The following is a 191363-nucleotide window of genomic DNA, read 5'->3' as shown; positions in this document are numbered from 1 at the left end:
AAGAAACGGTCTAAATAGGCTGATTCAAGGCATTTACGGGAGAAAAAATCGGCTCAAACATGAAGAAATGAAATGACTGAGTCAGCCGAGAAGAATTTCCCCGCTTATTCGCACCTTCCTTAGACCCTCTGGTGGGAGGGCCTTACAATATTGTGCAATCTATCCGTGGTGAGGAAGGATTATTCAACGGCTCAGTGAATTATGTTGTGGAGCTTTATGATGCTTCTAACCATAGCCTTCTCAACGCCTACGTGGCCAGACAGTATCCGAATGCCATGAATATCGGTGCAAGTATCGGCTCGCTCAACGCGGCCGAGGTGGGAATTGACAAAGGTGCGGAAGAACTGGCTGAGATGTTGAATTAATTATGCTCAATGTGCTGATGGTGAAGCTGAATTACCGCCCTTAATGGCGAAAAGATATTTTACCAGAGCCGCCGACAGATAAACATGAGCGAGTCAAGTGGGTATATTAATCTACAACGGAGACAGTGCAATAACATACATCGGCTATCAGAGAACATATGTTTGAGCGCAGTGGAAGGAGGGATGATGACGGTGGGCCGGTTTATAGTGATATTTACAATCATAGACATTTCATTTCTTGTGTTTGTTGTCTTACTGATTTTGTAAACGACACTGATATTTATAATTGGCAATGGATAGCTCAGCGGGTTTTTCTGGATGCATTATGGGAATACGGCATTTTTGCCTTATGCTCCACACAGCGGCACCTATTCTGAAGAGGTCGCGCATCAGTATTTGAAAGCGGAATGAGATGTTATCTGGCTTTTTTTATAAAAACGGTCAGTCGCCAACTTTTTGATGAGCGCGTTGGCGGAAAGCAAAGCAAGGTAAACCACAGTTACTGATAAATTTAACCCTCTCATCGGAGAAGATAGGGCATCATAATCTCAGTGATATTTGATGAATTATTTAAATGATAAATTTGTATAGGAGTAGCTTAATTATGGCAGATGAATATAGCATGCAATCGCAAGCGTCCTCTTGGCAGAGCGTATTACCCATTTCTCGTAATCTGTATTATGGCGGAAATTGGCATGCTCCCGTCGGAGGTGAAGTCAGAGCAGTGAATAGCCCAGGAACCGGAACGGAGTTATGCAAAGTTGCAGAAGCTGACGAACGCGATGTATCTTCCGTTATTGACGCCGCCAGAAATGGATTTCAGCTGTGGCGTCAAGTCAAGCCACTCGAAAGAGCAAAAACACTTCGAAAAATGGCTGCTGTAATACGCAGCAATTTACGCGAGCTGGCGTTGCTTGATGCCATTGACTGCGGAAACCCTGTGCAGATGTTATATGGGGATGTGGCTGCGGCGGCAGAACTGCTGGACTTCTTTGCGGGACTTGTCACCGAGATGAAAGGAAGCTCAATCCCAATGGGAGTCGGGACCGTTAATTTTTCGACACGGGAGCCCTATGGTGTTGTTGCGCGAATAATTCCTTTCAACCACCCGCTATTGACGTGTGCGGGGAAAATAGCTGCGCCGTTGGCGGCAGGAAATGCCGTTATAATTAAACCCTCAGAGCAAAGTCCGCTCTCGGCGCTGAGACTGGCTGAGCTCTTTCACGAACTGTTGCCGCCAGGGGTCTTCAATGTGGTGACAGGAGGGAAGGCCGTTGGCGCTGCACTCTCGCAGCATCCAGGCGTTTCAATGATCACTGTAGTCGGAAGCATACCTACGGGGCGGGCGGTAATGCGTGCAGCCGCGGAAACGATAAAACCGGTGCTGCTTGAGTTAGGTGGAAAAAACGCCCTCATTGCCTTCTCTGATACTAATCCAGATCAAGTTGCCGATGCTGTGATACGTGGTATGAATTTTGAGTGGTGCGGGCAATCATGTGGTTCAACAAGCCGGGCATACATTCATAGCGATATATATGAGGATGTTATCGAAAAGGTTGCATCGCGCGTGACTCGATTTAAACCAGGCATACCGTCAGACCCTGAAACCACCATGGGGGCATTGATTTCTCAGGCTCAATTAAGCCGCGTGGAATCTTATGTTGAGCAGGCAAAGCTCGCTGGGGCACGGCTTATTGCCGGAGGCTCGAGGCCCGCACATGAATCACTAAAGAACGGCTGTTTTTTTGAAGCAACTGTATTTGCTGATGTAACCATGGATATGGATATTGCACGGGAAGAAATTTTTGGTCCCGTGTTGTCCATTATAAAATGGGATGACAAGAAAAGTCTTATTCAACAAGTGAATCAGTTGGATCTTGGGCTAACTTGTTCTATATGGACTGACAGCCTGCAAGACGCGAATCAATTGGCTCAGGATGTTGAGGCAGGGTTTGTGTGGATAAATGATGTGGCTAAACATTTTCTTGGTGCTCCATTTGGTGGTGTAAAACAGTCTGGGATTGGCCGAGAAGAGTGTTTGGGTGAGCTTTTGGCCTTTACCAGGGAAAAGAATATACATATCAATTTCACACCCAAATAAGTTGATTTGATACGGCATCGATTTTATGTAAAGGGAAATATAAGGAGTTTTCACGATGAGATTTCTGAGCATTTTATTAGAACCAAAAAGATAGAGTTATTTATATGTCATTATTGCCTCAGATTATTCCCCCAGAGCATGGCAATATTTTCAATCATTGGCATGATACAAAGAACTGTCGGGTTTTAATCAAGGCGATAATGGCATATTTCTTAACATTAAAACCCTCTTTCTCTCGGATTAAACGCTGGTTAAGGGAGATCGCCTGAAACCAGCGCTTGTTGAGATAAAGGCTATTTGCCCGCCGCCAGGGCGTCCAGTGCTTCCCGGATGCCGGGCACCGCCAGGGCGCGGTTATCGGCGCGGTAGCGATCTTTCGCCGCCGGCGCCGAGCTTTGGATGGCGATCAACTGCCAGCCGTCGGCGGTTTTCAACAGCAGCGGTGAGCCGCTGTCGCCGGGCAGGGTATCACACTGGTGCGACAGTACGCCTTGCTGGGCCCAGCCGGTGACCTTGCAGTTTTGGTGGCTGTAGAGGTCATCCAGATGATCCTCCGGGTAACCCGCCTGAGTAATCAACCGCTTGGCCTGTTTCAGGGCCTGGGTCAGCGCCTTGCTGTCGCCTTGCCACAGCGGCAACGGTGCGATCGGCAGCGGCTTTTTGTCTTTCAGACGGATCAGCGCAAAGTCATAAGCGGCGGCGGCGGGCGGCACGATCCAGCCATCGCCGTCCGGCTTCAGCTTTTTGCCCAGCTTGCTGTCGACCAGAGTTTCGATATTGTCGGTTTGATACCGCCAGGATTTATCGCCCGCCACGAAGCGCAGGGCGATGGCTTTATCCAGTTGCCCCGGCGGCGCCAGCACGCAGTGGCCGGCGGTCAACGCCAGGTGTGGGGAGATCAGCGTGGCGGTACACAGATTGCCGCTGGCGGTTTCGACCTGGCCGATGGCCTGCCAGGGCTGGGCGGTGGTATCCGTGACCTTGATGCGTTCATCTTTGCCGAAAAACAGACGCGTTTGCTCGGCCTTGGACGGGCCGTCGGCGCGTGCCGCCTGAGCAGCGATGAGCGGGAGTGAGCACAGCAACAGTAAAACGGATTTGCGCATAGATCTCTTGCCTGACAAATACGGATCATCCATAAACACACTGAATGCTAACTATAGACTGATTTAGCATCCGTGTGGATGGGCAATAATTGATTTTTCAATAATTTCCCGCCGGCGATGCGGCAGGCTACAGGTAAAAAAAGACGGCGATCAGTCCGCAAAGGATCAGGGCGGTCAGAACGATCTCGAACAGGTAGCGGCGCAGCATCAATGCGAACCCCCGATGAAAAAACACCCGGCGAACCGGGTGTTGTACACGTCAAGCCTGAAACGGTGAGGGGATCCTCACGTTGTTACGCCTTTTTGTGGCTGGCTTTCTTGTGGTGTTTTTTAGCCGCCTGGGCTTTTTGGGCCGGGGCTTTCGCACCGGCTTTTTTGTGATGCTTTTTGGCCGCCTGAGCTTTCTGAACCGGGGCTTTCTTGCCGTGGTGTTTCACCTGGGCTTTAGCCGGCGCAGCGGTGGCGGTGGTTGCGCTAGCCGCAGGTGCGGTGGTGGCAGCCTCGGCAGCGAAAGCTACGGAAGACAGACCCATTGCAGCGGCAACAACCAGAGCTAATACTTTTTTCATCGCAGAATCCTCAATATGGCTTTTGGGTATCAACCCCACTGCGGGGCCGTTGAAATGATAGTAGGCAAACGGCGTCCGCCTTTCCGTGAGTGATTGGTTTCGGCATGTAACCTAATGTACAGGGCTGCGGTGGGGAGTGGGATTGCTGTTATAATGACCGCCAGGCACGGTAAAAAGGATTTAACATGAACGAGATATCAATTCGTTGTGGCGTGACCGAACAGGGCGAGGTGCCGCTGGCCTATGAGGACTGGGGTGATGAGGCGCACCCGCCGCTGCTGCTCATCATGGGGATCGGCGCACAGCTTTTGCTGTGGCCTGACGACTTCTGCCGCGCCCTGGTGGCCAAGGGATTTCGGGTGATCCGCTATGACAACCGAGACGTCGGCCTTTCCGGCAAAACGCAGGCACAACGTACGCAGCCGTTGTGGCTGCTGATGTTGCGCGCCCAGCTCGGTTGGCAAACGCCGGTGCCTTATACCCTGGCGGACATGGCGGCGGACGCGGCGCATCTGCTCGATCATTTACGCATTCCGCAGGCTCACGTACTGGGCGCTTCGATGGGGGGGATGATCGCCCAGGTGCTGGCCGCCGAATACCCGCAGCGCGTCGCCTCGTTATGCATCTTGTTCTCCAGCACCAATCAGCCGCTGTTACCGCCGCCGGCCCCTTCGCTGCTATGGCTGTTGGTGCGCCGGCCTGCGGCCGATTTGACGCTGCAGCAGCGCCACGAGGGGATGAAAACCTTCCTGCGCGCGCTCGGCACCCGATTTTATCCGCCGGAGGAGGCGGAGCTGGATACGCTGGTGGCGCGGTTGCTGAAGCGAGGCGTGGATCCGGAAGGCATGCAGCGGCAACTTTCCGCGTTGCTCGGCAGCGGCGATCTGCGTCGTTATAGCCGGCGCATAGCCGCGCCGACGCTGGTTATTCACGGCGATCGCGATCGGCTGGTGCGCAAGGCGGGTGGGGTTGCGATCGCCCGTGCGGTCGCCAACGCCAAATTGCATATCATGCCGGGCATGGGGCATGACCTGCCCGCGCCATTGAGGCCGAAGCTGGCGGCGATGATCGCCCGTCATGCGCTGGGATGAGAGGCCGGAAAGCCCGGCGTTTTTTGCTATTTTAGTTACAACATACTTATGGTGAGTAGCCAGCCGCCACTCTGTGGCCAAGGCGTTGTCGGCAAGGAATGCGCGCTATGAAACATTATCCGGTCATGCAGGCGGGAAAAGGGCGCGGCCGGGGCCGCGCCAGGAGAGATTACAGGTAGCGGGTTTCCAAATGCTGACGGAAGTAGCGCGGGTTGAGCGCTTCGCCGGTCGCGTTGGCGATCAGCGTTTCGGTCGGGAAACGGCTGCCGTGGCGCCAAATATTGTGCTGCAACCAGTGGAACAGCGGCTGCAGGTTGCCGGCGGCGATATCTTCGCTCAGCGAAGGCAGGGCCTGACGCACGCTGTGGAACAGCTGCGCGGCGTACATCGCGCCGAGGGTGTATGTCGGGAAGTAGCCGAAGGCGCCGTCGGTCCAGTGAATATCCTGCATGCAGCCGTTGCGGTAGTTGCCGATGGTGTCGAGGCCGAGATAAGCCTGCATCTTCTCATTCCACAGCGCCGGAATGTCTTCCACGTCGATATCGCCTTCGATCAGCGCTTTTTCAATTTCGTAGCGCAGGATGACGTGGGCAGGATAGCTCACCTCGTCGGCGTCGACGCGGATCAGGCCCGGTTTAACGCGCTGGTTGAGGCGAATAAAGTTGGCCTCTTCCAGCGCCGGCTGTTCGCCAAACTGCGCGGTGACCAACGGACGCAAGATCTTCAGGAATTCATTGCCGCGCGCCAGCTGCATTTCGAACAGCAGGCTTTGCGATTCGTGGATAGCGGTGGAACGAGCCAGGGCGACCGGCTGGCCGAGCAGATCGCGCGGCAGGTTCTGCTCGTAGCGGGCGTGGCCGGTTTCGTGCACGATGCCGAGCAGCGCGGTCAAAAACTCTTTCTCGTTGTAACGCGTGGTGATGCGCACATCTTCCGGCACGCCGCCGCAGAACGGGTGGGCGCTGACGTCGACGCGGCCGTTGTCGAAGTTGAAACCGAGCAGCTTCATCACGCTGAGGCTCAGCTGGCGCTGGGTGTCTACATTGAACGGACCCTGCGGCGCCTGGCAGGGCTCGTTAGCCTGTTTGGCCACCACGCGCTGCAGCAGATCCGGTAGCCAGGTTTTCAAATCGCCGAAGATGCGGTCGAGATCGCTGCTGCGCATGCCCGGTTCATACAGGTTTAGCAGGGCGTCGTAACGGCTGGTGCCGGCCGCCTGCGCGCGGATCTGCGCTTCTTCCCGGCTGAGCTTGACCACTTCGCGCAGGTTGTCGGCGAAGCCGTCCCAGTCGTTGGCCGGGCGCTGGGCGCGCCAGGCGTGTTCGCAGCGTGCGCCGGCCAGCGATTTGGCTTCGACCAGCGCGGCCGGCAGCAGCACGGCGTCTTCATATTGGCGGCGCATTTCGCGCAGGTTGGCGCGGTCGAGTTCGTCCAGCGTCTCTTGCTGCGCGCGATCCAACAGCGCGCCGGTGCTTTGTGCCGTTAAAATCTGGTGCTGCAGCACGCTCAGCTCGGCCAGCGCTTCGGAGCGCGCCTTGCTGCCGCCCGGCGGCATCATGGTTTGCATGTCCCAACCGGCGATGGCGGACAGGTGGCCGAAACGCGACAGCCGGCTGAACAGGGCGCGCAGGTGATCGTAAGCAGACGTGTTGGAATGTGCAGATGTCATTATTATTCGGCTCCAATGAGAAGGTCTGGCGGCATTACGCCAGATCGGCTTTTAAACTGAATGTCGGCTTCACCGGCCAGCAGAAACGGAAGCTGGCGCCGCCGAGCGAACTGCCTTCGACGAACACCTGTCCCTGGTGGGCGACGGCGATGGAATGGACGATGGCCAGCCCCAGCCCGCAGCCGCCGGTAGCGCGATCGCGGCTGGGATCGAGACGGACGAAAGGTTCAAACACCCGTTCGCGCTCTTCCGGCGGAATACCCGGCCCGTCATCCTCGACCTGCAAGCAGGCGAGGTCGCCGTCAAACCACAGGCCAACGCGCAGCCGCTGTTCGGAATAGCGCAGCGCGTTGTTGACCAGGTTGTCGAGCACGCGCTCCATCAGGCGCAGATCGACGCCGCCGAAGTCGCCGACGTGCGGGATATCGAGCTGGATGTCGCGATCCTGATGGATCAGGCGGATATCATCGACCTTGTCCTCGAGCCACTTTGGCAGATCGATGGGTTCAATGTTTAACGCAACCTGCGGACGGTCCAGACGGGCATAGGTCAGCAGCTCGTCGATCAGCGACTCCAACTGGCCGATATCGCGGTTCAGCGCCTGCTGCTCGCTGTCGGACAGGTTATCGCTCATTTCAAGCCGGTAACGCAGCCGCACCAGCGGCGTGCGCAGCTCGTGCGCGATGCCGTCGATCAGCTGTTTCTTGCTGGCGATCAGGGTATTGACGTTGTCGGCCATCTGGTTGAACGCCACGCCGAGCCGGCTCAGGCTGGAGGTGGGATCGAAGTGGGTGCGTTCATCCAGATGCCCGGCGCCGAGCCGCTGGGCGGCGTTTTCCAGCTTGAGCAGGTCTTGCCAATGCGGCCGCATCCACAGAAACACCGGCAGCGCCAGCGACATGCCGATAAACACCAGCAACACCAGATCCAGCAGGCGCATCTGATGCAGGTAGAACAGATAAGGAATGGGGCCGACCACCAACACATAGTGGCTGCGCGGAATGCGCTGCATAAAGGTGTACTGATCGTCGAGGGCGATGATTTCCCCCAGCCGCAGCCGCTTTTTCAGATCCTCGCTCAGTTCCTGTTTGCCGAGCGGTTCGATATGCAGCTTGAATGACAGGTTGAGATCCAGCGTGGCGATGGTCTTGTTCCAGTCCTTCAGCGGGATTTCGCGCAGCTCGCTGCGCATCAGGTACAGCGAACTTTTCATCAGATCGTCCATCGACTGGCGGCCGGCGCGCTCGGCGGTCACTTTGTACACCAGGCCGACCAGCATCGCCATCACCAGAAAACAGACGAACAGCAACAGGAAGAACTGGACGAAAAGTTTTCTCATTGTTGCACCGATGCCCAGGCGTTAGGGGCGAACAGATAACCTTTATTGCGCACGGTCTTGATACGGAACGGCTCCAGCGCGTTGTCGTACAACTTGCGGCGCAGGCGGGAGATCGCGACGTCGATGCTGCGGTCCATACCGTCATAGCTCACGCCGCGCAGGTTTTGCAGCAGCGCCTCGCGATCCATGATCTGCCCGGCGTGGGTCGCCAGCTCCCACAGCAGATCGAAATCCGAGGTGGACAGCGTGACAGTTTCTTCGCCCAGCGTGACCTGCCGGTTGACCGGATCGATGCACAATAGCCCGAAATGCAGCGCGTTGTGCTGGGTAAGCGGCTGAACCGACTCTTCTTTCGGCTGTTGGCCGTGTTGGCGCAGGTGCAAACGCAGGCGTGCCAGCAACACCGCCGGCGGCGTGGTTTTCAGGATATAGTCGTTGGCGCCCATCTCCAGCGACAGGATATGGTTCATGTCGCTGTCGAGCGAGGTGAGCAGTACGATCGGGCCGGGGAAGGTGGGGCGCAGATCGCGGCACAGCGTCATGCCGTCTTTGCCGGGCAGCATGATGTCCAGCAGCACCAAATCGGGTTGCTCGCGCGCGATGCGCGCCTGCGCGCTGTCGCCGCGCGGTTCGATCAGCACCTCGATGTCGTGTTTGCCCAGATAGGCGGCGATCAGTTTGCCGACTTCGGGATCGTCTTCCACAAAAACAATTTTATGCATATGCCCGTGTTTTAATAAGAAAAGCGGATTTCAGCATAGCGCGGCCCGCGGCGATGCGCCATGCGGATCTTGGCCTCAGCGCAGCGGCCGGCCGCCGTCGACGCCGTGGGTGCGGCCGGTGACGTAGCGGCTCTCCAGCAGGTAGTTCACCAGGTTGACCACTTCGCTCTCGCCCGGCGCGACCTTCATCAGCGATTTCGCCAGCGCCTGCTGGCGATAAGCCTCGTCGTCGCCAGGATTGAAGATGATCAGCGCCGGCGCAATGGCGTTGACCTTGACCTCCGGCGCCAGCTTGCGTGCGAACGAACGGGTCATATTATCCAGCGCGGCCTTGCTGGCGGCGTAGGCGATATGTTTGTCGCTGCCTTTTTCCACCACGTAGTCGGTGAGATGGATAATGTCCGCGCCGGCCTGGCCCTGGCCGGTCAGGCAGGTTTCAAGCAGTTGGTTGAGCAAATAGGGCGTATAGACGTGAATTTGCAGCATCGCCGCCATCACCTGTTCCGGCGGCACCTGCGGCGACTCTGCCTGCCAGGCGCTGGCGTTGTGGATCACCGCGCGCAATTTGGGCGCCACCTGCCGCACCTGGTCGGCGAAACGGTAGATGCCTTCGTGCGTGGAAAAGTCGCCCTGAATGCAGCAGGCGCCCAAGGCTTTCAACTCGGCCATCGCCGGATATTCGCTGCGATAGGCGATGATGACGGGAACGCCGCGCTGGAGAAACGCTCTGGCGAGCGCCAGCCCGATGCGCCGCGCGCCCCCGGTAATCAGCACCGGGGCAGAGTTGGGGTGTTCCATTGATTAAAGCTCCTGGACAGACTGGCAAACAATAGGGGAATTATGCCATCATACGGCGGAAAGTCGTTAAAGCTTCGCATGATTATCCATTTCTGGATGTAAGATCCCCAATGCATTTCAGGTTGTCGCCCGGCGGCGGCTTGAAAGACCACGGGTTAACACTGGCCATGAGAGGAATGAGGGGATGAACAGCAATCACCTTGCATCCATCGCGCGCAGTGAGAAAATCTGTTTCGACTATATGGATTTTCTGTCCGCATCGTGCAGGAAGCACTGGCGCTTTGTTGATGCTATTTATGGTGTGATGCCGATCTTCGGCATGGTGTTGAAATCGCGCGTGACCACGTCACAAACGCGCAAAGAGCAGTTGAAAGAGCTGGCGCTGCAGGTGGTGTCAACCCAGGTCAGCGATGAAACCAACATTGTGCGCCTGATTGACCTGGCGCAGCAGCAGGGTCTGACGGTATTTGATATTCAGCTGCCCTATGAGCTGGAGGCGCAGCAGCTGGCGGCCATTCAGAAAGAGTGCGCGGAAGGCATCGCGATCGCCCTGGTGGGTGAGCGCATGACCGTCACCATTCCCCCTAAAAGCTGACCGGGAATCAACCCGGCCACTCGTTGATGGTTAGGCAATTGACTTGCCGCGATAGCCTAACCATGAACGTGATATTCCGCGCCGCGTAGCGGCCTGCCTTTAAAGCCGGGTCCCGGCATTGGGGCCGGAGCGTAGGGTATAAATGCCGTCTATATGAATCAGCACTGCGTATTTCGGCGGCTTTATTCCATTTTTTTCTGCAAACGCCAGCGCATCGTCAAACGGCTTGCCTGCCAGGAACAGTTCCGGGGTGCCGACGAAGCGGTAACCGTCCAGCGCCTCGCGATCGATAACCACGACGGCCATTTTCGATCCTTCCCTGATATTTTGCAGCGTCTGGCCGCCGGTATTTTCGTTGTAAATCAGCGTACGGTCGTCATACAGGCGCAAAGAGCGCTTGGGGCCGATATCGGGCATGCCGCTTGGGCTGCTGGTCGCCTGCACAGGCAGCTGTTTGGCCAGCATCTTTTTCATCTCATCATTCAATTCATTCATTGGCAGATTACCCCTCAGGTCGTGGTGGCGTTGTTAATGCACGGTGGCGGAATGGTTCGCCGCGGGCGCGCAGACGCTGGTTTCCGGCAGCCGGTGCTCGCGCAGCGCCTGCAGCGTTTCAATTCGGAACCGCAGCAGGTGCCGTTCGGCGATCTGCTGCATCTGTTCGCACAGCGAGGTGTCGTCCATCAGTTGCTCGATGGCGAGCCGGGCCTGATGCACGTGGGGTTCTACGCCGCGAAGCGGCTTTTGCCGTAGGCGCAGATGGGTGATGTTGTTGAACGTGACGATCAGCGCGGCCAGGGTGGATTCGAAAAGATGCAGTGCGTCAAACCGTTCGGTATATTCCGCGTTTTGCCAGGGCCGCTCGGCGACGAGCGCCTGAGCGGCCTCCAGCGCCTGCTGGTAGTGCGCCATCGCCAGGCGATCGCGCCGCTGATTGAATGCCGTGTTGCCCTCGGCGATCAGCGCTTCCCAGGCGGTAAACAAGGGTAATGCGTGCAGCAGTTTTTCAGCCATGAAATGCCTTCCATTTTCAGCCGGTCTAAACCCGCCTCCTGACGCCTCTCGGCAGGGGGCGCTCGCGTCTTGCCGTTAATGCTCAGATGATAATGATAATTAATTGCATTTAAGATCGCAAGAGGAGCAACTGACGGATCAACAACGGGTAGCGGGGTAACGGGGAAAGAAGAAAGAAGGGGGAAACGAAATGCGGCTGACGGGCAGCCGCATTGACAGGCGATTTTAGTGCAGCATAAGCCAACCGGCAGGCAGCGTGGCCGCCAGCAGCAAGAAGATGCTGCTCTTTTCCAGCCGGTTGAGCAGATTGATGTCCCGATGGCCGCGGCGGGCATACATGAACACCAACAGCCCAGGCGCATACAGCAGCACCGACATCAGCAGGTGCATCAGCCCGGAAGCGTACAGCAGCCACAGGCCATAGACGCAGGCGCCGGTGGCGGCGAAGATCAGGCGTTTGTCGCGGCGGCGGTAAGCCACCTTGAACAGAAACGCGCCAACCAGGAAGTAAGGCACCAGGATCATTTCCGAAGCGATGGTCAGCAGCGAGTTATAGTTGCTGCCGGTCAGCCAGATCAGCACCAGCGCCAGCTGCACCGCGATGTTGGTCAGCCACAGCGAAGAGGACGGGGCATGATGGCGGTTCTGCTTGCCGAACACGCGCGGAAACGCGCCGTGCTGCGCGGCCAGCAGCGGCACTTCCGCCGCCATGATGGTCCAGCTCAGGTAGGCGCCGCACACGGAAATGATCAGGCCGGCGGCGATGAGCACGTCACCCCACGGGCCGATCAGTTCCACCATCAGCACCGCCATCGACGGATTGCGCATTTCGGCCAGTTCGCTGCGCGGCACCACGCCCAGCGACAGCAGCGTCACCATCAGATACACCGCCAGCGCCGACAGCACCGCCAGCATAGTGGCGCGGCCCACGTCTTTCTTATTGCGGGCGCGAGCGGAAACCACCACCGCGCCTTCCACGCCGATAAACACCCACAGGGTGATCAACATGGTGTCCTTGACCTGTTCCCACACTGGCTTGCCGAGGGCGATGCCTTTGAAATCCAGCGTGAACACGTCCATTTTAAAGGCGATCGCCGCCAGAACGGCGAACATTCCCAGCGGCAACAGCTTGGCGAGGGTGGCCGCCAGATTGATGCTGGCGGCGGTTTGCACGCCGCGCAGCACCAGCGCGTGCACGATCCACAGCAGGGCGGATTCGGCGATCAGCGCTTGCCAGGTATTGCCGTCACCGAGAATCACGCTGCCGCCGCGATCGGTGAAGATACTCAGCGCCGCGAACACGATCACCAGATACGAGACGTTGGCGATCACGGCGCACAGCCAGTAACCCCAGGCGGAGCAGAAGCCCACCAGCTCGCCGAACCCTTCCTTGGCGTAGGTGAAAATGCCGCCGTCCAGATCCGGACGCAAACGCGTAAGCAACAGCATGGCGAAGGCCAAAAACAGAATGCCGACGCCGGTGATCCCCCAACCCAGCAGCAGCGCGGCGGGGCTGGCGACCTGCGCCATGTTTTGCGGCAGACTGAACACGCCGGCACCCAGCATTGAGCTGAGCACCAAAGCGGTTAGCGCGGTAAGACCGAGTTTTTTTTCCAATGACGGATCCTGAACGCAGAATAAACAACTGGAAGGGAACTGCTTGGTGGCAACAATGTATTAACTACCACTGCGCGAATAGACAATAGCCCTAAAAATTGGCGCAAATTTTACGGAGGGATGATTAGAGATGCAATGATTGAATATGCGGAATTTACAAAAAACTATTCAACGTGCGATGAAAAAAGCGGCAATAAAAACGGGCAGCTCAAGGGCTGCCCGATGGTAAACCGAAAAGCGGGTTTTATTTGAACAGATCGGCGCTGACGGTCAGGTTGCCGCCGCTCTTGTTCTGCCACTGGCGGGTGACGTGGTAGTACTTGGCACCTTTCTCGGCCGCGCGTTTCGCCACTTCGGTGGAGACATCGGTCATGCTGTTGAAGTGGCCGGTGAAGGTGACGGAATCGAACGGCACCATCTGCGCGGCGGTCACGTTGTTCACTTCCTGGATCTTGGTGCCGTTAGGCAGCGTGACGGTATAGCGTTGGCCGGTAGAAGACTGGGTTTCAAAGAAACGGCCCACTTCGCGGCTTGGCGAACCGGAAGACGCGACGCCAGGAATTTCGACTTTCGCGGCAGCGGCGCCGCCGGCGGCCAGCGCGGCGCGGCCGGCGTCAGAATCGGCCGGAATGGCGTCCGGGCTCTGCACGCGGCGTTTTGGCGCATCGGCCTTATAGATGTAGGCGGTAACGAACTGGTTGCCGCCGGAGTTGGCGTCAACCTGGCGCACGATGAAGAACGAGGCGGCGCCTTTTTTCTTCGCTTCTTTGGAGATAGCGTCGTTGATGTCCGGCTGGCTGCGGTAGAAACCGCTGACGCTCACGGTATCGTAAGGCTCCAGCAGGTAGGCTTCCTCTTTAGGCAGTTCGTTCACGCCGTTAAATACGCGGTATTTTGGTGTTTTGCTCACTTCTGGCGCATCTTTATGATAAAGGTCTGCGGTGACGCGCCAGTTGCCGCCGTTGTTGCTGTTGTTGCTGTCCTGGATATAGAAGGAATCGGCACCCAGTTTGTCTGCACGGCGGGATACGGCGTCGACGGCTTCATTGATGGCATTGAAGCGGCCGGTAATCGTGATGCGATCAAACGGCTTCAGCGCCGCTGCTTTCTCAGGAGTTAACTCTTGCGCCGCATGAGCAGACAGCGCGGTGAGTGATAACAAGGCTGACGCGATGATCGTGGTCTTCAGCTTCATAAAAAATCCTTTCGCCTAGCGCATTAACGTTTATAACGTACTGAACTGTTTAAGTGTAATTCAGCCGTCGATTATTACATGTAATTCTGAAAACTGTCTCAGCATTTTATGTTATCCCGTGCGACAAATCGCCGACGGTGACGCCGGGCGCACGGATGGCGCCATCGCCATAAGTTTCCATAATAACGGCTTTGGTGTCATTAATGTTAATTATTCACAAAATGATAACTTTTATGCTTTTACACCCCGCATGGCCATAAATCGTTACGCCGGGCGTAAATCTCTTGTCACGCAGAATCCGCTGTTCTGTATGGATTTTTTCACAGTAAATTGCGATTTGTCATATCACGCGCGGCGTTTTTATGTAAAAACAGAGCTGAATGCGTAAGCAATTATGGATCATCGACCTTATTTTCAGTAGGTTATAGTTGGCGTCTGAAATCAGTGCGGGCAAGTTAATGCCACGCCCGCCGGTGACGCCGTGCTATGGGCAGGAAAATAATAAACATCATCCAAGACAGGTGAGAAGGGAACATTATGCGTATTGGTGTACCAAGAGAGCGGTTGGCCAATGAAGCCCGGGTCGCAGCCACGCCGAAAACGGTGGAACAACTGCTGAAGCTGGGTTTTACCGTCGCGATTGAACGCGGGGCGGGCAAACTGGCCAGTTTTGAGGACGTCGCCTACGAAGCCGCCGGCGCGGCGCTGGTCGACGAAAGCGAAGTGTGGCAGTCGGATCTGATTCTGAAAGTCAACGCGCCGCAAGACGACGAGATCGCCTTGATGCGCGAAGGCAGCACGCTGGTCAGCTTTATCTGGCCAGCGCAAAACCCCGAATTGATGGCCAAGCTGGCGGCGCGCAACGTCACCGCGCTGGCGATGGACTCGGTACCGCGCATCTCGCGCGCCCAGTCGATGGACGCGCTGAGCTCGATGGCCAACATCGCCGGCTACCGCGCGATCGTCGAAGCGGCGCATGAGTTCGGCCGTTTCTTCACCGGCCAGATCACCGCCGCGGGCAAAGTGCCGCCGGCCAAGGTGATGATCATCGGCGCCGGCGTGGCCGGCCTGGCGGCGATCGGCGCCGCGGGCAGCCTCGGCGCCATCGTGCGCGCCTTCGATACCCGCCCGGAAGTGAAAGAGCAGGTGCAGAGCATGGGCGCGGAATTCCTCGAGCTGGATTTTGAAGAGGAAGCGGGCAGCGGCGACGGTTACGCCAAAGTAATGTCCGAAGCCTTTATCAAGGCCGAGATGGCGCTGTTCGCCGCGCAGGCGGCGGAGGTGGATATCATCGTCACCACCGCGTTGATCCCGGGTAAACCGGCGCCGAAGCTGATCACCAAAGAGATGGTGGCGTCGATGAAGCCGGGCAGCGTGATCGTCGATCTGGCGGCGCAAACCGGCGGCAACTGCGAGCTGACCGTGGCCGACACCATTACCGTGACCGACAACGGCGTGAAAATCATCGGCTATACCGATCTGCCGAGCCGCTTGCCGACGCAATCTTCGCAGCTGTACGGCACCAACCTGGTCAACCTGCTGAAGCTGCTGTCGAAAGAGAAAAACGGCGAGATCGACATCGATTTCGACGATACGGTGATCCGCGGCGTTACCGTGGTGCGCTGCGGTGAAATCACCTGGCCGGCGCCGCCGATCCAGGTCTCCGCCCAGCCGAAAGCGGCGCCCGCCGCCGCACCGGCCGCCAAACCCGAAGCCAAACCGACCTCGCCGTGGCTGAAGTATGGCCTGATGGCTCTGGCGATCCTGCTGTTCGGCTGGCTGGCGGACGCGGCGCCGAAAGAGTTCCTGTCGCACTTTACCGTGTTCGCGCTGGCCTGCGTGGTCGGTTACTACGTGGTCTGGAACGTCAGCCATGCGCTGCATACCCCGTTGATGTCGGTCACCAACGCGATCTCAGGGATTATCGTGGTCGGCGCGCTGTTGCAGATCGGCCATGGCGGCTGGGTGAGTTTCCTCTCCTTTATCGCCGTGCTGATCGCCAGCATCAATATTTTCGGTGGGTTCACCGTCACTCAGCGCATGCTGAAGATGTTCCGCAAGAACTAAGGGGTAGCAAATGTCTGGAGGATTGGTTACAGCTGCATACATTGTTGCCGCTATTTTGTTTATTTTCAGCCTGGCGGGCCTGTCGCGCCATGAAACGTCGAAGCAGGGCAACCTGTTCGGCGTCGCCGGTATGGCGATCGCGCTGATCGCCACCATTCTGGGGCCGGATTCCGGCAACGTCGGCTGGATCATCATCGCCATGATCATCGGCGGCTCGATCGGCGTCTATCTGGCCAGGAAGGTCGAGATGACCGAAATGCCGGAACTGGTGGCGGTGCTGCACAGCTTCGTTGGCCTGGCGGCGGTGCTGGTCGGCTTCAACAGCTACCTGGATCACGGCGCGCCGATGGAGCCGGTGATGGCGAACATCCATCTGACCGAAGTGTTCCTCGGCATCTTTATCGGCGCGGTCACCTTCACCGGTTCGATCGTCGCCTTCGGCAAGCTGCGCGGCATCATCTCTTCCAAGCCGCTGATGCTGCCGAACCGCCACAAGCTGAATCTGGCGGCGCTGGTGATCTCGTTCCTGCTGCTGGTGGCGTTCGTGCGTACCGACAGCGTGGGCTGGCAGGTGGTGACGCTGCTGCTGATGACGGCGATCGCGCTGGCGTTCGGCTGGCATCTGGTGGCCTCGATCGGCGGCGCCGACATGCCGGTGGTGGTGTCGATGCTCAACTCCTACTCGGGGTGGGCGGCCGCCGCAGCGGGCTTCATGCTGAGCAACGATCTGCTGATCGTCACCGGCGCGCTGGTGGGCTCTTCGGGTGCGATCCTGTCTTACATTATGTGTAAGGCGATGAACCGTTCGTTTATCAGCGTGATCGCCGGCGGCTTCGGCAGTGACGGTTCGTCTACCGGCGACGCCGAAGAGATGGGTGAATACCGTGAAACCACAGCGGAAGAGGTGGCCGAGCAGCTGAAGAACTCCACTTCGGTGATCATCACCCCGGGCTACGGCATGGCGGTGGCGCAGGCGCAATATCCGGTGGCGGAAATCACCGAGAAACTGCGGGCGCGCGGCGTGAAGGTGCGTTTCGGCATTCACCCGGTCGCGGGGCGTTTGCCGGGCCACATGAACGTGCTGCTGGCGGAGGCGAAGGTGCCGTACGACGTGGTGCTGGAGATGGATGAAATCAACGAAGATTTCCCGGATACCGACACCGTGCTGGTGATCGGCGCCAACGACACGGTGAACCCGGCGGCGCTGGAGGATCCGCGCAGCCCGATCGCCGGCATGCCGGTATTGGAAGTGTGGAAGGCGCAGAACGTGATCGCGTTCAAACGCTCGATGAACACCGGCTACGCCGGCGTGCAGAACCCGCTGTTCTTCAAGGAGAACACCCAGATGCTGTTCGGCGACGCCAAAGACAGCGTGGAAGCGATTCTGCGGGCATTGCAGAAGTAAGTGAGCAACCAAAAAAACGGGCCGCTTAGCGGCCCGTTTTTTATGCGCGAGGGTTAATCTTCGTCGTCGTGCTCATCGTCTTCATCCGTCTCAATCGGGCAGTTGAAGTTCTCCGGCTTAATCACCAGCAGATCGCATTTCAGATGGTCGATCACATGTTCCGCGGTGTTGCCGATAAAGGCCGCCGAAATGCCGGTGCGGCCCAGCGTGCCCAGAACCACCACGCCGGCCTGCAGGTGTTCGGCCAGATCGGGGATCACCTCTTCCGGCAGGCCTTTTTCCACGTGGGTGAACTCTTCCTTAATGCAGAATTTCTGCCGCAGCGCCTTCATGGCGATCAGATGCTGGCCGCGGATGGCGTCGTTGTAGACGCTCGGATCGAAATCGGGCAGCTCGATGGCGATGTTGATCGGGGTAACGGGATAGGCGCCGACCAGGTGAACCTCGGTCTGGTTGACGTTCTGCGCCAGTTCGACGGTTTCTTGCACCAGTTTGATATTGAGCGGGTCGTGATAGGGTTCTTCGCTGGCCAGGTTGACCGCCACCAGCGCTTTACCGCCTTCCGGCCAGGGCTGGTCTTTCACCATCCACACCGGGCAAGGGCATTTTCGCAGCAGGTGCCAGTCGGTGGGGGTGAAGATCACCGATTCCAGCCGGTCGTGCTGGTGCGCCATTTTCAACAGCAGGTCATGTTGGCCGGAAAGCACTTCCTGAATGATGGCTTCGAAGGGGCGGTTGTGCCAGACCACTTTGATTTCGATCGGCACGCCGTCGTTGAGATAGAAGCGGCACTGCTCGTTGATCCAGGCGGCGCGTTGGCTGATCACACCTTGCCGCATCGCCGTTCTTTCGTCCGGGGAGAGCAGGGTCGTCATTTCGTAAGAGAAGTCATAAATGGGCAGGAAGGCTTTGATGCGCCCGCCGTTCCGTTTTACCAGGTACACGGCGCGGCGCAATGCCGGCTGGTCGTCCTGATTGGGGTCAATAGCCACCAGAAGATTCTGATACTTCGCCATAGGGCCTCCTTACAGCTGAAATCAACAGTCTGTTAATTTACAGAGTAACCCAACATTGAAAAACAGAACAACAACAGAAGCGGCGCCGGATCAACAATTTCAGTGAAATGTTGATCCGGCAGGAGAATCAGGCGTTAACGGACACGTTGATGCGCGGCGTACCGGCCAGCACCGACAGGGCGTCGGCGTTTTCGATGGTGATGTATTTGCCTTTCACGCTGAGGATTTCGCTTTTCTGGAAGCGGCCCAGCAGGCGGCTGATGGTTTCCACCGTCAGGCCGAGGTAGTTGCCGATGTCGCCGCGGGTCATGGTCAAACGGAACTCGCGCGGTGAGAAGCCGCGCTCCGCGAAGCGGCGCGACAGGTTGTAAACGAACGCCGCCAGGCGCTCTTCGGCGTTTTTCTTCGACAGCAGCAGGATCATGTCCTGGTCGCCTTTGATCTCGCCGCTCATCAGCCGCATGATCTGCTGACGCAGGTTAGGCATTTTGCCGGACAGATCGTCGAGGGTTTCGAACGGGATCTCACACACCATCGAGGTTTCCAGCGCCTGGGCAAAACTCGGGTGCTTCAGGCCGCCGATGGCGTCGAAGCCCACCAGATCGCCCGCGAGGTGGAAGCCGGTGATCTGCTCGTCGCCTTGCTCGGTGATGGTGTAGCTTTTGATGGTCCCGGAACGGATCGCGTACAGCGACTTCAGCTCGTCGCCGGCCTTGAACAGGGTCTGGCCTTTCTGGATGGGCTTTTTCCTCTCGATAATGTTGTCGAGCTGGTCCAGCTCGTGGGCATTAAGGGTGAAAGGAATGCACAGCTGGCTGATGCTGCAGTCCTGGCAATGGATCGCACAACCACCAGACTGGATACGACGAATCACGCGTTTTTCCGGGATCATAGATTACGCTCATTCAATAATTGATATGAGTCAATTTTAACATCTTTTGCTGCAGCTGATAAGGGTGGCATTAGCATGAATAGGGGTATTGTGTGCGAATTTTGCGCACACATGCCGCCGATTATTCTGTATGGGACTGAAGTTATGAGTATTATTTGTGACTTATGCGTTTTATTCACACAAACTATTAATAGTACCCAAGTGGGCACGGGCGCGGCGTAGAGCAACGTGTTTTATTAAGCAGCGCCAAACAATGGCGCTGGATATGCGGCTACAGCAAACTTTTCGGCAGGTAACCTTCGTGCTGCAGCAGCCACTGTTTGCGCTGTACGCCGCCGGCATAGCCGGTCAGCGCGCCCTGCGAACCGATCACCCGATGGCAGGGCACCACGATGCTGATCGGATTCGAACCGTTGGCCATGCCGACCGCGCGTGAGGCGGTCGGGCGCCCGATGCGTTGCGCCAACTGGCCGTAGGTCAGGATCTCGCCGCACGGGATTTGGCGCAGCTGTTGCCACACGGTGCGTTGGAACTCGGTGCCGGCGGTCATCACCGGCAGCCGATCGATAATGCTCAGCTCACCGGCGAAATAGCGTTGCATCGCGTCGGTCAGCCCGCTGGGATCGTGCTGCTCACGCAGGGTGAAGCGATCGGCGCGGTAGTGGGTATTCAGCAGCTTCATCAGGCGCGCTTCGTGATCGGTCCAGTCAATCGCCCGCAGGCGCCCCTGTTCATCGGCAATCAGCACCAGTTCTCCCACCGGCGTGGCGGTACGATCAATCAAAAAAGTCTGCATCTGGATCACTCCTCGGTTTGGTATGGCGATTATCGCATGAAAGCGGGGGAAGCGATGGCGGATTTCGGACATGCTGATGGGCAACCGCAGGGTTGCCCAAATAGCCGGCTCAGGGTAAGCCGTGGAGTCATTGTTCGATGAATTTATAAAATAAATTTATAAGTAATCAAGGCAGGTTGTGTTTTGTTTATTATTTCATCAGGCATTAACGCGTTGGCGTTACTTATAGCTGATGGTCACGCGCTTTAAATGGGGATCGTTATTCACCATTTCACTGCTGACGGCAGAGAATAATTCTTTTGGCATCTCTTTTAACGAAGAGGAAATATATCCGTTCTGATATTCGGTCACTTTGCCGAAGCAGTTGGAGACAAGCTGTTCATCCTGATGTGTGATGGTGCAGGCCGGGGTGGTAATGGCGCCGGTGAAGCGCACGACGCCGGAGGCGACCTGGCTGCCGGAAAGCGGTTTTGCTTGCAGAGCGAAGGGCAGAATGACCAATGCGCTTAATACGGCTAAGTAATGGTTCATACGCTGTTCCTCTCAGAGTAAAAAACACTGCCAATTAAAAACAAGCACGCTTGTTTTCATCAAATAATCAATTTCGCCTGGCGAAATAAAAACGAATGGGCAAAAATCCTACTGCCTGCATTCAATGAATTTGATAGTAAGGAGGTAGGGTGGGTAAAACCATGATTTGGATCATAGTGAAGACCGGTTAATGGTTTCCGGCGCGGGCAGGGTAAAAGGCTGTGATCGTTCTCTCAGGAAAGCGGGAAAGGGCGGGATGTTTTCGCCCCCGTGGCGCAACCGCAGGAACCGGGGGCGAGCGGGGGATTACAGCATACCGCTGCTGCCGCAGATGCGGATCTTTTCCGCCACCACTTCTTTCATCGCCAGCTTGCCGGGGACGATGTATTTGCGCGGGTCATTGGCATCCGGGTGCTGTGAAAAGTAGCTTTTCACCGCATCGGCGAAGGCGATTTTCAATTCGGTGGCGACGTTGACCTTGCAGACGCCGAGCGAGATCGCGCGCTTAACCATCGCCTCCGGAATGCCGGAGGCACCGTGCAGCACCAGGGGCACGTCCACCTGTTCGCGGATCAGCGCCAGGCGCTCGAAGTCCAGCTTCGGCTCGCCGTGATACAGGCCGTGGGCGGAACCGATCGCCACCGCCAGCGAATCGATGCCGGTGGCGGCGACGAACTCGCGTGCCGCCGCCGGGTCGGTATAGAAGCTGTCCGCCGCATCGACGATCAGATCGTCTTCCTGCCCGCCCAGGCGCCCCAGCTCCGCTTCCACGCTGGCGCCGTAGCGATGGCACAGGACCACTGCGGCGGCCACCTTGGCGATGTTCTGCTCGAACGGCAAATGCGAACCGTCGATCATCACCGAGCGGATGCCGCTTTTCACCTTGTGCTCGATGTCGTCCAGCGCTTCGTGATGATCCAGATGCAGCGCCAACGGCAGATCGTAGCGGTGCGCGGCAGATTGGCAAATGCCGATCAGGTAGTCGGTACCGGCATAGCTGAAGGTGCCGGGCGTGCCGGCCATGATCACCGGGGAGCGCAGTTCGGCGGCGGTTTCCGCCACCACCTGCACGGTTTCCAGATTGTGGACGTTAAACGCCGGGACGGCGTAACCCTGACGCTGCGCCTTGAGCAGCATTTCTCGGTTGGCTATCAGATACATGGGATCTCCTTACAGCACCGGGGAAGGAAAACGGTAAATCGTCACGCCTTTCACCACCCGGTTGACCTCGCCGGTCGGGCAAGGATTGTCCGGGGTCAGCCCCAGCGCCAGCGAACTCTCGAAGGCCAGCATCTGGGTGAACAGCAGATACGGGAACAGCAGCCAGATATCGTCGGCCGCGTCGTGCATAGGCAGCAGGGCATCGGACAGGGGGTGGCGCTCGCCGGTCAACCCGACCAACTGCATCGCCAGCCCGTCGCGCTGCAGTTCGTTCCACAGATCGCGGTCATACTGGCGGGCATAGTCGCCGCGGGAGAACATCAGCACCACCAACGTCTGGCCGTCGACCATGAATTTCGGGCCGTGGCGCAGGCCGAGCGGCGAGTCGTAGCGCGTAACGATGCGGCCGGCGGTCAGCTCCAGCATCTTGAGCGAGGCCTCTTCGGCGAGGCCGGTAAAGCAGCTACCGCCGAGGGTGATATAACGGCGGAAACCGCTGGCGGCCAACGCCTTCACCTGCGGCTGCAGCGTTTCGCGCAGTGTGCGGCAGCGCTGCACCATGGCGTTGAGCGGCGCCTGGGCGGCTTCGAGCGAAGCCGGGCCGAGCAACAGCGCGGCGCTCAGCATCATGCAGCTGAAGCTGGAGGTCATGGCGAAGCTTTGATCGTTGGAGCCTTGCGGCATCACCAGCGAACAGACGTTGCCACGCTGATGCGCATACTGCGCCAGCCGGCTGTCCGGGTTGCACACCAGCATCAGGTGATAGCTTTCCGGCAGCAGCTGGTCGGCCAGCTCCACCGTCGCCACGCTCTCCGGGCTGTTGCCCGAGCGTGCGAAGGAGACCAGCAGCGTCGGCCGCTCAGGGTCGAGATACTGCAGCGGATTGGCGACGATATCGGTGGTGCCGTAGGCCGCCACGTCGCGGCCGGTTCGTTCGCGCAGCCAGGGCGCCAGGGCGCGGCCGGCGAACGCCGAGCTGCCGGCGCCGCACAGTACGATTTGCAGGCGCGGATTGGCCAGCAGCGGCGCCAGGAACGGCTGCCACTGCGCCTGTTGATCCTGCAATTGCCGGTGCAGCGCGGCCCACAGATCCGGCTGCTGCCAAATCTCTGCGGCGGTGTGCCAGGCGTTGCGCTGCTTCAGCCAATCCGCCTCGTAAGAGAAATACGCGTTCATGATGACAACTCCTTAAAAGCCTTGGTTAACGGTCGGCGATAATCACGTCGCTCCCTCAATGGTGCAGCGCCTTTAGGCAAGCACCGATCCTGCACTGCTGCGGGTCGATAATTAATTCCCGGCGTTTTGCGGTATTGGGCATTAACGCAAACTCCTGATTTACCGGTAGCCGTGCCCGACCACGGCTTAATAAGCCGCGGCGATACCGACCGGAACGCTTTCAGTTAGTTATGGCGAATTACAGCAAACGAAACGCTGAAATGCAATCGGTTATTTTAGAAATACTTATATCTATCAGTTGGTTATATTTATTTTTGCTTTCGATTGAGCGGCAAGCGAAAGCGGTGTCAACGCAAAGTGAAAACGGCAAATTCGTTATTTATCAGTCGACAATTCTCGGCGTCTATTTATTCAGTCTGCCGATGACGAAAGCCGCAGCGGTAATTCGACAATCGCCGGGCTTTCACTGTTTTTTTATGCCGGCGCGCGTAACCGTGCTGTTCCGCGTACGCCGCTACCGGCGCCGATGTGAAGGCAAGTGGGGACGAAAATGCGTCTTTCGCTCCCAATTCTTCATTACTTTGCTATACCTGATAGTCGATGGATTCATTTTATTGTCATGTAACTGACACGTCAGAGTCACGGCTCTGGCTTAAGTTTGCAGCGACTACGTCAGGAGATAACGCGATGTTCAGCCTGGATTCTCTGTTGCAAGATGCATTTCCACACCGCAATACCCCTGCCTGGCAGCGCAGCCTGCTAAGAACCCTTCTCTTCGAAAAAGAATTCAAACAGTTCGCCGCCGACTATCCCCACCTGAAAGGGCTCGATCTGATCGAGCAGGTGGTGGACTACTTCAACCTCAGCTGCGAGCTGGTGGACGGCGATCTGGAAAACATCCCGAGCCAGGGGCCGGTGGTGCTGGTGGCCAATCACCCGATCGGCTCGCTCGACGGCCTGGTGCTGCTGCGCGCCGTCGCGGCGGTGCGCCCGGATGTGAAAGTGGTGGCCAGCCAGCTGCTGACCTACATCGAACCGCTGCGCAATCTGTTCGTGCCGGTGGATAACGTCGCTTATAAAACCAGCCGCAAACAGATTGAAGGCATGCAGCGGCAGCTGGACAATCAGGGCGCGCTGATCCTGTTCCCGGCCGGCGAAGTGTCGCGCATGAGCCCGAAAGGCATCCGCGACGGCCACTGGCATACCGGTTTTCTGCGCCTGGCCGCCAAGGCGCGCGCGCCGATCGTGCCGATCCACATCAGCGCGCGCAACAGCAACCTGTTCTACATTACCTCGCTGGTCTACCGGCCGCTGTCGACGCTGCTGCTGGTGCGCGAAATGTTCCAGCAGCGGGGCGGGCGCATCAAGATCCGCGTCGGCGGCCGCGTGCCGTTCGCCAGCTGGCACGACGGCCACACCAGCGCCAAGGATCTGGCGGAGCGTTTTCGCCGCCACGTGTATCGCCTGGGGCAGGGCAAGCCGGGGCTGTTCGCCAGCGAATCGCCGATCGCGCTGCCGGAAGAGCGTTTGGAGCTGAAAAAGGCGTTGGCGAACTGCGAGCGGTTGGGGGTAACGCCGGACGGTAAAACCATCTACCTCTATCGCCGCCACGACGAAGCGCGCACGCCGATCCTGCGCGAACTGGGGCGTCTGCGCGAGATCGCCTTCCGCGCGGTAGGAGAAGGCTCCGGCCGCCGCCGCGATCTGGACAGCTATGACGACGATTACTACCACCTGGTGCTGTGGGATGAGGAGGAGCTGGAGATCGTCGGCGCCTATCGCTTTATCCCCACCGCCGAACAAATCGAACGCAAAGGGCTGGAAAGCATCTACAGCAACAGCCTGTTCCACTACGATCGTGATATGGAGCCGATCCTGGCGCAGGGCATCGAGCTGGGGCGCAGCTTCATTCAGCCGGCCTATTGGGGCAAGCGCGGGCTGGACTATTTGTGGCTGGGCATCGGCGCCTACCTGGCGAAATACCCGCAGTATCGCTATCTGTTCGGCCCGGTGTCGATCTCCGGCGGCATGCCGCTGGCGGCGCGCGATTTGCTGATCGCCTTCTATCGGCTCTATTTCTCGCCGGACCACGCCTTCGCGCAATCGCGCCGGCCTTATCCGGCGTCGCTGCCGCAGGTGCTGGCGCAGTTTGCCGGGGATAACTACCAGGAAGATCTGGTGCGGCTGAAGAGCCTGCTCAGCAATATCGGCTGCTCGATCCCGACGCTGTACAAGCAGTACACCGAACTGTGCGAGCCGGGCGGGGTACAGTTTATCGACTTCGGCACCGATCCGGCTTTCAACAACTGCATCGACGGGCTGGTGCTGGTGGATACCACGCGGCTCAAGCCGTCGCGGTATCAGCGTTATATCGCGGTGCACCAGCCGCAGCCAGCCGAGACGGCATGACTACAGTCTGACTCATGCCTTTTTGATCTAAGCACGACCTTGGGGCCGGCGACGGGATAGCGCTACGATAAACGTTTTGCTTTCCACCGCCGGAGCCCGTCATGCCTCACTCGTTTATCCCGCCGTTATTGTCCGCCGACGAACCCTCTGCCGCCGCCGTTGAAATCCCGCGCGGCAAAGCGCCCTTTTTGCTGCTGTGCGATCACGCCGGCAAGGCGATTCCGCAATCCCTCGGCGACCTCGGTTTGCCGCCGGGGGAGATCGAACGCCACATCGGCTGGGACATCGGCGCGCTGAGCGTGTCGCGCCATCTGAGCCGCCAGTTGGACGCCACGCTGATCCACCAGCGTTACTCACGGCTGGTGATCGACTGCAACCGGGCGCCCGGCATCGCCAGCTCGATCCCGCATTTGTCCGAGTTGACGCCGATCCCCGGCAATATCGGTATCGATGCCGAGCACGCGCTGGCGCGCGAGCGCGAGGTGTTTTTGCCGTATCACCACGCCATCGACGATCATCTGGGGCAACGCCAACTGCGCGAACTGCCGACGGCGGTGATCGCCATGCACAGTTTCACGCCGGTGTTCAAAGGGGCATCGCGCCCCTGGCAGGTGGGGCTGCTGTTTAACCGTTACCCGGAATTTGCCCATCTGCTGGCCGAGCTGCTGCGCGAAGAGGGAGATTTGCAGGTGGGGATCAACGAACCCTATGCGATGACCGACGCCACCGACTACACGTTGCCGGTCCATGCGGAACGCCGCGGTTTGCCTTATGTCGGCATCGAAATCCGCCAGGATCTGATCGCCGACGAACGTGGGCAACAGGCGTGGGCGAAACGTTTCGCACGCCTGCTGCCGCAGGCCTGGCAGCGCTGGCAAATTTGACTTTAGGAATATTCCCAGAGATGATAACCGTAAGGAATACGTAATACGTCATTAGAAAAAAAGTCAGGAGAGACGTGTGGAGCACAGCGATAACGGACTGTTTATCAAACGGGAGCGTTTTGAAGTTCTGGCGATTCTGCGTGAAATTTGCAAACAACGCACGCCGCTGCGCGTAGAAAATCAGCAGCACCGGTTTCAAAGTCTGTTATTGAGCGTCGGGCCGGACAATATCGTGTTTAGCGGTGAGGAAGCGGAAAACGCCATCGACGGCGCCTGCACCATCGTGATTGAAAGCAACGACGCCAAAATCGAGTTTTCCGTCGGCCAGGCGGAGCTGACCGAACATCAGGGCGTCCAGGCCTGCTCGACCCGGCTGCCGCAGGAGTTGGTTTACATCCAGCGCCGCCGCCAGTTCCGCATCACCACGCCGCACTGGCGCCAATTCTTCTGTACCGGCGAATACCCGAACGGCACGCCTTATGAGCTGCGGATCCACGATCTGTCAGCCGGCGGCGTCGGTTTGCGTTTCGACGGCCCGCTGCCGGATTTCTTTCAGCCGGGCCTGCAGTTCAAGAAAGCGGAGTTGGATTTGGGCAGCTACGGCAGCTTCAAGGTCAACATGGAGCTGGTGGTAGTCAACGACGATCAGGAAACCGACGATAACGATCAGGTGGTGCACTTCTCGCGCCTGTCGTGCCGTTTCCTCAAGCTGGGGCTGGCGATGGAGCGCAAAATTCAAAGCGCGGTGTTCGCCTTCGAGCTGGATTTCAACAAAAAGAAAAAACGCTGATATTTATCAGGGGCGGCACGCTGCCCCTGACTCTCCACTGGCCTTACGGCTGTAACGCCCGCAGGCTGCCGATCTCTTCCCAACCGAAATGCGCCGCTTCGGCCAGCACGTCGCACACTTCGCCGCCGGCGGCGACCACGGCCGCGTCCAGCGCGGCGCCGTGCAGCAGATGGCTCACCAGCAGTGCGGCGAACAGATCGCCGGTGCCTTTGACCGCCGATTTGACCTTCGGATGGGTAAAGCACTGCGTTTCCTGCCGGGTGACCAGCATCAATCCCACTTCGTCTTCGTGCTGCGCCACGCCCGGCGCGCTGGTGACCAGCACCCATTCGGTGGTGTCGTTCAACAGCGCCTGCGCGGCGTGCTGCGTCTGCTCTTGGCTGCTCAGTTGCCGGCCGCACAGCTGCTCCAGTTCGAAACCGTTCGGCGTCAGGCCGTTGGCCAGCCGCAGGAACGGTGAGCGATAGCAGTTGACGATGCGCTCATCCACGTAGATCCCTTCGCCGTAATCGCCCATCACCGGATCGATATAGATCTTTATCTGCGGATTGAGGGCGCGCACCCGCTGCAGCCAGTTGGCCAGAATATGGCACTGCATCACGTCGCCCAGGTAGCCGACGATCACCGCCCGGGCGCGCTTCATCACGCCGCGGGCGATCAGATCGTCGAGAAAGCCGCCGAACCACTCGCCGGAGATGACGCCGCCGTGCGGCTTGCCGTAATAGGGCGGGCAGCCGAACAGCACGCTGGGCACCTGCAGCGCTTCCAGCCCTTTTTTCAGCAGGGCGCGGTAGGCGATGCCGTTGCCGACGCTGCCGTAGACCACCTGAGATTGAATGCTGATCACGTCGATGGACGGTGATCGCAAGGGTGAAGTCTGTTGCATGAGTTACATCCTTGGTTCGTTATTATCCAGCCAGCGGGCGAACACCTGCCGCGCGCGCTGTTCCAGCTGTACGCCGTGGCGCGCCGCCTGTTCGCGCAGGCTCTGGGGCGCGATGCCGGCCAGTTCCAGTTCGCAGGCATGGCCAATCAGCCAGCGTTCGATATCGCGATGATCCGCCTCCAGATGGAACTGCAGCCCGAGCGCGAACCCCTGATAGTCGAAGGCCTGATGCGGGCAAACCGCCGTACCGGCCAGGCAGCGGGCGCCCTCCGGGATCGTGAACATATCACCGTGCCAATGCAGCACCGGCGTATCGGCCAGCGGTGCCAGCACCGAGTCGTCTTGCGCCGTGAGCGTGGTCAGCGGGGCGAAACCGATCTCTTTGACGCCGAGCGAGATCACGTCGGCGCCCAGCGCCTGGGCGATCACCTGCGCGCCGAGACACACCCCAAGGGTCGCCCGCCGCTGCGCCAGCCGCTGTTTGACCAGCGCCAATTCATGGTCGAGAAAATCATAGCGCTGCGCGCCGGAAAAGTGTTGGGCGGCGCTGATCGGCCCGCCGAGCACCACCAACAGATCGGTCTCTTCATTATTGATAGCACGAATATCATCGCGGCCGGCATCGTAATAGTCGATCTGATAGCCGCGCAGCGAGAGCAGGGAACCGAGGATGCCCAGGTTTTCAAAATTGACGTGTCGAATGGCGACGGCTTTCTTCATTGTTTAACCTCGTGAGCGTGGGTGAACGGCGTCAGCGCCAGCGACTCGCCCAGCACCGCGATGCCTTGCGCGCCGCTCTGGTAGACGATGCGGCGTTCGCTGACCTGGCTGAGCTGCACCTGATAACCCTGCGCGGCCGGGAACAGCGCGCACGCCTGCTCCAGCTGATCGGCCGCCCAGGGGGTGAACATCTGCAGGCGGGCAAAGGCCTTTCCTGCATACTGAATGTCGAGCACGTAATGTTTATCCATGGAACCCCTTACTTTTGGCCGCGGAAGCTGTTAATCTATTTTGAACTAGTACAAAAGGATTTATGTATGACTTCATTGTATGCAAAAGGCGGCGGCGCTGTCCAGATTGCCGAGCAGATCGCCGCACGCATCAAAGACGGCACGCTGCGGCCGGGCGAACTGTTGCCGCCGGTACGCCAGCTAGCGGCGGAGCTGGAGGTCAATCCGAATACCGTCGCCAGCGCATACGCCCGATTGCGCGATGCCGGTCTGGTGGTGACGCGCGGGCGGGCGGGAACGGTGGTGCTGGAGCCGCCGCTGGCGGCGGTGAGTGCGGCCTATGCGCCGCGCCAGGTGCCGGCGGGGATGTGCGATCTGGCCAGCGGCAACCTCGATGCCGCATTGTTGCCGGCGTTGGCGCTGGGCGCGGCGGAGGCGTTCCCGCAGCAAAACGGCTATGACATCAGCGGCGATCTGCCGGTATTGACCGGCCTGGGGCGCGAGTGGCTCGGCCGCCAGGGCGTCACGCTGGGGGAACCGGCGGTGTTCTCCGGCGCGCTGGACGCGATGGAAAAGGCGCTGCGCTGCCATATGCAGCCGGGCGCGGCGGTGTGGGTGGAAGATCCCTGCTGGCCGCCGCTATTGACGCTGCTGCGCCACCTGCGTCTGCGGCCGCTGCCGCTGGCGATGGATGAACAGGGGTGTCGGTTGCCGGAAAGCGGAGCGGCGGGCGCGGTGATCCTGACGCCGCGCGCCCACAATCCGACCGGCGCCTCGCTCTCTGCGCAACGCGCGCAGCAGTGGCGGCGTTTTCTCAGCGCGAATCCGCAGTGTCTGGCGATCGTCGACGACTTCTGGGGGCCGCTGTCGCAGCAGCCGCTGCATCTGCCGTTCGACGGCGATCGCGGGCTGTACGTGCTGTCGCTGAGCAAGTTTCTCAGCCCGGATCTGCGCATCGCGCTGGCCTGCGGCAACCCGACGTTGCTGCAGGCAATGCGCGCCGATCAGTACATCAGCGAGCGCTGGGTCAGCCATATCTTGCAGCAGATCGCCGCCAGGCTGTGGGGGCAGGCCTTGCAGGAAGGGCAGCTGCAGCGGGCGCAGCAGGCGTATCAGGCCAGAAGGGATGAACTGGTGCAACGGCTCAACGCGCTGAATCACACGGCGCTGGCGGTAGGTGAAGGGCTGCACCTGTGGTTGCCGGTGCGGTCGGAAACCGCCGCCGCGCAGCTGATGGCGCAGCGGGGGTGGCTGGTGCAGGGCGGCGAGCCTTTTCGTCTGAAGAGCGATCCTGCGATCCGCGTCAGCCTGGCCAACGTGGCGCCGGCGCAACTGGCGGCTCTGGCGCAGGATCTGGCCGACGCCATGCGGGCCAGTACGGCGATCAACTAGGCCGGCGTCAGGCTCTCCTCCGCCAGCAGCTGCAGTGAGGTGAGCCGGGCGCTCGGTTCGGCGATCGGCGTGTCGATGATGAACTCGTCCACGCCGTACCGCTGCTGCAGCTGCGCCAGTTGTTGATGCACCTGCGGCGCGGTGCCGAGCAGGATATGGCTTTCCCGCGGCTCGATGCGGTAGTCGGTGGCGCCGGCCTGCTGCACGAAACTCTCGGCCTGCGCCAGGCTGCCGACGGTCACGCTCTGCTCACCGGCGACGTGGACGCGGTATTGCTGTATATCCGCCGCCAGCGCCGCGGCCTGTTCCGCGCTTGGCGCCACGATCGCCGCTACCGCCAGCAGCGCCTTGCGGCCGCCGCTGTGTGCGGCGTAGTGCGCCAGCGCCGCGCTGATATCTTGCGGATTGCCGTTCAGATGCGCGGCGAACACGAAAATCCAGCCGGATTCGGCCGCCAGCGTCGCGCTCTCTTTGCTGGCGCCGAGCAGGAAGCGCTGAGCGCCGTGCGGCGGCAGCGGCGTGGCGCTCAGGCCGGGCTCGGCGTCGTCGTTCAGATAGGCGGTCAGCTGCGACAGCTGCTGCGGGAAAGCCGGTTTGTGTTGCCGGTCATGGGCGGCCTGCAGCGCCTGGGTGGCGAGCGGCAGCCCGCCGGGCGCTTTGCCCACCCCGAGATCGACGCGCCCCGGCGCCAACGCCGCCAGCAGGTTAAAGTTTTCGGCCACCTTGTAGGCGCTGTAGTGTTGCAGCATCACGCCGCCGGAGCCGATGCGAATGCGCGACGTCTGGCCGAGCAGGTAGCCGATCAGCACTTCCGGCGACGGGCAGGCGAGCTGCGGCGTGTTGTGGTGCTCCGCCAGCCAGAAACGCCGATAGCCCCAGCGTTCCGCCTGTTGCGCCAGATGCAGCGTGCGCGCCAGCGCCTGGGCGGCGCTTTCCCCGTCGGCGATCGGACTCTTTTCCAATATGCTCAAGGCATAAGCCATTTTCCCGCTCCTTTCCTCATCAGATATGCCTGACAAATACCATGCGGGCGGCGCGCGCCTTAATACTGATTGGCGATAGGATATTCCATTGATCCAAAACGAATTTGGATATGCGCAGATCGGTAAAGCGCCGCGATATTATCCTTCGAGCCAGGCCTTCAGACGAATGGCGTCACGGTAGTGGCCGTAGCGCGACTGCGCGCCGAGCAGGATCATCACCACCGGCTGCCCTTTGATGGTGGTGCGCATCACCAGGCAGTGGCCGGCCTCGTCGGTAAAGCCGGTTTTCTGCAGCTGGATCTTCCAGGCTGGGTTGTTGATCAGGCCGTTGGAACTGCGGTAGACCAACTGGCCTCGGCCAGGACGCACGATCTGCTGCTTGTCGGTGCTGAAGCGGCGAATCGATTGATAGCGATAGGCGTGATTGACCATCTTCAGCAGATCGTTGGCGGTCGCCACATTGCGCGGCGTCAGCCCGGTCGGATCGTAGAAGCGTGCGCGTTTCATACCGATGGTGCGCGCTTTCTGATTCATTTTCGCCACGAAGGCCTTGCGTCCGCCGGGATAGCTGCGGCTCAGCGCCGCAGCGGCGCGGTTCTCCGAAGACATCAGGGCGATGTGCAGCATGTCGCGGCGGCTGAGCACCGAGCCGATGGTCAGGCGCGAGTGGGTTTTCTTCAGCAGATCGCGATCGGCGGCGGTGACTTTCAGCCTGCTGCCCATCGGGCGTTTGCTGTCCAGGGCGACCATGGCGGTCATCAGCTTGGTGAGCGAGGCGATCGGCAGCACGCGGTTCGGCTGCTTCTGATAGAGCGTCTTTCCAGTGCGTTGATTGACGACCAGCACCGATTTGGCGTTCAGCACCAGCGGCGGCGCAGCGGCATGCACGGGCGCCAAAACGAACAGCAGGCTGAACAGGAGGGCGGCGCCGAAGCGCCGGGCGGGCAGACGGAGAAAAGCGTGAGATAAAAGCATAACGGCGGCAATAGTGACCCTAAGTGATTAAAAAATATCAAAAGAGTCTGCCCGGCAAATGTGAAGAAAATAGGGCGATAATCGCTCAAACTGTTACAACAATCCCTTTTGTTGCAGCGTGAAGCGTGTGGCCTCGTTCAAATCGTAGTCCGCGAGACGCTCGCGCGGCACCCAGGCGTAGTCGTCGAACTCGTCGTTGATCGTCACGTCGCGGTTGGCGGCATGGCAGTCGAAAATCAGGTAAATCATGTAGATTTGCTCCCGGCTGCCGTCGGCATAGGTTTTGATGCGCACATCGTCGCGGAAGGTCCAGGGCGTGATGCCGTCGAGGATCAGCGCGGCGCCCAGCTCTTCGCGCACTTCGCGCCGCAGTGCCTGTTCTATCTGTTCACCCGGCTCGACGCCGCCGCCGGACAGCGCCCACTGGCCGGGGAACACGCCCTTGTGCGCCGCCATTTTGCACAGCAGGAAGGCGTTATCGTTTTCAATCAGCGGGCAGACAATGATGCGCTGGCGCATGGAAGACTCCTGTCAAAATGGAAAGCAACCACTTTAACATGGGGTTTAGCCCCTTAGCGTGAGAGAAATCAAAGCGTTGTATTAGCGCAGAGAAGCGGTAGCCGCCTCTCTGCGCTAAGGTCAGTAGATTTCCGGCACCACCATGTTGTCCGGCACCGGGCTACGGTGGTATTCCGGGCTGCGTTTGCGCTGCGGCAGCGTGATGACGTTGCCTTCGGCTTCCTCATAAGGCACCTGCTGCAGCAGGTGGGTGATGCAGTTCAGACGGGCCTTTTTCTTGTCGACGCCCTGAACCACCCACCAGGGCGCTTCGGCAATGTTAGTGCGCGCTAACATGATTTCTTTGGCCTCGGTGTAGTCCTCCCAGCGGCGGCGGCTTTCCAGATCCATTGGGCTGAGCTTCCACTGCTTGAGCGGATCGTGAATGCGGCTGAGGAAACGCAGCTCCTGCTCCTCATCGGTGATTGAAAACCAGTATTTGACGATTTGGATGCCGCTGCGCGTCAGCATTTTTTCGAATTCCGGCACGCTGCGGAAAAACTCCTCATACTCTTCGTCGTTGCAAAAGCCCATCACGCGCTCCACGCCGGCGCGGTTATACCAGCTGCGGTCGAACAGCACCATTTCACCGGCGGCCGGCAGATGCGCGATATAACGCTGAAAATACCACTGGGTGCGTTCGCGATCGTTCGGCGCCGGCAGCGCCGCCACGCGGCAGGTGCGCGGGTTGAGGCGCTGGGTGATGCGCTTGATCACGCCGCCCTTGCCGGCGGCGTCGCGGCCTTCGAAGATGATCACCAGCCGGTGGCCGGTGCGCATCACCCAATCCTGCAGCTTCACCAGCTCGCCCTGCAGGCGCAGCAGTTCGCGGAAGTACTGCTTGCGCCAGGCTTTCTTCGCGTCGCTGTCGACTTCTGCCACGTCGAAGCGCAGGTCGTCCAGCTCCATTTCCAGCTCTTCGTCGTAGCTGTCGTAAAACTCTTGCAGCAGGCGCTGGTTGAAACCGTCATCGCGGTTGACTTCATGCATGGTCATCAGATTTTCTCCGTATCGGCCCGGTGTTAGAAATGGTTGAAGATCCAGTACAGCACCGCCGACAGCAGCACCGAGGCCGGCAGGGTTAGCACCCAGGCCATCAGCAGATTGCGCAGGGTGGCCATCTGCAGCCCGGAGCGGTTGGCGGCCATGGTGCCGGCGATGCCGGACGACAGGACGTGCGTGGTCGAAACCGGCAAGCCGAAGGCGTCGGCCGCGCCGATGGTGGTCATCGCCACCAGTTCGGCGCTGGCGCCCTGGGCGTAGGTCAGGTGCGATTTACCGATCTTTTCGCCCACCGTCACCACGATGCGGCGCCAGCCGACCATGGTGCCGAGCCCCAGCGCAATCGCCACCACCACCTTCACCCAGAAGGGAATGAAGCGGGTGGCGTTGTCGAGTTCGCCCTTCAGCGCGTCGAGGTTGCGCTGCGCGTCGGGATTGATCTGCAGCTGATGCTCTGCCTTCAGGTGCTTGATGGTCTCGGACGCCAGATACATGTCGTTGCGGGTGTTCGACACCGCCTGCGCCGGGATCTTGTCGACCGAGCCGTACTGACGAATTTGATCGCCGATCGCGCCGGCCAGCTGCGCCAACGCCGGCACCACCTCCGGCGTTAGCTCGCTGGTGCGCACATAGCCGGTCAGCACCTCGCGCGGCGGCGTTTGGCCGCCGGCCGGGAACTGGCGCAGCAGCTGGTTTTGGGTCACCTCCGCCAGCGCCGCCACCCGGGGAATCTGCTCCGGCGGCATCGAACGGTTCAGGGCGTAGGCGATCGGCATGGTGCCCACCAGGATCAGCATGATAAGGCCCATGCCTTTCTGGCCGTCGTTGGAGCCGTGGGCGAAGGAAACGCCGGTGCAGGTGAGGATCAGCAGCCCGCGGATCCACAGCGGCGGCGGGGTATTGCCCTTAGGGGCGCTGTACAGCTGGCGGTTCTTGACGAACAGCTTCAGCGCCAGCAGCAGCAGGCCGGCGAACACGAAGCCGATCACCGGCGACAGCAGCAGCGCGTAGCCCACCTTGATCGCCTGGCCCCAGTCCACGCCGCTGGTGCCGGTACGGCCGTGGATCAGGGCGTTGGCTACGCCGACGCCGATAATCGAGCCGATCAGCGTATGCGACGACGAGGCGGGCAGCCCGAGCCACCAGGTGCCGAGGTTCCAGATGATGGCGGAGAACAGCAGGGCGTACACCATGGCGAAACCGTTGCCGGTGCCGGCCTGCAGGATCAGCTCGACCGGCAGCAGCGAAATGATGCCGAAGGCCACCACGCCGCTGGAGAGCAACACGCCGAGAAAGTTGAAGAAACCGGACCACACCACGGCGACCATCGGCGAGAGCGAATGAGTGTAAATCACCGTTGCGACCGCATTGGCGGTATCGTGGAAGCCGTTGACGAATTCAAAGCCCAGCGCGATCAATAGCGCCAGCCCCAATAATAAAAACGGAACGTAACTGGTATAGACGGCGCCGGCGTCGCTGACGTCGTTAAATAAGTTCACCCCGGCGAACGCGATCCCCAGAATTAATAAGAACACAAAAAAAAGAACAGTGAGTCGACTGTTCTTTTGATGCAGTTTGGGCAGGCTGGAGGCGGCCGGCATGTCCGGTTGAACGGCGCTGTTATCGCTCATAATGACCTTCCTGAGAGGATTGGATGCGGTAGCTGTCGCCTGAAAAGTATTCTGAATGAATGTGGCTTTTTTATGACGAAAATATTAATCATCGGGAACGGCGAAAATCATTAACGCCGATAAATAAAGATTGTTATAACAGCGGGGACGGTCTTGGGTTAACGGCAACAGGCAGGATAGGGCGTTATGGTGCAACGGTTAGCGGAAAAGATGCACAAGCTGGATTTTGATGATGAAGTGACCGGGCTGATCTACGGCCATGTGTTTCGTTCCGGTGAGCCGCCGAGGCGCCTGAACTCGCAGCAGGTCTGCCAGGCCTACCAGACGTTGCCGCCCGGCGACGGTTTTATCTGGCTGCACCTCAATCTCAACCACGCGGCGGCGGAGAAATGGTTGAAAAATCATTTTGCCATTTCCGATTTTTTCTTCCACGAGATTCGCCACGGTTCGCACACCACGCGCATTGAGCGCCAGGGCGACGATCTGTTCGCGGTGCTCAACGATGTGATCTTCCACCCCGAGGACAGCAACCCGGAAACGGCGACGCTGTGGCTCTATTGCTGCCGCGGGCTGGTGGTGACCGTGCGCCATAAACCGGTGCGGCTGATTGAACGGCTGCTCGGCCGCCTGACGGCGCTGCAGCTGGCCTCGTCTACCGAACTGCTGGCGCACCTGCTGGAAGAGCAGGAGGACGTGCTGGAGCAGGTGGTGCGGCAGGCCAACCAGTATGTCGATACCATCGAGGATCGCCTGCTGACCCGCCGCGTCAAACGCAATCGCACCGAGCTGGGGCGCATGCGCCGCATGCTGCTGCGCTTTCAGCGCCTGTTGGCGCCCGAACCGGCCGCGCTGTTTCGCCTGTTGAACCGGCCGCCGACCTGGCTGAGCCGTGAGGTGGTGCAGGATCTGCGGCAGTTTACCGAAGAGTTCACCGTGGTGTTGAACGATCTCGCCAGCCTGACCGAACGCATCCGGCTGCTGCAGGAGGAGCTGGGCGCCAAGCTGATGGAGCAGAACAACCGCACGCTCTACACGCTGACGGTAATCACCGTGCTGGCGCTGCCGATCAATATCGTCGCCGGTTTCTTCGGCATGAACGTGGGGGGGATCCCGCTGGCCAGCAATCACCACGGTTTTATCCTGCTGGTGTTGCTGGTCGGCAGTTTTACGCTGATCGCCGGTTATCTGGCGTTCAGGCGCAGGGACGAGTCGTAGTTACAGGCGGGCGCGGTACTCTTCTTCCAGCCGGGCATGGGTGCTCCAGAACGGCTGCGGCGCCCGATCGTGCAGGCGATCCTGCAGGATATCCAGATGGGTGTGCCAGCCGCCGGCGACGCTGAGCATCTCGTCGCGGTTGGCCAAGCGCCGGTGGGTGACCGTCAGCAGCACGGCGCTTCCCTGTTCCGTCAGTTCGAAGGTCACCTCGGAAGGGCGGCCCTGATCCTGTTCGGCCCAGGTAAAGCTCAGCAGGCGCGGCGGGAACAGGCAGGTGATGTGGCCGCGGTTGCTGACGCAGCCGCCGTGCTGTTTGTACTTGGCCGGCGGGGGTTCGTGCTCGCCCGCCAGATCGGAGTTGCGAAATTCCAGCTCCAGCGGCGCGCCGTTCTCCAACGTCATGGCGCCGGCCGCCAGCCAGGTGGCGCGCTTGTCGGATTCGGTCAGGTAAGCCCACACCCGCTCGATGGGGCCGGGCAGCAGCCGCTGGATGCGCAGCGTACCGGGTTCGATAATCATGCCGTAATCATTCATGGTTCACTCCTTGGGAGGAAGCTGTTCGGGCTGCAGCAGCGCCTGTTCGAGCGCATCCAGCCGTTCAGTCCAGAAATGTTCATAGGTTTGCAGCCAGTGCATGGCCTGCGCCATAGGCTCGGGTTCGAGCCGGCAGATATGGTTTCTTCCTTGCACGGTGCGTTGCACCAGGCCCGCATGTTCCAGTGCTTTCACGTGCTTGGAGGCGCCGGCGAACGACATCTGCAGCGGCGCGGCCAGTTCGCCGATGCTGCGCTCACCGCCGGCCAGCGCACGCAACATCGAGCGGCGGGTCGGGTCGGCCAGCGCATGAAAAATGGCGTCCAGCTGTGAGGAAGATAATTCAACCATATGGTTGAATATAGAACAGGTGGGCTAATATTCAACCGTTTTGTTGAATATTTTTTGCCCCGGCGAAAAACCGGGGCGGGGATCAGGCGCCGGCGTGCGCCAGCAGGGCGTTCAGCAACACGTCGGCGCCGGCGGTTGCCCAGGCGGGGGTGATGTCTTCCCGCTCGTTGTGGCTGATGCCGCCCACGCAGGGAATGAAAATCATGGCGGTTGGGGCGACGCGGTTAAGGTAACAGGCATCGTGGCCGGCGCCGGAAATCATGTCGCGATGGCGGTAACCCAACGCTTGCGCGGCATGACGTACGCTGTCGATGCAGCCCCGATCAAAAGCGATCGGGGGATACTGGAAAATGCGCTCGGCGCGAGCGGTCAGGCCGCCGCCGTTGACGTGGTTTACCGCCGCCAGCAGGCGCTGCTCCATCTGTTCCAGAATTGACTCCTGCGGATGGCGGAATTCGACGCTGAAAAAGACCCGGCCCGGCACCACGTTGCGTGAATTGGGGGTAATTTGCGCCATGCCCACCGTGGCGCGCGCGTCGGGCGCGAAATCCCAGCCGATGCGGTTGACCGCCGTCACCAGCTCGGTGAAGCCCAGCAGGGCGTCGCGGCGGCGATCCATCGGCGTGGTGCCGGCGTGGGCGCTGAAGCCGACGACCTCCAGCTCGTACCAGCGCTGCCCCTGTGCGGCGGTTACCACGCCGATGTCGAGGTGCTCCGCTTCCAGAATCGGCCCCTGTTCGATGTGCAGCTCGAAGGCGGCATGGATCGGCGTGCCGCCCACTGGGTGTTCGCCGGCGTAGCCGATGCGTTCCAGCGCGTCGCCGAGGCTGACGCCGTGCTCGTCGCGGCGCGTCAGACCGTATTCCATCTCGAAGACCCCGGCGAACACGCCGGAGGCGATCATCGCCGGCGCGAAGCGAGCGCCTTCTTCGTTGGTCCAGTTGATCACTTCAATCGCGCGTTCGGTGACGATCTGCCGATCGTTAAGGCTGCGAATCACCTCCAATCCGGCCAGCACGCCGTAGATACCGTCGAAACGGCCACCGCGGGGCTGCGAGTCGCCGTGAGAACCGGTGACCACCGGCGCCAGCTCGGGCCGCGCGCCTTCACGGCGCAGGAACATGTTGCCCATTCGATCGACGCGCACGCTGCAACCGGCCTCCAGTGCCCACAGGCGCAGCTGGTCGCGCGCCTGGCGATCCTCTTCGCTGAGCGCCAGGCGGGTGACGCCGTTGTCGGCGATGGCGCCGAACTGCGCCATCGCGTGCAGGCTTTGCCACAGGCGCTCGCCGTTGACCCGATACGTCATTGCTCTTCTCCCGACGTTTTGGCGGTGTAGCGGAAATCGCAGCAGGGGGCGCCGGACATGATGGTTTGGCTGCGCTGCAGCTCGACCTCCGGCGCATAGCCGACGATAAACTGGCTGTCGCGCGCGCAGGAGAGCAGGTGGCCGATTTCCCCCAGCCCCATCTCGTGGTACATCTCGGCGTAGCGGCAGCGGGTGACGTTATAGTCGAAGTGCTGTTCGTCCTGGTTGATCACCTCAACGCGCAGCGCGTCGTCTTTTTCCCACAGGTACTGCAAGGCGGCGAAGCTGCGCAGATCCGCGCCGTTCGGTTCCTGTGCGGCGAACCGTTTGCCCGCCTCGATGGCGGCATTCTCGATGGCTTCGCCGATCACCGCCTGAGCGCGCGCCTTGCCGATTTCACGCACCAGGATCTGGTAGATCGGTTTGATGATCTCCGCTTCGATCTTTCTGCGGGCCAAAATGCCCAACTCGTTGTTTGCACAGCTCATCGCCTTGCTCCTCTTGATTTATTGTGGTTTGGCGCCGCCCAACACGGTTTGCGGCTGCCATTTGCCGTCCACTACCCGGTACAGGGTGAAGCTCGGCTGTTGCAGGTTGCCCTGCGCATCGAAGGCGATGGCGCCGGTCACGCCCTGATAATGGATGGCGCGCAGTTTCGGCAGGTAATCGGCCGGATTGGCCGAGCCGGCCTGTTCGATGGCGGCGATCAGCACCCGGGTGGCGTCGTAGGCGAAGGGCGCATGCAGTTCGATGTGGGTGTGGTAACGGTCGCGGTAGGCTTGTTCAAACGCCTTGCCGCCCGGCATCTGTTCCAGCGGCAGCCCCGGCTCCAGCGCGACGACGCCTTCGCCTTCACGCTGCGCCAGCGTCAGGAAGGTCTGGCTGACAAAGCCACCTGCGCCCATCAGCTGCGCGTTCATGCCCAGCTGTTTCAGTTTGCGCGCCAGCGGTGCCGCCTGGGAGTCCACGCCGCCGAAGAAGATCAGATCGGCGTTTTTGCTGCGCACGGTGGTCAGCACGGCGCTGAAATCGACGGTCTTGTCGTCGACGTATTCGCGGGTGACCGGCTGCACGCCCTGGGCCTGCAGCGATTTGATGAACTCGTCCGCCAGGCCCTGGCCGAAGGCGGTGCGATCGTCGATCACCGCGATGCGCTGGGCTTTCAGCGTTTTCACCGCATACTGCCCGGCATAGTTGCCGCCGTCGTCGTCGTGACCCATCACGCGGAAGCTGGTGTCAAAGCCTTGTTGCGTGTAGCCGTGGCCGGTGGCGACCGGCGCCACCTGGGCGATGCCGGCATCGTGATAGATGCGCGCCGCCGGGATGCTGGTGCCGGTGTTCCAGTGGCCGACCACGCCGGCGACGCCTTCGTCGACCAAACGCTGCGCGACGGCTACGGCGGTGCGCGGATCGGACTGATCGTCCTCGGACAGCAATTTGAAGGTGACCGGTTTGCCGTTCAGCGTCGGCTTTTGCGCGTTGGCGTCGGCGATCGCCAGCCGCGCGCCGTTTTCGAGATCTTTGCCGATGCGCGCGGAAGGGCCGGTCAGCGGCCCGGCCAGGCCGATCAGCACGGTGTCGTCCGCCAGCGCCGGGAGGCTCAGGATCATCGTCATGGCGGCCAGCGCCAACGGCTTGATGCGAAAGTTCTGCTGCATGTCATACTCCTGGTGCGGTTAAAGGTAACAACGGTTATTCACCCAAATAGATCTGTTTGATTTTTTCATCGTCCAGCATGTCGGCGGAGCGGCCTCTGTGGCTCAGGCTGCCGCTGTCCAGCACATAGGCGCGATCGGTGGATTCCAGCGCCAGGCGGGCGTTTTGCTCGACCAACAATAGCGTGACGCCGTCATGCGCCAGCTGTTTGATGACCGAAAAAATGGCTTCCACCACAATCGGCGCCAGCCCCATCGACGGCTCGTCCAATATCAACAGGCGCGGGCGGCTGAGCAGCGCGCGGCCCATCGCCACCATCTGCTGTTCGCCGCCCGAAAGCAGCCCGGCCGGTTGGTTCAGGCGCTCGTTCAGGCGCGGGAAGGTGGCGCATACCCGTTCGAAATCGTGCCGTACCGCCGGTTTGTCACGCCGCGCATAGGCGCCCAGCTGCAGGTTTTCTCGCACCGTCAGGCGGGTGAAAATGCCGCGACCTTCCGGCACCATCACCAGCCCCTGTTGCAGCAAGCGGTGCGGCGCCATGCCGCGAATCGAACGGCCGTCGAACAGGATGTCGCCCTCGAACGGCTGCAGCCCGGTCAGCGCCCGCAGGCTGGAGGTCTTGCCCGCGCCGTTGGCGCCGATCAGCGTGACCTGTTCGCCGGCGTTGACCGTAAAATCGATGCCTTTGACCGCATGAATGCCGCCGTAGGACACTTTGAGTCGTTTAACGCTCAGCAGGGCTTCAGACATGCGCGCCACCTCCCAGATAGGCCTGTATGACCGCCGGTTCACGCCGAACCTGCGCCGGTTCGCCTTCGGCAATCGCTTTGCCGTAATCCAGCACCGTCAGGCGATCGCACAGGCCCATCACCAGCTTGACGTCGTGTTCGATCAACAGCAGCGTTTTGCCGCTGTCGCGAATGCGCAGCAGCAGCTCGCGCAGCGCCACTTTTTCTCCGGCGTTCATGCCGGCCGCCGGTTCGTCCAGCGCCAGCAGCCGGGGCTCGGTCGCCAGCGCGCGGGCGATCTCCAGACGGCGCTGATGGCCATAGGCGAGATCGCCGGCGCGGTAATGGGCGAATTGGCCGATGCCGACGTACTCCAGCAGCGCATGGGACTTATCGCGCACCGCCTGTTCCTCCTCCCTGGCGCGGCGGTGGCGGGCGATCGCCGCCCACAGGCCGTTGCGGGTGCGCACGTGGCAGCCGACCATCACGTTTTCCAGCACGCTCATTTCGTTGAACAGCCGCAGGTTCTGGAAGGTGCGGGCGATGCCGGCCTGCGCCACTTTATCGATCGCCTGGGGCCTATAGCGCTGGCCCGACAGGCGGAATTCACCCGCGTCGGCGCGATACAGACCGGTGATCAGATTGAAGCAGGTGGTCTTACCGGCGCCGTTCGGCCCGATCAGGCCATAGATTTCCCCCTGGCGGATGCTCATGCTGACGTCATCCACCGCCGTCAGGCCGCCGAAGCGTTTGCTGACGTGATTTAAAGCGAGCAAAGGTGTCATGCGGCGTTCCCCCTTATATGGCGTGCCGGCCACAGGCCCGCCGGGCGATACAGCATCACCAGGATCAGCGCCAGGCCGTAAAACAGTTGGCGAATGATTTCCGGGTCGATCAGCACCTGGCCGAACAGCGCCTGCTGCAGTGGCCCCATGCTGCTGCGCAGCAATTCCGGCAGGGCGGCCAGCAGCAGCGCGCCCAGGATCACCCCGGGGATGTGCCCCATGCCGCCGAGCACCACCATCGCCAGGACGGCGATCGACTCCTGCAGGGTGAACGATTCCGGCGACACGAAGCCCTGAAACGCGGCGAACAGCGCGCCGGCCACGCCGCCGAAGGTGGCGCCGATGGCAAAGGCCAATAGCTTGAAGTTGCGGGTGTTGATGCCCATCGCCCGCGCGGCGTCCTCGTCTTCGCGGATCGCCGTCCATGCGCGGCCAATGCGCGAATTTTGCAACCGCAGGCTGATAAACAGGATCGCCAGCAGCAGGGCGGCGAACAGGTAGTAATAGAGGTACAGACCGGAGAAACGCACGCCGAACCACTCATGCATGCCGGAAAACTTCAGGCCGAACAGGCTGACCGGGTCGATGCCGGAAATGCCTTTGGGGCCGTTGGTGAGGTTGACCGGGCGATCGAGATTGCGCATCAAAATACGTACGATCTCGCCGAAACCGAGCGTGACGATCGCCAGATAGTCGCCGCGCAGCCGCAGCGTCGGCGCGCCAAGCAGAATGCCGCACACGGCCGCCAGCAGCGCCGCCAGCGGGATCAGCCACAGCATCGACAGATGAAGCCCGTCGGGGAACCACTGCAGCAGCAGCGGGAACTGCTGCGTCAGATGCGGTGACGACAGCAGCGCGGCCAGATAGGCGCCAACGGCGTAAAAAGCGATAAAGCCCATGTCCAGCAAGCCGGTCATGCCCACCACGATGTTCAGCCCGAGCGCCAGCATCAGGTACAGCAGCGCGAAGTCGACGACGCGCACCCAGTAGTTGCCGCCGGCGGCGCCCGCGACCCAGGGCGCCAGCAGCAGGGCGAGAATGAACAGCGTCAGCCCCAGCCTGGCGCGCCGAGGCGTGGCCAGGGGAAGCGTGGAAGTTAAAACGGTCATCGTGATGTCCTTATGCGCGCGTGGCGATGCGTTCGCCCAACAGCCCGGAGGGGCGGAAGACCAGTACGGCGATCAGCACCAGAAACGCGAAGACGTCCTGGTAGTTGCTGCCGAATACGCCGCCGGTCAGCTCGCCGAGATAGCCGGTGCCCAGCGATTCGAACAGCCCCAGCAGCAAACCGCCGAGCATCGCGCCGCGCAGGTTGCCGATGCCGCCGAGCACGGCGGCGGTAAAGGCTTTGATGCCGGGCAGAAAGCCCATCGAGAAACCGGCGTTGCCGTAGTTGCTGGCCATCATGATGCCGGCTACCGCCGCCAGCGCGCCGCCGAGCGCAAAGGTCAGAACGATGATGCGGTCAGGACTGATGCCCATCAGGCCGGCGACCTGCGGGTTTTCCGCCGTGGCGCGCATGGCGCGGCCGAAACGGCTGTGTTCGACCAGCAGCCAGAGGCCGGCCATGACCGCCACGGCCACCGCCAGCGTGACGATCGCGGTGCCGGTGATCACCGCCGGCGCATGCTCGGCGCTGCCTGCGGTCAGGGCGATGGGCGCCATCGGCAACAGCTGCGGAAACATCAGGGGATTGCGTGACCAGATCAGCATCGCCAGGGTTTGCAGCAGCAGCGAGACGCCGATGCCGCTGATCAGCGGGGCCAGGCGCGGCGCATTGCGCAACCGGCGATAGGCCAGACGTTCGATCGCCATCGAGGTGATGGCGCAGACGGCCATGGCGAACAGGGCCGCCAGCAGCAGCGTGGCGTAGGGCGGTAACGCGGGAAAATGATGCTGCAACACGCCGATCGCCGACAGCGCGCTGAGCGCCCCGACCATCAGCACGTCGCCATGCGCGAAGTTGATGATGCGCAGGATGCCGTACACCATGGTGTAGCCGAGCGCGATCAGCGCATAGATGCTGCCGAGCATCAAACCGTTGACGGTCTGCTGTACCAGCGTATCCATAAGGAGAGTCCGGAGATAATGAGTCAGGAGGCTCACAGTAGAGAATTTAAAAAAATTGTAAAATACGGAAAAATACTTTCTTATACAAAAAACGAGTGATTTTAATTTGTTGATTTTTATGTATATTAAATAAATTCTCTCTCCGTGACTTCCATAAAACAATAGATATATGAAAAAAACAGAACAGTATGATGAGCCGTTGCCGATGCTGCCGAACGATCCGCCGCTGCGCGCCGTGCGGGCGTTCGAAGCCATCGCGCGCCTGGGCAGCATCAGCGCGGCGGCGAAGGAGCTGATGATTTCGCCTTCGGCGGTCAGCCATCAGCTGAAAACGCTGGAGGCGTTTTTGCAGATGCCGCTGACAGAACGGCAGGGGCGTCATCTGGTGCTGCGCAGCGAGGGGCGGGAGTATTACCGTTCGATCCGCTCGGCGTTTAACGTGCTGCGCCAGGCGACCGAACACGTGCGCGAGCAGTCCGCATCGCGGCAGGTCACCATCAGCCTGATCCCGCTGTTCGGCATGGGCTGGTTCATTCCGCGGCTGCGCGGCTTTCTGCGCGAGAATCCGGATATCGACATCAATGTGGTTTACGCCAACCACCGCAATTACCTGAGCGACGCCGCCGATCTGTCGATCCGCTTCGGCGTTGGGCAGTGGACCGGCTATCGCAGCGAAAAGCTGATGTCCGGCCAAATGGTGCCGGTGTGCAGCCGGGCGTTCAGTAAACTGCACGGTTTGCTCGATACGCCGGATCAGCTGGCGACGCTGCCGCTGCTGCACGACGAGGAGCGCAATACCTGGATGCAATGGTTTCAGCAGGTCGGCGTTAAACGCCCGCTGCGCAGCATCGGCCCGATGTTCGAAGACGGATTGTTGACGCTGGCGGCGGTGCAGGCGGGATTGGGATGCGCGCTGATGCGTGAGCCGTTAATCGCCCACTACCTTGAGAGCGGTGAGTTAATCAAAATGTTCGATCTGCCGATCGACGATGGCCGCGATTATTACCTGTGCGCTCGCCTGGATAGCGAACTGTCGCAGGAGGGCGAAAATCTGCGGCAGTGGCTGCGCCGTGAGGCGGCGGCTCAGAACGCCGGGGCATAATCTGCAACCCGTCGATGTGGCCAACATCAAAGCGCTGCGCATGGGCGCGCGCCGCATTGAGGATGAAGAGCATGATTACGGCGAAGGCGCGCTGGCGATTTTCGATTTGCCGGAAGATTAAGCGTTGCCCAGGGCCGTCAGCGCCACCTTTACCGCCGCCAACAGTCGTGTTTCAGTGACGCCGTCACGCGCCTGAATCGACAGGCCGTGCAGGAAGACCGCGAAAAAGTCCCCCAGGCTGTCGGCGTCGGTGCCGGTCGGCAGTTCGCCGGCTTGCACCGCCTGCCGCAGCCGTTCGACGATCTGCTGGGTGCGCTGCAACCGATGCTCAGCCAGCCAGGTTTTGAGCCCGTCGTTCTCCGCACTGACGCTGGCTGCGGAGGAGACCACCATGCAGCCCTGCGGCAGATCCGGCCTGCTGTAGAGCCGCACGGCGTCTTCCAGCAGGCGTTTGATCGCCGGGCGAATGCCGCTTTCCTGCGCGAAGGCGCGGTCGGCGAAGCCGCCTTCCTCGGTTTCATAACTGGCTATCGCCTCGCGGAACAGCTGCTCTTTGGAACCGAACGCCTTGTAGATGCGCGCGGAAGCAATGCCCAATTCCGCCACCAGATCCGACATCGAAGTGCCTTCGTAACCCTGTCGCCAGAATAAGTTTCGCGCCTTCAAAAGCGCCTGTTCGCGGTCGAACTCGCGCGGTCTGCCTGCCATTCGCTGCTCCAATTTGCCTGTCATTCAGCGACATAGGATCGCTTAAATCGGCGGGGAATACCAATGTCTTTATAAATTTCGCTTGCGGTCATCGCGCTTTGTTCCTATTGTTTGTCAATCGACAACAAATAGGAGTTTACGATGAAAACCCTCAAAGGTCCAAGCCTGCATCTCGCGCAGTTCAGCGATGAGACAGCGCCGTTCAACAGCCTGCCCGCCATTGCCGAGTGGGCGGCGCAGACCGGCTTTAGCGCGCTGCAGATCCCGGCCTGGGATCGGCGTTTATTCGACGTGGCCACCGCTGCGGAAAGCCAAACCTACTGCGATGATTTGACCGGCATGTTGGCGGAACAGGGGTTGGTGGTCAGCGAATTGACCAGCCATATCTTCGGCCAGCTGATGGCGGTACACCCGGCTTACGATGCGCTGTTTGACAGCTTCGCGCCGCCGGCGCTGCAGGGCAATCCGCAGGCGCGCGGCGAGTGGGCGCGGCAGCAAATGCTGCTGGCGGTGAAGGCGTCGGCGCGGCTCGGGCTCAGCGAGCTGGGCACCTTTTCCGGTTCGCTGGCCTGGCCCTATCTGTTCCCGTTCCCACAGCGCCCGGAAGGGCTGATCGACACCGCGTTCGACGAGCTCGCCAGGCGCTGGCTGCCGGTGCTTAACGCCTGCGACGAGCAGGGGATCAACCTGTGTTACGAAATTCACCCGAGCGAGGATCTGCACGACGGTGTGACATTCGAAATGTTTCATGAGCGCGTTGGCCATCATCCGCGCTGCCGGGTGCTGTTCGATCCGAGCCATATGGTGCTGCAGCAACTCAACTATCTGGAGTTTATCGATATCTATAAAGAGGTTATCGGCATGTTCCACGTCAAGGACGCCGAGTTCAATCCGACCGGTCGCCAGGGTATTTACGGCGGCTATCAATCTTGGATCGATCGCGCCGGCCGCTTCCGCTCGTTGGGCGACGGCCAGGTCGATTTCAACGGCATCTTTTCGCGTCTGACGCAGTACGGTTATTCGGGCTGGGCGGCGCTGGAGTGGGAATGTTGCCTGAAAAATCCGCAGGACGGCGCGCGCGAAGGCGCAGCCTTCATCCGCGATCGCATTATCCGCGTCACCGATAAAGTGTTCGACGACTTCGCCGGCGCGCCGGTCAACCCACAGCAGATCAACGCGTTGCTCGGTATTCGCTGAGCCTAATCCTTCAGGGAGTCACCCCATGCAATACCTACAGAACGAGATCCCGTTGGCGGATCTCGCGGCGGAACATGTCTATCTCCAGGTCAACGGCCGGCGCCTTCACTGCGTGATGGCCGGTGAAGGGCGGCCGGTGCTGCTGATCCCCGGCTGGCCGCAAACCTGGTACACCTGGCGCCATGTGATGCAAGCGCTGGCGGCGGCCGGTTTTCAGGCGATCGCCGTCGATCCGCCGGGCATCGGCGATTCTGACAAGCCCGCTGGTGGCTATGACACCGGCAGCATCGGTGCGACATTGCACGCGATGATGGCGCAATTGGGCCATGAACGTTACCAACTGGTTGGCCACGACATCGGCATGTGGATCGGATACGCCATGGCGAGCGATTTCCCGCAGGCGGTGGAGCGTCTGGTGCTGACGGAGGCGGTGATCCCCGGTCTGGCGCCGCCGCCGCCGATTTTCGTCGCGCCGGAGGAGAACATTTTCCTGTGGCATTTCATGTTCAATCAGCTGGCGGATTTGCCGGAGACCCTGACCCAGGGGCGTGAGCGGGAGTATCTTGGCTATATCTTCAATCGCTGGTCCTATCGGCGCGATCGGGTGGCGGCGCAGGTGTATATCGCGGCTTACTCAGCGCCTGGCGGCCTGCGCGCCGGGTTCGACTATTACCGGGCGATCCCGGAGACCGTGCGGCAGAACCGCCTGCGCGCCGCCACGCCCCTGACGATGCCGGTGTTGACGGTGGGGGCCGAGCACGCCACCGGCGACGCGCCGCTGACGACGCTGCGGGGCAATGCGCACGATCTGCGGGGCGAAACGGTCGCCGGCTGCGGGCATTTCATTACCGAGGAGTGTCACGAGGCGTTTATCACACTGATTACGCCGTTCCTGGCAGGAGAGCCGCATGCCGCTCGATGAACGCATTGCCGCTTTTTTGACGGCATCGGCCGATGCGCCGCCTCCCGCGTCGCTGGCGGAAATGCGCGCGGCCACGGAAACCGGTTTACGCCAGCTGCAGGGCGAGGCGGAACCGAGCGGCGGCGTCAGAGACGTTACGGTGGTCGCCGCCGATGGGTATCGGATCGCGCTGCGCGCCTATCTCCCAGCGGGGGAAAACCGCGCCGCCGCGCAGCCGGCGATGCTGTTCGCCCACGGCGGCGGTTGGTGCCTCGGTTCGCTGGCGCTGTACGATCGGCCCTGTCAGGCGCTGGCCAACGCCACCGGCCGGGTGATCCTGTCGGTCGACTACCGTCTGGCGCCGGAATACCCGTTTCCGCAGCCGCTGGAAGATGTCTATCAGGCGCTCTGCTGGGTGGCGCAACAGGCGCCGCAGTTGGGGATCGACGCGCAGCGCCTGGCGGTGGGCGGCGACAGCGCCGGGGGCAATCTGGCGGCGGCGGTCGCGCTGCTGGCGCGGGATCGCGGCGGCCCGCACATCGAGCGCCAGCTGCTACTGTACCCGGCGCTCAGCCGCGAGATGGCGACGACCAGTTATCGCGAGTTTGCCGAGGGGCACTTTCTGACGCGCGACGCGATGGTATTTTGTTGGCAGCAGTATCTGGCCCAGCGGCGCGATCCCGGCGCCGAACCGCTGCACGCCGCCACGTTGCGCGGGTTACCGCCGGCCACCATCCTGAGCTGCGAATATGATCCGCTGCGCGATGAGGCCGAGCAGTATGCGCAACGGCTGCGCGAGGCGGGCGTGCCGGTACGCTGCGAACGGTTGCCGGGCATGGTGCATGCCTGTATTCACATGCTGGGGCTGACTCCGGCGGCGCGGCGGCTGTTCGAGCTGGCTCGCGAGTAAAAAAAACCCCGCACTGCGGGGCTTTTGGCTATTTATTCGGCGTTCGATTAACGGCCGGCGACGGTGACGAAGCGGGTTTCCAGGTAGGATTCGATCGCTTCGCTGCCGCCTTCGGTGCCGTGACCGGAGTCCTTCACGCCGCCAAACGGCGTTTCCGGCAGGCCGAAACCGATGTGGTTGATGCTCAGCATGCCGCTCTCCACGTCTCGCCCCAGCGCATTGACGGTGGCGATGTTGCGGCTGTAAGCGTAGGCGGCCAGGCCGTACGGCAGGCGGTTGGCTTCGGCGATCGCCTCGTCATAGGTGGCGAACGGGCGCAGCAGGGCAACCGGGCCAAACGGCTCTTCCGACATGGCGCGCGCGCTCAGCGGCACGTCGCGCAGTACCGTCGGCTCGAAGAAGTTGCCTTTGCCCGCCACGCGCTTGCCGCCGGTGCAGGCTTTTGCCCCGTGGGCGACGGCATCCTGCACCAGCGCCTCGATATTGTCGACGCTGCGGCCCAGCACCATCGGCCCCATGGTGACGCCGTCTTCCAGCCCGTTGCCGAGCTTGAGTTCACGCACGGCGGCGGTGAATCTCTCCACGAAGGCTTCATAAACGCCTTGCTGAATCAGGAAGCGGGTCGGGGCGATACAGACCTGGCCGGCGTTGCGGAACTTGGACTGCGCCAGCTCTTTGGCCGCCGCGTCGAGATCGGCGTCGTCGAAGATCAGCACCGGCGCATGGCCGCCCAACTCCATGGTGGCCTTTTTCATATGCTGGCCGGCCAGCGCCGCCAGATGCTTGCCCACGCGGGTGGAGCCGGTGAAGGAGATCTTGCGAATGGTCGGATGCGGGATCAGGTATTCCGAGATTTCCGCCGGGGTGCCGTACACCAGCGCGATCACCCCGGCCGGGATGCCGGCGTCGGCGAAGGCTTTGATCAGCTCAGCCGGCGAGGCCGGCGTTTCTTCCGGGCCTTTGACGATGATGGAGCAGCCCGCGGCCAGCGCGGCGGACAGCTTGCGCACGATCTGGTTGATCGGGAAGTTCCACGGCGTGAAGGCGGCCACCGGGCCGACCGGCAGCTTGAGGGTTTGCTGCTGCACGTCGCGGGCGCGGGACGGAATGATCTGCCCGTAGGTGCGGGTGGCTTCGCCAGCGAACCAGTCGATAACGTCGGCGGCGTTGAGAATTTCGACTTTGGCCTGCGCCACCGGTTTGCCCTGTTCCTGCGTCATGACGGCGGCGATGGCATTGGCGCGTTCGCGCAGCAGCGCCGCCGCTTTGCGCATCAGGTTGGCGCGCTGGTGCGCAGCGGTGTCGCGCCAGACGTTAAATCCGCGCTCGGTGGCGGCCAGCGCCAGATCGAGATCCTCTGTGGCGGCGTGCGCCACCTGACCGATTACTTCGTCGGTGGCGGGGTTGGTGACCGGCAGAGTTTTCCCGGCCAGCGCGTTGCGCCATTGTCCATCGATATACAGTTGAGTATCCGGATACATTGTTGCCTCTTGTTTGCGGAGTGTCAGGGGCCGATGAGCTTCGCGATGCGGCGCGCCTGAAAGGGACAGGGACCTTAACCCTACGCCGAATGGCGGCGATCGTCCAGGCGAGGGGCACGAAAGCGCCAGGGCGGCTACTCAACCGGCGATGTTTTGGCTATGCTGAGCAGATTGTCAGCACGGACGAGGAGGTCGAGTGCAAGGGGTACCGCAACAGTTTCCGTTCGAGAAGGATTGCGCGCAGTTCCGCCATTTGTCGCATCTGCCGGGCGTCGAACTCTATCAGGCGCACATTGAGCGCTATGCCTTCGAGCCGCATACCCACGACGCCTTCGCTATCGGCACCGTAGACACCGGGGCGGAGCGTTTCCGCTATCGCGGCGCGCAGCATCTGGCGGCGCCGGGCGCGCTGGTACTGATGAACCCCGACGAGCTGCATACCGGCGAAGCCGAAACGCCGGGCGGCTGGTGTTACCGCATGCTCTATCTGGCGCCCGAGGCGCTGGAGCAGCTGTCCGGCGATCGGAGCCAGTGGTTCACCGATGCGGTGCGCCACGATCCGCGGGCGGCGCAGCGCCTGTCCGCCATTCTCGCCACGCTGTGGCAAACCGACGATCCGCTTACGCTGGACGGCCTGCTGTTGGAGGCGGTCGAGCTGCTGTACCCGCATATCCGCACCGGGCAGCGGGAAAAAGCCGAGGCGGCGCACCGTTTCGAGGTGGTGAAAAGCTACCTGCACGATAACTTCGCCGAGGCGGTGACCCTCAATCAGTTGGCCGAGCTGGTGTCGCTCAGCCCGTACCATTTTCTGCGCAAGTTCAAGGCCGAATACCACGTTTCGCCGCAGCAGATGCTGATGGCGATCCGGCTGTCGCAGGCCAAACACATGCTGGAGCGCGGCATGCCCGCCGCACAGGTGGCGGCGGCGGCGGGGCTGACCGATCAGGCGCACCTGACGCGCGCCTTCGCCAACCGTTACGGCGTCACGCCGGTGCGTTTCCAGAAACAGGTGAAATTGGGCTAAAACAGCAACCTGCTACAATAATTCCTCCCCGCGTTTTCGCTACTCTGCCGTTATCTTGTCGGGCGGGTTGGCCGCGCCGGCCGTTTGTCGGAGTCGTTATGTTCATTGGCGTTGTGTTTGCCCTGGCCGCCGGGCTGATGTGGGGATTGATCTTTGTCGGCCCGCTGCTGGTGCCGGATTATCCCGCCGCGCTGCAGTCCACCGGGCGCTATCTGGCCTTCGGGCTGATCACCTTGCCGCTGGCCTGGCTCGATCGTCGCCGCCTGCGCAAGCTGCGGCGCCAGGATTGGCTGGAGGCGCTCAAGCTGACGGCCATCGGCAACCTGCTGTACTACCTGTGCCTGGCCAGCGCCATTCAGCGTACCGGCGCACCGGTGTCGACCATGATCATCGGCACCCTGCCGGTGGTGATCGCCCTCTGCGCCAATCTGTTTTACGGCCGGCACGACGGGCGACTGGCCTGGAGCAAGCTGGCGCCGGCGCTGCTGCTGATCGTCTGCGGGTTGGCGTGCGTGAACGTCGCCGAGCTGCGCGGCAATGCGCTGCCGGTCGACGGCTGGCGCTATCTCAGCGGCCTGGGGCTGGCCGTGTTGGCGGTGGCGTGCTGGACCTGGTTCCCGCTGCGAAACTCGCGCTGGCTGCGGGAAAACCCGACGCAGCGGCCGGCCACCTGGGCCACGGCGCAAGGGCTGGTGACGCTGCCGCTGGCGCTGCTGGGCTATCTGGCGGTCTGCGGCCAATTGGCGCTGAGCGAACCGGCGTTCGCCTTGCCGTTCGGCCCGCGCCCCGAGGTGTTTATCCCGCTGATGCTGGTCATCGGCGTGTTCTGCTCCTGGCTGGGGGCGCTGTGCTGGAACGAAGCCAGCCAGCGGCTGCCGACGGTGTTGGTGGGGCCGCTCATCGTGTTCGAAATTCTGGCGGGGTTGGCCTATACCTTTCTGCTGCGCCAGGCCTGGCCGCCGCTGCTGACGCTGGCCGGCATCGTCTGCCTGATCGCCGGCGTGGTGTACGCCATGCGCATCAAGCCGCAGCCGGTGGTGGTGGCGCTGGAAGACAAGCAGGGGTGACGCCCGCCGCGAAGGCGGGCGCGAGGGTTAACGCTTGCTGTGGTGAATGATCTCTTCGGCCACGTTGCGCGGCGCTTCGGCGTAGTGGCTGAATTCCATGGTGTAGGTGGCGCGGCCCTGCGACATCGAACGCAGGGTGGTCGAGTAACCGAACATCTCGGACAGCGGCACCTTGGCGCGGATTTCCTTGCCGCCGCCGCCCGGGATCTCTTCCATGCCCTGCACCAGACCGCGGCGTGAGGAGAGGTCGCCCATCACGTTGCCGGCGTAATCTTCCGGCGTTTCCACCTCCACCGACATGATCGGCTCAAGGATCACCGGATCCGCCAGGCGGCAGGCGTCTTTGAAGCCGAAGATCGCCGCCATGCGGAACGCCTGTTCCGACGAGTCGACGTCATGGTAAGAACCGAAGGTCAGGTGCACCTTGACGTCTACCACCTGATAACCGGCCAGCACGCCGTTGTTCAGCGCCTCAAGCACGCCTTTTTTCACCGCCGGGATAAACTCGCCCGGAATGACGCCGCCCTTGATCTCATCGAAGAACTCGAAGCCTTTGCCGGGTTCGTTCGGTTCGACGGTCAGCACCACGTGGCCGTATTGCCCTTTACCGCCGGACTGGCGCACAAACTTGCCTTCCACGTCGGCCACCCGTTTGCGGATGGTTTCGCGGTACGACACCTGCGGCTTGCCGGTGGTGGTCTCCACCCCGAATTCGCGGCGCATGCGATCGACGATAATCTCCAGGTGCAGCTCGCCCATGCCGTAGATAAGGGTCTGGCCGGATTCTTCATCGGTGCGCACGCGGAACGACGGATCTTCCGAAGAGAGGCGCTGCAGCGCGATGCCCATTTTCTCCTGGTCGCCCTTGGTCTTCGGCTCAATCGCCTGGGCGATCACCGGCTCGGGGAAGGTCATGCGTTCCAGCGTGATGATGGCGCCGGGGTCGCACAGCGTATCGCCGGTGGTGACGTCCTTCAGGCCGACGCAGGCGGCGATGTCGCCGGCGTGCAGCTCGTCGATGTCCTTACGATCGTTGGCGTGCATCTGCACGATGCGGCCGATGCGCTCCTTTTTGCCCTTGATCGGGTTGTAAACGCTGCTGCCTTTGGCCAGCACCCCGGAGTAGACGCGCACGAAGGTCAGCTGGCCGACGAACGGGTCGGTCATCAGCTTGAACGCCAGCGCCGAGAATTTTTCGTTGTCGTCGGCTTTGCGGGTGATGATTTCATCATGTTCGCCGTGGCCCTCCATCGGCGGCACGTCGAGCGGCGAGGGCATCAGCTCGATCACCGCATCCAGCATGCGCTGCACCCCTTTGTTGCGGAACGCCGAGCCGCACAGCATCGGCTGGATTTCGCCGGCGACGGTGCGCACCCGCAACCCGTGGACGATCTCCTCTTCGCTCAGCGGCACCTGGTTGAGGTATTTTTCCATCAGCTCTTCCGAGGCTTCGGCGGCGGCCTCAATCATGTTTTCGCGCCACTCCTGCGCTGAATCGCGCAGCTCGGCCGGGATCTCTTCGAAGCTGAAGTTCATGCCCTGCGAGGCTTCGTCCCACAGGATGGCCTTCATCCGCACCAGATCCACCACGCCGCTGAAGTGGTCTTCGGCGCCGATCGGAATAACGATCGGCACCGGGTTGGCCTTCAGGCGCTCGATCATCATTTTGCGCACGCGGAAAAAGTCCGCGCCGATGCGGTCCATCTTGTTGACGAACGCCAGCCGCGGCACCTTGTATTTATTGGCCTGGCGCCAGACGGTTTCCGACTGCGGCTGCACGCCGCCCACCGAGTCATAGACCATCACGGCGCCGTCCAGCACGCGCATCGAGCGCTCCACTTCAATGGTGAAATCGACGTGGCCGGGGGTGTCGATGATATTGATGCGGTGCTGCGGATAATTATGCTGCATGCCGTTCCAGAAGCAGGTGGTGGCCGCCGAAGTGATGGTGATGCCGCGTTCCTGTTCCTGCGCCATCCAGTCCATGGTCGCCGCGCCGTCATGCACTTCACCCAGCTTGTGGCTGACCCCGGTGTAAAACAGAATCCGCTCGGTGGTGGTGGTCTTGCCGGCATCGATATGCGCGGAGATGCCGATATTGCGGTAACGTTCGATAGGGGTGGTGCGAGCCATAATCAACCTTTCTTAGCCGCGTGAAGGAGAGCGGCTTAAACAGCATGGATAATGGTGATAATCCTCATAGGGTTATCTGCCGGATCGCAGAGCCTCGCTCTGGTCACAAACTAATCGTAGTTGAAGGCGTTGGTTTTTTTAAGCGATGGCTGTGATAGATAAAAGTTTGCAAGCAGGTGGAGGAAAGGGCGAAAAAAAAGGCCCGTAACGGGCCTGTTGTCGAGCGGCGAATTCGCCGTTATTTGCGTCCCAGCAAGAAGCCGAAAACGATGCCGACCGCCGCCGCAACGGCCACGCCGGCCAGCGGGTTGGCTTCCACCTGGGTTCTTACGCTGTCCGCTGCGTCTCGGGCGGCATAGCTGGCCTGGGAGGCGTATTTGCGCGCCGCGCCGCGCACCTGATGCTCCGGCGAATCGACGGCTTTGCCGAACGCTTCTTCTACCGCGCCTGCGGCTTCATTGGCTTTGTCTTCCGCTTTTCCAAACATGCTGCTCTCCTGTTCCTTGTGGGTTAACGAACCTTAAGCCTAGCAGGTGAACGGCACTTTTTGCAGCATTATGTGCGTTATAAGAGCAATCTGAGCAAAGAAAAGTCTTGCCGGGCGCGCGGTGACGGCTTCACCCGCGCGGTTTTTTGTGTTCTATTGGCTAGCGGTTTAACCGAGTACCGTTAACCTTTGACCGATTCGTTGCGTTGAAAGGACTCCCCATGTCAGTACTGCGTATTCTGGCGCTGCTCGCCGCGACCGCCGCCGCATTGCCCGCCCAGGCCAGGCCTGCGGCTCACGGCGCGGCGGCCGAGAACGGCATTCGTTGGCAATCTTGTCTCAACAGCGGCTTTCAACGCTGGTTCGATGAGCCGCCGCCGCCGGGGCTGCGCTGCGGCTACCTTGAAGCGCCGCTGGTGTACGCTACGCCTCCTGCTCATGCGGCGCGGGCGGGCGAACAGACCGTGCGGCTGGCGCTGACCCTGCTGCCCGCTACCGGGCCGAAAAAGGGCAGCGTGGTGATGATCAGCGGCGGGCCGGGTCTGCCGGGCATTAACCCTTATTTAGGCAACGACGCCCACGTCGCCAGACTGCGAAAATCCTACGACATCATCGGTTACGATCCGCGCGGCGTCGGCCAATCGACGCCGAAAATCTCCTGCCAGCTGGCCGAAGGCGACGAAACCCCGTCACCGGACGACAACGACGTGGCCGGTGCGGAAAGCCAGACGCGCACCCTGATTGCCGCCTGTATCAAACAGACCGGCGCGGACGTGCTGCAACATATCGGCACCGACGAAGCGGTCAACGATCTGAATGCGATCCGCCACGCGCTGGGCGAACCGGGGCTGACGGCGGTGGCGTACTCTTACGGCACCAAGGTGGCGGCGCTGTATGCCGAGCGTTTTCCGAAGAAAACGCGCGCGCTGGTGCTCGACGGGGTGGTGGATCTGGCGGAGGACGATTTCACCCAGCGGCTGAACCAGGAGCGGGGTTTCCAGCAAAGCTTCCTGCGCTTCGCCGCCTACTGTGGAAAAACCGACAGCTGCCAGCTGGGTGGCGGCGCCAATCAGGCGCTGCAGCGCTATCACGCCTTGCTGCGCAAGCTGCATGAGCAGCCGTTCGTCACCGCGGCGGGGTATGAAATCTCCGCCGACGACGTGCTGACGGTCACGCGTTCGCTGCTGCTGTGGCCGGAGCGTTGGCATGAGCTGGCCACCGTGCTGCGCCAGCTCGATGCCGGGATCGCCGGGCAGCAGGTTTCCGATCTGATCGACGAAAGCTATTCGCCGGATGCCGATGACGCCCTGAACGTCATCACCTGCGCCGACGTCGCCAACCCGACGGCCGATCCGCAGCAGTTGCGCCGGCAGCGGCAGGAGATCAATACCGCCGCTTTGTATGCCCACTATCTGCCGCTGCACGAATACCCGCTGGAGATGTGCGATCTGTGGCCGTATCGCGGCAAAGATCGGCCGCACACGCCGGTGGCGTCCGCCGCGCTGCCGCCGCTGCTGTTCGTCGCCCAGCGCTACGATCCGACCACGCCGTACCGCAACGCGCAGGTGATGGCCGCCGCCTTTAAAAGCCCGCTGATCACCCGCGAACGCGACGGGCATACGCTGGCGCTGAACGGCATCGACAGCTGCGTTGACGAAAGCGTAGTGGATTATCTGCTGGCGCCGAAAAAGCCGCGTCGCGACAAAATTTGCCGTTGAGAAGGCCAGGCGTTGGCCCGGTCTTAAGTGAGTCAACCGGCGAAAATATGCGCCTGGCCCATCACGTTGAGATTGACCTGAGAACCGGGCTGCAGGCCTTCGCGGCTGACGGTTTTGATCTCGATTTGCGCGCCGCCGGCGGCCATTTGCAGGTTGAGCGTAGAGACGAAGCCGGCGAAATCGATGCCGGTGATCACCGCCTGGCCGCGCTGCGCCGGATCTGACAAACCGATTTGAATCTGCTCCGGGCGCAGCATGATGCGCGCCGGGCCGCTGCGTTGCCGATCGTCGACGGCGATGCGCCCCAATGCGCAGTCGGCCCAGCCGTGCGCCAGTTCGGCGGTCAACACCAGCGTTTCGCCAAGGAAGCTGGCGGTCGGCTCATCGACCGGCCGCAGATAGAGATCTTGCGGCGCGCCCACCTGCGCCAGCCGGCCGTTGCGCATCACCGCTACCTGATCGGCGAACGACAGCGCTTCGCTCTGATCGTGGGTAACAAGAATCGACGCCACCTTGGCCTCCGTCAGCAGTTCGGCGACCGCTTTGCGGGTGGCGGCGCGCAGGCCGGTATCCAGCGCCGAGAACGGTTCGTCCAGCAGCATCAAACGGGGCTGCTGCGACAGGGCACGCGCCAGCGCGACCCGCTGTTGCTGCCCGCCGGACAGCTCGTGCGGCCACAGCGCGGCCAGACGGCGATCCAGCGCCACCATCTCCATCAGCGCCTCGATGCGCCGCTGTTTCTCACGCTTGCTGCCTGTAAGGCCAAAACCGATGTTGCCGGCGACGGTAAAGTGCGGGAACAGCGCGCCATCCTGCGGAACGAAGCCGATGCCGCGCAGATGCGCCGGCACCCAGCCGCCGCCGTTGCCCATGGCTTGCCCCTGCAGCAGGATCTGGCCGCCGTCGGGGATTTCAAAGCCGGCGATGATGCGCAGCAGGGTGGTTTTGCCGGAGCCGGAAGGGCCGACGATCGCCGTGCGGCTGCCGGCGGCAACCTGCAGGTCGATGCGTTCCAGCACCCTGATGGCGTTATAGGATTTTTCGATACCGTGCAGTTCGAGCGTGCTCATAGTCCCGCCGTGCGTTTAGATTGAGAATAAAGAAGCCAGGTGAGCGGCAATGACAGCGCCACCATAATCAGCGCATAAGGCGCGGCGGCGACGTAGTCTATCTCGCTGGTCAGCGCCCAAAATCCGGTGGCCAACGTGCGGGTGCCGTTCGGCGCCAGCAGCAGCGTGGCGGTCAACTCATTGGCGATCGCCAGGAACACCAGCGCCGCGCCCGCCGCGGCACCCGGCGCCGCCAGCCGCAGCGTAGTGCTCCACAGCGCCTGCGCCGGCGATTTGCCGAGGCTGCGCGCCACGTTTTCCAATTCCACCGGCGCCTGTGCGATGCCGGCACGCAGATTGATCAGCGCCCGCGGCATAAACATCAGCAAATAGGCCAGCAGCAGGGTGATTTCGGTTTGGTAAATCGGCCGGAAGCTGTGAATGGTGATGGTCACCAGCGCCAACGCCACCACGATGCCGGGCAGCGAGCTGGTTACGTAGTTACAGCCTTCCAGCACGCGGTACAGCCGGGCCGGATAGCGCACCGACAGCCAGGCCATCGGAATGGCGCACAGCGTGATCAGCAACGCGCCGACGGCGGACAGCGACAGCGTTTGCCACAGCGCGGGCCACAGTTCGGCGTTGCGCCACGCCTCCCATCCGCCCAGCCACAGCCAGCGGGCCAGGGTGATGAAAGGCACGCCCAGCGCCAGCGCGGTCAGCGAAATCGGCAGCAACAGCGCCAGCGCGGCGAGCGGCAGCGAAAGGCGACGCGGCGTTTGGCTGCGGGCGCTGCCGGAACCAACGCGGGCATAGCGCGCGCGGCCGCGGCTGAGAGCCTCAAGCAACAGCAGCCCGAGGCAGCACAGCACCAATACGCCGGCCAGCATGTTGGCCGCCGGGCCGTTGAAGGTCGACTGGAACTGATCGAAGATCGCGGTGGTGAAGGTATCAAAGCGGATCATGGCATACAGGCCATACTCCGCCAGCAGGTGCAATGCGATCAGCAACGAACCGCCCCAGACCGCCAGCTTCAGCTGCGGCAGCACCACGCGAAAAAACACCGCCGGCGGCCGGGAACCGAGCGAGGTGGCGACGTCTTCGATGCCGGGATCCAGACGGCGCAGCACGGCGGCGGCCGGTAGGTAAATGAACGGGAAATAGGCGAGCACCGAGATGAAGACCCCGGCGCCCAGGCCGTGCATCGACGGCACCAGGCTGATCCAGGCATAGCTTTGCACAAAGGCCGGCACCGCCAGCGGCGCGGTGGCCAGTACCGCCCAGAGGCGGCGGCCCGGCAGCGTAGTGCGCTCGGTCAACCAGGCCAGGGCTACGCCCAGCACGGCGCAGATCGGCAGCGTCAACACCACCAACAGCAGGGTGTTCAACAGCAGTTCCGCCACGCGCGGGCGGAAAACCAGAGCTTTGACCGTTTGCCAGCCGGTTTCAAACGCCACGCCGATAACGAATCCCAGCGGCAGCAGCGCCAGCAGCGACAGCAACACGGCGCTGGCCACCACGATCGCCCCCGGCCGCGGGTGACGGGGGGCAATAGAATAACGCCGCGCGGTCTGCGCGGCGTGGGTACTCAGGTTTGACATAACGATCAAAAACTCTCGGTTTGCCGGCCTGCCTTACAGCAGGCCCGCCTCGGTCATCAGTTCGACCACTTTTTTACCGTTCAGCTGCGCGGCGTCTACTTTCGGCGCGTCCAGATCTTTCAGCGGCACCAGTTTCGGGTTGGAGGCCGCGCCGACGCCGACGGCGTATTCGAAAGCGTTGTTGGTGCGCAGGATCTCCTGGCCCTGTTTGCCGGTGATCCACTTGATGAACGCCTGCGCCTGCTGCTGATGCTTGCTGGAAGCCAGCACGCCGCCGCCGGAGATGCTGACGAACGCGCCCGGATCCTGATGTTTGAAGTAATACAGCTTGATGTTATTACTGTTTTCGCCGGTTTTTGCGCCGTCCACGAACGGGTAGTAGTGATAGATCACGCCGCTGTCGACCTGGCCGGCATTGACCGCTTTCATCACCGTGCTGTTGCCCTTGTAGGCGGTGAAGTTGGTTTTCATCGCTTTCAGCCACTCCAGCGTTGCTTTTTCACCTTTCAGCGCCAGCAGCGCGCTGACGATCGCCTGGAAATCGGCGCCAGACGGCGAGGCGGCCCAGCGGCCTTTCCATTCCGGCTTGGCCAGATCCAGCAGCGACTTCGGCAACTGCGCGTCGGTCAGTTTGGCCGGGTTGTAGACGAACACGGTCGAGCGGGCGGCGATGCCGGTCCAGCGGCCGTGGCTTGGGCGATACTGCGGTTCCACCTGGGCCAGCGTCGCGGCGTCCAGCGGGGCGAATAGCTTGGCGTTATCCACCAACACCATCGCCGGGGAGTTTTCCGTCAGGAACACGTCGGCAGGCGAAGCGCTGCCTTCCTGCACCAACTGATTGCCCAGCTCGCTGTCGCCGCCGTTGCGTAGCGTGACCTTGATGCCGGTGTCTTTGGTAAACCCATCGACCCAGGATTTCACCAGGTTTTCATGCTGGGCGTTGTAAATGACGATGCCCTGGTCGGCGGAGGCCGCCTGAGCGCCGAAGGCCAGCATCATCGAGGAGGCGAGCAGGGCGATGGGGCCGAGAGATGAAATACGCAGCTTCATGCAGTTATCCTTTTTAGCGTTCGAATGAGGAAAACGAATATCGCCTGGCAAGCGCAAGCAGGCCGATTTTAGCCAAGAACATCAATAATGATAGTGAAAACGATTCGTATTAAATTATTTTTGACGATCGCTCACAAAATGAATTGCCTTAAGGATAAGTTAAGTTTCGGCTGGAATAATCTGTATTGATTGCCTGAATAGAATTGGGACGTGTTATCTCACAGTGAGCGGCCAACCTGCCATCGCAGGCGGCCGCCCGTCAGGCTTGCTTCTTGTCACGCCGGCACAAACTCACCGTTGCCGACGCCGAAGAATTGCCCGTTGATACTGCCAGCGTACTGCGGCGGATGAACCAAAGAGGTCAGCACCCGACCATTCTCCAGTAGCGTCAGGACGATCGAACCGGGGTTGATGGCCAGTTGCAGGGTTAACGGAACGCCGATCAGATTTTCGGCATCGGGCACGGTGCCTTGCAAATAGATTGTCGGGATGTTGATGTTACCGTCTGAGCCGGTGCCGGTGGCCTGGCCGATAAAACGCACCGATGTACCGCTTGATGGGGCATTGGGACCAATATTGGCGAGCTGTGCGGAAATTTGCACGGTCTCCGCATGTGGCGCGCAACCACACCCGCATCCACAACCCTGGAAGCTGAAGTAGCCGCAGATATTTTGTTGGCACCCGCATCCACACAAGGATTGCGGATGCACTTGCTGGTTGAACGCCGGTTTCAATTGCGGATGTTGGTTGAGCAGCGCCTGCCGGCTCTGCACTTCCGCGTTATAGGCGTCACGTGATTGTTTATTCAATGTGTTAGCCTGTTCAGGCGTAATATCTTGCAATGAAGGCATAGGTAAACTCCTGTGATTTTTGCTGAGTCAGTCTGAAGTGCATATCACGCTGAATCCGGTTAACCACCAGACAGGTAATTGCATCTGAATGGAAATAGTCATTGCCCTCGAAGGAAAACGGTATGGCAAGCAGACCGTTGCATCCTATCCTCACGGCAAGTTTTTATATTTCCCGTTTGCTCTTTCGGTAATTATTTTTTATTCAATCATTCGCCAATTATTGGTTTTATAACCGGCGGTAGCTTCATGTACATCTCGAAGCCATTTAAAGGTAGTTAGGTGTTATGGCGATATCAAGAGGGTTTTTTAATGTTATTTTTAAATTGAAATGCTACTGATTTCTTCTGTCTATTATTTTGGTGTTAACCTTTTCTTGCAACCAATTAATTAATATGGATTAAGTGGTTGTTGTATTTCATCTCGTTGATTTATATTGAATTATTTTGTCATTATCTTTTTTTTGTAAATATTCTCAGTGTATTCATGGAGGTGACGGGTAAGTGTGGATTTACATTTGACTTACATCAGTTCCTTGTCAACGCTGTAATGGCAATTAAGCTGTTGCAATGTTGACGTCTTGTTATCGATTGGCGTTCTTTTTCTTCAGTCTTTTCATATCGTTCTTCAGCGTTTCGTTCAGGTATTAATAACACGGGCTGTCAACGCGAATGACGAATCATATTCAATAAGAAATCGTGAGAGAGGTACCTATGTCTAATGGACCGTTTTATACCAATCCTATCGTGGTCATCGATGTAGCTAATGATTGCGTGCATGTGGAGATGGCGATCGATGGAGGATTATACGAAAACGTGTTTCCGCTGTCGGTAGCGACTAATGAACCCTATCCGAAATTGCTGGTGAATCTGGCGATCCAGGCACAGGCGAGCGGTAAATCCTTAATGGTGTGGGGGGAACCCGGCCCAGAGCCGGTTAAAGGCCTGCCGCTGTTTGGTATCACGACCGTGAACATCAAGTAGAGGACGGCAACGCACATTGTGTTTGAAAGCGAAAAGCGCGGTGAGGGATATTTCTTTGATAATGAAAGAAATTCAACACCGCTTTTGGTTATGACTCATAGCGATTAATGATTTAATTTATTCCACTGCCTAATTGCATATTGAACGCGATAAAACACTAATCAGGGATATCGACGTGAAATATTCATTTAATGGCAGTAAATTGGCTGGTTTAATCCTCCTGGCTTTTAACGTGGCGATCGCTCAGGCGGCCGAGGTGCCAGCGGGCGCTAAACTGGCGCCGGTACAGGAATTGGTGCGTGCCAACGGGTATGAACCGGCGACGCTGGATCCGAACCTGGCCGAGAGCAATGTGGAGTTCTACATCTTTAACGATCTGTTCGAAGGGCTGCTGCGCGTCGGTAAAGACGGCGAAGCGGTCCCGGCGCTGGCGCAGAAATGGGAGCATCAGGGCAACGTCTGGATCTTCCATCTGCGGCCGCAGGCCAAATGGTCGAACGGCGATCCGGTGACCGCCGACGATTTTGTCTACAGCTGGCGGCGCCTCACCGATCCGAAAACCGCGTCGCCGTACGGCAGCTATCTGGCTTCGGCCTACGTGCTGAATGCCGCGGCGATCAACGCCGGCAGCAAACCGCCGAGCGAGCTGGGCGTCAAGGCGCTGGACGCGCACACCCTGCAAGTGACGCTGTCGGAGCCCAACTCCTACTTGCTCAAGCAGCTGGTGCATTTTCCGGTCTTGCCGGTTAACCGCAAGGTGGTGGAGCGGTACGGCAAGAACTGGACTCAACCGGCGCATTTTGTCGGCAACGGCGCATTTCGCCTCAGCCAGTGGGTGGTGAACGAAAAGGTGGTGGTGGAGCGCAATCCGCAGTATTGGGACAACGCCAACACCGTGCTCAACAAGGTGACGTTCTTACCGATACAGGGGTTCCCGGAAGTGGCGCGTTTTCGCGCCGGTGAGGTTGAGTTGGGGTATACCACGCCGCCGGAGCTGTATCAGCAGCTGAAAAAAACGCTCGGCGAGCAACAGCTGGTGACCTATCCGCTGCTCTCCACCAGTTACTTCGCCTTCAACAATCGCCAGGCGCCATTTAACGACCTGCGGGTGCGCCAGGCGCTGAATCTGGCGCTCGACAAAGAGATTATCGCCGGCAAGGTGCTGGGATACGGCCAACAGCCGGCCTGGACCTTTACCCCAACGGGGGCGGGTGGCTATAGCCTGCCGCCCGGCGCTGCGGCCGGCTGGACGCCGGAACAGCGGCACGCCCAGGCGAAGCAGTTGCTGGCGCAGGCCGGTTTCAACGCCGAGAATCCGCTGCGCTTTACCGTGCTGTACAGCAACGACGCCACCATCAAGAAGATCGTCATCGCCGCCGCCGCCATGTGGAAAAAGAACCTTGGGGTAGAAGCCCGCTTGCAAAGCCAGGAGCGTAAAGTGACGCTGGATAATATCAACCGCGGGCAGTACGGCGTGGCCTTTACCCGCTGGCTGGCGGACTATAACGATCCGTCTACTTTTCTGAACGTGTTCCGTTCCGACAGCAGCGAGAACAGCGCCAAATACCATAACCCGGACTATGACCGCATTCTGCACCAGGCGACGGCGGCGCAGACGCCGCAGCAGGTGCAGCGCTACTTCCAGCAGGCCGAGGCGGTGCTGGCCGCCGATACGCCGGTGGCGCCGGTGTACTACGAGGCCAACGCCACGCTCATTAAACCTTACGTGAAGGGGATCGACTTTACCCGCCAGGGCGCCTTGTACGATAAAAACGTCTACCTTCTCGAGCACTGAGAAATATAAAAGCGGCTGATTTATATCAGCCGTTTTTATAGATTCGTGTTTAATAACATTATCCTAAATACTCCATAAACGACGGGCAATCTTTTCTTCCCGCCGGATAAAACACCGCCTATACTGCGCCGGTAGTTTATATGCAGTATCTCGTTTGGCGAGGCTCCTATACAAACACAGGTTACTGATCTGACGACATCGAGAGATGCCCAAGGTTAAGACAGGCTTTATCGGATTAAGGTTCAGCCCAAAGTAACTTCCGAGCAACAATTCGGATACGTTGTATAGTGCTAAAACCTGGACGCGGAGATAGGCAGTCTGCACTCCCCCTCTGTGGTTACGCCCCTATGCGATTCGCTGTTGAAGTTCAAAACAGAAATAGGGACTGACAAAATGATAAAGTCACATCAACACTATTCTTCTCCGGCGCTGAGCGCGACTGAAACTCTCGACGAGACATCGGTCGCCGGCTATATGAACGCCGATTTTATTACCGTTCCCGCGACGATGACGGTCAATCATGCCCGGGAATATTTACTTTCACAGCTTAAAACGGATGAAATTCCCACCCGGGTATTTATTACCGCGGACGATTATCATCTGCGCGGCACACTGTCGGTGAAAAAACTGCTGCAGTGCGACGAGCAGGATAAAGCGGTCGGCGTGATGATGGATCACAGCTATTTTCAGGTTTCACCCGACGACGATCGCAACGACGTGGCGCATCTGCTCGGCAAGGGCGGCCTGGACGTGGTGCCGGTCGTGGCGAACAACACGCTGGTCGGCGTGCTGGGGGAGCGAGAGATCGCCCGGCTGGTCGAGGCTGAAAACACCGAAGACGCGCAGCGCCAGGGCGCGAGCCTGCCGCTGGACAAGCCTTATCTGGAGACCAGCCCGTGGGCGCTGTGGCGCAAACGCTCGGTGTGGCTGCTGATGCTGTTCGTCGCCGAGGCTTACACCGGCAACGTGCTCAAGGCGTTTGAAGAGCAACTCGAAGCGGCGATCGCGCTGGCGTTCTTTATCCCGCTGCTGATCGGCACCGGCGGCAACAGCGGCACCCAGATCACCTCGACGCTGGTGCGCGCCATGGCGCTGGGCGAGGTCAGCCTGCGCAATCTTGGCGCGGTGATCCGCAAAGAGGTCACGACCTCGCTGCTGATCGCCGTCACCATTGGCCTGGCGGCCTGGGTGCGCGCCTGGATCATGGGCGTCGGCATGGAGGTGACGCTGGTGGTCAGCCTGTCGCTGGTGGCGATCACCGTGTGGAGCGCGATTGTCTCGTCGATCATTCCGATGCTGTTGAAACGGCTCGGCATCGATCCGGCGGTGGTGTCGGCGCCGTTTATCGCCACCTTTATCGACGGCACCGGCCTGATTATTTATTTCAAAATTGCCCAGTACGTTTTGGGGATTTAAATGGTTCCCGCTCTAAAAGGGCGGGAGTGTGACAAAAAAGAGGAGGACGTTAAAAAATATGGATACCGACCAACCCCGATATTTAACGCGAGGGGATTTTATCGATAACATTTAACCTGAGGAAAAAACAATGGGAAACATGACTATTTTTATGGGATTCCTGGCAATGATCAGCTCACTGGGCCTGTTGGCGGCCTATATGAGCACCAAATGGGATGATTGATGAACGCAAAAGATCCGCCTAGATGCATCCTCCCCGTAACCGTTATTTATTATGGGGAGGATTTTTAGCGGCGCGCCGAACGCGCGGCCTGATACAGGAGTTGATAATAATGACGATTCTTATTCTGGGATTGCTCTACGCCATTTTAATGATCTCGGTTGGCGTTAATGAGATTTATTTTTATTCCACCGGAAAATCCAATTTTCTTACTAGCCTCATGCTGACATTCTCTGGCAGTATGCTGCTGATCGCCGTTGTCTGGCAATTATCCTCTAAAATAAAAAAATAAATCACCGTCCGAATGTGAGCAGCATAATGCAGAATGAAAAACAGGCCGTGGCCAGAAACTCGATGATCGCCAGCGGGTTACTGGCCACGGGCAAATTTGTCGCCGGCATTTTTACCGGCAGTATTGGCCTGATATCCGAAGGGATCCACTCTTTCACCGATTTTATCGCCACCAGCATCACCTGGCTGGCGGTGCGCATCAGCGATAAGCCCGCCGATGACGATCACCACTTCGGCCACGGCAAGGTGGAAAACCTGGCGGCGCTGTTCGAGGTGCTGCTGTTGCTGGGCGCCGCCGGTTGGATTGTCTATGAGGCGGGCAGCAGCCTGCTCGGGCAGCCGCATGAGATCGTCGCCGCGCCGGTGGTGATCGCGGTGCTGCTGATTTCCATCTGCGTCGATTTCTTCCGCGTGCGGGCGCTCAACCGCGTCGCCAAAGCGACCGACAGCGCGGCGCTGGAAGCGGATGCGCTGCATTTCTTCTCCGACATGCTTTCGTCCGGCGTGGTGCTGCTGGGCATGGTGTTTGTGCTGCTGGGCTTTGGCCGCGCGGACGCCATCGCCGCGCTGATCGTCGCCGGCTTTATCTTTGTCGCCGCGATCAAACTGGGTAAACGCTCCTTCGATTCACTGATGGATGCCGCGCCGGCCGGGGCTACTGAGGCTATCCGCGCCACGCTGGCAAGTTTTCCGGCGGTGCTGGCCTGCGACAGCGTGCGCATTCGCAATGCCGGCGCGGTGCTGTTCGTCGAGATCACGGTGGCGGTGTGCCGCACCTTGCCGCTGGAGCGCATCGACGCGCTGAAGCGAGAGATCGTCGAGCGACTGCGGGAGCACTACGCCAGGGCGGAATTCACCGTCATCGCGGTGCCGCAGACCCGCAGCGATGAAGACATGGCGACGCGCATTCGGGCGATCGCCGCCAACCACGGCGCGCAGGTACAGAATGTGACCTTGCAGCAGCTGCCGACGCGCATGGCGATCGGCATGGATTTGGCGGTGCCGGCCAACGCCAGCGTGGCGCAGGCGCATGACATCGCCACGGAGATAGAGGGGATCCTGCGCCAGGCGATCGGTGAAGACACCGAGATAGAGACGCACCTGGAGCCGCAGACGCCGCACTGGCTGACCAGCGAGGATGTCGAGGCGACGGAGCTGGCCGATATTCGGCGGATCCTGCAGTCGGCGCTGGAGCGAGGGGAGAACGTGCAGGACGTACACAACGTCCGCGCGCGCAAGAGCGACGGCGGCATCATCGTCAACTTCCACTGCCGGGTGTCGCCGGCGGTGACCATCGCCGCCGCGCACGATGCGGTCGATCGGGTCGAGCGCCGGCTGCGCGCGCTTTATCCGGCCATCACGCGCGCGATAGGGCACGTCGAGCCGATCAAGCCCGGCATATGAATCAGCTCGGCCAACTGCGGGTAGAGCGCCGCGTTGGCCAGCAGCAGCGGGTTGCCGCGCCGCAGCCCGTCGTTGTGCATAAAGTCATTCGCCACGCCGCCGGCTTCGCGCGTCAGCACCCACCCAGGCAGGCTGTCCCAGGCGTTCATATGCGGTTCGTAATAGCCCAGCAGCCGCCCGGCGGCCACCTGGGCGGTCATCAACGCGCCGGAGCCGCTGCGCACGAACATCCCGCCCGCCTGCAGCAGGCGACAGAGAAAGCCGCTGAATTCCGCCGCCGAGGCGCGCGGGGAAATCCCGACGCCCATCACGCCATCCGCGACGCTGCGCCCGGCATGCACAGCGATCGGCTCCCCATTGAGAAAGGCGCCGCCGCCGCGACAGGCGCGGAACATCTCGCGGTGGTTGGGATCGTAGACCACGCCTATCGTAGGCTCGCCGTCGATCACCACGCCTATCGCGATACACCAGGTATGCAATCCGTTCAGGAAGCAGGCGGTGCCGTCAATCGGATCGACGACCCAAATGCAGGCGGCATTCTCGCCGGCGCTGCCGCTTTCCTCGCCGAGAAACCCATCCTGGGGAAAACGGCGGCTGATCATGCGGCGGATTAGCGCTTCGACGCGGCGATCGGCCTCGCTGACCACGTCCTGCAGCCCCTGTTTGAAGTCGATGGCCAGGGTTTGCCGCCGTTGATAAAAGCTGAAGGCGAGATCGGCGGCGGCGCGGGCGATCTCACGCGCGAAGCGGTAGCGCGCCTCGATGTCCCGTGGGGCAAGTGAAGTCATGGCAGGCTCGATAGCAAAGAACGAATCGGTTAACCCTGCCATAAAAGGATGAAGGTAATGTGTCGAACAGCGCGGCGGGGATGAAAAGCGCAGCTGCACGTCAAAAACAGGCCGCCGTTCGGCGGCCTGTGGGGTTAGCCCAGATTCAACCGGGCGGTGATGTCGGCAATCTCGCGGCGCCAGCGCGCCTGAAGCGCCGGTTTCTGGTGCTTGGGCTTGCGCGCCAGGTCGTCCTCCAGTTTGCTTTCTAGGGCCAACAGCGCGGCCAACAGCGCTTCTTCGTCTTCCAGTCGCTCGTGCGGCGTCGGGCCGTCTGCGTTGGCCTTGCCCGCCGTCGGCAGCGCCGGCGTTTCGCCCGCCAGGCGCTGATACACCGGCGCCAGATCGTGCCACTCCTCCAGTTTTTGCTGGTCGATCAGCCAAAAGCGGTTGCAGCTCTGTTCGATCAGCATCCGGTCATGGGTGACCAACATGACGGCGCCGGCGAACTGGCGCAGCGTTTCCGCCAACTCTTCTTTGCCCGCCATATCCAGGTGGTTGGTGGGCTCGTCCAGCAGCAGCAGCGAATGGTTGGCCAGCGTCAGGCCGACGAACAGCAGCCGCGAACGCTCGCCGCCGCTCAGCGAACGGATCTGCTGATGATGGCGCAGGTAAGGGAAGCCGGCGCCGATCAGCGCCATTTTCCGCTGTTCCTCGGTCAGCGGCGCAAACTGCGCCAGCGCTTCGCTCAACGTGTCTTCATCGCGCAGCTGTTGCAGGCTCTGATCGTAATAGCCAATGCGCACGCGCGGGTGGAAGATCGCCGGGCGTTCCGTGGGCTGCTGATACGCCTGCCACAGCAAGCGCAGCAGCGACGATTTACCGCAGCCGTTGCGCCCGACGATGGCGATGCGATCGCCGCTTTTCACCCGCAGATGTGCCAGGCTGAACAGCACCGGCGCCTCCGGCGCCGGGCGCACGGCCCATTGTGGCAGCGCCAGCAGGCGATCGGCGTCCAGCGCCTCTCCCTGCAGTCGCAGCCGCCACGGGCTGCCGGCGGTCAGGGTGGTCTGTTCTTCCTTCAACCGATCGACGCGCTTTTCCATTTGCTTGGCTTTGCGCGCCAGATCTTCGTTGTCATAGACCTTGCCCCAGGTCGCCAGACGTTTGGCGCTTTTTTCCACCCGGTCTATCTCTTTTTGCTCGGCCCGACGGCGGTGCTCGTCCGCAGCGTCCTGTTCTGCCAGCGCCTGACGCGCGGCGGAGCAGGGCAAGCGGAAAAACTGCAGCGTTTTGTCGCGCAGGATCCAGGTACAGTTGGTCACCTGATCGAGCAGATAGCGATCGTGCGACACCAGCACGAAGCTGCCGTTCCAGCTGCGCAAGAACTGCTCCAGCCACAGCAGCGTGGGCAGATCCAGGTGGTTGCTGGGCTCGTCGAGCAGCAGCAGATCGGGCTGACGGATCAGCGCGCGCGCCAGCAGCAGGCGGGTGTGCTGGCCGCCGCTGAGGGTGCCGGCGGTCAACGTCCAGCTCGCCGGTTCAAACCCCAGCTCGGCGAGCAGCGCTTCACAGCGCCAGCGTTCGCTGAGGTGTTGGCTCGCCGGAAGCCGCGCCAGCACCGCATCCAGCAGAGTGCAGGCGTGCAGCTCGGGTGGCAGGTGTTGTTCGATGCGCGCCATCAGGCATTGTTGTGACAATGTCACCGTTCCGCTGTGGATGGGCAGGGCGCCGCTGAGCAGTTGCAGCAGGGTGCTTTTGCCGCAGCCGTTGTCGCCGATCAAACCGATGCGATCGCCTTTTTTCAGGGTGAAGGAAATCTCGCTCAGCAGGACGCCGAACGCGTTGTCGTAACCGACAGATTGTGCAGACAGTAGTGTGCTCATTGCTTACTCAAGAGTTACAGGCATGGCAATGCCTATCGTCAAACATCGCTGACGACAACCCGGTAAGCCGGAGGGAAGATCCTGGATTTTAGTAAGCTTCGCTCAAGCTGGGTTATCGCAGCACGATACCGGTAATGCTTGAGCGGCGACGATTACCAAAGAAGTGTGAGTGAAAAAACAATTCACACGTCAGCATAGTAAGTCTCCTTTTATTGGTTGCAGGTTAATCGGTGGCTGGAGTATAGAGCGCCTTGTGCCGTATCGCCAGTGTAAAAGCGCCTGAATAATCAGCAGGCTAAGGAGGGCGCGCGCGCGTGGCACACAATGGGAATAATTACTGTATTTCGGCCGACATTAAGCAGCTATTATAATTAGCGTTTATGGTTAAGCGACGGTTCATCCGCCGCCTGTTCGTCTGTCTATCAGATAATGATGCTGAGCACTGAATTTATGTTAAAGCCTCGCCCGTTCCTGCTGTTGTTGTTATTGCTGTTTGGTTTGCAACTGACGCCGTTCGGCGCCGTCGCCGCCGCCCAGGATGATCCCGCCGCCGAAAGCGCGCCCGATCCCGCTACGCAGCTGAAAGCCGCGCAAAAGCAGTTGGACAGCATGAAGCAGCTGGTTTCCAAAGCGACCACCGATAACCAGCTCAGCAAACTGCGGCTGGCGACCGACGATCTGGTCGCCAGCATGGAAAAGCTCGCCACCGATCTGCAGCCCGAGCAGGACAAACTGAAAGCGCAGCTGGACGTCCTGGGGCCGGCCCCGGCGGCTGGCGCGCTGCCTGAAACCCCGGCGGTGGCCCAGCAGCGCAACGCGCTGAACAACAGCAAGAAACAGCTGGATGATGCGGTAAAACGCGCTCAGGCCATCAAGACCAGCGCCTTCGAGCTGGGGCAACAGATCGGCGATCTGCGCCGGGTGGCGTTTAAAACCCAGCTGGCGCTGAATACCGGCAGCATTCTGGGCATCAAATTCTGGGCGCCGGTGCTGCAGCCGTCCGAAAATGACGTGCAGCGGCTGGATCAGTTCAACGCTGAGATGAAAGCGGCCTGGGATGCCAGTTGGCAGGACGAGTGGCGTTACGGCACGCTGGCGTTGTTGGCGCTGGCGGTGATTGTCTGGTCCTGGGGGCGCTATTTCTCCGAGCGTTTCCTTGCCTGGGTCAGCATCCGTTTCCTGCCGGACGGGCGTCTGCGCCGCAGCTTTATGGCGCTCGTCACCGTGGTGGTGACGGTGATCACCACCTCTATCGCGCTGAACCTGTTGTATTACGTCTTTGTTCGCGTGCAGCCGCTGCCGGTGATGCTGGAGGACTTCGCCGAAGGCTTTAACCGTCTGGGGATTTTCTGCGCGCTGATCGCCGGGCTGGGGCGTGCGGCGCTGTCGCTGAATCGCCCATCGTGGCGCTTGGCTTCCATGGATAACGAGGTGGCCGCCGGGCTGCGTTACTTCTCGCCGCTGCTGGCCGGCCTGGCGTTGGCGTTCGGCACCGTGGAGCTGATCAACAACGTCGTCAGCGCCTCATTGGCCACCACCATCTTCGGCAACGGCCTGGTGGCGGGTCTGATCGGCATGGTGCTGCTGGCGGCGCCACTTCGCGGCCAGCGCATTCGGCGCCGGCTGGAACAGCAGGGCGCGCACCTGGAAAAACGCACGCTGGTCAGCGGGCTGGTGCACCTCGTCACCCTGGTCTGTTCGGTGGTGATCCTGTTTTCCCTGCTTATCGGCTACATCGCCTTCGCCCGCTTCCTGACCTACCAACTGATCTGGGTGGTGCTGGTGCTGATGGCGTTCTATTTTATGGTGCTGTTCGCCACCGATTTGTGCGCCGCGCTGTTTTCGCCGCAGACCGTCAGCGGCAAGATGCTGAAAAAAACGCTCAGCTTCAAGGATCGCCATTTGGAGCAGATGGCGATCATCACCACCGCGCTGGCCAAATGTTCGCTGTTGCTGTTGATGATTGTCTCGCTGTTCAACGGCTCGTTCGGCAGCACCACGCCGGGCTCGCTGATGGAGAAAATCGTCTCCATCCTGACCGGTGAAGGCTTGCAGCGTTTCAACATCGTGCCCGGCAACCTGCTCAACGCCGTGATCTGCCTGGCGATCGGTATCTATATTCTGCGCGCGGTGCGGCGCTGGCTGGGATCTGAACTGCTGCCGAAAACCATCTCGGACGTCGGTATCCGCGCCTCGCTGGTGACGCTGTTCAGCAATATCGGCTATGTGCTGGTGATACTGATCACCCTGGCGGCGCTGGGCATCCAGTGGAGCAACCTGGCGTGGATCGTCAGCGCCCTGTCGGTCGGCATCGGTTTCGGTTTGCAGGAGATCGTGAAGAACTTTATTTCCGGCCTGATCCTGCTGACCGAGCGCCCGGTGAAGGTGGGGGATATGATCGGCATCGGCGGCGTGGAAGGCGACGTGCGGCGCATCAACGTGCGCGCCACCGAAATCCAGCTCAGTGACCGCTCCACCATGATCGTACCGAACTCGCAGCTGATCTCGCAGAACGTGCGCAACGCCACCATGGGCAACGCGCAAGGGGTGGTGACCATCGCGCTGACGTTCCCGACCGACATTGATCCGGAGCAGGTGCGCAATATTCTGCTTAACGCTTACCACGAATACGAAAACATCCTGGAAACGCCGGCGCCTTACGTGCGCTTCAGCCAGCTGGGGCCGGACGGCATTATCCTGAGCGTGACCGGCTATGTGCCGAGCCCGCGCATGGTCGGCGCGACCAAGAGCGAACTGCTGTTCAACATCCTCAAGCTGCTGCGCGCGCAGCGTGTCAGCCTGTCCAGCCCGCAGGAAGTGGTGTTTATGAAGCAGCAGGCGACGCGATATCAGGCCAACGAAGAGGAACACTCCTCCTAATTCAGCCCTGAGGCGGCGGGCCGTTAAGCGACGGCCCGCCGAATGCGGCTAGTACATCGACGGCTCCACCGATTGCGAACAGTCGCTGTTGGCGCTGGATTTGGTGCAGGTATAAGGCTCATTCGGCGAGGCCGAAGGCGCATTCGACGGGCCGCTACCGCCGCCGATGCACCCGCTCAGCATCAGCATCAAAAACACGAGAGTAATCTTCTTCATCTCACCGTCCTCCATTGCGATTCCTCCCTTAAGTATATGTCGGGAAAGCGAACGGCACCGCTCGCCGGTGCGATCTATACATCCTTCGATGCCTTGTTGGCGCACAACGTCGGCGAATGAGGAGAAAAAGATGCGAACTGACGACGAGTTGACCCGCTTCCAGGCAGGGCTGTGTCAACTATGACGGCGCGCGTCTGGCGGCGCTGCCGTGCGCCAGTCACTTCGCGTCGCTGCTGCGGCCGGCGTTGTTCAACCGTGCGCTGATGGATTTCTCGCTGGTGTAGACTTCAATGAGTGTTAAGAAGAACTATTCTTGGTATCGATAAATATTTCCAACTATAAATGTCTCCGCACATCGCCCAATCTTTAGGAACAAGACGGCGGTTTTTGCCGGTGTCAGGCCGGCTGGGGCGTGGCTGCTTCAGCAGTTTTTGCGCCAGACGAGCAACTGCCGTCAATACATTGATACACAAATATATTTTCCCTTGATGAATAAACAGGTGCTCGGGCCGCTAAAACTGGCAATAATAGGTTGGTCGGCCGCTTATCTTCTCCTCATCGTCGACGGTTGTGACACGAACAGATTGTCACCTTACACAGCAGAAGTCTCTGGATCCAAGATGCAAACCACCTCGTTGTCCGATACCCGGAAAATCTGGCCCGCACTCACCGTCTTTTTGTTGGTGTTCGCGGCTTGCCTGCTGGGCATCGTCAGCCGTCCCGTCGGATTTTTGGCGGTATTCTGGCCGGTCAACGCCGTACTGCTGGCGGTTCTGGTGCGCTGCCCGCAGTGGGCTACGCGCGCCGGCTGGGGCATGGCGGTGCTGGGGTATCTGGCGGCGGATCTGCTGACCGGCAGCTCGCTGCAAAAGGCGTTGCTGCTGAACGCCGCCAATCTGACCGGCGTGGTGGTGGGGTATCTGCTGTTCATGCGGCTGTCGCCGCCGGCGCGCATGCTGCAGCGCGGCGCCTCCAGCATGTACCTGTTCGGTATTTGCCTGGCCGCCGCCGCCGCGACCGGTGTGGTGGGCGCGGGAGTCTCGCAGTGGCTGTTCGGCAGGCCCTATTTAACCTCGCTGGCGCTGTGGTTCTCGTCCGAATTCACCAACTACGTCACGCTGATGCCGTTTATTCTGGTGTTTCCCGCTGATTGGCGCTATCGCCTGCGCGTGGCCTGCGCCATGTTGACGCAGCGCAGCCAATGGCCGCAGGCGGGGCGGAAAATGGCGGTGTTGGCGCTGCTGGCGCTGGCGGCGGTCTGCAGCGTGCTGATCGGCGGCCCCGGCGCGGTGATCTTTCCCATGCCGGTGCTGCTGTGGCTGGCGATGTCCTTTTCGCTGTTCAGCACCATGATCGCGGTGCTGGTTTATGTGCTGTGGTGCCATCTGGCGATCGATTTCGGGTTGCTGAGCACCACGCTCGACATGAAGGTGCTGCAGAACACGGTATCGATGCGTTTGGGCATCGCGCTGCTGGCGCTGGGGCCGATTGCCGTCGCCAGCATGAACTATGCGCGCAACGCGCTGTTGCGCACGCTGGAGCACGTGGCGAGTCACGATGCGTTGACCCACGTGCTGACGCGCAATGCGTTTATGCAGCGCGGCGAGCGAGTGATAGACCAGAAAGGCGAGCTGGTGTGCGTCATGATGCTCGACATCGATTACTTCAAATCGATCAATGATCGTTTCGGCCACGCCGGTGGCGATCAGGCGCTGATGGCGTTTACCCGTGCGATTGCCGCCGATCTGAGCGTCGATGATCTGTTCGGCCGCATGGGCGGGGAAGAGTTCGCCATCGTCTCGACGCTCGGCCAGCCGCAGCAGGGGGTGCAGCTGGCCGAACGGCTGCGGCAACGCATTGAGGCGGAATCGATCACCATGCCGGCCGGCCATCCGCTGCAGATCACCGTCAGCATCGGCATGGTAACCTGCCCGGGCGGTTCCGGCCACAGCCTGGCCGACCTGCTCAAACTGGCGGATCTGGCGGTATACAAAGCGAAAAACGCCGGCCGTAACCGGGTCGCCACGCCGGAATCTTGCCCGCCGAACGATCCTGACCGCTGAACTTCCGATCCGTGCCGCACGCCCGCCGTCTAAACTGGTAGGGGGCGCGGACTACTTTGCCCGCGCTGAACCGACTGTCCTTAATCAGACAAGAGGATATCAGAATGAAATACGTAGATGGGTTTGTGGTGGCGGTGCCGGCCGCCAATAAGGAGGCATATCACCGGTTGGCGGCCGCAGCGGCGCCGCTGTTTAAAGAGTTTGGCGCCACGCGCGTCGTGGAGTGCTGGGGCGATGATGTGCCCGACGGCAAACTTACCGACTTTCGCGGCGCGGTGAAGGCGCAGGAAGGCGAAGTGGTGGTGTTCAGCTGGATAGAGTACCCCTCCAAGGCGGTGCGCGACGCCGCCAACGAGAAAATGATGAACGATCCGCGCATGAAGGCGCTGGGCGAGATGCCGTTTGACGGCAAGCGCATGATCTTTGGCGGGTTCGCGCCGATCCTCGATACCTGAAGGAGGCGCAGATGGCCAGAATTACGCAACATCTGTGGTTTGAAAAAGACATGGAGGCGGCGCTGAATTGCTATGTCGCGCTGATCTCCGGTTCGTCCGTGAACTGGTTTTCCGATCTGCCGGCGGATACGCCGAGCGGCCCGGCCGGCAGCGTGAAGCTGGCTTCCTTCACCCTGGGCGACCAGCGCTATGCGGCGATCGAAGCCGGGCCGTTGGATCCGTTCAACCACAGCTTCTCCGTGATGGTGGAATGCGACGATCAGGCGGAGGTCGACCGGCTGTGGGACGCGTTGTGCGTGGGCGGCGAGGCGGAGCAGTGCGGCTGGCTGCGCGATCGCTGGGGGTTGTGCTGGCAGATCGTGCCGCGGCGCCTGACCGAACTGATGAACGATCCTGACGCCGCCCGCGTGCGGCGGGTCACGGAAGCGATGCTGCTGATGGGCAAAATCGATATCGCCGGCCTGGAAGCAGCGGCGCGGGGTTAGCGGATAAAAGATGCATCGAGAGCGCAGCACTTAACGCATCGGCGCTGGTTTCCCTCGGCATTCCCGGCGGCATCGCCGCGAAAACCGGCGGTGCGCCGATTTTGCCGGGCGTGGCGGGTATTCTGATCTGGTTTGGCGTCGCGGCCGGGTAGCGCCGCGCTTGCATCAATCTGTTGCATCTCAAGCTCAGTATTTATCATTTGTCAGCCGCCGGCGTTCGCGGCATGGTGACGGCAACGCCAAATCAGTCAGGGACACTTATGCAAAAATCACAGATTCAACCGTGGGTTGCGCAGCACCCGCTGTTGCAACGAATGGTCGCCCTCGAGCCTATCACCTGGTTCAATCCGCGCGCGACAACGCTGGCCGCAGGCTTGCCCCATGTCGGCCTGACCGCCGCCGACGTCGCCGCCGCGGAGCAGCGCCTGGCGCGCTTTGCGCCTTATCTCGCCGTGGCCTTCCCGGAAACCCGGCCGACAAAGGGGATCATCGAATCCGAGCTGGTGGCGATCCCCGCCATGCAGCAGGCGTTGGACCTGCGCTATGGGCTGCGGCTTGGCGGGAAGCTGCTGCTGAAAAAGGACAGCCATCTGCCGATCTCCGGCTCAATCAAGGCGCGCGGCGGCATTTACGAGGTGCTGACGCATGCGGAGACGCTGGCGCTGGAGGCGGGGCTGCTGCAGATCGGCGACGACTACGCCCGGCTGTTTTCCGACGAGTTTCGCCAGTTCTTCCGCCAGTACCGCATCGCCGTCGGTTCGACCGGCAACCTGGGGCTCTCTATCGGCATCATCAGCGCCCGACTGGGGTTTGACGTCAGCGTCCACATGTCGGCGGATGCGCGGGCGTGGAAGAAGCAAAAGCTGCGCGACAACGGCGTCACGGTGGTGGAGTACGCCGAAGATTACGGTGTGGCGGTCGAGCAGGGGCGCAAGCAGGCGGCGAGCGATCCGCGCTGTTTCTTTATCGATGATGAAAACTCGCAAACCCTGTTTCTCGGCTACGCGGTGGCCGGCGGCCGCCTGAAGCGGCAGTTTGACCAACAGGGCATCGTGGTGGACGCACAGCATCCGCTGTTCGTGTATCTGCCGTGCGGCGTCGGCGGTGGGCCGGGCGGCGTGGCGTTTGGCCTCAAGCTGGCCTTCGGCGACCATGTTCACTGCGTTTTCGCCGAGCCGACCCATTCGCCCTGCATGTTGCTCGGCGTTTACAGCGGGCTGCACGACGGCATTGCGGTGCAGGATCTTGGCATCGATAACCGCACCGCAGCGGACGGGCTGGCGGTGGGACGCGCCTCCGGCTTTGTCGGGCGGGCGATGGAGCGCCTGTTGAGCGCATTTTACACCCTGAGCGACGAAGAGATGTTTGCGCTGCTCGGGCTGTTGGACAAGCACGAACATCTTCAGCTGGAGCCGTCCGCGCTGGCCGGCATGGCCGGGCCGTGGCGCGTTGCGGCCCAGGCGCGGCAGCTCAGCGAGCAAGGCGTGAGCACAGAGAGCCTGGCGCAGGCGACGCACCTGGTGTGGGCGACCGGTGGCGGCATGGTGCCGCCGGCGGAAATGGCGAAGTACCTCGCCGCCGGGCAGGCGTCTCTGAGTCAATAAGGGCGTTTCTTGCGCTCGCTCCCTTTTTAGGGGGCGAGCGCCGTTCGAAAAGCGTCTGGTAGCGGCAATGTTTCTGAAATGTTAATTGAATCACAAACCCTCATTCTGTGGTAACGGAAAAAATAACCCCATCCCATTAATAGTAAATAAAATTATTTTATTTAACGTCCTCTGATGTTCGTTTATCGCACGCTTATTGTTTTAACAATATTGAAGCATTCGCCGTGGGGTGGTTTGATTTAATTGTCGATTAACGAACTATGTTCCGATAATCGCACAAATTAACCCTCTTGCCGGTACGCAACCGGTTGTTCTGTGCGGTGAGGGTTGCCGCACCCCCTGAGGAGCAAGCCATGCCACACGATAACAACGTAGAAATCCGAGGGTTTATCGATGACCAGCCATTTTCTCGCTACCAGTGGTTGATACTGGTTTTGTGTTTCTTGACGGTAGCGCTGGACGGCTTCGATACCGCCATTATCGGTTTCATTGCCACGTCGCTGGTGCAGGAATGGGGAATAGAAAAAACCTCTCTGGGGCCGGTGATGAGCGCTGCTTTGGTCGGCCTGGCGGTGGGCGCGTTGGCCGCCGGGCCGTTGGCGGATCGCATCGGGCGCAAGAAAGTGCTGGTGATCTCGCTGCTGCTGTTCGGCGGCTTCAGTTTGCTGACCGCCTTCGCCGGCTCGCTGTCGACGCTGACGTTGTTGCGTTTCCTGACGGGGCTGGGATTGGGGGCGGCCATGCCCAATGCCGCCACGCTGATGTCGGAATATGCGCCTCAGCGCTGCCGGGCTCTGATGGTGAATCTGATGTTTTGCGGTTTTCCTCTCGGCTCATCGCTGGGCGGCTTTTCTTCCGCCTGGCTGATCCCGCATTTCGGCTGGCAGAGCGTGATGGTGCTGGGTGGCGTTATGCCGCTGCTGCTGGCGCTGGTCTTGATCGCCGCCTTGCCCGAATCCGCGCGCTTTATGGTTGCGCGCGGCTATGCCGCAGAACGCATCGCCAAAGTGTTGAAGCGCATTGCGCCACTCCCAAAGACGCCGCATTTCATGTTGCAGGAAGAGGGGCAGATAAAGGCGGCCTCGCCGCTGGGGATGATTTTTTCCCGTCGCTATCTGCTGGGCACCTTGATGCTGTGCCTGACTTACTTTATGGGGTTGATGATTTTCTATCTGCTGACCAGTTGGCTGCCCCTGTTGATCCGTGAAACCGGCGCTTCCGTCACGCAGGCGTCGCTGATCACCGCGCTGTTTCCGCTCGGCGGGGGGCTTGGCGTATTGATTATCGGTTGGTTGATGGATCGCATGAACCCGCACAAGGTGGTGGCCGTCGGCTATTTGCTCACCGGCCTGTTCGTCGGCATCATCGGCTTTGTCTATAGCTACCCGCCGCTGATGGCGATCACGGTGTTCATCGCCGGCACCTGCATGAACGGCGCGCAGTCATCCATGCCGGCCCTGGCAGCCGGATTTTATCCCACCCAGAGCCGGGCGACCGGCGTGGCATGGATGCTCGGTCTCGGGCGTTTTGGCGGCATTCTGGGGGCGATGAGCGGTGGTGCGCTGATGCAGATGCAGCTGTCGTTCAGCACCATATTCACACTGCTGGCCATCCCGGCGCTGATCGCGGCGCTGGCGTTGATCGCCAAGCACCTTTCCGGCTACCCGGCGCTGCCGGCGCCGCTCAATAAAAATGCTGTGAGGGAATAATACTATGCGCACACAGGTTGCGATAATCGGCGCCGGACCGGCCGGCTTGATGTTGTCTCATCTGCTGCATCTGCATGGCGTGGAATCGGTGGTGTTGGAAACGCGCAGCCGGGCGGCGGTGGAATCGACCATTCGCGCCGGGGTGCTCGAACAAGGGACGGTCGATCTGCTCAACCAGGTCGGATTGGGAGAGCGGATGCGGCGGGAAGGGGCGCGGCATCAGGGCATCCGGTTGGCATTCGGTGGCCGTCAGCACCGCATCGATCTGGCAGGATTGACCGACCGCGCCGTCACCGTTTATGCCCAGCACGAAGTCTTGAAAGACCTGATCGCCGCGCGTGTGGCGGCGCAGGGGCAACTGTTTTTCGAGGTGGAGCAGGTTGAATTGAAGGCGCTGGACAGCGCGCAGCCCGAGGTTCACTACCGTCACGCAGACCAGCCGCGCCGGCTCCGCTGCGACTTCGTCATCGGATGCGACGGATTCCACGGCATCAGCCGCGCGGCGATGCCCGGCGGGCTGCGGCAGGATTACACCCGCATCTATCCGTTCGGCTGGTTCGGCATTCTGGTCGAAGCGCCGCCGTCCAGCGATGAGCTGATCTACGCCTGCCATCCGCGCGGCTTTGCGCTGATCAGCACCCGTTCGGCCGGTGTACAGCGCATGTATTTTCAGTGTGATCCGGCGGAACAGGTCGATCAATGGTCGGACGATCGCATCTGGCACGAACTGGAACAGCGGCTGGAAAACCATGAAGGCTGGGCGCTGAAAAAGGGCCGTATCTTCCAGAAAAACGTGGTCGGCATGCGCAGCTTCGTTACAGAACCGATGCGCTACAGACGCCTGCTGCTGGCGGGCGACGCGGCGCATATCGTGCCGCCGACCGGCGCCAAAGGGCTGAATCTGGCGATGGCCGATGTCTGCCTGTTGTCCCAGGCGCTGGAAACATTTTACCGGCGAGGCGACTGGCAACGGCTGGACGAGTACAGCGACACCGCTTTGCAGCGGGTCTGGCGCGCAGAGCATTTTTCCTGGTGGATGACCCACATGCTGCATACCCGTCGGGACGACACGCCTTTCGAGCATCGGCTGCAACTGTCAGAATTGCAGTACACGGTGAAATCGCGCAGCGCCATGACGATGCTGGCGGAGAATTATGTCGGGGCGCCATTCCCGGCACTATAAGCGAAAATGCCCATGCCGTGAGGCATGGGCGGCGTGCGGCGAGCAGGGCCACCTGATTGCCTGCGTGCGGTTACAGCTGTTCGCCGTTGCTGGCGATCACCCGGCGGTACCAGTCGAAGCTCTTCTTGCGCGAGCGCTCGAGCGTGCCGGTGCCGTCGTCGTGTTTGTCGACGTAGATGAAGCCGTAGCGTTTGCTGTACTCGCCGGTGGTGAACGACACGCAGTCGATGCAGCCCCACGGCGTGTAGCCGATCAGGTCTACGCCGTCTTCAATCACCGCTTTTTTCATCTCTTCGATATGGGCGCGCAGATAGTCGATGCGGTAGTCATCGTTGATCTGACCGTCCGCTTCCACCTTGTCGAAGGCGCCGAAGCCGTTCTCCACGATAAACAGCGGCTTCTGGTAGCGTTCATACAGCACGTTCAGCGAATAGCGCAGCCCGACCGGATCGATCTGCCAGCCCCAGTCGGAGGCCTTGACGTGCGGGTTCGGCACGTTGCCCGGGAAGCCGAACATGCCGTCGCTGCCGTCCACCGCGTTAGCCTGCAGGGCGTTGCTCATGTAATAGCTGAAGCCGATGTAGTCGGTGCAGCCCTCGCGCAGGATCTGCGCGTCCTGCGGCTGCATCTCTATCTTCAGCCCTTTGCGTTCCCAATCGCGCAGCAGGTAGCTTGGGTAGTAACCGCGCATCTGCACGTCGGTATACAGATAGCGTTGGTGCATCGCCTCGACGGCGTACATCACGTCGTCCGGCTTGCAGGAGTACGGGTAGAACGGCACGCAGGCCAGCATGCAGCCGATCTTGAATTCCGGGTTGATCTGATGGCCGAGTTTGACCACCTGCGCGCTGGCGACGAACTGGTGGTGCAGCACCTGATACAGCGCCTGTTCCGGGTTGTCTTCCCGGGTGTAGTCCACGCCGGAGCAGCAGTAGCCGAACAGCGGATAACGGTAGTTGCTCTGGTTGTTGATCTCGTTGAAGGTCATCCAGTACTTCACTTTTTCGCGGTAGCGGCGCATCACCACCTCGCTGAAGCGCACGAAGAACTCCACCACCCGGCGATTTTTCCAGCCGCCGTAGGCCTTCACCAGATGGTAAGGCATTTCGAAGTGCGACAGGGTGATCACCGGCTGGATGCCGTATTTCAGCAGTTCGTCGAACAGGTCGTCGTAAAACTGCAGGCCGGCTTCGTTCGGCGCCGCTTCGTCGCCGTTCGGGAAGATGCGCGTCCAGGCGATCGAGGTGCGGAAGCATTTGAAGCCCATCTCGGCGAACAGCGCCACGTCCTGCTTATAGCGGCCGTAGAAATCCACCGCTTCGTGGTTGGGGTAGCGATAGCCGTCGAGCACGCCGTCGGTCATCACGCGATCCACGCCGTGCGAGCCGCCGGACAGCACGTCGGCGATGCTGGGCCCTTTACCGCCCCGATCCCAACCGCCTTCAACCTGGTGCGCGGCGACCGCGCCCCCCCACAGAAAATCCTTCGGCAACTGTTTCATCGTCAATGTCTCATCGGTTTATTTAATGAAGGGTAATAACGCTGCGTTGAGAATAGAGTAGCAAGAGCGAAAGAAATGTCACGATATAACAAATCACCGTGGAAAGTGATTTGTCACAATAAAAAAACAGCCTGTTTTATTTGGCCGAATTAATATGCCCAAGCCGTTTGCCGATGGTTTCAATAATGTAAAGCACGGGGATCTGCGTGGTGATATTGTGATGCCCGCCGATCAAATGCTGCGGAACGTGGTAGGAGAGGTTGAAGTCCGCCAGCCGCGCCAGCGAAGAGGTTTCGTTGTTGGTAATGCTGATGATCTTGCAGTGGTGCAGGCTGAACTGGCTGGCCAGCCGCAGGATCTCTTCGGTTTCGCCGGTAACCGACAGCACGATCGCCACCGCGTTTTTATACATGTCGCTGTTGACGGGATAATAAGGATCGTCGATGTGAGTGCTGAATTTCCCAACGTTGGAAAAAAAGCGCGCGCCATATTTCCCCAATGCGCCTGAGGTGCTGATGCCGACGAAAATAATTCGCTCGGCGGCGGCGATATGCTGCACCGCCTGATCGATCAGCTGATTAAACTCATCGTTGCTGACGCTTTTAAAAAAGCTGAGGATTTCGCCGATGCCGGAATCGACCGGCGGCGCATCGCTCTGTTCGAGATACAGCTTGAAACGAATGCGAAATTCCGAATAGCCGTCACAGCCCATTTTCTTGCAAAACCGCAGCACGGTAGTGGTGGACACGCCGGCGGCCTCGGCCAGCTCGCGGATGGTCATGTACATCACTTGATTCTTGTGTTTGCTGACGTAGTTATAAACCATCAGCTCCAGGGCGTTGAGCTCGGCGATTGCTTTATGGGTAAACATGAGTCGATCCGGCGGCTGAAAACGGGAAGCTTATCTGCGGCTTAACATAGCAAAATTCACCGCCGCTGGCACTGCCGGGCAAAAAGAAAAGCCGCATCAGTCAGGCGCGGCCCAGGGTTCACGACGAACAAATAAAGCAAAACGTTCCGGAAGACATGCCATGAAAACGCGTTTCATCACACCGGGTTAGCATAAGTCAGCGGATCCCGGCGGCAAAATGCCGGTTTCTGCTTTCTAAAGTGAAAGATCGGCAAAGTTATGGCGCCGAGGCCGCGTTGGCGAACGCCAATAATCGCGGCGCGCAATCATAAAACCGGGCTTATCTATAGGAAATTTATAGAAAATACCCACTTTTCGTTAAAGCCATGACGGCTACATTCCCTTAACATTATCAAGTCTTTTGATGATAATTATTAGCACGCTTCGCAATTATTCGTCGCAGTGATGTTACGGATTAAATCCGTTTGTTTAAGGGATAGTTTCACCATGGAAATCAATGTTAATGGCCGGGTGGTTCCACTCGGCGATATCTCGCCCGAAACCCCGCTGCTGTATGTTTTACGCAACGATCTGCAATTGAACGGCCCCAAATACGGCTGCGGCCTGGGGGAGTGTGGCGCCTGCACGGTGCTGATCGACGGCGTCGCCGCACGCTCCTGCTCAATGCCGCTGTCCGCCGTAGGAAACAAATCCGTCACCACGCTGGAAGGCCTGGGCACCGCGGAAGCGCCGCATCCGGTACAGCAAGGGTTTATTGATGAGCAGGCGGCGCAGTGCGGTTACTGCGCCAACGGCATGATCATGACGCTGGTCGCGCTGTTCGAACGGGAGCCGCAGGCCGACGAACAAACCATCAAGAAAGAATTGGCCTACAACCTGTGCCGCTGCGGCACGCATATCGAGATCTTGCACGCCGCCGAGCGCGCCCGCGATCTGCTGGCCGCGCGGAGGCAAGCATGAGCCGCCTCGAACTGACCCGCCGCCAGCTGCTGCAGGCCGGCGGTGTGGTGATGGTCAGCAGCCTGCTGCCTGCGCCATTGAGCGCCTTCGCCGCCGAGTCGGTTGCATCGCCCGCCGATCTGCCGCTGGATCGGGTGGACAGCTTTATCAGCCTCAGCGCCGACGGCCGGGTGACGGCGTTCAACGGCCACGTCGATCTGGGCACCGGCATTCGCACCGCGCTGGCGCAGATCGTCGCCGATGAAATTTGCGTGCCGTTTGATCACGTCACGATGATCCTTGGCGATACGCAACGCACGCCGGATCAGGGGCCGACCATCGCCAGCGCCACCCTTCAGGTGACCTCAGTGCCGCTGCGGCAGGCGGCGGCGCAGGTGCGACAGATGCTGACGGCGCTGGCGGCCAAAGCCTTCGAACTGCCGGCCGAACAGCTGACGGCGGCGGCGGGGCAGGTATTTGTGACCAGGAACCCAGGGCGATCGCTGAGCTATGCGCAGCTGGCGAGCGGGCAAAATCTGCACGTGATGCTGGATAAAAACGTGCAGCTGAACAGCGAACGGCAGAACCACTATGTGGGTCGCGCCGTGCCCCGGGTCGATATTCCGGCCAAGGTCAGCGGTGGGCTGACCTACGTCCACGACCTGCGCTTGCCCGGCATGCTGCATGGCCGCGTGGTGCGCCCGCCATACATAGGCGCCGACAGCAGCGCGCCGTTGGGCGGCGGCCTGCTGTCGGTGGATGAAAGCTCGATCGCGCACCTGCCGGGCATCGTGAAACTGGTGGTGATCAACGATTTCATCGGCATCGTGGCCGAGCGCGAGGAGCAGGCGATCGCCGCCATGCGCCAACTGAAAACCGAATGGAAACCCTGGGCCGGGTTGCCGGATCTGTCGCCGGAAGCGCTGCCCGCCGCGCTGGAGGCCAATCCGAAAACCGACCGTGTGCTGCGCGACGACGCGGGCACTGACGCCGCGCTGGCATTGCTGCATACCGAAGTGCAGGCCGACTATGTCTGGCCTTACCATCAGCACGCCTCGATCGGCCCTTCCTGCGCGGTGGCGGAAGTCAAAGACGGGCGGGCGCAGGTGTGGTCCGGCACGCAAAACCCGCACGATCTGCGCAAAGACATCGCCAGGCTGCTCGAGCTGCCGCCTGGGCAGGTGCACATCACCCGCATGGAGGCCTCCGGCTGCTATGGCCGCAACTGCGCCGACGACGTCTCGGCGGATGCGGCGCTGCTGGCGCGGGCCACCGGCCGGCCGGTGCGCGTGCAGCTGATGCGCGAACAGGAATCCGGCTGGGAGCCGAAGGGCACCGGCCAGCTGATTCGGGTGCGCGGTGGCCTCGACGCGCAAAACCGGGTGGCGGCCTACGAATTGAAAACCAGCTATCCCTCCAACAATGCCGTGACCTTGCCGCTGGTGCTGACCGGCAAAGTGGCCAACCGGGCCGACGTGCAGCAGATGGGCGATCGCACCGCCATTCCGCAATACGAGTATCCGCACATGCGGGTGATCTGCCAGGACGCCGCGCCGATCGTGCGGGCTTCGTGGATGCGCGGCGTTTCGGCGCTGCCCAACGTGTTCGCCCATGAGTCCTGGATCGACGAGCTGGCCTGGCGCGCCGGCGAGGATCCGATCGCGTTTCGTTTGCGCTATCTGAACGATCCGCGCGCGGTGGCCTTGATTGAAGCCCTGAAACGGCAGGCGAACTGGCAAGACGGCCCGGCGCATCGCTCGCGCGCCGCCGGCGCCGAAGTGGTGAGCGGCCGCGGCTTCGCCTATGCGCGCTATTTTCACAGCAAATTCCCCGGCTTCGGCGCCGCCTGGGCGGCCTGGGTGTGCGATCTCAGCGTCAACCGCCGCTCCGGGCAGATCACGCTCGATAAAATCTTCGTGGCGCATGACTGCGGCCGCATGATCAACCCGGCCGGGGTGCGCCATCAGGTGCACGGCAACGTCATCCAGTCCGCCAGCCGGGTGCTGAAAGAGTTCGTGACCTTCAACAAGACGGGGGTGACGTCATTGGACTGGGGCGGCTATCCGATCCTGCGTTTCGACGAGCTGCCGCAGATCGATATCCAGCTGATCGATCGCCCGGATGAAGTGCCGATGGGCGCCGGTGAATCCGCCTCGGTGCCGAGCGCGGCGGCGATCGGCAACGCGCTGTTTGACGCGCTCGGCGTGCGGCTGCGCGAGGTGCCGTTTACGCCGGCGCGGGTGCTTGCCGCGCTGCGCGCCCAGGCCGGCCATTAATCCCCGTCACGAACAAGGACAGCAAAGATGAGTAAGATGAAAAAGATCGCCGGGTGGGGCGGGGTTACGGTGCTCGCCGTGGTGGTGGCCGGCGTTGTCGCCAGCTGGCAACCGGAAATCGCGCCGCTCTCCGCCGACGCGACGCACAGTTTCAGCGAGGCGCAGATCGCGCGCGGCAAAACGCTGGCCGATCTCGGCGATTGCGCGGTGTGCCACACCCGTTCGGGCGGCGAGCGCAACGCCGGCGGGCTGGCGATGGCGATCCCCTTCGGCACCATTTACACCACCAACATCACGCCGGACGTGGAAACCGGCATCGGCAGCTGGAGCTACGCGGCGTTTGAACGCGCCATGCGCCACGGCGTCGATCGCCAGGGCCGCTATCTTTATCCGGCGTTTCCCTATACCGCCTTTACCCGCACGAGTGACGACGATCTGCAGGCGCTGTACGCCTACCTGATGTCGCAACCGCCGGTCAACTATCGACCGCCGGCCACCGACCTGCACTTTCCGTTCAATATCCGCCAGGGCATCTTCGCCTGGAACCTGCTGTTCCTGACGCCGGGCGCGATGCAGGAAAACCCGGCCCAAAGCGCCGCCTGGAACCGCGGCGCTTATCTGGCCGAAGGGCTGGGGCACTGCAGCGCCTGCCACTCGCCGCGCAACGTGTTGTTCGGCGAGAAAACCGGTAGCGACCACCTGGCCGGCGGCGTGGCGGAAGGCTGGACGGCGCCGGCGTTGACCGGCCGCTCGCCCGCGCCGCTCGATTGGACGCAGCAGGATCTGGTCGATTTCATGCGTACCGGCTACTCGGCCAACCACGGCGTGGCCGCCGGCCCGATGGCGCCGGTGATCGAAGAAGGGTTGTCCCGCTTGCCGCAGGCGGATCTGCAGGCGATCGCCGTCTATCTGCGCAGCTATCATCCTGAAACGGCGGCGGGCGCGACGGCGGCCACGTTGAACGCTAAGGCGGAGCGGCAGGTCGAGCCCCTGAGCTCGAAAGGCGCGCGGCTGTTTTCCGGCGCCTGCATGGCTTGTCATGCGCAGGAAAAGGGCGCGCAGATGGCGGGGGTGCGGCCTTCTCTGGCGCTGAACACCAACCTGTTCGCCGAGGCGCCGGACAACGCCATTCGCGTGGTGCTGGATGGCATACAGCGGCCGGCGAACGCCGAACTGGGCTATATGCCGGGCTTCCGCCATAACCTGGATGACGCGCAGATCGCCATCCTACTCAACTATCTGCGGCAGCACTACGCCGGTCAGGCGCCGTGGCCCGATCTGACCGCGCAGGTCAGCCGTTTGCGCGCCGAAACCGCGCAGAAATAGCCGTCGGGGGCTGGACAGCCGCGTCGCGTTGGCGACAATAGGATCTTTCACATGGACAGGGGCAGTAAAATGAATACGTTAGACGCAATCCGCCAGCGCCGCGCCACCAAACAGTTTGATGCGCAGCACGTGATGACGCTCGAAGAGAAAAAAGCGTTGCTGACTATCGCGCTGCAGGGCGCACCCAGCGCTTTTAACCTGCAGCACTGGCGCCCGCTGCTGATCGAAGATCGCGCCCAGCGCGAGAAAATTCGCGAAGCGGCGTGGGGGCAGGCACAGGTCACCGATGCGCCGATGCTGGTCGTGCTGTGCGGCGATCTGTCGAGCTGGGAGTCACAGGTAAAAAACGTCTGGGCCGAGGCGGCGGAGCCGGTACAGCAGTTCATGATCCCGGCCGTCGATCAGTATTATCGCGGTAAGCCGCAGGTGCAGCGCGACGAAGTGATGCGCAGCAGCGGTATCTTCGCCCAGACGCTGATGCTGGCGGCCAAGGCGCAGGGCTACGACTCTTGCCCGATGGACGGGTTTGATTTCGACGCCGTGAGCGAGATCATCAACAAACCGGCGCACTATCAGATCGCGCTGATGGTCGCCATCGGCAAGGCGGCGGGGCAGCCTTATCCGCGCATCGGCAAACTGCCGTTCGACGAGGTGGTGAAAACCGATCGCTTCTGAGCTGGGCGGTGAATGACAAAAGGGAAGGCTTGCGCCTTCCCTTATTTTTTGCGATGCACAGTTCGTTCCAGTAGCTGAAACGGATGCGCCGTTGCAGGCGGTGATGCCACATGGCCAACTCCTTCTACCCTACACGGTGTAAATAAATAACACCGCGCCGGGCGCAAGACGAATGCCTTATTGTGCATAGCTTGCCCGCCGGACGGGATTAACCGGTTGTATCAGCCCGCCGGGCGACCGGCGAGAGCCGCCAGCCGAAGTTCATACCCGCCGCGGCGCCCAGGATCGCCAGCGTGCCCAGCAGCTGTAACAGACTGAGGCGGTGGCCGAACGCCGCCCAGTCCACCACGATCGCCACCGCCGGGTAGATGAACGACAGGGCGCCGACCAGAGAGGTGGGGATCTTCTGAATGGCGCCGTACAGCAGCGTGGACATCAAGCCGGTATGCACCAGGCCGAGGGTCGCCAGCAGCAGCCAGTCGATCGGGGCCGCAGGCGGCGTGGCCAGGCCGGCGAACGGCGCCATCACCAGCGCGCCGACGGTCAGCTGAATCAACACGATCAGCTGCGGCGGCAGCGCGGCCAGCTGTTTGACGATCGCCGCCGCAATGGCGTACATCAGGGCCGCGCCCAGCGCCAGCGCCACGCCGAGCAGATAGTCATCGCCGCCGCCGCCGTTTTGCCGGCCGGTGACGATCAACACCATTCCCGCGAACGCCAGCAGAAGCCAGCCCAGCCGATTAGCCGTCAGCTTTTCGCCGAACAGCAGCGCCCCCAGCGCCACCAACATGAACGGCTGAACGTGGTAGGTAACGGTGGCGACCGCGATCGAGGCATGCGCATAGGCGGCAAACAGCAGCGTCCAGTTGAGCACCAGGGCGATTCCCCCCAGAATGGCGAAGCTCAGCTGGCGCCGGTTGATCGCGCCTGATTTCAGCTGACCGAGTGCGGCGCAGGTCGCCAGCATGGCCAGCGCGCCGAACGCGCAGCGCCAAAACACCACCGTCGCGGGCGGCTGCCCTAAAACGAGCACCGGCCACCCCACGGTGCCGGAGATGGTCATGGCGAGGATCATTTGCACTGCGCCGCGCGTTTTCGTTTTCATGTGGTTTCCCTCGTTGCCTGCCCGCACTTGCGGCAAAGCGGTGCAATCATTAAAATGAACAATCGAACATTATGATGAACATGAATACGAGTGTTCGTCAAGTCGAACAAATGGATGGTATAGCGAACAATGAGCGATAGCCTAATGCAGAACATCACGCCGATCGGCCTCTTGTCGGCGGCGATCCGCCGCGAGCGGGAGCGAGTGAACCTGTCCGTCACCGAACTGGCGAAGCGCGCGGGCATCGCCAAGTCCACGCTGTCGCAGTTGGAAGCCGGCAGCGGCAATCCCAGCCTGGAAACGCTATGGGCGCTGGCGATGGCGCTGGATGTGCCGGTTAGCCGGCTGATTTCACAGCCGAGCAGGCAGGTGCAGGTGATCCGCGCCCATGAGGGAACGCCGGCACTGTCGGAGCAGGGCAACTACGCCGCCACGCTGCTGGCCACCTGCCCGCCGGGGGCGCAGCGCGACATTTACCGGCTGCGGGTGCAGCCCGGAGAAGCCAAGCTTTCCCGGCCGCATCCTCCCGGCACCGTCGAACATGTGATTATCAGCAGCGGGCGCGCGCGCCTGGGGCCGGCAGACCAGCCGCAGGAGCTGAGCGCCGGCGATTACATCAGCTATTCCGCCGATCGCGAGCACGTTTTCGAAGCGCTGGAGCCGGAGACCACCGCCGTGATGCTGATCGAACAGGGCTAACACGGGCGTTGACGGTTCGTTTATTGAAAATGATTCTCAATTATATTAGTGTGCCCGCCTGTTTTGACGCCCCGGCGTCGCTGTTTATTGCCCTTCAAGGACCGAAGATGAAAATCGCTATTCCTTCCCTGCTGTTATTCGCCGGTTTGACGGCGACGCACCCGGCCACCGTGTTGGCCGTCGCACCGCCCGCCGCGGCGGATCAGGGCCAGAACGACACGGCCAACAACGATTTCAGCTTCGTACGCTATCGCGCGGATTACCGCGTCAACGCCAACGCCACCAACGTGAAGACGGAAAGCTACGAAGTACTGCTGAAGACCAAGGCGGCGGTCGAGAAATTCAGCCAGATCCGCCTGAGCTACAGCGAAAAAATGGAAACGCTGGAGGTGGTCGCCGCCTATACGCTGACCGCCGACGGCCAGCGCCACGACGTGGCGCCCGATCGCATCTATACCCAGGAAAGCTACTCCAGCGCCACGGCGCCGCTGTATGCCGACCGCAAAGTGCGCGTCATCGTGTTCTCCAACCTGGCGCCGGGATCGCGCGTGGTGTATGAGCTGCGCCGCACGCAAAACATCCCGTATTTCCCCGACTATTTCGGCCTGTGGGAGACGTTCAGCGTTTTCGACCAGTTCGACGACGCCGAAGTGACGCTGCAGGCGCCGGCCAAGCTGCCGATGCATATCTTCACGCGCGGCGTGGCGGGCGGAGACCAGCCGCAGATCCGCGACGGGCAGGCGCACTGGCGCTGGCATTATTCACGCAGCGCGCCGATGAAATCGCAAAACTGGGCGGCGGACAGCTGGACCTTCAGCCCGACCATCATGGCCAGCACCTACCGCGAGTGGCCGCAGTTGGCCAAGGCCTACCAACTGAAGGCCGGCGCGGCGGCGAAGGTGACGCCGGGCATCCAGGCGTTGGCGGACAACATCACCGCCGGCATCAGCGATCGGCGCGAGCAGGCGGAGGCCCTCTATCGCTGGGTGGCGCAAAACATTCGTTACGTGGCGGTGTATCTGGGCAACGGCGGGCTGGAGCCGAATTCGGCGCAGAGCATTCTCGACAACCACTACGGCGACTGCAAGGATCACGTGGTGATCCTGGAGGCGCTGCTTGCCGCCAAGGGCATTGCAAGCTCGCCGGTGCTGATCGGCATGGACGAAGGCCCGATACTGCCTAAGGTGCCGCTGCTCAGCCGCTTTAATCACGCCATCACCTACGTGCCGGAATTCAAACTGTACCTGGATTCCACCAATCCGTGGGCGCGCTTCGGGCAACTGCCGGAAGGCGATCTGGGGGCGCCGGTGCTGCTGACGCGCGACGCCAAGCTGGCGCGCACGCCGGGCAGCGACGAGCAGCCGGTCAAGAGCGCGCTGAGCGTCGATTTTGTGTTCGACAAAGCGGGTAATCTGCACGGGCAAACCGAGCGTCGGCTGAGCGAAGTGGAAGAGATTGACCTGCGGGGCTACTTCTCGCAGATCAACCGGCAGAACCGGGCGCAGGCCGAAGCGTCGATCATGTCCGCCTCCGGCATCGACGGCAGCGGCGAGGTGGCGATGAACAGCGATCCGCTGGATCTCAAAAAACAGTTCGGTTACCGCTTCCGCTTCAAGGCGGACGACTACGTCGATTTCGGCGTGGTGGGTGGCATGACGCTGCCCAATCCGCCCGGCGGCAAATCGTTCCGCACGCTGTACACCACCACGGCGGCGCCGGGCAACGAAACGCCGTTCTACTGCAGCGCGCAGCGCTACGACGAAACCTACCGTCTGCAGCTGCCGGCCAACGTGCCGATCATCGCCATTCCGCAAGACAGGCAGTTCCGCAATGCGGCGGGCGACTATCGCGTGGCGTGGCGGCGCGACGGGCAGCAGGTGATCGTCAATCATCAGCTGCAGGTGAACGCCATTCGCGGCAAGGAGGCGCTGTGCCAGGCGCAGGATTACCCGGCGTTCCGCGAGCTGTTCCAGCAGGTGCGGCGCGGTTTCCGCGGCCAGGTGGTGTACGGTGAATTGGCCAACGGCAAATAGGACGCCGCTCCGTAGTCGGATAAAAATGGCCCCCAATCAGATGCCTGTGGGGGCCAAAGCATTCCTACTAAGCGATCTTAACCGCGCGCACCTCTTTGGATCTCAATTTCACGCGGATTGGCACCGATTTGTACGAAGGCGTACCGCTCTCCTCATCGATGTAATGCAACGGCACCAGCACGTTGGCTTCCGGGTAGTAGGCGCGGCGCTTACATTTTTGTTATGCCTTTAGTTGATGCCACCATTTGTCGCCATACCAAAATTCCAGCCAAAGCATCTTCCAACGTCTGAGTATTGTGTTTTTCTTCGCCTGCTGTGAGGCTAACAATGGTATTTGCGCACATTGTTCCTCCTTGCACTTGTCCTTCCACTAACTTTGAGCAGCTCTGGATATATTCAAATGTGACTCTTTCTATTTCTTCCTCACACTGTAATTTAAGTTGAGCGATCTTTGGACGGATGATAGCCAGTACGGTCCCGCCATATTCAAGCGCCTCTTCCTTTGTGGGGATTTTTCCTTTATGAATAACGCTATTCCTAAAACCTGTATCCTTACTGGATAAGAGTTGCGGCAACTCACCAAACTCGCTCGCCCAAAGAAACAGAAAAGCACCGAGTTGCCGTTCGGATTGGTTAGAAACCTGTTTCCATACAATTGAGAAAACATCGTTTTCAATGTTTCTCTTTTTACAGAGAACTTTTATACAAAACTCATAAAAGCGCTCCAAGCTTGACGTAAACGACGATACAGCTTCTCGGTAATAGCCATCCAAAATTGCGTTTGCACCGATATCAAAAAGGATTTCGAATTTCTGCTGTTGCAATACGGTTACCGACTTATGTCCACGTGTACAACATGTTTCGTATCGCCCGTCATCGCGAAATTCAAACGTAGTTAATTCATTTGTAGGATGGCCAAGCTCTTGGAAACATGCCATGCATGGCATTAATAATTTCATTAATCTGTCCTTAGTTATCATGACATAGAGCAAAGAGGTGAAGTGCCCAGAATTTTGCCATTATTATATGTTTTTTAGGCATTTCTTGAGGATAAACGTCGTTGTTTTTCCATGAACTGTCGTCAAAATTATCGTCATAATATCTCTGATGAGATTTTTATTGTATAGCATCATAGATAGATGACCTATTCCATGCTCATTAGATACACATGGAATAGGCGGGCCGCCGGGGCGTTACTTGTTCACCACCAGGCCGACGCCGCGGCCGCGCGGATCGGACGCGGTTTCCGGCGTGCGGCCATCGATGCGGATAGCCTGTATATCCCCCATGTTCCAGCCCTGGTCTTCGAGGGTGTAGCCCATGGCTTTCAGCTCGTCCGCCGGTTTGCCGGTCAGCGGGGCAAAGCTGTCATAGTAGAGGGTGTCCTTCGGCAACAGCTGATGGTGCACACGCTGGGCGGCCACTGCCTGCGCCAGCGGCAGATGATAATCGTAGAGGTTGTTGATCACCTGGAAGATCGAGGTGAAGATGCGCGATCCGCCCGGCGTGCCGATCACCAGGCTGACCTCGCCGTCGCGGGTGATGATGGTCGGGCTCATCGAGGAGAGCATGCGTTTGCCCGGCTCGATGGCGTTGGCGTCGCTGCCCACCACGCCGAAGGCATTGGCGACGCCGGGTTTGGCGCTGAAGTCGTCCATCTCGTCGTTGAGCAGGAAGCCGGCGCCTTTGACCACCACGCCGCTGCCGAAGTCCCAGTTGAGCGTATAGGTGTTGCTGACCGCGTTGCCGGCGGCATCGACGATCGAGAAGTGGGTGGTTTGGTGGGTTTCCAGCCCCGGCCGCACCTGTTCGGTCGGCGAGATCGCCGTCGGGTTGATCTCGGCGGCGCGTTTCTTCAGGTAGTCGGGGGCGATCAGCTGCGCTTCCGGCACGTGAGTGAAATCCGGGTCGCCGAGGTAGTCGGCGCGATCGGCGAACACGCGTTTTTCGATTTCCGCCAGCAGGTGGATATAGCGCGCCGAGTTCAGCGGCACCCCCTTGAAATCGGCGGCGCGATCCTCTTTTATCCCCAGCAGCTGCGCCAGCGCAATGCCGCCGGAGCTGGGCAGCGGGGCGGTATATACGGTGTTGCCGCGCCAGCTGATGCGCATCGGTTCACGCCATTTCACCCGATAGTCGGCCAAATCCGCCGCGCCGATCAGCCCATTGTCGCGCTGCATTTGCGCCACCAGCAGGCGCGCGGTTTCGCCGTGATAAAAATCGTCGGCGCCCGACTTGGCGATGCGCTCGAGCGTGGCCGCCAGCTCCGGCTGTTTGAACACCGCGCCGGGCTTCATGGCGCCGAAATAGTCGCCGAAGTTGGTTTTCCCGGCGAACAGCTTGTTGGCGTCTTCACGGTACTGATACTGCTGATCCGCCACGGTGAAACCTTGCCGGGCGTAGCCGATCGCCGGCGTCAGCAGTTCGGCCCACGGCAGCTTGCCGAAGCGTTTATGCGCTTCCCACAACCCCAGCACGGTGCCCGGCACGCCGGCGGCGCGGCTGCCCACCAGGCTAAGATTTTCGATCACTTCGCCTTTCTCGTTCAGATACATAGTTTTACCGGCGGCCTTGGGCGCCACTTCGCGGTAGTCGAGGAAATAGGGTTTGCCGTCGACGTACAGCGTCATAAAGCCGCCGCCGCCGATATTGCCCGCTTCAGGGTAGGTGACCGCCAGGGTAAAGGCGGTGGCGACCGCTGCGTCGACCGCATTGCCGCCGCCCCGCAGAATCTGCGCGGCGACGTTAGCGCCATACCGATCCGGGGCGGCGACCGCACCGGCTGTGAGATCGGCGGCAAAGGCGGCGGGAAGGGGGCAGGCCAGGGCCACGCTCAGAGCTATCGTTTTCAATAAACCGGCAGACATAGACGATCCTTTTAGCGATGTTCAGTTATCAGGTGAATTCAACTAATTATTTTGAAACAGCAGGTTAGCGCGTTTTCTTCGGGCTATTGCGGCGCTTTATTGAAGGTAGCAGCGGTCAGGCGGGGCCGCCTGACCAGAGTGGCGAATCGTGACGTGGCGCGTTATCCGCCGGCGGGCAGCGCCGACTGCAGCCATTGGCAGAAGTGGCGGGCGAGCGGGTTGTGTTCGCTGTCGCGGTGCAGCAGCCACGCCCAGTTGGCGCCGCGCACGCGTTGCTCGGTTAACGGTTGCAGCAGCCCGGCGTCGTGCGCGTGCTGCGCCAGCAGTTGGCTGACCAACGCGATGCCGAGGCCATTGCAGGCGGCGTCCAGCAGCAGACCGGGATCGGAGAAGTTCAGCCCGCTGTCGCGCTGGCCGACGTGCGCGCCGCCCGCCACCGTCCAGTGGCTCCAGTCCATCTCCCGTTCGCCGTGCAGAGTCACGCGCTGCTCCGCCGCCAACGCCAGCAGGCTGGGGTGGCAGGCGGGATAAAGCCGGTCGCTGCAGAGCAGGTTAAAGGTGCAGTCCGCCTGCGCGCTGAGATCGTCACGGATCGCCAGATCGATACTGTCCGTCGCCATATTCGGCGGTTCAAAGCTGGTGAACAGCCACAGGTCGACCTGCGGATGCTGCCGATTGAAGTCGCCCAGCCGCGGCGTCAGCCAGTGGCGGGCGAAAGCCGGGGTGGTGTTGACGATCAGCTGGTTGGGTTTGCGGTACTGATCCAAACGGCGAATGCCGACCGCCAGCTGTTGCAGCATCACCTGCGCGGTGCTGAACAGATCGTGGCCGGCGTCGGTCAGCGCCACGCTGCGGCCGGTGCGGAAGAACAGCGGCTGCTCCAGAAACGCTTCGAGGCTGCGGATCTGTTGGCTGATGGCCGACTGGGTAAGGTGCAGCTCTTCGGCTGCCTGATGAAAACTGCCCAGGCGCGCTGCCGCTTCGAAGCCGCGTAGCGCGCTCAAGGGGGGCCAGTGCTTTAACATTATCGATAAGCCTGTCTAATCAGATGTCCGCTAAATATATCGTTTGTCGCGGTGCCAGGGGAAGATTAGCATAAGATTCAACCGCATAAACGTGAATTATTCGTTTAACCTTTTGAATTATAAATGATTAAAAGAGGTCTTCAATGTCAACTCGTCGCGTGTTTATTAAACAGCTTTCCGCCGTTGCCGGGGTCGGTTTGACGGCCTCGTTAGGCATTCCGTTACGCAGTCACGCAGAAGCTGCGCTTAATCCGGCCTGGCGGATGCCCGACGAAGGGGAACCGCAGCAGCGGGCGTTTCTCGCCTTAGGCGCGCAGCGGGCCATCTGGGGCGAATTCACGGCGGATGTGCAGGCGGCGCAGGGGCGTATCGCCCGCGCCATCGCCGAGTTTCAGCCAGTGACGGTATTTTGCCGCGGCAATGAACGGCAATTGGCCGAGGCCACCTGCGGCAGTCACAACGTCAGCTATGTCGTCACCGAGCTGGATGACATCTGGGTGCGCGATTTCGGCGCCAATTTCGTCGTCAACGGCGCCGGCGAACTCGGGGCGGTGGATTTCAACTTCAACGGCTGGGGCAATAAACAGCGGCATGCCAGGGATGCGCGCCTGGCGGCGTTTGCCGCCAACCGCTACGGTGCCGTTCAACTGCGCCGCAGCGTACTGGTGGGTGAAGGCGGCGGTATCGAAGTGGACGGGCACGGCACCGGCATCATGACCGAGAGCAGCTGGGTGAATGCGAACCGCAATCCGGGCTGGAGCCGGGAGCGGGTGGAGCAGGAGCTGAAAGCGATGCTCGGACTGCGCAAAATTATCTGGCTGCCGGGCATTAAAGGCCGGGACATCACCGACGCCCACGTCGATTTTTACGCCCGCTTCGTGCGGCCGGGCGTGGTGGTGGCCAATCTGGACACCGATCCGGCCTCTTATGACCATGCGGTTACCCAGCAACATCTGGCGATCCTCAAGGCGGCGACCGACGCCGACGGCCGCCGGCTGCAGGTGCATACGCTTTCGCCGCCGCTGGCGCCGCGCGACAGCCGATTCAGCCGCAACAACCCGGATTTTGCGGCGGGCTACATCAACTATTTCGTCATCAACGGCGCGGTGATCGCCCCGGAGTTTGGCGATCCGCAGGCGGATCGGGCGGCGCTAGCGCTGCTGACGGCGCTCTATCCGCAGCGCAAGGTGGTGCAGTTGGAGATCGACGCCATCGCCGCCGGCGGCGGCGGCATTCACTGCGTGACCAGCCAACTGCCAAGGCACGGCCGGTAATACCGCGCAATGTTCAAAAAATGCGCACCGGGTTGTTTGTCACGATCGGCTGTGGTTGGCTTAGCGCTGACACAAGGAGAAAATCATGACCGATTCACCCTCGACTATTCCCACCTGGTATCGCGATCCGCGCGCGGAAGAGGCCATGGCCGATGGCCATGCGCCCATCTGGCGGCATCTTATCGGCCTGGTGCCGGAAAACGAACTGTCCGGCGTGAAGGTGCTGGATTTCGGCTGCAATCAGGGCGGTTTTCTGCGCCTGCTGTACCAGCTCCGCCCATTTCAGCAGGGGCTTGGCGTTGATATCGCTCGCCGGTCCGTCGATGAAGCCAACCGGCTGAAAGGGCATCTGCCGGTGGTTTATCAAACCGATACGCGGCTGAACGGCTGGGACGACCATTTCGATATCGCCTTCAGTCATGAAGTCATCTATCTGATCGACGATATTGCCCAGCATGCTGCCGATATACTGCGGGTGCTGAAGCCGGGCGGCGTTTACTATGCGGTGACCGGTTGCCACACCGGCAACCCGCTGTGGCCGCAGTGGCGTGAACGGGTGGCTGCAGAAACCCATACCGTGGTGCAGGATCGGTCGCTGGCCGACTATGCGCGCATTTTCTCCGCCGCGGGGTTCCAGGTCTCTGCCCGCAGGCTGGGCTTTTCCGGCTTCGTGCCCTATGAGCCGGACGGGTGGATGCCGGATATCGCGGCGGCAATCGACTACTATTGGCACACCAAAACGGTGTTCAGGCTGGTTAAACCCTAAAAATCCTACGTGGCGCAGCCCTCGGCTGAAGTGGAACGCTTTATTGCATTGGCTAAAAACCGCTGCGCCAGTTTGCTGAAACCACGCTGAGCGATATTGCTCCACCATTTCCCGCTTCGACAAGATTTTACCGAATCCTTACGCAACCCTTTCAGAAGCGAATGTCGGCATTCGATATATTGAGAATAGTCATTCTCAATGGGATCGTATTGCAATGCAGAGGAAAACGTTTTTGGTGCTCGGGCTGTCGCTGTTGTTGGCCGCCTGCGATGGGCAAAACGCCGGTGCGCCAGCCGGCGCGGGCGCAGAACAGGAGGTCGGCGTGGTCACGCTGCGCGGCCAGTCAGTGACCCTGAGCAGCGAGTTGACCGGCCGGGTCAACGCCACCATGACCTCCGACGTGCGGCCGCAGGTCGACGGCATCATCAAGCAGCGGCTGTTTACCGAAGGGGCCGAGGTCAAGGCCGGGCAGGTATTGTATCAAATTGACCCTGCCAGCTATCAGGCCAGCTACGATCAGGCCGCCGCCCAGCTGAAAAACGCCCAGGCCACGGTGCAATCCACCCGGCTCAAATCGCAGCGCTATGCGGCGCTGGTGAAAGAGAACGGCGTTTCTCAGCAGGATGCGGACGATGCCAAAGCCGCCTATCTGGCGGCCGTGGCGTCGGTGGCTCAATATCAGGCGGCGCTGGAGACGGCGCGCATCAACCTCGCTTATACCCAGGTGCGGGCGCCGATCGCCGGCCGCATCGGCATCTCGTCGGTGACGCCGGGCGCGCTGGTCACCGCCAGCCAAAGCGATGCGCTGGCCACCATCCGCGCACTCGACCCGATCTATGTCGATCTGACCCAGTCCAGCGCCCAGCTGCTTAAACTGCGGCGCCAGCAGGCGGCGTTACAGCGCAGCGCGGTCACGCCGGTCGCCATCAAGCTGGAGGACGGTACGCCTTATGCCCATGCCGGCAAGCTCGAGCTGACCGAAGTCGCGGTGGACGAAGCCACCGGTTCGGTCACGCTGCGCGCGGTGTTCCCCAACCCCGAACATGAATTGTTGCCCGGTATGTATGTCCACGCCACGGTGGATAACGGCGTCGATCCCAAAGCCATTCTGGCGCCGCAGCAGGGCATAACCCGCAATGCCAAAGGGGAAGCCACCGCGTTGGTGGTGGACGAACAGAACAAAGTGGCGCAGCGCACCGTCAGCGCCGAACGGGTGGTGGGCAGCAATTGGCTGATCGGCAGCGGGCTGAACGAAGGCGATCGCCTGATCGTCGAAGGCACCAGCAAGGTTACGATCGGCGCCGCGGTGAAGCCGGTTGAGGTTTCGGTCGACAAAACCCAACGCGGGGAGCAGTGATATGGCGCAGTTCTTTATCCGGCGGCCGGTATTCGCCTGGGTGATCGCCATCATCATCATGCTGTGCGGCCTGATGTCGATCAATTCGTTGCCCGTTTCGCAGTATCCGGACGTCTCGCCGCCGCAGATCTCCATCTCCGCCACCTACCCGGGCGCGGACGCGGAAACGCTGGAAAACAGCGTCACGCAGGTGATTGAGCAGCAGCTCACCGGCCTGGACGGCCTGCTGTATTTTTCTTCGACCAGCAGCTCCAGCGGCTCGGTCAGCATCAACGTCACCTTTGATCAGGGCACCGATCCGGATATCGCTCAGGTGCAGGTGCAAAACAAGGTGCAGCAGGCGGAAAGCCGTTTGCCGAGCGCGGTTACCGCGCAGGGCGTGACGGTCAAGAAATCCCAGAGCAGCTTCTTGCTGATCGTCGGGCTGTATGACGAAAGCGACAAGGCGACGATGGCCGATATCTCCGACTATCTGGTCAGCAACCTGCAGGATCCGCTGTCGCGCATCGAGGGCGTGGGGGACGTGCAGGTGTTCGGCTCGGAATACGCGATGCGCATCTGGCTGGATCCGACCAAGCTGGCGAGCTATGCGCTGATGCCTTCCGACGTGCAGACGGCGATCGAAGCGCAAAACACCCAGGTGTCCGCCGGCAAGGTCGGCGATCTGCCGGCCGCCGCCGATCAGCAGCTGACCGCCACGGTAAAGGCGCAGTCGCGGCTGCAAACGCCGGAACAGTTTCGCAATATCATCCTGAAAAGCGACAGCAGCGGCGCGCTGGTGCGGCTGGGCGACGTGGCGCGAATTGAGCTGGGCAACGAGGACTACTCCGCCAGCGCGCGCCTCAACGGCCACCCGGCGGCGGGGATCGCGGTCAAGCTGGCGGCGGGCGCCAACGCCCTCAACACCGCCAAGCTGGTGAAGGCCAAGGTGGCGGAATACCAAAGCGCGATGCCGCAGGGCTACAAGGTGGCCTACCCGAAAGACAGCACCGACTTTATCAATATCTCGATCGAGGAGGTGGTGAAAACGCTGTTCGAAGCGGTGGCGTTAGTGGTGGTGGTGATGTTCGTGTTCCTGCAAAACCTGCGTACCACGCTGATCCCGACCATCACCGTGCCGGTAGTGTTGCTGGGCACCTTCGGCGTGCTGGCGGCGTTCGGCTATTCAATCAATACCCTGACGCTGTTCGGCATGGTGTTGGCGATCGGGTTGTTGGTGGACGACGCCATCGTGGTGGTGGAAAACGTCGAGCGCGTGATGCGGGAGGATAAGCTGCCGCCGCGCGAGGCGACGGAGAAATCGATGCGTGAAATCACCGGCGCATTGGTCGGCATCGCGCTGGTGCTGTCGGCGGTGTTTCTGCCGATGGCGTTCTTCGGCGGCTCCACCGGGGTGATCTATCGCCAGTTTTCGATCACCGTCGTCTCCTCGATGGTGCTGTCGGTGGTGCTGGCGTTGACGCTGGCGCCGGCATTGTGCGCCACGCTGCTGAAGCCGGCGCACGACGCGCAGACCGACAAGGGCTGGCTGGGCAAATTCAACCGCGGCTATGAGCGGATGCAGGAGAAGTACGCCGACAAGGTCGGCGGGGTAATCCACCGGCCGACGCGCTATCTGCTGCTGTATGGCCTGCTGTTGATCGCCGCGGCCGTGATGTACCTGCGCTTGCCGACCGGCTTTCTGCCCAACGAGGATCAGGGCACGGTGATGGTGCAGTACACCTTGCCGGCCGGCGCCACCGCCTCGCGCACCTCGGCGGTGAGCGAGGCGGTGACCGCCTATTTCCTCGACCAGGAAAAGGCCAACGTCAGCACCATTTTCACCATTAACGGTTTCGGCTTCAGCGGCAGCGGGCAAAACGCCGGCATGGCGTTCGTCAGCCTCAAAGACTGGAGCCAGCGCAGCGGCAGCGAGAACACCGCCGACGCCATCGCCAAACGCGCCATGGCGCACTTCGCTACGCTGCGCGACGCCCAGGTCTTCTCCATGAGCCCGCCGGCGATCGACGGTTTCGGCCAGTCCGACGGCTTCACCTTCGAGCTGCAGGCCAAAGGGGCGACCACCCGCGCCGAGCTGCAGGCGATGCGCGACCAGATCGTTGCCGCGGCCGCCGGCAATCCATCGCTGCTGGCGGTGCGCGCCAACACCTTGCCGGATACCCCGCAGCTGCAGGTGGAGATCGACAACGGCAAGCTGCAGGCGCTCGGCCTGAGCGCCGCCGACGTCAACAGCACCCTCAGCAGCGCGTTCGGCAGCACCTACATCAACGACTTTATCGATCGCAACCGGGTGAAAAAAGTCTATATGCAGGGCGATGTGCAGTACCGCGCCAAGCCGGAAGATCTTGACCGCTGGTTTGTGCGCGGCACCAACGCGTCGGGCGCCAGCAGCATGACGCCGTTCTCCGCCTTCGCGTCTTCGCACTGGATCTACGGGCCGGAAAACCTGTCGCGCTATAACGGGCTGTCGTCGTTCGAGATCACCGGGCAGGGCGCCACCGGCGTCAGCTCCGGTACGGCGATGAGCGAGATGGAGAAGCTGGCGGCAACATTCTCCGCCGGCAGCAGCTATTCCTGGAGCGGGCTGTCCTATCAGGAGCGGCTGACCAGCGGCCAGGCGTCGTCGCTGTACGCCATTTCGCTGATCGTGGTGTTCCTGTGCCTGGCGGCGCTGTATGAGAGCTGGTCGATTCCGTTCGCGGTGATGTTGGTGGTGCCGATGGGCGTGGTGGGCTCGCTGCTGGCGATCACCCTGCGCGGGCTGGAAAACGACATCTACTTCCAGGTGGCGCTGCTCACCATCATCGGCCTGTCGGCGAAGAACGCCATTTTGATCGTCGAGTTCGCCGAGGAGATGCACCAGCGGGGTGAAACGCTGATTGGCGCGGCGGTCCACGCGGCGCGCATGCGCCTGCGACCGATCCTGATGACCTCGCTGGCATTCACCGCCGGGGTGCTGCCGCTGGCGGTATCCAGCGGCGCCGGCGCCAACAGCCGCATCGCCATCGGCACCGGCATCATCGGCGGCACCATCACCGCCACCGCCTTGGCGATCTTTTTCGTCCCGCTGTTTTATGTGTTGGTGCGCCGCATGTTTGCCCGTCGGCCCGCCAACCCGCCGTCACAGGCAGGAGAATAACGTGTTGCAACGAGTCATGATGTTAACTTTACCGCTGCTGCTGACCGGCTGCCTGTCGCTGGATCCGCACTACCAGCGCCCGGCGGCGCCGGTGCCCGCCAACCTGCCGCAGGGCGAGGCCGGCGGCAACCAGGCGCTGAGCTACCCGGACGTCGCCTGGCGCGACTATGTCCAGGACGCCCGGCTGCGCCAGGTGGTGGCGCTGGGGCTGAACGGCAGCCGCGATCTGCGCGAGGCGATCGCCAATATCGCGTCGGCGCGCGCCCTGTACGGCGAGCAGCGCTCGGCGCTGTTCCCGACAATCAATGCCACCGCCGACGGCAGCCGCGGGCGGGCGCTGACCGGCAGCGGCAACGCCACCGCGCTGAGCCAAAGCTACGAAGCCGCGGCCGGCGTCAGCGCATTCGAGTTGGATCTGTTCGGCAAAAACGCCAGCCTGTCGCGCGCGGCGTTCGAAACCTATCTGGCGAACTCGGAGGCGGCGAAAAGCACTCGCCTGACGCTGATCGCCGATATCGTCACCGACTGGGTGGCGGTGGCGGCCGAGCGCAGCAATCTGGCGGTGGCGCAGCAGACGATGGCGAGCGCCAAACGGTCGCTGGACGTCACGCGCAACAATCAACAGCACGGGATTGCGTCGCTGGTTGACGTGGCGTCGGCGGAAACCGTCTATCAGCAGGCGCGATCGGACGCCGCCAGCTACGCTACCAGCGCCGCGCAGGCGAAAAACGCGCTGGATTTGGCGGTGGGGCAAAGCGTGCCGGAAAGCCTGCTGCCGAGCGGCATCGAGGCGCTCGGCGGGATCATGCGCGATCTGCCGGCCGGCGTCTCTTCGCAAGTGTTGCTGAAGCGGCCGGACGTGCTGCAGGCCGAGCATAACCTGAAATCCGCCAACGCCAATATCGGCTCGGCGCGGGCGGCGTTCTTCCCGTCGATCAGCCTGACCGCCAGCGGCGGGGTGGGCAGCGGTGAACTCTCCTCGTTGTTCAGCCACGGAGCCGGCGTCTGGTCGTTCGCACCGAGCATCAGCCTGCCGATCTTCAGCGGCGGCTATAACACGGCTCAGTTGAACTACACCCAGGCGCAGAAAGACCTGTATGTCGCCACCTATGAGAAAGCGGTGCAGACGGCATTTCAGGAAACCGCCGACGCGCTGGCGCGCAAGGCCACGCTGCAGGAGCAGCTGGCGGCGCAGACCGGCTATGTGGCGGCGGCGCAGCAATATTATCGCCTGGCCGAGCTGCGTTACCGCCAGGGCGTTGACAGCTACCTGACGCTGCTGGACGCGCAGCGCACGCTGTACACGGCGCAGCAGGCGCTGATCGCCGCGCAGCAGACCGCGTATGACAATCAGGCCACCCTGTATAAAGTGTTGGGCGGCGGCGTTGCCGCCGAGCGGCAGGGGGACGGCGTCATCGCCGACAAGACGACGCTCAGCCGCTAACCGTCAACCGCGCGCGCCGGGAGTGTGGCTGCGCGCGGTTTTTTATGGAAAGTGTAAAGAAACGGAAAACCCGGCCGGCGGCCAGAACTCGCCGGGGCAGGCAGAGTCAGACAGAGAACCGCATTCCTCTTTTATTCATACCGGCTCGAGGTCGTCATGGCAGAAGACATTCAGCAACAGGTCATCGCGCTTATCGCCGCCTTCAACGCATCAGGGCGGCTGAAGAAGGGCGTGGTCATCACCCCGGAAACCGAGATCAACACCGAGCTCAACCTGTCGTTCAGCGATTCCAATACGCTGATGCGCCGCTACTTCGATACCTTCGGCGTCGACAGCGGCAACTATAACCACGAGCTGTATTTCCAGCCGCCGACCAACACCGGCCGCTGGTTTTCCCCCTCCGCCTGCAAAGAACACCCCCGGCCGCTGTGCGTGTCGATGCTGGTGCGTTCCGCGCGCGCCAAACGCTGGCTGTACGATATCCACTTTCTTATCGAACAGCTGCGCTAGACCTGATGCGCCGCTTAATCCGGCTCGGCCGGAGGAAAACCGGCTTCGTCCAGCGCGGCGCCGAAGGCAGCGCTGTGCAACGCACTGTCGATGAGCACTTCCCGCCTGGCCGGATCGGTTTGAATGCGCGCCTGCGGGTCAACGTTCAGCAACGCCCGGGTGACGGAACTGGCGCAGCCGCCGCAGGTCATGGCTGGAATATGAAAACGAATCATTTTTACTCTCCTCGTCGATTACGGTGTTTGATAACGGTAAAGCTTGCCAGCGTGACAGGGTCAAACTCTTTTTATGACGATTCACGCGGTCGTCGTGGTTTCGGCTCGCGCATCACCCCGAAATGCGGCGTTTGGCGCGGCGCGATGAGCGCCACCGGTTGCGCTAAACCTGCCAGAATAGGGCAGTCGGGGCGCGTATTGCCGTGGCAATGGCCGGCAAGGCGTTCCAGCGTTTGCGCCATCGTCTGCAGTTGCGCAATCTTGGCTTTCAGCACGGCGATATGGGATAGCGCTACGGCTTTAACATCGGCGCTGGCGCGTTCGCGGTCGTGCCACAGCATCAGCAACGCAGATATCTGCTCAACGGAAAAACCCAGGTCGCGTGAGCGCCGGATAAAACGCAGGCCATGCACGTCCGACATGCCGTAGTGGCGGTATCCCGCATCGGAGCGAGCCGCTCTCGGGATCAGGCCTATTTGCTCGTAATAGCGAATCATCTTCGCCGAAACGCCGGATAACCGGGCTGCTTGTCCGATGTTCATCCTGTCCTCCTGTTACGATGATGCCGATATTCCGCCGGGTTGCGCGGTTGCCGCCGCCGCTTCAGCGCGGCTCTCGACGGCCATCGGCGCCTGGAAACGTTTGAGCCGCAGCGCATTGCCAAGGACGAAAACGCTGGAAAGCGCCATCGCGGCCGCGGCGAAAATAGGCGAAAGCAGCGTGCCGTTCAGGGGATAAAGCGCGCCGGCTGCCACTGGGATCAGGACGGCGTTATAGGCGAAGGCCCAAAACAGGTTCTGCTTGATGTTGCGGATCGTCGCCTGGCTGAGCGCAATGGCGTTGGCTACGCCGCGCAGGTCGCCCGACATCAGCACCACATCGGCCGCTTCTATCGCCACATCGGTGCCTGTACCGATAGCCAGCCCAACGTCCGCCTCCGCCAGTGCCGGCGCATCGTTGATGCCGTCGCCGACGAAGGCGACTTTCGCGCCGCTGTTGCGGAAGGATTTCAACGCCGCCACCTTGCCTTCGGGAAGCACTTCGGCCGCGACTTCGTCAATCCCCAATTGCCGGGCGATCGCCGCCGCCGTCGCGGCATTGTCGCCGGTGATCATCGCAACCTTGAGCCCAAGCGCATGCAGCGCAGCGATAGCTTCCGGCGTTGTTTCCTTAATCGGATCGGCAACGGCGATCACCGCAGCCAAACGGCCATCAATGGCGGCATAAAGCGGGCTTTTCCCCTGGGCGCCGAGGCGCTCGGCGACGGGCTGAAAACGTGTCACATCAAGCCCGAGCCTGATCATGAAGCGATCTGCGCCAACGGAGATCCGGCGTTGGCCGATGCGCGCCGTTACGCCGAAACCGGGTGTGGCGTCGAAACTGTCGACAGCGGCGAGCGTAAGATTCTGCTCTCTTGCCGCCGCGACGATAGCTTCGGCGATGGGGTGTTCGGACCGTGTCTCGACCGCAGCGACCAAGGCCAGTACTTCGTGGTATTCGAAACCGTCAGCGGGCACCAGATCGGTCAACTCGGGGCGGCCTTTGGTCAGCGTGCCGGTTTTGTCGAGGGCGATAACGCCCACATCGCGCAGGGCCTGCAACGCTTCGCCCTTGCGAAACAGCACGCCCAGCTCTGCGGCGCGCCCGGTGCCGACCATGATAGAGGTTGGCGTCGCCAGACCCATGGCGCAAGGGCAGGCAATAATCAACACGGCGACCGCATTCACCAGCGCGAAGGTCAGCGCGGGCGACGGCCCGAAGAACAGCCAAACCAGAAAGGTCAGTACCGCCGCCGCCATGACGGCCGGAACAAACCACATCGTCACCTTATCGACCAACGCCTGAATCGGCAGTTTGGAACCCTGCGCTTCCTCCACCAATCGAATGATTTGCGCCAGGACGGTATTCGCGCCGACTTTTGTCGCCCGGAAACTGAACGCGCCGGTTTTGTTGATGGTTCCGCCGACCACATCGGCCCCCACGGTTTTCTCGACCGGCACCGGTTCACCGGTGATCATGCTTTCATCGACATAAGACGCGCCTTCCAGAACTTCGCCATCCACCGCGATTTTCTCCCCCGGCCGGACGAAGACCACATCACCGGCAACCACCTGTTCGAGAGGGATTTCAACCGTTTCGCCATGCCGTTCAACGCGTGCGACCTTGGGTTGAAGGCCGACGAGCCGTTTGATGGCCTGTGAGGTGCGCCCCTTGGCGCGCGCCTCCAGCACGCGCCCGAGCAGGATCAGCGTGACGATCACGGCGGCGGCTTCGAAATAGACGTTGGCGGTGCCCTGCGGCAACACCCCGGGGGCGAAGGTGGCGACCAGCGAATAACCGTAGGCCGCCGCCGTGCCGACCGCAACCAGCGAGTTCATGTCGGGGGCGCCGCGCAGCAGCGCAGGAACGCCTTTGCGGAAGAAGCGCAGGCCGGGGCCAAATAAGACCAAGGTGGTGAGGACAAACTGGATATACCAGCTTGTCTGCACGCCCAACCCCTCCATGACCCACTCATGTATGGCGGGAATGAGGTGCGACCCCATTTCCAACAGGAATACCGGCAGGGTGAACAGGGCGGCGCCGAACAGGGCGCGCCGCAACGCGCGTGACTCATTTTCGCGCCGTTCGGCGGCCTGGTCGTCCGCGCTGGGGCTATCCGCCGTCAGGCGGCGAGGCGTATAACCGGCGCGGGTGACGGCAGCGGCGAGGTCTTCCAGGGATACGGTGCCGGCCAGATAGCGCACCCGCGCGCGTTCGGTCGCCAGATTGACATTGGCTTCGGTAACGCCGGCGACCTGGCTCAACGCTTTCTCCACCCGCCCGACACAGGAGGCGCAGGTCATATTTTCGATCGCCAGCTCAGTGGTTTCTTCTCGCACGGTATAGCCGGCGCCTTCGATGGCGCGGGCCGCCGCCTGCGGATTCGCCTGGCCGGTAAACGTGATGTCGGCGCGTTCGGTGGCGAGATTGACCGTTGCCGCCTGCACGCCGGGAACCGCCGTCAAGGCCCGCTCGACGCGACCGACGCAGGAGGCGCAGGTCATGCCTTCAACCGGCAGACTCAGACGCACGGACGAAGGCTGGGGGAAGTTGGCATTGGATGAATTCATGTTATGTGCCCTTAAAGGAGTGGCTGGTATCAGCAAGGCTAGAGCTTCCCATCGGGGGAAGGTCAAGGTTCATCGCCGATTTTTGCCGTCATGAACGAACCGGTCGCGCCGCGGCAATCGTTTTTTGCCGCCGCGCACGTCTCCCAGCCGCCGCCGAGCGCTTTGTAGATTCCCACCACGGCAAGCCGCTGACGCGTGCCGGCCTGCGTCAATGCGCGCCGGCTGGCGAAGTCGGCCCGTTCTGCCTCGAGCACCTCCAGATAAATGCCTTCGCCCGCGGCAAAACGCGTCTGGGCGAGCCGGGCCGCTTCGCGATTCGCCGCCGCCTCAAGTAACCGCAGATCCAACGTGCTGACCGCCTCAGCATAGGTTTTGAAAGCATCGTCCGTTTCGCGCAGCGCGCTCAGCACCGTCCGCTCGTAAATCAACAGCGCCTGTTGTGTTCGCGCCTCGCTGGCGGCGATCCGGGCGCGTACGCGCCCGATATCGAGAAATGCCCAGCGAATCACTGGGCTGATCACAGCGGAGAACGCACCGGCGCCAGTCAGCGCATCGAGGTTGCCGGCGATCAGCCCGATCGAACCTCGCGCTTCGATGCGCGGGTAGAGCGCCGCCGTTTCCACGCCAATCATGGCGGTGGCTGCCGCAAGTTCCCGTTCAGCCGCCACAATGTCGGCGCGCCGGGCGAGCAGGGCGCCGGGCGTGCCCACGGCGATCGTCCGCAGCACTGGCGGCTGGCTTCCCCATTCGGCGGAAGGGGGGCGGAATGTCTGGGGCATTTCGCCAAGCAGCGTCGCCAATGCGTTGACGGCGGCGGCTCGGCGGCGTTCCAGCTCTGGCGTCGCCGCTTCGACGTTGCGCAATAGCGCCTCGGCGCGCAATCGGTCGAATTCGCTGGCGGCGCCGGCGCTCATTTGTTTTTTTACCAGCACCAAACTTTCACGCTGGCTGTGGCTAATTTCGGCGACCATCTTAAGTTCGGCGTCTAAACCTCGGAGTTCTAGCCAGGTGGCGGCCACTTCCGCAGCGACGCCCGCCTGAACGCCACGCAGCAACGCTTCGCGGCTTCCCGCCAGCGCCTGAGCGGCCTCAATCGAGCGCCGAACGTGTCCAAAGAGATCGATTTCCCATGTCGAATCAATCGCACCGCGATAGGTTTGCGTATGGCGTGGCTGGGCGGCCAGCTTCTCCGCTTCACCCAGTCGACGCGTCTCATAACTCAGCGCGGCACCGGCGCGCGGCAGAAAATCCTGTCGTTGTTCACGCAACAGGGCTCTGGCTTCGTCTACTCGGGCGACGGCGATGCCGACATCATGGTTCGCCGCCAACGCGCGCTGAACCAAATCCGTGAGAGCAGGATCGTCAAAGAGGCGCCACCATGCGAGTTCGACATTTCCGGCACTCAGCCCCGCCGGTGGTTGGCCGAAGCCGGCAGGGTGACGGGCGACGGGCGGCGAGTAATCGGGGCCCACCGCCGCACATCCGGTTAGCAAGGCGAGCGCGCTCAGCGGCAATAACAAGGTTCTACGAAGATTTTTCATCAGACTCGCTCCTTACGGCTGGCTTTGGCACGATATTGCTCGAATCGGGTCGCCAGGCCGCGAATCACGACATAAAAGACCGGCGTCAGGAACAGGCCGAACAAGGTCACGCCCAGCATGCCGGCGAAGACCGCCACCCCCATGGCATGGCGCATTTCCGCCCCCGCACCGCTGGCGAAGATCAATGGAATGACGCCGGCGATAAACGCGATTGAAGTCATCACTATCGGTCTTAATCGCAGCCGGCAGGCCTTAATCACCGCCTCGAGCGCGTTGACGCCTTCATCCTCCAGGCTGCGGGCGAACTCGACGATCAGAATGGCGTTTTTGGCGGCCAGGCCGACCAGCACAATGAGGCCTATTTGCACGAAAACGTTGTTGTCGCCGCCCAGCAGCCAGACGCCAATCATGGCGCTCAACAGACACATCGGCACGATCAGCAGCACGGCCAAAGGCAGTAGCCAGCTGTTGTATTGCGTGGCCAGAATGAGATAGGCGAGCAGCACGCACAGCGGAAAAATGAACAGCGCCGCGTCGCCCGCGAGCTTTTGCTGATAGGTGAGATCGGTCCATTCGACGGTCATGCCTTCCGGCAGCGTCTCTTTCGCCAGGCGCTCCATCAATGCGGCCGCCTGACCGGAACTGACGCCCATCGCCGCACCTCCCGAGATATCAGCCGATGGATAGCCGTTGTAACGAATGATGCGATCCGGGCCGGAGCCGGGCGTAACGGTGACAAAGGAAGACAGCGGCAGCATGTCGCCGGCCGCGTTGCGCACCTGCAGCCGGCCGATAGCTTCGGCCTGCATGCGATGGGCGGCATCGGCCTGAGCGGTGACTTTGTAGGTGCGGCCGAATCGGTTGAAATCGTTGATGTAAAGCGAGCCGAGGTAGATTTGCAGCGACTCGAACACATCCGCCAGGCTGACACCCTGACTTTGCGCCTGAGTGCGGTCGATAACCACATCGAGCTGCGGCGCGTTGATATCCAGACTGGTCATCAGACCGGCGACCTGGCCCGATTCGGTGGCTTTCATCATCAGGATCCGCGTGTGCTCAACCAGGGACTCAAGCCCCGCGCCGCTGCGATCCTCCACCTGCATCTTGAATCCGCCGGTAGCGCCGAGACCGGGAACGGGCGGTGGCGGAAATACGCCGAGGAAACCATCGGGAATGTCGGCGAATTTCGCCTGCAGCCGACCGGCTATGGCGGAGGCTGCCAGATCGGGCGTGGCGCGATCTTTAAACGGATCGAGCATGACGAACATCACGGCGGCGTTCGGCACATTGACGAAGCCGTTAATCGACAGCCCCGGAAAGGCCACGACGCTTTCCACCCCAGGTTCCGCCAGCGCGATCTTCGACATCTGTTTAACGACCGCATCGGTGCGATCCAGCGAGGCCGAATTGGGCAGTTGGGCGATGCCCACCAGATAGTACTTATCCTGCATGGGCACGAAGCCCGGCGGAACGGCCTGGAAGCTGAAAAACGTCAGAACGAGCAGCCCGCCGTAAATAGCCAGCGCCATCCCGCGGACGCGCACCGTTTTACGCACGGCATTGGCATACGCGTCCGGCGCGCGTTGGAAAGGCCGGACAGCGGCTTGCAAGACGCGCCCAATGCGGCCGGGAGCGCGAGGTTTCGCCGGATGAGGCCGCAGCAACATGCCCGCCAGCGCCGGGCTGAGCGTAAGCGAATTGAGCGCCGACAGCAGGGTTGAAATGGCGATGGTCAGCGCGAACTGCCGGTAAAACTCGCCCTGTAAACCGCTCAGGAACGCTGTTGGAACGAAAACCGCGGCCAGCACCGAGGTGATGGCGACGATCGGGCCGGTGACTTCATTCATGGCGAGTCGCGCGGCTTGCTGCGGTGTTTTGCCGTTTTCTATGTGTCGTTCGACGTTTTCCACCACCACGATCGCGTCATCGACGACGATGCCGATAGACAATACCAAACCGAACAGGGACAGCGTATTAAGAGAGAAGCCCATCAAGTACATGATGGCGAACGTGCCGACCAGCGAAACCGGCACCGCGAGCAGCGGAATCAGCGAGGCTCGCCAGCTGCGCAGGAACACCACTACCACGATCACCACCAGCAGGATCGCTTCCAGCAGGGTCGTCACAACCGACTCGAGCGATGCCCGCACGAAAACCGTGGGATCGTAGGCGATCCGTGAACTGAGTCCGGCAGGAAAGTTGCCCTCCAGGCGCTTGACGGTCGCTCTGACCGCCTGAGCGACGTCCAGCGCGTTGGCGCCCGGGCTCTGAATGATTTGCAGCGCGACGGCCGGCTCGCCGTCGAGCAGGCTGCGCAGCGCATACGCATCGGCGCCCATTTCTATACGGGCGACGTCGCGCAGGCGGGTCACCCGGCCGTCGCTGCCGGTGCGGATGATGATATCGCCAAACTGTTTCTCATCGGCCAGACGGCCGAGGGTATTGACCGTAACCTGAAATGCGGCATTGGAATCGGGCGCCTGACCGACGGAACCGGCCGCCACCTGAACGTTTTGCTCGCGCACCGCAGCGATCACATCGCCGGCGGTTAGCCCGCGCGCGGCGATCAGATCCGGATCCAGCCAGAGCCGCATGCTGTATTCGCCGGCTCCCCAGACCTGGACATCGCTGACGCCCGGAATGCGGGACAGTTCATCACGAACCTGCAGATAAGCGTAATTTGAGATATAAAGCGGATCGTAGCGTTGGTCAGGCGACAGGAGATGCACCACCATCAGGATGTCCGGTGAGGTTTTCTGCGTCACCACGCCCTGGTGCTGTACCTCTGCAGGCAAGCGGGGTAACGCGCGCGCGACCCGATTTTGCACCTGGATCTGCGCCATGTCGGCATTCGTTCCCTGGGCAAAGGTGACGGTCAACGTCATTCGGCCGTCGGTCGCCGCCTGTGAAGACATGTAAAGCATGCCTTCGACGCCGGTGATGGCTTGCTCAAGCGGTGCGGCTACCGTTTCCGCGATCACTTTCGGGTTGGCGCCGGGATAAGACGCCGTCACTTGTACGGTAGGCGGCGTAACCGCAGGGTATTCGCTGAGCGGTAACTGGAATAACGCCACGGTGCCGGCGATCAGCGTCAAGATCGAGAGCACGATGGCGAAGATCGGGCGTTTAATGAAGAAACGAGGGAAAGTCATGTCGCGTCTCCCGCAGCATTCAATTGCTCGATAGGCGCGCCGTCAATCTCGGCGGGCTGCGGCGTGATTGACATGCCGGGGCGCACCAGCCCTTTCACGACGATGCGTTCTCCCGGCCGCAGGCCGTGCTCTATCACGCGCAGTCCTTCAACGACCGGGCCAAGTTCAACGGGGCGGTATTCGGTTTTGTCATTCTCATCGACGACCAGGACATAGCGCCGGTTTTGATCGGTGCCAATCGATTGGTCGGCGATCAGGATCTTGGCCTGCGGCGCGCCGGTTTCCAGCTTGACTCTGGCGAACAACCCAGGTGACAGTCGCCCATCCGGGTTATCGATCACCGCGCGCAGGCGCACCGTTCCCGTCGTGCGGTCGGCGGTATTGGACTGGAAATCGACGCGCCCGCGCCGGGAATAGGTTTTGTCTGCAAGTAACGCCACCGATACCCGAATGTCAGGTGGCGCCGTTTTATTGCGCCACGCGGTCAACGATTGCAAATAGGTGCGTTCATCCACATCGAAATAGACGTGGAGTGGATCGACCGAGACCAGCGTGGTGAGCGGCGTGACGCCGCCGGTGACATAGTTGCCTTCGGTGACGAGCGTCTGGCCTACGCGTCCGGCAATCGGCGCGGTGACGCGGGTGAACTCCAGATCCAACTTTGCCGCCTCCCGCGCCGCTTTCGCTGCGTTGACCTGCGCATTGCTCGCTTTCATCATGGCGGTAGCCGAATCAAACCGATCGCGGGCGATAACGTTTTTATTGAACAACGTTTTAGCGCGCACATAGTCGGCCTGGGCTAGCGTTGAGGCGGCTTCCGCTTCTTGCAAACGCGCCGTCGCCTCGTTCAGCGCGGCTTGAAATGGCCGCGGATCGATGAGAAAGAGCGGGTGGCCTTTTTCTATCAGGCGACCTTCCGGCACATTTACCGCCAGCACATAACCGGCGACCCGAGGCCGCAACTCAACGTGCTTGACCGCGGCCAGCGAACCGGTGAATTCGGCAAAGGGCGTTATCGGGCGGACTAAAACATCAGCCACAGGAACACGGGGAGGCGGCGCAGGTGTCGCCGAAGACGGGTTTTCTTTGCAGCCGGCAACGGCGAAAGCGCCGTTTATCGCCGCTGCGATCAGGATTATGGTTTTGGCTTTCATCATTTGACCTTTCCTACCGAAGTCGACAGTGGAATTCACTGCGTGGAAGCAGTTCATCCCGCGTTATCCGACTTCCAACGTTGGGAAGGTCAAGCGATTTTTGGTTTATTGCAAAGGGGATGCCGCGTCGTCGCTATCTGGTGCGATCCCCTGAACGGCTATTTCTGCAGCACCTCGACGAACTTCGCCAGCCACTGCGGATGCGCCGGCCAGGCCGGGGCGGTGACCAGATTGCCGTCGACGTGCGCCTGATCGATGCCGATCTCCGCATAATGGCCGCCGCCCAGCCGCACCTCCGGCGCGCAGGCCGGGTAGGCGCTGCAGGTGCGGCCTTGCAACACCCCGGCCGCCGCCAGCAGCTGCGGGCCGTGGCAAACGGCGGCGATCGGCTTTTTCGCGGCGTCAAACGCCTGCACCAGCGCGATCACGTCGGGATTCAGGCGCAGGTATTCCGGCGCCCGGCCGCCGGGGATCAAGAGCGCATCGTAGTGCTCTTCTTTGGCGGTGGCGAAGTCGGCGTTCAGGGTGAAACGGTGGCCGGGTTTCTCGCTGTAGGTTTGCGCGCCGTCAAAATCGTGGATCGCGGTCATGATGTAGTCGCCGACGGCTTTGCCGGGGCACACGGCGTCCACCCAATGGCCGATCATCTGCAACGCCTGAAACGGCACCATGGTTTCGTAATCTTCGGCATAGTCACCGACCAGCATCAGGATCTTTTTCTTGCTCATGATCACAACTCCTGCGGGATGGGGATTGCCTAAGGTATAGCCCAGCGGCCCTGGGAATGCGAACCGCGAAGCGCCTATCTATACTCGTGATACTGCGGCGCTTTTCTCGCCGCTCAACCCCAGGGAGGATCCCCGATGCTGAATCTGGCTACCTTGCTTGAAGAGAATGCGCGCACCTGGCCGGAACGGCCGGCGGTGATACAGGACGATGTACCACTCAGCTATCGGGCGCTGAACGACATGGCCAACCGGGTGGCGAATCTGTTGGTCGCGCGCGGCGTGCGGCGCGGTGAACGGGTGGCGCTGGCCTGCCCGAACCGGCCGGAGTTTCCGGCTGTCTATTACGGCATTCTCAAAAGCGGCGCGGTGGTGGTGCCGCTCAATATTCTGCTTAAGAGCGCGGAGTTCGACTATTACCTGGCGGATTCGGCGGCGGTGGCGCTGTTTTGTTTCGAGGGCAGCAGCGGCCTGCCGCTGGGGGAGGAAGCGCTGCGGGCGGCGGCGAACGCGGAACAGTGCCGTGAGGTGTTTATCATCGGCGATCGGTTGCCGCTCGAGGGGGAGCGTTTCAGCGCGGCGATAGCCGCACAGGCTACCGAATTCGCTTCGGCCGCGACGCTCGAAAGCGACACCGCGGTGGTGCTGTATACCAGCGGCACCACCGGCCGCGCCAAAGGGGCGGAGTTGACCCACGCCAATCTGGTGCTTAACGCCTTGGGATCGGTGCGGCTGTTCGACGGTTCGGAGACGACCCCCGATCGTCACCTGGTCACCTTGCCGCTATTCCACACTTTTGGTTCGACGGTGCAGATGAACGCCGGGTTCGCCGCCGCCGCCACTCTGGTGCTGGTCGAGCGCTTCGACGCCGCGCAGGCCATCGCGCTGATGCAACGGCACGGCATCACCTTTTTCGCCGGGGTGCCGACCATGTATTGGGCGCTGTTGAATGCGCTGGATGAACACACGGATATCGAAAGCTTGCGCAGCACGCTGCGTATGGCGGTGTCCGGCGGCGCCAGCCTGCCGGTGCAGATCCTGGAGGATTTTTCGCGCCGCTTCGGCGTCAACATTCTCGAAGGGTACGGGCTGTCTGAGACCAGCCCGGTCGCCACCTTTAACCATCCTCACCGCCTGACCAAGCCCGGCTCCATCGGCCAGCCGATCTGGGGCGTGGAGGTGCGCCTGCTCGACGCCACCGGGCAGCCGGTCGACGCTGTCGATCAGGTGGGGGAGATCGCGGTACGCGGCTACAACATCATGAAAGGCTATCTGAATCGCCCCGAGGCGACGGCGGAGGTGCTGGAAAACGGCTGGTTCCGCACCGGCGATCTGGCGCGCCGCGACGCCGACGGCTTCTATTTCATCGTCGATCGGGCCAAGGACATGATCATTCGCGGCGGGTTCAACGTCTACCCGCGCGAGATTGAAGAGGCGCTGATTCGCCACCCGGCGGTGTCGTTGGTGGCGGTGATCGGCGTCGAACATCCGTCGCTGGGCGAAGAGATCAAAGCGGTGGTGGTGTTGAAAGAGACGGAGGAGCCGATCGAGGAAGAAACGCTGATCGCCTGGAGCCGGGAACGGCTGGCGGCGTACAAGTATCCGCGCATCGTCGAGTTCGTCGAGCGTTTGCCGATGACCAGCACCGGTAAGGTGTTGAAGCGCTGTTTGCGCTGAGGAAAACCCGGCCTGCCGGGGCGGGCAGGCCGGGATACGGGCATCAACCTGGGTAGATGCCGCGCTCTTTACGTGCGGTCAGGATGCGCTCACAGGCCACGATATAAGCGGCGGTGCGCAGGCTGCACTCTTTCTCTGCGGCCTTGTTCCAGACGTGGACCATGGCGTCGGTCATGATCTTGTCCATACGCTCGTTGATCTCGGACTCGCTCCAGAAGTAGCTCGCCATGTCCTGCACCCACTCGAAGTAACTGACCGTTACGCCGCCGGCGTTACAGATAACGTCCGGAACCACGGTGATGTTACGGGAGCGCAGAATGTCGTCCGCCTCTGGGAAGGTCGGGCCGTTAGCGCCTTCCAGCACCAGTTTGGCGCTGAGGATTTCGGCACGCTCACGGGTGATTTGGCCTTCCAGCGCCGCAGGGATCAGGATGTCCATGTCGACCGACCAGAACGCTTCGCTTTCGATCTCGCTGGCGCCAGGGAAGCCGGCGATCTGCTTGTGCTTGGCCTGGTATTCGGTCAGCGCGGCCAGGTCGATGCCGTCGGCGTTAAACAGGGTGGCGGAGTGGTCCTGGATGGTGACGACGCGCGCGCCGACGCCAACGAACAGGCGAGCCGCTTCGCTGCCCACGTTACCGAAGCCTTGCACCGCCACTTTGGCGCCTTCGATCTGCACGCCCAGACGCTTGGCCACTTCACTGCCGGTGACGAACACGCCGCGGCCGGTCGCTTTCTCACGGCCCAGGGAGCCGCCGAGGTGGATTGGCTTGCCGGTGACCACGCCGGTGATGGTGGTGCCGTGGTTCATGGAGTAGGTGTCCATCATCCAGGCCATCACTTTGGCGTTGGTGCCGACGTCCGGCGCAGGGATGTCTTTCTGTGGCCCGATGATGAAGCCGATTTCGCTGGTGTAGCGGCGGGTCAGTCGCTCCAGTTCGCCTTCAGACAGTTTGAACGGGTCGACGCGGATGCCGCCCTTGGCGCCGCCGTACGGCAGGTTGACCGCGGCACACTTGATGGTCATCCAGGCGGACAGGGCCATCACTTCGTTCAGATCGACGTCAGGGTGGAAGCGGATACCGCCTTTGCCCGGCCCACGCGACAGGTTGTGCTGTACGCGGAAACCTTCGAAGTGACGGATGGTGCCATCGTCCATCTGCAGCGGGATATCGACAATCAAAGCGCGCTTAGGGTGACGCAGCGTATCAACCCAGCGTGACAGCTCGCCGAGGTAAGGGGCGACGCGATCGATTTGTTGTAGATATGTAGCCCAAGCGGTGGTGCTGCTGTCTGAAGCGTAGGATAGCTTTTCCATAACCAACCTTTATATATTAGAGGTATTTATTTCGTTTAACCGTGGATTAGCAAGCGCATAACACTTTGCGACGCTAAATTTACCACTAATTATGCCGGTTGTTAGCCCCCCGCTCATCGGGCCAGCGGGCGGTTTTTCGCCGCCTGCAGGGCGGTAAATGAATAGTTAATTACTTTTTGTCGGCAGTGAGCGAGCACATGCATAATTTATGCATGTAAAGCGCATAAAAACCCTTTTTATCTATTTTTCAGAAGCTTGAATGTGATCAAAAAGTTTCATTTTATTTAACAGCCATGTTGACAATGGCGTTTCCCCTCGGCAGCGTTAAAATCCTGTTAAAACGCCGTCTGCCGCCGTGTTTTACCTGGCCAAGAGGAGCATGATTCGAGGCTGTTTTAATGTGTTGCGGCAGAAGAGTGGGCTGAAAAGCGTGTTCACCTGAAACGAACGGGTGACCGATCCCCGGCAAGGACAATAAAGGCGCTTGCGGCGCAGCCGCCGGTGAAGGAGCTGCCAACGCCATCCACTCGGCAAGCGGCGGCAACTGCGGTATGCTAAGCGGCTGAACCGCAAACCAAACCGGGCTATACGGAGACCTCCCAGCGTGCCGAACTCTTCTTCTCAACTCGAACTTTTGCGCTCGGTCGCCGACGGCATCGCGGCGCTGTTTTTCCCGAATGCGGAAGTGGTGATCCACGATCTGGCCACCAACAAGATTGCCTATCTGGCCAACAACCTGTCGAAGCGCAAACCGGGCGATGACGCCGGGCTGGAGGACTTCGAGCTCGATGGCGGCGCCGGCGTGACCGGCCCCTATGAGAAGCTGAACTGGGACGGCAAAAAGATGCGTTCGGTGAGCATCGCCGCGCGCGACGAGCAGGGCAAGCCCAGCTATCTGCTGTGCATCAACCTGAGCACCGCGATGTTCGAGGACGCCCGCAACGCGCTGGACATGTTCCTGTCGGTCACGCGGCTGCAGCCACAGCCGCAACAGCTGTTCAAAGATGACTGGCAGGAGAAGATCAACACCTTCCTGCACGACTGGCTGCGGCGCGAAAACGCCGCGCTCGGCGCGCTGAGCCGCGAACAGAAACGGCGGCTGGTCAGCGATCTCTATCATCAGGGGGCGTTCAAGGCCAAAAGCGCCGCGGACTACATCGCCAACGTGCTGTCGATGGGGCGCGCCACGGTGTACAAGCACTTGCGAGAATTGAAGCAGGAGTAAAGGCGGCGGGAAAGGTGGAAAAATGGGCGGCGCTGGCCGCCCATTTTCGTTACCAGCGGTAGTTGACCGAAGCGATGATGCTGCGGCCGCTGCCATAGAAACAGGCGTACTCGCCGCTGCAGGATGAAACGTATTTCTTGTCCGTCAGGTTCTGCACGTTGAGCTGGAGAGCCGCACCGCGCAGCGCAGACGAGGCCTGGCCAAGGTCATATTTCACCATGGCGTCGTACAGCGTGTAGTGCGACACATCGTACTGGCCGATGGCGTCGGCCGGCGCATCGCCGATGTAACGCACGCCGCTGCCGACGGTCAGGCCGTTCAGCGCGCCGCTCAGGAAGCTGTAGCTGCCCCAGGCGGAAGCGGCGTGGCGCGGGATGCCCGCCGGGCTGTGGCCGATTTCGTCCGCCGAGTTGGAGTCTTTGGTCACCACGTCGGTGTAGGTATAGGCGGCGGTCAGCTTGATCTCCGGCGTCGGCTGGGCATGTACTTCCGCCTCAATCCCTTTGGATTTCACCTCGCCGATCTGCTCGTAGGCGGAGGTGAGACGGTTGTAAGACGCCACATTACGCTGGGTAATGTCGAACCAGGAGAGGGTCAGCAGGGTGTTGCCGCCCGGGATCTGGTACTTCACGCCCACCTCGGTTTGTTTGCCGGTGGTCGGCTTGAGCGGATCGGCGCCCGGCGCGCTCGGGTACAGGTTAGGATCGAACGAAGTGCTGTAGCTGACATACGGCGAAATGCCGTTGTCGAAGGCGTAAAGCAGGCCCGCACGGCCGGTGAACTGGGCGTCGTTGTAGGTCTGCTCCTTGCCGCCGCTGGTGCGATCGCGGGTGTTGACCTGCGACCAGTCCTGACGGCCGGACAGCAGCAGGTTCCAGTTATTCCACTCCAGCTGGTCCTGCAGATACACCCCGACCTGATTCAGCGTCTTCAAATCGCTGGAAGCCAGCGCCAGCGTGCTGCCATCGATACTGGGGCGAACCGGGTTGGCCCAGTCGATCGGGTAGTCGTTGCCGCGATCGCGATACATCTTCGAATCGATATGGCTGTAGCGGTAATCCAACCCGCCCAGCACCGTGTGCTTCACCTCGCCGGTGTCGAACAGCCCCTTCAGCTGGTTATCCACGCCAAACTCGTTGGTCATCTGCGTTTCATGCTGCGCCATGCGGGTGACGGTGTGGTCGTTGACCTTCGAGTTTACGTTATAAACCAGATATTTATAGTCTTCATCGCGGTGGGTGAAGCGCAGGTTCTGGGTAAACGACAGCGCATCGCTGAAGTTATGCTCGAGGCTGTAGCCGATCGACGCCTGCTCGCGCCGCGATCTGTTGAAGCTGGGTTCGCTGATGTTGAAGTCATAGGGCACATAGCCCGCGCTGGTCGAGAACAGCGTGCCGGCGCGCGGCAGGAAGTTGCGCGACCCGGCTTTCGGATCGTTCTGGTAGCTGGTCAGCAACGTAAAGCTGGTGTCTTCGTTCGGCAGCCAGGTGAAGGCCGGCGCGATGGCCACCCGTTGCTGCTTGCTGTCTTTGACGAACTCATGCTCGGTTCTGGCGATACCGTTCAGGCGATAAAACAGGGTGTTGTCGTCGTTGAGTTTGCCGCCGAAATCGAACGCCGTTTCCGCCAGATGGCGGTTGCCGGTGCTGAATTTGACTTCGTGAATGCTCTGGGCGGTAGGGCGCTTGCTGGTCATCACCACCACGCCGCCGGGGCTGACCTGGCCGTACAGCACGCCGGCCGGGCCATGCACCATCTCCACGCGCTCCAGCAGCCAGGGATCGATCTGCCCGGCGCCGCCGTTTTGGCTCGAGAGGCCAAAGTGCAGGCCGTCGAGCAGCTTGGGCGCATAGCGGAAGCCGCGGCTGATCACTTCGTCATTGCGGTTGGAGTTACCGCGGTAGGTGGTGATCACTCCGCTGGTGTAGTTCAGCGCGTCGGCGACCGACGCCGGTTCCTGGTCGTTCATTTGCTCGCGCGTGACCACCGAGATGGACTGCGGCGTTTTGCGCAGAGCGGCGGCGGTCTTGGTGCCGGCGGCGCTCTCTTTGGCGACGATCCCTTTGACCGGCGCGGTCACGCTGTTTTGCGCGTCGGCGGTCACCAAAATCGTCTCATCCGCCGCGGCGGACGCGTGTGGCGCGAAGGGCAGTAAGGCCAGCGCCGAGCCCAGCAACAACCGCTTGGCGGCCGTCGCCTCCGCATTAGAATTGTTTATCCCTTTGTTTTTAATCTTCATTCTCTCTCCTGCATACCTGCGTTGTGTGTCATGCAACCCTGATAAACCCCGAAATATCGGCGAGCGGTCTTTACCCGTCGATGCGGAAACGCCGTGTGCGCACGACGGTAAAAATCCGACAAATAGTATTGAAAACGATAATGAGTATCAATACGATTGTCAGGTTTTGTAAAAATCACTCATGTTATGTAAGGGGCGCTATGGAGTTTTTGCCGGAAAAGAGGCCAGACAACAGTCATGAGGGATTGGCGGCGCAGTGGCTGCGTGAAGAGGCGGCAGGGCAGCCAGAGTGGTGGCAGAAGGTGGCCTCTCACGGCACGCCCATCGTCGAGCCGCACGATGACCGCCACGTCAAAATGACCTGGCTATGGCGCGATCCTGCCGGCGATGAGCGGCGCTCGCCGATTCGCCGCGTTTATGCCGATATCAACGGCATAACCGATCACCACAGCACGTCCCCCAGTAGCCTGACCAGGCTGCCCGGCACCGACGTTTGGTACGGCGCGGCCGTTATCGATCGCCGCTGGCGCGGCAGCTACAGTCTGATCCCCGTCACAGACCGGGATCTTCCTCCCGTCTTCAGCGACGACGAAACGCTGCGCGATCGCCAGCAGCGCGCCTGGTGGATTTCGCTGTTTCCACTGGCGATCGCCGATCCGTTGAATCGCCTCTCGCTGGGGCCGTCTCATCGCCCGCGCCCGGTTTCCCTGGCCCAGGGGCCGGATGCCGACGACCAAAGCGCCTGGCAGGCCGCCGATCGGCCGCTGGACGAGGCGCGGCTACAGCGTTTTCAGTGGCACAGCGAACGGCTCGGCACGCAGCGGCGCGTCTGGCTGTATGCCAGCGGCGACGCGGCGGTGAAAGCGAATCGCCCGCTGGTGTTATTGCTCGACGGCCAAAACTGGATCGAAAGGCACGCGCTGCTGCCGGTGATCGAGAACGAAACCGCAACAGGGCGGCTGCCGCCCGCATGCTGGCTGCTGATCGATGCGATCGACGGCGAACACCGGGAAAACGAGCTGCCCTGCAACGCCGCCTTCTGGCAGGCAATCATCGATGAGCTGTTGCCGCAGGCGCAGAAGCGCGAAGCGTTCAGCGAGGAAGGGGCGCGCACCGTCGTCGCCGGCCAGAGCTACGGCGGGCTGGCGGCGTTATATGCCGGCCTGCATTGGCCGGCGCGCTTCGGCCACGTGCTGAGCCAGTCCGGCTCCTTCTGGTGGCCTACGGTGCAATTCGTTACCCAATTCGAAAAACGCCACGAACTGGAGGAAGGCTGGCTGATACGCCAGGTTCGGCAACGCGACGCGGCGGCGCCAGCGCTCAACGTGATCCAACAGGCCGGCGATCGGGAGGCGGATATCGAATTCGTCAATCGCCAGATGCACGAGGCGCTGACGGCGGCGGGGCACCGCGCCGACTACCGCGTGTTTTCCGGCGGACATGACGCGCTCTGCTGGCGCGGCGGCCTGGTGGACGGCGTACGCCAGCTGCTTTCCGGGATGGAATAACCCACACATTTTGACAGACAGGTAATGAAAATGACTCAGGAACAACAAAACCCGTTCGATGACGAAAGCCTCCGTTTCACCGTTTTGGTCAACGCGCAGCAGCAGTATTCGCTGTGGCCGCAGTTTGCCGACGCGCCGCAGGGGTGGCGCGTGCTGATGGGGCCGGCGTCGCGCGGCGAATGCATCGACTACATCGAAACGCACTGGCAGGACATGCGGCCGGCGGCCTTGAAAGCGGCGGATGCGGCGCGTTAAGCGCCAGACAGCCACATCGATACATTCCGTTTGAGGAAAAGGACAGACACCATGTCAGAAACGCTTTCTTTGCCGGATACTCAGGTCGAGTATCGGGATTATCCGCTGGTTGCGGCGCAACCGGGGATCTGGATCGCCGACCAAATCGCGCTGCGGCGCAACGGCTTCGCGGTGGCGCACTACACCGAACTGCACGGCGCTATCGACCGCTCGGCGCTGGAGCGCGCGATCCGTCAGGGGCTGGCCGAAGCGGATACGGTTCAGGCGCAGTTCTTTGAGGCGCAGGACGGCCAGCCGGTGCAGCGTTTGCCGCTGAACGCCGATCCTGAGCGCGTGCAGGCGCCGGAGTGGTTCGATTTCAGCGCGCGGCCGGACGCCGAACAGGCGGCGCTGGCGCTGATGAACGACGATCTGGCGCAGGATCTGCCGGCGGACGGCGAGCGGCCGCTCTATCGCCATGCGGTGATCCGCGTCAGCGTCGATCGCTGGTTCTGGTATCAGCGCTTTCATCATTTGACCCTGGACGGTTTCAGCTTCGAAGCCATCACCCGTCGGATCGCCGATATTTATCGCGCGCTGCGCCACGGGCTGGCGCCGGCGGCCTCGCCGTTTACCCCGTTCGGCAAGGTGGTGGAAGAGTTTCAGCAATGGCAAACCTCGCCCGCACGTGAGCGGGCGGCCGAATTCTGGCGCCAGCATTTGCGCGATTTGCCGTCGCCGCTGTCATTATCGACGGAGAGTCGGGAGGTTGAAGCGGGCGCCCGGCCGCTCAAACAGGCGCTGGTGCTGCCTGAATCGCTGTTTGACGAAGCGCTGCGCGATGGCGCGCTGCAGTCGCTGCAGCCGGCCGATATCGTCACGGCGGCGCTGGCGCTGTATCTGGCGCGCATGAGCGGCGAAACCCGCTTCTCAGTCGGTTTTCCTTTCATGCGCCGGATGGGATCGCAGGCGCTGGCGGCGGTCGGCCCGGTGGTCAACGTGCTGCCGCTGCTGCTGAACGTGACGCCGGAGATGTCGCTGGCGGATGTCTGCCTGGCCACTGTGGCACAGATCAAGCAGGCGCGCCGCCATCAACGCTATGAGGCGGAGCAGATCAAACGCGATCTCGGCCTGGTCGGCGGCCATCAGGAACTGTACGGGCCGGTGGTCAACGTCAAGGTCTACCACAGCGCCTTGTCGTTCGACGGTCAGGCGGCCACCACCCATACGCTGGCGATGGGGCCGGTCGACGACCTGGAGTTCGAGATCGGTTTTCGAAGCGGCGTATTGACGCTGTCTTTGGTCGCCAACCCGGCCAAATACTCGCCGCGCACCTTGCAGCACCACGCCGAGCGCATCGGCCATTGGCTGCAGCAGTTGGCGCGGCAGCCGCACCAGCCGAACGGTCAACTGGCGTTGATCGGCGTGGGGGAACTCAGACAACTCGCGGCCTGGGGGCGCGGCGCTGAGCTGACGCCGCCGGCGGGCATGGTTTCGATCATGGATGCGTTCCAGCGCCAGGTTGAGCGTCAGCCCGAGGCGTTGGCGGTGTCCTGCGGCGACGTGCGCCTCAGCTACCGGCAGCTCTCCGAACGGGTGATGCAGCTGGGGCGAGTGCTGATCGAAAGCGGCATCGGCGCCGAAGACGTGGTCGCCATCGGCATTCCACGCTCGGTGGACACGCTGGTCGCGCTGTTCGGCGTGCTGGCCAGCGGCGCGGCCTATATGCCGCTCGATCTGGACTATCCGCGTGAGCGCCTGGCGCTGATGTGCGACGACGCGCGGCCGGTGATGTTGCTGACCCACAGTGACACGCGAGCCAACATGCCGGATCTGCCGCAGGTATTGTGCCTGGACGACGCCCCGTGCCTGGCGCGCTGCGCGGCCGCCGCGGCCACGCCGATAACGGACGACGAACGGCGTGTGCCCCTGAACGAGGCGCATCTCGCCTACATGATTTACACCTCCGGTTCGACCGGCAAACCCAAGGGCGTGATGTCCACGCACCGCGGGCTGCTGAACCTGTTCCTGTCGCACCAGGCTTCTCTGTTCGGCCCGGCGATCGAAAAATTCGAGGCCCGCCACGCGCGCCGCTTGCGCGCCGGCCATACCGCCTCGTTCTCTTTCGACTCCTCCTGGGAACCGCTGTTCTGCATGATGATGGGCAGTGAACTGGTTATCTTCGATGAGGAGCTGCGCCGCGACCCCTGGGCGCTGTTGGAACAGACCCAGCAGACGCCGATCGATCTGCTGGACATCACGCCGTCGTTCTTCTCGCAACTGGTGGACTGCGGTCTGCTGAAAGGGCAGTTCCCGCTGCCGTCGTTCGTGATGATCGGCGGCGAGGCGGCGACGCCGACGCTGTGGAACCTGATGCAGCAGCATCCGGAGGTGGAGATCCACAACTATTACGGCCCGTCCGAATACACCGTCGATACCCTCGGCGCGCCGGTCACGGCCGCAGACCAGCCGGTGATCGGCCGTCCCCTCGCCAATACCTCAGTCTGGTTGCTCGACAGCCGCCTGCAGCCGGTGCCGATCGGCGCGGCGGGTGAGCTGTACATTTCCGGCAAGGGCATCGCGCGCGGTTACCTGCGGCGCCCGGATCTGACGGCGGCGCGCTTTGTCGCCAACCCGTTCGCCGAAGGCGAGGTGATGTACCGCAGCGGCGACCTGATGCGCTGGAGCGCGGAGGGCCAGCTGGTATTCATTGGCCGGACCGATCACCAAATCAAGGTGCGCGGCTTCCGCGTCGAGCTGGGTGAGGTGGAAAGCGCCTTGGCCGCCTTGCCGGACGTGGGGCGAGCGGTAGTGATCGCCGAACCGATCGGCGCCACCTATCGCCTGATTGGCTACTGCTCGGTGCAGGATGACGCGCGTCGCGCCTCGCCGGCGCTGCAAAGCGAGCTGCTGGGGCAGTTGGCGCAGCGTCTGCCGGATTATATGGTGCCGGCGATCCTGGTGGTAATGCCGGAGCTGCCGCTGAACGTCAACGGCAAGATTGACCGCCAGGCGCTGCCCAAACCGCAGGAAACGCTGGCGCAAAGCATTCGCGAACCGGCCACCGAGCAGGAGAGGCTGATTTGCCGCGCGATGGCCCAACTGTTGGGAATGGAGCGCGTCGGCGCAGACGACGATTTCTTCGCGCTCGGCGGCGACAGCATCTCGGCGATGGGGCTGGGCACCGCCCTGCGGCGCAAAGGCTATCTGCTGCGGCCGCGCGAGATCTTCGCGCTGCACACCCCCGCGCGCATGGCGCAGGCGATGCAGCCGCTGGCCGTTGGCTCTCAGACCGCACGCAGCGTGCGACAAGGCCCGATCGACGGGCTGCCGATCCTGCACTGGTTCGCCGAGACGGGCGATATGCATCGCCGCTTCGCGCACGGCGTTTTCCTGCGCGTGCCCGCCGAGCTGCAACCGGAACAGCTGCGTTATGCGTTGGCACAGCTGCGCGCGGCGCACCCGGCGCTGAGCGCCAGGATCCGCGACGGCCAGTTGGTGGTCGAGGAAGCCGCTACCGCTGAGTTCATGCAGGTACAGGCCGTATCCGGCGAACTGGAGCTAGCGGCGGAACAGGCGTTTGATGCCGCACTCGAGCAGCTCGATCCGGCGGCCGGCGCCATGATGCAGGCGATCCTGTTGCAGCGTGACGGGCAGAGCCTGGGGCTGGTGCTGGCGATCCACCACCTGGTGGTTGACGGCGTTTCCTGGCGCATCCTGCTCGACGAGCTGCGGCAAGTGGCCGACAGCGCCATGCAGGGGCAGCCGATCACGCTGCCGCCGGAGGAAACCTCGCTCTATGAATGGTCCGCGCGTTTACGGGCCGACGTCGAACGCCGCGAAGCCGAGCTGCCGTTCTGGCGGCAGATGCTGGCGGACGGCGTGCCGCGTTTGGGGCGGCGCGCGCTGGAACCGCAGACCGATCGCATCGCCTCGGTGAGCGAACGGCGCACGCTGCTCGACAGCCGGCTGACCGCCGCGCTGCTCGGCACATTGCCGCAGAACTATCGCGCCCAGGTTGAAGAGATCATGCTGTGCGCGCTGGCTCAGGCCTGCCGTCGTCAGTTCCAGGCCGCTTCGCTGCGTTTCTCTCTGGAGTCGCACGGCCGCGCCGAACTGGACGACGGCCTCGATCTGGCCCGCACCGTCGGCTGGCTGACGGCGGAGTACCCGCTGCGCATCGAACTGCATGACGCCGAGCATAATGAGGCGGTGCGCGCGGTGAAACGGGCGACGCGCGCGGTGGCCGATCGCGGCGTCGGCTATGGCCAGCTGCGTTATCTGCATCCGCAGCGTGACGATCTGGCGGCGCTGGCGCAGCGCAACGCCCCGGAGATTTTATTCAACTACCTTGGGCGTTTCAGCCAGGATGAGGCGCACTGGACGCCGCAGCGCAGCCAGACCCGCTTCCGCGACGCCTTCGCCGTGGCGCAGGATGCGCAGCAGGCGCCGTCTTACGGGCTGGAAGTGAATATCTTTGTCGAGGAGCGGCGCGACGGCGCCTGCCTGGCGATTAACTGGAGCTGGCTGGAGGCAATGTTCAGCGAGAGCGACATTGCGCAGCTGCACAGCGGCATCGAGCACGCCGTGCGTTCACTGTGCGAGTTTGCCGAACGGCATCCCGAACGCGCGGCGGCGACGTTGGTGGCGGCCGAAATCGCCCAGCCGGGCGTCGATGATGAAGCGGTGCGCGCCTGGGAGCGGGAGTGCGGGCCGTTAGCCGCGGCGCTGCCGCTGTTGCCGCTGCAACACGGCCTGCTGTTCCATGCGCAGACGGCGCAGCAGGGCGGCAGCTACAACTCGCTGACGCGCCTGAGCCTCTGCGGCGAACTGGACGCGCATCAACTTCAGCAGGCGCTGAATGCAGTGATCCGCCGCCATCCGCAGCTGGCCGCCCGATTCAACCGCGAGGGTGAGCCGTTGCAGCTGATCCCGCAGGAAAGCCATTGGCCGCTGGACAGCCACGCGCTGCCGCCGCTGGCCGAAGAACAGGAGGTGCAGGCACTGCACCGGCTGGAGCAGCAGGAACTGCAGCGCGATCTGTTCAACCAGCCGGGCGCGATGCTGCATGCATTGTTGGTCAAACACGGGGATAGCGAACGCTACACGCTGTTCCTTAACGCGCATCACCTGATCGTCGACGGCTGGTCGACGCCGGTGGTGCTCAACGATCTGATGCTGGCCCTGCGTGAAGGCGAGCAGGCGTTGCCGCCGCTGCGTTCGAACTATGCCGATATCGTGCGCCGCCTGACCGCGCGGGATGCCGAAGCTTCGCGCCGCCTCTGGCGCCAGACGCTGCAGGACGTGCGGCCGACGTTGCTGTTCGGTGAAGCGCAGGACGATCGCGTGCACGAGCTGGAGATGACGCTGCCGCCGGCCGAGGAAAGGCGCTTGCTGACCCTGTGTCGCGAACGCGGGTTGACGCTCAATACCGTGATGCAGGGCATTTGGGCATTGCAGTTGGCCAGCTGTTGCGGCCAGCAGGACGTGGTGTTCGGCTCGCCGGTTTCCGGCCGCTTTGGCCAGATAGAAGGGGTCGAGGAACACGTTGGTCTGTTCAGCAACACGCTGCCGGTGCGGGTGCGTCTGCAGCACGATCGTTCGCTGACGGAACAGCTGACCGAGCTGCAGCACCGGCAGATTGAACTGCTGGAGCACGACGATTTGGGGTTGGGTGAAATTCAGCACCTGGCCGGGGCGGGCACGCTGTTCGATACGCTGTTGGTGGTGGAGAACTACCCGGACAACGACGCTCTGCTGGGCGGCGCAGGGTCGCTGCGCTGCGACGCCATCCGCAACAAAGGCTATACCCACTATCCGCTGACGCTGCTGGTGCTGCCGGGCGAGCGTCTGCGCCTGCTGATGGAGTACCGCGCCTCGGTGCCGCAGCCTGAGCGCTTCGCCGCGCGGCTGATGGCGCTGTTGCAGCAGTGGATCGCCCAACCGGATTTGCCGCTGCCGCGCTGGCAGTTGCAAACCCCGCAGGAGCAGGCGCTGATCGCGGCGGTCAACCGCACCGGGCAGGCGGTGGCGGACACCACCTTGCATCAGGCGATCGCCGATCAAGCGCGGCGCACGCCGGAACGCATCGCGCTGCAGGATGCCGGGCACAGCCTCAGCTACCGTGACATGCAGCGCCAGGCCGCGCTGCTGGCCGAGCGGCTGACGGCGGCCGGCATTCAGCCGGGGGATATCGTCGCGGTTGCGTTGCCGCGCTCCGTGCGCCTCAGCCTGGCGCTGACGGCGATTGTGCAGACCGGCGCCGCCTGGCTGCCGCTGGACACCGGCTACCCGGACGAGCGGCTGGCCTACATGGTGGAGGACGCCAAGCCGCGGCTGATTATCACCGAGAGCGCGTTGGATGCCCGCTTTGCCGCGCTGGCGCCGACGCTGCTGTTCGATGCGCTGGACGACTGCGGGCGCGAACCGCCTGCGCGCCTGCCGGCGGGGAACGGCGATTATCCCGCCTACGTGCTGTATACCTCCGGCTCTACCGGGCGGCCGAAAGGCGTGGTGGTAAACCACCGGGCGATCGTCAACCGCCTGTTCTGGATGCAGCACGAGTATGCGCTCGATGCGCAGGACGTGGTATTGCAGAAAACGCCGTGCAGCTTCGACGTTTCCGTCTGGGAATTCTTCTGGCCGCTGATGGTCGGCGCGCGCCTGGTGATGGCGCCGCCGGAGGCGCACCGCGATCCGCAGGCGCTGACGACGTTGATCGACGACTATGGCGTGACCACGCTGCATTTCGTTCCGTCCATGTTGGCTATCTGGGTGGAGGCGCTGAACGAGCGGGCGCCACAGCGCGCCGCCGCCAGCCTGAAACGCGTGTTCTGCAGCGGTGAGGCGCTGTCGTGTGAACTGGCTTCCCGCTATCAGGCGTTGGTTACCGCGCCGCTGCACAACCTGTATGGCCCGACGGAGGCGGCGGTCGATGTCACCTACCAACCGGCGTCCGGCGCGGCATTGGCGGCGGTGAGCGGCGCCGGCGTGCCGATCGGCAAACCGGTCTGGAACACCCAGTTGAGCATTCTCGACGCGATGCTGCGGCCGGTGCCCGTCGGCTGCGCCGGCGATCTTTACCTGCGCGGCATTCAGCTGGCCGATGGCTATCTGCATCGGCCGGGGCTGACGGCGCAGCGGTTTGTCGCCGATCCCGCCGGCAACGGCGCGCGCATGTATCGCACCGGCGATATCGCCCGCTGGCTGGAAGACGGCAGCGTCGAGTATTTGGGGCGCAGCGACGATCAGCTGAAGATCCGCGGCCAGCGCATCGAGCTGGGGGAAATCGAGCAGGCGCTGCTGGCGCAGCCGGGGGTAGCGCAAGCGGCGGTGCACGCCATCGAACTGGGCGAGGGCGCGACGGGGCTTGGCGGCGCCGATATGCGCCAGCTGGTCGCCTGGCTGATCGCCCAACCGGGCGTGACGTTGGATACCGCCGTACTGCATCAGGCGCTGGAGCAGCGTTTGCCGGCGCACATGATGCCGGTCAGCTATGTCATGACCGACAGCTTCCCGCTCAGCGCCAGCGGCAAGCTGGATCGCAAGGCGTTGCCGCGGCCGCAGCTGAGCCACCAAAGTGGCCGCATGCCGCAGAGCGACAGCGAACGCCTGCTGGCGGCGCTGTTCGGGGAACTGTTGGGGCGCGAGACGGTGTATGCCGACGACGACTTCTTCGCGCTGGGCGGCCATTCGCTGCTGGCGATGCGTCTGGCGGCGGAGCTGCGTCGCCGCGTGCCTCGGCCATTGAGCGTCGGGCAGATCATGTTCGCCCGCAGCCTGGAGAAGATGGCGCACCTGCTCGATGACGCGCAGGCGGCCAACTCGGCCGAGAGCCGCGGCGTCGGCGAATGCCTGCAGCTGCGGGCCGGCCAAGGCCCGGCGCTGTTCTGCCTGCACCCGGCTTCCGGTTTCGCCTGGCAGTACTCGGGGCTGAGCCGTTATCTGCCGGGCAGCTACCCCATCATCGGCCTGCAGTCGCCAAGACCGGACGGCGCCATCGCCACCTGTGAGGATATCGAGCAGATGGTCGATCGTCATCTCGCCAATCTGCGCCGCCTGCAGCCGCAGGGGCCTTACTACCTGCTGGGCTATTCGCTCGGCGGCACGCTGGCGCACTCGATGGCCGCGCGCCTGCAGCAGCAGGGCGAAGAGGTGGCGTTCCTCGGCATGCTGGATACCTATCCGCCGGAAGGCCAGGATTGGACCGGCCCCAGCGAGGAGGAGGCGCAGAAAGAGGTGGCGCAGGAGCAGGCCGAGTTTATGGCGGAAGATCATGGCGATCCGGCGCTGATGGCGGAGAAGGCGGCAATGTTCGACAGCATCGTCGCCAACTACCGCGACGCGGTGCGCATTCTGTCCCAGGCGCGCAGCCGGCGTTTCCACGGCACGGCGACGCTGTTTGTCGCCGACCAGACGCTGCCGCCGGAGATGGATATCGACGCCGTGTGGGCGCCGTATCTGGATGGGCTGATCTGCCATCACCAGCGCTGCGAACACGCGGACATTCTGTCGCCGGCTTCGCTGGAGACGCTCGGGCCGCTGTTGCATTCGTTGCTGACGCAGCAATACGGGTTGGTATAACGCAACCGGGCCGGGGGGCGTGCGTCCCGGCCCGTACTAAAACATGATATGCAGGACACTATGGCCAGACCTTCTTTTTTTCTTGATTTCAGTTTGCTGAGAAGCAATGCGCATTTCCGCGCGATTTTCTGCGCCCGCATGCTGTCGGTGTTTTCCCTCGGCATGTTGGCGGTGGGGGTGCCGATTCAGATCCAGGCGATGACCGGCTCCACGTTGCAGGTGGGCGTGGCGGTGGCGCTGGACGGGGTGGGCATGTTTATCGGCCTGATGCTGGGCGGCGTGCTCGCCGATCGCTACGATCGCCGCAAGTTGATCCTGTTCGCGCGCGGCACCTGCGGGCTGGGCTTTGTCGCCCTGAGTCTGAACGCCTTCGCCCCGGCGCCTTCGCTGTGGGCGCTCTACCTGCTGGCGGCCTGGGACGGCTTCTTCGGGGCGCTGGGCATGACGGCGCTGATGGCGGTGATCCCGCTGCTGGTCGGGCGCGAAAACCTGGCGGCGGCGGGGGCCTTGAGCATGGTGACGGTGCGCATCGGCGCGATCCTGGCGCCGGCGCTGGGCGGGATTATCATCGTGTTCGGCGGCGTGGGGCTGGCGTTCGCCGTGGCCGCCGCCGGGACGCTGGGCACCCTTGTCCCACTGGTGCGCCTGCCGACGCTGTTGCCGCAGCAGCAGGAGCCGGAACACCCGCTGCGCGCGCTCGCCAGCGGCTTCCAGTTTGTCTGGCGCAATAAGGTGGTGGGGTCGGTGGTGCTGCTGGGAATGCTGATGAGCATCGTCGGCGCCGTCCGGGTGCTGTTCCCGGCGCTGGCGCAGGACGCTTACCACGTCGGCGCGTCCTCAATTGGCCTGATGTATTCCGCGGTGCCGCTCGGCGCGATGCTGGGCGCGCTGACCAGCGGCTGGGTGGGGCGATACGCTCGGCCCGGCGTGCTGATCCTGGTCGCCGCCATCGTCGCGTTTACCGCTATCGCTTCGCTGGGGCTATTCAGCCACCTGGCGCCGGCGCTGTTGGCGCTGGTGTGCTACGGCTATGCCAACGCCATCGCTTCACTCCTGCAGTTCATGCTGATCCAGAGCAATACGCCGGATCATCTGCTGGGGCGGGTGAACAGCCTCGGCACCGCGCAGGACGTAACCGGCGATTCGATCGGCGCACTGGGGCTCGGCGTACTGGGCAGGATCTTTACCCCGTTGATGAGCGTGCTATCGTTTGGCGCATTCGCCGCTGTGCTCGGCGTGCTGGTGGCCTTCAGCGTGCGCACGCTGCGCCAGTGCCGGCCGGCGGACGCGTTGGTCGAGCACGATGAGCCCGCGCCGGCAACCTCGGCGGCAGCGGACAACTAACCCCTCACGGCACCGGCTGTTCCGGCCGGTGCTGTTCCCCCCAGTTGCACATCATGTCGATCACCGGGATCAGCGAACGCCCGCGTTCGGACAGGCTGTACTCCACCTTGGGCGGGATCTGCGGATATTCCTTTCTCACCACCAGGCGATCTTTTTCCAGCTCTTTCAGCGTCGAACTCAGCGTTTTGTAGGAAATGGTGCCGATGCAGCGCTGCAGCTCGTTGAACCGCAATACCGGCTTATACAACGCCAGCCAGTAGAGAATAATCATTTTATATTTGCCGTTGATCACCGACAGCGTATAGCCATAGCCGGTGTCTTCGAGGCTGATGCCCGTTGGGCTGCAGTGGGATTCGGCGGTCATTGAGTGCTTTCTCCAGGGTAAGTATGTGTCGTGAGTGTGCGTATTTTACATTGTTCCAGCATAACCTATGATGCGCCGGTAGACACTTGACTGGAGAAATCGATATGAAAACCCTGGTGGTGGTGACCCATCCCGATATGGCGAACTCGGTGGTCAATAAACGCTGGCTGGAGGAGCTGCGGCGCTATCCGGAGCGGTATACCGTGCACGAACTGCATCAGGCCTACCCGGACTGGCAGATCGACGTCGCCCACGAGCAGCGGCTGATCGAAGCCCATGACAACATCGTGCTGCAGTTCCCGATTTTCTGGTTCAGCAGCCCGCCGCTGCTGAAAAAATGGCTGGACGACGTGCTGACCTACGGCTGGGCCTACGGTTCTCGCAGCGGCTACAAGATGCAAAACAAGAAGCTGGCGTTGGCGGTCACGGCGGGGGTGCGCGCAGAGGATTATGCGCGCGACGGGCGCTATCGCTACTCGCTGGAGGAAATCTTCCGGCCGTTTGAAGTCACTGCCGGTTACGTGCGGGCCGACTATGCCTCGTTCTTCGCCTTTTACGGTAGGGAGGCCGCTTCGGACGGCACGGTGGAACCGCTGCAATCCCACGAATTGGATCGCAGCGCGCAAGGCTATCAGGCATTTCTCGCCGCCCTGAATTAACGGCACGCCCCGGATGCGCCAGGGCGTGCGCATCCGGCTACTCGATGTGAACGCCGAAACCGTCTTGCCCCGGCGCGAGATGCGCTTTCAAAGTCAGCTGCGGGATCAGATAGTCACCGGCGTTCTGCCGCCGGAAGCGGATTGGCTCGGCGTTCCACAGATTATCCAGCCGCTGCCCGAGCTGCTCGCACAGGGCGGCAAAGCGTGCCTCATCGGTTTTGCCGGCGCGGTAGGTGACGAACGGCGGCAGTACCTCGAAGCCTGGGTAGTGCAGCATGCCGTGCTGGATCGGGAACAGGATATCGTCGATCGGCCCGTTGATGCCGCGCGGGGCGTAATGGGACTCCCAGCCGCCGGCGGTAACGATCAGCATCGCCCGTTTGCCCGCTAGCGTACCCTCGCCGTAACGGTCACCCCAATGGGTATCGGAATGCTCACCCACGCCGTAGGCAAAACCGTAAGCATAGACACGCTCCACCCAGCCTTTCAGGATCGCCGGCATCGAGAACCACCACAGAGGAAACTGCAGCAGCACCGCGTCCGCCCAACGCAATTTTTGCTGTTCCCGTTCGATATCAGCGCTCTGCATGCCGTTGGCGAACGCGCGCTGCGAATCCAGCGAAGGATCGAAACGAGCAGTTGCCGGGCCTTCCAGACTGTCGTCGGCGTCGAGCGCCGCTTTCCACTTCATGGCGTACAGGTCGGACACTTGTACCTGATGGCCGGCCTGCGTCAGGCGTTCAACGGCGAAATTTTTCAGTGAACCGGTCAGCGACAGCGGCTCCGGGTGGGCGTAAACAATCAGCACATTCATAACAGCTCTCCTTGGTGTGAGAGCTGCAGGTTAGGGTGTTAGTCGGTATATTAGAAATGAATTACCGTTATCCCAGGTATAACTATGAATAATTTAAGACGGCTGGATCTCAACCTGCTGGTGACGCTCGACGCGCTGCTGGCGGAGCACAACGTCACACGCGCGGCACAGCGGCTCAATTTCTCCCAGCCGGCGGTCAGCGTGCATCTCGCCAAACTGCGGGCGATCTTTGACGATCCGCTGCTATTGCCCGGCCCGCGCGGCATGCGCCCGACCGCCAGAGCGGAACAGCTGCGGGCACCGTTACGCCAGGCATTGGCGGCGCTCGAGTTGGCGATAACGCCGGCGACGCCGTTCGATCCCGCCGTGGCGACCGATACCTGGCGCGTGGCCGCCTTTGACTACGGTGAATCCACCATCGTGCTGCCGGCGCTGAACGGTTTGCGCACGGCGGCGCCCGGCACCCGGCTGGCGGTGCTGGAGATCGCCCCGGCGCGCCTCGCCAAACGGATGGAGCAAGGGGAGATCGACCTGGCGTTTCATACCCGAGAAGGGGCGCCATCCGGCCTGCGGCAGCGCACGCTGTTTAGCGAACGCTATGTGCTGGTGGGCCGGGTCGGCCACCCCAAGCTGCATGCCAGGCTGACGCCGGCGCAATTTTGCCAATTGGAGCAGGTGATGGTCTCGCCGGACGGCGGCGGGTTCTATGGCATGACCGACCGGGCGTTGGCAGACGTGGGGCTGACGCGGCGCGTGGTGCTTTCCGTGCCGCATTTTCTGTTCGTTATCTCGGTGCTGACGCAGTCCGATTTGGTGGCGATGCTGCCGGAGCGGCTGGTGCGCAACCAGCCTTTATTGCAACGGCTTGAGCCGCCGCTGGCGGTGCCGGGCTTTGAAATGACCATGCTGTGGCACGAACGATCGCACCGCGATCCCGCTCACCGGTGGCTGCGCGAACATATCGTGCGGTCAGTGTGAGCGGGTTGGCAGATTAAACGGAGAAGCGCTTTTTGATTCTGTCGACCGGCGTGCCATCGCTGAGCGGCACCTGCGGCAAACGATCGTAATCACGAAAGCCCATTTTGTGATAGTAGGCGAGGCCACCGACGTTATCCGCCCGAATGGTGGCGTTGATGTGCTTGAAACCGTGAGACTTCGCCGCCGCTAATGTGGCAGGGAACAACGCACTGCCGACGCCACGCACCTTCGGCGACAGGCGGGAAAAGGTGGCAATATCTGCGGTATCGGGTGGCAGGGCATCATCTGCGCTCAGCGCCTGGAAGCCCACCAACAGCCCATCTACCTCCGCGACCTGGCAGCTCAGCGCATTGCTGCCGCTGATGAACCATTCGCTGAATTCGGCGGGGGTGAGGGGCGTTTCTATCGCCGTCGTGCCGCCGGCGCCGATCACGTCATTCAATAACTGCGTCAGGGCTTCAGCGTCTTGCGGGGTTACCGTTCTGATCTTCATTGCGTTGCTATCTCCTATGATGAATCGGCTGGAACCATCGAAAGAAGATAGACGCAGGCGCCCGATAATGAAATATCGGAACGTGCTGGACAAAAAGACAGTGAGGGGAATTACATGAACAGGAAGCGGTCGGCCAGCGGAACCCCACGTTCGAGACGCGGTGGCAGCGCGTCGTCGCGATCGTCAGGCTGAGCAGCCTGCGGCGCGGCGTCTTCGGCTTTTTCGATCATCAGCTCGCCGAGCAGGGCCAGAAAACGAGTGATCTTTTGCATATTCCCTCCGGATCCTTGATTACATTGAGAGTGATACTAATCGCCGCTCAACCGAATGGGAAAAACTTAAAACTCATATCCTAAGAACCGGATCGCATATCGCCTGACCGGGCGACGGTGGCCCATCGCCCGGTGTACGGTTTAGAAGGTAACGTTAACCTTGGCCCACAGGGTGCGGCCCGGTTCATTCACCGCGCTGTTGGCCGAGTACCCGAAGGCGCTGTTGCCCGCCAGGTTGAGGTGCTCGCTGTAGGTCTTGTTCAGGATGTTATCCAGACCAGCGCTCAGCTTGACGTTTTTATTCACCTTGTAGGCGGCGTTGGCGGAAAGCACGCCGAAGCCGGCGCTTTCGGCAAAGTCTTTGCCCACCACGTTGCCTTCGTTGATCGCCACGCGGTGTTGGCTGCTGACCAGACGCCACAGGCCGGTGCCGCTCCAGTCGCCGTACTCATAGGTCAGCCCCAAGCGCGCCTCCAGCGGCGGGATCTGCGGCAGCGGGCGGCCATCGCTGGTGTTTTTGCCCCAGGAGTAGGCCAGGCTGGCGTCGGTTTTCCAGTGCTCGCTCAGCTGATAACCCATGCCCATTTCGCCGCCCATGATGTTGGCGTTGACGTTATCGGCCTGGCTGAGGCGCGCGTTGTGCGGATCGTATTTGAACAGGATGAAATCATCGACGCGGCCTACATAAGCGGAGACCCAGCCGTTGAAGCGTTTGCCGTTGTACTGCGCGCCGATGTCGAGCTGCGTGGTTTTCTCGCTCTTGACGCTGGAGAACGGATCCTTGCTGCCGTTCGGGCCAAGCTTCGGCGAGAACAGCTCCCAGTAATCCGGGAAGCGCTCGGTATAACCGACGCCGGCATACAGCATCAGCGGCAGGTCGGCCAGCGTATGCTCCAGGCGCATAAAGCCGCTCGGCAGGGTGTCCGAACGTTTCCCAGCGCTGGCGCTGCGGAAATTCTCCACCAGGGTGCGGTCGAGGCGCGCGCCGCCGATCAGTTTATCCTGTTCGCTGGTGGACCAGGTCAGTTCACTGAAGGCGCCGTAGCTGTTGAACTGGGCGTCTTTTTCCCAGCTGCCGCGGTTCATGCTGCGGTGGGTGTTGGTTTGGGTGTCCAGGCCGCTTTCAAGCTTCACGTCCTGCCACTGCCAGGTGCCCATCACGCGGCCGCCGACGGTGCGGCGATCGAGCTGCATCGTCATGCCGGAGGACATCATGTGCCCGCCGTGGCCGCCCATCCCCATGCTCATGCCGCCATGCCCCCCGTGCCCAGCCATGCCACCGCTGCCCGGCGAGCGCAGGGTGACGTTGTCCATCACGTGGTTGGCGTAGTTGTAGTAGACCTGCGCTTCCAGCTTATCCAGCACGTCGCCGATGTTGGATTTCTCCACCCGCATGCCCAGGCTTTCGCGTTTGAACTGCGAACCGTCCATGCTGCGGCCGGCATAGCGCGCTTCGCCGTTGCCGCGGCCCATAGTTACTTCCAGCAGCGTGTCGTTGTCCGGCGTCCAGCCGAGCGCCAGATCGCCGTTCCACTTGTCCCAGCGCGATGGCACGCGCGTATTCGTGCCGTCCTGATAGTCGTTGGAACGGGATTTGTTGGCCATCACCCGCAGGTAGCCTTGTTCGGCGCCGAGGCTGGCGTCGATGTTCTCGTCCCAGCGGCCGTTGGAGCCGGTCAGCACGCTGGCGTTGCCCTTGATACCCGGCTTGTCGAAGCGCGGGCGTTCACGCTCGAAACGCACCGTGCCCGCCGACGATCCCGGCCCCCACAGCACCGTCTGCGGCCCCTTGGTAATGGTCAACAGATCGAAGCTTTCCGGCGAGATGTAAGAGGTCGGTGCATCCATCCGCGCTGGGCAGGCGCCCAGCATTTCCGAACCGTCGGTGAGGATCTTCAACCGAGAGCCGAACATGCCGCGGAACACCGGGTCGCCGTTGGTGCCGCCGTTGCGGATCTGCGAAAAGCCGGGGATGGTTTTCAGGTAGTCCGAACCGTCGCTGGCCGGCACCGGCTGGCGTGGGGTTTTCGGCGAGGTGACGATGGTCAGCGGGGAGTAGAGCGGCGCGGTGACGGTGATCACGTCGCCATCATTAACCTGTGCGCCGGCAGGGTGTTGATGCGCCTGCGCCGCGTGGCCGGCCAGCAGAAACAGCGGCATGGCGGTGGTAATGGCGCGGGTGACGGCGTTCTTTTTATAAGTCGGTTTAAACATCATCTTTCCTTAAGCTAACTTTTTCCGTGCTTGGCCGAGGGATTATTCAGGCGTGGGGCAGCCTGGCGAAAATCACCATCGGAAAATACGGGGGTTAATTCCATCAACCTGGAAATAACCGGATTAATAATGTCGTCTCGATGATTAACCGTTGGGCGAATTAATTCCGCCGGGTTGAAACGATCAACGGCAATACAGAGAACGGCAATGGGCTTATTGTTAAATCAGAGGAAAGAGATGGGGGGCGCGCGCGGCTGTAATTCGGTGTGAACAACGTGGGCAAACAGAGGGACGAGATAGTGGATCGGCGGCGGGCGCGAAGCCAGCGACTGGGACCAGAACAGCGGGCCGTGGCTCACGTCCAGCAGCGGCGCGTGCAACAACAGCACGCAGTAGCCGCAGGCGCTGTCGTCCATCATCATCGCCATGTTGTGATGGCCGCCGCCGTGCTGCATCAGCGGCTGTGAGGCTTTCTCAGGCTCAGGCGGCGGCGAGTGCATCCCGTGATGCATCGGCATATCCATGCCGCAATCCGCCATGACGGTCGTTCCAGCACTTCCGGCGCGCACATGCTCCAGGGATCGCGAGACCACCGGCGCAATGAACAACATCAGAATGGCAAACACCCCTAACCAGGCGGCGGCCCGATTTCGCGATGCAGAGCGCTGAATTAACGACACAATCAACCTAAAAAAAGGGTTAACACAGGGTAGGGAATTGTACTGGTTTATGTCGAAATGTTAAAACCTTTTATTTCTGGCCAACGATCTGTTGATGAAAATGAGATCAAAACAGTGATTCAAATTTAAGCGAAATTATATGCAAAGCGGCCAAGGGATACGCAGCCAGTTATAAATTCCAAAGATATGTCGAGAATGGAACCCGCAAAAATATACTCAATAACAAGGGCGTGTTAGGCTTTTATTTTTCGCTTGATAAGGGGAAGCAACGATGGATTTGACCACTCAGGACGCACTGGACTGGCTTAATGACGGTATTGAAACGCTCAAAACCGGTGAGATCAACCGTTACAGTGCAGAGGGCTACGCGCGGGGGTATGAGCTCGGTTTTCTGTACGGAACCTTGCGCACCTTACTGGCCACGCAAAAAATTACCCGTGAAGAGTACGATAAGTTACACAGTACACTGAGCCATACCCGCCACGCTTGCATGCGAGAATGACAAGCTGGCTTTGCGGCGTTGCCTGCCGACAACGCCTTGAGCTTATTTCGATTTAACGCGCCAAACGGTGTTGCCGACGTCATCCGCAATCAGCAGGGCGCCGGTCTTGTCGACCGCCAATCCTACCGGTGCGCCATAGAGTTCCTTCTCGTCGTCGGAGACAAAGCCGGTGACCACCGCTTTGAGTTTGCCGACCGGCTTGCCTTGCTCAAACGCCACGTAGCTGACCCGGTAGCCGTTCAGCGGCGAGCGATCCCAGCTGCCGTGTTCGCTGACGAAGGCGCCGCCGCGATACTCGGCCGGCAGAGCGTTCGCCGTGTAGAACAGCAGCCCCAGCGGCGCGACGTGGGAGCTGAGGGCGTAGTCCGGCTTGATGGCTTTCGCCACCAGATCCGGCCGCGCCGGCTGCACCCGCCGATCGACGTGCTGGCCGAAATAGCTGTAAGGCCAGCCGTAGAAGCCGCCGTCCTGCACCGATGTCAGGTAGTCCGGCACCAGATCGGCGCCGATCTCGTCACGCTCGTTGACGATGGCCCATAGCTTGCCGCTGTGCGGTTCCCACTGCAGCCCGGTCGGATTGCGCAGGCCGCTGGCGAAGATGCGGCTGGCACCGGAGGCGGTGTCCACTTCCAGCACGGCGGCGCGGCGGTACTCTACGGCCAGGCCGTTTTCGGTGATATTGCTGTTTGAACCGACGCCGACATACAGCTTTTTACCGTCCGGGCTGGCCAGCAGGGCCTTGGTCCAATGATGATTGATGGTGTCCGGCAGATCGGCCAGCTCTTTACCCGCATCGCTGATGCGCGTTTCGCCCGGCTGATAGGCGTACTGCATGATGTTGCCGGTGTTGGCCACATACAGGGTGTTGCCAATCAGCTGGACGCCGAACGGCGAATCGAGCCCTTCGAGGAAGACATGCTTTTCCCAGCTGCCATCGGCGGCTGGGCGCAGCAGGGTAATCCGGTTGCCCCCTTTGCCGCCTTTACCGGACTGGCCCTTCACCAAACCGGCGATCAGCTGCTTGGGCGTGCTCACCGCTTCGGTGCCCGGCCCGTTGGCTTCCACCACCAAAACATCGCCGTTGGGCAGGGTAAGCAGCTGGCGCGGGTGCAGCAAACCGTCCGCCACCTTATCGATTTTCAAGCCTTCGGCCACTTTCGGCATCTGATTTTGCTGCCAGCCGACGCCCTTTGGCACCTGCATCGGCGGCATCAGGAAGTCTTGCGCCGCCGGCAACGTCGGATCCGGCCCCATTTGTTGTTCCGGTGAAATGACGGCGCTGTTATCGCAGCCGGCCAGCGCCAACACGGCCGAAAGCGCAATCGCGATGGATGATAGCTTCATGAAAACCTCCTTATTATTTTGCGCGGGCACCCACGGCCAGCAGAATGTTGGCGAGGCTCAGCAGCGCGACCACGATCGCAGACAGCACCAGACCTTGCGGCACCACGGCATACGCATCCCGGCTATGCACGAAAGCGTTGATGATGGCGAGAACGATGGCCAGCAAGTTCAGCCAGAAATGGAGCTTGACCGATGGCCCCTGCAGCCGGCCGCTGCCGAACCACACCTGCACCAGGTTAATCAGACGGGGAATAATGGCAAAAATCAGGCCGATGGCGATCAGCCAGCTGGCACCGTTGACCCACTGAATATTCGCCGTGCAGGCATAGATAATGTCGAAAATCAGCGCAGCGGTGAAAAATCCGTAGGGTATCGGATTGAGCCATTCATAGACGGCCACCGCGACCGCTGAAGGCCTTGCTGTCGTTTGCGTGGTCATGCAGGTATCTCCATGAAAAATGATAGGTAAAAAGGGCGTTGGCCCCTTAAAGCTTTGTTCAGATTCACCGATTTGAACAATTTTGATTCTCATTTTTAGCATGCGATGTTAAAACCGAAACCCTCACTGCGGCATTATCAATGGCTTACAACATCGGGAGGATGGGCATGAGTATAGAGCGCGTTCAGCGATTTCTGGCCGAGCACGCGCCGGAAACGGCGGTGACGGTGCTGGCAAAGAATACCGCTACGGTGGCGCTGGCGGCGGAAGCCTTTGGCGTGGAGAGCGGGCAGATCGCCAAGACGCTGTCGTTTCGCGTGAACGACGGCGTAGTACTGTTGGTGATGGCGGGAACCGCCAGAATCGATAACAAGAAGTACAAACAATTCTTCGGCGTAAAGGCGCGCATGCTGCCGGCGGAGGAGGTGGAGGCGCTGACCGGCTATCCACCGGGCGGCGTTTGCCCCTTTGCCGCACCGGCAGCGGTAAGAATTTACTGCGATCGCAGCCTGTGCCGCTACGGTGAAGTGCTTCCGGCAGGCGGCAGCGATAACTCAGGCGTGAGAATTGCGCCACAACGCCTGGCCAGCATCACCGGAGCAGAGTGGATTGACGTGACGGGGTAACGTTAAGTGACCACGTCACAATTGCGTTATGTTAAATAGAGTACAGCGACTCGTGATTAACATGCTGTTTTAGCTGCAAAATTACTAGCTCATCGGGTTATGGCACACCGCTTCGATATTGTGGCCATCCGGGCCGATCACAAATGCCGCATAGTAGTGGGCATGGTAATTGGGCCGTAAACCGGGCGCGCCATTGTCTTTGCCACCGGCATTTAGCGCGGCGTGGTAGAACGCATCGACCTGTTCACGGCTGCTTGCGGCAAATGCCAGGTGCAGATGCGCCGGTTTTTCATCGGTTTGAAACAGGCACAATGACACGTTACCCCGATCGTGACAAAGTTCGACGCCATAGCCGGGTTCGCCTTCGGCAACGATCTTTACGCCCAGCGGCGCGAGTGCATTGAGGAAAAACGCTTTACTAAGGGCAAAGTCGCTGACGCCAAATTTCACATGGTCAAACATGGGGAGGCTCCTGGAATGTGTCCCCATTCAGTATAGCCAACGCCGTGGTGGGCGCCGAAAACGATGAAAACGGACGCCAATGCGCATTTAGCGTACAAATAGTACCCGTTGAAATGACGCGTTTTGGAGAAATCTGCAGTATCGTAGTAGCCACGTTTTGCCAGATTTCACGTAGCGCGATCAAAAAAGCAGGGGATTTTTACTCCTTATCGGCGGAGATGCGCCATTGAAATCATGTCCGGTCATCATTATTGGAGCGGAAAATGACAGAGCGCATCATCACGGTCGAGCCTTATGATCCGCGTTATAAAGATGCAGCGCTGAAACTACGCGAGATATTGGCTGGCGTATTAACGGCAATTCATCATATCGGCAGTACAGCAGTGCCAAACCAACGATTGATATCTTGCTGAAGATTGAAAGGCTGGCGGCGTTGGATGGTGTGAATGACAAGATGCATGACATGAGACCTACGCCGCGTGGCGAGAACGGCATTACCGGCAGGCGTTGCTGCAGCAAGTGAACAGGCGATCAGACAGTTGGCGTTCAGAGATTATCTGCGCAAGCATCATGGTATTGCTGAGCAACCCAAACACCAGGCAGCAGAAGACCGCCGGCAAAACCCGGCGGCTTATGGCCGGTTGAAAAACGAATTAGTTCAACGGCATGAGCAGCCGGCGCTGGCATGATTGGCTGCAGGAGAAAGCCCATAAATCAGGCCTGGACGGCAGAATCCACATATCATTACCTTGGTGCGCATAATGTATATTATGTTAAATTTAGTTGCTGGATACGCACCGGGCCATCCCTGAGCATCTTCTCTCCTCACCTGCAGCTTTATCCCTCTGACATCTGTCTTTCTGCCAGGCTTGTTGTCATTCTATTCGATCGGCTTTTAAACCTGGCTCAATCATCAGTCGGCGTGCCTTGATGAAATCGCATTTGCCAACCCGCCTTGGTTGTCAGAAGCCAAATCGACGAACGCTCTGTGCAACGCACGGCGTGGCCCTGCGCGTCACGCTGAAAACTTTTATACGTCAGTAATACGGCGCTATCACTGATTTGCGCCAGCTTAAAAGCTTCGGCGAAAATCTGCGGATAACCCGTTTCCATCTCCAGCGCCGCAACGGTCTGGCGTTTGTCATAACGTAGGCCTGAGCGGCCAATCTCTTCAAAGTCTTCATGCAGCAATGCCGCGACACGCTTCGGATCGCAGCGCGTTGTTGGCTGGTGCAGTTCAACCTCAAGCGCCTGGATGTGGCTAAGCCACTCTGCAAAATGGGTCAAAATGCCCTCCTTTTTGATCGCGCTACGTGAAATCTGGAGGCAAGAAACTCACACAGGTGTTCAGATTTAAGCTGATGTGATTCCTGCCGTAACGGTTGAAAATCAAACCTGATATTGCTTATTTTAAACCATTACTATAAATTAAACGCAATATCAATTTTTTGGCGAATGGAATCATGCCCGATCGGTCATTACTCTTTTTTTATAGTTTAGCCTTTGCTGCAGTAATTTATTTTATTGTTAAATTCAGGAAGGACATCACAAAAAAGATGGGTTGATACATATAGCTTCATATCTAGTTATCGCCATTGCAATAATACTCTTGCTCAATTCAGATCTTTCTGTTACTGGCATCCTGATTGCCATGTTTTCTTTTCTTGCAGCAGGTTTTATTTTTTTATGCGTTGCCATTTTTCTCAAGGATGTATACTCAACGAAAAAGTATACATTAACTGCCATAAAGCGAATAAAAACGGAAAATTCAATTGATTTCAAAGGAATGCCAGAATTCAAAAGCGGCATTTTTTGCTATAAAAAAACATGGTATGCCATCTATTCACCCTCTTTTAATTTACTTGAAATAGGTGTTAATGCGTTTGATAGCCAACCTGAGTTTGGCAAAAAATTCACCGTACGAACGTTGTCTAGACGCGCTATTACATTCGTTCCGGAAGTAATTCCTGATAAAATCAATGATGACACTGAACTATTCGGCCAACTGGTAATATTTTGTGAAATATCTGAAAAAAATCAGATTATGGTGGAAAATTATATTGAAGCCATAAAAAATGGCTCTGCTACACCCTGGCTTATCTCTGTGCCAGATAAAACGCCATAATTTTAGCATGGCGGAAATGTTATCCGCCATGCACTCAATCAGCGATCTGAATTTCGTCTTGCTTCACATGCGACCGCCGAACCCGCAACTCTCCATGCCGCCAGGCGCCGTCTGCCGTGGCGCGATTGTCGATCAGGCGATTCAAGGCCTCTTCGACCAGCCGGTCGATGCGTTGGCTGTAGCTGGTCAGCGCCCAGTTGGCTGAGCCGGCCTCGTCGATATCGTCGAAACCTACCACGGCCATTGCAGACGACGGCGCCGTTTGCCTGAGCGCTTCGAGCGCCCCTAGCGCCAACACGTCGTTCTCGCAGAACAGCGCCTCAACCCGCTCGCTTTCCGGCGTTGCCTGCAGGTATTCGCTCATCAGCTGGAAACCGCGTTGGCGATCGTAGTGGCCGGCGGTGAGCACTCGATCCAACTGAAAGCCGGCGGCCATGACCGCTGCGCCTCTTTCTCACCACAAACACGGGGATTAACCATCCCCGTGTCCTTGGTTCGATTAGATGTTTTAGCTATTGTGACCGTCTCTTGCGTGCCAGATATGGTCATAGGATGATTCCAGAATAACGCTTATGCTGTCCATTTTCGCCGGCCACTTCAGACTGGCTGGCAAAGCCGGTTCAGAACGGCCCATCTGCGGAAAAATCTTCTCAGGCAGTTCGGCAATCGGCCGGTACATTCCCACCACCTCACCAATAATTACCAGGGCTGGTGATTCGACCTGCTCCTCTGCAACGATCTTTCCTAATGCATCCAGAGTGCCCACCAGCACGCGCTGCTGAGGCTGAGTGCCGCGTTCAATCACCGCCACGGGCGTTGAGCCGGGTAAGCCATGGGCAATCAAGCGCTGGCTGATAACAGGGCTGTTGGCAATCCCCATATAGAAGACCAGCGTCTGGCGCGCGGCGGCCAGTACGGACCAGTCAACGTCCGGTTCCCCTTCCGGGCCATGTCCGGTGACAAACCTGACGGACTGTGCCAGGTTTCGGTGCGTCAGCGGGATCCCGCTGGCTGCGGCACAGCCCATTGCCGCCGTGATACCGGGCACAACATTGCACACTATCCCCTTCTGCTGGCAGCAGGCCATTTCTTCCCCACCCCGGCCAAAGATGAACGGGTCGCCGCCCTTCAGGCGCACTACACGGTGCCCCGCCAGCGCCAGATCAACCAGCAACATATTGATTTCATGCTGTTCAAGGCGATGATTGCGCGGGGATTTGCCGACATCGATCCGCAGTGCAGTGTCCGGCGCCAGCGCCAGCACCGCATCGGACACCAGCCGGTCAAAGACCACGACATCGGCCTGCCGGATAACGCGCAGCGCTTTCAGGGTCAGCAGTTCAGTATCACCCGGCCCTGCGCCCACCAGCCAGACGTCACCCCGGCGCACCGGGCTGCGTTGATCTGCCAGGGCCATAATTTGCGCTATCGGTAACATGTCGCGAGTTTTCATGGGCGTTCTTCCATCGTCAGGGCGGCCAGCTGGCCGGCAATAAACGTTTTCAGCTCCGGCACGCAGGAGCCGCAGTTAGTGCCACATTTCAGCTTTGAGCCGAGCTGTTGCACGCTGTGGCATCCCTGCCGCACGGCGTCGACAATCTGCGCTTCGCCAACAGAAAAACAGCTGCAAATCATTTTGCCGGTGGCGGCCTTATGGCTGCCGGCCTGGCCCGCCAGTAACGCCAGCCGCTGCGGTGCCGTGTCCGGCGGGGTGATAAAGGCAGACAGTATCGCTTGCCTGTCCGGCAGCAGTGGGCTTCGGCGCGCGTAAAATGCCAGCTGCAGTTCGCCCTGCGCCCACACCAGCAGGTTGAAGCCCTCATCCCCCATCCGGGCGCTCTGGCAGGTTTTCCCCTCCAGCGGATAATGTTCATTCAGCCACGCCATCCACTCCTCCTGGAGCGAAGAATCCGCTAACGTAAAATGCGTGACGCCCGGTTGGGTGATGCGGCTCCAGTAGGCGGTGGCAGGCGCGGCGATCCCCTCTCCCCGAATAAACAGCTCTGCATACCAAGCCGCTTTCCATTTCGTCAGATTGACCGGCATATGCTTACTTTCCGGTTGCCCGGAAAGAGGATCGGTAACGGGAGCTATCAGCGCATCGACCCGGGCCTGCCGGCTAAAATGGCTGTTCCAATGGATCGGCACGAAAATACTGCCGCGAAGCTGAAGATGATCGGGTTGCGCGCGTAACAGCAGCCAGCCATGGGATGAGGTTACACGCAGCAACTCACCCGCCTGAATGCCCGGCGCATCATCCGGATGAAACTGACAGTACGGCTCGCTGATATGCTGCATCAGGCGAGCAGACTTGCCGGTTCGCGTCATGGTGTGCCACTGGTCGCGCACCCTTCCGGTGTTCATGATCAGCGGATAAGCCGCAGTGGGCTGGCTGGCGGGCAGCGCCGGGGTGACGGCGATCAACCGCGCTTTACCGTCAGGGTGAAAAAAGGTTTTATCTGTAAATAGTCGCGGCGTACCCTGCGGCCGTGCGGCATTAACCGGCCACTGGATCGGCTGCAGGGTATCCCATTCTTCATTGGACAACTGCGCCAGCCCGCTGATGTCAAACGCCCGAGTGCCTGCATTTTCAAAGCCGGACAAGGCCGCATGTTCGCGGAAAATATCTGCCGGATGCTGCCAGGCAAAGGCCTCCGCAAACCCCAGCCGCTGCGCAACCTGGCTGAGGATCCACCAGTCAGGTTTGGCCTCCCCAGGTGCAGCCAGAAACGCGCGTTGCCGGGAGATACAGCGTTCCGAATTGGTCACCGTGCCATTTTTCTCCCCCCAGCCCAGGGCGGGCAGCAGAATATGCGCGGCGCGGGTGGTGTCCGTGTCACGCAGAATGTCGGACACAATAACCAGAGGACAACGCGCCAGACCGGCCCGCACGCGATCGGCATCCGGAAGTGACACCAGCGGATTGGTGCCCATGATCCAGACGGCTTTTATCTCTCCCTTCTCGATAGCGCGGAAGAGATCGATGGCATTGAGTCCAGGGCTCTGCGCGACGTTATCGCTGTGCCAGAAACGCCCGACCCGTGTAATCTCTTCGGCGGTAAATCCCATATGGCAGGCCAGCTGGTTTGCCAGCCCGCCGACCTCACGTCCGCCCATCGCATTCGGCTGGCCCGTTATCGAAAATGGCCCGCTGCCAGCGTGTCCAATCTGGCCGGTTGCCAGATGCAGGTTAATTATCGCGTTGCATTTGTCGACGCCCGAACTGGACTGGTTGATCCCCATCGAATACAGCGTGACCAGCCGCTGGCTCCGGGCTATCCGTTGATAAAACGCCTGTAATTGCGAGGAGGCGATCCCGCAATAGTCCGCCGTCTTCTCCAGGCTCCACGCTTTTGCTGTCTGTAAGGTTTCTTCTGCCCCGTTCGTGTGGTGCTGCAGAAAAGCGGTATCCAGTTTTCCGCGCGCTGCCATCTCGTTCAGTGCGCCGCAGAACAGCGCCGCATCGCTGCTCGGACGCAGTGCCAGATGCAGATCGGCAATATCACAGGTGGCGGTCTTACGCGGATCAACGACGATAATCTGCATCTCCGGCCTCTCCGCTTTGGCTTTCGCCAGCCGCTGATACACCACCGGATGCGCCCAGGCGGTGTTCGAACCTACCAGAATAACGCAGTCTGCCTGCTCCAGATCATCATAATTGCAGGGGACGGCATCGGCGCCGAACGCCCGCTTGTAGCCCACCACGGCGGAGGCCATGCACAACCTGGAGTTGGTATCCATGTTGCCCGCCCCGATAAACCCTTTCATCAGCTTGTTGGCGACGTAGTAATCCTCCGTCAGCAGCTGGCCCGAGCCATAAAACGCGACCGACTGCGGTCCATGCTCGTCAATCGTCGCCTGTAGCCCTTGTGCGACAGCGTCTAACGCCTGCGACCAGTCCACGGGTTGATGATGGATTTCAGGCTGGAGCAGACGCCCCTGTAAGCCCAGCGTTTCACCCAGCGCGCTGCCCTTCACGCACAGCCTTCCGCGATTTGCCGGATGTGCCGGGTCGCCGCTGGCGGCGAAGCCATCAGCCTGTGGCTGCATACTGACGCCGCAGCCCACGCCGCAATAGGCGCAGGTGGTTTTCACGACCGGAGACGCTGTTTTCATAGGTTGACCGTTTCAATGATTTTGGCGGACGCAACGCCCTGCGTTCGTGCCTGAACCCAGACGCGGCCATCTTCCACTTTCACCGCCCAGCTTCGCAGCGCATGCGGCGAATTGTCCAGGCTGCGGCCGTCCCGTAAGCTGAAGCGCTGTTTATAGAGCGGGGAAATCACCACCGGTTCGCCTTTGACATCGCCCACGAGCCCGCGCGCCAGCACATTGGCGTCGCTGTCTGGTTCATGATTGCTCAGCGCAAAAACCTGCTGTGGATGACCGGGCAGATAGAACAGCGCAATCTGCTGGCTCGCCAGGCGCGCCGCCATTCCCGCATTCGCCGGGATGGCGCTCAGGCTGCACACTTCCACCCAGCCCGGTGCGGGCTCCTGCGTATTTTCTGCGGCAGGCACGGCGAGCATGCTGCGCTCCTCATGCGTTGCAGGCCGCAGTTGTTGACGTTCGCTCACCATCACGACCCCTTCGTCAGGGACCTCGCTGTTTACAAACGGTCTGAACAGCGCCAGGCGATCCGGCGAGGCCAGAGTGGTCTGCCATTCACACTGGTACGTCGCCACCACCGCAGACATTTCACGATCCAGTTCATCCGCAATTTGCAGGCTGTCGTCCAGAATCACCTGGCGCAGGTAGTCGATGCCCCCTTCGAGGTTATCCATCCAGGTGCTGGTGCGCTGCAGCCGGTCAGCGGTGCGGATGTAGAACATCAGTAAGCGGTCAACGGTACGAATGAGCTGCTCTGTGCTCATGTCCTGCGCCAACAAATCAGCATGACGGGGCTTCATTCCCCCGTTGCCGCAGACATACAGGTTCCAGCCCTTATCCGTGGCAATTACCCCCACATCTTTACTTTGGGCTTCGGCACACTCGCGGGTACAACCCGAGACGGCCATTTTGATTTTGTGAGGCGAACGCAGCCCTTTGTAGCGGTGCTCTAATTGCAGCGCGAGCGAGGTGGAGTCCTGTACGCCGTAGCGACACCAGCTCGACCCGACGCAGGATTTCACCGTGCGCAGAGATTTGCCGTAGGCATGACCGGTTTCAAAACCGGCATCAACCAGCTGCTGCCAGATCTCCGGCAGTTGCTCCAGACGCGCGCCGAACAGGTCGATTCGCTGCCCTCCGGTAATTTTGGTGTAGAGCTTGTAACGCCTGGCGACTTCGCCGATGGCGATAAGCCCTTCGGGGGTTATCTCTCCCGCCGGAACGCGCGGCACGACGGAATAGGTCCCGTCCTTCTGGATATTGGCGAAATAACGATCGTTGGTGTCCTGCAGTGGCAAATGCTGCGGTTTCAACAGGTAGTCGTTCCAGCATGATGCCAGTATCGATCCGACCAGCGGTTTGCAGATTTCACACCCGCTGCCGTGGCCGTGCTTTTCAATCAGTTCCCCGAACGTGCGGATATTGCCTACCCGAACCAGGTGATAAATCTCCTGGCGCGAATACGCGAAATGCTCACAGATGTCTTTTTTCACCTCGACGCCCATGTCGGACAGCGCATATTCCATCACCTGCTTGGTGAGTGCGGCGCAGCCCCCACATCCCGTCGCCGCTTTGGTGCAGGCTTTTATCGCCGCCATATCGTGGCAGCCGTTCTTCACGGCGTTACGGACATCGCCTTTACTGACGTTGTGGCAGGAACAAATTTGCGCGCTATCGGGCAGGGCTGCGATGCCCAGCACAGGTTTGTCTGCGCCCGACCCGGCAGGCAAAATGAGGGATTCAGGTTTGGCTGGCAGCGGCATATCGTTGAGCATCATTTGCAGCAACGTGCTGTATTCCGCGCTGTCGCCCACCAGCACCGCCCCCAGCAGCCGTTTGCGATCCTGCGATACCACGATTTTCTTATACACTTCCGCCGGACCGTCTACCCAGCTGTAGTTCTGGCTACCTGGGGTACGCCCATGCGCGTCACCAATCGATGCCACCTCAACACCAAGAAGCTTAAGTTTGGTGCTCATGTCCGCGCCCTTAAAGACGGCGTCGCCGCCCGTCAGGGTATCCGCCAGCGCGCGGGCCATCTGATAACCCGGCGCCACCAGGCCGAAGACCTGCCCGTTCCACAGCGCACATTCGCCGATCGCATAAATAGCCGGGTCGGACGTCTGGCAGCGATCGTCAATCACAATGCCGCCGCGCGGCCCCACTTCAAGCCCGCACGCTCTCGCAAGCTGATCGCGTGGGCGGATCCCTGCGGAAAATAGCACCAGATCGGTTTCCAGATAGCTGCCATCGGCAAACACCATCCGGTAATGACTCTCCTCACCCGCAGTAATGGCCTGGGTTTCTTTCCCGGTATGCACCTTCACGTCCAGCGCTTCAATTTTACGGCGCAGCATCGCGGCACCGCCGTCGTCGAGCTGAACCCCCATCAGCCGCGGTGCAAACTCCACCACGTGCGTATCCAGCCCGAGCTGTTTCAGCGCGTTGGCCGCCTCCAGCCCCAGTAATCCCCCGCCGACAACCACGCCCGTTTTGCCGTTTGCCGCGCAGGCCTGAATGGCCGCAAGATCGTCAAGCGTGCGGTAAACCAGGCAGCCCGGCGCATCATTGCCAGGGATCGGCGGCACAAACGGATAGGATCCTGTTGCCAGCACCAGTACATCGTAAGCCGTCTGCCGCCCCTGGTGATCGACCACAAAACGGTGTTTTGTATCAACGAGCCCGATGCTGTGCCCCAGACGCAGTTCAATCCCGGTCGATTCGAAAAATCCCTTTTCAACCATTGAGAGGGATTCCGCCGTGCGGCCAGAGAAGTATTCGGACAAATGCACACGGTCGTAGGCGGGCGAGGCCTCTTCGGCAAACACAATCACCTGGTATTGCAGATGCAGCTCACGCGCAACCAACTGCTCTAAAAAATGATGGCCCACCATGCCGTGTCCGGCCATAACCAATACGGGTTTCGACATTGAATGACTCCTCGCCACCTCGACGGGTAACGGTTCTGATTTAACAGGCTGTAAGCCAGAGGCATCCGGCTCATTACCGGGACTGAAGACGCTGAAGGGCAACGGTTGACCAGCGGGCGTGCCGATCCGCTGGAGGTATTGCGGGCCATCGCTGATATCGCCCCACAGCAACACCCCTTGCAGTTGGTTGTCGCAGAGCACCAGCCTTCGATAATGCCCGTCAAACGGGTCAAAGGTGGTATGGGTCTGAGCGCCATCGCGGCTGTGTAATTCACCGGCGCAGAACAAATTCAGGCCTGTGACCTTGAGGCGCAGCGGGACATTCTGCACCTCGAATGAAGTGGCTTTGTCGCCCCCCGCCAGCCGCGAGGCCAGCGTTTCAGCCTGCTGCCAGCACGGGGCCACCAGGCCAAAAGTGAGTTCGCCCCACTGGCAACATTCTCCAATTGCCGAGATGTGCGGGTCAGCGGTTTGCAGCTGCGGGTTCACCAGAATACCGCGATCGCACGGCAAGCCGGACCGTTGTGCCAGCGCGATGTTCGGCCGCACGCCTACAGAGAGCACGACCCGCTCCGCCGCTATTCCGCGCCCATCATTAAGATTCACCCTGCTGACGTTGCCAGCGGCATCAGCGCTGAATGACACCGTTTCAGCCTGCAAAATGACGTTGATGCCGCGTAATGAGAGCCCCTCGTGCAACAGTTTTCCGGCGTGTTCATCCAGCTGCTGATCCATCAGATGTGTGCCGCGATGTAGCAGGCTCACCCGCATTCCACGCCGCGCCAGGGCCGCCGCCGCCTCCACGCCCAGCACGCCGCCGCCGATCACCGCAACCGGTTGGCCTGCATAGGCTCCCTGCAGAATATTTTCGACATCCTGCTGAGTGCGGAACCCGTGGATACCCGGCAATTCGACCCCAGGCAGGGGGGGCAGAAATGGCCGTGAGCCAGTGGCCAGAACCAAATGATCGTATGAATAGATCTGCCCGGCGGCCGTGACGGTGCAAGCGTGACGGTCGATTGCCGTCGCCGCCGTGCCTGAGATCAATGTGATGTTGTGATGCTCATACCACTGCGCGTCATGCGTGACTATCTGGCCAAAATCTTTCTCACCGGAAAGCACCGGCGTCAGCTGGATACGGTTGTACGCACTGTGCTTTTCATCGCCGATGATCATGATACGGTAGCGATCTGGTGCGAGCTCACAGAGATATTCCACCAGTCGCACGCCTGCCATACCATTACCGATAACGATTAGAGTCGGTTTAGCCATTGCACAACTCCCCTCATGGAATCAGGCCACTGCCCGGTGTTTTGCATAGAGAAAATGCAGCACCTGCTGGCGATACTGGTGGAACAGAGGATCGTTCGACAAAGCCAGTCGACTGCGGGGGCGTGACAGCTCAACCTGTAACACTTCACCGACTTTCGCCGCCGGACCATTAGTCATCATCATCACGCGGTCAGACAGCAGCACCGCTTCATCAACGTCGTGGGTGATCAGCAAAATGGTGGTTTTCAGACGCGCCTGAATGTCCATAACGGCGTCCTGAAGATGCGCCCGCGTCAGCGCATCCAGCGCCCCGAAAGGTTCATCCATCAGCAAAACTTTCGGTTTCATCGCCAAGGCACGGGCGATACCGACACGCTGCTTCATGCCGCCTGAAATGGCGCCCGGGCGCTTATCGGCCGCATGCTCCATGTGCACCAGTTCGAGATTGTGCAAAATCCAGTCGTGCATTTCGCTTTTGTTCATCTGGTCTTTAAAGACCTGCCGCACCGCCAGTTCGACATTCTCAAAAGCGGTTAACCATGGCAGCAGCGAATGGTTCTGGAAGACGACCCCGCGCTCTGGCCCCGGCCCGGTAATCTCTTTGTTGTCGCACAGCAGCACGCCTTCCGTCGGGCGACTCAGCCCGGCAATCAAATTCAGCAGGGTCGATTTTCCGCAGCCTGAGTGGCCAATCAGGCTGACCGTTTCGCCTTCTGCGATATCAAAGCTGACGTTATCGAGCGCCAGAAAAGTGGTTTTCGCTGAAGGAAAACGTTGAGTGACGCTCTGGACGCTGATAATCGATTTTTCTTTTTTCATCGCGGGCTCCTAGTGATTGTCGTAACTTAAGCGACGGGCAACGGCCATCAGCCCCTGCTCCAGTAACATCCCCACGGCACCAATCAGCAGAATGGCGACGATAATGTTTTCCACGTTGAGGTTGTTCCATTCGTTCCAGATCCAAAAACCGATGCCCACGCCGCCGGTCAGCATTTCAGCCGCAACAATCACCAGCCAGGCGATACCGATGGACAACCGCATCCCGGTCAGAATGTACGGCAGCACGGCAGGAAACAGGATCTTGCGCATTACGGTGAATTCGCTGAGTTTCAGCACCCGCGCAACGTTGAGATAGTCCTGCGGAATGCGCATCACCCCTTCTGCGGTATTGAGGATCATCGGCCAGATAGAACAGATGAAAATGGTCCAGGACGAGGCGGGCTCCGCGCGCTGGAACAACAGCAATCCAATCGGCAACCACGCCAGCGGGCTGACCGGGCGCAGCAGCGAGATAATGGCGTTGAACATGCTGGCGATGAAGCTGAAGCGGCCAATCAGGAACCCGGCCGGGATGCCGACCAGCGCGGCAAGCCCGAAACCAATCGCAACTCGCTGTAGCGAGGCCAGGACATTCCAGCCAATGCCCATGTCGTTTGGCCCGTCGATATAGAACGGATCGGCAAAAATCACCTTCGCCGCCTCCCAGGTCTGAGCGGGCGTCGGGAAGCCTTTACTGCTACTGGCGGCGATTTGCCACAGGAGCAGCAGCACGACGGCCCCGAGAATGGCGGGGATCATTTTCTGCATGAAGCGGCGAACGCTCGCGCGAAGCCGGACAATAAAGGTATCCGTTCTGGCTACCGGGGCGGCTCTCTCGATCGTGATCACTTCTGCGCTGGCGGGCGATTCAACGCTGACCGCGGCAGGCTCCGTCAACGTGACGACATTGGTTTTCAAATTTACGGACATCTGTGGCCTCACTTAGCGTTTCATTGCAAAACTGTTGGCGTAGTCAGCAGGGTTGCTGCCGTCCCAGACTTTGCCGTCAATCAACGTGCTGCTTCGCATGTCGCTGGATGGCAAATTGATCCCGCCAACCGCGGCGGCAGCTTGTTTGTAGACGTCAATGCGGTTAATTTTTTGGGCGATACCGAGGTAGTCAGGATCGCTTTCCAGCAATCCCCAGCGCTTCTGCTGAGTCAGGAACCACATGCCATCGGAGAGATACGGATAATTGACCGCGCCATCGTTGAAGAAGCGCATGCGGTGGGCATCTTTCCACGTTTTCCCCAGCCCATTTTCGTAGTCGCCGAGCATCCGCCCCTGAATCGTCTTGAGTGGCGTGTTGATGTACGCCCGCGCCGCAACGACCTGAGCGGTTTCACTACGATTGGCATCAGAGGTGTCTATCCAGCGGGAGGCATCCAGCACCGCGGCGGTCAGCGCGCGAGCCGCATTCGGGTTTTCAGTCACCCAGGCAGAGGTTGTGCCGAGCACTTTTTCCGGATGATCCGGCCAGATTTCCTGTGAGGTGACAGCAGTGAAACCAATGCCGTCCTGAATCGCGCGCTGGTTCCAGGGTTCCCCCACGCAAAAACCGCTCATATTGCCGATTTTCATGTTCATGACCATTTGCGGCGGAGGCACCACGACATTGCGCACGTCGTTAAAGGGATGGATACCGGCGTTTGCCAGCCAGTAGTAAAGCCACATCGCGTGCGTGCCGGTCGGGAACGTCTGCGCAAAGGTATAGGTCCCCTTCGCACTGGCCTGGACCACTTTTTGTAGCGATGCAGCATCCGTCACGCCCGCCTGCTTTAACTGCTCAGAGAGCGTAATGGCCTGCCCGTTCTGGTTGAGAGACATCAGCATCGCCATCTCATGCTGCGGGCCGGACACGCCAAGCTGCAGGCCATAGAGCATCCCATACAGAACATGCGCCGCATCCAACTCGCCAGACACCAGTTTGTCGCGTACTGACGCCCAGCTCGACTCCTTGCTCGGGATGATTTTAATGCCGTACTTCTCATCAAATTTCTTTACCGCCGCCATCACCACTGAGGAGCAGTCGGTCAGGGGAATGAACCCGACGCGAATCTCTTTCTTCTCTGGCGTGTCGGAACCGGCAGCCCAGACCCGGTTCATGAATCCTGACATCAACATGCTGCCGCCGAGCACCGCACTCCCCGCAAGAAAGCAGCGGCGGGAGAGTTGTCCCGGAGTCTTTTTGTCGTCTTGTGTCATCAGGGCTTCCCGTTAGGTTGAAAAATGGAAAAAAAAAAGCGTCCAGTTAGCGCTCAGTTCCCTGAACGCTAACGGACGCCTTTATCCGTAATGCTGACTAAACCGCCATTGGTTTAGTGCTGTTGCTATTAAAAAGAATGCAGCTTGTGTGCCAACCTGCGGTATCAAAAAAAAATCAGAGGGTTAGCCTTATTCTGTCGCTTTGACGCCCTTTCTGGTGCACCGGAACTGCACATCCTGCACAGCGTAATTGCACACAGAAGGTGCAGTTATTGGCCCGGTTTGTGCCCGTTTTTGCCTAACAGCGCAGACACGGCAAGCATCGCGTCAGCAATTTCCGAAAGTTTCTTATTCTGATTCATTGCCATCTCAAGCAGTGCCTTATGCGCCTGGGGTTCCGTTAAGCCCTGATGCTGCATCAGCAGGCCCTTTGCCCGCTCAACCAGCTTGCGCTCGGTCAGCGTGACGCGAAGTTGAGAAAGTTCGGCATCGAGCGCCTGCAGCTGGCGGGACTGCTGTTCAACAAGCTCAAGAACCGAACGACTAAGCTGCGGCGAGAGTAGCGCGGAGTAATGGCTTTCAGACTGTGGGATTTGGTCAATATTCTGCTGCTGAAGCGCAAGGGCGGCCTGTGCTTCACGGATACGCTGGCGGCAGGAGGCCATCAGAGCAGCTTGCAGCTCATCCTCCACCACTTTCATTCCATCGATTCGCGCCGTCGCAACGTCAAACCAGCGTAATGCGGTATCCGTCGTCTCACCGCCAGGCCTGACGCGCGTGCAGGCAATTCGCCTGAAACGTTCAAATTCACTGCTGTCCTGGTTCATCTGCTGCCGCCACATTGCCAGACAGCGGGGAGCCGCGAATTCCATGAAGGTCTGAAAGCAGCGCTCCTGGCTCTCGATTAAGCCTGTGAATTGCTGTTGCGCGATGACATCAAAATGCCCTGCCGCAAAACCGGCGGCGGCCGTGGCCCGCTCCTGTGCGGCCAGCTCTTTTCCCTGCATAAAACTGAACATCGCCAGCAATGCCCGTGAAATTGACGGATCGCCGGAGATATCCGCCGTTTCGAAGACCAGTGACAAATGCGAGCGAATCACCTCGTTGTAGGCATTCATGGCATCAGGCTGACTGATAGACAGTCCAAGAACCTGCTGACGCAGTTGCGGTAACGTACTGAGGCTATGCAACACCGAGGCAATGCGGCTGAGTAATCGCGGTGCATTCGCCAGGTTGGGGCCGGTAAGATCCTGAGACGCAAGCCACTGACTGACGGCCTCCTCTGCCTTCCGGACCTCCAGTGCCCGCTCACTCAGTTGCTTTCCCCAGGTGTTCCCATGAGAACATAAGAAGATGTTCGAGGTGCCTCGTTCCCGTTGCAGTGCGTGGATCATCAGGCTGACCGCACCAACCAGTTCACCCAGCTGCAACAGCTGTTGCAAACCCGCGATTTCGCTTTTTTTCGACGCCTGTACAAAGCTCAGAGCAGAAAGGGCCATGGAGTAACCTGCTGATAAGAGGAGACTCCTGGATAAAGCAAGAAACGTGCCTGAGACAGGGGCACTTTTCCCTACCGCCGCGCCGTTACAGCATCCATTCGATCGGCAGCCAGCCGGCCACGATGAGAACGATGCGTTTTACCCAGCCGGCGCCGGGCTCTTGCTGATGTATCTCGGTGTGGCCGTCTTCGAAGGCTTCGTTCCAGACCATTTTGCCCGCGGGCGTCAGCGCCGGGCGGTAGGCGGCGTATTCGAGCGGGCCATCAAACAGCTGGCGGGTGTCGGCCGCCAGCGTCGGGCTGTCGATCAAGAAGCCCATTTCGCAGTTCAGGTGCGCCGATCGCGGATCGAAATTGAACGAGCCGATAAATACCCGTTTATCGTCGATGGCGAAGGTTTTCGCGTGCAGCGCCGCACCGGACAGCCCCAGCGGTTTGAGTTCCTGCCGCCCCGTCGGCTGGCCGGCGCGCAGCTTCAGCTCAAACAGCTCCACGCCCGCCTGCAGCAGTTCACGCCGGTATTTGGCGTAGCCGGCATGCACCACCAGCACGTCGGTGGTGTTCATCGCGTTGGTCAGCACGCGAATGGATTTTCCCTGTTTGGCGAGCGATTCAAAAAAGCTCGCCCCTTCCCGGCCCGGCACGAAATAGGCGGAGACCAGATCCAGTTGCCGGCCGACGCCGCCGATAATCTTGCTCAGCTGCGTCACCATCAAACGATCGCGCGAAGCCTTGCCCAGCCCTTTCGCCGGATCGTCGGCCACCAGCTCTACCTGGGTGAATTCCGGCTGGACGACGCCATCGCGAAAGCGCACCGCGCTGGTTTCCAGCTGCACCGCCAGTTTGCGGGCCCGTTCGCTGCTTTCGGTCGCGGTGGCCTGCGCCAGGAAGGCGGAAAGGTCGCCTTTGCCCCGGATAATCTGCTCAACGCCAAACACCGACGCGCTGTTCCAGTAGCGATCGAAGACCTCGGCGGTCTCCGCCACCACGTTGCCGACGCTCAGCACGTCGAGATCGAGGAAATAGTTTTCGTCGCCGACCTGGAAATACTCGTCGCCGATATTGCGGCCGCCGATGATCGCCACGGCGCCGTCGACGATGTAAGACTTGTTATGCATGCGCCGGTTCATGCGCATAAAGTCAAAGGCGTAGCCGGCCAGCTTCGGCGTGCGCACGGTTGACGGGTTAAACAGGCGGATCTCGACGTTTTCCTGGGCGTTCAGCGCCGCCAGGGTCTCGTCCATGGCGACGCCGTTATCGTCCAGCAACAGCCGCACGCGCACGCCGCGTTGAGCCGCGTCATACAGGGTTTTCAGCAGGATCTGCCCGGAGGTGTCGTTATGCCAGATGTAGTACTGGGCGTCGATCGACCTTTCCGCCATCCGCGCCAGCGCCAGGCGGCTGGCGAACGCATCGTGCCCGCTGGCCAGCGGCACCACGCCGCTCAGGCCCGGATGCGCCACCATCAGTTCGGCGGCGCGCGCCGGCAGCTGGGCGGCAGGATCCGCCGGCAATGCCGCCTGCGGCAGACGCTGGGAGATATTCGGCAAACGAAAGATGACTCTGGCCGCAATAATGGCGATCGTCACGGCGAGAATCAGATACACGACAATTTTTATCACAGGAAGCGGCCTCGGAGGTTGACTGCTTTGCTTTATACGTCATTAGGTTGCTTCAATCTATAGGAGAAGCGCGCTATGCCATAAGGCTATAGCGTAAAGCGCGAAGGCGAAACACCAAACAGTTTTTTGAACGCCACCGAATAGGCGCTGTGGCTCTCGTAACCGCTTTCGAAGGCGGCGTGGATGATCGAGTGGCCGGCCAACAGCAGCGGAATGGACGACAGCAGCCGCAGGCGCTGTTTCCACTGGCCGAAGGTGATGCCGGTTTGTTGGCTGAAATGGCGTTGAAAGGTCTTTGCGCTGATCGACAGTGAATCGGCCCAGGCTTCAATGCCGCGATCGTCGGCCGGCGTGATGACCAACTGCCGGCAAATTTCGGCCATTCTCGCCTCTGCCGGCCAAGGCAGGTGCAGCGCCAGCTGCGGCTGCAGGCTCAACTCCTCAAGGAACAACGCTCTGAGCAGCGCATTGCGTTGGGTCTCCGCCCCTTCGGGCGCCAGCGTCGCCAGCTGAGCGATCAGCTCTCGCAGCAGCGGTGAGACCTGCAAGACGCCGTCGCGCAGCGGCAAACGCGCGGCGGTGATTTCATCGACCAAAATCCCGTAAACGCAGATGTTGCTCTGCATGACGATCTGATGCTCTACCCCCGGCCGCAGCCAGACTGCGGTGGTGGGCGGCACGATCCAGCGCCCGCTGCTCGCCTCGACCGCCATAACGCCCTGCTGCGAATAGAGCAAGTGGCAGCGCCTATGCGAGTGGTAAGGAATGACAAAGCCCGCCGGATAGTGTTTCACCAGCCCCGTCACCTCGAACGAGGAGTTTTCGTGGCTGCTGAGGTCGATGCGTTTCGTTTCGGCGTTGTCGACTTCGAATCCCATGGTCGTTTGTCCCTTTTGATAACGCGAATGTCTTTTATTTGATAGAGAGGCCGCATGATCCTCCATATAGTGACGCTGTCGCAAGCCACACCAGGGGCCTTATGCGAAGAAACTCACTATTTACACCAAAATTTCATCGTTCTGCGTAAAACGCAGGCGTTGCGCACGCGCTGCGCAATGGCGGCTCGTTGCGGGGGCGACGCGGCCGAAAGTGATGGATAGGGAAAGCGCGGTGGCATAATCAGGAGGTATACGCATCAATCAGCAGGCAGCTCAGCCCGGGGGGGCGGCTTAATGCTGAAGGGATAGGGAGAGCGCCTAGGCTCTCCTCCATCCAGAGTTGTTATTTCATCAACGGGCCAGCTCGGCGCCGTCCAGCTCGGAAATCGCCAGACAAATCACTTCCGTAATGGCCTGTACCGTATAGGCGGTATTGGCAGGAATGATTAACATCTCATGGGGTTGCAACGTCTGATCGTCAACCTTCAGTTCACCGCTCAGCACCATCAGTTTCACCCAGCCCGGGTGAAAACGCGCCGGTTGTCGGCTGCCCGCATCCAGCTTCAGCAACGCCGTATGGCCAGGCGTTTCCCGTTTCAAAATATGAAAGTGTACCCCATCGTAAGGCATGTTTTCGTAATGCAGTGACGCCAGTGTTCTCTTATGCATGGTAAGTGTCCTCGTGACCTGTGAGTAGCTGCTCCGCCTTCGGTCGCCGTAAAAACGATTGGCGGCTGTCCCTACCGAAAGCACAGGCTCGCAGCCTCTTGGCGAACGGATTAACTGTCGTACTTGCAGCGGCCCGACCGACCGCCGTTTCATGCCTAACCTGCCTCAGGCATGCTACTAAATATATAAGAGCCTCGCCGACGGCGCAAAAAACCGCGGTTCTTATCATTTAATGATGCCCGAACCTCATTTCAAGTGTTGCCGCCAAAGCCCCCATACCGCCATTCAGACGGCATGGGACTGGCCCCCTGCTTTCGCCGCCGGGCGGCGCACTTTCCAGCCCTAGCCGTGGAGCGCCAGGCCTTTTATCGCCTTATCCACCGCTTTCTTCGGCCCGCGCAGCGCCAGGCCGACCAAATCCAGATTGTCCGCGTCTTCAGCGCGAAAAACCTGGCGGTTGGCTTCATCGTGCCCGGTCGCGAACATGGCGTGCACATAGGGGATCAGCGTTAATTCCCGCTCCAATCCTTTGCGATGCACATTTTGCAGGCCCGGCAGATCCGCGGCGAAAATCAGCATCGGCTGCCCGGAAATGGCGCCGTAGCGTCTCCCCTGCGCATCCACGTAACGCTCGCCGATGATTTCCGGGGCCGCGGCGGCGATGCCCGTCGCCAGAAAGGCCACCACGTTCAGCCGCTGCCAGGTTGGCAGATCGTCACGCACGATAAACGCTATCTTGGTATCAAACATATTTCGCTCTACTCCGTTGTGCTGTTAAACGCGCATCATCGGCGATGAGCGAGTTAGCGGTATAGAACGTTTGTGCACTGGCGTTGATAGGCCGCCGGCGATAATCGGTAGGCGCGCTGGAACCAGCGGCCCAAATGGCTCTGATCGGCAAAACCCACCTGCATGGCGACCTGCGCCGGTTCTTCCCCCTGCGCCAACAGCAAGCGTGCAGCCCGCAGCCTCAACCGAACCAAATAAGCGTGCGGCGACTGGCCGAAAGCCCGGGTGAACTGGCGAGTCAAGCGGAAACGATCCAGACCGCACTGAAGAGCAAGTTCATCCAGGCTGGGGTTATCCGCCATGTGTTCGTGCAAGTAGTCCCGCAAGCGATTCATCTCAATTAAAGCGTCATCGCTTTGGGAAGTTGGCCGAACGCGAATATGCCGTGCCAAAAGCGTCAGCAGTTGATCCAGGCTTTGATCGCGCGCCAGCCGGCCTTCCCCCTGATGCAACGCAAAAAATGCCTGGTGGATCGCGGTCGCCAGCATCGGATCGTCGGTCAACGTGCTGTGGAAGGCGCCTTCCAGCACCGAAGCGTCCCCCAATCCGCGGCGGCTCATCGCGTCGGAGACCCAGCGCTGCGGCAGATAAAGCATCGCATAGGTAAACCCCTCGGCCTGCGGCGCATGGCCATCGTGCACCGCGCCCGGCTCGATCAGCATGGCGCGCCCCGGCCGGCTGGTATGCAGCGAGCGGTGGCAATGGAAACGCTGCAAGCCCTGCTGCGTGACGCCCACCAGCATTTCATCATGATCGTGAGGATCGTAGGCATGCCCCTGAAAGTGAGCGTTGACGCTCTCAATACCGGTTTCGTCATCGCGTCGCAATTCGAGCCAGTCTTTATGTTGATGATTTGACGCCATGCAATCAGTCCGGAGTTCTGCTCACAGGAAAAGAAAAAACAGCTTACCCTGACACCGCCGCGGTTGCACGCTCACAGCTCGCAGATGGCGTAAGTGCCCTTCCCGGCCGATTTCGCCTGATACATCGCGCCGTCGGCGCGGGTCAGCAGCATCTCCTCCGTCACATCGCCGCGTGGGGAAATGGCCGCGCCGATGCTGGCGGAAAGCCGTACCTTCTGCGGCCCGATCTGCGTAATTGTGGCCAGTTGCGCCAACACGTTTTCGCAAAACTCGCTGACCTCGCGCCGCGGATCCGTCAACGGCCACAGGATCACCGTGAACTCGTCACCGGCAAGACGCGAGACGCTGTGGCGCTCGCCGGCGCAGGCGCTGAGCAATGTGGCGAAGGTTTTCAGGATCGCGTCGCCGAAATCATGGCCATAGCTGTCGTTAAGGGTTTTGAAGCCGTCGAGATCGATAAACAGCAGCGCCATCTGCCGCTGATGGCAACAGGCCTGCAGCGTGCCCGACAACCGGCGCAGAAACGCGCGGCGGTTGGTCAATCCGGTCAGCATGTCGTGGGTCGCGTCATATTCCAGCCGCTGCTGCAGCCGCTTCAGTTCGGTGATGTCCATGGCGAGAATGTAAAAGCCCTGCGCTTCGCACGGCACCAGCGTGGTGTGGATCATCAGCAGCCCCTGCCGGGTCTGCAGCTCATTCTCAAAACTCACCATTTCGCCCGCGAGGGCCCGTTCGATCATCGGTTTTGCTATCCGATAAACGCTTTCCCCCATGAAATCGCGCACCGTCATCCCCCTGAGGCTGGACTCCTCCAGACCGAACCAGGTTTTGTAGGCGCTGTTGGCGAACAGGTAGCGTTCATTGCCGTCGATCTGGCTGATTAAGGCCGGCATGTTGTCGGTAATGGCGCGCAGACGCTCCTTCTCCGCACTGAGCTGATATTCGGCGAGCACCCGGGTTTCAATCTCTTCGTTGAGTTTTTTGACCACCACGTTCAGCTCCCGCGTGCGGGTTTCGACGCGTTCCTCCAGCTCATGCTGCAACGCGAACAGATCGGCCTCGGCCGCCTTGCGCTCGCTGATATCGACGATAACCGAGATGAAATGGTCCGGTTTGCCGTTCGGCAAGCGATTGAGCGCCACCGTCAGCTGCACCCAAACGATCGAGCCGTCGGCGCGGAAATAGCGTTTTTCCATCGAGTAGGTGCTGATTTCATTTTTCAACAGCTGCTGCAGCTTTTCCAGGTCGGTATTGAGATCGAGCGGATAGGTAATGTCCTGGAAGGTGCGATCCATCAGTTCGCGCTCGGAATAGTGCAGCATTTCGCAGATGCGCGGGTTCACCCGCAGCCAATACCCCTGCAGCGAAACCAGCGCCATCCCTACCGCCGCCTGGGCGAAGGTCTGTTCGAACAGGGCCTCCGTGCGCTGCAGGTCGGACTTCAGGTTTTCGGTATAGACGTGGCGCTCAATACTTTGCAGATACTCCTCCACCACGGCGGCGAAATCATGCAGATCGGCCAGTTGTTCCGGGGAAAACGGCTGCGGGTGGCTGTCGATAATGCACAGGGTGCCGAGCGGCAGCCCGTCGAGCGACAGCAGCGGCTGCCCGACGTAGAAACCGATCCTCGGCCCGCCGATCACCAGCGGATTATCGAAAAAGCGCGGGTCGTTGGCGGTATCGGGCACCACCAGCGCTTCGCGTTGCAAGATCGCATGGCCGCAAAACGAAATATTGCGCGGCGTTTCCCGGGCATCCAGACCGTAGCGCGATAAAAACCATTGGCGATCCCGGTCGATCAGCGACACCAGCGCAATGGTCACGCCGAAGTATTTCGCCGCCAGCCGCGTGATGCGATCCAGTTTTTCCACCGAGTTTGAATCCAGCACGTTCAGCGAATTCAATACCGACAGGCGTTCGGCTTCGTTTTCGGGGAAGCAGGGTTCGAGCATGTTGTCTCCCATTGTGTCACCCACGGATCCGGCGCAGCCAGCCGGCGTGAGTCCGTTCGCCCTATCCGTCGGTCAGCGACAAATATCCTTGTCCATCATAGACTCACTCAGTATCAATCCGATTGCGCATTCTCGCCAGCTTTGCCGGCCGGGCCGGCGATGCGTCGGCCTGTTTTTCGCCCTTGGCTTGGCACAGCCCGGAGACACCTGACTCCAATAAGGTCAGCCGGGTCGTCAACAAGGTTTCTCGTTGTTCATTCAGCGTGGCCATCATCAGCTCGATCTCCGCCAGCCGTTCATCGACGCCGCGTATCAACCCATCCTCATAAGCGCTGCCCTGCAGTGCCAGCACCCGTTGGATCGCCTGCAGCGAAAAACCCAGATTCTGGCCGATTTGGATCTGGTGCAAACGCTCCAGCGCGCTGTCGCCGTACACCCGATAGCCGTTGACGCCGCGCACCGGTTTCGGCAACAACCCCAACTGCTCGTAGTAGCGTATCGCCGAGGCGGCCATGCCGGCGCGCTGCGCCAATTCTCCGATCTTCATGCCCTATTGACCTTAAAGTTAACTTTAAACCTAGTATAGCGCCATTCCCCGTACGACAGGAGCGCAAACCGATGTTTACCCCACTGACACTGCCCAACGGCAGCCGTTTATCCAACCGTCTGGCCAAGGCGGCGATGGAAGAAAATCTGGCCGCCCCGGGCCAATTGCCCGGCCCGGCGCTGTGGCGCTTATACCGCTACTGGGCCGAAGGCGGCGCCGGCTTGATCATCACCGGCAACGTGATGATCGACGGCCGCGCCATGACCGGCCCCGGCGGCGTGGTGCTGGAACAGGACACGCCGCTCGCCCCGTTCGAAACCTGGGCCAAGGCCGCGCGCCAGGGCGGCGCGCAGGTGTGGATGCAGCTTAACCACCCGGGCCGGCAGGTGATGGCGAACATGGGCGGTAACGCGTGGGCGCCCTCCGCCATCCCGCTGGCGATGGGCAAGCACAGCAAGCTGTTCGCCCAGCCGCAGGCGATGGATGAAACGCAGATCGCCGAGGTGATCGCGCGCTTCGCCGCCAGCGCGCACGCCGCCGAACAGGCCGGTTTTACCGGCGTGGAGATCCACGCGGCGCACGGCTATCTGATTTCCCAGTTTCTCTCGCCGCTGACCAACCAGCGCAACGATCGCTGGGGCGGCGAGTTGGCGAACCGCGCCCGGTTGCTGCTGGAGGTAGTGCGTGCGGTGCGCGAGCGCGTCTCGCCGGAATTTTGCGTGGCGGTCAAACTGAACTCCGCCGATTTCCAGCGCGGCGGTTTTTCATCGGACGATGCCCGCCAGGTGGTGCTGATGTTGAACGAGTTGCCGGTCGATCTGATCGAACTGTCCGGCGGCAGCTACGAAAGCCCGGCGATGCAAGGCGACACGGCGGACGGCCGCACTCTGGCGCGCGAAGCCTATTTTCTGACCTTCGCCCGCGATCTTGCCGCCGTCGCGCGCATGCCGGTGATGACCACCGGCGGCATCGCCCGCCCGTCGGTGGCGCAGCGGGTGCTGGACAGCGGCGTCGCGGTCGTCGGCATCGCTACCGCCATGGCGGAAGTGCCCGATCTGCCGCGGCGCTGGCAAACCGGCGCGGCCCCCCATGCGCTGCCTGCCCCGGTCACCTGGCGCAGCAAGGTGATGGCGTCGCTCGCCCGCATGGCGTTGGTCAAGCGCCGGATGCGCGCGTTGAGTGACGATCGGCCGCGCAATGTGCGCTACTCGCCGCTGTTCACGCTGGTCGTCGATCAGTGGCGTACCCGCCGTATCCTGCAGCGTTACCACGCCTGGTTACAGCAACGTTAATGACCGCGGCGCCGGCAAACACGCCGGCGGCCGCACAAAAATCCCGCTTTTTTGATCGCGCTACGTAAAATCTGCAAGAAATCACCGCTCTGGATACTGCGCTTTTAACGCTCGGCTGCTTATATTCATCACAAATTCTGTGTATATAACCGCTTTAGGACTTAAGGTGGTGAATAGATGAAAATAAGCCGCTATTTTCTATTTATGTTATTAATCGGAAATTCACCTTAATAATAAATGCATTAAAGAAGCAGCCAAAGGAAAGCAGAAAAGCATTTTTACGCAATGTTAAAGAAATGTTGTTTTTTGCCGGCAAAACCAACGGTCAACAAATCAACAACATATTGATGAGCCTAAGAAAAAACTAAACAATTCAAAACAAAATCGGCTATTGAGTCCCAGGCGAAAAAGCCATATATTGGTCGCGCTTTTCACAAGGCAGTTACTTTTCTAATTCATTAATTCAATCGTTGCGTCTTGAGACCTTCGGTTGTAGGAGAGATATGATGACGGATAAAGTCCGTATTGATACTTTAGTTGCAAACTCATTAAACGGAAACAATGAAACCTATTTGGCGCGCCAAGCCGAATTTGAGTCGAATGTTAGGAGTTATCCGCGCAAATTGCCGTTGGCAATTGCGAAAGCCCAGGGCGTTTGGATCACTGATGTTGAGAATAATCAATATCTTGATTGCCTGGCCGGGGCGGGAACGTTGGCTCTTGGACATAATCACCCCGACGTCCTGCAAAGCATCCAAAATGTCATTACCAGCGGCTTGCCGTTACATACTCTCGATCTCACGACCCCGTTAAAAGATCGTTTCTCCGATTACCTGCTCTCTCTGTTGCCGGGCGAAGGCAAAGAGTATTGCCTGCAGTTCTGCGGCCCGTCCGGCGCCGATGCGGTGGAAGCCGCGCTGAAGCTGGCGAAAAAGCACACCGGCCGTTCTGGCGTGATCAGCTTCTCCGGCGGTTATCACGGCATGACCCACGGCGCGCTGTCGGTCACCGGCAACCTGTCGCCGAAGGCGGCGATCAACGGCATGATGCCGGAAGTGCAGTTCATGCCTTACCCGCATGAATACCGCTGCCCGCTGGGCATCGGCGGCGAAGCCGGCGTCAAGGCGCTGACCTACTACTTCGACAACCTGATCAACGACGTGGAAAGCGGCGTGCGCAAACCGGCGGCGGTGATCCTGGAAGCCGTTCAGGGCGAAGGCGGCGTTAACCCGGCGCCGGCCGAGTGGCTGCAGCGCATCCGCAAAGTGACGCAGGAGCATGGCATTCTGCTGATCATCGACGAAGTTCAGGCCGGTTTCGCCCGTACGGGCAAGCTGTTCGCCTTCGAACACGCGGGCATCGAGCCGGACATCATCGTGATGTCGAAAGCGGTCGGCGGCGGCTTGCCGCTCGCGGTGCTGGGCATCAAGAAAGAGTTCGACGCCTGGGAACCGGGTCACCACACCGGCACCTTCCGCGGCAACCAGCTGGCGATGGCCACCGGCCTGACCACCCTGCAATACCTGAAAGAGCACAAGGTCGCCGACAAAGTGGCCGCGCAGGGCGAGTGGCTGAAAGGCAAACTGGCCGAGCTGCAGAAACGGTATCCGGTGATCGGTCACGTCCGCGGCCTGGGCCTGATGATCGGCATCGAGATCGTCAAGCCGAACGAAGCGCAGGATCACATGGGCTGCTACCCGGCCGATGGCGAGCTGTCCGCGTTGCTGCAGAAAAAGTGCTTCGAATCCGGTCTGATCCTGGAGCGCGGCGGGCGCAATGGCTGCGTGCTGCGTCTGCTGCCTTCCCTGCTGATCACCAACGATGAGCTGGGTATTTTCCTGGATAAATTTGAGCAGGCGCTGTTGGCCGCCGGCGTCAAGCCAGTCTGATTGGAGCGAATGACCGCGATGTCCAAGTTAAACCCGATTCTGGCTTCCTCGGCGCACAGCGCCGAGGCTTACCGCCAGGCGATCGCGCAGAGCAGTGAAGCCGTCGTGCAGTGGCTGCAACAGCCCGAGATGTATCAGGGCAAAAGCGTTGCCGAACTGCGCGAGCGCATCAAGCTCGACTTCACCCCGCAAGGCCTGGGCAACCAGGCGGCGATCGATCGCGCCATCGAGTACTTTTTGAAAGACAGCCTGTCGGTGCACCACCCGCAGTGCGTGGCGCACCTGCACTGCCCGAGCCTGGTGATAAGCCAGGCCGCCGAAGTGCTGATCAACGCCACCAACCAGAGCATGGATTCCTGGGATCAGAGTCCGTCGGCCACGCTGATCGAAATGAAGCTGATCGAATGGCTGCGCGCCCAGGTTGGTTACCAGCCCGGCGACGCCGGGGTGTTCACCAGCGGCGGCACCCAGAGCAACCTGATGGGGCTGATGCTGGCGCGCGATGCATTCTTCGCGCGTCAGGGCCACTCCGTGCAGCAGGACGGCCTGGTGGGCGATCTGCGCAAGCTGAAGGTGTTCTGTTCTGAAAATGCCCACTTCTCGGTGCAGAAGAACATGGCGCTGATGGGCCTCGGCTATCAGTCCGTCACCCTGGTGAAAACCGATCGCTTCGCCCGCATGGACGTGAACGATCTGGCGGAAAAACTGGCGCAGGCCAAGGCCAACGGCGAGCAGGTGATGGCGATTGTCGCTACCGCCGGCACCACCGACGCCGGTGCCATTGACCCGCTGCGCGACATCGCGCGGCTGGCGGCGCAGCAGCAGATTTGGGTGCACGTGGATGCGGCCTGGGGCGGCGCGCTGCTGCTTTCCGAGCAGTACCGCGACTACCTCGACGGCCTGGAACTGGTGGACTCCATTACCCTGGACTTCCACAAGCAGTTCTTCCAGACCATCAGCTGCGGCGCCTTCCTGCTGAAAGACGAGCGTCACTATGAGCTGATGCGCTATCAGGCGGCCTACCTGAACTCCGAGTTCGACGAAGCGCAAGGCGTGCCGAACCTGGTGTCCAAGTCGCTGCAGACCACCCGCCGCTTCGATGCGTTGAAGCTGTGGATGGGGCTGGAGGCGCTGGGGCAGAAGCAATACGCCGAGATCATCGATCATGGCGTGACGCTGGCGCAACAGGTAGCGCGTTACATCGCCGATCAGGAATCGCTGGAACTGGTGATGCAGCCGCAGCTGGCAAGCGTGCTGTTCCGCTACCGTCCGGCGCAGCTGGCGGCGAACGGCGACGCGGCCGTCGCCTTGTTCAACCAGCGCATCGGCGACGCCCTGCTGGAATCGGGCCGCGCCAACGTCGGCGTGACCGAGTTCGATGGCGTAACCTGCCTGAAGATGACGCTGCTGAACCCGATCGTGACGCTGGAAGACATCAAGCTGTTGCTGGCGCTGGTCGAGAAAACCGCGCAGCAGCTGCCGGCGTAACGTCGCGCAGTCTGCCACTCAAGCCGATAACATGCGTTATCGGCTTTTTTATTCCCTCAAATACGCGACAGGTACTCTTCCAGCACCAGCGGATAGCCGCCGCCTGAAGGATGCTCGATCGCCGCGCCGGCAAACGTGCTGGCTTCCGCTACCCATTTGCGCTGCGGCGGCAGCCCCCAGGGCAACAGTTGCTGGCGTTGATCCGCCTCAAGCAGATTAGTCCCCAGCTCGATATCGATCATCTGATACGGCGTGTTATGCAGCTCGAGGCGGTGCCCGTCAGGATCGCGCAGATAGACGAACAGCACGTGCCCCATACCGTGTCGGCCCGGCCCACGCTCCACCGCGTCACCGAACCCCAGGTTGCCGGCGGTATCGCAGGCGCGCAGGATCTCCTGCGAATCGGGAATGGTATAGCCGAAGTGATGCAAACGCGGCCCCGGCCCATGCAGATACACCAAATCCTGCGTATTGCCCTTGCGTTGCAAAAAGGCGGCACCCATCCCTTGCTCGTTCATATAAATGTCCGAGGCGCGAAATCCCAACTGCGTCATATAAAATTCGGCCGCCCGCTGCACATAGGGTGTATGCAGCTGGAAATGGTCCAGCCGTTGGGCGCTGCCGCCGCGGTACAAATGCACCTGATGGTGCAAGCGCGGCATCACCGGCATACTGGCGCAAAGTTCAATCGGTGTGCCTACCGGATCGGTGAAATGCAGGGTGAGCCCCTGAAACGGCACCTCCGCCCAGTGATTATCAAGGCCTTGCAGATCCAAAAACCGCTTGGCCGCAGCCAGATCCTTTTCCTGAAACACCCGTAGGCCAATGCGCTCGCAGTGCGGCTCCGCTTTGCTGTAGGCGATCACCAAACTGTGATGACAGGCCTCTTCCAAACCGCGCAGATACAGATGGCGATCGTCCTTGTGAGTCAACACCATGCCTACTACCTGGGTGTAAAACCGCTCGCTGGCGGCCAGGTCTTGCGAGGTCAACACCAGATGGCTTGCGCGTGTGATGGCGAATGGCGGATCATACTGGGTAACCGGTATTCGGCTCATTACCGTTCCTTAGGGGCACACGGCCCCGGTTCCGAGGAGCTCAGTAGCACATGATGACGGATTTCAGCTCGGTGTAGGACTCAATGAACGCGCTGCCGAATTCACGACCGATGCCGGAAGCCTTCCAGCCACCGAACGGTACGGCCGGATCCATGATGGTGTGCGAGTTGATCCACACCATGCCCGCCTCAATGCGCCGCATCAGGCGCAGTGCTTTGCTGAAATCATTGGTCCAGAGACTGGCGGACAGACCGTAGGCGCTGTCATTCATCCACTGCAGCAGTTGTTCTTCATCATCGAACGGCATGAAACTCAGCACGCCGGCAAAGGCCTCTTCTCGCATCAGCGGATCGTCATGCCCGTTGGCGCGGATCACCGTCGGCGTGACGTAAAACCCGTCCCCCACCAGCGCCTGCCCACCGCTCAACACCTGGCCGCCCTGCCGTGCCCGTTCGAACAGCGCCTGCATGCGGGCAAAATGCGGTTGGTTGGCCAGCGGCCCGTACTGCGTCGCTTCATCCAGCGGCGAACCGATGCGCAGCGTTTCGACGCGTGCGATTACCCGCTCGACGATTTCGTCGAAGCGCGACGCGTGGATATAAAAGCGCTCGGCGGACGAGCAAACCTGCCCCTGATGCACCAGCCCGGCGAGCATGATGCCGTCTACCGCCCGCTCGGCATCGACGTCGGCGAGAAATGCCGCCGGATTTTTGCCGCCCAGTTCCAGCGTCACGCGGGTCAGATCGGCTTTGAGCGCCGCCTGACCGATAGCGATACCGGCAGGCACGGAACCGGTGAAACTGACTTTGTTGACGCGCGGATGTTCTATCAGCCACTGCCCGACCTGACGTCCGCCGTTGACCACATTAAATACCCCTGCGGGCACGCCGGCCTGATGGGCCAGCTCAGCGAGACGCAGCAGCGTCAATGGTGCGAACTCACTCGGTTTGACCACAATGCAGCAGCCGGTGCAAAGCGCGGCGGCGATTTTCCAGATGGCGATCATCAACGGGAAGTTCCAGGGCACGATCGCCGCCACCACCCCGACTGGCTCCCGGTAGGTCATGGCGGTGTACTGCTCGCCAGCGAACGAAGGGATGGACGGCGCCAGCGTCTCGCCATGCAGCTTAGTGGCCCAGCCTGCGTAATAGCGGATAAAAACGCAGGTATGGTCAACCTCGAAGCGACGCGCGTCGCCGATCAGTTTGCCATTGGTTAAGGTCTCCAGTTGAGCAAACTCCTCGCGATGCGCCTCGAGCAGATCGGCAAGGCGCAGTAAAATTTGCTGGCGTTGCGCGGGCAGACAGCGGCCCCAGTCTCCCTGCAACGCACGCCCGGCGCTCTCCAGTGCCCGATCCACGTCGTCGGCAGAAGCCGCAGCCACATCGGCTATCGTCCTGCCGTTAGCCGGATTCACCACCGGCAAACGCTCTACGTTGGGCGTCGCTCGATACTGCCCATCAATAAATTGTCCATGATCCTGCGCCAAAAAGGCGGAAACCTGCGGCAGAATGTTAATATCAGCCATCGTACTCCTCCTGTTTCATCGGGGGCTAGCAAGCGCCGTCAGGCGCCGGTATCGTGCATGACCGGATTGCTGAGCGTGCCCAGGCCGGCGATCGCCACCTCGACCCGATCGCCGGCCTGTAGCCAGACAGGCGGCTGACGGAAAGCGCCTACGCCACCGGGCGTGCCGGTTACCAGAACGTCGCCCGGCGCCAGCGTGGTAAAGGTCGAACAGTATGCGATCAACGCCGGAATAGAGAAGATCAGTTCCGCCAGCGATGCCTGCTGCATAACCTCGCCGTTGACGCGGGTTTCCAACTGCAGCGCGCTCGGTTCAGGAATGCGATCGGCGCTCAGCAACCATGGGCCGAAGGCGCCGGTGCCGCTGAAGTTCTTGCCGGCGGTAAACTGCGAACTGTGGCGCTGCCAGTCGCGCACGCTGCCGTCGTTATAACAGGCATAACCGGCGACATGGCGCATGGCGTCGCGTTCGGCTATGCGGCGCCCGCCCTGGCCGATCACCACCGCCAACTCGCCTTCATAATCAAGTTGCGCCGATTCCGTCGGGATTAGCAGCGGCTGCCCCTGACCGACCTGCGAGGCGGGCAACCGCAGAAACAGCGTCGGATGGCCGGGTGCTTCGCGACCCGTTTCCCGCAGATGTGGGCGATAGTTGAGGCCGACGCACAAGATCTTCTCCGGATTGACGATCGGCGGCAGCCAGCTCACCTCATCGGCCTTCAGGCTGGCCGGCGCGTCGCGCAGCGGTGCAAACGCCTCAATGCCACCGGCGGCCAGCGCACTGCGAACATCGGGGTAAGGCAGTATGGCGCTGCCGTCCACAATCTCATTTTCTCCGCGCAGCAGGCCGTAACCGGTGCGCCCATTGGCAATAAAACTGACGATTCGCATGGGATCTCCTAACGTGGGGAGCCACCGGTGAGAGCGGGGTTGTCCGTCTGTTCAATAATTCGCTGCGCGGTATCTTGATAGTGCCGGGCCAACAGTTCGATCGCTCGATCCGTGTCGCGCGCCAGCGTGGCGTCCATTATCGCCTGATGCTCGCCGTCCACATCCCGCTCCGGCACTGCGCCGGCCAGTTCATAGCCAAAACGCAAGCGGCGATAACGTTCAGACTGATCGAACAACAGATCGGAAAAACGCAGCATCCACGGTGAACCGCAGGCCATCAGCAGGCTGCGATGAAACGCATAGTGAAGCTGGCTCCAGGCGTGCGTTTGCCCCTCATTTTCCAGACGCGGGCTGCGTTTGAGGCGGTGAAACGCGGCGACGATCCCTGCCTCCCATTCGGCGTCGCCGTTGGCGATAGATAGCCGCAGCGCGTGAGTTTCGATCATTTGCCGGTTGGCGGTAATGTCCTGCAGCTCCTTCAACGACACCTCGCTGGCCCGGAATCCCCGCTGTTCATGGGCGATCACCAAGCCTTCGGTCACCAACCGCGACAGCGCTTCGCGCACCAGGCCGGGGCTGATGTCCAGTTCGGCGGAAATATTGCCGATCACCAGCTTGCTGCCGGGTTGATACTGCCCATCGATAATGCGGCGACGGATCAATGCCACCGCAGCGCCGCTCAGGCTCTTGAACTCCCCCTGTTGCTGCAGCGGGCTTTCCGTGGATTTCATGTTCATTGCCCTCTCTTTTGGTTGCTTCGCTATAACAGGGCGGGATAGGCACCGCCATCCAGGTGCATGTTCTGTCCGGTCATGTACCCGCTCATCTCGCTGCACAGGTAGACGCAGGCGGCGCCGAACTCCTGCGGCAATCCCATGCGCCCGGCAGGAATGGAGTCTATCTGGCTCTGCCGCGCCTGTTGAAAGGTGATACCGCGTTGTTCCATGGCGATATGCGCCATCTGCTGTTGACGCGGCGTATCGAAACGCTCGGGCAACAGATTGTTGATCGTGACATTATCGGCGACGAACTCGCGCGACAACCCCTTGCAGGCCGCCGTCAGGCCGGCGCGCGAGGCGGCAGACAGCGTCATGTGGGCACGCGGCGTGCTGACCATCGCCGACGTAATATTGATGATGCGGCCGAATTTACGCGCCCGCATTCCCGGCGCCAGCGCGCGGATCAACATCAGCGCAGCAAGCAGATTTCCTTGCAGCGCGTCAAGCCACGCGTGTTCATCGAAATCGAAGAAGTTGCCCGGCTCTGGACCAGCATTGTTATTGACCAGAATATCGGCGTCCGGACAGGCGGCCAGCAGGGCCGCACGGCCTTCTTGCGTGGTGATATCGGCGACCACCGCCTGAACTTGCCCGCCGATTTCGGCCTGGAGTCGTTGCCGTGCCGCCTCCAGCCGCTGCGCATTGCGCCCATTGATCCAGACGCTCGCCCCTTCTTTTAACAGCGCGGCGGCGCAAGCATACCCCAAACCGCTGCTGGACGCGCAAACCAGAGCGTGTTTATCCGCCAGCTTCATATCCATAACCGCTCTCTCCTGTCGCCAGATAAGCCCATCGCTGAGCATGGTGATGTTGCTTAAATGTCATGCTAGCGATAAAAAATATAGACATCAACAAAAAATATTCTTTATTATAAAAAATATATTTTTTCGTATTTCTGGCATTTTCACTATCACCCCACTTCAGGGAGAGCGCATGCAAGAGAACGAACGATATGACTATATTGTGGTGGGCGGCGGTTCCGCCGGTTGCGTAATCGCCGGTTTGCTGGCGGAAAAAACCTCCGCGCGCATTCTGCTGCTAGAGGCCGGGCAGGAAGACAAAAACCTGTTCATCCGAATGCCGGCCGGTTTTCCGGAGATCGTCGGCAAGCTGATTTGGCCCTACCAAAGCGACGATGAACCCTATATGAACCATCGGGCAATGGGCATACCGCAAGGGCGCGTATTAGGCGGCGGCAGCTCGGTGAACGGACAGCTGTATGTGCGCGGCCATGCGCAGGACTACGATGACTGGGAGCAGCTCGATGGCTGCACCGGCTGGGGGTACCGCGATGTACTGCCCTATTTTATCAAAGCGGAGTGCAACCAGAGCCTGCACGATGAATACCACGGCGATCGCGGCCATCTCAAAGTCAGCGACTCCGGTTACCGCCACCCGCTGAGCTATGCCATCGTCAAAGCAGGACAAGAGCTGGGCTATCCCTATTCCCTGGATTTCAACGGTAAGCAGCAACAGGGCATCGGTTTTTATCAAACGACCACCTTTCAGGGGCAACGCTGCAGCACCGCCACGGCCTATCTGACGCCGATGCGCCGCCGGCCCCATCTTCACGTAATGACCGGCGTTCAGGTGGAGCGCCTGCTGTTAGAGCGCGATCGCGCCGTGGGCGTTGCCTACGTCGATGCTGACGGCAAACACCGGCAGGCAATGGCGGCTCGCGAGATCGTGCTGTGCGCCGGCGCCATCGGCACGCCAAAGCTGTTGATGCAGTCCGGCATCGGCCCGGCAGAGCATTTGCGCGAGGTCGGCATAAAACCCACACTCGACAGCCCCCTGGTCGGCCAACGCTTGCAGGATCACCTGCACTTCTCCGTCATCGCCACCTTGAAACAGCCCATCAGCCTGCTCGGACAAGACAAGGGCGTCAAAGCGCTGGCGAACGGCCTGGAATGGCTGCTGTTCAAACGCGGCATTTGCGCCTCCAATCTGCTGGAGTGCGGTGGCTTTTTCGCCACCGGCGATGATGAACGTCCTGACGTGCAACTCATGGGGCTGGCGGCGGCAGACAACGTGGACGACAAAGGCCGACAGGCTCAGTGCCAGCATGCAGTCTCGCTGAAGCTGGCCCACCTGCGGCCACTCGCACGTGGTGAAGTACGGCTGCGGGACAGCAACCCGCGTTCGTTGCCGGATATTCGTCTGAATTATCTGGCCGAGGAAGCGGACGTCGCCGCGCAAATCAGGGCGGTGCATTTGGGATTACGGCTCTTTCAGGCGCCTGCATTAGCCAATGTGATCGACCGCGTGCTGCTACCGACGCCGGATCAGCGCAGCGATGAACAGTTGGCAGAGTTCGTGCGCCAACACGGGAAAACCGAGTACCACCCCATCGGCACGTGTCGCATGGGTGCCGAACCGGCGGATTCAGTCGTGGATTTAAAACTGTGTTTGCGCGGCATTAGCGGCGTTCGCATCGCGGATGCCTCGGTGTTCCCACGCATTCCGGCAGGCAATACCAATGCGCCAACCATCATGGTGGCGGAACGCGCGGTCGATATGATGCTGGCAAGCCTCGAGGAGCGAAATAATGCATAAAAAACTGACGCTGACGTTTGACAACGGCCCCCATCCGGTGGGCACCCCGCTGGTGCTGAAAACGCTGGCAGAACGTCGAATTCTGGCTAACTTCTTCCCCATCGGCGAGAAGATCGCCGCAGAAGGCGGCGAGGCGCTAGTCGCCGCCGTCAAACAGGCCGGACACCGCGTCGGCATTCATACCCTGACTCACTCGCTGCCTTTGGGGTTGGGCGCCCCGGGCTTCGCTCGCTATGAGATTGTCGAAGGACAAGCCCGGCTCGGCGCCTACGGCGAATCGCCCCCGCTGTTTCGCCCCTATGCCGGCAAAGGCATTCTCGGGCCTCACGTGCTGAACCAAGAAGCCATCGAGGTTCTGCAGCAGCAGGGTTTTACCCTGGTACTGTGGAATTCAGTGCCGCGCGACTGGGAACTGCCGACCCACGCCTGGGTAGCGCGTGCGCTGGAGGACGTCGCCAGCCAAGCCTGGACGGTGATGGTGTTGCACGACGCGCGTCCGGAGGCGATGGAGCATCTCGGCGATTTCCTCGATCAACTGGTGCTGAGAGACGTAGAGATCACCCAACAATTACCCGACTGGGTGATGCCGATCCAGGCCGGCGTAGCGCGCCATTCTTTCAGCTCGCTGGTAGCGCCGGCAAACGAGTGACAGTGCGATAAGGAGACAGATGATGCAACCCGATAACGTGATTGGCGAATTTCATTATCAACAATACCCGGCTCGGTTACCGCCGCGGGAGGGCGATCGCGAGACGCATCGCCATCAGGTAACGATTGTCGGCGGTGGGCCGGTCGGTCTGGCCACCGCATTGGCGCTGGCGCGGCAAGGCGTCGCCTCGCTGATCCTGGAAAACGACACTCAGGTATGCATCGGCAGCCGGGCGGCCTGTATCTCACGGCGCAGCCTCGAGATCCTCGATAAACTTGGCGTGGCCGACGCCTTTATCGACAAAGGGTTAGCCTGGACGCGCGGCCGCAGCTTTTATCAGGGTGAACAGGTGATGCAGTTCGACATGCTGCTGGATGACAACCAGCAATTTCCGGCAATGATCAATTTGCAGCAGTACTACATCGAGCAGTTCCTGCTGGATGAAGCGATGCGCAATGACGATTTGATCGAAATTCGCTGGGGCTCGGAGGTGCAACGCATCGTCTCGTCACACGATGGGGTCAGCGTGTCGGTGCAGGCGGCAGGCGTTGATTATCGACTCGAAACCGAATGGCTGCTCGCCTGCGATGGCGGCCGCAGCCGTATGCGGGAACAACTGGGATTGCATATGCAAGGCCGGGCGCACAAAGGCCGTTTCGCCATCATTGATATCGAACTGGAAAGCGAAACGCCGGCAGAGCGCCGGGTCTGGTTCGAAACGCCGCTCCGCCCCGGACCGATGTGGATGCATCGCCAGCCCGACAACATTTGGCGCATCGACTACCTGCTGGAGGACAACGTCAGCGACGAAGAGGGGCTGAAACCGGAAAACGTGCTGCCGGTCGTGGAAGACTTTCTGAAGATGGTCGGCGAAATGGGAAAATGGCGACCGATCTGGATCAGCATGTACAACGCCAAGGCGCTGTCGTTGGATGAGTACCGCCACGGTCGGGTGTTATTCGTTGGCGATGCGGCACACGTTGTGCCGATCTTCGGCGTGCGCGGTCTCAACGGCGGCCTGGACGACGCCTACAACCTGGGGTGGAAGTTGGCCTATGTTCTGCAAGGGCGTGCGCCGGAACATCTTCTGGACAGCTACTCCCATGAACGCCGCGGCGCCTGGCGCGAAAATGCCGATAGCGCAAGCCGCAGCGCGGAGTTCATGTGCCCCTCTACGCCCGGCGGCGCCACGCTACGCAACGCAGTGCTGTCGCTGGCGGCCCGTCATCCGCAATTTTCGTCGCTGATCAATCCGCGCCAGACCCACAGCATCCGTTATGCGGACTCATCGCTAAATACCCCGACGAACGGTGATTTGCCTGGGCCGGCAGTGGGTGCGGTGCTGACCGAGTATCCGCTGTTACGGGATGAGCGCCCTCAGGCCTTGACTGGGCTACTCGATGCGCGCTGCTTCACCCTGCTGCGCTTCCCGGCGCAAGAGGAATATGGTGAAACAACACCACCGGCACAGGCGTTGCAGGCGCGTTATCCACTGCGCATCGTCACCGTCGGTTTGCCGGGGCGTCCACGTCACGGCGATGCCGGTGACGTGGAGGATCCACACGGGCGGCTGCATACCGCTTACAGCACGGCGCAAGGCGCCCTGTATTTGATTCGGCCGGATGGCCACGTGTGTTGGCGTTGGGGGCGAGACGAAACGGCCATGACCCAACAGATTGAGCAGGCATTGCTGCGCGCCTGTGGTAACCCAAGTGGCTACGAGGAGAATACCGATGAACGCTGAGCTGAACGACCGTCAACGCGATGAGATCTATCGCCATTTCGAACAGACTGCCGGTCGTTTCACCGGTGAAGCGCTGGCGCTGTTTCTGGCGCGGCTCAATCTGTTGCTGTTGGAGATGCTCGCGGATGAACATGCGGCTCGGGCTTTGATTACCGAGGCCGCTCAGTGTTCCCCCGAAAGCGATCAGCCTCCGGGGGAGAACGCCGCACGCTGATAATATTCTGCCAGGAAGTCCACGAAACTGCGTATGTTAACCGGCAGGTAGCGCCGGTTAACATACAGCACATACAGTGAACGACTGGTCCAGACGTATTCTGCCATCACCCTGACCAGCGCGCCGGCGGCCAGCGCTTCCCTGACCACGAACTCCGGTTCAAGGATAATGCCCCGGCCTTCAAGCGCGCTGGCTAGCAGCGCATCGCCGCTGTTGGCGCGCAGCGTGCCGAACACCGGTACTTCTACCGCTCGGCCCTGCGCATCTAGATATTCCCATTGTTCCGTACGCGGCAACAATGAATACATCAGGCAGTTGTGGTCGCGCAACGTTTGCGGTGAGGTGGGTGCGCCATGTTTCGCCAAATAGTCGGGCGAGGCGCAGAGAATCCGCGGAATGTCGCACAACCGGCGCGCCACCAGAGTGGAGTCTGACAAATTGGCCACGCGGATCGCCACGTCGATACCCTGCTCAATGAGGTTGACCAACTGATCGCTGAGGCAAAACTCAACCGCGACACGCGGATAGCGACGTTGATAAGCCGCCACGATGGTCGCCAGCTCGGCGCGGCAGTATGGGTGCGGCGCGCTGATACGCAACGTGCCGCCCGGTTGCCCTTGATTACCCATATACTCCTCCAACGCCTGGCATTCGGCGGTGATGCGCTGACTGAAGGCATAGCATTCACGCCCTGCCTCGGTCAGCGTCATCGAGCGCGTCGTGCGCTGCAGCAAGCGCACGCCGAAATGCTGTTCCAGTTCGGCGATGTGTTTGCTAACCCGCGGGCGTGAGAGATCGAGCATCTCAGCAGCGGTGGTGAAACTGCCACCGCTCACGACGGCGTTAAACACGCGCAATGCGCTGATCATATCCATTTTGCTTCCCGTTAATTCAGCGCGTTATTAGCACACTATAAGCCATCTATTGGTGCTTGTCCGTTACCAGTGTGGTGCCGTTTGCCCACTCGTCGCAATGCCGTCGTCCCGCTAGTTTAATGGCTCACCCGCTAAGCGGTGTCCACTAAGGGAACCGAGATGAGTAGCCAAAACAAAACTTTCGCCCAATGGCGGCAACAGGCCGCCGGGCTGCAAATTGAAGGCCGAGCCTATATCGCCGGTCAGTATCAGGATTCAGCCGATGGCATGACCTTCGTCGATGCCAGCCCAATCGACGGGCGCCCGCTGGCCAACATCGCCGATTGTGATGAAGCCACGGTCAATCACGCGGTGGCGGCCGCGGAACAGGCTTTCCAAGCCGGTGACTGGGCGCGGCGCACGCCAGCGCAACGTAAGGCAACACTGCTGCGACTGGCCGATCTGGTAGCCCAGCATCAGGAAGAGTTGGCACTCTTGGAAAGCCTGGATACCGGTAAAACCATCCACGAATCGCTGGATATGGACATGCAGGATGTGCAGACCGCCATCCGTTATTACGCCGAAGCGATCGACAAGATCGCCGGTGAAATCGCCCCGACTGGCGACGCGTTCCATGGCATGATCACGCTGGCGCCGCTCGGCGTGGTGGCGGTGATGACGCCCTGGAATAACCCGCTGATGATCGCATGCTGGAAGATAGCTCCGGCGCTGGCGATGGGCAACTCGGTGGTATTCAAACCGTCGGAGAAAGCGCCGTTGACCGGTATCCGCTTCGCCGAGCTGACCCGTCAGGCCGGTATCCCCGACGGAGTATTCAACGTGGTAACCGGAGGCGCGCAGGTAGGCAAAACGCTGGCGCTGCACCCCCGGGTGCGCGCAATGGCGTTTACCGGCTCCACGCAAGTCGCCAAACAGCTGCTGATTTACGCCGGGCAGTCAAACATGAAACGCACATTCCTTGAAGGCGGCGGTAAAAATGCGCACATCATTTTTGCCGACACGCCGGATCTGGCACGCGCGGCGCGCTTCGCCGCGCTGGGGTTCTGCGCCAATCAGGGGGCGGTGTGCGCTTCCGGCACTCGACTGCTGGTGCAATCTTCCATCAAAGCTCAGTTCCTGGCCTTGCTGTTGGAAGAGTTGAAGAAATGGCAGCCGGGCCATCCGCTGGATCCGGCCACCGCAATGGGGCCGTTGATCGATGTTCAACATCAGGCCAACGTGTTGCGCTATATCGAATCGGCACGCGCTGAAGGCGCAAGCATCCTCAGCGGCGGCCAGGCCGACAATACCCTGCTGCCGGGAGGGTATGTACTGCCGCCTACGCTGATCGACAACGCCACGCCGGAGATGACCGCCTCACAAAACGAGATCTTCGGACCGGTCGCCTCGTTGATGACTTTTGAAGACGAGGAGCAAGCCATTCAACTGGCGAATGACAGCGAATACGGCCTGACCGTCGGCTTCTGGACGCCAGACATCGCCAAGGTGCACCGCGTCGCGCGGCAACTCGAGGCCGGTACCGTGTGGGTCAACCATTTCCTGACGCGCGACATTCTTTCGCCGTTCGGCGGTTTCAAGCAATCCGGCATCGGTCGCGATCTGTCGCTGCACGCCTTGCCGCAGTACGGCGAAATGAAGGCCACATGGATTGCGCTGCAAGATATCGCCGCCCATTGATCGGCCGCGAGGAGACATCATGAAACAAGATAAAATCACCGCTAACGTCGGGCGCCGCAAGTTCATTGCCGCCAGCCTGGCGATGGGGGCAGCGGCGGCGCTGCCGTTTTCCGGCTATACGCGTACCACCACTCGCGCCAACGATCTCAAATACGATTTTATCGTGATCGGCGCCGGCTCCGCCGGCTCGGTCGTGACTCGTCGGCTGGTGGACGCCGGCCTGCGCGTGCTGCTGCTCGAGGCGGGCCCGCGCGACGACATGCCGGCGATCCATAATCCGCCGGAAGCGATGGCGCTGTGGCACTCCGCCGTTGACTGGGGTTTTTCAACTCAGCCGCAGACCTTCGCAGGTAAACAGGATATCTATTGGCCACGCGGAAAAACGCTGGGCGGATCCAGCGCCATCAACGGCATGATGTACGTGCGCGGCCTGCCAGAGGATTATGACAATTGGGCCGCGCTGGGCGCCGCCGGTTGGGCCTGGCGGGATGTACTGCCTTATTTCCGCAAAGCGGAAAATTGCAATATCGCCGGCCTTTCCGCACAGCACGCCACCGGTGGCCTACTGCAGGTTTCTCGTCCGGCGATGACCCCGCTGGCCCATGCTTTTGTCGAAGCGGGTCAACAGGCAGGCTTGCGCTGGGTAGGGGATTACAACGACGGCAACGATCCCAGCGGCGTCAGCTTCCCGCAATACACCATGACGCCGGACGGCAAACGGGCCAGCGCCTGGGTATGCTATTGCGATGCCATTAGCCAGGCACCGAACCTGTCGGTCATGACGGAAGCCCGGGTACTGAAATTGTTGAACCAGGGCGATCGCATTACCGGGGTGCACTTCCTGCATCGCGGTATCGATTATCGCATCGAAGCCAAACATGAAGTGCTGCTGTGCGCCGGGTCGCTCATGAGCCCTTCCATTCTGCTGCACTCCGGCATCGGCCCGGCGGAACAGTTGGAAAAACTGGGCATGACTGCGTTGGTCAACCTGCCCGGCGTTGGCGAAAACCTACACGACCACCTGGTCTGCCCGATGGTGTGGTCTTCTCCGCAGCCGGTCGCGGTCGGCTTGGCCTCCGGTATCGAAGCGCAGATCTTCCATAAATCGGCACCGCAGTTAAGCGGGCCGGATACCCAGTCGCTGTTGTTCACCATGCCGTTCCTGCCTGGCGTCAACCAGGGGTATACCGTTACGCCGGGTTTGGTGCGGCCGAAAAGCCGCGGGCGTCTGTGGCTTGGTTCGAACGATCCCCTCCAACCTCCGTTGATGGATCCCCAGGTGTATGCCGAGAACGAGGATTTGGAGATCATGACCGACAAAGCGCTGTTGATGCGCGACGTGATGCACCAGAGCGCCATGGCGCCGTGGCGCGGTCGAGAGCAAGGCATGGATGGCGTGAACAGCCGCGCGCAAATGCGCGACTATATTCGCCGCACTACCGGCTCCTATCACCATCAGGTAGGCACTGCACGCATGGGTGTCGATGACATGGCGGTGGTCGATCCGCAGCTGCAGGTGCGCGGCTTATCGGGGCTGCGAGTGATCGACGCCTCGGTGATGCCGGTCATTCCCAGCGGCAACACCAATGCGCCCAGCATCATGATCGGTGAAAAAGCCGCCGATATGATCCTCTCCAGCCGTTAAAATCTTTGCCGCCCGCTCGCGGGTGGCACTCTTCACATTCTCAACCGGATAAATCATAGCGTGCGAAAAAGATAACCATGCATAATGGCAGACAACGGATGTACATGGGCGGTTTTCACCTGCACCAAATGCTTCCTTTCCTTGCCAGCCCACAGGATACGCACGCATGACCGACCCTGATTTCAACCTGTTGATCGCGCTCGATGCGCTGCTGACGGCGGGCAGCGTCGTCGGCGCGGCGCGGCGTCTCGGTTTAAGCGCTTCGGCGATGAGCCGCACCCTCAACCGGCTGCGCGCGGCCACCGGCGATCCCCTGCTCGTGCGCGCCGGCCGTCATATGGTGCTTACGCCCTATGCCGAAACGCTGCGCGAGCGGACGCGAAATACGGCATTCGAAGCCCGTGCGCTGCTGCGCCCGGCGCAGGGAGCATTAGATCCCGCCGAGCTGGATCGTACCTTCACGCTGCGCGCCAACGACGGCTTCGTCGAAGCCTTCGGCCCGGCGCTGATCGCCGCCGCTGCCGAACAGGCGCCGCGGGTGCGGCTGCGCTTTGCGCCCAAGCCGGAGAAAAGCGACCGCCCGCTGCGTGAAGGGCTGGTCGATCTGGAGATAGGCGTGCTGGGTGACATGGGCCCGGAAATCCGCCTGCAGGCGCTGTTTCGCGATCGCTTCGTCGGCGTGATGAGAACCTCGCACCCGCTTGCGCAGCAGCCGGAGATCGGCGCCGCCGACTACGCCGCCTGCGGCCACGTGGTGGCCTCGCGCAGCGGGCGCATTCTCGGGCCGGTAGACGCCGCGCTGGCGGAGCTGGGGCTGACGCGCCAGATTGCCGCCGTGGTGCCGAGTTTTCCGGCCGCGCTGGCGGTGGCGCAAGCCTCGAACCTGCTGGCGCTGTTGCCCGCCTCCTTCCTGCACGCTCAACCGGCCGACGGCCCGCTGCGCGTCTTTGAGCTGCCGGTGAAAACGCCGCCCATTACCGTGTCGCAAATGTGGCACCCGCGCCTGGACGCCGAGGCGGATCACCGCTGGCTGCGGCAATTGGTGTTGGGCGTTTGTCGTTAAAGAAAAACGGAGTGACATCGTCACTCCGTTCATAATCGTAAAGTAAACAGCGAAGGTTTAAACAGATAATGGGAATTTCAGGAGGAATATCCCTGAAATTCCACGGTCACTGAGCATTAGTTATTGCAATGGCCGCCCTTGGCAAGTTTTACCGCAGCTTTAGAGATAACACGTTTGCCTTCGTCTTCTGTCGATTGACTCAGACCGGCACCACCGACGAATACCCCCATCTTAATGTATTGTCTTACGAAGTAATTCTTCCCCGCTTCGGTATAGATGGAAAGATCGTTAGGAGAAAATTCAGATTCGGTAGAGATTTTATGCTGTTGTCCGCCGTCAACCTGGGTATAGAAAAACGTTTTATCCGCGGTCTCCCCCACGCATTTGCCGTCAAGATAAACATCTTTCTTCAGCGCCTTGCCGACAAAGCTGTCACGATAAATATAGAGGCCCGCTTTGTTTTCATCCAGCGCCGGGAAGCTTTTAGCGTGCGCTGATTCTTGATCTGTTGCGAGGGGGATGCTTGCACACCCGCTTAACAATAATGCGCTCGCCAGTGAGGCGCAGAGGAGTAATCTTTTGGTCATGAAAAATCCTTCGGTATAAAAATGAAGCAAGGAACAACGCTTAATACACTGTGAACATTTAATTATTACATTAAAAATAACTAACAGTTATTATATTGATGGTGGATAAATTCATTTTCAAACAGTGAGTTAGGGGAGGAATCGTGCCCAACACACACGCGATGACGATATTGCCATAAATAAAATTTGATTCAAGAATCAATGTCTAAAATATTACAGAATCATCAATTTAATTGGCCTAATCAACGCTGATTCGCACGTTTAAACTTCCTTGGCCACTGGCCGAAAATAATTTCGTTCAGGTTAATCTCCGTATGTCCACTGCATTCAGAATCTCCCCGCTGCGGGGGGGTTGTTCCCCCTCGCGCGATGGGAGAACATAGCGTTCACGATGCCTGACTCAGTGAAACGCTCATGACGCTTCCCCCTCTCTGGCCGGTATTCGACGGCCATAACGACCTGCTGCTCAACCTGTGGCTGCAGCACGACGACGATCCGGCCGCCGCCTTCTATTCCCGCGTCACGCCGGGCCACCTCGATTTCTCCCGCATGCGGCGCGGCGGATTTTTTGGCGGACTGTTCGCGGTATTTATTCCCCCGGTCAGCTATATCGCCCAGATGCGCAACCAAACGCAGGACGAGGCGCAGGCCGCCTTCGATCCGCTGGCGATCGCCGAACGGCAGATCGCCATCCTGCAGCAGTTGGAGCAGGCTTCTCAGGGGCGACTGCGCATCTGCCGCACCGCCACCGAGATAGAACAGTGCCGCCTCAACCGGCAAATTGCCGCGGTGCTGCATATCGAAGGTGCCGGCATGATCGACGCGGAGCTGACGCAGCTGGAGGCCTTCTACCGGCTGGGCGTGCGCAGCATCGGGCCATTCTGGAATCTGCCGAACGCCTTCGGCACCGGCGTCAGCGGGCCGTTCCCGGGCTCACCCGATACCGGCCCCGGCCTGACGCCGGCCGGCGAGGCGCTGATCCGCGCCTGCAACCGCCGCCGCATCATGATCGACGTCTCGCACATGAACGAGAAAACCTTCTGGCAAACCGCCGCGCTGAGCAACGCGCCGCTGGTCGCCACCCACTCCAACGCCCACGCCCTCTGCCCCCAGCCGCGCAACCTGACCGACGCACAGCTGGGCGCCATCGCCCAGAGCGGCGGGATGGTCGGCGTCAATTTCGGCACCGCCTTCCTGCGTGCGGACGGTAAACGTGACAGTGCAACAACCGGCTTAACAGAAATTGTTAAACACGTTGAGTATTTGATCGCTAAACTTGGTGAAGATCGCGTGGGATTTGGCTCTGATTTTGACGGGGTCAACGTACCGCAACCGCTGGAGGACGCCGCTGGCCTGCCGCGCCTGACGCAAGCGCTGGCGCAGGCCGGGTTCGATAACCGGTTGCTGGAGAAGCTGACCTGGCGCAACTGGCTGAACGCGCTCACCGCCGCCTGGGGTGAATAACCCGGTTACGCTTTAAAGGTTGCGATCTCCGTCACACTTCGCCAACATTGGGCCGGCCGAATGCGAACGTTTCTCATTGGGTTCGACTTATTACGATGCATGCAAAGGAGCACCGCTATGACTACCTGGACTAAACCTGAGTTTGTTGATCTGCGTCTGGGGCTGGAAGTGACGCTGTACATTTCCAACCGTTAATCGCCCGTCTGCCCGCCTTTCGCGCGGGCATTTCTTTCCTTCTTTTCTGGTTTAGACATGCAGATAAAAGTTCTCGGCTCGGCGGCGGGCGGCGGCTTTCCCCAGTGGAATTGCAACTGCGACAACTGTCGGGGCGTTCGCGACCACAGCATCAGCGCCACGCGCCGCACGCAGTCCTCCATCGCCGTCAGCGACGACGGTAAAAACTGGGTGCTGTGCAACGTTTCCCCGGACATTTGCCATCAGCTGCTGGCCTCGCCCGAATTGAATAATCCCGAGGTGCTGCGCGGCACCGGCATCGGCGCGATCGTGTTGACCGACAGCCAGATCGATCACAGCGCGGGCTTGCTCAATTTGCGCGAGGGCTGCCCGCATCACGTCTGGTGCACCCCTGAAGTGCATGACGATCTCAGCACCGGTTTCCCGGTGTTTCCCATGCTCTCACACTGGAACGGCGGCCTGATTCACCACCCGGTGACGCCCGGCGAGCCGTTCCGCACGATGGTCTGCCCGAACGTGCGCTTTACCGCCATTCCGCTGCTCAGCAACGCGCCGCCCTATTCGCCGTTCCGCGATCGCCCGCTGCCGGGCCACAACGTGGCGCTGTTTATCGAAGATACCGCGCGCGGGGTGGCGCTGCTGTACGCGCCGGGCCTGGGTGAGCCGGACGAGGTGCTGCTGCCGTGGCTGCGCCGCGCGGACTGCCTGCTGATCGACGGCACGCTGTGGCGCGACAACGAGCTGGCCAACGCCGGCGTGGGCCGCAATACCGGCAAGGACATGGGGCATCTGGCGCTGGCGGAAGAACACGGGCTGGCGGCCCTGCTCGCCACCTTGCCCGCCAGGCGTAAGATCCTGATCCACATAAACAATACCAACCCTATCCTCAATGAAGACTCGGTAGAGCGGCAAAGCCTGACCGCCGCCGGCATTGAAGTGAGCTGGGACGGCATGAATATCGAACTGTAGGGAACCGCCATGACGCAACCACTGCCCCTGACTCCGCCGGCATTTGAAGCGGCGCTGCGCGCCAAAGGCGCTTATTACCATATTCACCACCCGTACCACATCGCGATGCACAACGGCGAAGCGACCCGCGAACAGATCCAGGGCTGGGTGGCCAACCGGTTCTACTACCAGACCAGCATTCCGATCAAAGACGCGGCGATCATGGCCAACTGCCCACAGCCGGAAACCCGTCGCAAATGGGTGCAGCGCATCCTGGATCACGATGGCTACGGCGGCAGCGAAGGCGGCATCGAAGCCTGGCTGCGCCTGGGCGAAGCCGTCGGGCTGCAGCGCGACGCCCTGCTCTCTGAAGAATTGGTGCTGCCGGGCGTGCGCTTCGCGGTGGACGCCTACGTCAATTTCGCGCGCCGCGCCTGCTGGCAGGAAGCGGCCTGCAGCTCGCTGACCGAACTGTTCGCGCCGCAAATCCACCAATCGCGCCTCGACAGCTGGCCGCAGCACTACCCGTGGATCGACGCCGCCGGCTACGACTATTTCCGCAGCCGCCTCGGCCAGGCCAACCGCGATGTGGAACACGGCCTGGCGCTGGCGCTGGACTATTGCGACACCGTAGAAAAACAGCAGCGCATGCTGGAGATCCTGCAGTTCAAGCTGGACATTCTGTGGAGCATGCTGGATGCCATGAGCATGGCCTATACCCTGAACCGCCCGCCTTACCACAGCGTGACCGCCGCGCGGGTATGGCACAACCAGAGGCTGGTGTAATGACGCTGAACCCTGAACACACCCCCGTCTTCCGCCGCGGCTATCGCCTGCAATGGGAGCAAGTGCAAAACAGCCACGTGATCCTCTACCCGGAAGGCATGGCCAAGCTGAACGACAGCGCCGCCGCCATCTTGCAACTGGTCGACGGCCACACCACGCTGAACGGCATCATCGCCCTGTTGAGCGCCCGCTTCCCCGGCGCCGAAGGGCTGGCGGAAGACGTGCTGGAGTTTTTCCAGCGCGCCTACGAACAAAAATGGGTGACCTTCCGTGACTGAAGCGCGCGCGCCGGCGGTGAACCCGCCGCTCTGGCTGCTGGCGGAGCTGACCTACCGCTGCCCGCTGCAGTGTCCGTATTGCTCCAACCCGCTCGATTTCGCCGCGCAGGAAAAAGAGCTGACCACCGCGCAGTGGATCGAGGTGTTTCGCCAGGCGCGGGCGATGGGCAGCGTGCAGCTCGGTTTTTCCGGCGGCGAGCCGCTGGTGCGTAAAGACCTGCCCGAGCTGATCGCCGCCGCGCGCGAGCTCGGCTTTTACACCAACCTGATCACCTCCGGCATCGGCCTGACCGAGAAGAAGCTGCAGACCTTCGCCGATGCCGGGCTGGACCATATCCAGATCAGTTTTCAGGCCAGCGATGAAACGCTGAACGCCGCGCTGGCGGGCTCCGCCAAGGCGTTTCAGCAGAAGCTGGCCATGGCTAAGGCGGTCAAGGCGCTCGGCTATCCGATGGTGCTCAACTTCGTGCTGCATCGCCATAATATCGGCCAGATCGACCGCATTATCGAACTGGCTATCCAGCTGGACGCCGACGACGTCGAGCTGGCGACCTGCCAGTTCTACGGCTGGGCGCACCTCAACCGCGAGGGCCTGCTGCCGACCCGCGAGCAGATCGCCGACGCGGAAGCGGTGGTGAAACGCTACCGCGAACGCATGGCCAACGACGGCAAGCTGGCCAACCTGCTGTTCGTCACGCCGGACTACTACGAGGAGCGCCCCAAAGGCTGCATGGGCGGCTGGGGCGCCATCTTCATGAGCGTAACGCCGGAAGGCATGGCGTTACCCTGTCACAGCGCCCGTCAGTTACCGATCGCCTTCCCGTCGGTGCTGGAGCACGATCTGCAGCATATCTGGTACCACTCGTTCGGGTTTAACCGCTATCGCGGCTATGACTGGATGCCGGAGCCGTGCCGTTCCTGCTCGGAGAAAGAGCAAGACTACGGCGGCTGCCGCTGCCAGGCGTTCATGCTGACCGGCAACGCCGACAACGCCGATCCGGTGTGCGGCAAATCGCCCCACCACGGCACCATTCTGGCGGCGCGGGAAGCGGCGAATCGCTCGCAGATCGGTATCGATCAGCTGCGTTTTCGCAATCAGGCCAACTCTCGTCTGATTTTCAAGGGTTGACGATGACACCCGCCGCCGCCTCGTGGCAGCTCGACAACGGTTTGGCCGTCAAGGCGATAAGCGATCCTGCCGCCGCGGGCGCCGCCGCGCTGGTGCGCATTGAAGCGGGCAGTTTTCAGGCGCCCGTCGCCTGGCCGGGCCTGGCGCATCTGCTGGAGCATATGTTGTTTCGCGGCAGCGCGAACTACGGCGTGCAAGATGGTCTGATGGCCTGGGTCGCCTCGGTGGGAGGCCGGCTGAACGCCACCACCCAGGCCTCGCAAACCGCCTTCTTCTTCGAGGTGAGCGCAGACCATTTGGCGCCGGGGCTGGCGCGGCTGAGCGATATGCTCGCCGCCCCGCAGCTGGCGGCCGAGGCGATCGCTCAGGAGATTGAGGTCATCGACGCTGAATATCGCCTGCTGCGCGCCGATGTGGAAACCCGCTGCGAAGCCGCGCAGCGACAGATGTTCAGCGGCCTTGACGCAATGCATCGCTTTCATATCGGCAGCCGCGCCGCCTTCGGCAGCGATATTTCCGCGTTGCAGCTGGCGCTGCGGCAGTTTTATCAGCGCTATTTTCGCGCGCCAAACCTGACGCTGTGGCTGCAAGGCCCGCAATCGCTGGCGCAGCTGCATGCGCTGGCCCAGCGCTACGGCAGCCGGCTGCCGGCGGGCAACGGCTCACCGCACGAGAGCTCACCGCCGCTGACCGCTGCGGAAGATTACACCCTGACGCTGCCCGGCACGCCGCAGCTGAGACTGGTGTTTGCCCTGCCGCGCTCCCATTCGCGCGGCTGGCTGCGGCGGCTGGAGCGCCTGCTGCTGGACGAAGCCCCCGGCGGGCTGCTGGCCCGGCTGCGCGCTCAGGCGTGGTGCGATGCCGTTCGGCTCGATTATTCGCGCTGCAGCGAGAACAACGCGCTGCTGAGTTTTATCTTTACCGTCAATCACGGTTCAGCCGCTGAGGCTGCCTGCATCGAAAGCGCCCTGCTGGCGTGGCTGCAGGCGCTGCAGGTGCTGACACCGGCCCAGCTTGCGCATTACGAGCGGCTGGCAAATCGCGATTTCCACCGTTTGGCGCCGCTCGACCAGCTGCGTGCCAGAGCGTTTAGGCTGCCGCCGGCGGAGCCGAACGACGATTGGCCACGGCATATTGCGGCGTTGATTAGCGCGCCGCGCCGTCGCCTGGCCGTGCGGCCCGAAGGCGGCGGTGAAACCCGTGAAATTCAAGGGCTGCCGCTGGCGCTTGGCCCCTTCGCCGGCGCCGCGCTGACGGCTACGACTGAACCCTTCCGCTTTTTCTCCTCCTCGGCGGCGCTGCCGCCCCCGACATTACCTGCCGGCCTGGCGCCGGTGCGGCATCTGCGCCCCGACGAAGCGCAGCCGGTGCTGCTGCTGCTGCCGACGCCGTCCAGCCCCTTCAGTGATGCACAGGCCTACGGCTTACAGGCGGCGCTGCGCACCGGGGCGGCCGAACTGGCGCATCGGGAAGGACATTTAAGCTTCGAACGCCACCAGGGTGCGTGGCTGCTGCAGCTGGCGGGCAGCCCCACGCTGGTCTGCCACGGGATGAGCGAGGTGAACCGGGCTCTGGCGGCGTTGCCGTCGGCCATTCTCAACGAGGCGGCGAGAAACCTGCGCCATACGCAGTTGCAAGAGCAAAACGACATCGCCATTCGTCGCCTGCTGGCCCAATTGCCCGCGGCGCTCAGCGCGCCGACAGC

Annotated in this window: 164 protein-coding genes, 3 pseudogenes and 1 riboswitch (1 of these 168 only partly in view); of the genes and pseudogenes, 74 read left to right on the top strand and 93 right to left on the bottom strand. The window is 60.9% G+C overall.

The annotated features are described in order from the left end of the window. Positions 1–128: 128 nt before the first annotated feature. Together ACJ8IM_RS20750 and ACJ8IM_RS20745 are read left to right on the top strand one after the other, a co-directional pair. Positions 129–365, top strand: a pseudogene (locus ACJ8IM_RS20750) (DUF3313 family protein); the annotation flags it as partial. Positions 366–969: 604 nt separating this feature from the next. Then, positions 970–2466: an aldehyde dehydrogenase family protein gene (locus ACJ8IM_RS20745; protein WP_200761765.1), complete on the top strand. Its 1497-nt coding sequence runs from the start codon at positions 970–972 to the stop codon at positions 2464–2466. A 293-nt stretch (positions 2467–2759) separates the two neighbouring features. On the opposite strand, the gene ACJ8IM_RS20740 is transcribed toward ACJ8IM_RS20745, so the two are convergent. Continuing rightward, positions 2760–3572, bottom strand: coding sequence for a trypsin-like serine peptidase (locus tag ACJ8IM_RS20740; RefSeq protein WP_033634660.1), 813 nt, complete (start codon positions 3570–3572; stop codon positions 2760–2762). Positions 3573–3865: 293 nt separating this feature from the next. Then, positions 3866–4141 carry an acid resistance repetitive basic protein Asr gene (asr, locus tag ACJ8IM_RS20735; protein WP_033648431.1) on the bottom strand — a complete coding sequence of 92 codons (276 nt, stop codon included), beginning with the start codon at positions 4139–4141 and terminating at the stop codon, positions 3866–3868. A gap of 185 nt (positions 4142–4326) precedes the next feature. Between asr and ACJ8IM_RS20730 the strand changes: the two genes are divergently transcribed. After that, positions 4327–5232, top strand: coding sequence for an alpha/beta fold hydrolase (locus ACJ8IM_RS20730; RefSeq protein WP_033653066.1), 906 nt, complete (start codon positions 4327–4329; stop codon positions 5230–5232). A 169-nt stretch (positions 5233–5401) separates the two neighbouring features. Here ACJ8IM_RS20730 and ACJ8IM_RS20725 read toward each other — a convergent pair whose 3' ends face one another. The 4 genes from ACJ8IM_RS20725 to folM form a co-directional block, all read right to left on the bottom strand. Then, positions 5402–6901, bottom strand: a complete 1500-nt coding sequence (locus ACJ8IM_RS20725) for a carboxypeptidase M32 (RefSeq protein ID WP_033653067.1) — start codon at positions 6899–6901, stop codon at positions 5402–5404. A 34-nt stretch (positions 6902–6935) separates the two neighbouring features. Beyond that, on the bottom strand, positions 6936–8240 hold the full coding sequence (gene rstB / locus ACJ8IM_RS20720; protein ID WP_033648428.1) for a two-component system sensor histidine kinase RstB: 1305 nt from the start codon (positions 8238–8240) through the stop codon (positions 6936–6938). Next, a complete protein-coding gene (rstA, locus tag ACJ8IM_RS20715; RefSeq protein ID WP_033653068.1) occupies positions 8237–8962 on the bottom strand; it encodes a two-component system response regulator RstA in 726 nt (241 codons plus the stop codon). Before rstA ends, rstB begins: the two co-directional genes overlap by 4 nt. Before the next feature lie 75 nt (positions 8963–9037). Then, the gene (gene folM, locus ACJ8IM_RS20710; protein WP_033634654.1) at positions 9038–9760 is read right to left on the bottom strand and encodes a dihydromonapterin reductase; all 723 of its coding nucleotides are present in this window, start codon (positions 9758–9760) and stop codon (positions 9038–9040) included. A gap of 184 nt (positions 9761–9944) precedes the next feature. Here folM and ACJ8IM_RS20705 point away from each other — a divergent pair, with 184 nt between their 5' ends. Beyond that, a complete protein-coding gene (locus ACJ8IM_RS20705; RefSeq protein ID WP_033648426.1) occupies positions 9945–10355 on the top strand; it encodes a hypothetical protein in 411 nt (136 codons plus the stop codon). Between the two features lie 99 nt (positions 10356–10454). Here ACJ8IM_RS20705 and ACJ8IM_RS20700 read toward each other — a convergent pair whose 3' ends face one another. The 4 genes from ACJ8IM_RS20700 to ydgH all read right to left on the bottom strand — a co-directional run bounded on the left by ACJ8IM_RS20700 (position 10455) and on the right by ydgH (position 14181). Next, the gene (locus tag ACJ8IM_RS20700) at positions 10455–10850 is read right to left on the bottom strand and encodes a pyridoxamine 5'-phosphate oxidase family protein (RefSeq protein ID WP_033653069.1); all 396 of its coding nucleotides are present in this window, start codon (positions 10848–10850) and stop codon (positions 10455–10457) included. Between the two features lie 33 nt (positions 10851–10883). Next, the gene (locus tag ACJ8IM_RS20695) at positions 10884–11369 is read right to left on the bottom strand and encodes a hypothetical protein (protein WP_033653070.1); all 486 of its coding nucleotides are present in this window, start codon (positions 11367–11369) and stop codon (positions 10884–10886) included. Positions 11370–11594: 225 nt separating this feature from the next. Continuing rightward, the gene (locus ACJ8IM_RS20690) at positions 11595–12986 is read right to left on the bottom strand and encodes an amino acid permease (RefSeq protein WP_033648423.1); all 1392 of its coding nucleotides are present in this window, start codon (positions 12984–12986) and stop codon (positions 11595–11597) included. 244 nt (positions 12987–13230) lie between these two features. After that, positions 13231–14181 carry a DUF1471 family protein YdgH gene (gene ydgH, locus ACJ8IM_RS20685; protein ID WP_004938291.1) on the bottom strand — a complete coding sequence of 317 codons (951 nt, stop codon included), beginning with the start codon at positions 14179–14181 and terminating at the stop codon, positions 13231–13233. 118 nt (positions 14182–14299) lie between these two features. On the opposite strand from ydgH, the gene ACJ8IM_RS20680 reads away from it, so the two are divergent. The 3 genes from ACJ8IM_RS20680 (at position 14300) to pntB (ending at position 17653) form a co-directional block, all read left to right on the top strand. Beyond that, positions 14300–14569 carry a hypothetical protein gene (locus tag ACJ8IM_RS20680; RefSeq protein WP_144337628.1) on the top strand — a complete coding sequence of 90 codons (270 nt, stop codon included), beginning with the start codon at positions 14300–14302 and terminating at the stop codon, positions 14567–14569. 149 nt (positions 14570–14718) lie between these two features. Continuing rightward, on the top strand, positions 14719–16248 hold the full coding sequence (pntA, locus tag ACJ8IM_RS20675; protein WP_033653071.1) for a Re/Si-specific NAD(P)(+) transhydrogenase subunit alpha: 1530 nt from the start codon (positions 14719–14721) through the stop codon (positions 16246–16248). A gap of 10 nt (positions 16249–16258) precedes the next feature. Next, entirely contained in the window at positions 16259–17653 is a 1395-nt protein-coding gene (gene pntB / locus ACJ8IM_RS20670; RefSeq protein ID WP_033634648.1) for a Re/Si-specific NAD(P)(+) transhydrogenase subunit beta, read from the top strand. A 53-nt stretch (positions 17654–17706) separates the two neighbouring features. Here the strand turns inward: pntB and uspE are convergent, their stop codons facing one another. From uspE to ACJ8IM_RS20640, 6 genes are all read right to left on the bottom strand, one after another. Beyond that, on the bottom strand, positions 17707–18669 hold the full coding sequence (gene uspE, locus ACJ8IM_RS20665) for a universal stress protein UspE (protein ID WP_033648422.1): 963 nt from the start codon (positions 18667–18669) through the stop codon (positions 17707–17709). Between the two features lie 127 nt (positions 18670–18796). After that, positions 18797–19561 carry an FNR family transcription factor gene (locus ACJ8IM_RS20660; protein ID WP_033634646.1) on the bottom strand — a complete coding sequence of 255 codons (765 nt, stop codon included), beginning with the start codon at positions 19559–19561 and terminating at the stop codon, positions 18797–18799. A gap of 271 nt (positions 19562–19832) precedes the next feature. After that, entirely contained in the window at positions 19833–20357 is a 525-nt protein-coding gene (gene ogt, locus ACJ8IM_RS20655) for a methylated-DNA--[protein]-cysteine S-methyltransferase (protein ID WP_033653072.1), read from the bottom strand. A 219-nt stretch (positions 20358–20576) separates the two neighbouring features. Continuing rightward, positions 20577–20888 carry a hypothetical protein gene (locus tag ACJ8IM_RS20650; RefSeq protein WP_442516249.1) on the bottom strand — a complete coding sequence of 104 codons (312 nt, stop codon included), beginning with the start codon at positions 20886–20888 and terminating at the stop codon, positions 20577–20579. A gap of 306 nt (positions 20889–21194) precedes the next feature. After that, positions 21195–22049 (bottom strand): tagatose bisphosphate family class II aldolase, encoded by an 855-nt coding sequence (locus ACJ8IM_RS20645; protein WP_033653074.1) that lies wholly within the window; start codon positions 22047–22049, stop codon positions 21195–21197. A gap of 9 nt (positions 22050–22058) precedes the next feature. After that, a complete protein-coding gene (locus tag ACJ8IM_RS20640) occupies positions 22059–23225 on the bottom strand; it encodes an SIS domain-containing protein (RefSeq protein WP_033653075.1) in 1167 nt (388 codons plus the stop codon). Between the two features lie 687 nt (positions 23226–23912). Between ACJ8IM_RS20640 and olsF the strand changes: the two genes are divergently transcribed. The 3 genes from olsF (at position 23913) to ACJ8IM_RS20625 (ending at position 27308) form a co-directional block, all read left to right on the top strand. Continuing rightward, complete coding sequence (gene olsF, locus ACJ8IM_RS20635) at positions 23913–25634, top strand: ornithine lipid synthase OlsF (RefSeq protein WP_033653077.1); 1722 nt, start codon at positions 23913–23915, stop codon at positions 25632–25634. A gap of 101 nt (positions 25635–25735) precedes the next feature. Further along, positions 25736–26518, top strand: coding sequence for an N-formylglutamate amidohydrolase (locus ACJ8IM_RS20630; RefSeq protein ID WP_033634640.1), 783 nt, complete (start codon positions 25736–25738; stop codon positions 26516–26518). 76 nt (positions 26519–26594) lie between these two features. Continuing rightward, entirely contained in the window at positions 26595–27308 is a 714-nt protein-coding gene (locus ACJ8IM_RS20625) for a flagellar brake protein (protein WP_033634639.1), read from the top strand. Between the two features lie 43 nt (positions 27309–27351). On the opposite strand, the gene pdxY is transcribed toward ACJ8IM_RS20625, so the two are convergent. From pdxY to ACJ8IM_RS20610, 3 genes are read right to left on the bottom strand one after another with little or no spacing between them, the layout of a single operon-like run. After that, positions 27352–28194, bottom strand: coding sequence for a pyridoxal kinase (pdxY, locus tag ACJ8IM_RS20620; RefSeq protein WP_033653079.1), 843 nt, complete (start codon positions 28192–28194; stop codon positions 27352–27354). A gap of 3 nt (positions 28195–28197) precedes the next feature. Next, complete coding sequence (locus ACJ8IM_RS20615; protein ID WP_033653080.1) at positions 28198–28914, bottom strand: glutamine amidotransferase; 717 nt, start codon at positions 28912–28914, stop codon at positions 28198–28200. Beyond that, a complete protein-coding gene (locus tag ACJ8IM_RS20610) occupies positions 28911–29165 on the bottom strand; it encodes a hypothetical protein (protein ID WP_033634636.1) in 255 nt (84 codons plus the stop codon). Before ACJ8IM_RS20610 ends, ACJ8IM_RS20615 begins: the two co-directional genes overlap by 4 nt. A 66-nt stretch (positions 29166–29231) precedes the next feature. Here ACJ8IM_RS20610 and ACJ8IM_RS20605 point away from each other — a divergent pair, with 66 nt between their 5' ends. Further along, a complete protein-coding gene (locus ACJ8IM_RS20605) occupies positions 29232–30536 on the top strand; it encodes an aminotransferase class I/II-fold pyridoxal phosphate-dependent enzyme (RefSeq protein WP_033653082.1) in 1305 nt (434 codons plus the stop codon). On the opposite strand, the gene ACJ8IM_RS20600 is transcribed toward ACJ8IM_RS20605, so the two are convergent. From ACJ8IM_RS20600 to ACJ8IM_RS20580, 5 genes are all read right to left on the bottom strand, one after another. Then, positions 30533–31519, bottom strand: a complete 987-nt coding sequence (locus ACJ8IM_RS20600) for an MsnO8 family LLM class oxidoreductase (protein ID WP_033653083.1) — start codon at positions 31517–31519, stop codon at positions 30533–30535. The two genes, ACJ8IM_RS20605 and ACJ8IM_RS20600, sit on opposite strands and share 4 nt — an antisense overlap. Positions 31520–31657: 138 nt before the next feature. Next, on the bottom strand, positions 31658–32494 hold the full coding sequence (pbpG, locus tag ACJ8IM_RS20595) for a D-alanyl-D-alanine endopeptidase (RefSeq protein ID WP_033653085.1): 837 nt from the start codon (positions 32492–32494) through the stop codon (positions 31658–31660). Positions 32495–32587: 93 nt separating this feature from the next. Then, positions 32588–33013, bottom strand: coding sequence for a nucleoside triphosphatase NudI (gene nudI / locus ACJ8IM_RS20590; RefSeq protein ID WP_033653086.1), 426 nt, complete (start codon positions 33011–33013; stop codon positions 32588–32590). 120 nt (positions 33014–33133) lie between these two features. Next, a complete protein-coding gene (gene ppk2 / locus ACJ8IM_RS20585; RefSeq protein WP_033653088.1) occupies positions 33134–34048 on the bottom strand; it encodes a polyphosphate kinase 2 in 915 nt (304 codons plus the stop codon). Positions 34049–34074: 26 nt separating this feature from the next. Continuing rightward, positions 34075–35685: an inorganic phosphate transporter gene (locus tag ACJ8IM_RS20580; protein WP_033634630.1), complete on the bottom strand. Its 1611-nt coding sequence runs from the start codon at positions 35683–35685 to the stop codon at positions 34075–34077. 186 nt (positions 35686–35871) lie between these two features. On the opposite strand from ACJ8IM_RS20580, the gene ACJ8IM_RS20575 reads away from it, so the two are divergent. Beyond that, positions 35872–36900: a transporter gene (locus ACJ8IM_RS20575; RefSeq protein WP_033653089.1), complete on the top strand. Its 1029-nt coding sequence runs from the start codon at positions 35872–35874 to the stop codon at positions 36898–36900. Here ACJ8IM_RS20575 and ACJ8IM_RS20570 read toward each other — a convergent pair whose 3' ends face one another. The 9 genes from ACJ8IM_RS20570 to ACJ8IM_RS20530 form a co-directional block, all read right to left on the bottom strand. Next, positions 36901–37434: an SRPBCC family protein gene (locus ACJ8IM_RS20570; RefSeq protein ID WP_033634628.1), complete on the bottom strand. Its 534-nt coding sequence runs from the start codon at positions 37432–37434 to the stop codon at positions 36901–36903. It abuts the gene before it with no gap. Positions 37435–37437: 3 nt separating this feature from the next. After that, positions 37438–37785 carry an ArsR/SmtB family transcription factor gene (locus ACJ8IM_RS20565; RefSeq protein ID WP_004938187.1) on the bottom strand — a complete coding sequence of 116 codons (348 nt, stop codon included), beginning with the start codon at positions 37783–37785 and terminating at the stop codon, positions 37438–37440. A gap of 82 nt (positions 37786–37867) precedes the next feature. Continuing rightward, positions 37868–39094 (bottom strand): Zn-dependent hydrolase, encoded by a 1227-nt coding sequence (locus ACJ8IM_RS20560; protein ID WP_033653090.1) that lies wholly within the window; start codon positions 39092–39094, stop codon positions 37868–37870. Beyond that, complete coding sequence (locus tag ACJ8IM_RS20555) at positions 39091–39582, bottom strand: L-2-amino-thiazoline-4-carboxylic acid hydrolase (protein ID WP_033653091.1); 492 nt, start codon at positions 39580–39582, stop codon at positions 39091–39093. The genes ACJ8IM_RS20560 and ACJ8IM_RS20555 overlap by 4 nt, the downstream gene beginning before the upstream one ends. Before the next feature lie 18 nt (positions 39583–39600). Next, complete coding sequence (locus tag ACJ8IM_RS20550; protein ID WP_371514366.1) at positions 39601–40710, bottom strand: branched-chain amino acid ABC transporter substrate-binding protein; 1110 nt, start codon at positions 40708–40710, stop codon at positions 39601–39603. Between the two features lie 76 nt (positions 40711–40786). Next, a complete protein-coding gene (locus tag ACJ8IM_RS20545) occupies positions 40787–41500 on the bottom strand; it encodes an ABC transporter ATP-binding protein (protein ID WP_033653092.1) in 714 nt (237 codons plus the stop codon). Further along, complete coding sequence (locus tag ACJ8IM_RS20540) at positions 41493–42263, bottom strand: ABC transporter ATP-binding protein (RefSeq protein WP_033648404.1); 771 nt, start codon at positions 42261–42263, stop codon at positions 41493–41495. Before ACJ8IM_RS20540 ends, ACJ8IM_RS20545 begins: the two co-directional genes overlap by 8 nt. Continuing rightward, positions 42260–43372 (bottom strand): ABC transporter permease subunit, encoded by a 1113-nt coding sequence (locus ACJ8IM_RS20535; RefSeq protein WP_033648403.1) that lies wholly within the window; start codon positions 43370–43372, stop codon positions 42260–42262. Before ACJ8IM_RS20535 ends, ACJ8IM_RS20540 begins: the two co-directional genes overlap by 4 nt. A gap of 10 nt (positions 43373–43382) precedes the next feature. Then, the gene (locus tag ACJ8IM_RS20530) at positions 43383–44333 is read right to left on the bottom strand and encodes a branched-chain amino acid ABC transporter permease (protein WP_033653093.1); all 951 of its coding nucleotides are present in this window, start codon (positions 44331–44333) and stop codon (positions 43383–43385) included. A gap of 169 nt (positions 44334–44502) precedes the next feature. Between ACJ8IM_RS20530 and ACJ8IM_RS20525 the strand changes: the two genes are divergently transcribed. Next, on the top strand, positions 44503–45435 hold the full coding sequence (locus ACJ8IM_RS20525; RefSeq protein ID WP_033653094.1) for a LysR substrate-binding domain-containing protein: 933 nt from the start codon (positions 44503–44505) through the stop codon (positions 45433–45435). A gap of 117 nt (positions 45436–45552) precedes the next feature. Here ACJ8IM_RS20525 and ACJ8IM_RS20520 read toward each other — a convergent pair whose 3' ends face one another. Then, positions 45553–46143, bottom strand: a complete 591-nt coding sequence (locus ACJ8IM_RS20520) for a TetR/AcrR family transcriptional regulator (protein ID WP_033653095.1) — start codon at positions 46141–46143, stop codon at positions 45553–45555. 141 nt (positions 46144–46284) lie between these two features. Here ACJ8IM_RS20520 and ACJ8IM_RS20515 point away from each other — a divergent pair, with 141 nt between their 5' ends. Genes ACJ8IM_RS20515 through ACJ8IM_RS20505 form a run of 3 tightly spaced genes read left to right on the top strand, consistent with a single transcriptional unit; the run spans position 46285 to position 49151 of the window. After that, a complete protein-coding gene (locus ACJ8IM_RS20515) occupies positions 46285–47340 on the top strand; it encodes a sugar phosphate isomerase/epimerase family protein (RefSeq protein WP_033653096.1) in 1056 nt (351 codons plus the stop codon). A 25-nt stretch (positions 47341–47365) separates the two neighbouring features. Next, positions 47366–48262: an alpha/beta fold hydrolase gene (locus tag ACJ8IM_RS20510; protein ID WP_033653097.1), complete on the top strand. Its 897-nt coding sequence runs from the start codon at positions 47366–47368 to the stop codon at positions 48260–48262. Further along, positions 48249–49151, top strand: a complete 903-nt coding sequence (locus ACJ8IM_RS20505) for an alpha/beta hydrolase (protein WP_033653098.1) — start codon at positions 48249–48251, stop codon at positions 49149–49151. The genes ACJ8IM_RS20510 and ACJ8IM_RS20505 overlap by 14 nt, the downstream gene beginning before the upstream one ends. Before the next feature lie 47 nt (positions 49152–49198). Here the strand turns inward: ACJ8IM_RS20505 and ACJ8IM_RS20500 are convergent, their stop codons facing one another. After that, the gene (locus tag ACJ8IM_RS20500) at positions 49199–50632 is read right to left on the bottom strand and encodes an NAD-dependent succinate-semialdehyde dehydrogenase (protein WP_033653099.1); all 1434 of its coding nucleotides are present in this window, start codon (positions 50630–50632) and stop codon (positions 49199–49201) included. Between the two features lie 196 nt (positions 50633–50828). Here ACJ8IM_RS20500 and ACJ8IM_RS20495 point away from each other — a divergent pair, with 196 nt between their 5' ends. After that, a complete protein-coding gene (locus tag ACJ8IM_RS20495) occupies positions 50829–51656 on the top strand; it encodes an AraC family transcriptional regulator (protein ID WP_033653100.1) in 828 nt (275 codons plus the stop codon). A gap of 98 nt (positions 51657–51754) precedes the next feature. After that, positions 51755–52723: a DMT family transporter gene (locus ACJ8IM_RS20490; protein WP_033653101.1), complete on the top strand. Its 969-nt coding sequence runs from the start codon at positions 51755–51757 to the stop codon at positions 52721–52723. A gap of 27 nt (positions 52724–52750) precedes the next feature. Here the strand turns inward: ACJ8IM_RS20490 and fusA are convergent, their stop codons facing one another. Together fusA and ACJ8IM_RS20480 are read right to left on the bottom strand one after the other, a co-directional pair. Beyond that, positions 52751–54856 (bottom strand): elongation factor G, encoded by a 2106-nt coding sequence (gene fusA / locus ACJ8IM_RS20485; RefSeq protein WP_033648394.1) that lies wholly within the window; start codon positions 54854–54856, stop codon positions 52751–52753. Between the two features lie 238 nt (positions 54857–55094). Further along, complete coding sequence (locus tag ACJ8IM_RS20480) at positions 55095–55343, bottom strand: glycine zipper domain-containing protein (RefSeq protein WP_004938127.1); 249 nt, start codon at positions 55341–55343, stop codon at positions 55095–55097. 221 nt (positions 55344–55564) lie between these two features. Here ACJ8IM_RS20480 and ACJ8IM_RS20475 point away from each other — a divergent pair, with 221 nt between their 5' ends. Then, a complete protein-coding gene (locus ACJ8IM_RS20475) occupies positions 55565–57061 on the top strand; it encodes an alpha/beta hydrolase (RefSeq protein WP_033648393.1) in 1497 nt (498 codons plus the stop codon). A gap of 32 nt (positions 57062–57093) precedes the next feature. On the opposite strand, the gene ACJ8IM_RS20470 is transcribed toward ACJ8IM_RS20475, so the two are convergent. The 4 genes from ACJ8IM_RS20470 to ACJ8IM_RS20455 form a co-directional block, all read right to left on the bottom strand. Next, positions 57094–58131: an ABC transporter ATP-binding protein gene (locus ACJ8IM_RS20470; RefSeq protein WP_033653102.1), complete on the bottom strand. Its 1038-nt coding sequence runs from the start codon at positions 58129–58131 to the stop codon at positions 57094–57096. After that, positions 58128–59711, bottom strand: coding sequence for an ABC transporter permease (locus ACJ8IM_RS20465; RefSeq protein ID WP_033653103.1), 1584 nt, complete (start codon positions 59709–59711; stop codon positions 58128–58130). Before ACJ8IM_RS20465 ends, ACJ8IM_RS20470 begins: the two co-directional genes overlap by 4 nt. A gap of 33 nt (positions 59712–59744) precedes the next feature. Next, positions 59745–60761: an iron ABC transporter substrate-binding protein gene (locus tag ACJ8IM_RS20460; protein ID WP_033653104.1), complete on the bottom strand. Its 1017-nt coding sequence runs from the start codon at positions 60759–60761 to the stop codon at positions 59745–59747. 275 nt (positions 60762–61036) lie between these two features. After that, positions 61037–61612, bottom strand: a complete 576-nt coding sequence (locus ACJ8IM_RS20455) for a hypothetical protein (protein WP_033653105.1) — start codon at positions 61610–61612, stop codon at positions 61037–61039. Positions 61613–62322: 710 nt separating this feature from the next. Here ACJ8IM_RS20455 and ACJ8IM_RS20450 point away from each other — a divergent pair. The 6 genes from ACJ8IM_RS20450 (at position 62323) to ACJ8IM_RS20425 (ending at position 67718) form a co-directional block, all read left to right on the top strand. Then, the gene (locus ACJ8IM_RS20450) at positions 62323–62592 is read left to right on the top strand and encodes a hypothetical protein (protein WP_033653106.1); all 270 of its coding nucleotides are present in this window, start codon (positions 62323–62325) and stop codon (positions 62590–62592) included. Positions 62593–62767: 175 nt separating this feature from the next. Then, on the top strand, positions 62768–64387 hold the full coding sequence (locus tag ACJ8IM_RS20445) for an ABC transporter substrate-binding protein (RefSeq protein WP_033653107.1): 1620 nt from the start codon (positions 62768–62770) through the stop codon (positions 64385–64387). Between the two features lie 142 nt (positions 64388–64529). Continuing rightward, positions 64530–64703, top strand: a riboswitch (M-box (ykoK) riboswitch). A gap of 77 nt (positions 64704–64780) precedes the next feature. Next, positions 64781–65803 carry a magnesium transporter gene (locus ACJ8IM_RS20440; protein WP_033653108.1) on the top strand — a complete coding sequence of 341 codons (1023 nt, stop codon included), beginning with the start codon at positions 64781–64783 and terminating at the stop codon, positions 65801–65803. 130 nt (positions 65804–65933) lie between these two features. After that, positions 65934–66026 carry a protein MgtS gene (gene mgtS / locus ACJ8IM_RS20435; RefSeq protein WP_004938109.1) on the top strand — a complete coding sequence of 31 codons (93 nt, stop codon included), beginning with the start codon at positions 65934–65936 and terminating at the stop codon, positions 66024–66026. 109 nt (positions 66027–66135) lie between these two features. Next, positions 66136–66315 (top strand): hypothetical protein, encoded by a 180-nt coding sequence (locus ACJ8IM_RS20430; RefSeq protein ID WP_033634607.1) that lies wholly within the window; start codon positions 66136–66138, stop codon positions 66313–66315. Positions 66316–66341: 26 nt separating this feature from the next. Next, complete coding sequence (locus ACJ8IM_RS20425) at positions 66342–67718, top strand: cation diffusion facilitator family transporter (RefSeq protein WP_033653109.1); 1377 nt, start codon at positions 66342–66344, stop codon at positions 67716–67718. Here ACJ8IM_RS20425 and ACJ8IM_RS20420 read toward each other — a convergent pair. Both ACJ8IM_RS20420 and ACJ8IM_RS20415 read right to left on the bottom strand, forming a co-directional pair. After that, on the bottom strand, positions 67661–68506 hold the full coding sequence (locus tag ACJ8IM_RS20420) for an inositol monophosphatase family protein (RefSeq protein WP_033653110.1): 846 nt from the start codon (positions 68504–68506) through the stop codon (positions 67661–67663). The two genes, ACJ8IM_RS20425 and ACJ8IM_RS20420, sit on opposite strands and share 58 nt — an antisense overlap. Before the next feature lie 134 nt (positions 68507–68640). Continuing rightward, positions 68641–70371, bottom strand: coding sequence for an ABC-F family ATP-binding cassette domain-containing protein (locus ACJ8IM_RS20415; RefSeq protein ID WP_033653111.1), 1731 nt, complete (start codon positions 70369–70371; stop codon positions 68641–68643). A gap of 450 nt (positions 70372–70821) precedes the next feature. Between ACJ8IM_RS20415 and ACJ8IM_RS20410 the strand changes: the two genes are divergently transcribed. After that, the gene (locus ACJ8IM_RS20410) at positions 70822–73251 is read left to right on the top strand and encodes a DUF3772 domain-containing protein (RefSeq protein ID WP_048322081.1); all 2430 of its coding nucleotides are present in this window, start codon (positions 70822–70824) and stop codon (positions 73249–73251) included. A gap of 48 nt (positions 73252–73299) precedes the next feature. Here the strand turns inward: ACJ8IM_RS20410 and ACJ8IM_RS20405 are convergent, their stop codons facing one another. Next, positions 73300–73467: a hypothetical protein gene (locus tag ACJ8IM_RS20405; RefSeq protein WP_226873088.1), complete on the bottom strand. Its 168-nt coding sequence runs from the start codon at positions 73465–73467 to the stop codon at positions 73300–73302. Between the two features lie 620 nt (positions 73468–74087). Between ACJ8IM_RS20405 and ACJ8IM_RS20400 the strand changes: the two genes are divergently transcribed. The 3 genes from ACJ8IM_RS20400 (at position 74088) to ACJ8IM_RS20390 (ending at position 76470) form a co-directional block, all read left to right on the top strand. Beyond that, positions 74088–75530: a GGDEF domain-containing protein gene (locus tag ACJ8IM_RS20400; RefSeq protein ID WP_033648375.1), complete on the top strand. Its 1443-nt coding sequence runs from the start codon at positions 74088–74090 to the stop codon at positions 75528–75530. Positions 75531–75634: 104 nt separating this feature from the next. Beyond that, entirely contained in the window at positions 75635–75985 is a 351-nt protein-coding gene (locus tag ACJ8IM_RS20395) for a DUF1428 domain-containing protein (protein ID WP_033634599.1), read from the top strand. 11 nt (positions 75986–75996) lie between these two features. Further along, positions 75997–76470, top strand: coding sequence for a VOC family protein (locus tag ACJ8IM_RS20390; protein ID WP_033653113.1), 474 nt, complete (start codon positions 75997–75999; stop codon positions 76468–76470). Here the strand turns inward: ACJ8IM_RS20390 and ACJ8IM_RS20385 are convergent. Beyond that, positions 76467–76649 (bottom strand): hypothetical protein, encoded by a 183-nt coding sequence (locus ACJ8IM_RS20385; RefSeq protein WP_154231753.1) that lies wholly within the window; start codon positions 76647–76649, stop codon positions 76467–76469. The genes ACJ8IM_RS20390 and ACJ8IM_RS20385 overlap by 4 nt on opposite strands. Positions 76650–76730: 81 nt before the next feature. Between ACJ8IM_RS20385 and ACJ8IM_RS20380 the strand changes: the two genes are divergently transcribed. From ACJ8IM_RS20380 to ACJ8IM_RS20370, 3 genes are all read left to right on the top strand, one after another. Then, the gene (locus ACJ8IM_RS20380; protein WP_033653114.1) at positions 76731–78074 is read left to right on the top strand and encodes a D-serine ammonia-lyase; all 1344 of its coding nucleotides are present in this window, start codon (positions 76731–76733) and stop codon (positions 78072–78074) included. Positions 78075–78427: 353 nt separating this feature from the next. After that, on the top strand, positions 78428–79783 hold the full coding sequence (locus tag ACJ8IM_RS20375; protein ID WP_033653115.1) for an MFS transporter: 1356 nt from the start codon (positions 78428–78430) through the stop codon (positions 79781–79783). A 4-nt stretch (positions 79784–79787) separates the two neighbouring features. Continuing rightward, a complete protein-coding gene (locus ACJ8IM_RS20370) occupies positions 79788–80966 on the top strand; it encodes a 4-hydroxybenzoate 3-monooxygenase (protein WP_033653116.1) in 1179 nt (392 codons plus the stop codon). 70 nt (positions 80967–81036) lie between these two features. Here the strand turns inward: ACJ8IM_RS20370 and ACJ8IM_RS20365 are convergent, their stop codons facing one another. After that, entirely contained in the window at positions 81037–82473 is a 1437-nt protein-coding gene (locus ACJ8IM_RS20365; RefSeq protein WP_101426945.1) for a 6-phospho-beta-glucosidase, read from the bottom strand. Positions 82474–82603: 130 nt separating this feature from the next. Continuing rightward, complete coding sequence (locus tag ACJ8IM_RS20360) at positions 82604–83338, bottom strand: MurR/RpiR family transcriptional regulator (protein WP_033648369.1); 735 nt, start codon at positions 83336–83338, stop codon at positions 82604–82606. Between the two features lie 486 nt (positions 83339–83824). On the opposite strand from ACJ8IM_RS20360, the gene ACJ8IM_RS20355 reads away from it, so the two are divergent. The 4 genes from ACJ8IM_RS20355 (at position 83825) to ACJ8IM_RS20340 (ending at position 88554) form a co-directional block, all read left to right on the top strand. Then, positions 83825–84298: a (2Fe-2S)-binding protein gene (locus ACJ8IM_RS20355; protein WP_033634592.1), complete on the top strand. Its 474-nt coding sequence runs from the start codon at positions 83825–83827 to the stop codon at positions 84296–84298. Further along, positions 84295–86553: a xanthine dehydrogenase family protein molybdopterin-binding subunit gene (locus ACJ8IM_RS20350; RefSeq protein WP_033653117.1), complete on the top strand. Its 2259-nt coding sequence runs from the start codon at positions 84295–84297 to the stop codon at positions 86551–86553. The genes ACJ8IM_RS20355 and ACJ8IM_RS20350 overlap by 4 nt, the downstream gene beginning before the upstream one ends. A gap of 27 nt (positions 86554–86580) precedes the next feature. Then, complete coding sequence (locus ACJ8IM_RS20345) at positions 86581–87879, top strand: c-type cytochrome (protein WP_033653118.1); 1299 nt, start codon at positions 86581–86583, stop codon at positions 87877–87879. Between the two features lie 69 nt (positions 87880–87948). Beyond that, positions 87949–88554: a nitroreductase family protein gene (locus tag ACJ8IM_RS20340; protein ID WP_033653119.1), complete on the top strand. Its 606-nt coding sequence runs from the start codon at positions 87949–87951 to the stop codon at positions 88552–88554. A gap of 208 nt (positions 88555–88762) precedes the next feature. Here the strand turns inward: ACJ8IM_RS20340 and ACJ8IM_RS20335 are convergent, their stop codons facing one another. Next, positions 88763–89659, bottom strand: a complete 897-nt coding sequence (locus ACJ8IM_RS20335; protein ID WP_033653120.1) for a DMT family transporter — start codon at positions 89657–89659, stop codon at positions 88763–88765. A gap of 129 nt (positions 89660–89788) precedes the next feature. Here ACJ8IM_RS20335 and ACJ8IM_RS20330 point away from each other — a divergent pair, with 129 nt between their 5' ends. Both ACJ8IM_RS20330 and ACJ8IM_RS20325 read left to right on the top strand, forming a co-directional pair. Beyond that, positions 89789–90358 (top strand): helix-turn-helix domain-containing protein, encoded by a 570-nt coding sequence (locus tag ACJ8IM_RS20330; protein ID WP_033634588.1) that lies wholly within the window; start codon positions 89789–89791, stop codon positions 90356–90358. Between the two features lie 107 nt (positions 90359–90465). Next, positions 90466–92391, top strand: coding sequence for a DUF3857 domain-containing protein (locus ACJ8IM_RS20325; protein ID WP_033653121.1), 1926 nt, complete (start codon positions 90466–90468; stop codon positions 92389–92391). Between the two features lie 67 nt (positions 92392–92458). Here the strand turns inward: ACJ8IM_RS20325 and ACJ8IM_RS20320 are convergent. The 4 genes and pseudogenes from ACJ8IM_RS20320 to ACJ8IM_RS20305 all read right to left on the bottom strand — a co-directional run. After that, a pseudogene (locus ACJ8IM_RS20320) lies at positions 92459–92593 on the bottom strand (hypothetical protein); the annotation flags it as partial. Between the two features lie 7 nt (positions 92594–92600). Continuing rightward, positions 92601–93350 (bottom strand): hypothetical protein, encoded by a 750-nt coding sequence (locus tag ACJ8IM_RS20315; RefSeq protein WP_050501251.1) that lies wholly within the window; start codon positions 93348–93350, stop codon positions 92601–92603. 234 nt (positions 93351–93584) lie between these two features. Continuing rightward, positions 93585–95258 carry a gamma-glutamyltransferase gene (gene ggt / locus ACJ8IM_RS20310; RefSeq protein ID WP_033653122.1) on the bottom strand — a complete coding sequence of 558 codons (1674 nt, stop codon included), beginning with the start codon at positions 95256–95258 and terminating at the stop codon, positions 93585–93587. Positions 95259–95419: 161 nt separating this feature from the next. After that, entirely contained in the window at positions 95420–96283 is an 864-nt protein-coding gene (locus ACJ8IM_RS20305; RefSeq protein ID WP_033653123.1) for a LysR substrate-binding domain-containing protein, read from the bottom strand. A gap of 143 nt (positions 96284–96426) precedes the next feature. On the opposite strand from ACJ8IM_RS20305, the gene ACJ8IM_RS20300 reads away from it, so the two are divergent. From ACJ8IM_RS20300 to ACJ8IM_RS20275, 6 genes are all read left to right on the top strand, one after another. Beyond that, entirely contained in the window at positions 96427–97557 is a 1131-nt protein-coding gene (locus tag ACJ8IM_RS20300; RefSeq protein ID WP_033653124.1) for an agmatine deiminase family protein, read from the top strand. Positions 97558–97642: 85 nt separating this feature from the next. Beyond that, a complete protein-coding gene (locus ACJ8IM_RS20295) occupies positions 97643–98323 on the top strand; it encodes a class I SAM-dependent methyltransferase (RefSeq protein WP_033653125.1) in 681 nt (226 codons plus the stop codon). Positions 98324–98537: 214 nt separating this feature from the next. Beyond that, positions 98538–99680, top strand: a complete 1143-nt coding sequence (locus tag ACJ8IM_RS20290; protein WP_033653127.1) for an efflux RND transporter periplasmic adaptor subunit — start codon at positions 98538–98540, stop codon at positions 99678–99680. Position 99681: 1 nt separating this feature from the next. Beyond that, entirely contained in the window at positions 99682–102819 is a 3138-nt protein-coding gene (locus ACJ8IM_RS20285; RefSeq protein ID WP_033653128.1) for an efflux RND transporter permease subunit, read from the top strand. A 1-nt stretch (position 102820) separates the two neighbouring features. After that, complete coding sequence (locus ACJ8IM_RS20280; protein WP_033653129.1) at positions 102821–104263, top strand: efflux transporter outer membrane subunit; 1443 nt, start codon at positions 102821–102823, stop codon at positions 104261–104263. A 156-nt stretch (positions 104264–104419) separates the two neighbouring features. Further along, positions 104420–104773: a DUF1493 family protein gene (locus tag ACJ8IM_RS20275; protein ID WP_033653130.1), complete on the top strand. Its 354-nt coding sequence runs from the start codon at positions 104420–104422 to the stop codon at positions 104771–104773. 14 nt (positions 104774–104787) lie between these two features. Here the strand turns inward: ACJ8IM_RS20275 and ACJ8IM_RS20270 are convergent, their stop codons facing one another. From ACJ8IM_RS20270 to ACJ8IM_RS20240, 7 genes are all read right to left on the bottom strand, one after another. Then, the gene (locus tag ACJ8IM_RS20270; RefSeq protein WP_165791029.1) at positions 104788–104985 is read right to left on the bottom strand and encodes a heavy-metal-associated domain-containing protein; all 198 of its coding nucleotides are present in this window, start codon (positions 104983–104985) and stop codon (positions 104788–104790) included. Between the two features lie 74 nt (positions 104986–105059). Continuing rightward, on the bottom strand, positions 105060–105530 hold the full coding sequence (gene cueR, locus ACJ8IM_RS20265; RefSeq protein ID WP_033653133.1) for a Cu(I)-responsive transcriptional regulator: 471 nt from the start codon (positions 105528–105530) through the stop codon (positions 105060–105062). 12 nt (positions 105531–105542) lie between these two features. Next, complete coding sequence (locus ACJ8IM_RS20260) at positions 105543–108098, bottom strand: heavy metal translocating P-type ATPase (protein WP_033653134.1); 2556 nt, start codon at positions 108096–108098, stop codon at positions 105543–105545. Positions 108099–108160: 62 nt separating this feature from the next. Then, on the bottom strand, positions 108161–109639 hold the full coding sequence (locus ACJ8IM_RS20255) for an efflux transporter outer membrane subunit (protein ID WP_101455558.1): 1479 nt from the start codon (positions 109637–109639) through the stop codon (positions 108161–108163). Continuing rightward, positions 109639–112791 carry an efflux RND transporter permease subunit gene (locus ACJ8IM_RS20250; protein ID WP_033653135.1) on the bottom strand — a complete coding sequence of 1051 codons (3153 nt, stop codon included), beginning with the start codon at positions 112789–112791 and terminating at the stop codon, positions 109639–109641. Before ACJ8IM_RS20250 ends, ACJ8IM_RS20255 begins: the two co-directional genes overlap by 1 nt. Beyond that, positions 112788–113948, bottom strand: coding sequence for an efflux RND transporter periplasmic adaptor subunit (locus ACJ8IM_RS20245; RefSeq protein ID WP_269454185.1), 1161 nt, complete (start codon positions 113946–113948; stop codon positions 112788–112790). The genes ACJ8IM_RS20250 and ACJ8IM_RS20245 overlap by 4 nt, the downstream gene beginning before the upstream one ends. 155 nt (positions 113949–114103) lie before the next feature. Beyond that, positions 114104–114673, bottom strand: coding sequence for a DJ-1/PfpI family protein (locus tag ACJ8IM_RS20240; RefSeq protein WP_033634573.1), 570 nt, complete (start codon positions 114671–114673; stop codon positions 114104–114106). 135 nt (positions 114674–114808) lie between these two features. On the opposite strand from ACJ8IM_RS20240, the gene ACJ8IM_RS20235 reads away from it, so the two are divergent. Continuing rightward, on the top strand, positions 114809–116347 hold the full coding sequence (locus ACJ8IM_RS20235) for a long-chain-fatty-acid--CoA ligase (RefSeq protein ID WP_033653136.1): 1539 nt from the start codon (positions 114809–114811) through the stop codon (positions 116345–116347). A 43-nt stretch (positions 116348–116390) separates the two neighbouring features. Here ACJ8IM_RS20235 and ACJ8IM_RS20230 read toward each other — a convergent pair whose 3' ends face one another. Beyond that, a complete protein-coding gene (locus ACJ8IM_RS20230) occupies positions 116391–117665 on the bottom strand; it encodes a Glu/Leu/Phe/Val family dehydrogenase (RefSeq protein ID WP_033653137.1) in 1275 nt (424 codons plus the stop codon). 604 nt (positions 117666–118269) lie between these two features. Between ACJ8IM_RS20230 and ACJ8IM_RS20225 the strand changes: the two genes are divergently transcribed. Next, positions 118270–118890 (top strand): helix-turn-helix transcriptional regulator, encoded by a 621-nt coding sequence (locus ACJ8IM_RS20225; RefSeq protein WP_033648347.1) that lies wholly within the window; start codon positions 118270–118272, stop codon positions 118888–118890. A 49-nt stretch (positions 118891–118939) separates the two neighbouring features. Here ACJ8IM_RS20225 and ACJ8IM_RS20220 read toward each other — a convergent pair whose 3' ends face one another. Beyond that, positions 118940–121129 carry a TonB-dependent siderophore receptor gene (locus tag ACJ8IM_RS20220; protein WP_033653138.1) on the bottom strand — a complete coding sequence of 730 codons (2190 nt, stop codon included), beginning with the start codon at positions 121127–121129 and terminating at the stop codon, positions 118940–118942. A 200-nt stretch (positions 121130–121329) separates the two neighbouring features. Between ACJ8IM_RS20220 and fes the strand changes: the two genes are divergently transcribed. Genes fes through entS form a run of 4 tightly spaced genes read left to right on the top strand, consistent with a single transcriptional unit; the run spans position 121330 to position 132798 of the window. Then, positions 121330–122637 carry an enterochelin esterase gene (fes, locus tag ACJ8IM_RS20215; protein ID WP_225369026.1) on the top strand — a complete coding sequence of 436 codons (1308 nt, stop codon included), beginning with the start codon at positions 121330–121332 and terminating at the stop codon, positions 122635–122637. Between the two features lie 30 nt (positions 122638–122667). After that, positions 122668–122892 (top strand): MbtH family protein, encoded by a 225-nt coding sequence (locus ACJ8IM_RS20210; RefSeq protein WP_033638494.1) that lies wholly within the window; start codon positions 122668–122670, stop codon positions 122890–122892. 51 nt (positions 122893–122943) lie between these two features. Further along, complete coding sequence (locus ACJ8IM_RS20205; RefSeq protein WP_230116448.1) at positions 122944–131454, top strand: non-ribosomal peptide synthetase; 8511 nt, start codon at positions 122944–122946, stop codon at positions 131452–131454. Positions 131455–131514: 60 nt separating this feature from the next. Next, positions 131515–132798 carry an enterobactin transporter EntS gene (entS, locus tag ACJ8IM_RS20200; protein WP_033653142.1) on the top strand — a complete coding sequence of 428 codons (1284 nt, stop codon included), beginning with the start codon at positions 131515–131517 and terminating at the stop codon, positions 132796–132798. 4 nt (positions 132799–132802) lie between these two features. On the opposite strand, the gene ACJ8IM_RS20195 is transcribed toward entS, so the two are convergent. Then, positions 132803–133162 carry a winged helix-turn-helix transcriptional regulator gene (locus ACJ8IM_RS20195; RefSeq protein WP_025302868.1) on the bottom strand — a complete coding sequence of 120 codons (360 nt, stop codon included), beginning with the start codon at positions 133160–133162 and terminating at the stop codon, positions 132803–132805. Between the two features lie 104 nt (positions 133163–133266). On the opposite strand from ACJ8IM_RS20195, the gene ACJ8IM_RS20190 reads away from it, so the two are divergent. Further along, entirely contained in the window at positions 133267–133821 is a 555-nt protein-coding gene (locus ACJ8IM_RS20190; protein WP_033653143.1) for an NAD(P)H-dependent oxidoreductase, read from the top strand. Positions 133822–133858: 37 nt separating this feature from the next. On the opposite strand, the gene ACJ8IM_RS20185 is transcribed toward ACJ8IM_RS20190, so the two are convergent. Then, the gene (locus ACJ8IM_RS20185; RefSeq protein WP_033653144.1) at positions 133859–134635 is read right to left on the bottom strand and encodes an NAD(P)H-dependent oxidoreductase; all 777 of its coding nucleotides are present in this window, start codon (positions 134633–134635) and stop codon (positions 133859–133861) included. An 84-nt stretch (positions 134636–134719) separates the two neighbouring features. Between ACJ8IM_RS20185 and ACJ8IM_RS20180 the strand changes: the two genes are divergently transcribed. Beyond that, positions 134720–135613 (top strand): LysR family transcriptional regulator, encoded by an 894-nt coding sequence (locus ACJ8IM_RS20180; protein ID WP_101455607.1) that lies wholly within the window; start codon positions 134720–134722, stop codon positions 135611–135613. Between the two features lie 13 nt (positions 135614–135626). On the opposite strand, the gene ACJ8IM_RS20175 is transcribed toward ACJ8IM_RS20180, so the two are convergent. The 4 genes from ACJ8IM_RS20175 to ACJ8IM_RS20160 all read right to left on the bottom strand — a co-directional run bounded on the left by ACJ8IM_RS20175 (position 135627) and on the right by ACJ8IM_RS20160 (position 139203). After that, on the bottom strand, positions 135627–136106 hold the full coding sequence (locus tag ACJ8IM_RS20175; protein WP_033653147.1) for a GNAT family N-acetyltransferase: 480 nt from the start codon (positions 136104–136106) through the stop codon (positions 135627–135629). 110 nt (positions 136107–136216) lie between these two features. Further along, on the bottom strand, positions 136217–136378 hold the full coding sequence (locus ACJ8IM_RS20170; RefSeq protein WP_016927696.1) for a hypothetical protein: 162 nt from the start codon (positions 136376–136378) through the stop codon (positions 136217–136219). Between the two features lie 141 nt (positions 136379–136519). Then, entirely contained in the window at positions 136520–138538 is a 2019-nt protein-coding gene (locus tag ACJ8IM_RS20165; RefSeq protein WP_324294176.1) for a TonB-dependent copper receptor, read from the bottom strand. Positions 138539–138816: 278 nt separating this feature from the next. Then, entirely contained in the window at positions 138817–139203 is a 387-nt protein-coding gene (locus ACJ8IM_RS20160) for a DUF2946 domain-containing protein (RefSeq protein WP_229601686.1), read from the bottom strand. 340 nt (positions 139204–139543) lie between these two features. Between ACJ8IM_RS20160 and ACJ8IM_RS20155 the strand changes: the two genes are divergently transcribed. Next, a complete protein-coding gene (locus ACJ8IM_RS20155) occupies positions 139544–139774 on the top strand; it encodes a hypothetical protein (RefSeq protein ID WP_033653148.1) in 231 nt (76 codons plus the stop codon). A gap of 42 nt (positions 139775–139816) precedes the next feature. Here ACJ8IM_RS20155 and ACJ8IM_RS20150 read toward each other — a convergent pair whose 3' ends face one another. Together ACJ8IM_RS20150 and ACJ8IM_RS20145 are read right to left on the bottom strand one after the other, a co-directional pair. After that, positions 139817–141118, bottom strand: a complete 1302-nt coding sequence (locus ACJ8IM_RS20150) for a PQQ-dependent sugar dehydrogenase (RefSeq protein ID WP_033653149.1) — start codon at positions 141116–141118, stop codon at positions 139817–139819. A gap of 13 nt (positions 141119–141131) precedes the next feature. After that, a complete protein-coding gene (locus ACJ8IM_RS20145) occupies positions 141132–141557 on the bottom strand; it encodes a DUF2231 domain-containing protein (protein ID WP_033648337.1) in 426 nt (141 codons plus the stop codon). 167 nt (positions 141558–141724) lie between these two features. On the opposite strand from ACJ8IM_RS20145, the gene ACJ8IM_RS20140 reads away from it, so the two are divergent. Further along, positions 141725–142183, top strand: a complete 459-nt coding sequence (locus ACJ8IM_RS20140; protein ID WP_033653150.1) for a YbaK/EbsC family protein — start codon at positions 141725–141727, stop codon at positions 142181–142183. Between the two features lie 84 nt (positions 142184–142267). On the opposite strand, the gene ACJ8IM_RS20135 is transcribed toward ACJ8IM_RS20140, so the two are convergent. Continuing rightward, complete coding sequence (locus ACJ8IM_RS20135; protein ID WP_033648335.1) at positions 142268–142645, bottom strand: VOC family protein; 378 nt, start codon at positions 142643–142645, stop codon at positions 142268–142270. A gap of 263 nt (positions 142646–142908) precedes the next feature. Here ACJ8IM_RS20135 and ACJ8IM_RS20130 point away from each other — a divergent pair, with 263 nt between their 5' ends. Together ACJ8IM_RS20130 and ACJ8IM_RS20125 are read left to right on the top strand one after the other, a co-directional pair. Beyond that, a complete protein-coding gene (locus ACJ8IM_RS20130; RefSeq protein ID WP_080281293.1) occupies positions 142909–143058 on the top strand; it encodes a GrpB family protein in 150 nt (49 codons plus the stop codon). A gap of 66 nt (positions 143059–143124) precedes the next feature. Beyond that, positions 143125–143334: a GrpB family protein gene (locus tag ACJ8IM_RS20125; RefSeq protein WP_229601684.1), complete on the top strand. Its 210-nt coding sequence runs from the start codon at positions 143125–143127 to the stop codon at positions 143332–143334. Between the two features lie 217 nt (positions 143335–143551). On the opposite strand, the gene ACJ8IM_RS20120 is transcribed toward ACJ8IM_RS20125, so the two are convergent. Beyond that, on the bottom strand, positions 143552–143932 hold the full coding sequence (locus ACJ8IM_RS20120; protein WP_033653151.1) for a nuclear transport factor 2 family protein: 381 nt from the start codon (positions 143930–143932) through the stop codon (positions 143552–143554). 274 nt (positions 143933–144206) lie between these two features. On the opposite strand from ACJ8IM_RS20120, the gene ACJ8IM_RS20115 reads away from it, so the two are divergent. Then, positions 144207–144770 (top strand): hypothetical protein, encoded by a 564-nt coding sequence (locus tag ACJ8IM_RS20115; protein WP_144337642.1) that lies wholly within the window; start codon positions 144207–144209, stop codon positions 144768–144770. A gap of 34 nt (positions 144771–144804) precedes the next feature. On the opposite strand, the pseudogene ACJ8IM_RS20110 reads toward ACJ8IM_RS20115, so the two are convergent. From ACJ8IM_RS20110 to ACJ8IM_RS20040, 15 genes and pseudogenes are all read right to left on the bottom strand, one after another. Then, a pseudogene (locus tag ACJ8IM_RS20110) lies at positions 144805–145209 on the bottom strand (substrate-binding domain-containing protein); the annotation flags it as partial. A gap of 69 nt (positions 145210–145278) precedes the next feature. Continuing rightward, positions 145279–146208: a uroporphyrinogen-III C-methyltransferase gene (cobA, locus tag ACJ8IM_RS20105; protein WP_077791464.1), complete on the bottom strand. Its 930-nt coding sequence runs from the start codon at positions 146206–146208 to the stop codon at positions 145279–145281. An 11-nt stretch (positions 146209–146219) separates the two neighbouring features. Next, on the bottom strand, positions 146220–148886 hold the full coding sequence (locus ACJ8IM_RS20100) for a nitrate reductase (protein ID WP_033653152.1): 2667 nt from the start codon (positions 148884–148886) through the stop codon (positions 146220–146222). Next, on the bottom strand, positions 148883–153082 hold the full coding sequence (gene nirB / locus ACJ8IM_RS20095) for a nitrite reductase large subunit NirB (RefSeq protein WP_230116447.1): 4200 nt from the start codon (positions 153080–153082) through the stop codon (positions 148883–148885). Before nirB ends, ACJ8IM_RS20100 begins: the two co-directional genes overlap by 4 nt. A gap of 21 nt (positions 153083–153103) precedes the next feature. Further along, entirely contained in the window at positions 153104–153901 is a 798-nt protein-coding gene (locus ACJ8IM_RS20090; RefSeq protein ID WP_033653153.1) for an ABC transporter ATP-binding protein, read from the bottom strand. A 9-nt stretch (positions 153902–153910) separates the two neighbouring features. Beyond that, a complete protein-coding gene (ntrB, locus tag ACJ8IM_RS20085) occupies positions 153911–154831 on the bottom strand; it encodes a nitrate ABC transporter permease (protein WP_051917599.1) in 921 nt (306 codons plus the stop codon). A gap of 12 nt (positions 154832–154843) precedes the next feature. Continuing rightward, positions 154844–156106, bottom strand: a complete 1263-nt coding sequence (locus ACJ8IM_RS20080; protein ID WP_033653154.1) for a CmpA/NrtA family ABC transporter substrate-binding protein — start codon at positions 156104–156106, stop codon at positions 154844–154846. 269 nt (positions 156107–156375) lie between these two features. After that, positions 156376–157605 carry a nitrate regulatory protein gene (locus tag ACJ8IM_RS20075; protein WP_033653155.1) on the bottom strand — a complete coding sequence of 410 codons (1230 nt, stop codon included), beginning with the start codon at positions 157603–157605 and terminating at the stop codon, positions 156376–156378. 85 nt (positions 157606–157690) lie between these two features. Then, the gene (locus ACJ8IM_RS20070; protein WP_060425757.1) at positions 157691–159226 is read right to left on the bottom strand and encodes a phospholipase D family protein; all 1536 of its coding nucleotides are present in this window, start codon (positions 159224–159226) and stop codon (positions 157691–157693) included. A gap of 86 nt (positions 159227–159312) precedes the next feature. Next, positions 159313–160104, bottom strand: a complete 792-nt coding sequence (locus ACJ8IM_RS20065) for an AraC family transcriptional regulator (protein ID WP_049235078.1) — start codon at positions 160102–160104, stop codon at positions 159313–159315. A 351-nt stretch (positions 160105–160455) separates the two neighbouring features. After that, positions 160456–160773, bottom strand: coding sequence for a cupin domain-containing protein (locus ACJ8IM_RS20060; protein ID WP_015377878.1), 318 nt, complete (start codon positions 160771–160773; stop codon positions 160456–160458). A gap of 342 nt (positions 160774–161115) precedes the next feature. Beyond that, complete coding sequence (locus ACJ8IM_RS20055; RefSeq protein WP_033653160.1) at positions 161116–161523, bottom strand: DUF2000 domain-containing protein; 408 nt, start codon at positions 161521–161523, stop codon at positions 161116–161118. A 53-nt stretch (positions 161524–161576) separates the two neighbouring features. Continuing rightward, positions 161577–162425, bottom strand: coding sequence for an AraC family transcriptional regulator (locus ACJ8IM_RS20050; protein WP_033648316.1), 849 nt, complete (start codon positions 162423–162425; stop codon positions 161577–161579). A 71-nt stretch (positions 162426–162496) separates the two neighbouring features. Continuing rightward, entirely contained in the window at positions 162497–164377 is a 1881-nt protein-coding gene (locus tag ACJ8IM_RS20045; RefSeq protein ID WP_033634542.1) for a diguanylate cyclase domain-containing protein, read from the bottom strand. Positions 164378–164480: 103 nt separating this feature from the next. Further along, positions 164481–164924 carry a MerR family transcriptional regulator gene (locus ACJ8IM_RS20040; RefSeq protein ID WP_033653161.1) on the bottom strand — a complete coding sequence of 148 codons (444 nt, stop codon included), beginning with the start codon at positions 164922–164924 and terminating at the stop codon, positions 164481–164483. 71 nt (positions 164925–164995) lie between these two features. Between ACJ8IM_RS20040 and ACJ8IM_RS20035 the strand changes: the two genes are divergently transcribed. The 3 genes from ACJ8IM_RS20035 (at position 164996) to ACJ8IM_RS20025 (ending at position 169593) form a co-directional block, all read left to right on the top strand. Then, entirely contained in the window at positions 164996–166216 is a 1221-nt protein-coding gene (locus tag ACJ8IM_RS20035; RefSeq protein WP_033653163.1) for an NADH:flavin oxidoreductase/NADH oxidase family protein, read from the top strand. A 506-nt stretch (positions 166217–166722) separates the two neighbouring features. Then, positions 166723–168105: a diaminobutyrate--2-oxoglutarate transaminase gene (locus ACJ8IM_RS20030; RefSeq protein ID WP_004937838.1), complete on the top strand. Its 1383-nt coding sequence runs from the start codon at positions 166723–166725 to the stop codon at positions 168103–168105. A gap of 18 nt (positions 168106–168123) precedes the next feature. Next, positions 168124–169593, top strand: a complete 1470-nt coding sequence (locus ACJ8IM_RS20025) for a pyridoxal phosphate-dependent decarboxylase family protein (RefSeq protein WP_033638493.1) — start codon at positions 168124–168126, stop codon at positions 169591–169593. 56 nt (positions 169594–169649) lie between these two features. On the opposite strand, the gene ACJ8IM_RS20020 is transcribed toward ACJ8IM_RS20025, so the two are convergent. Genes ACJ8IM_RS20020 through ACJ8IM_RS20000 form a run of 5 tightly spaced genes read right to left on the bottom strand, consistent with a single transcriptional unit; the run spans position 169650 to position 174609 of the window. Further along, entirely contained in the window at positions 169650–170651 is a 1002-nt protein-coding gene (locus ACJ8IM_RS20020; protein WP_033653164.1) for a VOC family protein, read from the bottom strand. A gap of 40 nt (positions 170652–170691) precedes the next feature. Beyond that, the gene (locus ACJ8IM_RS20015) at positions 170692–172179 is read right to left on the bottom strand and encodes an aldehyde dehydrogenase family protein (protein WP_033653165.1); all 1488 of its coding nucleotides are present in this window, start codon (positions 172177–172179) and stop codon (positions 170692–170694) included. Between the two features lie 38 nt (positions 172180–172217). Beyond that, positions 172218–173069 carry a fumarylacetoacetate hydrolase family protein gene (locus ACJ8IM_RS20010; protein WP_033653166.1) on the bottom strand — a complete coding sequence of 284 codons (852 nt, stop codon included), beginning with the start codon at positions 173067–173069 and terminating at the stop codon, positions 172218–172220. Between the two features lie 8 nt (positions 173070–173077). Then, a complete protein-coding gene (locus tag ACJ8IM_RS20005) occupies positions 173078–173806 on the bottom strand; it encodes a GntR family transcriptional regulator (RefSeq protein WP_101455603.1) in 729 nt (242 codons plus the stop codon). A 23-nt stretch (positions 173807–173829) separates the two neighbouring features. Next, entirely contained in the window at positions 173830–174609 is a 780-nt protein-coding gene (locus ACJ8IM_RS20000) for an SDR family oxidoreductase (RefSeq protein WP_033653167.1), read from the bottom strand. Positions 174610–174781: 172 nt separating this feature from the next. Here ACJ8IM_RS20000 and ACJ8IM_RS19995 point away from each other — a divergent pair, with 172 nt between their 5' ends. From ACJ8IM_RS19995 to ACJ8IM_RS19980, 4 genes are read left to right on the top strand one after another with little or no spacing between them, the layout of a single operon-like run. Next, complete coding sequence (locus ACJ8IM_RS19995; protein ID WP_033653168.1) at positions 174782–176404, top strand: GMC family oxidoreductase; 1623 nt, start codon at positions 174782–174784, stop codon at positions 176402–176404. Next, positions 176397–177053: a polysaccharide deacetylase family protein gene (locus ACJ8IM_RS19990; protein WP_033653169.1), complete on the top strand. Its 657-nt coding sequence runs from the start codon at positions 176397–176399 to the stop codon at positions 177051–177053. The genes ACJ8IM_RS19995 and ACJ8IM_RS19990 overlap by 8 nt, the downstream gene beginning before the upstream one ends. Positions 177054–177072: 19 nt before the next feature. Further along, positions 177073–178797 carry an FAD-dependent monooxygenase gene (locus ACJ8IM_RS19985; protein WP_230116446.1) on the top strand — a complete coding sequence of 575 codons (1725 nt, stop codon included), beginning with the start codon at positions 177073–177075 and terminating at the stop codon, positions 178795–178797. Next, entirely contained in the window at positions 178787–179011 is a 225-nt protein-coding gene (locus ACJ8IM_RS19980; RefSeq protein ID WP_033653170.1) for a hypothetical protein, read from the top strand. Before ACJ8IM_RS19985 ends, ACJ8IM_RS19980 begins: the two co-directional genes overlap by 11 nt. Here ACJ8IM_RS19980 and ACJ8IM_RS19975 read toward each other — a convergent pair. Beyond that, the gene (locus ACJ8IM_RS19975; RefSeq protein ID WP_033653171.1) at positions 178981–179886 is read right to left on the bottom strand and encodes a LysR family transcriptional regulator; all 906 of its coding nucleotides are present in this window, start codon (positions 179884–179886) and stop codon (positions 178981–178983) included. The two genes, ACJ8IM_RS19980 and ACJ8IM_RS19975, sit on opposite strands and share 31 nt — an antisense overlap. A gap of 159 nt (positions 179887–180045) precedes the next feature. Here ACJ8IM_RS19975 and ACJ8IM_RS19970 point away from each other — a divergent pair, with 159 nt between their 5' ends. The 3 genes from ACJ8IM_RS19970 (at position 180046) to ACJ8IM_RS19960 (ending at position 184271) form a co-directional block, all read left to right on the top strand. Next, positions 180046–181563, top strand: coding sequence for an aldehyde dehydrogenase family protein (locus ACJ8IM_RS19970; RefSeq protein WP_033653172.1), 1518 nt, complete (start codon positions 180046–180048; stop codon positions 181561–181563). A gap of 19 nt (positions 181564–181582) precedes the next feature. Next, positions 181583–183208 (top strand): GMC family oxidoreductase, encoded by a 1626-nt coding sequence (locus ACJ8IM_RS19965; protein ID WP_101455601.1) that lies wholly within the window; start codon positions 181583–181585, stop codon positions 183206–183208. Between the two features lie 166 nt (positions 183209–183374). Next, on the top strand, positions 183375–184271 hold the full coding sequence (locus ACJ8IM_RS19960; RefSeq protein ID WP_060430068.1) for a LysR family transcriptional regulator: 897 nt from the start codon (positions 183375–183377) through the stop codon (positions 184269–184271). Positions 184272–184387: 116 nt separating this feature from the next. Here ACJ8IM_RS19960 and ACJ8IM_RS19955 read toward each other — a convergent pair whose 3' ends face one another. After that, positions 184388–184858 carry a DUF2846 domain-containing protein gene (locus ACJ8IM_RS19955; RefSeq protein WP_101455600.1) on the bottom strand — a complete coding sequence of 157 codons (471 nt, stop codon included), beginning with the start codon at positions 184856–184858 and terminating at the stop codon, positions 184388–184390. 414 nt (positions 184859–185272) lie between these two features. On the opposite strand from ACJ8IM_RS19955, the gene ACJ8IM_RS19950 reads away from it, so the two are divergent. From ACJ8IM_RS19950 to pqqF, 7 genes are all read left to right on the top strand, one after another. Continuing rightward, positions 185273–186322: a dipeptidase gene (locus ACJ8IM_RS19950; protein WP_033653175.1), complete on the top strand. Its 1050-nt coding sequence runs from the start codon at positions 185273–185275 to the stop codon at positions 186320–186322. A gap of 117 nt (positions 186323–186439) precedes the next feature. Beyond that, positions 186440–186517, top strand: coding sequence for a pyrroloquinoline quinone precursor peptide PqqA (gene pqqA, locus ACJ8IM_RS19945; protein ID WP_004937827.1), 78 nt, complete (start codon positions 186440–186442; stop codon positions 186515–186517). Positions 186518–186574: 57 nt separating this feature from the next. Beyond that, complete coding sequence (gene pqqB / locus ACJ8IM_RS19940; protein ID WP_060428303.1) at positions 186575–187486, top strand: pyrroloquinoline quinone biosynthesis protein PqqB; 912 nt, start codon at positions 186575–186577, stop codon at positions 187484–187486. Positions 187487–187495: 9 nt separating this feature from the next. Then, positions 187496–188251 carry a pyrroloquinoline-quinone synthase PqqC gene (gene pqqC, locus ACJ8IM_RS19935; RefSeq protein ID WP_033634535.1) on the top strand — a complete coding sequence of 252 codons (756 nt, stop codon included), beginning with the start codon at positions 187496–187498 and terminating at the stop codon, positions 188249–188251. Then, entirely contained in the window at positions 188251–188529 is a 279-nt protein-coding gene (gene pqqD, locus ACJ8IM_RS19930) for a pyrroloquinoline quinone biosynthesis peptide chaperone PqqD (protein ID WP_033653178.1), read from the top strand. The genes pqqC and pqqD overlap by 1 nt, the downstream gene beginning before the upstream one ends. Next, positions 188522–189658 (top strand): pyrroloquinoline quinone biosynthesis protein PqqE, encoded by a 1137-nt coding sequence (gene pqqE / locus ACJ8IM_RS19925; protein WP_033653180.1) that lies wholly within the window; start codon positions 188522–188524, stop codon positions 189656–189658. The genes pqqD and pqqE overlap by 8 nt, the downstream gene beginning before the upstream one ends. A gap of 2 nt (positions 189659–189660) precedes the next feature. Continuing rightward, positions 189661–191363 carry the 5' portion of a pyrroloquinoline quinone biosynthesis protein PqqF gene (gene pqqF / locus ACJ8IM_RS19920; protein WP_101455599.1) on the top strand. 613 nt of this gene lie beyond the right edge of the window, so 1703 of the gene's 2316 nt are visible here — the first part of the coding sequence; its start codon is at positions 189661–189663; its stop codon lies off the right edge, out of view.

The sequence above is a fragment of the Serratia sp. CY33525 genome (genome assembly GCF_052169115.1).
GTDB classification, from domain to species: domain Bacteria; phylum Pseudomonadota; class Gammaproteobacteria; order Enterobacterales; family Enterobacteriaceae; genus Serratia; species Serratia sarumanii.
The sequence above is the reverse complement of the archived record's forward strand: the minus strand, read 5'-3'. Positions and strand labels throughout refer to the sequence as shown.

Bases quoted from the DNA above. Each gene is read 5' to 3' on its own strand.
- ACJ8IM_RS20745 (WP_200761765.1), top strand. From the start codon at position 970: ATGGCAGATGAATATAGCATGCAATCGCAAGCGTCCTCTTGGCAGAGC.
- ACJ8IM_RS20740 (WP_033634660.1), bottom strand. From the start codon at position 3,572: ATGCGCAAATCCGTTTTACTGTTGCTGTGCTCACTCCCGCTCATCGCT.
- asr (WP_033648431.1), bottom strand. From the start codon at position 4,141: ATGAAAAAAGTATTAGCTCTGGTTGTTGCCGCTGCAATGGGTCTGTCT.
- ACJ8IM_RS20730 (WP_033653066.1), top strand. From the start codon at position 4,327: ATGAACGAGATATCAATTCGTTGTGGCGTGACCGAACAGGGCGAGGTG.
- ACJ8IM_RS20725 (WP_033653067.1), bottom strand. From the start codon at position 6,901: ATGACATCTGCACATTCCAACACGTCTGCTTACGATCACCTGCGCGCC.
- rstB (WP_033648428.1), bottom strand. From the start codon at position 8,240: ATGAGAAAACTTTTCGTCCAGTTCTTCCTGTTGCTGTTCGTCTGTTTT.
- rstA (WP_033653068.1), bottom strand. From the start codon at position 8,962: ATGCATAAAATTGTTTTTGTGGAAGACGATCCCGAAGTCGGCAAACTG.
- folM (WP_033634654.1), bottom strand. From the start codon at position 9,760: ATGGAACACCCCAACTCTGCCCCGGTGCTGATTACCGGGGGCGCGCGG.
- ACJ8IM_RS20705 (WP_033648426.1), top strand. From the start codon at position 9,945: ATGAACAGCAATCACCTTGCATCCATCGCGCGCAGTGAGAAAATCTGT.
- ACJ8IM_RS20700 (WP_033653069.1), bottom strand. From the start codon at position 10,850: ATGAATGAATTGAATGATGAGATGAAAAAGATGCTGGCCAAACAGCTG.
- ACJ8IM_RS20695 (WP_033653070.1), bottom strand. From the start codon at position 11,369: ATGGCTGAAAAACTGCTGCACGCATTACCCTTGTTTACCGCCTGGGAA.
- ydgH (WP_004938291.1), bottom strand. From the start codon at position 14,181: ATGAAGCTGAAGACCACGATCATCGCGTCAGCCTTGTTATCACTCACC.
- pntA (WP_033653071.1), top strand. From the start codon at position 14,719: ATGCGTATTGGTGTACCAAGAGAGCGGTTGGCCAATGAAGCCCGGGTC.
- pntB (WP_033634648.1), top strand. From the start codon at position 16,259: ATGTCTGGAGGATTGGTTACAGCTGCATACATTGTTGCCGCTATTTTG.
- uspE (WP_033648422.1), bottom strand. From the start codon at position 18,669: ATGGCGAAGTATCAGAATCTTCTGGTGGCTATTGACCCCAATCAGGAC.
- ACJ8IM_RS20660 (WP_033634646.1), bottom strand. From the start codon at position 19,561: ATGATCCCGGAAAAACGCGTGATTCGTCGTATCCAGTCTGGTGGTTGT.
- ogt (WP_033653072.1), bottom strand. From the start codon at position 20,357: ATGCAGACTTTTTTGATTGATCGTACCGCCACGCCGGTGGGAGAACTG.
- ACJ8IM_RS20650 (WP_442516249.1), bottom strand. From the start codon at position 20,888: ATGAACCATTACTTAGCCGTATTAAGCGCATTGGTCATTCTGCCCTTC.
- ACJ8IM_RS20645 (WP_033653074.1), bottom strand. From the start codon at position 22,049: ATGTATCTGATAGCCAACCGAGAAATGCTGCTCAAGGCGCAGCGTCAG.
- ACJ8IM_RS20640 (WP_033653075.1), bottom strand. From the start codon at position 23,225: ATGAACGCGTATTTCTCTTACGAGGCGGATTGGCTGAAGCAGCGCAAC.
- olsF (WP_033653077.1), top strand. From the start codon at position 23,913: ATGTTCAGCCTGGATTCTCTGTTGCAAGATGCATTTCCACACCGCAAT.
- ACJ8IM_RS20630 (WP_033634640.1), top strand. From the start codon at position 25,736: ATGCCTCACTCGTTTATCCCGCCGTTATTGTCCGCCGACGAACCCTCT.
- pdxY (WP_033653079.1), bottom strand. From the start codon at position 28,194: ATGCAACAGACTTCACCCTTGCGATCACCGTCCATCGACGTGATCAGC.
- ACJ8IM_RS20615 (WP_033653080.1), bottom strand. From the start codon at position 28,914: ATGAAGAAAGCCGTCGCCATTCGACACGTCAATTTTGAAAACCTGGGC.
- ACJ8IM_RS20610 (WP_033634636.1), bottom strand. From the start codon at position 29,165: ATGGATAAACATTACGTGCTCGACATTCAGTATGCAGGAAAGGCCTTT.
- ACJ8IM_RS20605 (WP_033653082.1), top strand. From the start codon at position 29,232: ATGACTTCATTGTATGCAAAAGGCGGCGGCGCTGTCCAGATTGCCGAG.
- ACJ8IM_RS20600 (WP_033653083.1), bottom strand. From the start codon at position 31,519: ATGGCTTATGCCTTGAGCATATTGGAAAAGAGTCCGATCGCCGACGGG.
- pbpG (WP_033653085.1), bottom strand. From the start codon at position 32,494: ATGCTTTTATCTCACGCTTTTCTCCGTCTGCCCGCCCGGCGCTTCGGC.
- nudI (WP_033653086.1), bottom strand. From the start codon at position 33,013: ATGCGCCAGCGCATCATTGTCTGCCCGCTGATTGAAAACGATAACGCC.
- ppk2 (WP_033653088.1), bottom strand. From the start codon at position 34,048: ATGACCATGCATGAAGTCAACCGCGATGACGGTTTCAACCAGCGCCTG.
- ACJ8IM_RS20580 (WP_033634630.1), bottom strand. From the start codon at position 35,685: ATGAGCGATAACAGCGCCGTTCAACCGGACATGCCGGCCGCCTCCAGC.
- ACJ8IM_RS20575 (WP_033653089.1), top strand. From the start codon at position 35,872: ATGGTGCAACGGTTAGCGGAAAAGATGCACAAGCTGGATTTTGATGAT.
- ACJ8IM_RS20570 (WP_033634628.1), bottom strand. From the start codon at position 37,434: ATGAATGATTACGGCATGATTATCGAACCCGGTACGCTGCGCATCCAG.
- ACJ8IM_RS20565 (WP_004938187.1), bottom strand. From the start codon at position 37,785: ATGGTTGAATTATCTTCCTCACAGCTGGACGCCATTTTTCATGCGCTG.
- ACJ8IM_RS20560 (WP_033653090.1), bottom strand. From the start codon at position 39,094: ATGACGTATCGGGTCAACGGCGAGCGCCTGTGGCAAAGCCTGCACGCG.
- ACJ8IM_RS20555 (WP_033653091.1), bottom strand. From the start codon at position 39,582: ATGAGCTGTGCAAACAACGAGTTGGGCATTTTGGCCCGCAGAAAGATC.
- ACJ8IM_RS20550 (WP_371514366.1), bottom strand. From the start codon at position 40,710: ATGACGATGATCCTGAGCCTCCCGGCGCTGGCGGACGACACCGTGCTG.
- ACJ8IM_RS20545 (WP_033653092.1), bottom strand. From the start codon at position 41,500: ATGTCTGAAGCCCTGCTGAGCGTTAAACGACTCAAAGTGTCCTACGGC.
- ACJ8IM_RS20540 (WP_033648404.1), bottom strand. From the start codon at position 42,263: ATGACACCTTTGCTCGCTTTAAATCACGTCAGCAAACGCTTCGGCGGC.
- ACJ8IM_RS20535 (WP_033648403.1), bottom strand. From the start codon at position 43,372: ATGACCGTTTTAACTTCCACGCTTCCCCTGGCCACGCCTCGGCGCGCC.
- ACJ8IM_RS20530 (WP_033653093.1), bottom strand. From the start codon at position 44,333: ATGGATACGCTGGTACAGCAGACCGTCAACGGTTTGATGCTCGGCAGC.
- ACJ8IM_RS20525 (WP_033653094.1), top strand. From the start codon at position 44,503: ATGAAAAAAACAGAACAGTATGATGAGCCGTTGCCGATGCTGCCGAAC.
- ACJ8IM_RS20520 (WP_033653095.1), bottom strand. From the start codon at position 46,143: ATGGCAGGCAGACCGCGCGAGTTCGACCGCGAACAGGCGCTTTTGAAG.
- ACJ8IM_RS20515 (WP_033653096.1), top strand. From the start codon at position 46,285: ATGAAAACCCTCAAAGGTCCAAGCCTGCATCTCGCGCAGTTCAGCGAT.
- ACJ8IM_RS20510 (WP_033653097.1), top strand. From the start codon at position 47,366: ATGCAATACCTACAGAACGAGATCCCGTTGGCGGATCTCGCGGCGGAA.
- ACJ8IM_RS20505 (WP_033653098.1), top strand. From the start codon at position 48,249: ATGCCGCTCGATGAACGCATTGCCGCTTTTTTGACGGCATCGGCCGAT.
- ACJ8IM_RS20500 (WP_033653099.1), bottom strand. From the start codon at position 50,632: ATGTATCCGGATACTCAACTGTATATCGATGGACAATGGCGCAACGCG.
- ACJ8IM_RS20490 (WP_033653101.1), top strand. From the start codon at position 51,755: ATGTTCATTGGCGTTGTGTTTGCCCTGGCCGCCGGGCTGATGTGGGGA.
- fusA (WP_033648394.1), bottom strand. From the start codon at position 54,856: ATGGCTCGCACCACCCCTATCGAACGTTACCGCAATATCGGCATCTCC.
- ACJ8IM_RS20480 (WP_004938127.1), bottom strand. From the start codon at position 55,343: ATGTTTGGAAAAGCGGAAGACAAAGCCAATGAAGCCGCAGGCGCGGTA.
- ACJ8IM_RS20475 (WP_033648393.1), top strand. From the start codon at position 55,565: ATGTCAGTACTGCGTATTCTGGCGCTGCTCGCCGCGACCGCCGCCGCA.
- ACJ8IM_RS20470 (WP_033653102.1), bottom strand. From the start codon at position 58,131: ATGAGCACGCTCGAACTGCACGGTATCGAAAAATCCTATAACGCCATC.
- ACJ8IM_RS20465 (WP_033653103.1), bottom strand. From the start codon at position 59,711: ATGTCAAACCTGAGTACCCACGCCGCGCAGACCGCGCGGCGTTATTCT.
- ACJ8IM_RS20460 (WP_033653104.1), bottom strand. From the start codon at position 60,761: ATGAAGCTGCGTATTTCATCTCTCGGCCCCATCGCCCTGCTCGCCTCC.
- ACJ8IM_RS20455 (WP_033653105.1), bottom strand. From the start codon at position 61,612: ATGCCTTCATTGCAAGATATTACGCCTGAACAGGCTAACACATTGAAT.
- ACJ8IM_RS20450 (WP_033653106.1), top strand. From the start codon at position 62,323: ATGTCTAATGGACCGTTTTATACCAATCCTATCGTGGTCATCGATGTA.
- ACJ8IM_RS20440 (WP_033653108.1), top strand. From the start codon at position 64,781: ATGATAAAGTCACATCAACACTATTCTTCTCCGGCGCTGAGCGCGACT.
- mgtS (WP_004938109.1), top strand. From the start codon at position 65,934: ATGGGAAACATGACTATTTTTATGGGATTCCTGGCAATGATCAGCTCA.
- ACJ8IM_RS20430 (WP_033634607.1), top strand. From the start codon at position 66,136: ATGACGATTCTTATTCTGGGATTGCTCTACGCCATTTTAATGATCTCG.
- ACJ8IM_RS20425 (WP_033653109.1), top strand. From the start codon at position 66,342: ATGCAGAATGAAAAACAGGCCGTGGCCAGAAACTCGATGATCGCCAGC.
- ACJ8IM_RS20420 (WP_033653110.1), bottom strand. From the start codon at position 68,506: ATGACTTCACTTGCCCCACGGGACATCGAGGCGCGCTACCGCTTCGCG.
- ACJ8IM_RS20415 (WP_033653111.1), bottom strand. From the start codon at position 70,371: ATGAGCACACTACTGTCTGCACAATCTGTCGGTTACGACAACGCGTTC.
- ACJ8IM_RS20410 (WP_048322081.1), top strand. From the start codon at position 70,822: ATGTTAAAGCCTCGCCCGTTCCTGCTGTTGTTGTTATTGCTGTTTGGT.
- ACJ8IM_RS20405 (WP_226873088.1), bottom strand. From the start codon at position 73,467: ATGAAGAAGATTACTCTCGTGTTTTTGATGCTGATGCTGAGCGGGTGC.
- ACJ8IM_RS20400 (WP_033648375.1), top strand. From the start codon at position 74,088: ATGCAAACCACCTCGTTGTCCGATACCCGGAAAATCTGGCCCGCACTC.
- ACJ8IM_RS20395 (WP_033634599.1), top strand. From the start codon at position 75,635: ATGAAATACGTAGATGGGTTTGTGGTGGCGGTGCCGGCCGCCAATAAG.
- ACJ8IM_RS20390 (WP_033653113.1), top strand. From the start codon at position 75,997: ATGGCCAGAATTACGCAACATCTGTGGTTTGAAAAAGACATGGAGGCG.
- ACJ8IM_RS20385 (WP_154231753.1), bottom strand. From the start codon at position 76,649: ATGCAACAGATTGATGCAAGCGCGGCGCTACCCGGCCGCGACGCCAAA.
- ACJ8IM_RS20380 (WP_033653114.1), top strand. From the start codon at position 76,731: ATGCAAAAATCACAGATTCAACCGTGGGTTGCGCAGCACCCGCTGTTG.
- ACJ8IM_RS20375 (WP_033653115.1), top strand. From the start codon at position 78,428: ATGCCACACGATAACAACGTAGAAATCCGAGGGTTTATCGATGACCAG.
- ACJ8IM_RS20370 (WP_033653116.1), top strand. From the start codon at position 79,788: ATGCGCACACAGGTTGCGATAATCGGCGCCGGACCGGCCGGCTTGATG.
- ACJ8IM_RS20360 (WP_033648369.1), bottom strand. From the start codon at position 83,338: ATGTTTACCCATAAAGCAATCGCCGAGCTCAACGCCCTGGAGCTGATG.
- ACJ8IM_RS20355 (WP_033634592.1), top strand. From the start codon at position 83,825: ATGGAAATCAATGTTAATGGCCGGGTGGTTCCACTCGGCGATATCTCG.
- ACJ8IM_RS20350 (WP_033653117.1), top strand. From the start codon at position 84,295: ATGAGCCGCCTCGAACTGACCCGCCGCCAGCTGCTGCAGGCCGGCGGT.
- ACJ8IM_RS20345 (WP_033653118.1), top strand. From the start codon at position 86,581: ATGAGTAAGATGAAAAAGATCGCCGGGTGGGGCGGGGTTACGGTGCTC.
- ACJ8IM_RS20340 (WP_033653119.1), top strand. From the start codon at position 87,949: ATGAATACGTTAGACGCAATCCGCCAGCGCCGCGCCACCAAACAGTTT.
- ACJ8IM_RS20335 (WP_033653120.1), bottom strand. From the start codon at position 89,659: ATGAAAACGAAAACGCGCGGCGCAGTGCAAATGATCCTCGCCATGACC.
- ACJ8IM_RS20330 (WP_033634588.1), top strand. From the start codon at position 89,789: ATGAGCGATAGCCTAATGCAGAACATCACGCCGATCGGCCTCTTGTCG.
- ACJ8IM_RS20325 (WP_033653121.1), top strand. From the start codon at position 90,466: ATGAAAATCGCTATTCCTTCCCTGCTGTTATTCGCCGGTTTGACGGCG.
- ACJ8IM_RS20315 (WP_050501251.1), bottom strand. From the start codon at position 93,350: ATGAAATTATTAATGCCATGCATGGCATGTTTCCAAGAGCTTGGCCAT.
- ggt (WP_033653122.1), bottom strand. From the start codon at position 95,258: ATGTCTGCCGGTTTATTGAAAACGATAGCTCTGAGCGTGGCCCTGGCC.
- ACJ8IM_RS20305 (WP_033653123.1), bottom strand. From the start codon at position 96,283: ATGTTAAAGCACTGGCCCCCCTTGAGCGCGCTACGCGGCTTCGAAGCG.
- ACJ8IM_RS20300 (WP_033653124.1), top strand. From the start codon at position 96,427: ATGTCAACTCGTCGCGTGTTTATTAAACAGCTTTCCGCCGTTGCCGGG.
- ACJ8IM_RS20295 (WP_033653125.1), top strand. From the start codon at position 97,643: ATGACCGATTCACCCTCGACTATTCCCACCTGGTATCGCGATCCGCGC.
- ACJ8IM_RS20290 (WP_033653127.1), top strand. From the start codon at position 98,538: ATGCAGAGGAAAACGTTTTTGGTGCTCGGGCTGTCGCTGTTGTTGGCC.
- ACJ8IM_RS20285 (WP_033653128.1), top strand. From the start codon at position 99,682: ATGGCGCAGTTCTTTATCCGGCGGCCGGTATTCGCCTGGGTGATCGCC.
- ACJ8IM_RS20275 (WP_033653130.1), top strand. From the start codon at position 104,420: ATGGCAGAAGACATTCAGCAACAGGTCATCGCGCTTATCGCCGCCTTC.
- cueR (WP_033653133.1), bottom strand. From the start codon at position 105,530: ATGAACATCGGACAAGCAGCCCGGTTATCCGGCGTTTCGGCGAAGATG.
- ACJ8IM_RS20260 (WP_033653134.1), bottom strand. From the start codon at position 108,098: ATGAATTCATCCAATGCCAACTTCCCCCAGCCTTCGTCCGTGCGTCTG.
- ACJ8IM_RS20255 (WP_101455558.1), bottom strand. From the start codon at position 109,639: ATGAAAAATCTTCGTAGAACCTTGTTATTGCCGCTGAGCGCGCTCGCC.
- ACJ8IM_RS20250 (WP_033653135.1), bottom strand. From the start codon at position 112,791: ATGACTTTCCCTCGTTTCTTCATTAAACGCCCGATCTTCGCCATCGTG.
- ACJ8IM_RS20245 (WP_269454185.1), bottom strand. From the start codon at position 113,948: ATGATGAAAGCCAAAACCATAATCCTGATCGCAGCGGCGATAAACGGC.
- ACJ8IM_RS20240 (WP_033634573.1), bottom strand. From the start codon at position 114,673: ATGAGCAAGAAAAAGATCCTGATGCTGGTCGGTGACTATGCCGAAGAT.
- ACJ8IM_RS20235 (WP_033653136.1), top strand. From the start codon at position 114,809: ATGCTGAATCTGGCTACCTTGCTTGAAGAGAATGCGCGCACCTGGCCG.
- ACJ8IM_RS20230 (WP_033653137.1), bottom strand. From the start codon at position 117,665: ATGGAAAAGCTATCCTACGCTTCAGACAGCAGCACCACCGCTTGGGCT.
- ACJ8IM_RS20220 (WP_033653138.1), bottom strand. From the start codon at position 121,129: ATGAAGATTAAAAACAAAGGGATAAACAATTCTAATGCGGAGGCGACG.
- fes (WP_225369026.1), top strand. From the start codon at position 121,330: ATGGAGTTTTTGCCGGAAAAGAGGCCAGACAACAGTCATGAGGGATTG.
- ACJ8IM_RS20210 (WP_033638494.1), top strand. From the start codon at position 122,668: ATGACTCAGGAACAACAAAACCCGTTCGATGACGAAAGCCTCCGTTTC.
- ACJ8IM_RS20205 (WP_230116448.1), top strand. From the start codon at position 122,944: ATGTCAGAAACGCTTTCTTTGCCGGATACTCAGGTCGAGTATCGGGAT.
- entS (WP_033653142.1), top strand. From the start codon at position 131,515: ATGGCCAGACCTTCTTTTTTTCTTGATTTCAGTTTGCTGAGAAGCAAT.
- ACJ8IM_RS20195 (WP_025302868.1), bottom strand. From the start codon at position 133,162: ATGACCGCCGAATCCCACTGCAGCCCAACGGGCATCAGCCTCGAAGAC.
- ACJ8IM_RS20190 (WP_033653143.1), top strand. From the start codon at position 133,267: ATGAAAACCCTGGTGGTGGTGACCCATCCCGATATGGCGAACTCGGTG.
- ACJ8IM_RS20185 (WP_033653144.1), bottom strand. From the start codon at position 134,635: ATGAATGTGCTGATTGTTTACGCCCACCCGGAGCCGCTGTCGCTGACC.
- ACJ8IM_RS20180 (WP_101455607.1), top strand. From the start codon at position 134,720: ATGAATAATTTAAGACGGCTGGATCTCAACCTGCTGGTGACGCTCGAC.
- ACJ8IM_RS20175 (WP_033653147.1), bottom strand. From the start codon at position 136,106: ATGAAGATCAGAACGGTAACCCCGCAAGACGCTGAAGCCCTGACGCAG.
- ACJ8IM_RS20170 (WP_016927696.1), bottom strand. From the start codon at position 136,378: ATGCAAAAGATCACTCGTTTTCTGGCCCTGCTCGGCGAGCTGATGATC.
- ACJ8IM_RS20165 (WP_324294176.1), bottom strand. From the start codon at position 138,538: ATGCCGCTGTTTCTGCTGGCCGGCCACGCGGCGCAGGCGCATCAACAC.
- ACJ8IM_RS20160 (WP_229601686.1), bottom strand. From the start codon at position 139,203: ATGTTGTTCATTGCGCCGGTGGTCTCGCGATCCCTGGAGCATGTGCGC.
- ACJ8IM_RS20155 (WP_033653148.1), top strand. From the start codon at position 139,544: ATGGATTTGACCACTCAGGACGCACTGGACTGGCTTAATGACGGTATT.
- ACJ8IM_RS20150 (WP_033653149.1), bottom strand. From the start codon at position 141,118: ATGAAGCTATCATCCATCGCGATTGCGCTTTCGGCCGTGTTGGCGCTG.
- ACJ8IM_RS20145 (WP_033648337.1), bottom strand. From the start codon at position 141,557: ATGACCACGCAAACGACAGCAAGGCCTTCAGCGGTCGCGGTGGCCGTC.
- ACJ8IM_RS20140 (WP_033653150.1), top strand. From the start codon at position 141,725: ATGAGTATAGAGCGCGTTCAGCGATTTCTGGCCGAGCACGCGCCGGAA.
- ACJ8IM_RS20135 (WP_033648335.1), bottom strand. From the start codon at position 142,645: ATGTTTGACCATGTGAAATTTGGCGTCAGCGACTTTGCCCTTAGTAAA.
- ACJ8IM_RS20130 (WP_080281293.1), top strand. From the start codon at position 142,909: ATGACAGAGCGCATCATCACGGTCGAGCCTTATGATCCGCGTTATAAA.
- cobA (WP_077791464.1), bottom strand. From the start codon at position 146,208: ATGTTACCGATAGCGCAAATTATGGCCCTGGCAGATCAACGCAGCCCG.
- ACJ8IM_RS20100 (WP_033653152.1), bottom strand. From the start codon at position 148,886: ATGAAAACAGCGTCTCCGGTCGTGAAAACCACCTGCGCCTATTGCGGC.
- nirB (WP_230116447.1), bottom strand. From the start codon at position 153,082: ATGGCTAAACCGACTCTAATCGTTATCGGTAATGGTATGGCAGGCGTG.
- ACJ8IM_RS20090 (WP_033653153.1), bottom strand. From the start codon at position 153,901: ATGAAAAAAGAAAAATCGATTATCAGCGTCCAGAGCGTCACTCAACGT.
- ntrB (WP_051917599.1), bottom strand. From the start codon at position 154,831: ATGTCCGTAAATTTGAAAACCAATGTCGTCACGTTGACGGAGCCTGCC.
- ACJ8IM_RS20080 (WP_033653154.1), bottom strand. From the start codon at position 156,106: ATGACACAAGACGACAAAAAGACTCCGGGACAACTCTCCCGCCGCTGC.
- ACJ8IM_RS20075 (WP_033653155.1), bottom strand. From the start codon at position 157,605: ATGGCCCTTTCTGCTCTGAGCTTTGTACAGGCGTCGAAAAAAAGCGAA.
- ACJ8IM_RS20065 (WP_049235078.1), bottom strand. From the start codon at position 160,104: ATGGGATTCGAAGTCGACAACGCCGAAACGAAACGCATCGACCTCAGC.
- ACJ8IM_RS20060 (WP_015377878.1), bottom strand. From the start codon at position 160,773: ATGCATAAGAGAACACTGGCGTCACTGCATTACGAAAACATGCCTTAC.
- ACJ8IM_RS20055 (WP_033653160.1), bottom strand. From the start codon at position 161,523: ATGTTTGATACCAAGATAGCGTTTATCGTGCGTGACGATCTGCCAACC.
- ACJ8IM_RS20050 (WP_033648316.1), bottom strand. From the start codon at position 162,425: ATGGCGTCAAATCATCAACATAAAGACTGGCTCGAATTGCGACGCGAT.
- ACJ8IM_RS20045 (WP_033634542.1), bottom strand. From the start codon at position 164,377: ATGCTCGAACCCTGCTTCCCCGAAAACGAAGCCGAACGCCTGTCGGTA.
- ACJ8IM_RS20040 (WP_033653161.1), bottom strand. From the start codon at position 164,924: ATGAAGATCGGAGAATTGGCGCAGCGCGCCGGCATGGCCGCCTCGGCG.
- ACJ8IM_RS20035 (WP_033653163.1), top strand. From the start codon at position 164,996: ATGTTTACCCCACTGACACTGCCCAACGGCAGCCGTTTATCCAACCGT.
- ACJ8IM_RS20030 (WP_004937838.1), top strand. From the start codon at position 166,723: ATGACGGATAAAGTCCGTATTGATACTTTAGTTGCAAACTCATTAAAC.
- ACJ8IM_RS20025 (WP_033638493.1), top strand. From the start codon at position 168,124: ATGTCCAAGTTAAACCCGATTCTGGCTTCCTCGGCGCACAGCGCCGAG.
- ACJ8IM_RS20020 (WP_033653164.1), bottom strand. From the start codon at position 170,651: ATGAGCCGAATACCGGTTACCCAGTATGATCCGCCATTCGCCATCACA.
- ACJ8IM_RS20015 (WP_033653165.1), bottom strand. From the start codon at position 172,179: ATGGCTGATATTAACATTCTGCCGCAGGTTTCCGCCTTTTTGGCGCAG.
- ACJ8IM_RS20010 (WP_033653166.1), bottom strand. From the start codon at position 173,069: ATGCGAATCGTCAGTTTTATTGCCAATGGGCGCACCGGTTACGGCCTG.
- ACJ8IM_RS20005 (WP_101455603.1), bottom strand. From the start codon at position 173,806: ATGAACATGAAATCCACGGAAAGCCCGCTGCAGCAACAGGGGGAGTTC.
- ACJ8IM_RS20000 (WP_033653167.1), bottom strand. From the start codon at position 174,609: ATGGATATGAAGCTGGCGGATAAACACGCTCTGGTTTGCGCGTCCAGC.
- ACJ8IM_RS19995 (WP_033653168.1), top strand. From the start codon at position 174,782: ATGCAAGAGAACGAACGATATGACTATATTGTGGTGGGCGGCGGTTCC.
- ACJ8IM_RS19990 (WP_033653169.1), top strand. From the start codon at position 176,397: ATGCATAAAAAACTGACGCTGACGTTTGACAACGGCCCCCATCCGGTG.
- ACJ8IM_RS19985 (WP_230116446.1), top strand. From the start codon at position 177,073: ATGATGCAACCCGATAACGTGATTGGCGAATTTCATTATCAACAATAC.
- ACJ8IM_RS19980 (WP_033653170.1), top strand. From the start codon at position 178,787: ATGAACGCTGAGCTGAACGACCGTCAACGCGATGAGATCTATCGCCAT.
- ACJ8IM_RS19975 (WP_033653171.1), bottom strand. From the start codon at position 179,886: ATGGATATGATCAGCGCATTGCGCGTGTTTAACGCCGTCGTGAGCGGT.
- ACJ8IM_RS19970 (WP_033653172.1), top strand. From the start codon at position 180,046: ATGAGTAGCCAAAACAAAACTTTCGCCCAATGGCGGCAACAGGCCGCC.
- ACJ8IM_RS19965 (WP_101455601.1), top strand. From the start codon at position 181,583: ATGAAACAAGATAAAATCACCGCTAACGTCGGGCGCCGCAAGTTCATT.
- ACJ8IM_RS19960 (WP_060430068.1), top strand. From the start codon at position 183,375: ATGACCGACCCTGATTTCAACCTGTTGATCGCGCTCGATGCGCTGCTG.
- ACJ8IM_RS19955 (WP_101455600.1), bottom strand. From the start codon at position 184,858: ATGACCAAAAGATTACTCCTCTGCGCCTCACTGGCGAGCGCATTATTG.
- ACJ8IM_RS19950 (WP_033653175.1), top strand. From the start codon at position 185,273: ATGACGCTTCCCCCTCTCTGGCCGGTATTCGACGGCCATAACGACCTG.
- pqqA (WP_004937827.1), top strand. From the start codon at position 186,440: ATGACTACCTGGACTAAACCTGAGTTTGTTGATCTGCGTCTGGGGCTG.
- pqqB (WP_060428303.1), top strand. From the start codon at position 186,575: ATGCAGATAAAAGTTCTCGGCTCGGCGGCGGGCGGCGGCTTTCCCCAG.
- pqqC (WP_033634535.1), top strand. From the start codon at position 187,496: ATGACGCAACCACTGCCCCTGACTCCGCCGGCATTTGAAGCGGCGCTG.
- pqqD (WP_033653178.1), top strand. From the start codon at position 188,251: ATGACGCTGAACCCTGAACACACCCCCGTCTTCCGCCGCGGCTATCGC.